Here is a 230686-nt window from a genome sequence, read left to right as displayed (position 1 = left end):
GGTATTCCACTGGAAGTGGGGTTCATGCAAGGGACGTGGGAAACGTTTGGCCCGACGTTGGAATTGCGTGATATTAGCGCTAAATTGCCGAAAGCCGACTGGCAGGTGCAACGGGTGACCCTTGCGCTGGATGTATGGCAGTCATTGCTACATTGGCGCTGGCAGTTCCGCGATATGACTTTCTATCAATTGAAGCTGGATCTCCATACCACGCTGGATAGACAGCAAAATAATGGCAGCAGTTTTGAAGCTAGCACTATCACCGATATCTTCTTGCGTCAGTTAGATCACTTTGATCTGCGCAACAGCCGTATTTCTTTCCTTACCCCATCAGGCCCGCGCGCCGAATTAGAGATTCCACAACTTACCTGGCTTAACTCCCCCAACCGGCATCGCGCGGAAGGGCAAATCAGTTTATCGACCATTAATGGCCAGCATGGCGTGCTGATGGTTCGGATGGATCTGCATGATAATCAAGGTATTTTAAATAATGGCACTGTTTACATGCAGGCCGATAATATTGATTTAAAACCTTGGATTAGCCGTTGGCTGCACAACAATACGGGCTTGGACAGCGCGGAGTTCAGTCTGGCGGCTTGGCTAACTATCAAAAGTGGCGAAATCTACAGCGGCAATGTTTTGCTCAGCCAAGGGCAAGCTAACTGGACTGTGGGTGATGAATCCCATCAGTTAGCGGTAGATAATTTTGTGCTGGAAGGCCGCCGTCAGGGTAATGGTTGGCAAGTTGATGCGCCGGAATTGAGTCTTAAAACGGATGGTCAGCCTTGGCCAAAAGGGCATTTATCTGCGCTGTGGTTGCCGGAAAATACCCAATTTATTGGGCCAGACCAGTCTCAAGAGTTACGAATTCGTGCCACAAATATTCAGCTAGAGCGGGTGGGGCCGTTATTACCCACTTTGTCACTGTTTACCCCCGAGCTAATGAATCACTTAGCTGATTTACAACCTCAAGGGATGGTAGATGCTGTGGCATTGGATATTCCCATTAGCCAGCCGCAAAGAACCCGCTTTCAGGCAAAATGGCACGATATCAGCTGGCAGCATTGGGATATGTTGCCAGGGGTGAATAATTTTGCCGGGGCGTTGAGCGGCTCAGCCGAACTTGGGCGCTTGGATATTAACCTCAAAAACAGCACATTACCTTATGGCGATATGTTCCGCGCCCCATTAGAGGTCAGCCAGGCCAGCGGTGCAGTGAACTGGCAAGTTAATGATAAAGGTTGGGAGCTCTGGAGTGATCAGTTGGATGTCCGGGCTAAATCATTGTGGGGTAATGGCAGTTTCCGTTATATGCAGCCTGACCAAGGCCAGCCGTGGCTTAAGATCTTGAGCGGTATCCGCCTGTATGATGCAACTGATGCCTGGCGCTACTTCCCGGTGCCTTTAATGGGCGGGAAACTGGCCGACTATCTAACAGAGTCGTTACAGGGTGGGCAGGTGGATAATGCCACGCTGATTTACAACGGCAATCCCCATGATTTTCCTTATAAACATAAAGAAGGCCAGTTCCAGGTTTATGTGCCGCTACGTAACGCCACTTTCGCGTTCCAGCCAGATTGGCCTGCATTAGATAATTTAGCTATCGACCTTAATTTCCTTAATGAAGGTCTGTGGATGGACGCGCCCCATGCCATGTTGGGCAAGGTTACCGGTAGCAATATCAGCGCCAATATCCCGGACTATCTGAAAGAAAAATTGTACGTGGATGCTGAAGTTGCCGGTGAAGGGAGCGCAGTTCATGACTATTTTACTGATACACCACTCAATGACTCAGTGGCGGAGACGCTGGAAGAGTTGCAGGTGGGCGGAAAAGTTAGTGGGCGCTTACATCTCGATATCCCACTGGAAGAAAACCGCATTACACATGCCAGCGGCGAGGTCACGCTGAAAAACAACAGTCTGTTAGTGAAGCCTCTGCAAAGCCAACTGGAGAATATCAGCGGTAAGTTCCGTTTCAATGATGGCAATCTCGAGAGTGATACCTTATCAGCCAATTGGTTCGGGCAGCCGTTATCCGTTGATTTTACTACCGAAGAACAACCCAAGAACTTTTTGGTGAATGTTGGATTACACGGCGACTGGTTGCCGGCCAAATTACCGGGCGTGCCGAATGATGTGGCGAAATTACTGAGTGGCAGCGCCAACTGGCAAGGTAAAGTTGCCGTGCAATTACCTAAAAACGGTAAGCCAGATTACAAAATTGATGTTTCTGCCGATCTTAAGAAAGTGAGCAGTCACTTACCTCCACCGCTCGATAAAGCAAGCGGTCAGCCATTACCGCTACAGGTACAAGCAGTCGGTGGGCTGGACAGTTTTACCTTGTCTGGCAGTGCGGGCAGTAACAATGCTTTTAATAGCCAATGGTTGATGCAAAAACAGCAGGTTGAATTGGCCCGCGCAATCTGGCAGACCGGCAGTAAAAAAACACCACCGCTGCCGGACGATAAAGGTTTGGTGCTCAATTTACCTAACCTCGATGGCGAGCGCTGGCTGGATCTGCTGGCATCAGAGTTTGCGGCAGTCAGCGCGCCTTTTGCCTCATCAGATAAACCGACTATCAAAGGTGGGCAGTCCAATGTCATTTTGCCTAAACGGCTGACATTACAGACGCCTCAGCTCTTGATCGGTGGGCAAGCTTGGCATGAGCTGACATTGGATGTCGACCCATTACCCGCAGGTACGAAGGTCACGGCGAAAGGCAAGGAAGTGGATGGAAGCCTGCTTATGGTAGAACGTGGGCCATGGCATGCCGATATTAATTACCTTTATTACAACCCGCAATGGGCGGGGAGTGAAGCGAAAGATCCACTGGCGCAGGCGGCCTTGCAGGAGCCACAAAGCCCCAGTAAGATCACATTCCATGACTGGCCAGCTCTGCAATTGCGCTGCAAAGATTGTTGGATTTTGGGGCAAAGTGTCGGGCGGATTAATGCAGATTTGACCCCGAAAGACCACATTCTGACGCTAACCAATGGGCTTATAGAAGCAGGTAACGGGCGAGCGAAAATTAGCGGCCAGTGGCTGCAAGACAGTTCAGGTGATAAAACGTCCCTGAATGTTGCGCTGAGTGGGCCAAAAATCGATGAAACGCTTTCGTTCTTTGGCCTGATAACGCCAATTAAGGATGCTTCGTTTGATATCAATGCTGATGTAAATTGGCGTGGTGTTCCGTGGCAACCGCAGATTAATACCCTGAATGGCACGTTAAAGAGTAGATTGGGCAGAGGGCTACTGACTGATCTTGGCGGTGGGCGTGCAGGGCAGCTATTGCGGCTAGTCAGTTTTGACGCACTATTACGTAAGCTCCAGCTCGATTTTAGTGATACGTTTAGTCGTGACTTCGCGTTTGATTCTATTCGGGGCAGCGCCAATATTAAAGATGGTGTGATGCATACCAATGATTTAGTAGTTGATGGCTTAGCCGCCGATATTGCCATGAGTGGCAATGTAGATTTAGCTAAACGAAAAATTGCCATGGAGGCGGTCATTACCCCAGAGATTTCCGCCACTGTCGGTGTTGCAACTGCCTTTGCGATTAACCCTGTGGTGGGGGCGGCGGTATTTGCTGCCTCGAAAATTTTAGGGCCGTTATGGAGTAAGGTTTCGCTGATTCGCTATCAGATTACCGGTAGTCTGGACCAGCCGAACATCCATGAAGTATTACGCCAGCTAAAGGAGAGTAAGGCGCCATGAAAAATGCCAATGTTGCATTATTGCAGTTATGCAGCGGTGAAAATACCCGTGACAATCTGGCTCAGATTGAGCAGCAGATCAAACAGTTAAACTCAGGTATTCAACTGGTTATGACGCCAGAAAATGCATTGCTCTTTGCCAATGCAGCTTCATATCGGCACCATGCCGAGCAGCACAATGACGGGCCATTGCAGCAGGAAGTCCGTGAAATGGCACGTAAATATGGTGTCTGGATTCAAGTGGGCTCAATGCCGATGATAAGCCGTGAGTCTCCGGATCTTATCACCACCAGTAGCTTGTTGTTTGACGACCAGGGCGAGCTGAAAGCCCGTTACGATAAAATTCATATGTTTGATGTGGATATCAAAGATGTCCATGGCCGCTATCGTGAGTCAGATACTTATCAGGCGGGCCAGCAACTGACTGTGGTGGATACGCCGGTCGGTCGCCTTGGCATGACGGTTTGCTACGACTTGCGCTTCCCGGGTTTGTTCCAAGCCCTACGGGCGCAAGGGGCGGAGATTATTTCTGTACCGGCGGCCTTTACCAAAGTCACCGGTGAAGCTCACTGGGAAATTTTATTGCGCGCACGGGCGATTGAAAACCAGTGCGTGATACTGGCCGCAGCACAGGTGGGGCGTCATGGCGCGACCCGCCGTACATGGGGCCACACCATGGCGGTCGATGCCTGGGGTAAAATCATTGGTCAAAATCCAGACGCGGTTTCTGCCTTAAAAGTCAAAATTGAAACCGCCGGTTTGAAAACCATTCGTAACCAGATGCCGGTATTACAGCACAATCGCTTTGTGTCGTCGCTGGTGCCGCTATCATCTAAATAAAGAGTGAAAACTATGAGCCTCTCGTTTGTCAGTGAGCAGTTACTCGCTGCTAACAAGCTGAACCATCAGGACTTGTTCTCAGTATTGGGGCAGTTGGCTGAGCGCCGCCTCGATTATGCTGACCTGTATTTCCAGTCCAGCTATCACGAGGCCTGGGTGTTGGAAGACAGCATCATCAAAGATGGCTCTTACAATATTGATCAGGGTGTCGGCGTGCGCGCGGTCAGCGGCGAAAAGACCGGATTTGCCTATGCAGACCAAATCACCCTGAATGCTTTACAGCAAAGCGCCCATGCTGCGCGCAGTATCGTGCGTGATACGGGCAACGGCAAAGTGCACGCCTTGGGTGAGATTTCCCATCTGGCACTGTATCCGCTGCTTGACCCGCTACAAAGTCTGTCGCGGGAAGACAAAATTGCCTTGTTGCATCGTGTCGATAAAGTGGCTCGCGCCGCGGATAAACGAGTGCAGGAAGTGAGCGCAAGTCTGACCGGCGTATATGAGCAAATCCTGGTTGCGGCCACTGATGGAACTCTGGCGGCTGATGTTCGCCCGCTGGTACGCCTGTCTGTCAGCGTATTGGTTGAAGATAACGGCAAACGTGAACGCGGGGCCAGTGGTGGCGGTGGTCGTGTCGGTTATGACTACTTCCTGGAAACCGTGGATGGCGAAGTGCGGGCCGATAATTTTGCTAATGAAGCGGTCAGAATGGCTCTGGTCAATTTGTCTGCGATTGCGGCTCCCGCAGGAGCTATGCCTGTCGTTTTAGGGGCCGGCTGGCCGGGCGTGTTGTTGCATGAAGCCGTCGGGCATGGCCTGGAAGGTGATTTCAACCGCCGTGGCAGCTCAGTCTTCAGTGGGCAAATGGGTAAGTTGGTGGCTTCAGAACTGTGTACTGTGGTGGATGATGGCACCATGCAAGGCCGCCGAGGTTCATTAGCCATCGACGATGAAGGGGTACCTGGCCAGTACAACGTACTGATTGAAAACGGTATTTTGAAAGGTTATATGCAGGATAAACTGAATGCGCGCCTGATGGGGGTTGCACCGACGGGTAATGGTCGCCGTGAATCTTATGCGCATCTGCCGATGCCGCGCATGACTAATACCTATATGCTGGCGGGCAAATCAACACCGGAAGAGATTATCGCCAGTGTGGAATATGGCCTGTATGCGCCTAATTTTGGTGGCGGTCAGGTGGATATCACCTCCGGCAAGTTTGTGTTCTCAACCTCCGAAGCGTATTTGATCGAAAAAGGCAAAATTACCAGTGCGGTCAAAGGGGCCACCTTGATAGGCTCCGGTATTGAAGCTATGCAGCAAATTTCGATGGTAGGCAATGACTTGGCGCTGGATAAAGGCGTGGGTGTTTGCGGTAAAGAAGGGCAAAGCCTGCCGGTTGGCGTCGGCCAACCTACTTTGAAGCTGGATAATTTGACTGTGGGTGGCACGGCGTAAGTAGTGTGGGATAACTCCGTATTTTGGGTGCTCAGTTTAGGGCTAAATTGAGTACCCAATAACGGGTGTATTTATCGATAACCCTGATATACCTCAGCGACCCGTTTAAAGTACTCGGTTAAATAATCAATACAGACTTGGACTTTGAGCGGCATTTTGTCTTTCTCGGTATATAACGCATATACCGGGCGTGGGTCTGAATGATATTTTTTGAAAAGTACTTCCACTTCACCGCGTTTGATTTCCTCAATAACCCACATCAGCGGCGCATAGGCGATACCTGCCCCCGCATTGAGCCAGCGGATCATGGTTTGTGAGTCATTGGTAACAAAGCGGCCCTGCGGGGATATCTGTGTGGTAATACCTTCCGGCGCAATCAATTCAAAATTACTGTCCGGCCGAACACTGTATTCCAACCATGAGAAATTGACCATATCTGAGGGTTTTTCCGGTGTGCCATACTGTGCCAGATAGGATTTGGCGGCACACACCACCATTGGCATGGAACCCAAACGGCGGGAAAATAGCCCTGAATCCTGTAATGCCCCAACGCGAATGACCACGTCTAAACCATCGGCAATCAGGTCCGGCGCAGGTATTCCTGTCACCAGATTGACGGAAAGTCCTGGGTATTCTTTCAACATCGCAGCCGTCATCGTCGCCAGCACATTTTGCGCCATCGTCGATGAACAGCCGATTCGCAATGTGCCGGTCGGCGTATTGTTAAATGCATACAGTTGTTCATGGACTTCCTGTACCTCCTGCAACATTCGCCGGCAACCCTGATAATAAATTCGGCCCGCCTCCGTCAAACCAATGCGCCGGGTACTGCGGTTAAGCAGCTTAACATTTAGCTCCGTTTCCAGTTTTGATACCGTTTGGCTTATCGACGAGACACTCATTGCCAGTTGCCGTGCTGCTCCCGTAAAGGAACCGCATTCGACCACTTTGGCAAAGACTGACATTCGTTTTAATCTTTCCATTGTTCACTCTACGTGGATTGTTAACTCTGGCTTAAAAGTGATTTAGATCACACATTGTAGATAACTTGATAGTAAGCAGGCTAATATACTGCTGTCGGTAGCAAAATTCGAAGTTTGAAAGCCACGTAGCCGGAGTGTTACCTCGCCTCGTCCAAGTTGCAGTCATACTGAACAATCAAGTTTAACCTATAAGTCAGTCTTATGGCTGGTGCTTTTAGCCGTGGCAACTGTGGTTGGATGTGTTTCAACTGACAGTGAGATTATTCACCCAGGCGTATTCACCGACACCCTATAACAGAAAGGATTTAAAGAATGAGTTTGCTTCCAGTGATGGTGATATTTGGCCTGTCTTTTCCGCCGATATTTCTTGAACTGCTTCTTTCGCTGGCACTTTTTTTTGTCCTGCGTCGTGTGTTGCAACCCACGGGTATTTATGAGTTTGTCTGGCATCCAGCGCTCTTTAATACCGCGCTGTATGGTTGTCTTTTTTACTTAATATCCCGTCTTTCTTCCTGAGGTCGCCGTGAGTACTTTTTCATTAAAAATAATCCGCATCGGCATCACCTTGTTGCTGGTTTTACTGGCTGTGATTGCCATTTTCAAGGTCTGGGCCTTCTACACAGAATCGCCGTGGACTCGTGATGCAAAATTTACCGCCGATGTGGTGGCGATTGCGCCAGATGTCAGTGGCTTAATCACCGATGTGCCGGTTAAAGACAACCAACTGGTACAGAAAGGCCAAATCCTATTTGTGATTGACCAGCCGCGCTATCAGCAAGCTTTGGCTGAAGCCGAAGCGGATGTTGCCTATTACCAGACACTGGCCGCCGAGAAACAGCGGGAATCCGGCAGACGTCAGCGTCTGGGGGTTCAGGCGCTGTCACAAGAAGAGATCGACCAATCCAGCAATGTGCTGCAAACCGTGCGTCATCAACTGGCGAAAGCTGTCGCGGTGCGTGATTTAGCCAAACTTGATTTGGCGCGAACCACCGTGCGCGCTCCCGCCGAAGGGTGGGTGACAAACTTGAATGTTCACGCCGGAGAATTTATTAACCGCGGTGCCACGGCGGTTGCCTTGGTGAAAAAAGATACTTTCTATATTTTAGCCTATCTGGAAGAAACTAAGCTGGAAGGCGTCACTCCGGGGCATCGGGCCGAAATTACACCGCTTGGTAGCAACCGCATTCTGCATGGCACGGTCGATAGCATCTCAGCGGGCATCACTAATAGCAGTAGCAGTGTCGACAGCAAAGGGCTGGCGACTATTGATAATAATCTGGAATGGGTGCGGTTGGCGCAGCGTGTGCCGGTGAAGATCCGCCTGGACCCTGAAGATCAGCAACATCCCTATCCGGCGGGCACTACCGCGACGGTAGTGATTACGGGATCAAATGATCGTGATCCTAATCAGGCCTCGCCGATTGTGAAATTGATGCATCGTCTGCGCGAGTTTGGCTAAGATGACCAGCCCGACCTTTATCCGTCTGCGCTTTGCTTTCAAGCTCAGTTTTGCCATTGTTGCGGCGCTGTTTCTGGGCTTTCATTTGCAATTAGAAACACCGCGTTGGTCAGTCTTGACCGCCGCGATTGTTGCCGCCGGCCCAGCTTTTGCGGCGGGTGGCGAACCTTTCTCTGGGGCCATTCGCCATCGTGGCTGGCTGCGTATTATCGGAACATTTATCGGCTGTATTGGCGGCTTGATTATAATTGTTCTGACTATCAGAGCGCCGGTTTTGACTCTGATGCTTTGCTGTTTATGGGCTGGGGTTTGTACCTGGATTTCATCTTTGGTGCGAGTGGAAAACTCCTATGCTTTTGGTTTGGCGGGCTATACCGCGCTTATCATCATCGTGACGACCGGCGAAACTCCGCTGTTAACGCCTCAGTTTGCAGTTGAGCGCTGTAGCGAGATTGTCTTGGGGATCGTCTGTGCAGTTATGGCTGATCTGCTGTTTTCACCGCGATCTATTAAGCGAGATATTGATCGTCTGGTTGACAAAGTTCTGGTGGATCAATACCAGCTTTTGCAACTGTGCATTCGCCCGGCGGAAAAGACCGATATTGACCGAGCTTGGAATAATTTAGTTAAAAATACCACTGCACTCAATGGGATGCGCAGCTATCTGATGATGGAATCTTCCCGCTGGCAGCGCTGTAATCGCCGTTTGCAGGTATTGCACACGGAGTCATTAACACTGATAACTCAGGCGTGTGAAACCTATCTGGTACTGGCTAACCACCCCGATATCTTAACCGCTGAGTTGAAAGCCATGCTCAGTGAACCGGCACAGACGCCAACTGAAATACATCAGCGAATGAAAAAACTGCGCCAATTTATTGGTGCCAGCCACAGTGAGGCGATCCCGCATACCATCAGCAGTTGGGTTGGGGCGGCAACTCGCTATTTATTACTGGCAAAAGGGATTCACACCAACAGCAGTATCAGCCGGGTAGAGGAAGATATTCTCACTGGTGTTGTGCCCGTGAAGCATGTTTCAGCTGAAGGCCATCACGCAATGATTAACGGCCTACGTACCGGCATTGCGACGGCAATCGGCGGCTTGTTCTGGTTGTGGACTGGCTGGACATCAGGTGCGGGTTGTATGGTGATGATTGCCGTGGTGACGTCGCTGGCGATGCGAACCCCCAATCCCCGAATGGTGGCGATAGACTTCCTGCTGGGGGTAATTATGGCCCTGCCCATTGGGGCGCTTTACTTTATGTTTATCATTCCTGCCACACAGCAGAGCATGTTGCTGTTGTGTATCAGTCTGGGATTGCTGGCGTTTATTATTGGTATCGAAGTACAAAAACGGCGGCTGGGATCCTTGGGGACATTGGCCAGTACCATCAATATCATGGTGCTGAGTAATCCGATGGAGTTTAATGTCAGCTTGTTCCTCGACAGCGCATTGGGCCAAATTGTTGGCTGTTTCGTTTCCCTGATTGTTTTACTGCTGATCCGTGACAATGCCAAGGACAGAACCGGCAGAACCTTACTAAATCGCTTTGTTTACAGTGCGGTATCCGCTCTGACGACCAATAAAGCGCGCCGCAATGAAAATCATTTGCCGGCGTTGTATCAGCAACTGAATCAGCTTTTGATGATGTTCCCCGGGGATATCGACAAGTATCGGCTAGCACTAACCTTGATAATCGCCCATCAGCGGCTCAATAAAACGGAAATTCCAGTTAACGCAGAATTGAGCGCTTTCCATAAGCAAATTCGTTACACCGCGGATAGAGTCATTAATGCAAAGAATTTCCAGAAGCGGCGCTATTACTTCGCCAGATTATTACAGGAACTGGACCAGTATCAGGAAAAATTACTGGATTATCAGTCGCCTGAATCTGTTACTCGCCCGGTTAAGCGGCTGGCAGATATGTTACACCGATATCAAAATGTGCTTATTTAGTCATCCCCTTTGTGCTTGAAGCTGCAAAGGGGGTTAGCCAGATTTACTCACCCGAATCACTGATGTGTGTCAGTTCATCGGGATTCGTTCAGTTGCTGCCTATCTGCAACTCCACGTTTTTTGGGTATATACTTAAGATTGAGCCATCCTTCCTAGCCCTCCATTGATGGGGGGCATCATTCCCCTCAGGAGGTCGACAAGATGTCAGCACAAAATCCATTACAACTTCAACGACACAACGACGGTGTATACCATTTAGGCTACTTTGTTGGCGGTTCTTGGCATCAGGCGTCAGACACTTTCGAAGTTCGCAATCCTGCGACCGGTGAACTGGTGGCAAAAGTGGCTAAATCCGGTAAAAAAGAGACAGAAGCCGCTATTAAAGCTGCCAGCGAGGCCTTTCCCGCCTGGCGCAAAACCCCTGCGAAACAACGGGCAGAGATTTTACAGCGCTGGTATTTGCTGATAATGGAACATCAGCAATCATTGGCTGAGATTATGGTTTCTGAGCAAGGTAAACCATTGAAAGAAGCATTAGGTGAGGTGGCTTATGCCGCCAGCTTTATTCAATGGTTTAGTGAGCAAGCTAAACGGGCCAATGGCGAAATCATTCCGCCGGCCAAAGAAGGTGCCCGAATTCTGGCCACTCGTGAACCGGTCGGTGTGGTGGCGGCTATCACGCCATGGAATTTCCCGCTGGCGATGTTGACTCGCAAGCTGGGGCCTGCGCTGGCGGCTGGCTGTACCGGGCTGATTAAACCAGCTAACAATACACCGCTTTCCGCCTTTGCTTTGTTGGCATTGGCCGAGCAAGCGGGGGTGCCAGCGGGGGTGCTAAATGGCGTTGCCGGTGATACCCATGCTATCAGCGATGCCATCATGGCCAGCCCTGAAGTGCGTAAAATCTCCTTTACCGGCTCGACTGAAGTGGGCAAGACCTTAATGCGCAATGCCGCAGCCACCATGAAGAAAATCTCCATGGAACTGGGGGGTAATGCGCCGTATATCGTCTTTGATGATGCCGATTTAGATGCTGCCATTGCGGGGGCCATGGCCTGTAAATTCCGCAATGCTGGGCAAGTGTGTGTTTGTGTTAACCGTTTCTATATTCAGGAGGGTGTCTATGACGCGTTTGTTAATCGGCTGGCCGCTGAAGTTAAGAAACTGAAAGTCGGCAACGGCATGGATAAAGACGTCAATATGGGGCCGCTGATTAACCTGGCAGGGTTGGAGAAAGTGGAAGACCATGTGAAAGATGCGCTTGAGAAAGGTGGGCGATTATTGGCCGGTGGCCACCGCCATGAACTGGGAGGGAATTTCTTCCAACCCACTGTAATTGCTGATGCAACGGAGCAAATGAAAGTGGCTTCTGAAGAGACATTTGGCCCCCTGGCTGCTTGTTTCCGTTTCAAAACGGAAGAAGAAGTGATTAAGCGGGCGAATAACACGCCATTCGGATTAGCGGCTTACTTTTATACTCAGAACTTGCAGCGGGTATTCCGAGTTTCAGACGCACTGGAAAGCGGTATGATTGGTGTGAATGAAAGCTCGGTTTCCACTGAGTTAGCCCCTTTCGGCGGTGTGAAAGAATCTGGTCTTGGTCGTGAAGGTTCAGTGTTGGGTTTAGATGAATTTATGGAAGTTAAAACTCTGCATTTGGGCAATTTATAAATCAGATGATACGGCATAGGTTATCGTAATGAGCAGCAGCTTGAGGGTTAAGGAGAACCATGAATAAGCGACTTATCACTATTCTGGGGGCAATACTGCTGCTAGCGGTGGCTGCATTTCAGGGTATTGACGGTGTCACGGCACGTGATATTGGTCAGTCGCCAGATCTGGAGCGCTCGCGGCCATCAGCCCCGGTTCCTATTGAGCAGCTCACCCAGCACAAACAGGTGGTAAAATACTTGCAAGCTCATCACCGTCTGCCGGATTTTTATATCACCAAACAGCAGGCGCGTGAAAAGGGCTGGAATCCCAAAGAAGGGAATTTGTGTAAGGTGCTGCCAGGAAAAGCGATTGGTGGTGACAGGTTTTCTAACCGTGAACACCAACTGCCCGACGCTAAAGGCCGCAACTGGCGTGAAGCTGATGTGAATTATCGCTGTGGGCATCGGGGCACTGATCGGTTGCTTTACTCCAATGACGGCCTGATTTATCTGACTCAGGATCACTACAAGCATTTCATTCGGATGGAGTGAAAAGATGGTAAAAGTGGTATTCGATTTTGACCATATACCTGATCTTACAGCTTTTTATCGCGCGTTTTCCCAACAGTTTGCGCTGAGTGAAGGCTTTGGCGCCAATCTGGATGCTCTGTGGGATGTCGTCACGGGCGAGATAGCTTTACCGGTAGAGATTGAATTTATTCATTTCAATCACCGCCGGAAACGCCGTTTTGGGGCAATAGTTTTATTGTTCGAAGAGGCAGAAGAGGAGCTGGCAGGCAGCCTACGATTTAATATCGCCTGAACAGGCTATTTTTTACTGGCCATCTTGAGCTTGGGCAGTGCTCGAACTCCTCACGTACTCTGTGTACGCTGCGGGTTCTGCGCGCTGTCCGCACTCAAGCTGCCTGCGGCAACTACACCTAATTAAATAGATTTCGTCTGCCGCTCGATTACTGCTGTTTCTCTGCCAATTCACGCAGATACTGGAAGATCTGACGATATGCCTTTGGCGGTTTATTAGCAGCTTTCTCTTTCTGAGCATTGCGCACCAAGCTACGCAATTGCTGGCGATCAGCCTCTGAATACAATTCCAACACGGTAGGGATTGCATCATCACCTTCTTCAACCAAACGGTCACGCAGTGTTTCCAGTTTATGGAACAGCGAAACTTGCTGGTTATGGCGATTTTTCAGTTTATCCAATGCGGTTTGGATTGGCTCTACATCACGGCTACGCAGCATTTTACCAATTAGCTGAAGTTGGCGACGTCGGCCTTCTTTCTTGATTTTCTGTGCCAATTCAATGGCTGCCAGCAGATCCTCATCCAAGGGGATCTTCTCCAGCGCGTTTTTACCCAGCTCAACCAGCTCGGTACCGAGATCTTTTAGCGCTTCGGCATCACGTTTAATTTCACTTTTACTGACCCAGATAATCTCATCGTCATCGTCGTTTTTATCTTCTGGGACTTCATCTAGCCAGTCTTCGGGCTGTTTGTTCATGGTCAAATTCCTTAAAAAGAGGCTAATCGTAGCAGGTTGTTGGCTTTCTGCGAAATTGTACAAAGATCTCTGATAGACTCAGAACCATGGCGCTCTATATTTTATCCGTGTAAGTCGTCGTATTACGACACTTTCCTGATCGATTATCTCATTAATTATGGCAGACTGATGAAAGTAGTCACTCAAGTTGCACAACAGCGAAAAACGCTGGAACAAGCAGTTGCACAGGCCTTAGAATTGGCCCGCGCGGGTTCTGATGCGGCCGAAGTTGCCGTAAGCAAAACCACCGGAATCAGTGTCAGCACCCGCTTTGGTGAAGTGGAAAACGTGGAATTCAACAGTGATGGTGCGCTGGGAATCACGGTTTATCACCAGCAGCGGAAAGGCAGCGCGTCCACCACTGATTTAAATCCAGATGCTGTCGCCCGTACGGTTCAGGCTGCACTGGATATCGCCCGTTATACTTCACCGGATCCTTATGCTGGCCCGGCTGAAAAATTCTTACTGGCTTTTGATGCGCCGGATTTAGATTTGTTCCACCCGAGTGATTTGGATGCTGAGCAAGGTATCTTGCTGGCGGCACGGGCAGAACAAGCGGCATTGCAGGCGGATAAACGCATTACCAATACCGAAGGCGGCAGTTTTAATAGCCACTATGGCATCAAGGTCTTTGGCAATAGCCACGGTATGTTGCAGAGCTACTGCTCAAGCCGCCATTCACTTTCCAGCAGTGTGATTGCTGAGCACAGTGGCGATATGGAGCGGGATTACGCCTATACCATTGGCCGCCGAATGGAAGATTTAGCCAGCCCTGAGTGGGTCGGTGAAGAGTGCGCTCGCCGTACTTTATCTCGTTTGTCACCACGGAAGCTGCCCACCATGCAGTCGCCCGTGCTGTTTGCCGCAGAAGTCGCAACTGGCCTGTTTGGCCACTTAGTTTCTGCTATCAGCGGCGGCAATATTTATCGTAAGTCCACTTTCTTGCTTGACCACCTCGGCAAGCAGATTCTACCTGAGTGGCTGACTATCGAAGAATACCCGCATTTACTGCGCGGCCTTGCTTCGACGCCATTTGACAGTGAAGGTGTGCGCACACTGCAGCGCGAAATCGTCAAAGATGGGGTGCTGCAAACCTATTTGCTGACCAGTTATTCTGCCCGTAAATTGGGGCTGCAAAGCACCGGACATGCTGGTGGCATCCATAACTGGCGGATTGCCGGTCAGGGCCAGGATTTTGCAGGTATGCTCAAGCAACTGGATAAAGGTCTGGTTGTGACCGAATTGATGGGCCAGGGAGTTAGCACTGTGACCGGGGATTATTCGCGTGGTGCGGCGGGTTTCTGGGTTGAAAACGGTGAGATTCAGTATCCGGTCAGTGAGATAACTATCGCCGGTAACCTGAAAGATATGCTGCGCAATATCGTCAGTATCGGCAGTGATATCGAAACCCGCAGTAACATTCAGTGTGGCTCTATTTTATTACCTGCCATGAAGATTGCTGGCGAATAATATCGTGTTGTTGTGAATCTAAGGCTGGCACTTGTTGCCAGCTTTTTTTTGCCCTAAATTCCACTCGATCCCATTTTCAACTGATTACAAAAAATTATTGTCAGTTTTGTTTCCTATTGCCTATGGTAAGTAGGAGCAATGTAACAATGATAAGTATTAACTTAACAATAATTATAAGGAAGCAAAATGGGCAAGACAATCATGGCATTAATCGCGGCGGCATTACTCAGTGCCAGCAGTCTGGCGATGGCGGCGACTGTTGCAGATAACATGGATACTATTGCCGAGAATTACGGCAAAGTGTTGAAAGCCGACTCAACTGATGTAATCAAGAAAGGTTTACAGGCGATGCGAGTGGCGGCACAGGATGCACAGAAAGGGATCCCTACCAAGTTGAAAAACAAAGCGGAAGATAGCCCCGAAGTCAAAGAGTTCCGACACGGTTTGGATTTATTGATTGGGCAGATTGATGGGGCACTGGCATTAGCTGATCAGGGCAAGCTCGATGAAGCTAAAAAGGCCGCACAAGACTTTAAACCGACCCGCGATACTTACCACAAGAAATTCCGCTAATAGTCTTCCCCGCTCTTGGCGTTACAGTGTGGCCAGCTGTAACGCCAATGGTTTTGAGAAGTGACTAGCGGTGATATTCACCGGCAGCTTCTGGCTGGTAAAGCAATTCCAGCACGGTAATGCGGGCTTCATCCCCACCCGGCAACTTCCAACTAATTTCGTCATTAACATGCAACCCCAACAATGCAGCACCTAAAGGTGCCATAACTGATAGTTGCTCATTACTGTCTTTCAGTGATGCTGGATAAACCAATGTGCGGATATGTTCTTCCTGGCTGTTCAGATCGCGAAAACGCACACGACTGTTCATGGTCACCACATCTGCCGGGATAGCATTAGGGGGAAGAATTTCTGCACGATCCAGTTCTTCATTGAGCGCTGTTGCGACCACAGAACCAGCAAAAGCCGGTTGCGCCAGTAACGCATCCAAACGTTCAGCATCCAGCTCATTAATCGTGATGGTTGGCTTGGTCATACCACTCTCCAATTCAATTTCAGCAAAACATAAAAACAACACCCCCACGCCATAGGAGAGGGGGTGTTAGAAAATAGCTTAATATTAATCTGATATTAGGCTCTTCCGGCTAGAAAAGAAAGAGATCCGGATCACGAACTTTTTTCCACCGCAGGCTTTCACTGCGCATTTATATAAAAGTTATTTTGTTGTTAATGATTAAGTTAGCTACCTAACATACCTATTTTGCGAAAGTGATCCCGCCGGCCCATTACATTTCCACTTTGAACTGGAAAAAAAGCCGCTACACACCTATTCCGCTTGCAGGTAGGGTGATGTTATAGCGCAAAGGCAAGGGATGACGGATAAATAACTGAACTTATCTTTGCAGTCAGAAAGTTGTAGTAGCAAAGAATAGAGGATTGCCAGCGTGAATGATGTAGCCGCATTGAATGCAGCCGAGGACCCTGGAATGGAAGAGGCAATTATCATCACCGAGCGGGTATTAGCTGAAATTACCGCGATGTTAAATGCTGAAAATATTTTTACTAATGCCGTTCAACAACAGATGTTGACATCACATATTCGGGCCATGGTGTTGCGTTCAATAACGGGCGAGCCATTACCAGAAGTGGATAAATCATTATTTGATGAGATTTCAGCACATTCGATGAAAATGGCTCAGCAAGTGGTCAATAAATTTGCCAATTTACCTATTGAAGAAGCGTATCTGTTATCAGTGCATTTCGAAGTAGCGAAAGATAATAACCCATAAAATACTGATCTGGAGAAGAGACTATGAGTCAAATTACCGTTGTGATTGGCGACCGTTTAGGAAAAGGCCAGAAAGTAGGTCAAGGTGTTGAATTAGCCGGTGGCCGCGTTGTAGTTATTCCCGGAGTGGCCGCAGATATGAAACTGGGTGATGTGATGAATAGCGAAAAGGCCGACTTCGGTATTTCATTCTGTGGCAGTGGTGGTGCGGGTGCTATTACTGCACAAAATAAATATGGTTACAAAGCAAAATACGGCATGCGTTCAGTGGAAGAAGGTGTGACGGCAATAAACGAAGGCTGCAAGGTATTAGGTTTCGGATTTATGGATAAAGAAGAATTAGGGCAAAAGTTAGTGGAAGCCTATATCAAGAAATATGGTCAACCGTAATGAAAGAGCAATATACCACTCAGGTGCAAGTCAAAGGTAAAGGCGATACCAAAGGTAAAGCTTTCGCTAATGCGCTCGGTAATGTTCAGAATACAGTGTTGAAGTCGACACAAAATATTTTACTGAGAATCGAACCACAAGACGTAAAAGTATTAAAAGCAGAATTATCAGTAAAAAATGAAAAGTTTTTATACTTTTTCCTGCCGCGAGAAAGGAAAACGTACAGCGTTGAATTAGATATTACCGTGAGTGTGACAATCATTAATACAGATAAAGTCGTCTTCATATCTAAATGAAAAGGATATACTGATGTTTCTAATCATTCTTTTTAAGTCGATTATTATCGGCGGATTGGTCGGCGTGGGGGTTGGTGTTGGGGCCGCCCGTATGTTCCACGCGCCGACCATACAGGGAATGGGGGCGTTTCGTACCTTGGGCGAGTTGAACTCGTGTGAGGGCGATCCGGCTTCGCATTTCTCCTTTGGGTTAGGGTTCTTCTTCAACGCCTGGGCTTCTTCAGTGGCCGCGGGTGCTTTCACTCAGGATGTCGACCACCGCATTATTCCTAACTGGGGTGCAGCAGCATTGATGATTAAAAATCGCAATGTGGCGGAAACCATGCATAACCCGAAAAAGATGGCGATTGCCTGCGGGATTATCGGGGTTATTGTTGTCAGTTTCTTAAATACCACGGCATCGGCAGTACCCGCAGCATTACAAGTTACGGCAATTAAAGTGCTGGTACCTGCGGCGAATATTCTGGTTAACACCGTGATGCCTGTTATTTTCTGGTTAGCGGCAATTGATGCCGGGCGGCGCTCTGGTTTCTGGGCCACTATTTTCGGTGGTTTGGCACAGTTAATTATGGGTAACGCAGTACCAGGTCTGGTTTTGGGGATTTTAATTGGTAAAGGTGTTGAGGAAAGCGGCTGGAATAAAGTCACTAAAATCATGATGACAGTGATTGTTTTATTATTCGTTCTCAGTGGTTTCTTCCGTGGCTTCGATCTGAAATTCCTGGAGTCATTCAGTCTGAGTGCGCCAGTCTGGCTCGATACTATTCATAACGCATTAAGCGGAAAATAACACAACGAGAGGAGCTTGATGATGGATGAACAAACCAAAAATAATTTCTGGTATGCCGATTGGTCATTTCCGATATTTGTAGGGTTATTATCCTCCGGCGTATTCGCAGGTACTCATATGTATTATTTATATGGTATCGGCGCATTTAACGAAGTGGCATTTGTTTCCATGCTACGTGCGGGGATGGACACCGGGGTTTATGGTGCAGTGGCTGCATTTGGTGCCAGCTTCTTATTCGCCCGTATTATTGAAGGTTCACTGGTCGGTATTTTAGATATTGGCGGGGCCATTCAAACCGGTGTTGGTCTGGGTGTGCCAGCATTATTATTGGGTGCCGGATTTGTTTTTCCAGTTGCTAATTTCGCCGCATCTTTAGTGACGGGTCTGGTGATTGGTCTGGCGATTGGTTATCTGATTATTTTGGCGCGTAAATTTACGATTAACCAAAGTAACTCAACTTATGGCGCTGATGTCATGATGGGGGCCGGTAATTCGTCTGGCCGTTTCTTGGGGCCATTGATTATTTTGTCTGCCATTACTGCATCCATTCCTATTGGAATTGGTTCTTTGGCCGGTGCATTACTGTTTTATCTGTGGAACAAACCTATTACCGGTGGCGCAATTCTGGGGGCCATGATTTTAGGGTCTATTTTCCCAGTCGCAATTTCCTAATCCACGGGGTAAATATTCAAATAACTGGATATTTACTCTGCTGCGACGTCAAGTAAGAAGGGTATAAGATAATGTATGACTTTATTATCACAGGGGCATTATTAGTTGACGGCCGGCAGGTTAATGTCGCAATTAATGACGGAAAAATAGTCGCTGTCAGCGCGGTTATTTCTGAAGATAACGAAAATCAGGCAAAATATCCGATTAATTCCGCTAAAAAAGTGTTGGACCTGGCCGGGAAATATTACCTCAGTGCGGGCTGGATTGATTCCCATGTGCATTGTTACTCCGCATCACCTATTTATCATGATGAAGCCGATTTAGTCGGTGTTGCCAGCGGCGTCACTACTGTGGTGGATGCCGGCAGCACTGGTGCTAATGATGTGGATGATTTTTACCGCTTAACTCGTGCGGCCAAAACGCATGTTTATGCTTTCCTGAATATTGCGAAAACGGGCATCGTGACGCAAAACGAATTAGCGGATATGGCGCAGATTGATAAACAAAGTGTCAGTCAAGCCATTGCTCGCAATCCCGGTTTTATTATCGGCATTAAAGCACGAATGAGCAGCAGTGTGGTGGGCAAAAATGGCATCAAGCCATTAGTTCGGGCTAAAGAAATTCAAAAAGAAAACAATCAGTTGCCGCTGATGGTGCATATCGGTAATAACCCGCCGGACTTGGATGAAATTGCCGACTTACTGACACAAGGTGACATTATTACTCACTGCTACAACGGCAAACCAAACCGAATTTTGACGCCAGCGGGCGCATTGCGTGAATCTATCCAGCGGGCATTGAAACGCGGCGTATTATTAGATGTGGGCCACGGCAGTGCCAGTTTCAGCTTTGATGTGGCAGAACTTGCCATCAAGCAAGGTATTTACCCGCACACCATCAGTTCCGACATTTATTGCCGCAATCGTCTAAATGGGCCAGTACATAGCCTGGCGACTGTGATGTCTAAATTTTTCACCCTCGGCCTGACTCTTGAGCAAGTCATTCGCTGTGTGACTGAAAATGCCGCCCATGCTCTGCGCCTGACTGATAAAGGGCGGCTGGATGCAGGCTATGACGCGGATTTGACCATTTTTGAGTTAAAACAACAGCCTAAGGTCTTCAGTGATTCAGAAGGTAAATCGGTAACCGGTGAGAAGTCTCTGGTGCCACTGGCTGCGGTTGTCGCCGGTGACTTAGTATTAACTGACGAAGGGAAGTTAAAAGATGTCTTCAGTTTATGAAAAATACCAGTTAAAGCATGTCATTAATGCTTCTGGCCGCATGACGATGCTGGGGGTTTCGACACCCCGCCAAGATGTGGTTGAGGCCGTGGAGTTGGGTCTGAATCATTACTTTGTAATGAAAGATCTGGTGAATCAAACTGGCGCTTATATCGCGAACTTACTGAATGTGGAAAGTGCGGTGGTGGTGTCTTGCGCCTCTGCCGGGATTGCCCAGTCCGTCGCCGCCGTGATTGTCAAAGACAATGCTAACTTACTGGTTAACCTGCACGCCGCACCGCGTACTGTGCCCCATGAAATTATCGTGCCCAAAGGCCACAATGTTAACTTTGGTGCGCCGGTTGATACCATGGTGACATTAGGCGGCGGCAAAGTGGTGGAAGCTGGTTATGCCAATGAGTGCTTACCGGAACAACTAGAAGCTGCAATCACACCCAATACTGCGGCGATCTTGTATATAAAATCCCATCATTGTGTGCAAAAAAGCATTTTATCTGTTGAGCAAGCCGTGGTGATTGCGCGTAAGCATCAATTGCCATTAATTGTCGATGCCGCGGCGGAAGAAGACTTGCAATGCTACTACCAAATGGGGGCTGATTTGGTGATTTACAGTGGTGCCAAAGCCATTGAAGGGCCGACCAGCGGCTTGGTATTAGGCAAGAAAACCTATGTGGATTGGGTGAAGTTGCAATCCAATGGCATTGGTCGGGCGATGAAAGTCGGTAAGGAAGGCATTCTTGGATTGACCCGCGCGATTGAAAGCTACATGACACTGGAGAAAGAAACTGGCCAGCAGATGGTTGAGAAAATGGCCTCTTTCATCAGTCAGCTAAATACCATTGACGGCGTCTCAGCCAAAGTGGTTTGGGATGCGGCGGGACGTGATATTGCCCGCACTGAAATCAGTTTTGATGAGGCCCAAATAGGTCGGTCGACCCCAGATTTGGTCGATGCACTCAAAAATGGCGAAATTGCCATTTACTTCCGTGCTTACAAAGCTAACGAAGGCAAGATTGAGGTGGATGTACGCAGCGTGACGCCATCACAGCTTGAGACGATTTACACCTGTATTAACCGCTTGGTTAAGGGAGCCTGACCGATGAAACTGACCCCAAATTATTACTGTGACCGCGTGTGCTTGAATGTGCTGGCCGGTTCTAAAGACAATGCACCCGAGATTTATCAGGCCGCTGAAGGCCATGTGCTGGTGGGGGTGTTATCGAAGCATTACCCGGATGTCGACAGCGCAGTCAAAGACATGCGCGAGTATGCCGCCCTTATCGACAATGCATTGTCGGTTGGGTTGGGTGCTGGTGATCCCAAACAGTCGGCTATGGTCAGCCAGATTTCACAGCAAGTACAGCCGCAGCATGTGAATCAGGTCTTTACCGGTGTTGGCACCAGCCGCGCTTTGCTGGGCCAGCATCAGACTGTGGTCAATGGCCTGATTTCACCCACAGGCAAAGTGGGCTATGTGAAGATATCTACTGGCCCACTGAGTTCACAACAAAAAGACGCCATTGTTCCGGTCACGACCGCCATCGCCATGCTGAAAGATATGGGGGGCAGCTCAGTAAAATTCTTCCCGATGAATGGATTGGACTCTATTGATGAATACCGTTTTGTGGCCGAGGCTTGCGCGGCGACGGGTTTCTGGCTGGAGCCAACTGGCGGTATTGATCTGGATAATTTCGAGCAAATAGTGCAAATCGCGCTGGATGCGGGTGTCACCAAAGTTATCCCGCATATCTATAGCTCAATTATTGATAGCAAAACAGGCAATACTCGCCCAGAAGATGTGAAAACCTTATTGAACATAGTAAAGAAAATCGTGCAGTAACGTTCTGATTTATTGGCATAAAAATTGATAGAGCGGCGATGTCCACAGAGTGCCCTGCTGGGTGCTCTGACTGTGAAGTTGGATAGATCCATACCATTCGATAATTGTTCCCTATGAGTAAGGACCCATATGCATAACAGCTCAACAGAATCTGATTTAACAGACCTGACTGGCTTAAAAAACCTGTCAGCGGGCATCACTTTGGCGGCGGTTGTGCTGTTTAATCCGCTGGCCTACGCCGAACAGACTGCCAATAAATCATTCGCTTACGTCGGGACTTATCACCCGAATGGTGAAGGGGTTTACCGGCTACAGGTTGATCCTAAAACCGGTGAATTGACGGAGAAAACCTTGGTCAGTTCACTGGCCAATCCGGCGCAACTGGTGGTAGATAATCAGGGCAAAACCTTATATGTCGCCAGTGAAGTCGCGGATTATAATGGCGGGAAACACGGCGCTATTGCCGCTTACAGCATTAATCCGGCTGATGGCAGTTTGACGTTGATTAATCAGGTTGATTCTCAGGGCGGCGGGCCGGTATATCTCTCTTTAACCCCATCGGGTAGCCATTTACTGGTCGCCAACTATATCAGCGGTTCCGTGGCTGCTTTCCCGGTACAAGGCGGCGGCAGACTTTCCGATGCCAGTTCAGTGCAGCAAGATGAAGGCCCGGCGGGGGCAGCGAAACCCGTGGCCGCGGTCGAAGGGAGCTTTGCCATCAGTGACCACAATGGCCCCCATGCTCATATGGTCGCCAGTTCGCCGAATGGCAAATTTGTGTTCGCCACCGATTTGGGGCTGGACAGAATTTATCAATACCGGTTTGATGCAGATAATGGCAAATTGATACCTAACTCTCCGCCATTCATCAGCGCTTCATCGGCCGGTGCTGGCCCGCGCCATTTTGTATTCCATCCTAACGGTAAAACCTTATTTTTGATCAATGAAGAAGCCTCAACACTGACCAGCTATCAGTTGAATCCGGAAAAAGGCACATTGAAACAGTTACATACTATATCTTCCTTACCAAAGGACTTTCGTGGCACTAACTTTGCCGCAGGTCTGGCACTCTCGCAAGACGGCAAATTCTTGTATGTAGCAAACCGCTTGCATAACAGTATTGGTCTGTTTGCCGTGACGGCTGATGGTGAATTTAAGCCGATAGAGGACGTGTGGACACGCGGTGATTATCCACGCACTTTGGTTCTCAGCCCCAGCGGGCACTACCTGTACGCCATGAATCAACGCAGCGACAACATAACTCGCTTTAAAGTCTCCCCACAAAGTGGCAAATTGACCTTTGTACCGGGCTATACCGCCGTGGGCAGTCCATCGCAAATGGTATTTGTGCCGGTTGCACAGGAAAAATGATGTGAGATAACGCGCCCCCTACGGCTATGTCGGCAGGGGGATGCTAATGTTCTAAATAACGGAGTGGAGCAGTGAGATTTCCTTATCAACGTCTGGCCTATATGTTCGATGCTCTGCAAACGGAAACGCTACCTCAGGAGGAGCTGGCGAAACGCTTTGCGGTTTCAACACGGACAGTGCGGGCTGATATCACGGCGTTGAATGAGATCCTTGAGCATTATGGCGCACACTTTGTGCATAACCGTGGTTTTGGCTATCGGCTGGTGGTGGAGGATGCTGACCGCTTCCGTACCCTACAGCCGCAAAATCGTAAGATGCACCTGACCCCACGTACTGCCAATGAGCGGGTGCATTATCTGTTAATCCGTTTTTTGACCTCTGCTTTTTCATTGAAGCTGGAAGATTTAGCCGATGAATGGTTTGTTAGCCGTGGCACATTGCAAAATGATATGGCTGAGGTGAGAGAAAGGTTAAACCGTTACCATCTGACCATTGAAACTAAGCCCCGCTATGGCATGAAGTTATTCGGTACGGAATTAGCTATTCGCACCTGTTTGACGGATTTACTGTTTCAGTTACAACTGCAAGATGCCGATAACCCATTATTAAAAAATGAGTTTTTAAGCATCCAGACCATACCGGAGCTGACCGGGTTACTGCATGAATTGCTTGCACAATACGCCGTGCGCTTAACCGATGAGGGCGAGCAATACCTGATTTTTTACTGTGCGGTGGCGATAAAACGTATCACTGACGGCTATCCGTTATCCGATTTTGATGCAGAAGATGTGGACGAGGCGGTTAAGTTGGCCTCAGGTCGTTTGGCGAATGAACTCAAGCTGTTATCCGGTAAAGATATTTCAGCCGCAGAAGAAGCTTACTTACGGGTGAATATTGCTGCTCGTCGGGTGCAGGCCAGCCCGCCCAACACCAGCCGCCCGAGTGAAATTAACGCCGATGACGAAGAGACATTGGTGGATTATATTCTCACGTATATCAATACCCACTATAACTACAATTTGCAGGGCGATAAGCAGCTACGAGTTGATTTACTCACCCATATCAAGACCATGATAACGAGGGTGAAATATCAGATTACTATTCCTAACCCACTGTTATCCAATATTAAACAGCATTATCCTATGGCCTATGATGTGACATTGGCAGCCGTTTCCAGTTGGGGTAAATATACCCCTTACAGCCTAAGTGAAAATGAAATTGGCTATCTGGTGTTACATATTGGGGTCGGGCTGGAGCGCCATTACAATATTGGTTACCAGCGCCATCCGCAGGTGATGTTGGTGTGTGACACAGGAAATTCTACCACTCGCATGATTCAGGCGCAGATTTCCCGTAAGTATCCGCAAATTGTCATGACACAGACTATTTCCCTGCGAGATTACGAAAATCTTGACCATATCGACGAAGATTTCATTATTTCCAATTCACGGCTGGCAGAAAAAAACAAGCCGGTGGTGGTGATGTCACCTTTCCCGACGGAATATCAATTAGAGCAGCTCGGGAAGCTGGTGTTAGTTGATCGCACCCGACCTTACATGTTGGAAAAATTCTTTGATAACCAACATTTTATGATTATTGACCAGCCAATGACTCAAGAGCAGTTATTCAAAAAAGTCTGTGGTCAGTTGGAAGAAGAAGGGTTTGTTGATGCGGATTTTTACCCCTCTGTCGTGGAGCGAGAGGCGATAGTCTCCACCATGCTGGGCGAGGGGATTGCTTTGCCACATTCACTGGGCCTATTAGCTAAGAAAACCGTGGTGGTCACGTTATTAGCACCTGATGGCATAGCTTGGGGGGAGGGTGAGGTCGCGCATGTAATTTTTTTGCTGGCGATCAGTAAAACCGATTATGAAGAAGCGATGGCAATTTATGACCTGTTCGTGACCTTTGTGCGCGAGCGCTCAATGAGCCGTTTATTGAGTAGCCAGCATTTTGATAGTTTTAAGGCCATCGCGATTGATTGTTTAAGTCGTATTTGATTTTTTGTTAGATTGATTCGGTTGTTAGAGCTTCACTGATGACTTAACCCAGGTGGCCGCAACCGAACCAATAACCCAATAAAAAATATCACTGCCACCCATATCTGCGCACAAACCATCCTTTCACTAACTGCGTCGTCACCATATAGCCGGTGAGGATCAAAATCAGCCATGGGAAGTAAGATAGCGGCAACGCCTGTAATTGCAGGAATCCAGCCAGTGGCGAGAAGGTTAGGCCAATACCGACAACAACAACCGCCAATGTCATCAAACACAACGGCCATGAGGCGCGACTTTGAATAAAGGGAATCTTACGGGTACGAATCATATGCACAATCAAGGTCTGGGACAGCAACCCTTCGACGAACCAGCCAGATTGAAATAAAGTCTGCATTTCTGGTGTGTTAGCTTTGAATACCCACCACATCAGGCTGAACGTTAACACGTCAAAGATTGAACTTATCGGCCCAAAGAACACCATAAATCGCCCAAGATCGCCGGCGTTCCAGCGTTGCGGCTTAGCCAGTTGCTCTTCGTCGACGTTATCAAACGGAATGGCAATCTGGGAGATGTCATACATCAGGTTTTGGATGAGCAGATGCAAGGGCAGCATCGGCAAGAAGGGTAAAAATGCACTGGCAATTAGCACACTGAAAACGTTACCGAAGTTAGAGCTAGCCGTCATTTTTATATATTTCAGCATGTTGGCGAAAGTTCGGCGGCCTTCTATTACCCCTTGTTCCAGAACCATCAAGCTCTTTTCCAGCAAAATGATATCGGCCGCTTCTTTGGCAATATCGACGGCCGAATCTACTGAAATCCCGATATCAGCCGCCCGCAGGGCTGGGGCATCATTAATGCCGTCCCCCATAAAACCAACCACATGGCCCGCATTACGCAGGTTTTGTACAATGCGCTCTTTATGCATCGGTGTTAGCTTGGCAAACACCGTGGTGGTGCGGGTGGCTTCAGTCAGTTCTGCCTCGTTCATCTGTTCGATATCATGGCCCCGCAAGACTTTCTCGACAGACAGCCCGACATCTTTACAGACTTTGCGCGCGACTAATTCATTGTCACCGGTGAGAATTTTGACGCTGACACCACTGTTTTTCAATGCCAACAGCGCGGGAGCCGTACTCTCTTTGGGCGGATCGAGGAAGGCGATATAGCCTTCAAGAATTAGGTCATATTCGTCGATAACCGCATAATCTCGTTGATATGCCGGTAAAATCCGCGTTGCGACGGCAACGACTCTCAGCCCTTGCTGATTTTGCTCATCGGTAATACGGCGGATGCGCGCCAGCAGTGCATCGGTCATCGGGATAACTTCATCCCCCTGGCGGACATGGCGGCAAATGGACAGCATCTCTTCCAATGCGCCTTTGCAGATTAGCTCGTGATAATCCGATTTATCGCTGACCACCACTGACATGCGGCGGCGCTCAAAATCAAACGGAATTTCATCGATTTTACGATAACCCGCCAACATGTCAGTCGACTGGGATTCAGCTGCGGCAGAGTTCGTCATGGAAGACAATACCGCCACATCTAGCAGATTTTTCAGTCCGGTTTGGTAGTAACTGTTGAGCCAGGCATAGCGCAGTACTCGCTCACTATTCGCACCAAATACATCGGTATGGCTCTCCAGCAAAATTTTATCTTGGGTCAGAGTGCCGGTCTTATCGGTACACAAAACATCCATCGCCCCAAAGTTCTGGATAGCATCCAGTCGTTTGACGATTACTTTCTGTTTTGACAGCTTCACCGCCCCTTTTGCCAATGTCGATGTGACAATCATCGGCAGCATTTCTGGAGTCAAACCCACGGCGACGGAGAGGGCAAACAGCGCGGCTTCCCACCAGTCACCTTTGGTAAATCCATTGATCAGTAACACAATGGGTGTCATAACCAGCATAAAGCGAATCAACAACCAACTGACTTTGCTGATGCCACTTTGGAAAGCATTGGGTTGTTCATCCTGGTGAGTTACGCGCTCAGCCAGCAGGCCAAAATAGGTTTGGTTACCGGTGCCGATGACGATTGCCAGCGCAGAACCGCTCACCACATTAGTCCCCATAAAACACAGGGTATCCCGCTCTAATGGATTCTGTTCATCACATTCACGGCATTGCGCCACTTTCTCAACCGGCAGAGATTCCCCGGTCAGGGCGGCCTGGCTGATAAACAGATCTTTCGCCGCCAGAATGCGCAGGTCTGCTGGGATCATATCGCCAGCAGACAACTTGATAATATCGCCGGGCACCAACTGGGCGATAGGCAGCTCGCGGTGCTCACTCTTTCCAGTATGAGCATCGCTGCGTATTACTGTCGCGGTGTTGCTCACCATGGCTTTCAGAGTATCTGCAGCGCGGTTTGAGCGGGCCTCTTGAATAAAATGCATCAGGGTGGAAATCAGCACCATGGCACCAATTACCAGTGCAGCAGTGAGGTCTTCAGTGGCATAAGAAATCAGTGCCAGAATGGTCAATAGCAAGTTAAAGGGATTGCGATAACAGTGCCAAAGATGAACCCACCAAGGGGTAGCTTGCTGATTTTCAATCAGATTACTGCCGCTGTTTAGGCGAATCGCCTCGGCTTCCTGCTCAGTCAAGCCCTCGGGATGGCTGTGAAAACGCTGATAGAGTTGCTGGGGCGCTTCATTGGCACATTGCAAACGCTGTAGCGTCAGGTCTGCCGGGATATCTTTAGCCGTACTTCCCGCAGAAAGCCCTTCAAGCATGGTTTCCCGGCGGATTAGGCGGCGGGGCAGGTTGCGGCTCAATACATTGAGCAATTGCCGAGTGAAATTTTTAACTTGCATGGTTCAAACCTTACTGTCATGCCCTGCAATCGTGATATCCGCCATATTTCAAGCTGGCCGATTTCCTGCCACTCGAATTATTGAGGCGATATGAAACGATCTTCAGGTTGCGCCCACGGCAAACCTGCCGTAAAAAGGGCAAAAACATCAGCAGCAGAAACCAACGCAGGGAAAGCGCGCAGTAACTGCCTCTCAGATTATTATTATCCGATAAGGCAGCCACGTCAGACGGGGGATTACCTTACCGGCACACCCCAAAGGGTGCAGGTCGAGGGAACAGGGTCCACTGGGTAATTAACCTCCGGTGAGTGAAGAAACATTTTGCTTGAGCTTGAAGCTATAGCACTCAAGCAGCTATACAGACAGTAAACCGTATTATTATTGTTGCCACGGCAAAAATCACCCTGACGGCTATCTTATCCGTTAGGGTAATAACGTGTTACCAGTCATGGGGATATCATGCGTTGAGTCTGATTCCGAGCATGTAAGTCTTCCCACTGTTCCAGTAAATATCAATAATACGGTAGCTATAAATAATCAGTTTATTATATATATTCAAACCTAAACATTAGGTAAACCATGCAAAACCGTTTGACCATTAAGGACATTGCCCGCATGAGTGGCGTTGGAAAATCCACTGTTTCACGGGTTTTGAATAACGAAGGCAGTGTCAGCCCACACACTCGCGAGCGAGTTGAGGCGGTTATCCGTCAACAGGGTTTTACTCCGTCAAAGTCGGCCCGCGCCATGCGGGGGCAGAGTGATAAAGTGGTGGGGATTATTGTCTCACGTCTGGACTCTCCGTCTGAGAATCAGGCGGTGCGCACCATGTTGCCGCTGTTCTATCAGCAGGGTTACGACCCAATTTTGATGGAGAGCCAGTTTGATCCCAAATTAGTCAGTGAGCATCTGCACGTTTTACAACAACGCCATGTGGATGGCGTCATTTTGTTTGGTTTCACGGGGTTAACCGCTGAAATGCTCTCGCCGTGGCAGGAGAAAATGGTGGTATTGGCGCGCGAATATGCAGGTTTTTCTTCGGTTTGCTATGACGATGAAGGCGCGGTGCGGCTGCTGATGGATAAACTGCGCCAGGCTGGACATCGGCATATCAGTTATATCGGCGTGCAGCCTACGGATGCCACGACCGGCCTGCGTCGCCACCAATCTTATCTTGATTACTGCCAGCAACATGGTTTGACGCCGACAGTTGCGTTGGGTGAATTGAGTTATCAGAGCGGCTTCCAGTTAGCGCCTAAAGTGATAAAACCGGATACCTCAGCATTGGTCTGCGCCTCTGACACCATCGCCATGGGTGTAAGTAAGTACTTGCAACAACAAGGGCAGCAAAACATCCAGGTTTGCGGCATCGGGAATACGCCGCTCTTGAGTTTCTTGTTCCCTAATAGCCTATCTGTGGAGCTGGGCTATGGCAGTGCAGGTGTCAAGGCAGCACAGCAACTGCTTGATCAACTTAACAATAATCAATCTATTCAACAGATTATCATCCCCGGCCAATTGGCTTGATGCTTCCTTTTATATCGTAATGCTCCCTGCCATCTCATTCTGAATTGAGTGGTGGGGCGCTTTTGTAATGACTTACTTTCGATGGATAAACGTACAAAAAATTATCAAGTTGTGATCTTGAACCCAAGTTGGGAACGTTCCCATTCCATAAAAATGAATACCTAGCTAACCTTTAAATAGCTAAATATTTAATCAGCTATTGTTTTTTATGACCGACAATTGTTTTTAATTTGTTTTTTGTTCAAGACAGAATGGACTGATTTTTTAAAAAAATCTTACAATTCAGTATGCTACCCCACCTTTACGAAAGGTATGTTGAAATGAGCAAAGTGAAACAACAAGACATCGATCAATTGATCGTACTGGTGGGAGGCAAAGAAAATATTGCCACCGTCAGCCACTGCATTACCCGGTTACGTTTTGTGTTAAATGACCCATCGAAAGCATTTCCAAAAGAGATAGAAAAGCTGTCGATGGTCAAAGGTTGCTTTACCAATGCCGGGCAATTTCAGGTGGTTATCGGGCCGGAAGTCGATGATTACTACAAGGCATTGATTGCTAAAATTGGTCAGAATGAAGTCGATAAAGAGCAAACCAAGCTGGCCGCGCGACAGAATATGACATGGTTTGAGCGCGGCATTTCTCACTTTGCCGAGATCTTCTTTCCACTGTTACCGGCCTTGATCAGCGGGGGGTTGATCCTCGGTTTCCGTAATGTGATTGGTGACATCCCGATGTCGGATGGCAAAACGCTGGCGCAAATGTATCCGGCGTGGAAAACCATTTATGACTTCCTTTGGTTACTGGGCGAAGCCATCTTCTTCTACTTGCCCGTTGCTATCTGCTGGTCAACTGTTAAGAAAATGGGCGGCACGCCGGTATTGGGGATTGTATTAGGGATTACACTGGTTTCTCCGCAGTTAATGAATTCCTATCTGTTGGGGCAACAGATCCCTGAAGTATGGAACTTCGGCTGGTTCACCATCGAAAAAGTGGGTTATCAGGCGCAGGTTATTCCCTCTATTCTGGCGGGTTTAGCACTAGGCTGGATTGAAACCAATCTGAAAAAAATTATTCCTGCTTACCTCTATTTGGTGGTTGTGCCGGTAGTTTCTCTGCTGCTGGCTGTATTCCTTGCTCATACTTTGATTGGGCCATTTGGACGCATGGTGGGTGATGGTGTGGCATGGGGTGTGAAAGCGGTGATGACCGGCAGCTTCGCCCCTATTGGCGCTGCACTGTTTGGTTTCCTGTATGCGCCGCTAGTTATAACCGGTGTGCATCAAACCACTCTGGCCATTGATATGCAGATGATTCAGAGCATGGGGGGCACACCAGTTTGGCCGCTGATTGCTTTGTCTAATATTGCACAGGCTTCGGCGGTGCTGGGCATTATCATTATTAGCCGTAAGGTTAATGAGCGCGAAATCTCAGTCCCCGCGGCGATTTCAGCCTATCTCGGTGTAACTGAACCGGCAATGTACGGTATTAACTTGAAATACCGCTTCCCGATGTTGTGCGCGATGATTGGGTCGGCACTGGCTGGCCTGATTTGTGGGCTAACCGGGGTGATGGCAAACGGTATTGGCGTCGGTGGTCTGCCGGGTATTTTGTCCATCCAACCGCAGTTCTGGGCGATTTATGCTTTGGCTATGTTGGTGGCGATTGTGGTGCCGCTGGTACTGACCATATTGGTTTATAAACGCAAAGATAGCCGCGGCGAATTGCCGGTCTGAATCCGGATATCCGCCAGAAGAAATTCTCTGGCGGAGTTATTTTCTCAATGAAAAAGAGTCTGTTATGAATAATCCTATCCCTTGGTGGCAAAACGGCGTCATTTATCAGATTTACCCGAAGAGTTTTCAGGACAGCACCGGTAATGGCTACGGTGACCTGGCGGGAGTGACGCAACGGTTGGATTATCTGCAAAAGCTGGGTGTTGATGCCATTTGGTTGACACCGGTTTATGTCTCGCCGCAAGTGGATAACGGCTATGACGTCGCGGATTACTGCGCCATTGACCCGGCTTATGGCACTTTGGATGATTTTAAGCATCTGGTCGCGCAAGCCCATCAACGCGGCATTCGCATCGTGATGGATATGGTCTTCAACCATACGTCTACTGAGCATGAATGGTTTAAAGCATCACAGGACCGCAACAGCCCTTATCGGCAGTTTTATATTTGGCGTGATGGCGAGGGTGACAATTTACCCAATAACTGGCGCTCTAAATTTGGCGGCAATGCCTGGCAATGGCATGCGGCCAGTGGCCAATATTATCTGCATTTATTTGCAACAGAACAGGCTGATTTGAACTGGGAACATCAACCTGTACGTGATGAACTAAAAAAAGTGTGCGAGTTTTGGGCTGATATTGGTGTGGATGGTTTGCGCCTGGATGTGATTAATCTGGTCTCTAAGCAACAAGACTTCCCTGATGATTTTGACGGTGATGGCCGCCGTTTCTATACCGATGGCCCTCGTATCCACGAATTTCTACAAGAAATGAGCCGCGATGTGTTTCAGCCTCGTGGCCTCATGACTGTCGGGGAAATGTCCTCCACTCGCTTGGATCATTGTCAGCGCTATGCGGCATTAGGGGGCGATGAGTTGTCGATGACCTTTAATTTCCATCATTTGAAAGTGGATTATCTCAATGGTGAGAAATGGTCGCTGATGCCGCCGAACAGAGTCGAACTTAAGCAGATTTTTAATCAGTGGCAGCAGGGTATGCATAACCGCGCGTGGAATGCGCTGTTCTGGTGCAACCACGACCAACCGCGCATTGTGTCGCGTTTGGGTGATACAGGCCCGCTGCGTTTGCCTGCCGCCAAGATGTTGGCGATGGTGCTGCACGGGATGCAGGGCACGCCTTATATTTATCAGGGCGAAGAAATTGGGATGACCAATCCAAACTTCAGCTGTATAGATCAATACCGGGATGTCGAAAGCCTGAATATGTTTGCTGAATTGAGTGCGAAAGGGCGCGATTCTGATGAGTTATTGGCAATTCTGGCGGCTAAATCACGTGATAATGGCCGAACTCCTATGCAATGGGATAGCAGCCACAATGCCGGATTCAGTCAAGGGACTCCGTGGATTGAGCCTTGCCGTAATTATAATGAGATTAATGTCGATGCTGCGCTGGCAGATGCTGATTCAGTGTTTTATGCCTATCAATATCTGATAGCCCTACGCAAACAACATGATGTGTTTACTTTTGGTGACTATCAGGATCTTTGCCCACAACATCCTGATTTATGGTGTTATTTACGCAGTTGGCAAGGTAAGCAGTTGCTGGTGGTCGCGAACATGAGCGGTGAGCCGCAACAATGGCAGCCGGAAAGTATTGTGCTGGACGGTAACTGGCAGTTGTTGATGAGCAGTTATGGCGAAAGCGCCTTCCAGCCGCAGCAGATGATATTAAGGCCATATGAGGGGATTTATTGGGTTAGGAATTGATTCGCTCAGTTCGGATAGAAACGAAGAAAGTTAAATGGGCTAAAGTGCTCTGATAACCCAATCAGAGCACCCATTCACCTGGCTAAATTCAACTCCGGTAACTGAGAGAAAATGCTCACCAACCCTTCTCCCCAACCCTTACGGATCATCATGAAATAGGGGTGATCTTCCGTGATCCGGTACTGCTGGGCGATGCTGAAACTGTCCAGTGGGTAGGTCATCACATCCAGCGGTAACCCCACTGACAAATTACTGCGCAAGGTGGAATCCATTGAGATCAAAGCACATTGCATAGCTTGATCCAGCGCCGTGTCATAGTTCAACACGCGGTCAATAATGGGTTTTCCATACTTACTTTCGCCAATCTGGAAATAGGGCGTGTCCTGCGTGGCTTCAATAAAATTCCCTTGCGGATAGATATGAAACAACCGCAGTCCTTCGCCTTTAATTTGCCCACCTAACAATAGGTTGCAGTTAAAATCGGTCCCTCCGCTGTTTTGCTGCGCACCACTGTCCCGGTTAATCACCTCCCGCACGGTCTCACCCAACAGTGTGGCCGCTTCATACATCGAATGCACATTCATCAGGTTAGTGTGTTCGGCATCTAAACATCGGCGCTGTAGCAAACTGACAATGCTCTGCGTGGTAGCAAGATTGCCCGCACTTTGCACAACCAGCGTTCTTTCACCATCATGCTGAAACAGATGCAATTTACGGAAAGTGGAAATATGATCCACGCCGGCATTGGTGCGGGAATCAGAAGCAAACACTAACCCGGACGATAACCGCATGGCCACACAGTAGGTCATAACACCTTCCTTAGAGCCTAACGTATTAGGCTATTTTGTTTGCCATCAGAGGCCTTTATTGCGACATATCCAGCCGTGGGTTAGATAACATATGCACAGCAGCTATGGTTTGCATATCCTCATAGCCACCACCCCGGCGGATACCCCGTACCGGACAGGCATCCAGATAATCTATCCCTACCGCCAGTTTCAAATGCTGATTCGGTTTGCAGGTATTATTGGTGACATCAAAACTCTGCCAATGCCCATTCAGCCACACTTCTGCCCATGCATGGGTCGCAACATGACTGGAGGATTCTGTATAAAGATAGCCGCTCACATAGCGTGCCGGAATATTTAAACTTCGGCAACAGGCGAGAAAGACGTGAGTGTGATCCTGACAAACACCTTGCTCGGCGGCAAAAGCCTGTGCGGCGCTGTCTTGCACGGTTGTGGTGCCGGGGCTATAGGGCATTTTAGCCAGTAACTCCCCCATCATTTGTGTTAGACAATCCAGTTGCGCTTGCGCTGTGGTTACGCCCTGACAATAACCGGATGCAAATTGACGGATAGCGGCATCCGGTTGCGTCAGTGGGCTGTGACGCAGAAAGACCAGTGGCGAGAGGTGATCGCCACTGTCATCCTCGACATTATCTTCAATCTCTACCACACCTTGGGCTTGAATTGTGATGGCCTGATGCGGCTTATCCAATGTCAAAACATGTAGCACATTGCCAAAAGCATCAGTGGTACAAATAGCTTCTTCCGGCAAAGTCAGTTGCCAGGACAAAATTCGCTGATGGGCTGAATCTTGTGGGGTTAGGCGCAGATACTGAGTGCTGTGTTGCACCTGCTGGGCATAGGTGTAATGGGTGCTGTGATCGACATTCAATCTCATTGGACCTCCAGATAGGTTTGACGAATGCTGTCGGCGATAGCATTTATCTTGCCTAAAAAATCCATCAGGTAGACGTGCAGGCCGTCGGCCATGACATCCGTGATGCTGCTAAAACGCAACTCAGCAAGCAAAATACTGACCAGCCGTCGGGGCTGATGACTGCGATTGCCGCCAATTAATGCCAACTGTTGTTCCATATCGTTGACGCAAGCCAATAGGGAACGGGGGATTTCATTACGTAAAATCAGCAATTCAGCAATCGCCTCGCGGCTGAGTTGTTGCTTATATAAACTGTGGTATGCCTCACGGGCGCTGACGGCGCGTAGCAAGGTGTCCATCCGGTAATATTCGCGCACCGGATCATCGTCACTATCCAATAATTGGTTTTTGACATCTAACAGGCGGGCGGTACTGTCAGCTCGCTCAATCAAAGTGCCCAGACGAATGAAATAGAGCGCATCGCTGCGCAACAATGTGCCATACACGGCACCACGGAACAGGTGTGAGCGCTCCTTAACCCAGTCAAAAAACGTATCAATCTCAGCGGCGCTAATCCCTTGGCGACGCAGTTGTTTCATCTCAATCCAAGTGGCGTTAATGCTTTCCCATACTTCGGACGACAAGCTGCCGCGTACTGCATGGGCGTTATTCCAGGCCATCTGTAAGCAACTGAAAATGCTGCTGGGGTTATGGCTGTCGAGCACGAAGAAATTCAACAAGTAGGTCATCGACACTTGTGGATAATGCTCAGCAAATAGGGCTTGAGTATTGCTTAGGCTAAGGGGCACTAATAAATCAAAATTCACGCGATTGCTGGAGGGCATCATCGACAGCCGGTTAGTGACATCCAACACCCGGGTAATGTTTTCTGCCCGCTCGAGATAACGGGCCATCCAATAAAGTTCACTGGCTGTTCGGCTTAGCATGCATCATCCTCCAATACCCAAGTGTCCTTGGTTCCGCCGCCTTGTGAGGAGTTAACCACCAGCGAGCCGTCGGCCAGAGCTACGCGAGTTAATCCGCCGGGAACTAAGCGAATCTCTGCGCCAGACAGGGCAAAGGGGCGCAAATCAATGTGGCGTGGTGCGAGTCCATTATTAATGAATGTCGGGCAGGTGGAGAGCGCGAGCGTTTCTTGCGCAATATAGTTTTGCGGCCGCGCCAGCAGTAATTGGCGAAATTGGGCAATTTCAGCCTGTGTTGCTGCCGGGCCAATCAACATGCCATACCCACCCGCACCATGAACTTCTTTCACTACCATCTGCTCAATATTGGCTAATACATAAGACAGATCAGCGGGTTGGCGGCATTGCCAAGTGGGGACATTGGCTAAAATCGGCTCTTCAGAGAGGTAAAAACGGATCATCTCCGGCACATAGGGATATATAGATTTATCATCTGCGACGCCCGTACCAATAGCATTGGCTAATACCACGCCGCCCGCGCGATAGACTGACAGCAGCCCTGGGATCCCCAGCATTGAGTCAGGGCGGAAAGCCAGTGGATCAAGAAAAGCATCATCGACACGGCGATAAATGACATCAATCTTGCAAGGGCCGGCGGTGGTGCGCATAAATACCGCCCCTTCCTTGACGAACAGGTCAGCACTTTCGACCAGTTCGACTCCCATCTGCTGAGCCAGGAAACTGTGCTCAAAGTAAGCACTGTTAAAGCGCCCTGGTGTCAATACCACCACGGTGGGATCATTAACGGGGGTGCTTTCGCGCAGAGTTTGTAACAGATGGGAAGGGTAGCGCTCAACCGGTGCGATACGCTGTTCGGCGAACAGTTCTGGGTAGAGCCGCATCATCATTTTGCGGTTTTCCAGCATATAAGAGACGCCGGATGGCGTGCGTAGATTGTCTTCCAGTACGTAATAAAGGCCATCACTATTGCGCACCATATCCACACCAATGATGTGTGCGTAGGTGTCGCGATGCAAATTCACCCCTTGCATGCAGGGCTGATATTGGTCGTTAGCCAGAACTTGCTCGGCCGGAATAATGCCAGCTTTGATAATATGTTGGTCGTGGTAAATATCATGCAGAAATGCATTCAGCGCCTGAACACGTTGGCGGATGCCACGGTCAAGCATCTGCCATTCGCTGGCGGGAATAATGCGCGGCACACTGTCGAAAGGAATTAACCGCTCCGCGCCGTCATCGTCACCATACACATTAAAGGTAATGCCCACCCGATGAAACAGCAGTGCGGCTTCCTCGCGTTTACGCGCGATGGTTAGCTGGTCGGCCTGTTGTAACCATTGCCAGTAGGCGTCGTAATGGCTGCGGTGTTTCCCTTCAGCCAGTAACATTTCATCGAAAAATCTGGATACGGAAAGGTCGATGTTCAGCATTATCACCTCGCTAACAGAACAGGCTGTATATGAGATTACGCATAAACTGTGCCAGCTCTTCAAACAGGCAAAATAAGGGGATTAGAGCGATTTCAGCACTATTTGGGTGCAATTAGTGAGCAAGGCGCATTATTACTGAGCAGGAAATTGCCGTAGCTTGATAATGATGATCTGCAATGGCGCATTGAGAAAGGTGGAGAAAATATTCGCGGGATAACACTAAAAAACGGCCGGTAATCACCAGCCGTAGAGGTAATAACAGCAGAATTAACGACGTACTGCGATGGCTTCGATTTCGATTTTTACATCTTTTGGCAGACGGGCAACTTCCACACATGAGCGCGCAGGGAAGGGAGCATTATGTTCTGCGAAGAAAGCTTCGTAAGTGGCGTTAACAGTACTGAAGTCATTGAGATCTTTGACGAATACCGTGGTTTTCACGATATCGGCAACTTTCAGGCCAGCAGCTTCGACGATGGCTTTCACATTTTCCAGTGATTGACGCGCTTGAGCGGATACGTCATCGGCGACCAAGCCAGTTTTTGGATCAACCGGGATCTGGCCGGAAGTGATGATCATGCTGCCCAGATCGACACCCTGAACATAAGGGCCAATAGCGGCAGGGGCGAGTTCTGTGCTGATAATGCGTGACATGTAGACTCCTGGTTTACGTAATGCGGAAAGGAACCCGTCATCTTTCACATTGCAGATGTGCTGGTTGCGCTCAATCACCCGAATCACTTACTTGTAATTGATATTACATAGGTAAGCTTACCGGACTCTCTCGTTTGCCGCTTTCCTGCGCCATGAAATCTATTGGGTTTAATTATTTCTATATTATAAAGATGGACTCGATTACAGCAACCCACACGAGCTAAGTTTGCGATGGCGGGTGACGGCGAATATTGCCACTTTTGTAAATATTTTTAGGCAGCAATATTCGCCTCAGCCGAGTATTAATCCGCTTGCAGCACCACTTGGTGATCGAATTCTTTCTCGCAATATTTGCATTTCAGGTAGATCTCACCCTGCTTGGCCTTCACCTTAAAGCTGGAATCAACCGGCTCGTTGTGGCTGATACAGTTGCTATTTGGGCAGGTGAGGACGCCATCAATATGCTCTGGCAGGCTAAGTGTTAGCTTCTTTACCACTTCGTAGTTATCGATGCGGTTGACAGTCGCATCTGGCGCATACATAGCCAATTGGTTGGCTTGTTGCTCTGTCAGGAAGGTATTTTCTATTTTAATCAGGTCTTTACGGCCTGAGCGCTTAGACGGCAAATTCAGCCCGATGGTAATGCGCTGGTCAGTCGCGGTCAGCTTGAACAGCGACAACAATTTGAACCCGATTTGCGCCGGAATATGGTCAATCACGGTGCCGCATTTAATCGCTTCAACCTGTAGTTTGTAATCCTGAGTCATGTTCAATCCCCTTAAAGAGCCAATTCTGCGTTTAATACCAGTGCCAGCAGCGCCTGACGTGCAAAAATCCCATTACCCGCTTGTTGGAAATAGTAGGCATAAGGCGTTTTATCAACATCGGTGGTGATTTCATCAATACGTGGCAGTGGGTGTAGCACTTTGAGATTATCTCGTGCGCCATTCAAATCAGCCGCGCGTAAGACAAACTGTGCTTTGACGTTGGCGTATTCTGAGGGATCAAGACGCTCTTTTTGCACGCGGGTCATATAGAGAATATCTAATTCTGGCACCACTTCTTCAATACTTTCATGCAGGCTGTATTCGATACCTTTTTCTGCCAACATTTCAAGGATATAAGCTGGCATTGCCAGTGCATCCGGGGCGATAAAGAAGAAGCGGTTGCCATTGAATTTAGCCAGCGCTTGTGTCAGAGAGTGTACTGTGCGGCCATATTTTAGATCACCGACCATGGCGATATTGATGTTATCCAGTCGCCCTTGGGTTTCCTGAATAGTGAATAAATCGAGCAGAGTTTGGGTCGGATGCTGGTTAGCCCCGTCTCCGGCATTGACCACCGGCACATTACCCGAAAATTGGGCTGCAAGACGGGCAGCTCCTTCTTGTGGGTGGCGCATGACAATAGCATCGACGTAAGTGCTGATGACTGACATGGTGTCGGCCAATGTTTCGCCTTTCTTACCCAGAGAGGTGTTACTGCTGTCAGAAAAACCGACGACTGATGCGCCCAGCCGATGAATAGAGGTTTCAAACGACAAACGGGTGCGGGTTGAGGCTTCGAAAAAGCAACTGGCGATCACTTTGTGTTTTAACAGCTCAGGTTGCGGATGACTTTTTAGACTGGCGGCAGTACGCAGCACCAGTTCCAGTTCTTCGCGACATAAGTCGTTAATTGAGATTATATGCTTGTGATACAACGGGTTGGCCATTTTCGCTCTCCTCTGTGGTGGCCCGAGTTCCCGGGCTACCCTGGTGTTTTTGTGCCCGTAATCTTTCATGTTGCTGCTTACCTGCAACTTGAAATCTATTGGGTATGAACAGCTGTCATACAGTAATGTTAAATTCAGCGCCGATCAGTAGACAAAAAAAAGCCCCTCAATTGAGGGGCCTTTCAGGATCGGTGTAGCAACAGGAGAAAGAATGGCAGCTGGCTGCCTGCTGGCAGTCTATTTTGTCGACCATCAATCGGGTCATTTTCAACAAAACGACGATGTTTGGCAAAATCCAAGCAGCTTTTCATCATATCTCCCGGCAAATTGTGGCGAATTATACTCGCGTGGGATTTCTCTGCAAGGGGGAAAAGCCGCATTTTTTATGATTAGCAAACGATTACTTAGTATGTTTTGATTTTAAATATACTTAATTAGGATGGGTTTTGGTTGTTCAGATGCCGAATCGCCAAAATTAAAACTTAATCTTCATCAAACCCTGAATTAAACAACTCAATAACTGCAGCAAGTGCTTGAATCTCATCAGGCCCGGTGGCCTCCACCTCAATCTGGCGGCCTTTGGCGGAGTCGAGCATCAGCAGTGCTATCACACTGCTGGCTTCGGCTTCTGTACCACTGTCATTGCGTAACATCACTTCTGCATCAAAACTCTGAACCAGCTCGAACAATTTCATTGCGGGTCTGGCGTGCATCCCCAACTTGTTTTTGATCTCAACGGTCTGTTTGACAGTCATTTATTTACGCTTTTCCAGAGTACGATGACGTGATTGGACATTCTTACCGCGAGCGCGGAAATAATCGGCCAATTGTTCAGCAACATAGACGGAGCGGTGCTTACCGCCGGTACACCCAATGGCAACCGTCAGATAACTGCGGTTATTGGTTTCCAGCATTGGTAACCACAGTTCCAGATAACTGCGGGTCTGGTAAATGAAGTTATGCACTTCGGTATGGCGATCAAGGAAGGAGATAACGGGCTTATCCAAACCGGTCATTGGGCGTAATTTCGGATCCCAGTGTGGGTTTGGCAGGAAGCGCACGTCGAAGACATAATCTGCATCAATGGGAATACCGTGCTTAAAGCCAAAGGACTCAAACACCATGGTCAGCTCGCGCTCGCGTTTACCCAGCAGGCGGGTACGCAGCATCTCAGCCAATTCATGCACTGACATTTCAGATGTATCAATAATCAAGTCAGCCCGTGAGCGCAAAGGCTCCAGCAGGTCGCTTTCTTCATCGATAGCACTTTCTAATGACAAATTTTTAGTCGACAGCGGATGCAGGCGACGGGTATCACTGTAGCGACGAATCAGGGTATTGCGGTCAGCATCCAAAAACAGCAACTGCGGTGAAAAACTGTCTGGCAGTTGGGTCATGGCATGTTCAAATACCTCCGGAGATTCAGGCATATTGCGCACGTCTATGCTCACTGCAGCGGAGATATTCCTATCGGCAAGTGTACTCGCCAATTGCGGTAACAGAACCACCGGCAAGTTATCGACGCAGTAAAAGCCCATATCTTCCAATGCGCGCAAAGCAACAGACTTCCCTGAACCGGAACGGCCGCTGACAATCATCAGCACCATGTGAGTGACTCCCCTTTATACCCATCATCTTTCAAGTTGCAGGCGTGTTGGCTACTTTTGTTCACCTGAACCTTGAAATCTATTGGGCTATATATTAGAACCCTGTATTCCGGCTAACAAGAGCCGGGTATAACGGATAAAACAGACGTTGCCTTGCATGATTACGCTGTTTCTGGCGGTAATTCAGTAATGATCTGATAAAGCTCGTCATCACTTTGCGCCGCCCGTAAACGACGACACACTGTTTTATCAGCTAATCGCTTGGCTACTAAAGACAAAGTGTGTAAGTGAGTTTTACATTGATCTGCTGGAACCAACAAGGCAAATAATAGATCAACCGGTTGGTTATCAATAGCATCGAAAGCTATAGGTTGTTCCAGACGAATAAATACACCTACAGCGCGCAGTGTATCTTCTTCCAGCTTGCCATGAGGTATCGCGATACCATTACCAATGCCGGTGCTGCCCATACGTTCGCGGGTTAATACAGCATCGAAAACGATCTGTGATGGCAGGTTGAGCTGTTTGGCAGCTAACTCGCTGATAATTTCCAAAGCCCGTTTTTTACTTGAGCAATGTACGGAGCTTTTGGTGCACTCGATATTTAATACCGAGCTTAATTGCAATGCTGGATCGTTGATCATCTCATCTTTCACTTAAGCGCTGTTTTACGCCTGATGCCAGCGGAATATTCTTCTCTGCTGGCATCAGGTTATGTAGCGAGTGTAGAACCTTTGCTGTGTGTACCCGACGACTTCAAGCTGCATGTGGTTGGCGGTCTTCGTTCACCCCAGTGACTTGATTTCGTAAGTTCTTGGGGATTCACTCAGTTGCCGCCTTTTTGCAACTCGAGTTACCTCGGGTAGATAACAGCAACAAGGGCCCCTAATGTTGTTTCAATTTGTCTTTGTGTTTGTTCAACTGGCGAGCCAGTTTATCAACCAAAATATCAATCGCGGCGTACATATCCTCCTGCTCTGAGCTTGCGTGCAACTCCCCTCCATTCACATGTACCGTCGCTTCTGCAATTTGTTTTACTTTCTCGACACTTAAAACCACATACACTTGATTAATTCGATCAAAATATTGCTCAAGTTTGGCAAATTTAGTGGTAACAAACTCGCGTAATGCTTCGGTTATTTCGACATGATGTCCGGTAATATTGAGCTGCATAGTGTCTTCCTTCTCAGTTCAGGTCAAACCAACTGTTTACGCTGGTTTGACGGCGGGATGGATAACGACTCTCGGTACTTCGCGACGGTACGCCGTGCCACCATAATGCCTTGTTCACATAATAGAGTGGTCAGTTTACTGTCGCTCAGTGGTTTGGCAGGGTTTTCTGCCGCAACCAATTTTTTCACCAGCGCACGGATTGCGGTAGAAGAAGCTTCACCCCCGCTCTCTGTATTGACGTGACTGGAGAAGAAATATTTCAGCTCGAAAATGCCCCGAGGACTGTGCAGGAATTTCTGCGTGGTCACACGGGAGATTGTCGACTCATGCATATCCACGGCTTGGGCAATATCTGCCAGCACCATGGGTTTCATAAATTCAGGCCCATTCTCAAAAAAAGCCACTTGCTGTTCTACAATGCAGCGCGCCACTTTCAGCAGCGTTTCATTGCGACTATCAAGGCTTTTTATCAACCATTTTGCTTCTTGCAGATTACTGCGGATAAACTGCCCGTCACTGTCATTACGGGTATTACTGCCCATTGCCGCATACTGCTGGTTGATTTTCAGGCGTGGAATGCTATCGGCATTAAGCTCGACCGTCCAGTGCCCTTTGTCTTTACGTACCAAAACATCAGGAATGACATACTCAGACTCCCCGGTATTAATAGACTGACCAGGGCGCGGGTCCAGTGACTGAATCAGAGCAATGGCTTCTTTAAGTGTATCTTCTTTTAGCCGGCTTAAACGGATCATCGTGCGGAAATCATGGTTGCCTAGCAAATCCAGATAATCGCTAATAACCAAGCGCGCTTCGGCAAGATAGGGGGTGTCTTTGGCATATTGCGATAATTGTACTAACAGGCATTCACGCAAATTACGGGCAGCAACACCAATAGGATCAAAGTGTTGAATTCGTTTGAGCACGGCTTCAACCTCGTCCAATGCGACGTTTTCATCCCCCATGCTTTCCAGAATGTCTTCTAGCGGCACCGTAAGATAGCCAGTTTCATCAACAGCATCGACGATAGAGGTCGCAATCGCAGCATCGGTTTCGGAAAAGGGCGTCAGGTCAACTTGCCACATCAAATAGTCTTGCAGGGTTTGGGTGGTTTCCCCCTGATAGACCGGCAGTTCATCGTCACTGTAATCATTGCCCATACCGGATGGCGTACCGGCGGTGTAAATTTCATCCCAAGTAGCATCCAGTGGCAGTTCTTCCGGCATATCTTTTTGTTCTAGCGCTTCGCGGGTATCAAGCGATTCACTGTCGACTGTTTCTTTCGCATCTATCTCTTCATGAAGATCGGTTTGCTCAAGCAAGGGGTTACTCTCCAGCGCTAACTGAATCTCCTGCTGGAGTTCTAGCGTAGAAAGCTGCAACAGACGAATAGCCTGCTGTAGCTGCGGAGTCATTGCCAATTGTTGGCTGAACTTGAGTTGCAAACCTTGCTTCATAATGCAGTATCAATTTTCCTGGTGGCTAACAAAATCATTAACAGTGTGCCGGTATGGAAGATTAAAGGCGGAACTCCTCACCCAGATAAACACGTTTAACTTGTTCGTCAGCCAAAATTTCCTGTGGTGTGCCGTGAGCGATTAAATGCCCTTGGCTTACAATGTAAGCCCGCTCACAAACGTCTAGCGTCTCACGCACGTTATGGTCGGTAATGAGTACACCGAGGCCACTGTCGCGCAGATGCTCAATAATTTTTTTGATATCAATAACAGAAATCGGGTCAACACCGGCAAAAGGCTCATCCAGCAGAATAAACTTAGGATTCGCGGCCAGCGCTCGGGCGATTTCAACACGACGACGTTCACCGCCAGAAAGTGATTGGCCTAGACTGTCACGTAAATGAGTAATATGGAACTCTTCCATTAACTCATCGGCCCGCTCCTGACGTTGCTCAGACGAGAGGTCTTTACGGATTTCCAGCACCGCCATCAGGTTGTTAAAGACACTCAGGCGGCGGAAGATCGAGGCCTCTTGGGGTAAATAGCCAATCCCGCGCAGCGCGCGCTCATGCAAAGGCAAGAGGCTGATATCTTCATCATCAATCACAATGCGCCCGGCGTCACGTTGGACAATACCGACGACCATATAAAAAGTGGTGGTCTTTCCCGCGCCATTCGGCCCAAGTAAACCGACAATCTCACCGGACTTTACTTTCAGGCTAACGTCTTCGACCACTTTACGGCCTTTGTACGCCTTAGCCAGTTTTTCTGCGATTAATGTTGCCATAAATGATTAGTTACTCTTCTTTTGGCCTGAAGCTGCTGGCCCTTTATCTTGTAATTGGGACGGTAATAGCACTGTTGTGACGCGTTTGCCTTTATCACTGAAGGCTTCCATCTGCTGTTTTTTCACCAGATAAGTGATGCGATCGCCTTTGATATTGCTATCAAGCTGCTCCAGATAGGCATCACCGGTCAATACGACAAAATCGTTAGCGACTTCATAACGCAGTTTCTGTCCATGGCCTTTGACGGGTTTACCGCTGTCTTGCATCTGATAGAAAGTCACCGGATTACCAAACCCTTCAATGACCATTTTGCTCTGATCACCGCCCGGACGGGTAACCACGACTTTATCAGCCTTAATTTCAATAGTGCCTTGCTTGATTATCACATTATCAGTAAATGTGACGGTATTCGCTGCCATATCTAACGCTTGTTTGACCGAATCGACCAGAACGGGTTGGTCCGTATCGCCGGTTAAAGCTAATGCAGGCAGGCTTGCGGCTAAAAGTGAGCTGGCAAGCAAAAAATGACAAATTTTATTTTTGGATTTCATAAGAGGTTTTAACCTTTTCAATCAGCTCGGCGGTTTTATCCCGCAAGTTACCGCGCATTTTCATGCCGTTAGATGTAAATCCAACACCAAAGAGGGTAACTTCATCGTCTGAGGATACATCCTGAGTGATCAAATTAACCTGGGCGTTATCAGTTTTAATTTTTTGTAACTGTGCGTCAGGAGTTAGGCTATCAACCTCCACGTGACCATACAAATAAAGCATCTTATCATTGGTCAGCTTGGCGCGATCTGCGCGTATTGTCCAAGTGGCGACAGCATTCTCATCAAACATCGTCATCACCGGCCTGGTAAACCAGGTCAGCTCTTGTGCGGTGAAGTTCTGAACCTCTTCTGCCACCAGTTTATAACTCAGTTGCCCGACCGGATTAAAAACCACAGTTACAGTATGTTGGCTTTGTGATGAGGGTTCCTTATCATCGGCCACACTTCGTGTATCCTGTTGATTGAAATCGGAAAAATTCCAGCCAATCAAGGCTAAAGCAATCAGTGCTAAGGATATTGATATCCATAGTCTTGTTTTACTCATATCGACAATCCTTTGGCACCTTCGAGTTTACCTTGGGCCAATAATATCAAATCACATAGTTCGCGTACCGCACCACGCCCGCCATTGATGTGTGTAACATAATGCGCTTTGGGAATGAGTAATGGATGGGCATCCGCCACGGCGACAGATAAGCCAACTTGCGCCATCACGGGCCAGTCAATTAAGTCATCACCAATATAAGCAACCTGCTCAGGCTGGCATTTTAATGCGACTAATAATTCGTTATAGGCGACCAGCTTATCAGATTGCCCTTGATAAAGGTGGGTAATGCCTAAGGTGTTGGCCCGGTCTTCCAATAATTTGGCGCGGCGACCCGTAATAATTGCCACTTCAATACCAGAGGTTATCAGGCAGCGGATACCATAGCCATCCCGCACATTGAAAGCTTTCAGTTCTTCACCCTGATTACCCATGTAAATCAGGCCATCAGACATGACACCGTCAACATCACAGATCAATAAGCGAATGTTAGCCGCACGGTTTATAACGCTGCTAGCCACTGGGCCGTAGCATGTGTCCAGATATACAGTGTTATTCATTTTACCCTTCTCACTCGAATTCATAGCATTATTAGTGGCTTAGATGTCAGACGACTCCAGCTCTCAGCATGTCGTGCATATGGACGACACCCAATAATTGGTCACCATCGGCCACTAACACCGCGGTAATATGACGTGACTCCATCAGGTTGAGCGCATCCACCGCCAACATGGTTGGACGAACCCGTATACCGCCGCTGGTCATCACATCTGCGATTTTCGCGTTATTCAAGTCGATGCCCATATCGAATACCCGGCGCAAGTCACCGTCGGTAAAGATACCTTTAATCATCATCAAGTCGTCACAGATTACGGTTAAACCCAGATTTTTCCGAGTAATCTCCAGTAATGCATCCCGCAATGTGGCATCAGGGCTGACGTGAGGAATGTCGGCACCCGTGTGCATAATATCGCTGATCCGCAATAACAATTTGCGCCCCAGTGCGCCGCCCGGATGGGAGAGGGCAAAATCTTCCTGAGTGAAGCCCCGCGCCTGTAGCAAAGCAACGGCGAGCGCATCTCCCATCACTAATGTGGCGGTCGTGCTGGTGGTGGGGGCCAATCCCAGTGGACAAGCTTCTTGCGGGACTTTGATGCACAAGTGAATATCAGCCGCTTTGCCCATGGTGCTTTCTGGGTTGTTGCTCATACAAATAAGCTGAATTTTCTGACGCTTAAGGACAGGGATCAAGGCAAGGATTTCGTTGGACTCCCCCGAGTTGGAGATAGCTAACACGATATCTTGCGGCGTGATCATGCCCAGATCACCATGACTGGCTTCGCCGGGGTGGACAAAGAATGACGGGGAGCCGGTACTGGCAAACGTCGCGGCAATTTTGCACCCAATATGGCCAGACTTACCCATCCCCATCACGACAACTTTACCGTGGCAGTTAAATATTGCTTCGCACGCTTTGGTAAAGTCGTCATTAATATATTGATCAAGCTGTGCCAGCCCATCGCGCTCAATCTGTAATACTTGTTTACCAGCCTGTTGGAAATCAACTCTGGGTTGTAAATCCGTATTCGGCTGTAAATCAGAAGAAGACATACTTGGTTCCCGCTCAATGTTGGTAGGCAACATGGGTTACGCCGCAGTTAATGGCATCCAAAATATACCCGTCATACTCCAATCTGCATCTGTGTTGGCTGCCTTCATTCACCCCTGTCACTGACTTGTACAAGCGCCTGGGATTTGCTCAGTTGCTGCCTTGCTGCAAACCGAATTATTTAGGGTATAAGCACCGCTATGTAAGCGATAAACCCACATAATAACAGAGCGCCCGCCATATGGCCGATTCGATGTTTACGCCCCAGACAAAGTACAGTGAATATCACACTGACACCGAGCATTACCCAGTAATCTCGCTGGAAAGCATCGGGATTGATATCACCAGGAGACAGCAATGCGGGGACACCTAACACAATAACAATATTAAAAATATTTGAGCCGATGATATTACCGACCGCCATATCATCTTCACCTTTTAAAGCACCGGCGATAAAGGTGGCCAACTCGGGTAAACTGGTGCCAATGGCGATGACAGTCAACCCGATAACCAATTCACTGACCCCTGCGACTCTGGCGATGACCGTGGCATTGTCGATAATCATTTTGGCGGATAGCGGCAAAATAATAAATGCCAGCACTAGCCATAATAATGCGACGGTATTACTGCTGTCTTGGGGTAATTCTGCCAATTGTTCGCGGGTGAGAATGTCATTTCCTTGCGAATGAGCCAGGCGCGCAATTTTTAGCATCAGGATAATAAAAGCGGCCGCCGCCAAGAGTAAAATAACACCATCCCCTCGGCTAAGGTGGTTATCTGCCAGCAAGAAACCGCATAATACTGTCACGACTAACATCAAGGGTAATTCGCGGCGTAAAATCTCTGAGCGCACGGTCAGTGGGCGTATTAGGGCTGCACCGCCAACAATCAGTAATAGATTGGTAATATTAGAACCCAGCACATTCCCGACCGCCATATCCGTTTGATTATTCAATGCCGCCGTGACGGAGACAATAAGCTCCGGTAGCGAAGTGCCAATACCGACAATCGTCATCCCAATAATAAGTGGCGGGATACCGAAAGAACGTGATAACACGGCAGCGCCATAAACTAATCGATCGGCGCCGTACACCAGTAAAACCAAGCCAATGATTAATAGTGTTATCGCAAGAAACATGCAGAGTCCTTTATTAGTTATATACCCGTCATACTTCAAATTGCAGGTGTGTTGACTGTCTTCGTTCACCCCAGTCACTTACTCATGTAAGCTCCTGGGGACTCACTCAGTTGCCGCCGTCCTGCAACTCGAATTATTTAGGGTATAATCCCGATCCATTGGCATAAACTCGTTGGTAAAAATCACTAAAAACGCGTTACGCTTTTTTTTTTGCTTACCCCCTAATTTTGACTGTGAGTGCCAGAAAAGTAAAACGTATGGCAACTTTGGCTACGAAAAAACGCTAATAAGTTGCCAGAATACTTCCCAATTGCGCTCGTTACCGCTATTTGCTGTAGCATTGGTGGGTATATGAGTCATAAAAGGCCTAAGGGACGAATGATAATGAACCAACTGGCGTCGAATTTGATAGAGATCCGCGGGATGAGTTTTACCCGTGGTGAGCGTCCGATATTCGCCGATATCAACATGACGGTCCCGCGCGGTAAAGTCACTGCGATTATGGGGCCTTCAGGGATTGGTAAAACCACTTTGCTGCGCCTGATTGGCGGGCAACTTGCGCCAGATACCGGTGAAATTTGGTTTGATGGTGATAATATTCCGGCGCTTTCTCGCCAGCGTTTGTATGATGTGCGCAAGAAAATGAGCATGTTGTTTCAATCTGGCGCGTTATTCACCGATTTGACCGTGTTTGAGAATGTGGCTTTTCCATTGCGCGAACATAGCCGTTTACCGGAAGAGCTGCTGCATAGCACGGTGATGATGAAGTTAGAGGCCGTGGGGTTGCGTGGCGCGGCTAATTTAATGCCCGCAGAGCTTTCAGGGGGTATGGCGCGCCGTGCCGCATTGGCGCGGGCAATTGCCCTTGATCCCGAATTGATCATGTTTGATGAGCCTTTTGTCGGGCAGGACCCCATCACCATGGGCGTGCTGGTAAAACTGATCGATGAGCTGAATCATGCATTGGGTGTCACTTGCGTAGTGGTCTCCCATGATGTGCCAGAAGTGCTGAGTATCGCTGATTATGCTTATATTGTTGCCGATCAGCACGTCATTGCTGAAGGAACACCTGAGCAGCTACAAGCCAATGATGATATGCGGGTGCGTCAGTTCCTCGATGGTATTGCCGACGGGCCGGTGCCTTTCCGTTACCCGGCTGGTGATTATAAAACTGAGCTGTTAGACCTAAAGTAATTGGAGTTGCAGGAAGCAAATGCACGAATGCTAATAAACTTATATCAGTAAGTGAGTTGGACGTGTCGTTAGCACACCTGCTGCTGCAAGTGCGAAAGGTATTAGGCTGATGGAGTATTCATGTTTGTACAGGTGTTAGCGTCTTTGGGTCGCAGGGGAATCAATGTCTGCGCATCCTTTGGTCGCGCAGGTTTAATGCTGTTTAATGCGCTGGTCGGGCGGCCTGAACCACGAAAACAGTGGCCATTACTGCTCAAGCAGCTGTATAGCGTTGGGGTGCAATCCTTACTGATTATCGTGGTTTCCGGTCTGTTTATTGGCATGGTTCTGGGCTTACAGGGCTTTTTGATCCTGACCACGTACAGTGCGGAAGCCAGTCTCGGGATGATGGTTTCTTTATCATTACTGCGAGAGTTAGGGCCAGTGGTTACGGCCTTGCTCTTTGCTGGCCGTGCCGGTTCAGCCCTGACAGCAGAAATTGGTTTGATGAAAGCCACTGAACAGATTTCCAGTCTGGAAATGATGGCTATCGACCCTCTGCGGCGGGTGGTGGCTCCCCGGTTCTGGGCTGGTCTTATCAGCATGCCACTATTGACCGCTATTTTTGTTGCCGTCGGCATCTGGGGCGGTTCTGTGGTCGGTGTCGACTGGAAGGGGATTGATGGCGGTTTCTTCTGGTCTGCAATGCAAAATGCCGTTGAGTGGCGCACTGATTTACTCAATTGCCTTATTAAGAGCCTGGTATTTGCCATTACCGTGACGTGGATTGCGCTGTTTAATGGTTATGATGCGGTCCCAACATCTGAAGGGATTAGCCGGGCAACGACCCGTACTGTTGTGCATTCGTCACTGGCGGTATTGGGATTAGATTTTGTGCTGACAGCACTGATGTTTGGGAACTGAGTCGATGCAAACGAAGAAAAGTGAAGTCTGGGTAGGGGCGTTTATACTTATTGCTATTCTGGCGGTGGTATTCCTGTGCTTGAAAGTGGCGGATATCAAATCCGTGGGTAATCAGCCGACTTACCGGATTTATGCAAATTTTGACAATATTGGTGGTCTAAAGAATAACTCGCCGGTCAAAATTGGTGGGGTTGTCGTTGGGCGAGTCGCTGATATTACTCTGGATACCAAAAACTACAGTCCACGTGTGGCGATAGATATTCAACAACGCTATAACCATATCCCGGACACCAGTTCCTTGGCGGTGCGCACTTCCGGTTTGTTGGGTGAGCAGTTCCTGGCGCTCAATGTCGGTTTTGAAGACCCTGACATGGGAACCAGTATTTTGAAAGATGGTGGCGTGATTCAAGACACCAAATCTGCATTGGTTCTGGAGGATCTTATCGGCCAGTTCTTGTACAAGAGTGGCGGTGATGGTAATTCTGATACACCAGCCAGTGAGCCGGCAGCAGCACCTGCGCCAGCAAATGGCAGCTTGCCTGCAACTCAACATCCTTAAGAGGGTATCTGAATGTTTAAACGTTTACTTATGGTCGCGTTGTTGGTGGTGGCACCACTGGCGAATGCTGTCGATCAAACCAACCCATACCGTCTGATGGATGAAGCGGCGCAAAGAACATTCACGCGCCTAAAAACCGAACAAGCCAAAATTAAGCAGAACCCGGATTATTTGCGCACTATCGTGCGTGAAGAGTTATTGCCATTTGTTCAGATTAAATACGCGGGTGCCTTGGTGCTGGGGAGTTATTACAAAGCCGCAACGCCTGCGCAGCGTGAGGCATATTTCAATGCTTTCAGCCAATATCTGGAACAGGCATATGGTCAGGCGCTGGCGTTGTATCATGGCCAAACTTACGACGTGGCTCCAGACCAGCCATTGGGTGATGCCAATATTGTCGCCATTCGTGTGACTATCCTTGACCCTAATGGTCGTCCACCGGTACGTTTAGATTTCCAGTGGCGCAAAAACAGCCAAACAGGTAACTGGCAAGCGTATGACATGATAGCCGAAGGCGTTAGCATGATCAGCACCAAGCAAAATGAGTGGGCTTCCATCTTGCGTCAGAAAGGTGTTGATGGCCTGACCCAACAGTTGCTGATTGCAGCAAAACAGCCGATAACCTTAGATAAGCAGTGATTATGGCAGATGAATTGAATTGGCAGTCACAGCAGGAAACGCTGGTACTGCAAGGTGAATTGGATCGTGAAACGCTGTTACCGCTGTGGCAATTGCGTGAGACATTGTTGGCGGATAAGACACGTATTGATGTCAGCCAATTAAAGCGGGTTGATTCATCTGGCCTGGCACTGCTTGTTCACTTTCGTGAACTGCGCAGCAAACAGGGTGTCTCATTAGCCATTACCGGTGTCAGCGATCGGCTGTCTACCTTGATTGAACTGTACAATCTGCGAGACGTCATCCCGGTAGAAGTCGTCAGCGCATAGTCGGTGGCATTAAATCGATACATATTTGTGTCGATTATTTCCACAGCAAAAAACTAAAGTTTTCAAGCCTCTGTGTGCAATAGCAAAACAGGGGCTTTTCTTTAGTTTCAGAGAAAGCTGTATTCCACTAATATGTTCAGCTGATTACTATACCCAATAGATTTCAAGATGCAGCCAACATCTCTGCCACTTGAAGTCTGACGGCTATAATCCTCCTAAAATAGAATGAATCTTATGGATACTTCCGAAATTAAAGACGTGCTGATGCGAGCATTGGCATTACAAGAAGCGCATGTTACCGGTGATGGCAGCCACTTTCAGGTGATTGCTGTGGGTGAGTTATTTGCTGATATGAGCCGGGTGAAAAAACAGCAAGCTGTATATGCGCCTTTGATGGAATATATTGCTGATAACCGTATTCATGCCTTATCTATTAAGGCCTATACGCCACAAGAGTGGCAGCGGGATCGCAAACTAAACGGCTTTTAATGCTGTTGGCGATAAAATTGCCTACAGACTTGTTAGGCGGTTTCTAAAGCGGGCAGTGAATTCGAATTTGACAACCAGTATTTTGACAACAAAGAGTGGTCACAATGGATAAGTTTCGTGTGCAGGGGCGGACTCGCCTAAGCGGTGAGGTCACCATTTCCGGAGCGAAAAACGCAGCATTACCAATATTATTTGCTGCGTTATTGGCTGAAGAACCGGTAGAGTTGCAAAATGTCCCAAAGCTAAAAGACATTGATACCACCATTAAGTTGCTGAGCCAATTAGGCACCAAAATTGAACGCGATGCTTCCGGCTCTGTTTTTGTTGATGCCAGCGGTGTAAACGAGTTCTGTGCGCCTTACGATTTAGTTAAGACCATGCGCGCCTCAATTTGGGCATTGGGGCCACTGGTTGCCCGCTTTGGTAAAGGACAGGTCTCTCTACCGGGCGGTTGTGCTATTGGCGCGCGTCCGGTTGATTTGCATATCACCGGTTTGGAACAACTGGGCGCTGAAATCAAGCTGGAAGAAGGCTACGTCAAAGCTTCTGTCAATGGTCGTCTGAAAGCCGCGCATATCGTAATGGATAAAGTCAGCGTGGGCGCGACTGTGACCATTATGAGTGCAGCCACATTGGCCGAAGGCACCACGGTTATTGAAAACGCCGCTCGCGAGCCAGAAATTGTTGATACGGCGAATTTCCTGAATACGCTGGGAGCAAAAATCACCGGCGCGGGTACTGACCGCATTACTATTGAGGGTGTGGCGCGCTTGGGAGGCGGTGTTTATCGCGTTCTGCCCGACCGCATTGAAACCGGTACTTTCCTGGTGGCTGCGGCGATTTCTGGCGGTAAAGTGGTTTGTCGTCAGACTCGCCCTGATACGCTGGATGCGGTGTTGGCCAAGCTGCGTGAAGCCGGTGCTGATATTGAAGTTGGCGACGACTGGATAAGCCTTGATATGCACGGTAAACGCCCTAAAGCCATTACCCTGCGGACCGCGCCACACCCCGGCTTCCCAACGGATATGCAGGCTCAGTTCAGCTTACTGAACCTCGTCGCGGAAGGGACCGGTGTTATCACCGAAACGATTTTTGAAAACCGTTTTATGCATGTGCCAGAGCTGATTCGTATGGGCGCACATGCAGAAATCGAGAGTAATACGGTGATTTGCTATGGCGTTGAGCAACTGTCTGGTGCTCAGGTAATGGCAACTGATCTGCGTGCTTCTGCCAGTTTGGTATTAGCGGGCTGTATTGCTGATGGCGTGACTATTGTTGACCGCATTTATCATATCGATCGCGGTTATGAAGGTATCGAAGATAAATTGCGTGCTTTGGGTGCTAAAATCGAGCGCGTAAAAGGCGAATAAGCTTTTTCTCATCGCCCCATAAAAACAGATGCCAGCCGGTGATTATCGGGCTGGCATTTTTTTGCGACCTATACTGATCAAAATGATTATGATGCTGGCTGTTGTTGGCCAAGGACTTCGTTTTGATCCAATTCTGTGATGGTGATTTGTGCCGTAATTTGCTGGCCATTACGTAATAATAAAACCGGAATTGTGGTGCCAGGGCGAATTTCAGCTACCTGATCCATAGTTTCAATCACAGATGTTGCAGGCTTATTATTAACGCTAAGAATGATATCGCCCACTTGTAAGTTAGCATTCGCAGCCGGGCCATTTGGCGATATCTTGTTCACTTTAATGCCGTGGATTCGATCGCCGCTATTACCGCTGGCATTGAATGGCGGATATTCTTCGCCGGTAATTCCAATATAGCCACGAATAACTCGGCCATCACGAATCAGCTTTTCCATCACTTTGGTTGCGAGCGCTGTCGGAATGGCAAAACCGATACCTTCTGGCGTTTCACCATTACTGCTTTTATCAAAGGACAGCGTGTTAATCCCCATCAATTCACCCAGCGTATTGACCAGCGCACCGCCGGAGTTCCCTTGGTTGATTGAAGCATCTGTCTGGAGAAAGTTTTGTCGCCCGGAATCACTTAAACCAATGCGTCCTGTGGCGCTGATAATCCCTTGCGTGACGGTTTGACCGAGATTATAGGGGTTACCAATCGCGAGCACGACGTCACCAATATGTGGCGTGCGATTAATATTAATGGGAATGACCGGCAGGTTTACCGCATCGATTTTCAAAACAGCTAAATCAGTCAGATTATCTGAACCGACTAGCAATGCTTCTGATATACGACCGTTTTGTAATGCGACAATGATTTGTTCAGCATTATTGATAACGTGTTTATTGGTGAGGATATAACCCTTATCACTCATGATTACGCCAGAACCCAAAGTGCGAATGGCTAACCCTTCCTGAGTCGGGCTTAGGCTACGGTTATAAACATTAACAACGGCAGGGGCCGCTCTGCGCACCGCCTGGTTATAACTGGCGGGAGCCTCTTCATCTACGCTATTACCATTGCTGGAAAAGAAATGGCCGGGGCTACGGAGCATAGGGATTGCAACCAGTAAGATACCGGCAACAATTAGCCCCAAAATAATAGAACGCAATAGCTTAAGAAACATGAAGTTTAAGGCGTGAATGAATAGGTAAGCGGAGGATAGCATGAGTTTGGCGGACACAGCATTGTGCTGTGTCCGATTTTTCTGCAAATTAGCGGATTAACAGATAAATATTCTCTTCACCACGCACAATGTTCAGTGCAATAACCGCAGGTTTAGCTTCAATAGCTTTGCGTAACTCGGCGATATCTTTCACTCGCACACGGTTTACGGCAATAATTACATCGTCTTTTTGCAAGCCCGACTGTGCTGCCGGTGAGCCTTTGGTCACGTTTTCTACTTTGACGCCCTTGCTGCCACCTTTGATTTCACCATTGCTCAGGGATGCACCCTGTAATGAAGGTGATAGGGTATCTGCACTGGTGGATGTTGGGCTGCTGTTCTCCAGTGTTACCGTCACTTCAAGCGGTTTGCCATCACGTAACAAACCGACTTTAATAGCTTTACCCGGGCCGGTAGTGCCCACTTTGGCGCGTAACTCCGCAAAGCTGCTGATAGGTTTACCTTCCACGGAAACTAATACGTCACCCGCTTTGATACCGGCTTTAGATGCCGCTGATTTTGGCAACACTTCACTGACAAAAGCCCCGCGCTGAGCATCAATATTAAAGGCTTTCGCCATGTCAGCGGTCATTTCACTACCACGAATACCAAGCAGGCCGCGTTTCACTTCGCCAAACTCAATTAACTGCTGGCTGAGGTTTTGCGCCATGTTGCTTGGAATGGCGAAACCGATGCCGATATTACCGCCACCCGGCGCTAAAATGGCGGTGTTAATCCCAATCAATTCGCCGTTCAGGTTAACCAGCGCCCCTCCTGAGTTGCCGCGGTTGATAGAAGCATCAGTCTGAATAAAGTTTTCTAACCCTTCCAGATTCAAGCCACTGCGGCCCAGTGCAGAAATAATACCGGATGTTGCAGTTTGCCCCAGACCAAATGGGTTCCCCACGGCGACGGCAAAATCACCGACACGCAGATTATCGGAGTCAGCTATTTTAATAGCTGTCAGGTTTTTGGCATCCGTTAGCTGTAACAACGCGATATCAGTTTGCTCATCGCGCCCCAGCAGTTTGGCATCATATTCACGGCCATCATTGAGCTGAACACGGATTTTATCCGCGTTATTGATAACGTGGTTATTGGTCAGTACATAACCTTTTTCCGCATTAATAATGACGCCAGACCCCAAACCTTCAAAGGGGCGATTGCTCTCTTTACCTGTTGGCGCATTTGGGCCGAAGAAGAATTTGAACTCTTCTGGCAAACGCTGTTGCTGTACTTGAGTGCCTGAGACATGAACACTGACAACGGCGGGTAACACTTTCTCCAGCATTGGCGCCAGACTTGGGACTGCTTGGCCCGCTACTGCCGCAGGAAGTGCCGCTGCGTTCACCATAGGAACAGATGCGAGACCTAAGCCGACACTCATTGCCAGCGCACTAAGAAATAATGATTTTTTCTTCATTGATTTAAACTCTCTCAATACCTAACGGTGAATGAATAGGGGATGGCTGCGACAGGTCCGTTATTAATTCAGACTCTGAATGAGCTAAAAAATTCACTTATTTCAAAAGGCTACTGCTGTTCTAAAAATAAGCACCCTAAGATACCGCTTGATATAGGGGTTAGGATAAAGCAATTCAAGGAGAGGTAAGTATAGAAGTGTAAATGTGCTGACTACAGCAGTGCGAGGCATGCTGTAGTCAGCTTGATATTTATGTGCTTAGTCTCGGGTCTGATGTTCCGGACGCAGTAAACCGGATGCCCCTTCGGAGTAATCACGAGGTGGCATTTTGACCGGTGCCTGGTCATTATCGGCTTCCGATTCTGTCAGACGATAGCGGAACGGGTTATCTTGCAACGGCAAGTCCGGTAATAAGTTATTGGAGCTTTTCGCCATATGCTGATAAAGCTGGCGATAGTCGCGAGCCATGTTATCCAGCAATTCGGCACTGCGGGCAAAATGCCCAACCAGTTCCTGACGGTATTCTTCCAGGTCTGTTTTGCTCTTCTCCAGCTCATTTTGCAGCACTTGCTGCTGACGCAATTTACGGTTGCCAAAGCGCATAGCCACCGCGCCAATTACAATACCAACAACCAACCCAATAAGCGCATACTCCCAGGTCATGATGACTCCTTTTTTGACTTCATTGTTCAGCAGGGCTTTTTCACTTAATAATACCCACTATAACCGTTAACCTTGTCTGAGTGGAATCCTGATGCAACTTTGCTTATGGTTATCAGGCTTTTTTCGCAGTAGCAGAGTCGGTAAATGCTGCGATTGCCCGATAAATCAGCAAGAAAGCGCAGCGAAAAGTAGATAACTATTTTATCAGGGATTGTTGATAAACATGCAACCGAGTTCACCTATAGCACTTTACCAGCAGGCACTTGATGTCGGCGACTACCAACCTGATGATGTACAGCGGCGCACCGTCGCCCGGCTGGACACCATTTATCAGGAACTGAATCAACGCCAGAACTCCCCTGCGGCGAGTGCCGGTATTCGAGGGCATTTGGGCCGTTTATTGGGACGAAGTGCCCCACGCACGCCAATTCGCCCGGTTCAGGGCCTATATATGTGGGGCGGTGTGGGGCGGGGTAAAACCTGGTTGATGGATATGTTTTTCCACAGTTTGCCGGGCGAACGTAAGCTCCGGCTGCATTTTCACCGTTTTATGTTGCGGGTGCATCAGGAGCTAACAACGCTGCAAGGTCATGAAAATCCATTAGAAATCATTGCTGATGGCTTTAAGGCGCAGACCGATGTGCTGTGTTTTGATGAATTCTTTGTTTCAGATATTACTGATGCCATGTTGTTGGCGACATTACTCGAAGCACTGTTTGCCCGTGGCATCACTTTGGTTGCGACGTCAAATATTCCACCGGATGACTTGTATCGTAATGGTTTACAGCGCGCCCGCTTCTTGCCGGCCATTGAACTCATTAAGCAATATTGCGACGTGATGAATGTCGATGCCGGTATTGACTATCGTCTGCGCACTTTGACTCAAGCAAACCTCTATCTGACCCCACTAAACCCGCAAACTGAGCAGGCAATGGCAGATATTTTCATTAAGCTGGCGGGCAAAGAAGGTGAAAGGGCACCGGTACTGGAAGTTAATCATCGGCCTTTGCCAGCCATTTGCTCGGCGCAAGGCGTGCTGGCGGTCGATTTCCATACATTATGTGAAGAGGCTCGCAGCCAACTTGATTACATCGCGCTGTCTAAGCTTTATCACACCGTATTACTGCACAATGTCCACAAGATGGCGACGCAAGATGAGAATACCGCCCGGCGTTTTCTGGCATTAGTCGATGAGTTTTATGAGCGGCGAGTGAAATTGATCATTGCAGCGGAAGCATCAATGTTCGAGATTTATTGCGGCGAGCGGCTTAAATTTGAATATCAGCGATGTTTATCGCGATTACAAGAGATGCAAAGTGAAGAATATCTCTCTTTACCGCACTTGCCGTAAAAGTAATCTGCGCCGCAGTTATTCACTTTATACGCGCTAAAATGCTATTCTGTGACGGGCGATTATTCTTCGCCCTAACTTAACATGTTTAATTTATACCTTTCTCGCCAAAAACAGTTCGATCTTTGACGTCGACTTCTCTATAATCTTGCGACCCCACGTTACAACAAAGTTTTTTTCCCAGAACTTTGTATAGTGCCAGCATTGGCTATTCGAAGGGGTAGGTTTGCTGGACTGATGGTCGTGTGAGCCTCAACTGTTTTTGAACGTTTGGGTGTTCACCAACGTGTAACTTATTAATTGGGTAAGCTTTTATAATGAAAACTTTCACAGCTAAACCAGAAACTGTAAAACGCGACTGGTATGTTGTTGACGCGAATGGTAAGACCTTGGGTCGCCTCGCTACTGAACTGGCTAGTCGCCTACGCGGCAAGCATAAAGCGGAATACACCCCGCACGTTGATACTGGTGATTACATCATCGTTCTGAACGCAGAAAAAGTTGCTGTAACCGGCAACAAGCGTACAGACAAGATTTATTACCGTCACACCGGTCACATCGGTGGTATCAAACAAGCGACCTTTGAAGAGATGATTGCCCGCAGTCCTGAGCGTGTGATTGAAATCGCGGTTAAAGGCATGCTGCCGAAGGGTCCGCTGGGCCGTGCAATGTATCGTAAACTTAAAGTTTATGCAGGTACTGAGCACAATCATGCGGCACAGCAACCGCAAGTTCTGGACATTTAATCGGGATTATGGCAATGGCTGAAAATCAATACTACGGCACTGGTCGCCGCAAAAGTTCTGCTGCACGCGTTTTTCTTAAGCCGGGTAGCGGTAAAATCGTTATTAACCAACGTAGCCTTGAAGTTTACTTCGGTCGTGAAACTGCCCGCATGGTAGTGAATCAACCGCTGGAACTGGTAGACATGGTTACCAAGTTTGACATGTACATCACTGTTAAAGGTGGTGGTATTTCAGGTCAGGCTGGCGCTATCCGTCACGGTATCACCCGTGCACTGATGGAATATGACGAGTCTCTGCGTGGTGAACTGCGTAAAGCTGGCTTCGTAACGCGTGATGCGCGTGAAGTTGAGCGTAAGAAAGTGGGTCTGCGTAAAGCACGTCGTCGTCCACAGTTCTCCAAACGTTAATTTTTTGCCTTTATGGCATCATATTAATGGTAAAAACCCGGTGTCTCACCGGGTTTTTTTATTTGTTTGAATCGCTAAAAGCACTCTCCCACCATTTTATTCATTATATTTTTGCCGCTAAACCGTTGTCTGATAGACAATTATTGATGAAATCGTAGCGCCACCCCCACAAAACACACAAAATCTGGTAAACTATCACTCACTTTTGTGCCTGTTCGGCGAACTGTTAGCGTCCGTGTATCTCCCTGGCTGAATTATTATCTCGACCAAGGATTATTTACGGCAGCAACTACCTGGATTACGAACCGGCGGTAAAACGACTCAGGATAGCAACGTCCACCGTGGGCTATTCGCATTGTTTTCTAGATAATCTTGGAGGTTTTCATGGCTGTCGCTGCCAACAAACGTTCGGTAATGACGCTGTTTTCCGGCCCGACCGACATTTTTAGCCATCAAGTACGTATCGTACTGGCGGAGAAAGGTGTCAGTGTTGAGATTGAGCAGGTTGAAGCTGATAACCTGCCGCAGGACCTGATTGACCTCAATCCTTACCGTACAGTGCCGACTTTGGTTGACCGCGAGCTGACTCTGTATGAATCCCGCATCATCATGGAGTATCTGGATGAGCGTTTCCCTCACCCACCATTGATGCCGGTATACCCTGTTGCTCGTGGTAGCAGCCGTTTGATGATGCACCGTATTGAGCATGACTGGTATTCCCTGCTGCACAAAATCGAACAAGGCAATGCCCAAGAAGCTGAAGCAGCACGTAAGCAGTTACGCGAAGAACTGCTGTCTATCGCTCCGGTGTTTAATGAAGCTCCTTACTTTATGAGTGAAGAGTTCAGCCTGGTCGATTGCTACCTGGCTCCGCTGCTGTGGCGTTTGCCAGTATTAGGCATTGAATTCACTGGCGCGGGTTCTAAAGAGCTGAAAGGCTATATGACACGTGTGTTTGAGCGTGATGCATTCCTGGCTTCTCTGACTGAAGCTGAACGTGAAATGCGCCTGCAAACCCGGGGTTAATTTTTATGGCGACGTCTGATATGTCTCCGCGCCGTCCTTACCTGTTGCGCGCATTCTATGAGTGGCTGATTGATAATCAGCTGACGCCACATCTGGTCGTAGATGTGACTCGGCCGGGTGTTTCGGTGCCGATGGAGTTTGCCCGTGATGGGCAAATTGTATTGAATGTGGCACCGCGTGCGGTGGGTAATCTGGAATTGGGTAATGAGGGGGTGAGCTTCAATGCCCGTTTTGGTGGTGTTCCCCGTCAAGTGACTGTCCCTATGGGGGCGGTGATGGCAATCTATGCGCGTGAAAATGGTTCAGGCACCATGTTTGAACCTGAAGAAGCTTACGATTCTGATGCTGATGGTCATTTTGTCGGCATGGAAGAGGAAGATAACGAAACTGCGCCGACAGAAAGCTTGATGCTGGTAACGGATGATACTCAGGCCCCACAGGGCGATGATGGTAACTCACAAGATGATGAGCCGCCGCAACCGCCACGCAGTGGTGGTCGTCCAGCATTGCGAGTTGTTAAGTAGTCGCCTTCATTTCCCGGGCAAAGTGTTAGTAGGGCGGCTTTGGCCGCCCTAATTATTTATATCGCACCATGACTATTAAGATAACTTTTTCAATTCGGCCAGGCAGCTATCACGTTGGCTCATCATGTCACTATTTCTGATAGTTGACAGAGTATGAGTAGCACGCTGCTGGAAATTGGCTTTGGCAGCACTGTCTTTAGCATCGGCGGGTGCAGTGCAAATCTCTGATAATGTAAGAGTTTTACTGTCGCTTACCGCTTTTAGCACTGCCGCTGGGTTATAAATGAGTGCAGAAGAGAGTGCTGATTTTACCCCCGCAGTGAAACTCGCATTTCCACCATCGACCAGTTTAGGGGCCATGGCAATCCAGTTGTCATCACCCAGCTTAATATTATTCTCTACAGCGGGCAGTTGCCCAGCCTTCGCCAACTCTGCCACTACAGCACGCGCGCCACGGGCTTCAATGTTATAGCCAACTTCTTGATAATTAAGAGACATTGCTAATGCGCTGCCACTAAGCGCCAGCAATCCGCCAGCAATGAAAAGTAAGTGAGATTTCATAACAGATAATCCTTTCTTTAAAACAAAGCGTAACAAAACAATATGTACCGGAAAATAGCGGTGTGAGGCCAGGAAGTATTAGTCTAAAAGCATAATTCAATATGAACTCGGCCTTTACTATAGCGCTTCATGATTAAAATGTGACAAATAAGGCCAATTGAGATTGTTACAAAATCTTGAGTGAGTAGGGATATGCAGTGGAAAATAGCAATGAAAAGGGCTGGATAACCAGCCCTCGACTTATTTGGGTATAGATGGATTTGACTATCAGACTTCCAGATAACTCATGATGCCTTCTGCGGCTTTGCGGCCTTCAGCAATGGCTGTAACCACCAAATCAGAGCCGCGAACAATATCGCCGCCCGCAAAGATTTTTGGATTACTGGTCTGGAAAGCATTATCAGTGCGCTCCGGAGCCACGACACGGCCCTGTTTATCTAATGCTACATCGTGAGCGGCCAACCATTCCATGCTGTGTGGGCGGAAGCCAAACGCCATCACCACGGCATCTGCGGGCAGAATATGCTCTGAACCAGGGATCTGCTCAGCCACACTACGGCCTTGTGCATCAGGCGCGCCCAGTTGGGTTCGAACCATCTTCACACCACAAACTTTGCCATTGCTGTTTACTTCAATGCTCAATGGTTGCAGGTTAAATTTAAATTCTACCCCTTCCTCGCGGGCATTTTTCACTTCCCGCTTGGAACCCGGCATGTTGGCTTCATCGCGGCGATAGGCACAAACCACGTCGGTAGCCCCTTGGCGAATGGATGAACGCACGCAGTCCATTGCAGTATCACCGCCACCCAGCACCACCACGCGTTTACCTTGCATGTTGATATAAGGTTCGTGAGGCGCGGCCTCATAGCCCATCAACTGTTTGGTGTTGGCAATCAGGAATGGCAGCGCATCATACACACCAGATGCATCTTCGTTTTCTAGGCCACCGCGCATTGATTGGTAAGTCCCCACACCGAGGAACACCGCGTCATACTCTTTCAGCAGCGTATCCATGGTGATGTCTTTGCCAACTTCAGTATTCAGTTGGAATTCAATCCCCATCTCGGAGAAGATTTTGCGGCGCTTAATCATCACTTCTTTTTCCAGCTTAAAGGCCGGAATACCAAAGGTCAGCAGACCGCCAATCTCTGGATGACGGTCAAACACCACCGCCTGAACACCATTACGCGCTAAAACATCAGCACAGGCCAGCCCTGCAGGGCCAGCACCAATGACCGCAACACGTTTACCGGTTGGGTAAACATGGGACATATCAGGTTTCCAGCCCATTTCAATGGCTTTATCACTGATATAGCGCTCGATATTGCCGATGGTGACCGCACCGAATTCGTCATTCAGAGTACAAGACCCTTCACACAAGCGGTCTTGTGGACACACACGGCCACAGACTTCCGGCAAGCTATTGGTCTGGTGAGCCAAGTCCGCCGCTTCCATAATCCGCCCTTCGTTGGCCAGTTTCAGCCAGTTAGGGATGTAGTTATGAACCGGGCATTTCCATTCGCAATAGGGGTTACCGCACGACAAACAGCGGTCTGCCTGTGCTTTCGCCTGTGTTTCCGAGAATGGCTCGTAAATCTCAACAAATTCAATTTTACGGATTTTCAGCGGCTTTTTCGGCGGATCTACGCGCTGTAAGTCGATAAACTGATAAACATTCTGACTCATTTCAACCCCTTACTGCGCTTGAACCCGCAGCTCAGCTGCGGAACGGCTACGGTGGCCCAACAGTGCTTTCACATCGCTGGATTTCGGTTTAACCAAAGCAAACTTGGTCACCCATTCCGGCCAGTTAGCCAGAATCTCTTCACCACGGCTAGAACCTGTCAACTGAACATGTTCAGTAATCAGGCCGCGCAGATGCTCTTCATGGATTGCCAGTTGGTCGACATCCAGAACTTCGACCAGCTCAGGGTTAACACGTTTACGGAATTCACCGTCTTCATCAAGAACGTAAGCGAAACCGCCGGTCATACCGGCACCGAAGTTAATTCCGGTTCGGCCCAGTACGCAGACAATACCGCCTGTCATATATTCACAACCGTTATCGCCGATACCTTCAACTACAGTAATTGCACCGGAGTTACGTACTGCGAAACGCTCACCGGCGCGGCCAGCGGCGAATAATTTACCGCCAGTGGCACCATACAGGCAGGTGTTGCCGACAATGCTGGCTTCATGACTGCGGAAGTTGGAGCCGACTGGAGGGCGTACCGCGATGCGGCCACCGGCCATACCTTTGCCGACATAATCGTTGGCATCGCCCGTCAGGGTCAACTCGACGCCACCGGCATTCCACACCCCAAAGCTCTGGCCGGCAGTCCCGGAGAAGTAAGCTTTGATAGGGTCAGTTGCCAGGCCTTGATCACCATGTTTGGTGGCAATCGCGCCAGACAATGCCGCTCCCACTGAGCGGTCAGTGTTGCGGATATCGAAGTAAAACGTCTTGCTGTGCTTGGCTTCAATGTGCGGCTCAGCTTGCGCCAATAACTCTTTGTTCAATAAGCCTTTATCGAACGGAGGGTTACTTTCGGTGCAATGCAGGGCTTTGCCCGGATGTGGCGTTGCTGTTTTCAGCATTGGCGACAAGTCCAGTTTGTTCTGTTTGGCAGAGATGCCATCGAGTTCAAGCAGCATGTCGGTACGGCCAATCAAATCAACCAGTTGGCTAACACCCAACTCAGCCATGATTTCACGGGTTTCACGGGCGATAAACTGGAAGTAGTTCACCACACGTTCCGGCAAGCCGTGATAATGGTCGCGACGCAGCTTTTCATCTTGGGTTGCTACGCCGGTTGCACAGTTATTCAGGTGACAAATACGCAGGTATTTGCAGCCCAGCGCCACCATTGGCCCGGTTCCGAAACCGAAGCTTTCGGCCCCCAGAATCGCGGCCTTAACAATGTCGACGCCGGTTTTCAGGCCGCCATCCACTTGCAGGCGGATTTTATGGCGCAGGCCATTGGCAACCAGCGCTTGCTGAGTTTCCACCAGCCCCAGTTCCCACGGGCAACCGGCATATTTCACCGAAGACAGTGGGCTGGCACCGGTGCCGCCGTCGTAGCCCGCAATGGTAATTAAGTCGGCATAGGCTTTCGCCACACCGGTGGCAATGGTGCCAACACCTGGCTCTGAAACCAGTTTCACTGAAATCAGGGCTTTCGGGTTAACCTGTTTCAAATCGAAAATCAGCTGTGCCAAATCTTCGATTGAGTAAATATCATGGTGCGGTGGTGGAGAAATCAAGGTCACGCCCGGCACGGAATAGCGCAGTTTGGCAATATACGGCGTGACTTTATCACCCGGTAATTGGCCGCCTTCACCCGGTTTCGCACCTTGGGCTACTTTGATTTGGATAACATCAGCATTGACCAGATACGCCGGTGTGACACCGAAACGACCGGAGGCCACCTGCTTGATGCGGGAAACCTTATTGGTGCCGTAACGCGCGGGGTCTTCACCGCCTTCACCGGAGTTTGAGAACCCACCGAGGCTGTTCATGGCGATAGCTAATGATTCATGGGCTTCCGGGCTCAGTGCGCCGATGGACATTGCTGCAGTATCAAAGCGTTTAAACAGTGATTCCGCCGGCTCAACTTGATCGACTGGGATCGGAGTGCCTTGCGGTTTGATAGCCAACAGATCGCGCAAAGTTGCAATTGGGCGTTCATTAACCAGCTTGGCGTAAACCTGATAATCACTGTATTCACCACTGTGGACAGCAGTTTGCAAGGTGCTGACCACATCCGGGTTATACGCATGGTATTCGCCGTTGTGGACAAATTTCAGTAATCCGCCCTGATCCAGTGGCTTACGTTTCAACCACGCGCGTTTAGACAGATTCTGTAAATCCTGTTGGAAATCACTGAAACTGGCTCCGCCGATGCGGCTGACTACACCTTGGAAACACAGGTCTGACAGGTCACGATGCAAGCCAACAGCTTCAAACAGTTTGGCGCAGCGATATGAGGCTACAGTCGAGATGCCCATTTTGGACATGATCTTATACAGCCCTTTATTGATACCATTGCGATAATTAAGCATCACATCGCGATACTTTTTATCAATTGCTTGGGTATCAACCAATTTAGCCAATGATTCATAAGCTAAATAAGGGTAAATCGCGGTCGCACCAAAACCGAGTAATACAGCGAAGTGATGTGGATCACGGGCACTGGCGGTTTCAACAATAATGTTGGCGTCGCAGCGCAGGTTTTTTTCTACTAAGCGCGTCTGAACTGCACCGACCGCCATAGGCGCGGGAACCGGCAGGCGGTTAGGCGCAATAGCTCGGTCTGACAGCACTAACATCACGGCGCCATCTCGCACTTTGCGCTCAGCTTCTTCGCACAGTGCCAATACCGCTTGTTCTAAATCTGTCTCAGCCGGATCAAAAGTCAGATCCAACCGATCCGCGCGGTAATGCTCCCCTTCCAATGTTGTTAATTGTTGGAAATCGGAAAACAGCAAAATGGGCGATTTAAAGCTCAGTCGGTGCGCCTGGCCTTCGGCTTCACAAAACACGTTCATTTCGCGGCCGATGCTGGTGGCCAGTGACATGACATGGGCTTCACGCAGCGGGTCAATTGGCGGGTTGGTGACCTGAGCAAACTGCTGACGGAAATAATCGTAAATAATACGCGGGCCGCTGGAAAGCACGGCAAACGGGGTGTCATCACCCATTGAACCTGTTGCTTCCTGACCAATTTCACCCAGCACACGGATGACTTGATCCAGTTCTTCGCTGCTGTAACCGAACTGCTTCTGATAGGTTTCCAGCTGTGAGTCATCTAACTGACGATTACCCACCTGATCTTCTGGCAAATCTTCAAATGGCACCAGGCGCTTAACGTTCTTTTCCATCCACTCTTTATAGGGATGGCGGCTTTTCAGATCATTATCTGTTTCGGCGGAGTGCAGGATTTTACCGCTACGGGTGTCAATGACCATCAATTCGCCCGGGCCGACGCGACCTTTTTCAATCACTTCATCGGGCTGGTAATCCCAGATGCCGACTTCAGAGGCGCAGGTGATGAGTTTATCTTTGGTGATGACATAGCGCGCTGGGCGCAGGCCATTGCGGTCAAGGTTACAGGCAGCATAGCGGCCATCTGACATCACGATCCCGGCAGGGCCATCCCATGGCTCCATATGCATGGAGTTGAAATCAAAGAAGGCGCGCAGGTCAGTGTCCATATCCGGGTTGTTCTGCCAGGCCGGTGGCACTAACAGACGCATAGCACGAATCAAGTCCATCCCGCCGCTGAGGAATAGCTCCAACATGTTATCCAGTGAACTGGAGTCAGAGCCGGTCTCATTGACGAAAGGAGCGGCATCCTGCAAGTCGGGGATTAATGGTGTTTTGAATTTGTAAGCACGTGCCCTGGCCCATTGGCGGTTACCGGCGATAGTGTTGATTTCGCCGTTGTGTGCCAGATAGCGGAATGGCTGAGCCAGTGGCCAGCGCGGCACGGTGTTGGTTGAGAAGCGCTGGTGGAACAGGCAGATTGCCGACTCCATGCGCAGGTCAGCCAAATCAAGATAAAAACGGGGCAGATCCGCAGGCATACACAAGCCTTTGTAGATCGTGACCAAGTTAGAGAAGCTACAAACGTAGAAATCTTTGTCGTTTGCAATGCGTTTCTCAATACGGCGACGCGCCACAAACAGGCGGCGTTCCATATCGCGTGGACGCCAGCCAGCAGGGGCGTTCACAAAAATCTGTTCAATCCGAGGCAGGGAGGAGAGGGCGATTTCACCAAGAACATCAGGGTTGGTCGGCACTTCACGCCAGCCGATAATCGACAGCGTTTCGTTTTGCAATTCTTCTTCTACAATGCGGCGGCTTGCCTTGGCGAGTTCTTCGTCCTGACTGAGAAATATCATGCCGACGGCATAGTTTTTGGCCAAACGCCATCCGCGTTCTTCTGCGACCATCCGGAAAAAGCGATCCGGTTTTTGTAATAGCAGGCCACAGCCATCGCCGGTCTTGCCATCAGCAAGTATCGCGCCACGGTGTTGCATGCGGGCCAGTGCGTGTATAGCGGTACGCACGACCTTATGGCTAGGTTCGCCTTCTATGTGGGCGATTAGGCCGAAACCACAGTTGTCCCTCTCAAGGGATTTATCGTACAACATATCAGTGAACCTCCCCAGGCTCTGCGAGACTCTCACAAACCGACTCCAGAAGGACATATTTGCATCAGGCGGGGTAAGCTGACAGGCGCGTATTTCGCGGCAAATCTGCTTTTCCGCCCTCCGGAAATGGCCTCTTGTGACGGTTCTCACAAGTGGTATAAGACTTGTTTTAAGAGGGAGTCTTAAATTACTGCATAATTATGACTAGACGTTTGCCCGTCTAGAAAGCTTCCAGCGGACTTCCAACTTAGCGAGAAAGAATACTCAGGTCAAATATAGGCTTAAGATATATCTTTAAGGTGATAAGGGGGGTTATCACAATGAAAATTATGGATTTATCGGCGTTTTTACCCTGTTGGGCGCTTCGTGGTGTAGATACCAAAGTGTGAGCTGTCTCACTATAGTGCAATCGACAAATCTCTGCACCATGCTAGTGCTGACGGGGATTGTAGAGTGATGTGCTGTGTGTGTTATATTTTCTGGTGTTTAACACTATTTTTCACTGAATTGTAATAGAAGCGCTAAGAGCTTGGTGGAAATAAGAAAATTTAATCATCGGTCAAGTGATTTTATTTGCATTTATAGTGAATGGTTATGCGCAGTTGCACCCAAGGGCATGGGAGTTGATCTCTGTCATCGCGAATTGTATCGCTAGCGGGTAGCCTTAAGCTCTTTTTTGACAGGCAGTGCCAAGATTATGCAGTTGCAGAAATTAGTCAATATGTTTGGTGCGGATTTACAGCACCGCTATGGCGAAAAAATTCATAAACTCACGCTACACGGCGGGTTTAGCTGTCCTAATCGCGATGGAACTCTGGGGCGCGGCGGTTGCACCTTTTGCAACGTGGCCTCATTTGCTGATGAACAAATGCAGCAGCAGGGTATTGCGCAGCAGTTAGCAGAACAGGCAAAAAAAGCCAATCGGGCAAAACGTTACCTGGCTTACTTTCAGGCATATACCAGTACTTATGCAGAGGTCAATGCGCTGGCGACGATGTATGAGCAAGCTTTGGCCGAGGCTGACATTGTTGGTTTGTGCGTCGGAACCCGACCCGATTGTGTGCCGGATGCTGTGTTGGATTTATTGAGTGGTTATCATCAGCAAGGTTATGAAGTCTGGCTGGAGCTGGGGTTACAGACCGCGAATGATAAAACTCTTAAACGTATTAATCGCGGCCATGATTTTGCTTGCTACCAGCAAACTGCTCGCCGTGCCCGTGCCAGAGGGTTGAAAGTGTGCTGCCATTTGATTGTTGGCCTGCCGGGTGAGGGCCAAGTGCAGGCAATGGAAACACTGGATAAAGTGGTAGCAACTGGCGTCGATGGGTTAAAACTGCATCCGCTGCATATTGTGGACGGCAGCACCATGGCCAAAGCATGGCGAGCAGGGCGTTTGTCAGAGTTGATGCTGGATGAATATGTGATAACGGCCGGTGAAATGATTCGCCATACCCCCGCCGAAATTGTCTATCACCGGATTTCTGCCAGTGCCCGTAGGCCGACACTGCTTGCGCCATTGTGGTGCGCGAATCGCTGGACTGGCATGAATGAGCTGAATAATTATTTGCTTGAACACGGTGTGCAGGGAACTGCCATTGGGGATGACTATAGTTATGCTTGAAACAAAGTTTGGCTAAACGACAGAGTTGCTCGGGGCTCGCCTGTCAGGGTGCGCTCCGGCGATGCGCGCACTTGTATTCGAAATGAAGAGTGACTCCAACAACACACTTCCCCTTGGTTTGGCTTGATGGCGTTATCTGCCGTTTGCTTATTATTAGCCTGTATAAAATATTGTTTCCCCATCTCCCACCATGATTTGCAATCTTTTCCACACTTCTGAGGAAGCCATCTTATCTCTTGCTGGTTTTGCGGTATGATTTATCCCCTTCGTGCTTGAAATTGTAGGGGTGTTAGCTGCGCGCACTTATCCGAATCACTGACTTGAGTAAGCTTGTCGGGGTTCGCTTGCTGGCCACCTACCTGCAATTTCAATGACTTTAGGAGCAGATTTCTTGGGGATATCCAGAAACACAGACAGAGGTTGCTATGAAGCAAATTAGGGTATTAGCCCAGTACTACGTTGATTTAATGGTTAAATTAGGGCTAGTTCGCTTCTCCCTGTTGCTGGCATCTGTGCTGGTGTTGCTCGCCATGGTGGTTCAGATGGCGGTGACATTCGTATTGAGTGGCTCGGTGGAAACCCTCGATCTGGTGCGTTCTATTTTCTTTGGGCTGCTGATAACGCCTTGGGCAGTGTATTTCCTGTCGGTGGTGGTTGAGCAATTGGAAGAGTCGCGCCAGCGCTTATCCCGGTTGGTGGATAAGCTTGAAGTGATGCGTTATCGCGATTTGGAGCTGAATAAGCAACTGACGGAAAACATTGCCCAACTCAACCAAGAAATTGTCGAGCGCGAAAAAGCAGAAAAAGCTCATTTGCAAGTGGTTGATAAACTGAAAGAAGAAATGGGCCACCGCGAGCAGGCGCAAATTGAATTGGGCCAGCAGTCGGCTTTATTGCGCTCTTTTTTGGATGCTTCGCCGGATTTGGTTTATTACCGTAATGAAGACAATGAGTTCTCCGGCTGTAACCGGGCAATGGAACTGCTGACAGGCAAAAGTGAGAAACAGTTGGTCGGCTTGACCCCAAAAGATGTCTATGCGCCGGATATTGCCGAGAAAGTTATGGAAACCGACGAGAAAGTTTTCCGTCACAACGTTTCTCTGACTTATGAGCAGTGGTTGGTGTATCCCGATGGCCGTAAAGCTTGTTTTGAATTGCGAAAAGTGCCGTTTTATGACCGAGTGGGTAAACGACATGGGCTGATGGGGTTTGGGCGCGATATAACTGAGCGTAAGCGCTATCAGGACGCGTTGGAAAATGCCAGCAGGGATAAGACGACTTTCATTTCAACAATCAGCCACGAGCTGCGTACGCCGCTTAATGGCATTGTTGGTCTGAGCCGTATCTTGTTAGACACTGAATTAGACAGCGAACAACTGAAATATCTGAAAACCATTCATGTCAGTGCTATTACTCTCGGGAATATCTTCAACGATATTATTGAGATGGATAAGTTGGAGCGGCGTAAAGTTCAGTTGGATAATCAGCCAATTGATTTTACTGGTTTTATGGCGGATTTAGAGAACCTTTCTGGTTTGTTGGTGCAACCGAAAGGGCTGAAATTCATTATGGAACCGCAGTTACCCTTGCCGGAGAAAGTGATTACCGACGGTACCCGCCTGCGCCAGATTTTATGGAACTTAATCGGCAACGCAGTGAAGTTTACCCAACAAGGTGAAATTGTGGTGCGGGTTCGGCGTGAGAGTAATGACCGCTTGATTTTCGAAGTGGAGGATTCAGGAATGGGGATCCCTGAAGACGAGCAGGACAAGATTTTCGCCATGTATTATCAGGTGAAAGACAGTAATGGTGGCCGCCCGGCAACCGGTACGGGCATTGGGCTGGCGGTGTCTAAACGCCTGGCGCAAAGCATGGGCGGTGATATCACCGTGAACAGTATCCAAGGGAGCGGTTCATGTTTTACCCTGACCATTAAAGCACCTGCCGTGCAGGCCGCGTCCAGCGCGCCATCCGGCGATGAGAACCCGCTCCCAGCTCTTCACATACTGCTGGTGGAAGATATCGAGCTGAATGTCATCGTCGCGCGCTCCGTGTTGGAGAAACTCGGTAACAGTGTTGAGGTGGCGATGAACGGCCATGACGCCCTGGCGATGTTCAAACCAGATGATTTTGATTTAGTGCTGCTGGATATTCAATTGCCTGATATGAGTGGGTTGGATATCGCCCGCCAAATTAGGGCCGATTATGGGCAGCAATCCTTACCGCCATTGGTGGCCTTGACCGCCAACGTGCTTAAAGACAAAAAAGAATATTTAGATGCCGGGATGGATGATGTGCTGAGTAAGCCGTTATCAGTTCCTGCGCTCACGGCCATGATTAAGCAATTCTGGGATCATAAGCCTTCTTCTGCTGGTAAAAAACAGGAACATAAAGTGATGCAAACCCATGAATCGTTACTTGATACTGCCATGCTGGAACAATACATCGATTTGGTTGGCCCGCAATTAATTCATCAAAGTCTGGAAATGTTTGAACAAATGATGCCGAGCTATTTGGCGGTGTTGGATTCAAACATGACGGCGCGGGATCAAAAGGGTATTACGGAAGAAGCACATAAGATTAAAGGGGCGGCCGGCTCTGTTGGCTTGCGCCACATCCAGCAGCTTGCACAGCAAATTCAAACACCAACACTGCCAGCATGGTGGGACAACGTGCAAGATTGGGTCGATGAATTAAAATCAGAATGGCGCAATGATGTTCAGGTGTTACGTGAGTGGGCGGCAGAAGCTGAAAAAAAATAACCCCGACCGAGGCCGGGGTGCGCGAATACTGCGCCAACACCAGGGAAATCGTTAACCTGCGATACCCGTAGTACTTCAAGTTGCATATATGTTGGCTGCCTTCGTTCACCCCAGTGACTTACTTATGTAAGTTATTGGGAATTTACTTAGTTGCCGCCTTTCTGTAACTCGAATTATTTAGGGCATAATAATTTCGATTTCGAATGGATTCGCAGGTTGTAAGGATTCGTCCATACATCATACAAGCAATAACATAGCAAATGTAAGCGCTCTTGTTACAAGATTCATTAAAATATGTGATAGAGATTCGTCTTTGTCACTAGAACGAGTTAAGCAATTGACAGAGTGAGAAAAGGAGAGGTGTGATGAAAACAGTCGGCGTAGTGCTGAGCGGATGTGGTGTTTTCGATGGCACAGAGATACATGAGGCTGTCTTAACTATATTGGCGTTGGATCGTGCTGGAGCACGTGTTGTATTTTTCGCACCAGATAAGCCGCAACTCCATGTTATTAATCATCTTACCGGTGAAGAATCCACCGAGCAGCGGAATGTTTTAGTGGAATCTGCGCGCATTGCCCGTGGCCTAATAAAACCGCTTTCTGTCGCCAATTCAGAGGATTTGGATGCCCTTATTGTCCCTGGTGGCTTTGGGGCAGCGAAGAACCTCAGTGATTTTGCTATTAAGGGTTCTGAATGCGTTATCGATCCAGATTTATATAAGCTAACTCAATCAATGCATAAGGCGAACAAACCAATTGGGTTTATGTGTATTTCTCCCGTTATGTTACCGAAGCTATTAGGTCAACCTGTTCGCCTGACCATTGGTAACGATCCCGATACCATTGAGGCGATTGAAGTTATGGGAGGCGAGCATGTTATTTGCCCTGCTGATGATGTCGTGGTTGATGTTGAAAATAAAGTGGTCACAACACCGGCCTACATGCTGGCAACATCAATTTCTGAAGCAGCAAAAGGAATTGATAAGCTGGTCACGAAGGTGTTGGATTTAACCGAATGATCTCCGCCCGACGTGGATTAAATTGGCTTTGGTATTGGGGAAAACGGGCCGTTATCGGCATTGTTGCTCTGTGGTTGGCCGGTATTTTGATTTTTGCTTTCCTGCCAGTTCCGTTTTCCATGGTCATGATTGAAAGGCAGCTAGGGGCCTGGCTGACCGGCGATTTTTCATACGTTGCGCACTCTGATTGGGTGCCGATGGATGAGATTTCGCCTTATATGGCGCTGGCGGTAATGGCTGCTGAAGATCAAAAATTCCCCGAGCATTGGGGTTTTGATGTCGGCGCTATAGAGTCAGCATTAGCCCATAATCAGCGCAATCAAAACCGTATTCGCGGTGCGTCGACTTTATCGCAACAAACTGCCAAAAATCTGTTCCTGTGGGATGGGCGTAGTTGGCTGCGTAAAGGGCTAGAGGTCGGATTGACCGCCGGCATTGAGCTGGTCTGGACTAAGCGGCGTATCCTGACGGTTTATCTGAATATTGCGGAGTTTGGTAACGGTATTTTTGGTGTAGAAGCGGCTGCTCGTCATTTCTTCAATAAACCGGCCAGTAAACTCAGCGCATCAGAAGCGGCCTTATTGGCAGCTGTTTTGCCTAATCCGCTGCGTTTTAAGGTTAATGCGCCATCAGGTTATGTTATTTCCCGCCAGCAGTGGATTTTACGCCAGATGCGGCAATTGGGGGGGAAAGAGTTTTTGCAGGGAAACGCATTAGATTAATGGCTTGAGGTTAGGGATAGATAAAAAACGGGCTTAGATTGCTCTAGGCCCGTATCAATTTGATTTATCGTGTTATTTATCGTGAAAAAAATTTATTTCACGAGAGTAAACGCGGTCGTGACATGCTTGACGCCACTGACCTGACTGGCTATCTGAGCGGCTGATTGCCCTTCTTGCTGAGTCACCAGACCCAACAGGAATACTTCGCCATTCTCCGTGGTCACTTTCACATTGGAGGATTTAACCGAGTCCGCAGTCAGTAGTTGTGACCGCACTTTGGTGGTAATCCAGGTATCCATTGATGCTGTGGTCAGATCGATTGGTTTACCCAGACGCATCTCGTTATACACTTCTGTCGCGCCATCAACACCGGCCGCAATTTGCTTGGCGCGGTTAGACAGTTCAGCCGTTGGCGATTGCCCAGTCAGCAAAACTTTCCCTTGATAAGCAGTCACGACAAAACGTGTTTGGCTTTTTATCTGCTGATCTTTGCTCAGCGCGTTGACGACTCTGGCCTCAAGTGTGCCATCGTCTACCTGAGTGCCGACAGAGCGAGGGTCTGTGGCAGATTTTGTTGCCACCGCTGCACTGCCAACAACGACAGCACCGACACAACCTTGTAATAGCAGGGCGCTAAATAGCATGGCAAAAATATAACCAACCTTCATTCGTGCTCCTTTAATCGTCCTGATGAGGAAAAAGAGTGTTATCAATTAAGTCACACAAGCAATTCACTGTGAGCATGTGTAATTCTTGAACCCGAGCGCTACGGTGCGAAGGTATGCGGATTTCAACATCCTGCTGACCTAACAGGCCAGCCAGTTCACCACCATCATACCCAGTAAGCGCCACAATGGTCATATCTCGGGTGACTGCCGCTTCGACCGCTTTCACAATATCACGGCTATTACCACGAGTCGAAATCGCGAGCAAAACATCACCCGCATGACCGAGCGCGCGGACCTGTTTGGCATAGACTTCATCATGCAAACGGTCATTGGCAATAGCGGTGAGAACAACATTATCAGCATTTAAAGCAATAGCTGGCAGACTAGGCCGTTCTGTTTCAAAACGGTTTATCATGCTGGCCGCAAAGTGTTGCGCGTTAGCCGCAGAAGTCCCATTACCGCAGCAGAGAATTTTATTGCCGTTGAGCAGTGACTGAACCAATGTCATTGCTGCACGGGATATGGCATCAGGCAGTGCCTCAGCCGCGGCAATCTGGGTTTGAATACTTTCTGTAAAGCAACCTTTGATTCTATCCAGCACGTTGATTTAACCCACTTAATAATATAATAGCCGGCATAAACCGGAGAAAAATCATCAATCCGTATTGAAGGCGTTTGGCAGCCATTCTAACTGACTACCGGTGATGGCAAAAACATCAAAACGGCACGGTGTTGTGGCAAAGCAAGCCCCTCGTTGTGCCAGCCAAATGGCGGCGGCCCGGAGTAGCCGCTGTTGTTTGCTGTAAGTGACGCTGGCAGCAGCGCCACCGAATAGGGCATTGCGACGAAAGCGAACTTCAACAAATACCCAAGTTGCTCCGTCGCGCATGATAAGGTCAATTTCACCGCTTTGATAGGTGACATTTGCCGCCTTAAACACTAAACCAGCCCGTTCGAGATAGACGCGGGCTTGGTTTTCGTAGTGTTTGCCAGTATCCCTTTGGTTCATATTTCCTTCATCCTTGAAGTTGCAGGGGCGTCACCCGAATCATTTTACGCCGCCGGTACTACCATGCCTTGGCGGTATTGCAGCCAAGGTAATTTACGGGTGATAACACAATCGGCTGATGCTGTTAAATCACCGGTGGTGCCGCTGACCTGGAAACCTGGAATTTGGCGCATTTCAGCAAAATGATTCGATAATGTCCATGCATCAATACCCATGGCGTATAAACGCACCAGCGAATAATCGTTGGAATATTTAGCCGCTGCTTGTTGCATTAATGCAGGGTTCGAGCCTGCCATTAATGGGATATCACTAAACTGAATGCCTTCCATCTCCAGGCGGTAGTCCGGTCCTGCACCTGCCTGATAGCTGCGTGAGCTGGCAAACAGCGCAGGTTTGCTGCGAGTACTGGTCGCCATATCAATCATTGGCTTAATCAGTGTCAGCTCAGCAGGGGTTGCAATGATATACACCGCATCAATGTTACCACCGGCAGATGTTGAGACGACCGGTGCATCAACTGGCGGCGCAGGGATAGTCAGGCCAGCAATAGTCACAGATGCGGGTGCCGCAGCCGGTGCGCTTGAAACACTAACCGGCTGGCCAGTTAGGCGGATGCCTGCGCCACTGTTAATAGCTTGTTTCAGTTCAGCCGTGGAGCCGAAGTTTTGCTGTAATACCGTCTGTCCGCCTTGTTTCTGCCACTCTTCTGCAAAAGCTTTGGCGACGCGATCACCAAAGGCACCACGAGGGGTCAGTAACAGCGGCATTCTCTTTTCCTGACTCCATAAATGATGCGCAGCATCGCGGGCTTCATCTTCTGGAGACAGGGCAAAGTAACAGATATTCGGGCTGTTGGTGCTGACTTCTGGCTGATTCAACGCCAGAATATTAAGTGTGCTCGGTGTCGCACTCAGTTGCTCAACTTCCGGTTTCAGCAACGGCCCCACCACTAGTGTGGCGCCATCTTGCTGGGCTTGTGCCAATAGGGCAGCAACCGGCTGAGTGGTGGTGTCGTAGATTTTTACTTGGGCATTGCTGGTGGCAACCGGGGCTGCTACTGGCGCTGGTGTGGCGACATCCGCAACAGGAGCCGCAGTGGCAACATCTGTTGGCGTACTTGCCGCTGTTGCATCTGGTGTTACAGGCGCAGGGGCGTTGACTGGCAAGCCATTCTGGGCGGCAGTAAAACCTTGTTGGATAGCATCGGCAAAGACTTGTGCCGGGCCACTTAATGGCAGTAACAACGCAATTTTCGCCGTAGAAGCCTGGCTGAAATTACTGATTTGCGTTAATGCCGCTGGCAGATTTTTCGCCGCCGGATTTTGTGGGTAACGGTTTTGCCAATCTTTAATAGCAGCTTTCAGCATGTCAGGATCTTGCTTGTTATCCTGATAAACATGCAGTAAATCCAGCCAGCCTTGCAGCACGTTTTCGTCGGCGTTAATCACAATGTTATTCAATTCTTGTGGTGTGAGCTGCGCCAGTGCTTGCCAGGTGCCATCAATATTATCTTGATGCGCTTTGTCTTTTAGCAGGGGTTCTTGAGCAATGAATGCGCGCACCAGTGGCAAGGTAGCTTTACCCTGATTGGCAGCGATTTGTGCTTGATAGAAGCGAACTTGTTGATTTGCTGAGAGTTGTGTTGCATCCAGCTTGCCAAGAATGTCGGCAGCCGCAGGATTGTTTTTCTGGGCAACCAACAGTTCTGCAGTCAGTAATTGCTGTTCCTGGCGCTGTGCGTCACTCAGATTAGCAGGCAAAGTACCAAGCTGTTCTGCTGCCTGAGGGGCTTTCCCTTCGCGTAACAGGGCACGAATGGCAAGTAATTGCCAGTCAGCCTTGTTATCATCACTGCTCTGTTGCAACTGTTGCAGATAATAGTCAGAGTTAGCGCTTGCTTCGTCCTGTATATTGACGGGCGGTGGCGTCTGTGGTGCTCTGCCTGAACAAGCTGCCAGTATCAACGCAGCCAGGACAACAGGGACAAACCCTGCTTTGGAACGAACGAATGTTGAGGAAAGCATACTGTATCCAGTGATGTTTTTTTCAAGATGCTCAATATTAAATCGGTAATTCGGATGAAACAATGAATCAACACGATCGAGCAGTGATTTCTGCATCTACACTTTATGTGGTACCTACCCCAATCGGTAATTTAGGGGATATTACCCACCGGGCGTTAGAGGTACTGAAAAGCGTTGATTTGATTGCGGCAGAAGATACACGTCATACAGGGTTGCTGTTACAGCATTTCGCGATCAACGCCCGCCTGTTTGCACTTCATGACCATAACGAACAACAAAAAGCCGATCATTTACTGGCAAAACTGCAAGAGGGCCAGAGTATTGCGCTGGTTTCAGATGCAGGTACGCCACTTATCAACGATCCGGGCTACCATTTAGTGCGCCGCTGCCGTGAAGCTGGCATCCGCGTCGTGCCATTACCGGGTGCGTGTGCGGCGATTACAGCACTTTCAGCCGCCGGTATTGCCTCAGATCGTTTTTGCTACGAAGGCTTCCTGCCAGCGAAAACCAAAGGACGTAAGGATACTCTGCAAGCGCTGATTGAGGAACCTCGAACACTGATCTTCTACGAATCAACCCATCGCTTGTTGGAAAGTTTACAGGACATGGTAACCGTACTTGGCCCACAACGCTATGTGGTACTGGCCAGAGAGTTGACCAAAACGTGGGAGTCCATCCACGGCGCGCCCGTTGGCGAGTTATTGGCTTGGGTTCAGGAAGTAGAAACCCGCCGCCGTGGTGAAATGGTCTTGATTGTCGAAGGGCATAAAGTACAAGCCGATGATGCAATACCTGCTGCGGCCTTGCGCACTTTAGCGTTGTTGCAAAAAGAGTTACCACTGAAAAAAGCGGCGGCTCTGGCTGCTGAAATTCATGGCGTAAAGAAGAATGCGCTTTATAAGCACGCACTTGAACAGCTAGATGATGTTCAAGTGCAACAGGAAGATGACATTCAATCATAATGCCATTATAATCCGCCGCGGAGTTGACTAGACAGTCGCCGCTTCGCTGCCGTCCCTTTCGGGGGAGACAGGTGAAGGGGAGGAAAGTCCGGGCTCCATAGGGCAGGGTGCCAGGTAACGCCTGGGAGGCGCAAGCCTACGACAAGTGCAACAGAGAGCAAACCGCCGATGGCCCGCGTAAGTGGGATCAGGTAAGGGTGAAAGGGTGCGGTAAGAGCGCACCGCGCGGCTGGCAACAGTTCGTGGCATGGTAAACTCCACCCGGAGCAAGGCCAAATAGGGGTTCACATGGTACGGCCCGTACTGAACCCGGGTAGGCTGCTTGAGCCAGTGAGCGATTGCTGGCCTAGAGGAATGACTGTCCACGACAGAACCCGGCTTACCGGTCAACTCCACTCCTCTTTAAAAACAATGAGTTGGTGTGTTCCGTCTGCATTTCACGTTAAGTGGGATACATGATGGGATACACCAACTTTTGTACTCTTCCTTATACGCTTCGCCGCAACGGTATTTTCTACCTCAACTTCTGTTTATCGGATAACCGCTTTTTTAAGTCCTCTTTAGCTTGTGCTGAGACAGTTAACGCCAAGTGACATTGATGATTATTCACTAGAAGTTCAAACTGAAATCTATGGAGAAGCCCATAGAACCAAATTTGAGGCTAGCGAAGCGTCTGGGAAGCTCGGGTTGTTTTATTGAAGCGCAAAAAGACAAAACCGGGCTTAATTGCCCGGTCTGTTTATTTGTGATTTTTAGTCAGAATTAGAAGTTGTATTTCACCCCTAACATGACGGCGGTGTCACTGTAGCCTTTGTCGCCCAATTGTTGGCCAACATTGCCCCAGACATTCAGTTGCTTGTTCAATTGCCCCTCAACACCCAGTTTCAACTCTCCGATATTTTTCGCGCCGGCCTGCTTTACATCCACCGCGTTCATATTGGTGCCGAAGTCTTTGGTATTGTGGATCCAGTTCGCTTCCACAAACGGCTGGAACTCGCGATCCTTGCCATTATCACTTTCGTGGTGACCTTTCATATAAGAACGCACACCCAGACGGGTCTGAATATTGCCGTCGCCCTGACCGCTCACCTGAGTGCCATTGGCTTCACGGTGCTCGTCTGCCTTCACTCCCATCCAGGTTATCTGCGCTTTGGGCTGGATAAAGTAGCTTTCGTTCTTCGCTTTGTTTTCACCGATTTTGAAGGTGTAGCCACTCTCGACCGAAGCGGTTATCCCTTTCGATTTGTACTCTTCCGTCGCCAGACCTTCGCCCTTCACGGTGTTGTTGAACCAGCTGTATTGCGCCCAACCGTCGACATACAATCCGGATTTGTCTTCATCGTTGGCATACCAGGTGCTGTACACACCGGCGGTGTAGCCATCAACAGAACCGTCTGACTGGTAACCAGATGTCGAGCGCGTATTGCTCTTGCTGTTACCGTAACCGGCCATAACCCCTAAATGTAGGCGATTCAGGTCATTATTGCTCCACTGCGCGATATCGCCGCCCAGTTGCATGACATAGCGGTTACTTTGGGTCTTCAACTGCCCGCTGGTATCACGTGAGCGGTTGTGTCCGCCTTCATTTCGCAACCACATGCTGGTCACTTTCTGCTCGCCGGTCAGTGCGTCGATATATTGAGTTTCCCCTAAACGATCGTGCAGACGGGTGACAAACATGGTGTTAGCTGCCGCGAGGTTAGCCGTGTAACTTCCCGCTTCAGGACGTTTGGTTTCTTCACCTGGATTGACCGGATTTTCTGGATCAACCGGATTCTCTGGGTCAACCGGCAAATTACTCAAGCTGGTCAGATACCAGTTAGTGGCATTTTGCCCTACACCACGAACCAGAGAATAGTCATACGCCCCCGCCACGATACGGCCACTTTTGACAAACTCGCCGTCAGACAAGCCGTTCACTTGGATAAGTTCAATGCCGTTTAGGGTTTGTGCACCGCTGCCACCGAGGTTATCTACCCATACATGCGTATTGCCGCTCGTATTGCCGTTAATCACCAGTTTATCGGTAGGAGAGTTATCATCGTACAGATGGCTGTTGAGCATTAACTTACCGTTGTTACTCGTGTAATCGCCATTAATGGTTAAAGTGCTGAATCCCGAACCTACGCGAGTCGAGGGGGCGACATTCGATGACGATAAAATACCCGGCGCGATTAATCCGGCATTTTCAACATTGCCGTTAATTATACCGCCACCACCCAACATACCTAACTCGGCAATATTAACCTGGCCGCCTAATACATTATTCACAATCAGACGACCACCAGAAATCTCAGTTTTACCGGCAAAGTCACGACTATCACTGGTCAATGTGGTGGTACCTGCCAACTGGTTAATCGTGCCATTACCGTCAATTACCGCAGCCAATATATAGTCGCCGGTGTTATCTGTATGGTTCAGGTTAAGAATACTTTTATCCGCGGTGAACAGCTGAATAGCCGGAGCATCAAGAAAACCTGCGGCATGAGGCGCACTGATTTCAGTACCACCAATATTAATAACGTTTGTGCCGGTACTTGCCAGACTAGAATTATAATCTCCATAGCCCACACCAATCGCCTGACCGACAGAAACTTTACCACCGTCATTAATGGTTAATGCTCCGCTAGCGTTGCCCCGGCCAATAAATAAATTTTCACCGGCATTCCATTCTGAACCTTGCCCGGTCACTAGCACACTATTTTCCACATCATTTTGCTGATCAGCCAGATAAGAAGATGCGGTACTCAGTACATTAACTTTAGCGCCGTTAGACACTGACATTTTGCCTGATGCGGTATTACCAATATAAACATCACCAGTAATATTCAAGGTCGAGCCAATGCCGTCGACCACCACCACTCCACCGCCACGGTTATCACCGTTATATCCGCCAATCAGTAAACTGTAATCATTATATGAACTATGAGCATTTACGGTGCCACCATTGGTAATATTCAGATAGCCTTTGCCATCACCGCCGACGGTAAGATTACCCGCTATATCGATCAATGAGCCCTGACCGTCGACTTCAGCAATACCGGTGGCGCTGAGATGGTCAGCTAAAACTAATCCTCGACTGGCATTTTGCATATACATTTTACCGCCGTCGATAATCTGTAACTCACCGTAGCCGTATAGTCCAACATAAAGAGATGTATTAGCCATAGTTAATGATGCATTATCGCCAGTCACCACTATTTTGCCACTGCCATTAGTTCCACTTGCGCCACCGACAGCAATAACATTAGTACCGACCATCGTTAGATGACCATTATCTGAAATGGTTAATTGAGCATTATTATTGAAGGCGGGTGCCAGTTGAAGCTGAGTAATAATGGATGTGCCATTACTAAGACTTACCGAACCATTATTAATTATCGGCGAATTGGTGGTGTCTGGTATCGTATTTGGCAACCAGTTATTACCCTCAAACCAATTATCAGAGATTGAACCATTCCACGTTCCGGCTAAAGTCGATGAGCTTAGGCTGATTAATAATAATGACAGCGTGATGTTATTTAATTTTAATGTAAGCATTATATTTAATTCTCACTCTGAAAATATATATAAATAGCCGAGCAGGAGAGAAATATTATTTTCCTAAAAGGCTTTAGAGGCTGATAACGTAAATTACCTTCAGTTTATAGTGTTCATATATAATCACGTTATTCAGATATTTAACCTAGAGATCAGTACTTTCCTATTCGTTTCAACAAAAATGGTTTTTATAATAAGGTAACTCGTGCCGACGGTATTATCGTTTTGTTTAGAAATATACTTATCGTCCGTTTCGGTACGAGTGGGCTTCTGACTAGTCTTTTAGCCGAAACGCACCTTCGGCTTATTATCATCCGATTTTTGCAACAGTATCTTTTCAACTAGCTAAGGCTGGAGATAATATTTTATATGAGACACATATGAAATGAGATGCCGCCCAGACTTCTGTAGGAAATTTCAATAAGAAATTGCCTAAGCCTACAAGTCGATTGTATCGAGGTTTTGTGGAAGAACCGATAAATTTTACAAATTTGCTGGTATTACAATGGGTTGCGAGTGTGTGTGTAAGCGCAATTCTCCAGATACCCGCATAGTCCGTCAGTTTTATTAATTCAGTGCCTTTATGATTAACGTAGACCGTGGATCTAATACCGAAGTCACCTAATCGAGCAATAATCATCGAGGTGGTGACAACAGCCTTTAATTTGGCTGGTCAATTCCATTCATTCCATAAAACCCCGCTTCGGCGGGGTTTTTGTTTGTGCTAGCGCTGATAACGCAAGGCGTCGACAAAGAGAGAGAATGCGGTGGTATGCTGCTTGCGGCTGGGGTAGTAAAGGTAGTAACCGGGGAAAGGCTCACACCACTCTTCCAATACTCTCATTAAGTTGCCGCTGGCAATCTCCGCTTTCACTGAATCTTCTGGAACCATGGTCAGGCCAAAGCCAATGACTGCGGCATCAATGCGTTGGCGTAAACTATTGAAAGTTAACTGTCCGTCAACACGTACTTTTAACTCGCGCCCTGCTTTTTCAAACTCCCAAGCATACAGGCCGCCCATTGTTGGCAGGCGCATATTGATACAGCGATGATTTTGCAGGTCGGCTGGTGTGGCAGGAACGCCATATTTAGCCAGATATGAGGGCGAGCCGACCACGGCCATACTCATATCTGGCCCAATCCGTACCGCGACCATATCCTTTGCAACCTGTTCTCCCAGTCTGATCCCCGCATCAAAACGGCCTGCAACAATATCAGTCAAAGTATTATCGACGGTAATTTCTACTTTGATATCAGCATGTTGGGTGAGGAAAGATTTCAGTACCGGCCAGAGCACAGAGTCAACAGCATGCTCGCCAGCGGTGATTCTAATATTTCCCGCAGGGCGCGCCCGCATCTCACTCAGCGCATCCAGCTCGCTCTCAATTTCTGCAAAACGTGGTTCGAGGCTATTTGCCAGCCTTTCACCGGCTTCAGTCGGCGCCACACTGCGGGTGGTGCGGGTCAGTAAGCGAAGCTCAAGCCGCTCCTCTAGCCCCCGGATAGAGTGGCTTAAGGCTGATTGGGAAACCCCCAGTTTTGCTGCGGCTTTGGTAAAGCTACGTTCTCTGGCAACCATTAGAAATGAAATTAAATCGTTAAAATTCTCTTTTAACATTTTGGTTTCCGCTTGTTAGCACTGAGGTTTTCGAGTTTAACTTAATTTATGAGTTGAATTCATATACCCATGCACATTTCCCCCTCTAATACTTCGTATAAGCATTTGCTACCTTTTCTGCAACCGATATTCATTTAGTGAATACCTTGTGGTGGTAAACAATGACAAACAGGAGCAAAGACAATGCAAAAGCGCACACTCGGCCGCAGTAATCTTGAAGTGTCAGTAATGGGCTTAGGCTGCATGGGAATGAGCTTTGGTTATGGCCCGGCAACCGATAAACAGGAAATGATTTCATTACTGCGCAAAGCCGTGAGTCTTGGTGTGACATTTTTTGATACCGCAGAAGTCTATGGGCCATACACCAATGAAGAGTTGTTGGGGGAGGCGCTGGCCCCATTGCGAGATAAAGTGGTGATTGCCACCAAATTTGGTTTTCAGGCGGATCCGAATGGCGGGCCAAGATGGGTGGGTTTAAATAGCCGGCCTGAGCATATCAAGAAGGTTGCAGAGGCCTCTCTCAAGCGCCTAAAAACAGATGTTATTGATCTGTTTTATCAACATCGTGTCGATCCAAATGTGCCTATCGAAGATGTGGCTGGTGCAGTGCAGGATTTAATTAAAGAAGGAAAAGTTAAGCACTTTGGTTTGTCTGAGGCGGGGGCGGCAACTATTCGTCGTGCCCATGCGGTCCAGCCGGTCACCGCGCTACAAAGTGAATATTCTTTGTGGTGGCGAAAACCAGAGCAGGAAATTATCCCAACGCTAGAAGAGTTGGGGATTGGTTTGGTGCCTTACAGCCCGCTGGGTAAAGGTTATCTGACCGGTAAAATGACGGAATCAACTGAGTTTGCCAGTGATGATTTTCGCCGTAGCTTGCCGCGTTTCACCCCAGAGGCATTAAAAGCAAATCAGGGGCTGATAACCTTGATTCAGGATGTAGCACAGCAAAAAGGGGCGACACCGGCGCAAATCGCGCTAGCTTGGTTACTGGCGAAAAAACCGTGGATTGTGCCAATTCCAGGGACACGTAAGCTAAGTCGGCTGGAAGAGAATATCGGCGCTGCCAACCTCGAGTTAACTGCCGAAGATCTTCAGCAAATCGACAGTGCTGCTGCAAAAGTGACATTAATAGGGGAGCGTTACCCCGAAGCGCTGGAAAAACTGACCGGACTTTGATTTGTCACCTAAACACCCTCAGGAATCACGGTGAAATGGCTCGCAGCGTCTACAGTTATGTTGTCCATATTAAGTCCAGCGGCGCTTGCGTCATATTCGAGCCGTCACACGTACCGCCTGGCATACTCATCCATTGGGCCAAACTTGAACAAAGCTGCCGTGGTCAAAAATGATGTCTCCCGGTGCAATGAGTCGCGAGTTGATGGACAGCATCACTGAAGCTGATGTCGCGGCAGGCATTAAGCTATTTTATGACGAAGTATTATTTTGTCCGACGAAACAAGAACTTTGATGAATATCTGCATATTTTTAAACGCTCATAATACCGGAGATACACCATGACAATGAAAGTACTCGGTTATGCTGCCACGTCAGCAAAAGTTCCTCTCGCCCCCTTTGAATTTACCCGTCGCACGCCTCGGCCAGATGATGTGGTGATGGAGGTGCTTTATTGCGGTGTTTGCCATTCAGACTTGCATCAGGCGCGTAATGACTGGGGGTTTAGCACGTATCCTATTGTGCCCGGTCACGAAGTGGTTGGCCGCGTTACGGCGGTAGGTAAGAGTGTCACAAAATTTAACGTCGGCGATTTTGCCGGAATTGGCTGTATGGTGGATTCCTGTCGTCACTGCCAGCCCTGTTTACAGGGATTGGAGCAGTATTGTGAAGAAGGTAATGTGCAAACCTATAATGGCATTGACCGCCATGACCATACCCCAACTTATGGCGGTTACTCGCAAGTTATTGTTGCATCGCAAGATTTTGTATTGAAAATGCCCGCAGGTCTGGATTTGAAAGCCGCTGCGCCGCTGCTGTGCGCTGGCATTACCACCTGGTCACCATTGCGTCATTGGAAAGCGGGTAAAGGCAGTAAAGTGGCGGTAGTGGGTCTGGGGGGGCTAGGCCATATGGCACTAAAACTGGCCAATGCGCTGGGCGCTGAAGTCACACTTTTTACCCGCTCACCCAGCAAAGAGGCTGATGCCCGCCGTTTGGGCGCGCATCACATTGTTTTATCTACCGATGATGCACAAATGGCTGCGGCCAAAGGGCAGTTCGATTTGATTATTGATACAGTGCCTTATGTACATGATATCAATCCGTATATGCCGACATTGAATCTCGATGGCACACTGGTGTTTGTCGGTTTCTTGGGGGATATTAGCCCAATGGTGAGTACATTACCGATGATTTTAGGGCGGCGCTCGGTGGCGGGGTCATGCATTGGCGGTATTGCGGAAACACAGGAAATGTTAGATTTCTGTGCTAAACACGGCATTGCTTCTGATATAGAGATGATTAATATTCAGGACATTAATCATGCCTACGAACGTATGCTGAAAAGTGATGTGAAATACCGCTTTGTGATTGATATGGCGTCATTGAAGCCGTAAGAGATACATGACTGAAAGTGTCATGCCACTGTTAATGTGGCATTTAAACAGTGACCGGGCGAATACCCGGTCATTCTGGTAAATCAATAAGCAATGCCCGCAGTGGCGTTTGTGCTTTAATCACTAAATGCTGTTCTTCCTGCACAAAAGCCCCGTCGCCGCAGGTTAAGCGCTGAGCTTCACTCACTTGCGGGCCTTCCACTTCTACTGTCCCGTGAATAGATTGCAAATAAGCTCTGGGGCCATGCAAATCAATTGTATATTGTTCACCCGCAGCTAAATCCAAATGATGAATCCACACTTGCTGGCGCAACTTCAGACTACCTTGCTCACCGTCGGGGGAAGCCAATAACCTTAATGGTTGGGAACACAGTGACATCCGTTGTGCGGGCTGACTTTCTTGCTCGGGGCAAGCATTGAGCCATAGCTGAATACGGGTTAATGGTTTATCCGGACTCAGATTATGCTCGCTATAGCTGACACCGGGTTGCGTAGAAAATAGCAGCACATCGCCGGTTTTGCCGCGCACATGGTTACCCAGACTATCCCGATATTCGGCTTCACCTTGTAAAATCAGGTTGAGAATATCAACTCGTGGATAAGTTCGCGGCTGGAATGATGCCCCCGGTGCTAATACTTCCTGATTCAACACGCGCAGTGATGCGTAACCTAACAATTTCGGGTCAAAATAGTGGCCGAATGAGAAAGTATACCGAGCCTGTAGCCAACCAAAGTCAGCTTGCCCGCACTGTTTTGCTGTTCTGCATGTGATCATGATTGCTCCTGTGCCCGTCATCTTTCAAGTTGCAAGCACTCAAACACCAATGACTTTGGCATAATTTGTCGACATTAATCTGTAAACAAATGGTAAGCGTCTGGACGCCAGATTGTTAGCCAGTTAATCTGGTCACTATATTCAAATTTCCTGATTGAGAAAATGATGGGAAAAGATCGGGCGCTAACGTTAGAAGCATTGAGAGTGATGGATGCCATTGACCGCCGGGGCAGTTTTGCTGCGGCAGCTGATGAATTGGGGCGGGTGCCCTCGGCGTTGAGCTACACCATGCAAAAGCTTGAAGAAGAACTGGATGTGGTGTTGTTCGACCGTTCCGGGCATCGTACCAAGTTTACCAATGTCGGGCGGATGCTCTTGGATCGCGGGCGAGTGCTGCTGGAAGCGGCCGATAAATTGACTACTGATGCCGAGGCATTGGCGCGGGGTTGGGAAACCCATATCACTATCGTCAGTGAGGCATTATCCCCAGCATGGAAACTGTTCCCGTTGGTTGACCGGTTGGCGCTGAAAGCAAATACCCAAGTGTCTATTTTCACTGAGGTATTAGCAGGGGCATGGGAGCGACTGGAGCAAGGGCGGGCAGATATCGTGATTGCCCCAGATATGCATTTTCGGGCATCTTCGGAAATTAACAGCCGCAAGCTGTACAAAGTCACCAGTGTTTATGTGGCCAGCCCTGACCATCCCATCCATCTGGAGCCAGAGCCGCTGTCAGAGCTAACGCGGGTGAAATACCGGGGCGTCGCAGTAGCTGATACCGCCCGTGAACGGCCGGTTTTGACCGTACAATTGCTGGATAAACAGCAGCGGTTAACTGTTAGCACCATCGAAGATAAGCGGCGGGCGCTGTTGGCCGGTTTGGGTGTGGCGACCATGCCGTATGAAATGGTCGAAAAAGATATCGAAGCAGGGCGCTTACGGGTTGTCGGGCCAGAGTACAGCCGCGAGGCCGATATTATTATGGCCTGGCGGCGCGACAGTATGGGGGAGGCTAAGTCGTGGTGTCTGCGCGAGATCCCCAAACTGTTCGCTAATAAGTAAATGGCTGCTGTGTGTTAACCCGTTAGCTAAGCAAAACGGATATCTCGACCATGTGGCTCCAGCAAATTTTGCTGTGGGCCGATGGAAATAATCCCGTAAGGATTAATCGTGGCGTGGCTGCGGTAATAGTGACTGCGGATATGGGCAAAATCCACTGTTTCGGCAATCCCCGGCATCTGATAAATATCGCGCAGGAAACCATATAGATTAAGGTAATCGCTGATCCGGTGTTTATCACATTTGAAATGAGTGACATACACGGGATCAAACCGCACCAGTGTTGTCCATAAACGCAAATCGGCTTCGGTAAGTTGGCTGCCCGTCAGATAGCGGTGTTTCCCCAAAATCTGTTCCAGTTTTGCCAATGCATCAAACAAGGCGTTAACGGCCTCATCATAGGCAGCTTGCGTGGTGGCAAAACCGGCTTTATACACGCCATTATTGACCTGGTCGTAAACCCATTCATTGATGCCATCAATATCACTGCGTAACGCGGTGGGGTAATAATCACCCGCCCTGGCACCTACGCCATCAAAAGCACTATTGAACATGCGAATGATATCGGCTGATTCATTGCTAACAACAGTTTGCTGTTGTTTGTCCCATAACACCGGGACCGTGACACGCCCGCTATAATTAGGATCAGCACGCAGATAAAGTTGATAAAGATAATCGAGATGATAAAGAGAATCGCCAGTGCTCGCGGGGAAATCATCGCCGAATGTCCAGCCATTCTCTTTCATCAGCGGATGTACCACAGAGACTGAAATCAGTGATTCCAGGCCCTTCAAAGTGCGCATCAGTAAGGTTCGATGTGCCCATGGACAAGCTAAAGAAACATACAAATGGTAACGCTGTGCTTCAGCTTTAAAGCCAGCTTTGCCTTGTGGGCCCGCCTGACCGTCAGCAGTGACCCAGTTGCGAAACTGTGAAGTACTGCGTTTGAAATGGCCACCGGTAGATTTGGTGTCATACCAAACGTCTTTCCAGACGCCATCGACAAGTTGCCCCATTTTATACCCCTCTATAAAAAACACGCCCCATCGAATGATAGGGCGTCGTGAATTAAAATCGCATATTCATTTTTGCTACTGCGCTTACCATTTCTTACCCAGCAGGCGGTCGATACTGAAACCACCCGGGCCAGCAACGGCTAATACAATGTAACCGCCAGCGATGGTCAGGTTTTTCATGAACATCAGTTGGTTAGCCCCTTCTGCAAAGTTCGTGTGGAAGATCAATGCGGTCAGAATAGTAAAACCGGCAGTGAACAGCGCGGTGGTGCGGGTCAGGAAACCAAACAGAATTGCCAGGCCGCCGCCAAACTCTAACAAAATCGTCAGTGGCAGGAAGAAACCAGGGACACCCATTGCTTGCATATATTGTTGGGTACCTGCATAGGCATCACCCATTTTGCCGTAACCGGCAACAATAAACAGAATTGGCATCAGAATGCGTGCTACCAACAGGCCAGTATCTTGTAATTTGTTCATCGACGACTTCTCCAAAAAGTGTTTTGTATTAATGCCCGGCATCTGCTGGCGTTAATTATTAATCAAAAAGTTTATATGTGATTGTTTGCCAATGTCTTTCTGCAAACGCCCTGACTTGATGAGAGAATGTTAATCGAGAAGTTGATAAGTTGTTAGCAAGTAAAACTGTCGTTTTTCATCAAAAAAACTGAAGTGACAGAATATAAAAGCCTGTCTATGGAGAAGTTAAGAGCAGGCATTTGAACAAATATAAGATAATTGCGATGTGCCAGTGCAGCAGAATGGGGGGTTAACGTAAGAAAAAAGTGCTACGAAACAATTGGATAGTACCCCATGCGCTGACCGCTCTTCGTGACCAGCGGATTAACTTACTGGGGTGGCGAATACCGTATAGCGCCACCAAGCTTGAGCCAACCATCAGATATTTTCGCATACTGACGATCTTCACCCAGCCACGGTCATAAGGTGCAGTCACTTCAATCCAATGCGCGGCGCTGTTTGCGAGATCCAGACGTTGTTGCTGGATCTCACGTAACAATGCCGCCTTTTCTTGTGCTAATTGACGGCGACTCAACGCTCTTTCTCCAATAATTCGCGGTCCGTTTCCAATTGCTTGCGAGTTGAGCCCAGCAGTGTGGAATGGCGCGCTTTGGTGAGTGTCCAGATAACACCGATTATCGCCAGCGCTAATAGCACTGCCGTTGTCGACCCCAACGCGATTAAACGATAGGCAGGATCAATAGCCCATATCACTAACACCAGGAGACTCATCAAACCGAAAGCGGTAAGCAGCAGAGTGATCCCCGCCATCATTAGCAACTGAATCAGTGTTGCCTTTTCCTCTTCCAGCTCAATAGCTGCCAGCCGAACACGGGTTTCAACCATGCCAACCACGATGGTGGCGATGCGGTGAACAGTATCTAGGACCCCTTTACCGGGGCCCTGAGTTTGAGGAAGTTCAGCCATAATCAGCGGCGAGACAACAGAACGCCTAGCACCACGCCGACAGCAGCACCAATGCCTACGCCAGCCCAAGGGTTGTCATGGACATAGTTGTCAGCTTTATCAGCAATTTCTTTGGTTTGGGCGGCGATTCTATCGCTAGTTTCGCTCAGACGTTCACGAGTATCTTTCAACGCGCTTTCCGCTTTGGCCCGTAGCTTATCTAACTCAGCTTTTGGCTTATCGGTCGAAGATTGCAGCACTTCTTCCAAAGTATCCGCAAGTGACTTAAGTTCAGCACGTAAATGTTCAGAGGTTTTATCTTGTGGCATGTAATAGCTCCTTAACATAACTGAGGTGAATACCTAATCTAGTGAATTTTTTGCGAACTTGAAAGGTTAATAATCCTAATAAGTCCCCAATAGCCCACCATGTTTGTATTTAAACCCGGAGTTGCTACTTCTGTGCCTGAGCTTGCTTTAACTCAGCTTGAGCTTCCGTTAACTTCTTCTGTTTATTAGCAATTTTCCCAGCATCACCTTTTTGCTGAGCGTCTTTGAGTTCTTGTTTACGCTCAGCAACTTTGCGCTGCTTTTCATTAATTTTTTTCTGCCGCTCGGCTTTCAGACTTTCAACAGTACAATTGCTTTTCACTTCTTTCAAGGCTGTTTCCAGACCTGCGGCGCGGCGAGTGTTGCCATGCTGTTTGGCATAATCAATCTGCTGTTGGATTTCTTTGGCTTTGGTGTCGCATTCATTCGTTTGGGCGACACTGGAAAACGCAATCATCGGTAAAGCCAGCAGAAGAATGGCCCGTAGCGAAAAAACGGTACGTAACAACACAGTACGTAACAACATGGTATTGCTTCCTTTTACAGCATGAATCAGGGATGAAATAGGTTGCTATGAATGACTAAGCATAGCGCTGAATTATATGATACCCAAGTTTACTACGGAATTTTTTATAGATTAATCATATATCAGCAGAATAAACGGGTGATTACGAAGGCTAAACGACGGGGAGATAACTCCCCGTGGGGCAGATTACCCTACATTTTGCAGGTTATTTCTGAATGCGGGCAATAAGCGCTGACGTTTCTTGGACTCACTGGAGACAATAACATAACCGCTCGGCAAGATATCCTGCAAAGCTTTGATGGCTTCTTTTTGCTGCTCCGGAGACTCAAGGCTAACCACCAGACTATCATTCTCAGGAGTGATACTTTTGATACGAATCCCGCGTTGATCAAGATGTTGATACAGATAAAATCCATCAGGCAATGATAACCCTTGCTGATTAGGCCGGATTTTTAGTGCGCTTTCTGTACGCATAATGATGGGCGTAAACAGCAGCGTTATCAGCAACAAAAGTGTCACTGGCAGGATAAGATAGTGCCAGACTGGGCGGCCAAAACGGCCCCTGAGGTTAATCACTCTGACTTACCTTTGTCATTGCTGTCATTCGCGGGAGCGGCACTTTTCTTACGCCAAAGCACATATAAAGAACCAAACAGGCCAATCACCAAGAGTGCCAGGGGCAGCAACATCAGGAAGAACATCACTTCATCTTCGTATTTCAGAAATACCGGTGTTTTGCCAAAGGCAAAGCCCATTGTGGTGAGGATCAAAACCCACAACAGCCCACTCATCCAGTTAAAGAATTGAAAACGCGCATTACTCAGGCCAGAAAGGCCAGCGATTGTGGGTAATAAAGTCCGCACGAATGCCAGGAAACGGCCGACCAATAATGCAGATAATCCATGGCGGTGGAATAAGTTATGTGCGCGCTGGTGGTAATGGGCTGGCAGATGGGATAGCCATCCTTGCACCACTTTTGTATTCCCCAGCCATCGGCCCTGAATATAACTGACCCAGCAACCAAGACTGGCTGCAGTGGTTAATACTACTATGGTCACGGGGAAACTCATGGCACCTTTCGCAATCAACACCCCGACCAGAATCAGCAGGCTATCACCCGGTAAAAAGGCCGCAGGAAGTAAGCCATTCTCCAGAAAAAGTATCAGGAATAGTAGGATGTAGATGGCCCAGACCAATGACGGGTTCGCCAGTGTCTCGTAGTCTTGTGCCCATAAAGCATGTAAGAGTTCTTTAATGATATCCATCTGGTATTCCTAAAACGTCATTGTTTGTTGTATGCATCGTTATGGATATAAACACGATCATAAATATATCTGATGGCTTTTCGTGTTTAAGCGATGGTTTGGATAAATGTACCAGAGCAAACCAATTCGCTGATATCTAGAGGTAAATTTACTTCTTGGTGCGATGCTCAGAATTACGACAACAGAGAAAGCATCACGCCATAAGGTGGTAGGTAAGCATCCCGCTATATTGAATATTACTCTCTTTCCAGCCTCCCACACGATTTTGCTGTGTCGATGCATAGAATATCCAATTGGAATACTTCAACAGGGGCAATGATTGCCGTGGTTGTTTATAGATTTCATCCGCACGATGACTACGGAAATGGGACATAGCCAGATGTGTGCCATGCCAAATGTTATTGGCGAATGATGGGTTGGCTGAACCGGCAAACTTAGTGGCGCCCAACCGGTTTTTTATGGCGGTTTTTTTGGCTGGCATACCCATTAGACGCCATTGCGAGTAAAAGGCTTTCTTTTGCAGGCGCAGGTATGACGAAAATACATTGACGGATGGCGAGGTGCCGCTGACATAGTGACAGTCAAGCGCAGGTGACGCGATACCAGATGCGGGAAGCGTGGACGATAGCAAGCTGCCGGAAGCCGAACCGACCCAGCCAGACACTGCAATAAACAGAGCAAACAACCAGCGCATGTATTTGCGTTTCGCTCCCAAAGCATCCGAATAAAAAAGTGCTGCCACTTTAGCAAAATAGCGGGATATGAAACAGGGAAATATAGATGCTAATCGAGTGTTTTTTAAGCAATAGTTCAAAAACAGGCCTGACACTGACATTTGCTGACAGAACTCGACATTTACTGACCACAAAGCAGCATAATCTTACTCCAGCGCACTTAAAGCGCCGGAGTTATTAAGCCGTATTTGTGACAAAACTTACTCATGGGGCTCACTGGTAGAAGAGCGCTGCCAGCAGCACTTGTCGCCAGGCTCAGTTACTTGAGTGACTCACTTGGTTGCTGCTTACCGGTAATGCTGACACCAAGCTCTTTGGGGATGTCGAGGTGAACCACTGGGTTTTCAGTAAATAGGTAGCGGTCGACATTAAACTCGAAATCATCGGTAGTCGCGCGGAACAGCATTTGTTTGGTATTTTCCAAATGTTGCCACATGGCGAGCTTACTGGCGTAGGGATCTTTGCGCATCAGTGCTTCAAGGATCCTGTCGTGATCCTCGCACCAACTCTCGATCGATTTATCATCGATATGTTCATGCAGTTTGATCCAGTACGGGTTATGTACCCGCTGGCTCCACATTTTTTCGACGATCGTCGCCATAGCCGTGTTTTGCGTCGCCAGCGCCACTTGTACATGGAATTTCAAATCCCACTGCGAGTCGCGAAAACGATCTTCTTGCCGCGCATGTTTTTGTATCTCGATTAATTGCACGATATCTTGCCGAGTCACTTGCGTGGCGGCAAATTCAGCAATATTACTCTCGATCAACTGGCGCGCCTGTAACAGCTCAAAAGGGCCTGCGGTGGCGAACTCAATACCATGATTGGGCATGACCAAATGCTTTTGTTGATTCGACATCACATGGATGCCTGAGCCTTTGCGCACTTCGACATAACCTTCCACTTCCAACATGATAATCGCTTCACGGACCACGGTGCGGCTGACATTCATTTCTTCGGAAATGTAGCGTTCTGCGGGCAATTTATCGCCCACCGGATAAACTCCGGCTTCGATGCGCTGCTTTAACTCTGCGGCTAACTGCTGGTACAACCGTCTGGTTTCTGTGAATTCCATGATTAAGGCTCTTGGATCCATTGAGGCCGCAAATTTTGCGGCTCATTTTGTCTGGAAGGCATGATATCTCGTAGGAGATACAATTGGACTTGTTATACCACTTATCCCTATTGGGTTCTAGTTATTGCTATCACAGTTGTGATGGAAAATATGCTGTAAATGCGGGAGAGAGGGTGTAAAAAAGCCCGGCAAGTTTGACCGGGCTTTGAGTGTCTTTAGCTTAATAATTGTAGCTTGAGTTAGTTCTGTCCGGCTGGGGATTGTTGTACCGGAGTGGCATCGGGTTCAACTGCCGAGCGGTTTTGCAGTACCGTCCAGATGACGACTACCGCCAACACGTCAAACACGGCCAGTGCGGCAAACAGTGGGCTGAAGCCCATGGTATCTGCCAATGCACCCACAACCAGGGCAAACAAGGTACTGGCCGTCCAGGCCGCCATACCCGTCAAGCCGTTGGCGGTTGCCACTTCATTACGACCAAAGACGTCAGAAGATAGCGTAATCAGCGCCCCAGACAGTGATTGGTGAGCAAAGCCCCCAACACACAACAGCGCAATCGCCGCGTAAGGGCTGGTGAACAGGCCAATGGTCCCCGGCCCAATCATTAATAAGCCACCCATTGTCACAACTAATTTGCGGGAAACAATCAGGTTAACTTTGAGGTGTTTCTGGAATAACGGTGGCAGGTAACCACCGAGAATGCAGCCCAAGTCGGCAAACAGCATTGGCATCCAGGCAAACATTGCAATTTCTTTCAGGTTAAAGCCATAAGCTTTGAACATGAACAGTGGGATCCACGCGTTGAATGTCCCCCAAGCCGGTTCTGCCAGGAAACGCGGGATCGCAATACCCCAGAACTGGCGGTTACGGATAATCTGCATTGCAGACATCTTTTTGGAGTTAGCAGTCGAGTGCTGCGCTTCCTGGCCACTCAGGATGTACTCACGTTCTTCATCAGATAGCTTTTTCTGATCTTTCGGGTGTTTGTACAAAATTAACCAAGCAATGGCCCAAATCAGGCTGAGCACACCGGTGATAATAAATGCCATCTGCCAGCTATGCATCACGATAGCCCACACCACTAATGGTGGTGCTATCATGCCGCCAATGGAAGAACCCACGTTGAAATAGCCTACAGCAATGGAACGTTCTTTTGCCGGGAACCATTCACTGGTGGCTTTCAGACCCGCAGGGATCATCGCCGCTTCAGCAGCACCTACCGCACCACGTGCAATAGCTAAACCGCCCCAGCTGCTGGCCAATGCAGTGCTCATACAGAATATGGCCCACATAACAGCAAACATGGCATAACCCACTTTCGTCCCCATCACATCCAGAATATAACCGGCTACCGGTTGCATCAGGGTATAAGCGGCTGAATAAGCGGCGATAATATAAGAGTATTGCTGAGTCGTGATATGTAACTGCTCTTGCAACGTTGGTGCAGCAACGGCAATAGCGTTACGTGTTAGGTAACCTAATATGGTGCCAACGGTGACCAAAGCGATCATGTACCAGCGTAAGCCTTTAATTTTACGCATCATTTATAACTTTCTCCCAGTCTTAGATTACTGCCATGAAACGCCGCCTGTCGTGATGTTTCATGGCGCAATTTGGTCCAATCCGACATCGCTGTGCATGCGGTGGTACCTGGCTTTTCTTATTCATGAGTTGAGGCTGGCGTGCTGTCGATAGCTTCAACTACTTTGGGGATCCCTCCCTATTGAGGCCATAGTGCTGGTACGGCGCTCACTCTTCTGTATTCCCATTGAGGTCAAATCAGTGCGTTTGCATGAACATTGCGAATGAGATGACTGATGGCGACGCAACAATAACTTGTCATACAGATTTAAAAGTTGAGTGATATCACAAAAACCACTTTTCAATTAGGGAATAATAGAACTCAGCAGACTTAGTGCCGCAAGGGACTAAATGGACTATAAATGTTGAGTATTTGTTCTTTTTGTTAGCTTTTTGCGATCTCTATCTATAAAAAAGTACTGGACGATAGATGAAATTGGTGTGATAACTTCGCGATAACAGAAAGCAGTACTCTATATGTACTCAAGTGAGGAACCTAATATGTCGCAGTTTTTGACCGAAGACTTTTTGCTCGACACCGAATTTGCCCGTCGTCTGTATCATGACTATGCAAAAGATCAGCCGATCTATGATTATCACTGCCATTTACCCCCAGAACAGATTGCAGAAAACTACCGCTTTAAAAATCTGTATGACATCTGGCTGAAAGGTGACCATTACAAATGGCGTGCTATGCGTACTAATGGTGTGGCAGAACGTTTCTGTACAGGTGACGCTAGTGACCGCGAGAAGTTTGATGCTTGGGCTGCAACGGTTCCTCATACTATCGGAAACCCGCTGTATCACTGGACTCATCTTGAGTTGCGCCGCCCATTTGGTATTACAGGTAAGTTATTGTCCCCCGCCACGTCAGACGAAATCTGGCAACGCGGTAATGAATTACTGGCTCAGGACAGTTTCTCTGCGCGCGGCATCATGCAGCAGATGAATGTTAAAATGGTCGGTACTACTGATGACCCGATTGATGACCTGCGCCACCATAAAGCGATTGCCGCTGACGGCAGCTTCAATATCAAAGTATTGCCAAGCTGGCGCCCGGATAAAGCCTTCAATATTGAAGCCGCAGGTTTCAACGACTATATGCAACGTCTGGAAGCTGCCGCTGACACTTCTATTAGCCGTTTCGCCGATCTGTGTACTGCGCTGAATAAACGTATGGACCACTTTGCCGCCCATGGTTGTAAGGTGTCAGACCATGCGTTGGATGTTGTCGTTTACGGTGAAGCAGATGAAGCGACTCTAGACAGCATCCTTGCTCGTCGCCTGGCCGGTCATCAGCCAAGCGCAGAAGAAACAGCACAGTTCAAGACCGCTGTATTGCTGTTCCTGTCTGGTGAATATCACCGCCGCGAATGGGTGCAGCAGTATCACATCGGCGCACTGCGCAACAACAACAGCCGCATGTTCAATCTGGTAGGGCCAGATATTGGCTTTGACTCCATTAATGACCAGCCATTGGCGCAGCCTTTATCCCGCTTGTTGGATGCACAGGGCCTGCGTAATACATTGCCAAAAACTATTCTTTATTGCCTGAACCCACGTGATAACGAAGTGATCGGCACCATGGTGGGCAACTTCCAAGGCGAAGGTGCTGCCGGGAAAATGCAATTTGGTTCTGGCTGGTGGTTCAACGACCAAAAAGACGGAATGCAACGTCAAATGACCCAATTGGCACAGCTTGGTTTACTGAGCCGTTTTGTCGGCATGCTGACTGATAGCCGTAGTTTCTTGTCCTATACCCGCCATGAATACTTCCGTCGCATCCTGTGCCAAATGATTGGCCGTTGGGTCGAAGACGGTGAAGCGCCAGCGGATATTGAACTGTTGGGTTCCATGGTGAAAAACATCTGCTTCGATAACGCCAAGCAATATTTCGCCATCGAACTGTAATCACTGAGCTATTTCGGTGATGAATATCTAACAATAATTTCGGGGCTGAATATCAGCCCCGCATAACATTAACTCTTTGTTTAATTAACGCCCGGCTGTATGCGTTATGAGGTGAATCTTGATGCAAACTTTGAACCGTCGTGACTTTCCCGGCCGTAGCCATCCTGACAAAATCATTCAATTCGGTGAAGGTAACTTCCTGCGCGCCTTTGTTGACTGGCAGATTGATCTACTGAATGAACACACTGATCTGAATGCTGGGATCGTGGTGATCCGCCCGATCGACACTGATTTTCCGCCGTCACTCAGTACGCAGGATGGCCTGTATACTGCGGTGATCCGCGGTCTGAACGAACAGGGTGAAGCGGTGCGTGAATCCCGCCTGATCCGCTCGGTTAACCGTGAAATCAACATTTACCGTCAGTTTGATGAATATTTGGCGCTGGCGCGTGATCCTAATATCCGCTTTATGTTCTCGAACACCACCGAGGCCGGCATTGCCTGGAATGAAGCGGACCAATTCAGCGATGCGCCTCCAAGCTCTTTCCCGGCGAAATTGACGCGTTTGCTGTTCGAACGTTTTGAGCATTTTGCCGGTGCTGCGGATAAAGGCTGGGTGCTGCTACCGTGCGAACTGATTGATTATAATGGCGAAGCTTTGCGTGAGTTAGTGCTGCGTTATGCCAGCCATTGGCAACTGCCTGCGGCATTTACCCAGTGGTTGACTGAAAACAACACTTTCTGCTCAACATTGGTTGACCGTATTGTGACGGGTTACCCACGTGATGAAGTGGCTGCGCTACAAGCTGAACTGGGTTATCAAGACAGCTTCCTCGACACCGCAGAATACTTCTATCTATTTGTTATCCAAGGGCCAAAAGAATTAGCCCAAGAGCTTCGTCTCGATAAATTAGATCTGAATGTGCGGATCGTCGATGACATCAAACCCTACAAAGAACGCAAAGTTGCCATTTTGAATGGCGCGCACACCGCTCTGGTGCCAGTGGCTTATCTGTCTGGGTTGGACACTGTCGGCCAGACCATGGATGATGCGCAAATCAGCAGTTTTGTCGAAAAAACCATTACCGAAGAGATTGTTCCGGTATTGGATTTACCTGAAGACGAGTTGTTGTCATTCTCTCAGGCGGTATTGAGCCGTTTCCACAACCCGTTCATTCAGCATCAGTTATTGTCTATTGCCTTGAATGGCATGACAAAATTCCGAACTCGTATTTTGCCTCAATTGCTCACTTATCAGCAGCAGCAAGGCAAATTACCGCCACGTCTAACCTTCGCACTGGCTGCTCTGATTGCCTTCTATCGTGGTGAGCGTGATGGCCAAACTTACCCGCTACAAGATGATGCTCACTGGCTGGAACGCTATGCAACACTGTGGAATGGTGTAAAACACGGCGATGTTGCGCTGGCTGAGTTGGTTAACAGCGTGCTGTCTGATGCCAACCATTGGGGACAGGATTTGACCGCCGTGCCGCAATTGGCAAATCAAGTGACAGAACAACTGCAAACCATCATTGAACGCGGTATGAGAGCTGCAGTCGCGGCCTACAGCTAAGGTTTAACTATGCAAAGTACTATAAAAATTCACCCGTTAGATAATGTCGCCGTCGCACTGCAAGACTTAGCTGCTGATGACACTCTCGAAATTGGAGAGTTCAGCATTAAGTTAGCTCAGCCAGTGGCTCGTGGTCATAAATTTGCCTTAACAGCCATTGAGCCTGGGCAAATGATCGTTAAGTATGGCCTGCCGATCGGCCATGCTTTAACGCTGATCCAGCCGGGTGAACATATCCATTCGCAAAATGCTAAAACAAATCTCAGTGATCTGGATGAGTATCAATACCAACCAGAATTCAGTGAGTTACCACCACAAATGGCGGATCGCGAGGTACAGATCTATCGCCGCGACAATGGCAATGTGGGGATTCGCAACGAACTGTGGATAATTCCGACGGTGGGTTGTGTGAATGGGATTGCCCGCCAGATCCAGCAACGTTTCCTGAAAGAGACAAAAGACGCGGAAGGTATTGATGGCGTCTATCTGTTCAGCCATCCATTTGGTTGTTCACAGCTGGGTCAGGATCATGAAAATACCCGAACTATGTTGCAAAACATGGTGCGCCACCCGAATGCTGGTGCTGTGCTGGTTATTGGTTTAGGCTGTGAAAACAATCAAGTAGATGTTTTCCAGACCACGCTGGGCAAGGTTGATGAAGAACGCGTGCACTTTATGGTCTGTCAGCAGCAGGACGATGAAGTTGAAGCCGGTATTGAGCATTTGCATGCTTTATATCAAGTGATGCGCAATGACAAACGCGTTCCAGGCCAGTTGAGTGAGCTGAAGTTTGGTCTGGAATGTGGCGGTTCTGATGGGTTATCTGGTATCACCGCTAACCCATTATTGGGGCGTTTCTCCGACTATGTGATTGCGCATGGCGGAACCTCTGTTCTGACAGAAGTCCCGGAAATGTTCGGCGCTGAGCGAATTCTGATGAGCCGTTGCCGTGATGAAGAGACGTTTGAAAAGACGGTCAGCATGGTCAATGACTTCAAACAGTACTTTATTGCGCACAACCAACCTATTTATGAAAATCCATCTCCGGGTAATAAAGCCGGCGGCATCACTACGTTGGAAGAAAAATCTCTGGGTTGTACCCAAAAAGCGGGTCAGAGCAAAGTGGTCGATGTGTTGAAATATGGCGAGCGTTTACAGCGCCCTGGTCTGAACTTACTCAGTGCGCCGGGCAATGACGCAGTCGCGACCAGCGCATTAGCGGGGGCGGGTTGTCATATGGTGTTGTTCAGTACCGGTCGTGGCACACCATACGGCGGTTTTGTGCCGACAGTTAAACTGGCAACCAACAGTGAACTGGCGGCTAAAAAGCCTCATTGGATTGATTTTGATGCCGGCAAACTGATCCACGGCACGTCAATGGATACATTGCTGACAGAGTTTGTTGATTTGATAGTCGATATTGCTAACGGCAAACCGGCGCGCAATGAAGTGAATGATTTCCGTGAACTGGCGATCTTTAAAAGCGGTGTAACCTTGTAAATACTGTGTCTTTTGATTAATATGAAACGGTGTTTTATTTTTTATGAATAAGACGCTATACCCAAAATAATTGGCGTCGCAGGTGATATCCTGCGGCTTCAAGAGTGGCGGGTAGTGCCGTTTGATTATTAATTTGTACGGTAATCGTACATCAGGATCCCCCCACCATGACTTTCTATTGGTTTGCTCAAGCCGTTGGTGTACTGGCGTTTTTTGTCGGTATCACCATGTTTTTTAATCGCGATGAACGGCGTTTTAGACTTCAACTTTCTGCTTACAGCGCCATTATTGGCTGCCATTTTTTCCTGATGGGGGCCAGCGCCGCCGGCAGCAGTGCGATGCTCAATGCACTGCGTAATCTGGTGGCAACCAAAACCCGTAGTAACATTGCGATGCTAATATTTATCGCCCTAACGCTGGCTTTTGGCCTATGGCGTATGCAACACGCAGTGGAAATATTGCCGATTTTCGGCACAGTTATCAGCACTTGGGCGCTATTTCGCACCACTGGCCTGACAACCCGCTGTGTGATGTGGGTGTCCACGGTGTGTTGGGTTATTCATAATGTTTGGTTGGGATCTATTGGTGGGTCATTGATTGAAGGCAGTTTCTTGCTGCTTAACGGCTTTAATATTATCCGCTTTCGCCGCCTGCAATTAAAAGGAATAGACCCTTTTCAGGTAGAAAAGAAAGCCGGAAAAGAAGAAGTTACCCCATGAAAATGGGGGCCAAATAGCCCCCATCTCCTTTAGGCTAAAATCTAGACGCTTTTACGGCTCGCCAGCGGGTCAGGATTCGCCAGTCTGGCATCGTCGGCCTGACAAGCTGCGGCGGTAAAGATGACGTCAGTTGAGGAATTCAGCGCAGTTTCAGCTGAATCCTGCAATACGCCAATGATGAAACCAACCGCAACCACTTGCATGGCGATTTCGTTTGGAATCCCAAACATGCCGCATGCCAGCGGAATCAGTAGCAATGATCCACCGGCTACACCAGATGCCCCGCAAGCACAAACCGCCGCCACCACACTCAACAACAGCGCTGTTGGTAAGTCCACTGTGATGCCTAGGGTATGAACTGCCGCCAATGTCAGCACGGTGATAGTGATAGCCGCGCCGGCCATATTGATGGTAGCGCCCAAGGGGATAGAAACTGAGTAAGTATCTTCGTGCAAGTTCATCTTCTTGCACATTTCCATATTCACGGGAATATTTGCGGCTGAACTGCGGGTAAAGAATGCGGTAACCCCACTTTCTCGCAAGCAGGCAAACACCAGAGGATAAGGATTACTGCGGATTTTCCAGTATACAATCAATGGGTTGACTATCAATGCCACCACCAGCATACAACCAATCAATACGACCAGCAGGTGCGCATAGCCTAGCAACACACCAAAGCCAGTTTCTGCCATGGTGGACGCCACCAGACCAAAAATACCCAGCGGTGCAAAACGGATAACCACACGCACGACCACGGTCACAGCATCAGACATATCATTAATCAATGCTTTAGTGGTATCAGCGGCATGGCGTAGCGCGATACCCAGACCGACGGCCCAGGCTAGAATACCGATATAGTTTGCATTCAGCAGCGCATGGATTGGGTTGGCAATCACACTGTTTAGCAAGCCTTTCAGCACGTCAACAATTCCACCCGGCGGAGTAATATCCGCATTCTGAGTGGCCAGCACTAATGTCGATGGGAACATAAAACTGACGGCAACCGCTATCAGTGCTGCAGAGAAGGTGCCCAACAGATACAAAAACAGAATAGGGCGAATACTGGTTTTTTGACCTTGCTTATGATTAGCAATGGAGGCCATGACCAGCATCAAAACCAAAACCGGGGCGACAGCTTTTAAAGCGCCGACGAACAATGTCCCCAATAAACCCACCGCCAGTGCGGCTTGAGTGGAGACAAGCGCTAAAATAATCCCGGCAATCAAACCGACCAGAATCTGCTTAACCAAACTGCCGCGGATAATAAATCCGATAAAGCCAGACTGTGTTTTTTCCATAGTTTCCAGTGATACCTCTTCCCAAGTCTTATTATTAGTCAATTCACACATGAGCCGGAACGGGGCTCAGTGCTGAGTTTCCACACCTGTAACTTAATATTATTTGTAACTGGGTATGTTTGCTTTGACAGTATAAGGGAATCTATTGAGCAGGAAAGAAACAATCAGCAAAATCCAATGTGGATCAAACTTGCATAACATTTCATTTACATTTGTGTGATGGCAATAACATTTGGTTGTTGGCGAAATAAGCGAGATAAATGCGGGGCATTGATTGCCCCACATAATATATTGTATCGCGATGCTAACTATTTATGGGCAGTTTTATCTGCTGCTAAACGCTTGTCTGCACGATGATTTGCCCACGCATTAATTAACAATGTCAGGGCCAGAATGCCCGCAACCACACCTAAGGAAATGCCAATAGGGATATGGAACAGGTCGATAATCATCATTTTGACACCGATAAACACCAAAATTACGGATAGGCCGTATTTCAACATGGAGAAGCGCTCTGCCACGTTTGCTAACAAGAAATACATCGCACGCAGGCCTAAAATCGCAAACAGGTTAGAGGTCAAAACAATAAAGGGATCCGTGGTGACCGCGAAAATCGCTGGGATGCTATCCACAGCAAAAATCACGTCACTCAGTTCAACCAGAATTAATACCAAGACAAGCGGTGTAGCATAGAGCAGGCCGTTTTTCCGCACAGTAAAGCGGTCGCCATGCAGTTCGTCAGTCATGCGCAGATGATTGCGAATCCACCGCACCAATGGTTTTTCACCAATGGGCGTGTTGTCTTCTTTCGCCAATGCCATCTTGATGCCGGTAAACAGTAGGAAAGCGCCGAACAGATATAGAATCCAGCTGAATTGTGATACCAACCAGCTTCCGGCAAAAATCATGATAGTTCGCAGCACGATCGCGCCCAATACCCCATAAATCAGTACTCGGCGCTGCAAATTGGCAGGAACAGCAAAATAGCTAAACAGCATCAGCCAGACGAAGACGTTATCGACGGCGAGTGCTTTTTCAATTAGATAGCCAGTCAGGAAAGCCAGCGCCTGTTTATCGGCGATTTCGCGGCCCATTGTTTCGGCCAAATACCACCAGAAACCGGCGTTAAACAGTAAAGATAAACTCACCCACACCAACGACCAACAAGCCGCCTGGCGCAGTGTCATGGTTTGTGAACCACGACGCCCCTGCAACAATAAGTCGATGGCGAGCATAATTGTCACAACAACGGCAAAACATCCCCACAATAAAGGAGTACCCACGGTATTCATCATTAGGAACCTCATAAAAACAAAAACGGCCAACGTCGGAAGACGCCAGCCGCTATGTCTGAGCTGCAAGCAAACCTCGCCTTCCGGCAAGGTCTCACTTACAACTCTATTAATGTTTACCCGTCATCTTTCAAGCTGTATATGCGTTGGCTGCTTTCATTCACCCCCAGTCACTTACTTATGTAAGTCATTGGGAATTGAACCAATTTCGCTTTCCTGCAACTTGAATTACTTTGGGTATGGAAGTATCTAAACAGATACCCATACATTAATGAGGTTGCCCGGTAACCGGGTGCTTTCGCACCGTAATGACGGCAGACCGGCAATGAAGTTACTCCCCTTTGCCGCGCAAAAATAATTGAAAACGGTTCACAGGTCAATCACTGAAACAAAAAATTAACTTAATGCGGGCGGTTGGGAATCAGCAGGGAAGATAACACCGGTTTGGCGGCGGATATCTGTCTGGATTCGTGACGTCAGCAATGACAACTGCAAGCCATCATGTTCTACCTGTTTATTTTCGACCAAGTTAGCAAAAACCTCAGCTTCATACAGCATAGTATTAATATGCTGAGGCTGCGTCAGGTCTTGTGAGTGGCTGCCGCGAGGGGTAAAGGCCACGGACAAACATTCAGAGATACTTTCAATCACTAACGACCCAGCTTCGCCCTGAATTTCGCTGGGAATATCAGATTGACTCACTTTTGAGTGGATAATGACCACATCAAAATCACCATAATTCAGACAAACTGTGCCATGGGCATCAACACCGCTCGGCAATAAACTCGCACTCGCGAGCACTGATTTTGGCGCTCCCCATAATGCCAGGGCACTGGCAAGGCAGTAGTAACCAATATCCATGATTGAACCATTAGAAAATGCAGGATTGAAGGTGTTTGGGTTTTCACCATTCAAATAGCGCTGATAACGTGATGAATATTGGCAGAAATTGATAAAGGCTTTACGCAATTTACCCACTCGCGGAAGAGACTGTTTTAATTGAATAAAGTTAGGTAAATAGGCCGTTTTAAAAGCCTCGAATAGCACCACTTCATGCTCTCGGGCGCAGGCGACCAAGGCTTCGACTTCAGCCAGATTTGAAGCTAGCGATTTTTCACAAATAACGTGTTTTTTGTGACTGAGGAACAGTTTGGCTTGAGGATAGTGTAATGAGTTTGGGCTGGCGATATACACGGCGTCAATCTGATCGCTTGCTGCCATTGCCTCAAGGTTATCAAAGTATTCAGTAACGTTATAATCATCACCAAACTCTTTGGCTTGCTCTATTGAGCGAGAGTAAACAGCCGCCAATTTCATTTTGCCACTTTCATGAGCAGCATCTACAAAGCGAGCAGTAATCCAATTAGTGCCAATAACAGCGAAGCGAATCATAGTGAACTCCATTCCTACAGAAGAAAAACACATTGAACCGCCCAGAATCAACGGATTGGTTTATTGCCCTTGGGCATGAAAATCAAAGGCTAGTAAATCGCGCCAAACAGATCCAAATGTGTCAGATAGAGGCGTGTATCAAATTCCAACTGATGATATTGCGGCTCCATATGACAGCACAAACTGTAGAACGCTTTGTTGTGATCTTTCTCTTTCAAATGTGCTAATTCATGCACCACAATCATTTTCAGAAAAGCTTCAGGAGCATTTTTGAATACCGTCGCGACACGGATCTCAGCTTTGGCCTTTAATTTACCGCCTTGCACTCTGGAGATGGCCGTGTGCAGGCCCAGCGCATGCTTCATGACTTGAATTTTACTGTCATAAGCAACCTTACTTAGCGGCTGAGCATTACGCAGATATTGGTTTTTTAAATCAACCGTATATTGATACAGCATTTTATCTGTATTGTAATCATGAGGTTGCGGATAGCGCTGGAGCAATACATTCCCTAGCCGCTGTTCAGTGATGAGTTGATGCACTTGTGATTGTAGGTGTTCGGGATAACCTTGCAGATAGGTTAGTTCCGGCATATGCATTTGCCCTAGCTGGGTTTTGTGTATCATTGATGGTGATAATAGCTTTTTTCAGTAAGTTAGACAAAAGACGATTATTTAAACAAAAATAGCCAACTTAAATTGGCCTCGGTGGGGATATAGAATTTCATCGTTTAAGCACAAGTGACCCATATCAGCTCACGATGATTACGCTTTGCTGATATGGGCGGTTTTTAAGGTTTACTTGCTAAATTGGCACTGGTTTAAAAACAGTAGTTTGCCCCCAGAGTGGCTTGCATATCGCTGTAGTTATTCCCACCTAATTGATGGCCTAAATGAGTCCACAACCGCAAGTTGCTGTCGATATTCGCTTCAATACCCAACTTGAAATCAGCAATATTGCTGTTTCCTTGTGGAGTAATATTCGTGGTACCAAACCATATCCCTTTGTTATTGCTGTTATGAATCCAATTAGCTTCAAAGGACGGGCTGATTTGCAGGGTTTTGTTAGACGATAAGGTGTCAATATCCAATTCTAATGCGGTGCGGATACCTAATTTAGTTGCCACGGCACTGCTTTCCGCCATCATTACCTGGGTTCCTGCGCTTTCTTTATATTGCACTCCGCTCATACGCTGCCAAGAAACTTTTGCTTTAGGCTGGATAAATAATCGAGTATCTGTATTTTCGACCAACTGAATTTTGTAGCCCGTTTCCAGTGCGCTGGTAAATACATGAGACCTATAGCTTGAGTTTGATGCTATTTGGGATGTTTTAACTTGATTATTAAACCAGCCATATTGCGTCAGAAGGTCAATATAAGGCCCGAGTCGGGTCTGATTGTCGGCATACCAGATGTGATATAAACCGAGATTATAACCATCAACAGAGCCCTGAGCCTTGTGGCGAGGGGAGGTAGAATGGCTGTGGTTGGTGGATTTACCCAGGCCACTGGTTATGCCTAAAATCCCCAGGTCACTTCCGTCACTGCTCCATTGACTCAGAGTTCCGCCCAGTTGGATAGCGTAGCGGTGACTTCTTGTTTGTAGTTGGTTATTACCAGAGTTAAAGCGGTTTTTAGCGCCTGAGGTATTGAGCCACATGCTGCTGACTTTTTTCTCGCCGGTTACTGGGTCAATGTAGTGCGTTTCTCTCTGACGATAGTGTAAGTCATCTGTAATAAACATCTGTTGAGCTGCTATTTGGTTAGCTATATAGCTACCGGCTTGCGGAGTGTGGCTAATAACCAGTGCTGGTTTAGATACTGGTCTAGATGCCCGTTTAGGAGTTGGTTTAGGCGTTGGTTTAGATACTGGTTTAGGGGTTGTTTTAGGAGTTGGTTTAGATGTTGTTTTATCCTTCGGCGACACAGTTACTTTTGGCGGGCTGGCGAGGACTGGCTTTGCCATATCTTCTACATTATTAGTAGGTTTGCTCACTGATAGGGCTTTAGGAGATTCCTTAGCCTCTTTTGCATTAGTAATCGTCATGTTATTGCCATTTATTTGTTGAGTCGGTGCGTTACTCGCGATTTTATCAGCACTATTTAACCCAGCAATTTTGCGTGCCGCGACGACTGTTTGCAGCAGTCCCCCTGGTGTTTGAGCCAGTTTGTTTACTTGCTGCCCAGCGGCTTCCAAGGCTGGCATCACTTCAGTATCAATTTGATGAATATGTTGTAGCGGTGGCTGTATTGATCTAATAAACTCGGATATCTCAGACAAGCTATTGACCATCTCGGGCAAGTCACTGAACATCTCAGCCATTACAATTGCAGTTGCTGCAACGTCAAGGCTACTGGTGTTTTGAGCGGTCGGTATGGCCGGTATATAGCTAAACTTATCTGCGTTATTTAACCCAGTAACCTCGTGCGCCAAGGCGGCTTCTAAGGCTGGCATCATTTCAGTATCAATTTGATGAATATGTCTTCCCGATAGATACCTTGATTTTAATGCAATTAACTCAGCTTGATAAGACAATTTCTGATATGCCTCAGGCAATAACTTAGATATTGCAGACAAGCTATTGCCCATCCCATCTATAAGTTTCTTCGGAGGAACATTAAGGCCACTGATGCTTTGAGTGGCAGGCATTATATCGCTAAACTTACCTGCACTATTTAACTCAGTAATCTCCTGCGCCACAATAGCTGTTTGCTGCAGTGCCTCTTGTGTTTTGGTAATACTTTGCGCTTTACTATTAATCTCAGCCAGCACGTCATCAAAACTGTCAGCCCAACTGGCATTGCTGCTTAATACTAATAACAAAGCGCTAATGGTCTTGGTACAAAGTTGCAGTATTTTTTGATTTTTATTTAGATGAAAAATATTTAATATATACATTATTGGGCTACCTTCCTGGTAATTAATATCTAAATATTATTAGTGATGGTTTATACTTCTCCATTCAATAAAAATTGACTTGGTATAAAATGGAATATTCTGTTTTGTTAACGAATTTTAATAAGAAATTTATTATTTAATTGAATTGATGAATGAGTCATAATATAAACTTAATAAGTTATCGACGTTTGTCTGGCTGGGTATTTTATGTTGAGCTAACGGGAATAGTAGCAATTGATAATGAGTTAACATGAAAGTAAGGCTTGGTAATGGTTGATATCGGCGTAAAACATGCGATTCATCCAACTATCTTGAGCTGTTTTTCAGCTTGTTTTCCCAGTAATGCCCCAGACATTTCTCTCTTTTTGCTGGTGCTGGTTTCGATTAAATGGCATTTAAGCAAAAAAACATTTTACTGAGCGCCCATTTTAGGGGATAAACAGCCCAAATTTATTATTCAGGAGCGGTGATGAGCCAACTCTTACTGGGGACGCAAAGCCTTGAGCTTGAGCGTTTTCCCCCACAAGAAAATTCCAGCACCTTACAGGCGTGGGAAGCAGCAGATGAATATCTGCTAGAAAACATTGACTTAAGCCAAATTGATGGTCGCCCAGTGCTGGTGTTTAACGATCAATTTGGTACGTTGGCCTGTGCTTTACATGCTTATCGTCCATTTAGTGTCAGTGACTCTTATATGAGCCAACTGGCAACGGCGCATAATTTGCGTTTAAACCATTTGGATGAAGATGCTGTCACCCTGCTGAGTAGTGTGGATGCCTTGCCTGAGGCCCCTAAGCTGGTGGTGATTAAAATCCCTAAAGCCTTAGCGTTGCTGGAGCATCAATTGCATGCTTTACGGCGTGTTGTTGCGCCGGACACCGTGATTATCGCGGGTGCAAAATCCCGCGATGTACACAATTCGACCCTGCAATTGTTTGAAAAGATTCTGGGGCCGACCAAAACAACATTGGCATGGAAAAAAGCACGTCTGATTCACTGTGAAGTCGCTGATATTCCACAGGCCGCAGCACCGGAAACCACTGATTGGCCATTGGCAAATACCGAATATGTTATTCATAACCATGCGAATGTATTTTCTCGCAATAATTTGGATATCGGTGCGCGCTTCTTCATGGAAATCCTACCCTATGATGTGGAAGGTAAAATCGCCGATTTGGGCTGTGGTAATGGGGTCGTTGGCTTAATCGCACTGGAGCAAAACCCGTTAGCAGAAATGGTGTTCGTCGATGAGTCTTACATGGCGGTGGCGTCCAGCGAGCTGAATATCACCTATAATCGCCCACAAGACTTGTCGCGCTGTGAGTTTATGGTGAGTCACGGCTTAGCGGGTGTGGAGCGTGAGAGTCTGCAATTGGTGTTGTGTAACCCGCCATTCCATCAACAACATGCGGTCAGTGACCACGTGGCCTGGCAGATGTTCTGTGATGCTAAACGTTGCTTGAAAGTGGGCGGCGAGTTGATGATAGTCGGGAATCGTCATCTGGATTACTTCCACAAACTGAAACGTTTGTTTGGCAACTGTGAAACGCTGGATTCCAACCAGAAGTTTATGGTGCTTAAAGCGGTGAAGACGGCCTCATCGCGCTCTGAAGGCGGCGGTAGCGGCAGTCTTGATATGTCGTATAGTGATTTTTAATCGTAGTATCACAGGGGGCTTCCACCTCCTGTGATGCTGCTGATAAAGCCAAATGAAGGGGAAACGTGCCGTTGGGCTTGCGGTTAACCCTTCATTCACCCGGCTATAAATCACTTTGTCATTAATCTCGGCAATGTTTTGCTTATTTCCTATTTATATTGCCAATGCCAGACGGGTTCCTTGATCAATTGCGCGGCGAGCATCCAGCTCTGCGGCGACGTCAGCTCCGCCAATCAAATGCACGGTTTTGCCCATATCCAACAACGGCTGGTGTAATTCCCTACGTGGCTCCTGACCCGCACAGATAATAATGGTATCGACGGGCAGACAACTGACCTGTTCTGCACGAATGATATGCAAGCCTTCATCATCAATACTTTCGTAGCTGACACTGTTGAGCATCGTGACGCCACGCATAGACAGGCTGGCGCGATGTATCCAGCCAGTGGTTTTCCCCAATCCCTCACCGACCTTACTGGCTTTTCGCTGTAATAGAAAAATCTTGCGCGGCGATGGAGGAACTTTGCCTCCCTCCGGGGATAATCCCCCGCGATGAGCTAAATCTCTATCAATGCCCCATTCGTGGCTGAATGCGCGGCTATCAAGGCTACTGGAGTCGCCCGATTGACTGAGATATTCAGCAGTATCAAAGCCAATTCCGCCCGCACCAATAATGGCTACTCGCTCACCCACGGGCTTTTTGTCGCGTAATACATCCAGATAAGTCAGAACTTTGGGATGGTCGATACCCTTAATGTTGGGCAAACGCGGCTGAATACCACAGGCGAGAATTACCTCATCAAAATCAGCCAGTTGCTGTGGATTTACTGGCGTATTTAGCTGCTGAATAACACCATGGAGATCTAATTGGCGGCGGAAATAACGCAGTGTTTCGTAGAACTCCTCTTTGCCGGGGATCTGCTTGGCAATATTAAACTGACCGCCAATATCGGGTGCGGCATCAAATAATGTGACCTGATGACCACGACTGGCGGCCGTGACGGCAAAAGCCAATCCGGCAGGGCCAGAACCGACTACGGCGAGGCGCTTTGGCACCACCGTCGGTAATATTGGCATTTCAGTTTCACGGCAGGCGCGGGGATTGACCAGACATGACGTCAGTTTTCCGTCGAAAATCTGATCCAGACAGGCCTGATTGCACCCAATACAGGTATTAATTTCATCAGCCCGATTTTGAGCTGCTTTTTGAACAAAAGCGGCATCGGCGAGGAAGGGGCGAGCCATCGACACCATATCGGCACAGCCGTCGGTCAGGACTTGCTCTGCTACTGCGGGGTCATTAATCCGATTGGTGGTGATAAGCGGAATATTCACTTTTCCCATCAATTTACGGGTCACCCAACTGAATCCGGCGCGTGGCACCATGGTGGCGATAGTCGGAATTCTGGCCTCATGCCAGCCTATGCCGGTGTTAATCAGAGTCGCCCCGGCGTGTTCAACAGCCAGAGCCAACTGTTCAATCTCATGCCAACTGGAGCCTTCCTCCACCAAATCGAGCATAGAAAGACGGTAAATTAAGATAAAATCAGGCCCGGTAGCCTGTCGGACTGCCCGTACGATTTCTACTGCAAAACGCATTCGACGAGTAAAGTCACCGCCCCAATCATCATTGCGGTGATTAGTTCGGGCCGTAAGAAATTGATTAATTAAGTACCCCTCAGAACCCATCACCTCGACACCATCATAGCCGGCTTGTTTGGCTAATCGCGCGCAGTTTGCGAAGTCTGCAATGGTTTGCAGCACTTCATCGCCACTTAATGCTTGGGGAGTGAAAGGGTTAATCGGCGCTTGGAGTGCTGAGGGGGCGACTGGCTGTTTTTGATAGCTATAGCGGCCAGCATGCAGAATTTGTAGTGCTATTTTGCCGCCAGCACAATGCACGGCATCCGTTACAATTTGATGGTGCGGCACTTGTGTGGCGTCATTTAACACTAATGCGCCCTGATAAACGACGCCCTTTTTATTGGGGGCAATACCGCCTGTGACAATCAGGCCGACTCCTCCAGCCGCCCGCTCAGCATAGAACGCGGCCAGGCGTTGCGGGCCATCGGGTAACTCTTCCAGCCCGGTATGCATCGACCCCATTAAGATGCGATTCTTCAGGGTAGTAAAACCAAGATCTAACGGGGCGAGCAGATGAGGGTAAGCTGACATTGCAGTCTCCATTATTGTTATTTCTCTCCGCCATAGCTGGTTTTGGCAAGTGGTCGGATGAGATTTTTTTATTCAAATTTAGACGGTGCAGTGCCGCTTGGGAAATCACAATGTGCTGATTGTGATAGCCGTCATGAATATGGCATTGGAGGAGAGAGTGGAACCTTGATGTATTAACCGAAGGAGTTATGCATGTAGGGCATATTTCCTTCGGTTATGTGGAGATTGGCTATCAATGTGGCTGTCTATTATTTACCAAACATTTATTCATCAAACATTTAGTCGCCAAACACTCGCAGGCGGTGACCGTCGGGGTCTAACGCCACAAAAGTATAGCCGAAATCCATCTGTACGGGAGCTTGCAAGATGGGAAGCCCGCGCTGTTGCCAGTCATGATATAGCGCTTGTACAGCGGCTTTGTCGGTGAGGGCGAAAGCTATCTCGCTGCCGCCGCCAGTAGCCGTTGCGGCTGGTTCAACAGTATGTTTCGACCATAACCCCAGCATTACGCCTGAATCCAACGCAAACATTGCAAAGGTTGGGTGAGACTCAACCGGCTCTTTCGCCAGTAGGTTCGCGTAAAATGCAGCGCTATTTGCCGGGCTATCAACATAGAGAATAATGAAATTTGGATCTGCCATATAATTACCCCTTTACAATCAATTTGATAGTTTCTTGTTAAGCGAATATCGTTTAACTGAGTTCTATCCTAGCGAGTCATACTGACAGTTTCTGTCAGTAGTGATTATTGATTTACTGGGGGATAAAAATTTATTGTTTTGGTGAGCCAGAGAGTAACGATTGGTCGCTGATACCTTCAGCTTCGCGCCACTGTTTTAATAACAAATGTCTTCGCTGGGGATAACGTTGGTCGGTAAGTGTAATAGCACTAATGCGGTCAGCTCGGAAATTACGAATGGTTTGGCGTAATTCACACCAGGCAACGACCACGCGTACCTGTTCAAAAAAGCCAATGGCAAACGGCCAAATGCGACGGCAAGATTCAACCCCTTTGAGGTCGCGATAGGTTATATCGACTTTTCGCTCGGCACGGATAGCACGGCGCAAGAGTGGCAATGCCAATTCGCTGTCTGGCATATGGCCAGCCGGGCCAATTAACAGCGTTGAGGCATCCAATTCATCACGTAGATCCGCGGGTAGAACAGCGGCAATCTTTGCCAGAGCATTACGTGCTGCTGAGCTTAGCTGTGTATCGCCACGATAACTGACCCAGCGCGAGCCTAATACCAGCGCTTCGATTTCCTCTTCAGAAAACATTAATGGCGGCAGCATAAAGCCGGGACGTAACACATATCCCAAGCCGGGTTCGCCTGTAATATCAGCCCCTTGCTGCTGTAAGGTGGCGATATCGCGATAAAGTGTTCGCACACTAATAGCCAGTTCTTCCGCCAGCGCAGCACCGGTGACAGGATAGCGATGGCGGCGTAAAATTTGAATTAAATCTAGCAGACGCTGGCTGCGGGACATAATGACTCTCATCGAGAATTAAACGCTAACTATAACATCTTCATGTGGCGGAATTTTATTCAGTAGTAGCAAAACTAGAGAGTCATGGATATTTTTCTCTGTAGTCGGCCGATAAGTTTTTTGCCGTAAAGGCCAGTCACCAGCCCGCTAATAATTAATACCATTGCGACAATTTTCCCTGCTGGAATACTTTCATTGAAAATCATCACAGAACCTAACATACCGAAAATCGGCACTAACAGGGATAACGGCGCGACCACAGAAACAGGATATTTGGTGAGTAATGAATTCCAGACCCAATAGGCAAATAACGTATTGGGATAAACCTGAAATAAAATAGAAAATAGTGTGGTTGTAGTAAAGTTATCAGCCAATTCAGTAAACCCACTCGGCCCATTAAATAGATAACTCAGTAAAAACAGTGGAATAGGGGAGAACAGACTTGACCATACCAAGAAGGAAAATACCTGTTTAGTATTGGATTTTTTAATAATGATGCTGACCAATCCCCAGACGACTGCACCGCATAAGACTAATGCCAAACCAATTAGTGTCACGGAACCGTCGCTGATAAAAATGATGCTGCTTAATCCTAAAAGCGCGATGATAATTCCCAAAAATTGATATTTTGATAGGCTTTCGTGGAATAAAAATGCGCCAAGAATCATAGTGAAAAATGCACCAAATTGCAGAACTAAAGATGCAATTCCTGCGGATACACCGGCTTTGATACCTAGATTGACAATACCCCATAGGCCAATACCAAATAATAAGCCGTATCCTATTATATAACCCCATGAAGTATCTGGTTTCTTAATGAAAAAAACTGCCGGTAAGGCGCACAGGGAAAAGCGCAGACCCGCTAGAATAAATGGATCTGCGGTAATTAGACCGAGTTTGATGATAGAGAAATTTACTCCCCAGATTGCAGTAATCAGCAGAGCAATTAATAAATCAGTGAGTTTCACACAACCTGCCTGTATTTGTTGGAAATTAATTAAATTGTTGTAGTGATATCACTGTGGCAGTTAGCGAGGTGAGTATCAATAATTGTTCGGGAACATGAAAATATTTCCGGGGAAGCGGTATTGCAGCCCGCAATACCGCTTGGGGAGGAGCGTTATGATTGGCGTTTATATAAACTCGCGACCATAAAGCAGCTAAATGAGCTGAATAACATCTCAATCCCGACCAAGGTAGTGACCATGGTTATTGACATCAATGGCCCGGCACTTACCAGTAAATAGGTAATAATCAGGTCCAATATACCCAGTAAAATTTGTAGCCATGCGCCCGGTAACCCCCATGTTTTATAGCCGGTTATCAGCCGCAATACCCCACCAAAAGCAAATAATACCGCTAGGACAATCGCCAGGCTTATCATTCCTACCGCAGGATTAGTAATAAACACATAGCCCATCACGAGATATGCCACGCCCAGTAAAATACCAATAATCATTGGCCAAAGATTATGAGAGCGGTTGGCTATCATCCCGACTATCATCGCCACCCCGCTGAGCAGCAGCAGAATACCGATAATCATACTCAGGGCGGCCCCGGAAGCTAACGGGTTAATAAGACAAAAAATCCCACCTAACAGCAGCAGCACAGCAATAATTTGCATTATAAGTCGTTGTTTTTTTAAGGTTCCTTCATCAAGGCTTACGAGATATTTCCGATCTATATTCAGCATAATGATTACTCCTCTAAGATCTGAACTCAGTTATCGATAACTAACATGAGTATAGGTCGAACAATAGATACATAAATAAAATTTATGATATTCAATTGATTACGCTGTGGAATGATTCCTGTACGTCAGATGTAAAAACAGCATTGCAACGGCACTTATCATCGCGCCAAGAGCGCAGACACCTAACCATCCAGCATATGCATAGATTAAGGTGGCACTGATAGCTCCAATGGCACTGCCGATTGAATAGAACAACATGTAGCCCGCGACCAAGCGGCTTTGAGCATCCGGACGTAGTGCAAAAATAATGCTTTGATTCGTGACATGTACGGCTTGAACCGCAAAATCCAATATCACTACACCGATGACTAACCACCAGAGTGAGTGGGGCAAAAATGCTATCGGTAGCCAGGAAAACAGCAACAGCGCCAGAGCAATTTGTGTTGTTTTCAGCCCCATCCCGCGATCGGCTAACTGCCCGGCGTGGCTTGCAGCTAATGCGCCCGCGATACCTACCAGCCCAAATAAACCCACCTGACTGTGTGACAAAGCATAAGGTGGGCTACTCAAGGGAAACACCATTGCGGTCCATAGCACACTAAAAGCCATAAATATCAGTAATGCCAAAGCCGCTCGTATACGTAATTCGCGCTCACTGATAAATAGCCCAAACAGTGACAGCAGTAGCTGCCGATATGATGACGGAGCTGATTTAGCGCCGGGCGGCATGACGTAATAAAGAATCATCGCCATCAATAACATCATTGCTGCTGAGCAAAAATAAACTGAGCGCCAGCCGGCAAAGTCGGCCATTGCACCAGAGATAAAGCGCGCCAGCAGGATCCCCAGAACAATTCCGCTGGTTATCTTACCCACCACTTTCCCTCTTTGTTGCTCTGGTGCCAGTGTTGCAGCAAAAGCCACGACTACCTGCACCACAACAGCCATCAGGCCGATAATCAGCATTGCTATCAGTAACAGTGAAAAAGTGGGGGCAAAACTTGCGGAGATCAATGCCGCAGCAGACAACAATAACTGTCCAATAATTAATTTCCGGCGATCCCACAGATCACCCAGCGGCACAATAAATATCAGCCCCAAGGCATAGCCCACTTGTGTCAGAGTCACTACCAGGCCCACCGTCGACGGGCTAACATTGAGATCCCTCGCCATGATATCCAGCAAAGGTTGCGCAAAATAGACATTGGCAACTGCCATGGCGGATACCATGGCAAAGAGCAACACCATGATTGAAGTGAGACGCGGTGTGAGAGCCGTTTTTGCTAATGAATGAGTACGGCTTTTTGCTGATTCTCTTGCGATGGACATAAAATGCCTGACGTTCTATCTGGTTTCGAATTAAAACCACTTGATTGATTTTTAACAGAGGTGGTTTTAATATGCAACTAGTTTTTCCACTGCTGTATTAGAGGAATAAAATGTCTAAAACCAGTGAATATCGGGCAGAAGCAGAAGAGTGCCCTGTTGCCAGAGTGCTTGGCATCTTGGGTGACCGTTGGTCGCTTATGATTATTCGTGATGCTTTTGATGGAATCCGTCGTTTTGGTGAATTTCGTCGCAATCTTGGATTGGCGAAAAATATTTTGGCGGGTCGTCTGCGTGAACTTGTTGAACACGATATTTTGATGATTGTTCCTGCCTCTGATGGCAGTGCTTATCATGAATATGTGCTGACTGATAAAGGCCGCCAATTATTCCCGATCGTCGTCAGTTTGCGTCAATGGGGCGAAGAACATCTATTTTCTACTGGCGAAAAGTATTCTATTTTAGTTGATAATCAGAGTGGGCAACCTATCAGCAAACTGACTGTATCCTCACAGCAGGGTACGATATTGGATGCTACTGATTGCCATCGGGAAAAAGTGATTAAATGCTAAAGCATTGGCGGTGGAAATCGCCATAATTAATAAAATCTAGGTTACGAGAGGGTATTGCGCAAGCAATCTCTAATAAATTTCTTAATAAAAAAAATAATACGATAAGCATCTATTCTTAAAAGCAAACATATTGATATTTGTAGTGGCACAATTTTTTTCCAGTGCTAACGTTTATTAGCATGTGAAATCATAATAGTGTTCTATCGATATATTTTCTATGCTCAATAATAATTTTAATTTTTATAGTTGTTTGATTTCACTAACTTTTAATTGATCGTTTATCTCAATTAGGATAGGGGTAGGAAATGACTAGAAAATCTTTGGATGATTATCGCTCGGATTTATTAGACTCTCGCTTTGGTTCTAAAGCGATTCGTAATATTTCAGAAAATAAAGAGTTCCCTAAAGAGGAGATGCGCGAGGATATTGCTTTTCAAATCATAAGTGATGAGCTATTTCTTGATGGTAATGCACGACAAAACCTCGCCACATTCTGTCAGACGTGGGATGACGATAATGTCCATAAACTGATGGATATTTCGATAAATAAAAACTGGATTGATAAAGAAGAATATCCGCAATCAGCGGCGATAGATATGCGCTGTGTGAACATGATGGCTGATTTGTGGAATGCTCCGACTCCAAAGGGCGGGCAAGGAGTAGGGACGAATACGATTGGTTCTTCAGAAGCGTGCATGTTGGGTGGCATGGCCATGAAGTGGCGCTGGCGCAAAAAAAGAGAAGCCGCAGGTAAACCCACTGATAAACCTAATTTTGTCTGTGGCCCAGTACAAGTTTGCTGGCATAAATTTGCTCGTTATTGGGATGTCGAAATACGTGAAATTCCGATGATTCCGGGGCAGCTATTTATGGATCCACAGCGGATGATTGAGGCGTGTGATGAAAATACTATTGGTGTCGTGCCCACTTTCGGTGTGACTTACACCGGCAACTATGAGTTACCAAAACCTTTGCATGACGCATTGGATAAACTGCAAAAAGATACCGGTCTTGATATTGATATGCATATTGATGCGGCGAGTGGCGGTTTTTTAGCCCCCTTTGTTGCCCCTGATATTGAGTGGGATTTCCGTTTACCCCGGGTGAAATCAATTAGCACTTCCGGCCATAAATTTGGGCTAGCACCTTTGGGGTGTGGCTGGGTTATTTGGCGTGATGCTGCGGCCTTACCTGAAGAGCTGATATTTAATGTTGATTATCTTGGCGGCCAGGTCGGCACTTTTGCTATTAACTTCTCGCGCCCGGCAGGGCAAGTTATCTCCCAATACTATGAATTTATACGTTTAGGGCGTGAGGGCTATACCAAGGTACAAAGCGCCTGTTATCAGGTGGCAGAATTCCTAGCTAAAGAGATTGCCCCACTTGGGCCCTATGAATTCTATTGTAGCGGCGGCCCATATGAGGGTATTCCTGCTATTTGTTTCCGAATCAAAGAAGGGGCTAAAGTCGGGTATACCCTATATGACCTTTCTGAGCGTTTGAGACTGCGTGGTTGGCAAGTTCCAGCATTTACTCTGAGTGGAAAAATGTCTGATGTCGTGGTCATGCGCATTATGTGCCGTCGCGGATTCGAGATGGATTTCGCGGGGTTATTAATCGACGATTATAAATCCTCACTAAAATACCTGAGTGAGCATCCATCTCTTGGGGGCGAGGCGAGCCAGAATAGTTTTAGTCATACCTAAACTGGATAGTGATTTTTATTCTGATTATTAACCTTCAAGGTGGCGTCATGCCCATGAATAAGGTGGATAAATTATGCCGAATAATGTCTCCGGCACCGGTAAACCCGCTGCTCCAGTAAAAAAGCTGAGTATCGCTACACTGGCAATTATGAATATCGTGGCCGTTGTTAGCCTCAGGGGATTACCCGCAGAAGCTGAATATGGTCTGAGTTCTATTTTCTATTATCTCTTTGCCGCAGTATTTTTCTTAATTCCAGTATCATTAGTGGCTGCAGAACTGGCTACCGGTTGGCCTGAGAAAGGGGGGGTATTTCGCTGGGTTGGCGAAGCCTTTGGCCCACGTTTTGCTTTTCTCGCCATGTTTATGCTTTGGATTGAAGTGACCGTGTGGTTCCCAACCGCACTGACATTTGCCGCAGTCTCACTCGCCTTTATTGGCCCTGAACAACGATGGGACGAGGCCCTATCTGCCAATAAATTCTTTGTATTAGGAATAGTGCTATTTATTTATTGGCTAGCCACTTTCATTGCTTTTAAAGGGGTGGATACTTTCGCCAAAGTTTCGAAATGGGGCGGTATTATCGGTACCATTATTCCTGCGATTATTTTGATTGTGTTAGGCTTTTCTTACCTAATTGGCGGTGGAGCACCACAAATAGAATTAGCTTGGGATCAGGTGGTTCCTGATTTTTCTAACTTCGATAATGTGGTGCTGGCAGCGAGTATTTTCTTGTTCTACGCCGGGATGGAAATGAATGCTATCCATGTTAAAGACGTAGATAACCCTAATAGAAATTACCCTATTGCCATCATGTTCTCCGCCGTGGGGACTGTACTTATTTTCGTATTAGGTACTCTGGCGATTGCCTTTGTTATTCCACAGTCTGATATTAGCCTGACCCAGAGTTTGTTGGTCGCATATGACGATATGTTTAAGTGGGCTCATTTGGAATGGTTGGGGCCAGTTGTCGCTTTTGCATTGGCTATTGGGGTCTTGGCTGGTGTCGTAACTTGGGTTGCCGGCCCGTCTTCAGGGCTGTTGGTTGTGGCTAAAGCGGGTTACTTGCCGCGTTGGTGGCAACATACCAATAAGAATGGTATGGCGACCCACATTCTGTTGCTACAGGCACTGCTTGTTTCTTTGTTAGCGATATTATTTGTGGTGTTACCTTCTGTGCAGGCTGCGTATCAAATAATGAGTCAAATGACCGTTATTTTGTATCTTATTATGTATATGTTGATGTTCAGTGCTGCTATTTATCTGCGTTATAGCCAAGCGAATCGTCCACGTCCGTATCATATTCCTGGTGGGACAATTGGTATGTGGATCATTGGTGGCGCGGGGCTTATTGGCTCAATTCTGGCTTTCGTATTCAGCTTTATTCCACCCAGCCAAATCTCGGTGGGCAGCCCAAGAGAATATGTTGGCATTTTGATTGCCGCCACATTGTTCTTTGTCATATTGCCATTCTTGATTTATATCGTCCGCAAACCTCACTGGCGTGATGCTAATAGTGATTTCGCCCCATTTACTTGGCAAGCGGAAAATGGTCATCCGGGGATCCCAAGTACCTCGGCGATACATACTGGTGATGTTACCGCGGCGGCGGCAAATAAAGCTTCTCCTGCGGATACACCGAACAGTTAATACCCTTCCTCTATATGCAGGGCGGCTTCGGCCCCCTGCTAAATAATATTAAGTGTTGGAGTCAGCATTATGACTATTGACCTAGCTCGCCTGAATCAAGTTGTTAAGGATGCTTATTCGCAATATTCCACACTCGCTGGTGGGGAGAATGCCAGCTATATTCCCTATTTGGCCAGTGTTCCCAGTAAGTTGGCTGCGGTGGCAATTGTCACTGTCGATGGCGATATTATTTCGCAAGGTGATGCTGATTTCCGCTTTGCCTTGGAATCCATTTCGAAAGTTTGCTCTCTTGCTCTGGCGTTAGAGGATATTGGCCCACAGGCAGTACAAGATAAGATAGGCGCAGACCCTACAGGTTTGCCGTTTAATTCTGTGATTGCATTAGAACTGCATAATGGTAAGCCATTGTCACCGTTAGTGAATGCGGGGGCGATGTCGACAGTGAGTGCGATTAAAGCTAGCAGCCGGGAAGAGCGCTGGGCGCGTATTCTGGATATTCAACAACAGTTAGCGGGAGCGCCCATTGCACTGTCGGATGAGGTTAACCATTCTGAACAAACGACCAATTTTCACAATCGGGCGATTGCATGGCTGCTTTATTCGGCCCAAACCATGTATTGCGATCCTATGGAGGCCTGTGACGTCTATACCCGTCAGTGCTCAACCTTGCTCAATACCATTGAACTGGCAACAATTGGGGCAACTTTTGCTGCCGGCGGCATAAATCCTGTGACAAAAAAACAGGTATTAACAGCCTCAAATACGCCGTTTATTTTGGCTGAAATGACCATGGAAGGGATGTACGGCAGCTCGGGGGATTGGGCCTATACCGTGGGTTTACCGGGGAAAAGTGGTGTCGGTGGCGGAATATTGGCAGTAGTGCCGGGTGTCATGGGGATTGCCGCTTTTTCACCGCCACTTGACCCCATCGGCAATAGTGTTCGCGGCCAAAAAATGGTGGCGTCGGTCGCTCAGCAGTTGGGATATAACTTATATAAAGGCCGTTAGTCATAAATGGCCCTGCGATGCAGGGCCAAAATGGGCAGCTTCAAATCAACTTAAATCGATATCTTTGTGGCCAAAAAACCACGTCAGGGTAAAACCGGCTATATATGAGATAAGCAAACCGACCACATACACCAACATCCCAGCGAAAATCCCTTGGGCTGAGGTCATCAGAGGAATCGACACCAATCCAGAAGGGCCAAACACAGTATTTAGCCCCACGGCCAGCCCTAACCAGGCGACAAGACCAATAAAGAAGCCACCGACAGCGCCGCCTAAACAAGCGGTAATAAAAGGTTTCAAGCGCGGTAAAGTTACGCCATAAATCAGTGGCTCACCAATCCCCAGTAATCCTGGGAAAATTGCCCCTTTAATTTGTGTACGCAGGACAGAACCTTTCGTCGAGCGCGCATAAAGCGCCAGCGCTGCCCCGACCTGACCCGCGCCAGCCATCGCCAGAATAGGGAATAATGAGGTAAATCCTTTGTTATAGAGGGTATTTTAAAAAATCACCGAGAAGATAAATTTAGTAAAGGTTCTGTATTCTGCATTTATCCCAATACTGCACATCAACTTACCGCGAAAACAACGGTAGAATTTGTATTTTTATGCCCAGAATCGCATATTACCTATGACAGATATATGTTTGAAAATATTTTTAGGTAATGTGGACAGATAATCCACACATCAAACCACTTTCTGGATAAGTGCTGCATCGACTTTGCGTGCTTGATGATTTTACCGCTGCCTGCTGTTGTGCCAGACCTTAACCAATTCAAATAAATAACCTTTCTTAAAACCAGCCGGACAATAACACTTATCTCTTAACCACTGAGTTAAACGGATGAGTGACTACCATCATGGTGTACCGGTGGTCGAAATCAGCGCCGGCGATGATGAAGAAACCAAACTCTCGCAGACAGTTTCCAACATCATTGGCATCACTGACGAAAACGGTAAATACGCCGGTCTGAAAGCGCTGTTCACCGCTGAGGCGGTCGCTAGTGTTAAGCCACGTATTCTTGGGGGCCGGGACTAGACACCAAAGAGGTCGCCGTCGCACTGACATCTATTTTTTGATACCAAAATAAATAGCACAGTTACAGATTAAAAAATAAGTTCAGCAAGCAGCAGATTACGATTGATATGCAAAATGAGGACTTATGCGACTATTCACTGCTATCCATAAATTGGACTCCAGCCTCTCTGTGACAGCCGGTGAGATGTTAATTGGAGCCGACATAGCTTCTTCTTATCTAGGGGCAACTGGGCCGCGTAGGATTACCCTTTCTATAGCTTGTGTTAATGCCTGACGATGAATAAAGGCTGGGAGCTTTAGGGAGGTGGACTCTTTTTGCGCCTGTTTTAGGAGCATGACAGCTCGGTACACTTTGATGAGAGGAAAATGCTGTCGCCACTTTTCCGCCAATCATTTTTAAAAACAAAAAAGCCACTCGATTAAAAGTGGCTTAATGTACTGATTTAACAGCTAAAATTTGGTGGCCCCTACTGGACTTGAACCAGTGACCAAGCGATTATGAGTCATAAAATTGGTATGTTTTTAGTTGTTCGTCATTGTCTCTGCTTGTATTTTTAATTGTCTATAATCAATCAGTTATGAAGTTATTTTTGTTTCTGATTGGTTCTCTCATTTCCCCATTGTACTATCCTTACCTGACCCATTACCTGACCCAAAATGGGCATTGGGTCAGGTAACGCTTATCCTCAGAAAGGTAACCTCATGGCCGCTAATCTTACCGAGACTGCTATACGTGGATTGAAGACAAAAAGTACGTCGTACTACGTGTGGAGCAACAGTGCTCAACGTGGCACCGGCAGGCTTGGCGTTAAGGTTCAGCCTTCAGGCAGCAAAGTTTTTTATTTCCGTTATTACGTTGAGAAAGGGAAGAAAGAGAAGTTCATCCAGTTGGGCATCTGGCCTGAGATGAAGCTGGTGACGGCCAATGAGTTGGCGAAAAAGTATGGAGCCTGGCTTGTTGAAGGAAAAGAGCCCCAACAAGAGCTTGAGCAACAACGCCTGGCCGAAGAGCACATTATGCAGATCCATCGCTCTCAAGGATCGTTTGAAGAGCTGGTGCATGGCTACGTTCACAAGATGAAGCTCGACAATAAGCGGACCTGGGCTGATGTTCTGAAGCGTCTTGAAAAAGAGTGCTACACGGTTATCCCTCGAGAAACCAAAGCGAAAGATGTAACACCTCTGCAGATTAAAACCATCCTCTCAGGCATTATCCAGCGTGATGCGGTGGTGCATGCTAATCGGATTCGCTCGTATCTGATGGCGGCATTTAACTACGGCCTGAAAGCTGATAACGATCCGATGAATACCAGCGTAGGTATCACGTTTGGTCTTGAAGTTAATCCGGTCTCGGCCATACCGAAACAGTCTTCGGCGGAAAAAGTGGGTGATACATGGTTAACGCTGGAAGAGTTGCGTGTTGTCATGGAACAGTTCGCTGAGGCTACCAACGTTGGGCCGCTGATGCAGCATCTGATTCGCTTCTGTGTTTATGCTGGTGGGCAGCGTCCGTTTGAAATGATTGCCAGCCAGTGGAGTGCTATTGATTGGCAACAAAAGACGTTGCTGGTAATAGCAGATGTATCGAAAAACAAGCGTGAGCATCTGATCCCGCTGACTGAATCGGCACTGCAGGAATTAGCCTCAGTGAAAGAACTGACTAAGGAAAGCAACAGTCCCTATATCTTCCCACTCTCGACCAATGGAGATCGACCGGTACGTACTGATAGCTTGGCGCGTTCCATCATGTATTTCCGGGCTTTTAATCCTGAGTTTAAAGTTTTCACAGCGCGAGATTTACGTCGGACCTGTAAGACTCTGATGGGGGAGGCGGGGATCAGCAAAGAGATCCGCGACCGTATTCAGAATCACGCTCTGAATGATGTCAGCTCGAAACACTATGACCGTTATGATTACCTGACTGAAAAGCGCAGGGCGCTTGAGATCTGGGAAGACCGAGTTAATAACTATCAACGGCAGCAGGAAAACAACGTTGTGAACTTGTTTGGGCGGAGGTAAAAGCTTGTCAAAATATGAGCTTAATTCTGCAGAGGAGCGCTATCAGCCGGGCTCTGGAGACTTAGTGCTGGCTAATAAGCTGGGATTTATTGATGAACAGGAAATGGAGGCGCTGGAGTCTGGCTTGCTGCTGATGCTGTATGAGCAGCTATTTATTGAGGGCCAGCCGCCTGAGGCGCTGGCTTTTGAGCACATCAGCAGGTGGCATCGCCAATGGCTGGGGAATGTGTACGACTGGGCGGGGAGGCTGCGTAATGCCAACCTAACTAAGGATGGCTTTCAGTTTGCGGCTGCCGACAGGATTCCGCTGCTGCTTGATGGCTTCGAGAAGCAGTTTCTTTCTCGGTCTGGTGAACTCAAATCCCTGGCTCGTCTGGAGCTGGTAAGTTATCTGGCTGAATGCCATGTGGAGTTTATTTTGATCCACCCATTCAGAGAAGGTAACGGGCGTCTGTCGCGGCTACTTTGCGATGTGCTGTCGGTTCTGGCAGGGAAGGGCTTACTTGATTACAGCCTGTGGGATGAGCACAAGGCGTTTTACTTCAAGGCAATACAGGCGGGTGTCTCAGGGAACTACAGCCCTATGATGCAACTGGTGAGCGACATCTTGCCAGATTAACGGGCGAGGCCAACGGCTTTTGCCTGTGCCTGATTTTGTTTGAGTTGCTGCTCAATTTTTTGCACAGAGACACCGGTTTCGATCGCGGTTGAGCTGGCGACGGCACGGTAGATTTGAGTCCTGGTGATCTGAGTATGTGATGTTTTTTTTGTCATGTGAGATCCCTTTTTACTGCACTGATTCTAGTTCGGAAGGAGAATGCTAGCAAGGTTATCATTAATAGTTAGAAGGGCGGCGTATGCTTGTCTTGCCCAAAATTCTGGTTCTTTATTCTCCATTCGCTGCAGAAGGCAAAGAGTTTTCTAGTCATCTGAATTTTTTGACTGTTGCGTGATTCTTGAATTGCCACCATATGATACACATCTATTTTTTTTAGATTAATTTATACAGTTTGTGATTTAATTCACATTAATGAATTTGTTTTTTGATTCTAAAAACGATGTATTTTTATGTTTCTCTTAATAGAAATCATGTATGATAAACGTAATAGTTAAAAGCGCTATCTTTATTATATAATTAGTGGGGGGATGTTTGTTTACTTTAGATAACAAAAATAATAATGCAGTCGAGACTGACAGTTTCCTTTCAATCACTGACATATGTGAACGGGAAAATATATCTATTACGAAAGTTATAAGCGATTGGTTGAATTTTTCGAGGAAGCTATTTGTAAAATTAGATGCTGTTCCATGTTGCTTGAAAAGAACATTCGAAGGGGATGACAATTCGGAAATAGAAAATATTACTTCAGGTTCTGATGAGTACCAAAGCGTTTTTGGTTCAACGGTTTACAGGGTCTTTATTCCTCTAAATCCACAAGATTTTGAAATTGAAAAAAATAAAGATCAAAATGAAATTGTTTCATCTTATATTTCTTACCAAGGTCTGGCATATGGCTTTTGGGAAGTAAAGCCAACTAAAATAACTCGTTTTGCAAATGAAGGGTATCATATTGCAAATGGAACCTCACGTAATGCTATTATTAATACTCCCGGAGCAGTAATTATTAATGGCAATGTAAGTGATCATATTTTATTTTTTAATCATTCTTTTGTAATTTTCAAAGAAGACTTTTTTGTTGGACCTGACATTGAAGCTGTTTTAGATGAGTCTTTATTTACCGAAGGTACAGTTGAGGTTTCACCTCAAAATATAAAGTCAGTAGTTCCCGGAGCAGAAAGTAACGTTGATCAAAATGTGAACGCTAAAGAAATTGTTAAAGGGGCTAAAGAAAGGGTATCTAAGGCAGAACGGGATGCTATATTTATAATGTTAAGTAAATACTATAAAAGTAAAAATGGTAAACTTGAGGCTGCACCAATCGCGAATATGTTGAATTCGGATGCCAAGGATATATTACCTGGACGAGAATTCAGCCCGGAAACTATTCGCCGCTGGTTGAAATCAATTCAATGATACTTCAAGTAATTTATTTTTTATGGCAAATATAAAAACTTGTTAGCATTATTCATGAGTTCTAATATTTATCATTCTCAGCAATCTATGGTGGGAAAGTTATAATAACTTTTTTGTTGACTAATCCTTAATTATGCAAAGCTAATATAGAGCATAGCCATAAATGGAAAAGTTAATATTGAGGAAAATGTATTTATGAGATTTTTTCATTATTGTGAGTTGCATGATTAATATATATCTCTTAATGAATCTCTCTTTTAACCTTTTCAATATTTATGTTTCAGGTTTTACTAAAAACGTAATGACGCAAAGGAAAAACGGTAAACACATCGAATATTCTATTTAAGAAGCCTCAAATGTATCTTAAAGCTCCCACATTAAGCCACCGTAAAAACCACATCAAGCCACTGTAAGCACCACAATAAGCAATGTGCACCTTAATAAGCCGTCAACTTCTTTTATATTAGCGCCTGCTTGAGCCATGCTGCATCCATCGAAACAAAGGAGGCAGTATGAAAGCAAAATTCAACAGTCCAACATCAGAAGAACGCTTACAGGTATTACGCAACAATGGCGAACCTCATGATCGCCTCGTACGTGAAAAAGAGCGTCAGCACATTACATCTGTATCCCGTTCAACGGCCTGGAAACTAGAGCAAGTCGGTCAGTTTCCACTGCGTAAGTCTATTGGTCTGAAATCCTGCGGGTGGCTGTTAAGTGACCTGCTGTATTGGATCAGTGAGCGTTAACATCAGGTGTTTTTTGCATTTATTTTTTGGATGACCCGAGTTCATCCTGCTATTTCTACTATTAATAGCGGAATAGCAATATGAGTGAAATCGTTTTAAACGTTAACTGAATGAGAGGTATCTATGCTGTGTGGTCGTCCTTTTCCTGTACATGTGTTCCCACAGATCATCAGAAATGCAGTTTACGAAGTAGAACAGCATACGCAGGCTCCTCAGGCTTTGATTGCCGCATCAGTACTAGGGGTTATTTCTCTTGCCTGCCAGAACCGGATTGATGTGTGCAGACTGAATAATCTGCGCAGCCCGGTATCGCTTTTTTTACTGACACTGGCGGAATCGGGTGAACGCAAAAGTACGGTGGACAAACTGCTAATGAAGCCATTGTATCAGCTGGAAGATGAATGGTTTGAAAAATATACCCAGGATCTGATTATCTGGCGGAATGAGGAAACGGCTTTTAATGTTGAAAAGAAAGCCTTGATGTCAAAACTGAAATCAGAGATTTCCCGTAACAAAGAACATTCCACAACGAATGAACGACTGAAAGCGCTGTTGGCAACATACCCGAAAGCACCGGTCAGGTTCAGACAGATATTCAATGATGCCACACCTGCGGCGATAAAAGACTATCTCAGTGGGCGCTGGCGGTCTATCGGGCTTATGTCTGATGAAGCTGGCACCATTTTTAACGGCTATGCGCTGAATGAACTGCCTTTCATCAATAAAATGTGGGATGGCGCAATGTTTCCCGTGGAAAGAAAAAGCGAACCAGATAAATTAATCAAAGATGCCAGAATGACGCTGGCACTGATGGTCCAGCCTGATGTGCTTAAAAAAGGATATCTGGAACGAAAAGGCGATACAGCGAAAGGGATCGGATTCTTCGCACGGTGCTTGATGTGTCAGCCTGGTTCAACACAGGGCTACCGGCAAATTACCAGCCCGGTTGTCTCAAGCGAGCATCTACCGGTATTTCATCTACGACTGATGGGGATCGTTAACGAGAGTATTACCAGAAATGATGAAAATGAACGTCAGTGTCTGTACTTCTCCCCTGAGGCTGAAAAACGCTGGCTCGAATTTTATAATAAAGTTGAGTCGGAAATGGGGATTCTTGGAGCACTGTCTAATTTTAAAGATTATGCCTCTAAAATGGCTGAAAATATGGCAAGAATTGCGGCATTATTGCATTACTTTAATGGTGATGAAGGTGATATATCTCTTCTGACTACGGAGGCGGCTGTGGAGATCAGTGCCTGGTATGTTGATGAGTATATTCGACTTGTTTCTAATCCCACGGGATTTACACTGGTTAATTCAGAAGCGGATGAACTTTACTTCTGGATTAAAGAGTATTGCTGTCGGTGCTTTGTGCCCTACATCAGGAAAAACACTATACTGCAATATGGACCCAGTAGGTTTCGAAATCGTAATAAAGTGAATGAGTTGTTAGGTGCACTATATTCTCAAAAAAGGATACTCGCTGCTAAAAAAGGAAAAACAGTATTTATAGCGCCCGCTAATATCGAATTTAATATTTATAGTTAAATTAATTGCAGAGTGGATTGGTAAAGCATTGGCGTTACGTAATGTAACTTTTTTGATGAATTTAGTGTTGGATAGGTAATATATTGCTATCATCTTTAATATTATATCTATCCTACAATCAAGCAATGCTTGTATCTATTTAAATCATTAAAAGTAAATAGTATTGTAGGGATATACATAAGGATTTAATCTATGAATTCATACCCAGGATCGCATGGTGAGCATGTACTCGCCTATAAAAAGCATATTGAACGAGTCGTCAATGATGCTGTAAGTGAATTCCCTAGAACAATGGCATTACGTGTTGATGCCCATTACCCCCCGATTTTAGATAGAGGAGATACAGTTTGCTGCTTCCCAAATATGGAGCCTGGAGCGATATCCCGTTTCCGTAATGCGTTAAATGCCATGCTGGAGGCCAATGAGAAAGCCAGAGCAGATAACGGTAAAAGAATATATTCAAACCGTGTTCGTCATGTTTGGGTACGGGAGTTTTCTGAAGGAGGAAAATGCCATTTTCATATTTGTCTTTTTTTTAATAAAGATGCTTATTATCACTTGGGAGATTATGAAACTGAAAGTAATCTACGAATGATGATTGTAAGAGCATGGTATAGCGCACTAGGATTGGAGTTGGATGATTATCCGGGATTAGTTCACTACCCTGAAAATTGTCGCTATATATTGGATATCAATGATTTTAATTTTGAAGCGGAATACAACAATTTATTGAATCGCCTCGATTACCTGGCCAAACTCGATACAAAATTTTTTGGCGATGGTGACCGCAATTTTGGATGTAGCCGGGGATAGTTTGTTTTTTACAGGACAGGCCTTTTTTATGGAGGAAAGGCCTGATTTGTTTGTATTCAAGTAACGGTAACTTTTTAATGCTTGGAACCCCTTCCCGTTAGGCGTACTACCCTACCAACGACCCGCAAGCGTCATAATGGGTCTGACCGCATCCAAAGGCTTAAACTACACAATCAGATCGCGGCACCTTAACGCGATCTGATTGTGTAGTTTATCCCGGACTTATTCGAACCTACGGCAGTCATTTAATAGCATAAGGCCAGCCATTGACCACAATGCGGCCATCACCGCTGATCCGCCATTCCATGGCGCGGTCTGGCTGGGTTGAGCCTTCTATCGACTCGCTGTACCTGTTGGTTAAATAGTGAAACTGCTGGTTCGTAGAACCGACCCATTTACGTGTCCGATCGGGGCTGGATGCCTGATAGGGGCCATCAACTATCACGTCCGTCCATTTCAGCAATGCCTGCGTGCCAGGCAGATTGAGTTCATTTAGTTCACCCATCGTGTAGCCAGTGAATACCATCACCGAAAGCCCGGCGTGTGAGACACCTTCTGCCACTGCTGCCAACCCTTGCGCCTGGAGGAAAGGTTCTCCTCCCAAAAAGGTTACCCCTTCTAGCCCCCATTCTTCATGGGCTGCGAGCAAACGATCAATCATAGTATTCGCGTGAATAATTTCACGCTCAATGATTTTCAGGTAGCCGGGATTGCAGCACCCGACACAGCGTTTGTCGCAGCCCTGAACCCATAGAGCAGCGCGTTTTCCCGGCCCCTCAACCTCGGTGCAGGGGAGCCATGAAGCCAGATTCAGCCAGTTCATCGGATGACTTACTCCAGATCGAAGTCAAAATTGGGTTTGGTCCCCCCCTGAACAACCTTTATTGCACGACCCAGGGAGTGCTCAGGTGAACCAACCTCTTCAAACAGGTATCGGGACAACGGATCAAACAGACAGCGGATTAAAACATTGAGCACACCGCGCCCGCCGCTGCTGCGATCAACCATCTTAACGATCGATCTAAGCGCTTTCGTCTCATCCTCGAAGTGCATTCCCGTTACGCCCCATTTCTCGTTAAGGCGATAGCGGAGCGGTTCCAGTTTCGATCGTGCGATATCAATCAGGAAATTTTCATCAGTCATAAAGTTAAACGGGATAATATTTCCCTCACCGATACGCCCAAGCAATTCTGGCCGATTCAATTCACTGACAAAATGATTACGTACTTCCTCAATAAAAGCCCCTTTGACATCCGGATTGTCCACCGCGATTTGCGCCGCCCCAATGTTTGACGTAAAGACTATAACGGTATCAGAAAATTGAACCGTATCGCCCTTACCGTCAGTCAGCCTTCCGTCTTCCAGAATTTGCAGGAATTTGTCGAGTATTCGGGGATGTGCTTTTTCAATTTCATCAAACAGCAACAAAGAGAACGGCCGTTTTTTTACCGCGTTGGTTAATTGGCCACCCTCTTCGTAACCCACGTAGCCAGGAGGTGCACCAACCAGTCGCTGGTCGGCGTGTTCATGGTTGAACTCCGACATATCGAAGCGCTGGCAAGCCTCATCGTCGCCAAACAAAAACTGGGCGAGGGCTTTTGCCAGCTCCGTTTTCCCCACACCGGTTGGGCCGACAAAGAATAAAACGCCTTTAGGGGTTCTTTGTTTGCTGGAATGCTGTAAACCAGATAAGCCGGTATACGCGCGGATCAGGATTTGGTTAACGACTGCCAGCGCCTGATCTTGTCCTTTCACACGCACCTTCAACGTTTCGATCGCTTTGCTCAGTTTGTCGCGGTTCAGCTCTTCCCACGGGCTTTTTTTCTCACCATAGCGGTACATGCTGACCAGCGATTCGGCGCTCATTTTTTGCGGAAGTTGTCGGGAGAGTTTCGCAATATTGTGAATATCACGCAGCGTAAGCCCTTCCAGCGAATCCACAAGATCCGCAAGCACCCGGCTCTTATTCAGTATTGGGGTGTTAAGGAGGAGGACGTTATTAAGACTCAGCACGGCGTTTTCCCGCGTGGTGCGGGACGGAAGCGGCACATTGATTTCTTTGAACAGCGGGTTATGCAGGTATAACGACGGCGGCAATACCGATAAGCCCTGACACAAAAAAACCATCAACGTTTGCGGTTTATCGATATCCGCAGCGTTGAGCGCTAGCTGCGCGTCACGCGCGGCTTTACCCATCATCAGTAGCAAGCCCCGTTCCGCTTCACTCAGCGCGTTGGCTTGCCCAAACAACAGGTGAGACCAGTCCAGCACGAAGGCAATACGATCGGGGCCAGAAGACTTCATCAGCCGGGCGACGACTGTCAGAAAGTCTTGTGGATTCACCTCTAATGCATGGCTGGTTTGTGTGGCCCGTGCTGTCGGCAACGGCGTGCCCATATCATATTCGTCGCCTTCTGCTGGTGAAGAAGCGGGCGTCGCGGCGCTCATCAGATCGGTCCATTCCCGGGCATTGACACCAGATACGCCAGAGACACGATCCCAGCGGATAACATGCCGGTAACCGCGCTCTTTGAGCAGGACATCGATGGTTTCCGGTATGCTTCTCCACTGGCCAGTAGCGGATTCGTCGTAGACCACATCGACAATGTTGCCGTGCAGGATGATCCCTCGCCGGATCCCGCATTCGCGGCGGAAATTTTCTTGCCAGGATTGTTGTCCGGAGCTCATTTATTTCTCCCTTGTCATGCCGGGTTGTGGTCTGGCGTCGCTGTCCTTGTCGTCCGGGTTTTCCCAAACGACCCGCTCTGTGGACAACTGAATGCCATAAATGGATTGCAGTCGAGGAAGGACCGTATCGATATCTTTTTTGCAGGCAGAACCCTGGTAATGGTCAAACTTGTATTTCAGTTTTCCGCTGAGCTCTATTTTAAATTCCGCTTGTGCGCCCGCAGGTCTCATCGCGCGGATAACCACTTCGTTGCTGTCATCTTTGTTCATCAGACGCGGTTTTTCCGTTACAAACCCAGCGTCCTCGAGCGAACGATAAACCGCCTGCACGACTTCACGGCGGCAACTTTCATCCACCACCGCTGTATCGAGTTCGCTGGTGACTTCAACCATTCTCCGGGAGAGTTCCTCTGGCGACAGCGAGCTTGCCGTATCAAGAGTTGCGGCCAATGCTGCTGCGTGTTCGGGAGCCTGACGGCTCGCTGCGGCAATCTGCTCACGGCATAATTGCAGCGAATCCTCGGTTGTACTGGCCACCGCCGTTTGATACTCCTGCGCTCTTCTTTCCTGAGAACGCTGTTCGTATTCGTGCTTAATGTTGCCTAATTCAGCCCGCAGTTGTTCAACTGTGGTGTGGTGATTGGCGTCGAGGAGATGACGACGAAGCTCCGCCAGCGCTTTGAAGGCTAATTGCCTGGCCAGCGGGTCGTCCCAGTTTGTCAGTTCGTTCTGCCAGACGGTTTCCACTTCTTCGCGGGCTTTGGTTTCTTGCTCAACCCTTTGCCGAACGGCTTCCCGCGCCTCTTCCTGAGCAACGTGCTCCGCCACACGCTCTGCTTCAACAACAGCCTGGCGCATTGCTCTGGCGTGTCTGGGTAACGCATGTACCTGCTGGCCTAGGGCAATACTCCGATCGCGCGCGGTGGCCGGATCGGAATCAACAAGCCATGTCAGAGTCTCCAGTTCGCGTTGCAGTGCGGAAAATTCAGCCTGCACGTACTTGCTGATCCCTTGGTTTTGTACATCATTCAAGATGTTGCGATAGCGGTCGAGATACACCCGCGTTGTCTCGCTGACCCGCTGGTTAAAAAGCTCCTGACGCCGCTGGCGCTCAATCTGGTAGCGTGCCTGCTCATGTCTGCTCATTTCACTATTTCTCCCGTATTGCGCGGTCTGGTCTTGCCGTGCGACATCTCTTTATATTCGCTGGGCAGAATCGCCGTAATGTTTTCAGCGCATGCTATGTTGCGGAAATTTTTATCAGCGGTCACCAGGATGACATCGCTGAGTCGCAGGTATAGCGCCACCGACAGGATGCGATTATCTGATGTCGGTTCGAGGTCAGCAGGTAGAAGCTCCATAACTTCGGATTCGTAACGAACGATTTTGTGTATCTGTTCCAGCGTCCGAATCGCCTCCCGTGCTCGTCGGGCTTTGTTGGGGTTGTCTGATGTTTTGAGATGATCCAGCTCCTGATGAACGCGTCTGGCAATGACTGGCGTGTCATTCTGCTGCAAACGCGAGGGCAGATTGGGGTACTCTATTAATGCGCTGGTATCAAAGATGACAAACCGTTTGCCGGGCGCTTCGGGATGGGCGAGCTTTTGCGTTGCCAGTTCTCGCCAGGCCTGAACTTGCGTATCGAATTCATCGATAAGCGAAAAGGAGGCGGACGTTACGGCCGCACGTAATGTACCGAGTGCTGCAACGGCATTCTGCCACTGTGTCACGCTTGTCAGTGCTGATGTTTTCACGCTTTTAAGGCTTAAATTGCCCGTAGCGGCATCCGTCAGGGATTTCATTCCCACGTTGCGTAACACGTCTTGCTGCGCATTTCTGAGTGTTGTTAGCGACTGGGCAAAGGCATGAGGCTCATGCAAAGTGAGCGGCGCATCCGTTAATACCTCTGCCAGCCATATTTGCAGCAGCGTGCTGCTTAAAAGGGAATTCGGCAGAACCGATGTCGGGCCAACGGCCTTACGCAGTTGTTCGAGCGAGGCCACATCAGTAAGCGGACTGCAGTGATCCAGCAAGAGCGCGGAAAAATCACTGCTATGGTCAGGCACCAACTGATTCAGAACGGTGAGGTAATGGATCGCTTCATCAGGTTGGATCGGGGTTTGCAAACGTGTCACTCCGGCCATCATCAGAGCTTTAAGCGTGTTAAGCCAGTATGGTTGCCACTGTGCTCGCGAGTGGGGGGTAAACCTCTCCAGCGCCGCCGCGAATTCGCTCGCGTCGGCAAGCCATTCCGCAACAGGATGCACCTCATTTCTGGATTGCCAGTGCGTAATCGTCTCCTGCGGAGTAAGCCAAAGCGAAGTGAGGGCGTGCGCTGTGGCACTGTGCGTGGCATTCAGACCGGATTGTAATTCCGCTTGTAGTCGTTGCCAGATTTCGGCACTGATGGTGCTGTCCGCAGTGAGGCTGAGCGCGGCACGCTGCGCTTGCCCTCGCCAAAAGACGTTGCCCCATCCGGAAAAATGCGCCTGCGGTGCGCCATCCTTTTTCTGGATACGCAGAGTAGCCAGTCCTGCAGGTAAACCTTCAGGCACTCTCATTTCGAGCCACAGACTTCCCTTTTTGCTGTCAAGCTGGCGGATTTCAGGTTCGGCGTTCCTGAGCAGAATTGTTATGCCCAGTATGGAACTCTTCTTACCGTGCAGCAGGATCAGATTTTCACCGAAGTAGTTATCTTTTTCTGCATCATTTGTGATGACGTGCAGCAGGGTGGCGGAAGGATCCGTTGTGCTGTCTGCTGCGCGACTTAACGGCGCTATCTCTGTTGCATGGCGAATACTCTCATCGCTGAGTCTGGGCCAGTTTGCCGCAGGTTCGCTCGTCAGGATCGGCTGCAAAATGTGCTGCCACACGATATCTGCAGCGGCCATTTGCAGCCATTGTTCAAAGTTGGCAGAGCCGGGCGCTTTAACGGAAAGGACGCCGGACCCATCACACTCAATGGTGATTTGGTGCTGCTCCCACACTACGCCAGCTACGCTGGACTGAACGGAGTGAATCTCTGTATTCGCTGTTTTCCACGGATGGCGCTCTTTTTCTAACTCTTGTCGTATCCACGCGGAACAGTCCTGCGGTTCAAGCACGTCCTTGCTGATAAATACTGTGCTGGTGGGCGTGCCAGGCAGATTGCTGGCGCGCAATGGCTGAACGGTATTTGATAAAGGCAAAAACAGGTGCTGGACCTTGGTTTGTTGCTGACGCCCAGGTAACCGTTCGCGAGCAAGAAAGTTGAGCCCCTCAGGGGTTAACGATATGTCGGCCAGACGAAGCGACATATAGTTCTCTGATGCCGGACAGGCTAGCACCCCAAGGTAAATCAGATCCTCGACGCAAGGACCGACCAGCGCACTGGCCGATGTGACGCCCAGTTGCTGCTCGAAAATCTGCGCCAGCGTCAATTGCGCAATTTCCGGCGTTTTCCGGTAGCTTTTACACAGTCTCATCAGCATACACTCAAAGACCGTGGGGGTTCGTATGGTCTGGTAGATCACCTGCGTTTCAATTTTGTACTGCGGTACACTGACAGCAAAAGATCCTAACTTCATCACTTATTCCCTCTGTGACGCATGCCGGATGACGATGGAGAGTTACGCTTACTCTGCGGTGTATTTCGCATCAGGCGACTCGCCGGAATCAACTGAGCATTTCTGTCCAGTTGATCCAAAATGTCTTTATAGACCGTGCGGGTTGTTACACCCTCGCTGTCCATATGTGGAAGCGTGACGTCATAGGACTCGTACATATTTCGTGCGCCAAACACAATCAGCAGCTCTTGCGCGCGTGAGAAGGCGACGTTGATAAATTCGTAACGCGCGACGTTGGCGCGGCTGGAGCGGCGTCTTACCTTCCCGCCATGGCTTTGGGTATCCACGCCATCATTACGCACGAGGCTGACGAGAATGGTTGGTTTCTCCTTGCCCTGATAGCGGATAACGGTATTGATCTCGACATCCAGGCAGTCAAAACGTCCGTTAGGTTTAACCTCGCGGATGGCCTCGCGAATCAACCGACATTGACGGGCATAGAAAGAGACGACACCCACTTGGTAGCGTTTTTGCGCTGAATAGCCAAGGCTGGCGCACTGTTTATCAATCTGTAACAGCGTGTGAGCAATAAGCTGTGCTTCCAGCCAGTTGCTGCGCGCGGGTTTACCGCTGGCGTCCACATCTTCTTTATGAAGTTGGCCTTGCAGGTCACGGGATGTATCCACCCACAGCACATGGTCGCCCTCAGTTACCGCTTTTTCTTCCCGTGGGATGGTTGAAGGCGAGCGCTGGATATCTTTGACGACCCGCTCTCCGGCACTATTTCGTGCAGGCTCCACGATGGTGTTGCCGTCGGTATCGACCAGCACCAGACCGTGGTTTCTGTCGTAATTGGGGAACTCCAGCCCACAGCTCAGGCGGCGTTCATAGAAATGGTTTACCATCGCCATGATTTGTGGGTGCATTCGAAACTGTATTTCCAGACGCGCTTTGATCGCATCATCAGCCGTTTCGAAGTGGGATTTGAATAATGATGCCGTCACCATTTTTTCAAACCGCTGAAGGTTATGCCGGGTCAGCGATGTTCGGGTATTCTGCCCGTCTTCGTCCGCTTCATCGACGGCATCGCTAAAGGTTTGCGCATCGGTGCCTTCCTGAAACAGCGGCGGTAATTGCCGGTGATCGCCCACCAAGATTGAACGGCGCGCACGCATCAACGGCAGTAACATCTCCAGCGGCGTTGCTTTGCTGACTTCATCGATAATGGCGACATCAAAACTGACCTGGCCCGATTCTTCTAATGTTTGTTCACGCTCGTTACAGGTAATCGCAACCAGGTTGCATTCAGCCACAAACGTTTCTTTAAAGTGATGCCAGTCGTTTTGGTACGAAACCTGACGGCTTAGATCGTTTCTCCAGTCCTGTAACAACGGCTCCCAGACCTCCTGAACCGCCTGCTGTTCCGCAAGGCGCGACGTCAGCGTACCGATCGTTTCTTCGCAGGACGCCATCTCTTGCGCAAAGCGCACGCTTATCTCCGCAGAGGGTGAATCAGGCAACGTTGCCAGCGAGACACGCCGGGCCAACCACTCCGCCTGCTGGCTAATGCAGTCTTCCAGAGCCTGGCGAATCTGTGGCTCCCGCTGTTGCTGATGGGCGGTTTCTTGCTCGCATTGACGCCACTCAGATTCATCGATATCCGGCACGTGAGAAAGCGCAATAAGTTCGTCAGTCTGAGCCAGAAGTCGTGCTAATTCCCGTTCAATCACGGTGCTGCTCGCCACCAAGGCGGCAACGCGCGCCGCCAGTTTCTTACCCGTCAGTTCCGCGTTTTCAATCGACTGACACCAAGATTCCGGGTCAAGGAACATTTTGCCGTACAGCTCCGGATTTAAGCCACCAGCAGAACTGTCGCGAAGCTGTTTAATCTCCTGTCGTTTGGCTTTCCATACCGGAAACAGACTTTCATCGTCGTCAAGTTTATCGGCAAGTACTCGCTCTTCGGCCTCCAATTCAGCGAGGTGAATGGCCCGATCCGGGCTTTGTAGTGCAGACGGCCCTGTGGCCCGCAAGCGGGCCACATCATTTTCCAGATCGGTGCGGTGCGCCCACAACCTGTGCCAGAATCGCAACAGCCCGGACAGCATCTGGGGTTGTTGCGACGGTACGGCGGTCCAGTCGGCAAGGGAGACGGGAAGTTTCACCTGCGCGCTGGCAAGATCGAACAACGCAGATGCTAGCGCGGAGGCGGCGGGTTCCGGCAGCGGGCAACGCTCAGGGATCGTTTCCTCATTCTGTTCGAGGAATGCCTTCAGCGCCAGTAACCGGGTTTGCCGCTGTTTCGCATCTGCGTGTTTTTGCCCCTGCTCCTGCAATTTCCGCCACGCCAGAGTTCTGTTTTGTTCTGCCTTCTTTAGCGCATGTTCATGCGCGGTAAGCGCCTGCCCGGCGTGTTCTGCGTCACGGCGTAAAAACTCCGCCTGATTGAGCCACGATTGCAATTGGTTGAGCTGATCTTTTGTCTCACGCCAGGGCGTCAGAAAGCGTTTCTCTACATCCTCAGCCAGCGAGGTGTAGTAGCGGGATAAGGAGGTTTCCTGTATGAACGCTTTGCCCTCGCCGGAAATTTTGCTCAAATCACGTGCGAGACGAATAACCCGCAAATCCGGGTGTTTGCCCAGACGTTCCAGCGCGTTATCGACCGCCGTATGCGCCTGGCTAGCCAGCAGAACCCGCTCCCCTTTACGCGCCAGTTGCATTATGGCTTCTGCAATCACCGTTGTTTTCCCCGTGCCAGGCGGTCCCTGAATCAGGCAGAGATCCGGCGCCGTGAGGATTTTGTTGACAGCCTCTTGCTGGAAAATATTCAGATCCTCGCGAAACCAATCGATGATAGGTTCGAACGAGGTGGGGCTTTTGGCTTGGCGCGCATCAAAGAGATAGGATGAGAGATAAGGGGCGTAACCACCCTGATCTTGCAGGCGTTTAAGTGCCTGCTCGTGACGGCGGATCAAGGCTAAATCGCCCGCCGCCGAAACCGAAAGAAAGCCTTTTTCAGGGATCCTGGCCAGTAAACTGTCGCGGGCGCTTTCATGATCCTCTGCCGTCGAAAGTTGATTCTGGTCATCCTCTGACAGGCTGACAAACACATCGACAAGGCACGGTACGGGCCACGGACAACCCTGGGGGATGCTCCTGTTTGGCACAAACGTTGGCCTGACCTCCGGTTGCCCGAGTTCAATCCCTTTTGGTGTACGTTTGGCGCTGTCTTTATCACTGATTCGAAACAGCCACTCATCTTCAGAAACTGCAGGATCAAACGCCACCACATCCTGGCGCGACAAGGCACGCAACACGTCACGGATACATTGTTCGCTTTCACCTACGACCTGGAAAACCAATTTGTCTTCCTGCCATCCACGTTTTGTAAAATGCAATCCACGAGTTTTTTCGGAAACCAGCTTGCGTTTCCATTCCAGAAACTCGCGCCAGTCAACCAGTTTACTTCGTGTGTTGGCGGAGATTGGCGGTAGCTCGTGGGCTAACTCCCGGCTCAGCGCATTATCGGTTCTTTTGATTCGAGGCTGTAGGGCGGGGTTATCCTGATAAACCACCACGGGAAGACTTTTTTCATAGACCTGTGCAGGCGCATCTGCAACCTCGAAAATATCCTGAATCTTGAAAAAAGGCGCACCGGTTTTCCAGAAACCTTTTGCAACCAGTGAGCAACCTGGCGGGAACGGCCAGGGTTGCCCTGGACCGAGCACAGGACGAAAGGCTAAATCTAAATTCTCTTCCGGCCGCTCATCAATGCTGAGGTTGGAGATGAGGTACTCCATCGGCATGCCGTGAGGAAACAAAAGATTGAGGGTATTTTCAATTTTATCTCCGTCACGTAGCAGCGCTTTAAAATCTGGATGTCGCCGCGCCAGGTTGTCGATTGTTCGTATGAGGTTATTGCGGTTTTTATCGTCAACCCAAATGTAAAGATTGGACATAATTTAAGGTATCCACATCCGATAGTATTCAGAATGAAAGACGCATCCATGTCATGGATGGGAAACAGGAAAATCCATTATTAGGCTACTTAGTGATGAATTCAACCATTGGTTCAGGTTGATGCCGAATTGATTTATAAGCATTCTTTCTGATGCTACGATTCAGTTAGGATCGGAACTTACTCTCTTAAAATCCTTGACACTTGCTTAAAATACAGCCAGATGGATGTTTTGTGAACAATAGAGTGTGCAATTGCTTTGTTAAAATAAAGGCAGAATATTATATATGGAATTACATGGTCATTTGCTTTATGTGGATATCACCCAGATCTGTGGCATCGGCTGTGCGTTCTGCATGTATGCGGATAAGCACGCAACTGGTAAGAGTATGGTGCTGTCAATACAGGCACGTGACAACCTGTCGGCGCTCATTAATGATCCGGCCGTAAAACGTATTTCCGTGAGTGGCGAGGGCGAACCGCTCAATAACATTAATACCTTTTACGAATTACTGGCGTTGTCCCGCGGGGGCAACAGCTTTGAGTTTATTACCAGCGGTTTTTTTCGCCATGAGAAGCTGGAGAAGATCTTTGATGAGATCAATCGCCTTGTCTCCGCCAATGGTGATACCTGTAATATTCGCCTCAGTTCCGACAGTCATCACATTGAAAAAGTAAAATGGCGAGCACATGGATTTAGCCTGGATTATGTTCAGCGCAAAAAACCGTCATCGATCAGCTTTTCATTTCGCTCAATCGATACCGATCGTGCCTTCACGCGCGAATATCTGGTGAATGAACTGGCCTCATGGGGAATTAACGCCAGCATAAAACCTGTCAGTGTACTGGAAGACAAATTATTGATAGGTTCGGACACGTTTAACATCGACTACAAAAACCTAGTACATCCGGCAAGAGATACGCCGGAAGGTTATCTGGATTTGCAGGGATATATTGCCGCGATCGAGTCCAAAGTCGATAAACCTTTTACCTTTGGCAGCCTGAACCATGCGCCCCTGCCCAATGGCATGGACGTGACAATTAAACCCAATGGCGATGTGTTTCTGTACGGTATTGAGACCGAGCGTGTTGCGAATATCCATTCTGATGTGATCGACTGGCATCATCTGGCGAGCCATGTGTGGGAAAATCCCTTGTCGCGCGCGTTATATACCCAGCCGTTAACCGAACTGCTGGCGCGGCTGGAAAACACTCCGCAGCTTCGTGCGATCATCGCGACAGCCAATAATCCTTACTGGCTGGTTAAAGAGATGGCGAAGCATTCCGGGTTGCTTGAACAATGGAAGGCCGCATGATTGATTCGCACTGCCACTCGTTCTACTCGAAACATGCTGTAGGCACCATCGACGAACTTGTTTGTGCGTCGATTGCTGCGGGTGTGACAGTACTCACCATCACCGATCATGCTCCGTTCCCGGTGGATGCGCAGAACCGTTTACTGGAAGCGGAACTGGAGCGCTATTTCGCCGATATTGATAAGGCGCAGCAGACTTATAAAGGCGATATCACGCTGCTACGCGGTCTGGAACTCGATTATATGCCGGGAACTGAGCGTTATAACCGGCAATTACTTGCACACTATCCGATGGATTTTGTCATCGGTTCAATTCACTACGTCACTGTTGCCGATAAGGCGATGGTGAAGGTCTGGGAACTGCCCCGGTTAGCTGCAGCCTCCTTTCTGGACAAATACTTTGCTCAGCTTGAAGCATTGCTGGAAAGCCAGTTGTTTGATGCGGTTGGGCACGCTGATACGCTGCTGCGCGCAATCCCAGAGGATGTGTTTTTGCGTCGCTTTGAACCGCTGATTACGCCGCTCGTACGCAGCGGTATCGCATATGAGCTGAATGCTTCGGGTCTGCGTAAATCCAGCCTTGATCCGACGACGGGTAAAGAGGTGACTGGAAGATGGTCCTATCCCTCCCGCGCTTTGCTGGAAAAATTACTGGAGAACAATGTTCCATTAACCATCGGATCCGATGCCCATGATCCGCGCGATGCCGGAGCGGGGATCGCTGAACTGTTGGCGGCACTCAGGCCATTAGGGCTTCAATCCCTCTGCTATTATCAGCAGCGTCAACGCATTGATGTTTTGCTTAATGACCTTCAATTTCACGCTGCGCTAGCATCTCGCTAAGGATCTTCACCATGAATGGACTAAAAACTCCGCATTCACTTGCGTGGAACACGTTGCACAACGAACCGCTCGCAACCCAGTTGGCAATGTTTCGCCAGGCCAGTGCACAGATCAATGCGCAGGATGTTAAATCCGGTTTTCGCGCGTTCGCGACCGATTTGCTGGCGCGCGGTTTGATCGACATGTCCGATTACGTCGCTATTTTTGGTGGTAAGGCGCTGCATTATCTGACGCCGAATGCGACTGGATCATTTTGCGATATGCGCACCGGTGCTGACGCTACAACATTGGCGGGCATTTATAGCCGTGCGAAATATGGCGGAGTGAGTGAGATACGCTATCTGGCACGGTGTGTTATCGACTATCTTGCCGCAGAACTGGATGATACTTCCTCTTCATGGTCAGGGTTGTTTTGCCAGGCCAAAGAGGAGGGAGAGAGTGTTGTGATGATGACCACGGGCTGGCGTAATGTGCCTTCCACGGCCAATGTGCTCTACGATATCGTGGTTGAGGAAATTAATCTCACGTTGGCGCATAAAGGATTGCCCACCATTATCAACGTTAAACTGCCCAGGATTGCGCCGCCGTGTGAAAATTACGCCAGCCTTAGCCAGGCCGAGCGCGATCGGGTCAATCTTGTGCAGGATCATGTGATTCCAGCGGAGAATTTTTACCGCTGGAGCGGCGTGCATGTCATTTTCGGAGATGACGTGCTGGTGACTGGGGCAACGGCGGATAAAGTGTTGTATGAATCGCTGTGTAACGGCGCCCGGTCATTTCGTGCCATATACCCAGTGGCACTAGATCCCCGGGTGGCATTAACTGATGCGTCGGTGGAGGATCGGCTAAACAGCGTGAGCGTGAAGCAGCATTTGGATGAAAACGTCGCGCAACTGCTCTCTGCTCCAGGCTATCAGCCCATTCTGCGTGCGTTGCGTCTGTTATTTGGCGAAGATAACCGGGATAGTTTACCGGCTTTCCTGCCAAATGTGCCGGTGCTGACCTGGCTTAATCTGTATAAATCAGCGTTAAATAATGAGTTTTTGGCTCAGCCTGCATGCACGCCATCACTGGTAATGCTCAGAACATATCTGATGCAAAATGGGCTGTTGTGTGCGAAAGGTAAGGTGCTGGTGAAATGACGTCCGACACTACCCATTACGTCAGTTACTGGGAAAACGCACCGGGTCAGACCATGCCGGCTTATGTTGCCCTGGCACTGGTTTCTATGCGCAGAGCTCTAGGTGATCGTTTTCTACTGCTTACGCCGCGAACGGTAAGCGAACACATCGATGCTGACATCATGAATAAAGCTTGGGCTTTTGAACCGCTGAACTTTACGCTGGCGAACGGCATTGAAGCTATTGTGGCGAAGAGCGATTTCATTCGCATGGCGTTTGTTCATCGCTGGGGCGGGGCATGGTTGGATGCGGATACGTTGCTGTTTAGAGATCCGAGTGTTGAGTTATTTCCGACAGGGCTGAGCCATAAATTGCACTGGCATAGCGAGTGTATTTTCGCGTCCCTGCCGGGAAACCCCATACTTGCGCAAGCCTTAGCTATAGGGCTTGAGAGCGAGAATCACGCTTGGGGTAATCCTGGGAGAATCAAAAATAACATTGCCCAGGCTGCCGATGCTGTCATCCCGATTGGCGGGGAGGTCATCGATCCCGGATACCGTCCGCTTTACAACTTTGCTGGTTGCGAGGTGATGCGTCGCACCGATATTACCATCGGGGCATTTTTGATTAACGACGTGGCTATTCTCAAACTTTACAACACCTATTTCCGGCGTACCGAAGCCCGGAGAGAAACCGTGCCTGAATTTCTGGTGGGTGGCTCGCTGCTGGCAAAACTGTTTTTGCATATTGAGGCGAATACGGATTACTGGGTTGATGAAAGTGACAAATTGATAGCTTCCGTTGCCTGAGTACCGCGTTCGCCCAGTACGATAGCTTCAGCGGGTAAGTGGAGTCGACAGTGCGTGGCGCCATTGAGGTTAATGCGCGGCGCGATTGCTTCGTGAATGGTCGGCGTCCGGCGGTGTGGCGAGCTGTGAGCAATATACAGCCATGCGGGGATGCGTTCAGTTAAATGGCTGAATTCAAGTTCAATGCGCAGTAGATCGAATATCTCGGTGGTGCGTCCACTGGGAGTCCAAGCCAGCGGTGCGGTACGGTGATCGGGCCGCACGACTGCGACAGGAACGCTGAATTCAAGGTTTATGGTCCCGGCATAACAGCCTGCAACTTCAGGAAATTTTTCACAGATTAAGGGCAGTTGTCGCGCCAGCGTGCCCGTCGCTACCCCTAGCCCAGGGATGATTCTGGCGTTAAGCGACATGCTGTTTTTCGCTTCTGCTGGCAGAGTTAAGAGAGTCTGCAATGCGTTCATTAATAACGTTAGCGAAAAAGTATCCATATTTTTTTTGCCCGTACGACGGAGTGTGTCTGGCTGTTGCTCGCTGTAGATCACTTGTGTAAAAGGTGAGCGAGGCGGCAACCATGGGTTGTGTTGACCTGCAATCAACGGGTAGATCGCCACCAGCTTCGCTTTCAGGCCAACAGCCATATGCACAATGGCTGTATCCACACTAACAACTGCCTGCGCGCGGCGAATATAGCCTGCAACCTTTTCGGGTGTTAGCCCGTCGTGCAAGACTGCCACTTTATCGCGTGCAACTGCGTTTTCCAGATGCTGTGCGCTGTACAGCGTTGAAGGGCTGCAAAGAATTCCCACGGAATGGCCGGGAAACTCGTCGGTGATAGCTTGTAGAGCTGCTGTTGCACGGGAAGGGGATAGCCCCTTGTCTCTTCGGCTGGCATAAGGATTAAAAAGTATTTGGGGGGAAAGTGCCGCAGGCGGGAGCTCGGCAGGCAACGGAACAATGTACTGGGTGTCGATCACTTTCGCGCCCAGATCCTGCAGAATATATTTGTACTGCTCCACGATATTGAGCGTGTTTGCAGCAAAACCCATTTTACGATTCACACAGCGCAGTGAATCATCAAGGGAATAGATACTCACAGGGCGGAGTAACCGCATAAAAACGATTTCGGCAGGTTGCAGTCGTCCAACCAGATGAACAACGACATCGACATTACTTAGTTGGTTCACCAATCTGCGTAGTTCACCAAGCCCTGGATGCGGATTCGTAACGATGACGTCATCCACACCGAAGGTGTTGGTATGCATTTCAGCTAACTCGTTAACCGTTAGGACAGTCAATCGGGCATTGAGCTTACGTGATTCGCGAAAAAAGAAAGAAGATACGATGGAGTCGCCCAATTTTGCGTCCCAGCGAAGCAGAAGAATATGCAGTTTTTCGCCGGGGGGGGGCGTGGGCAGAGGTTTGTCTGCCAGCAGGCGAAATATCAACCTGGAAACCGCTTTGCGTAAAATCTGAAAACTTATCAATATGCTCACCAGTCTTTTGCTCAGGGGGCCGATCCCGGCCACACGGTTTTTTCAGGGTGATGCGGCGTATTCTAATTAGCCTCAAACTCCATCTTGCTGCCAATTGGGAAGCACAATAGCAAGCGAGGTGAGCTGAGATTCGGTCAAAACCATTATTAACAAGACGGTAAGCAACTAACGGTTTCTACCGACCAAGGAACACAAACGCACCTAAATCAATGTTGTTCAATACCGAGCGCGCGCCTTATGAACGTCTGATCCACGAACCCAATTGTTCGACTCCAAACGTCCTGAGTATCCCGAAGATACTGGCACAACCCATCCACATCAGTTTGGTCGGAAAATTCCAGCAAATCTACCAGCCGGTGTAACGTCTGAATGGGAATGCCAATCTCCTCCAAGGCATTGACACCTGGCGGAAGATGAAAATTCTCGAACGTCATTTTGACATGCGTGTAATCGACTTTGCTGCGAATACCTCTCTTCAACGCGTGATATTTTACAACATCCTCCATCAAGCTGAGCACTTTAGGTAACGTGTAACCGAAAGTATTGGTTATTAGTTTCAGATCATTGTTAAGTGCGTCGGAAAGAGTGCGCTTTTCCCCTTCATAGACCCGTTGTCGTGCGTAAACGATTTGATTCTTCAGATATTCCGAATAACTTTCAGCGCTTAAATAGCCGGCAAGTTTGGCGATCATCACATCCGTAGGCTTAACAGGGACCCCATTGCGACTGAACGTATGGGGAACCAGTCTGGCAATGATCTTTGCAAAGGTCTTGAGGAAGTTTGTCGCGGGGGTCCAGTGAAATACCAACGAGGAAAATTCGCTGTCGTCCATCATCTCGAACATGCTTTGCAGCATTTCGAACTGCTCGACACGGAAGTACGAATGCTTCTTCACAAGGTCGATGGAAACATGGTCGTTTATGAAAATTTCATCAAAGCGATCCTGTGAAAACTCGGACAAGTGATCTGGTTGAACGCTGGCCAAGAGGTTGATTGGGGTATCAATGTCCTGAATACCGAGCGGAATATCCACCTCTTGATTGAGGTTGTCTTCCGGGATGTCCTCCAGGCAAAAGATTTTGCCGACGAAGTGAACGCCCATGCGCCCGGCACGCCCTTTGATGTTGCCATGGGTGAATTTGTCAATGCTGCGAGTTCCATCGCGGTTGTCGTAGATCACGACGTTCTTAGCGATAGTATTGACTCCTTCAATGATCGTGGAGGTGCAAAGTAAAAAGCGCAGTTTTCCAGCATTGAATTGGTCGGCGGTGTATTGCTGCAATGCCCTCGGTAGCGCGCCAAAATGCAAGCCAATACCGTTTCTAAGTGCGACTGTGTAATCCCAGTCGGCATCGAACTCTTCGCTGACCCAGTCGACATGAGGACTCTCAGTCGGAGTGCTATGCCCCAGCCTGATCAGCTCGCGCGCCACTTGGCCCGCAACAGTTGGTGACTTGCAATAAATGATCGTTGCGTCGACGCATGCGTGCGCGATTTCTCCTAGCGCGTTGAGCTTGGCTTTGTCGTCGTTCGCTTTGATGCCGAACGTCTTAACATCTAGCGCGACTGTATTGAAGTCGGTAGAAACGAAAGTATGCGGATATCCAAGTCTTTCGAGACCGCGAATGCTGTTAACGAACGGTCCAGTCAGGTAAAACTGCCTGGAGACCTTGAGCAGTTTGCTCAAAGCAATGTTGAGCTCGATGACGCGTTCGTCTTGATGATCAATGTCCCCACTTTTCAGTTGCCGGAACGCCAACTTATAAAACTCGTCAATGACGAAGAGGTCAATATCGACGATGTCGTCACGCTCGTTCACTCGCTCCTGCGTTAACACGTAGACAGCCTGATCGGAATGGCACACTTGGGAACTGTGGTGGATGATCTGATATCGGTCACCGAATCGCTCTTGTAGTCGGCGACGGGTTTCGTCGGCAAGAGCCACAGTCGGAACAACCAGAACGAGCCGCTTCAACGTTCCCATGCCGAGCAACGAATCGACGATTGCGCTTTTGCCCATGCTTGTAGGTGCGCTCAGAACCACGTTTTGACCGGACTTAAGCAGATCAAATATGTGGAACTGCATTGAGTGGAAAACAAAACCATCCGAGAATGGCGTCCGGTATAGCTCAAGCACCCTCAGGTCATCCGGTGTAAGGCTGGTGAACTCCTTTTTGAGATACGGGAACAAACCTGATTTTCTCACCATATTTTTCAATATCGTGGTGTGCTCGGAAAACCGCTCGCGCGAATCGAGAGCTCGCACGATCAAGTCCCGTCCTAAGTCATACGAAACAGGATTAGACAACAGCTTGTTAACCGCAAACAGATAATTGAAAGATGAGAAGTCCTCACCCTGCAGGCTATGTTTCGCCTGTTCATAGACCTCTGTCATACGACCTCTCTCACCTTCTCATCAACTAATTGGGTTAACCGTTCAAGACTCGGGGCTGGATAAATGAATACGTGGATGCAAAGATTCGCAAACGGCGAATCCTCGATCAGGTCAGCCGCGAATTTTTCGAATAGCGCCGTCGTTTCCTTCTCCAAGCCACCCTCGAATCCCGGCGTTTCAGGCTCAGTTAGCAGCCTGGAGTCGTAGCCCACGAACAGAACAAACGTGAAACGATCAAGGTGAGCATCGAAAGGTCTGCTGCCATCAAGAATTTCGTCAATGTCGTGGCGAAGCAGGTAGTTATCATCTTTAATGTCGAGGATCTTTCTGCGTGCTGTATCGATGCAATCCGATATGTCCTCGTATAACTGATCCCGTATCTCCGGCAATCTGACGGCAATGTCAATATTAGTCACCAACTCACTGAAGCCAATCCAGAGCTGATCACCTTCTGGATCGCGGCGAACGATGTGCACATTTTCAAGAATTTTTTCGGCCCCTGCTTTTTCCACGTATAACATGCAAGGGATAGGCTGGCTTTCGTGGTGCTGCCGGATCGTTGCATGCAACAGAACTCGCCCCAAAAATTCGCTGACATCATGGAGCGATTTGAAGACTGAATTCTTTAATCGTTCTCGCTTTTCAATGAGTGTCAGTTTATGAATATCAGACAATTCTTTTGGTCGGAGAAAGACCTCATCCAACCATTGGCAGACGTTATCCGCGATGTGCTTGTAGCGATATTTCTTAAGCGAGTACTGCTGATGTAGAACCAAGCCTTTACGCTTAGCACAGACCGAAGCCATAGGCGCTCTAAATGGCGTAAGGATGTGGGGTAAGTCCCGTTTGACGTAGATTTTGCGGCCTGACCGAGACTGGTCATCTTCGACACGCTGCTTGAACCACTCAAGTAGGTCTGGTCGTAAGCAGGACTTGTCATTCACACTGTGAATGCGTCGAGAATGTTCCCCCTTGCGCGTCACGGTATCAAGGATGCGGCACCAAATGTCTTCTGCGACGGTTTCGGAACTGAGAATGACCCCATGTAGATCGTGGGAGGCCAGCCGTATGTTTTTGATCCCTAGAAGTTCCAGTTCTCGCAGAGATGAAAACACTTCCCATGTAGCCGCATCGATCCAATTTGAAACGCTTATACCTGAGTCTGTTAAATAATTGTTTGTACGTTTGTTGAGATCATCGATGAGTTCCTGTCGGCCTGGCTTATCTAGTCGGGCGGTTGGGCTGATCGTCAAGTACTCCAAGGTTTTGTTGACCTTTTCCTCTGTGACGATGGAGTACCTACGTCCAAGGAACAGGTCAGACTCACATTGCATTGATTTGTGCAAAATTGAACTGCAGGGGATCGGCTTTTTATCAGCACCTTTTGAATTCTGAACGATGTCCGAAATGTTCCAACGTGTTTTGCCGGTGCTTTTTACCTGAACGAAGTCGATGTATCCATCAGATACAATATCGATATCGTCTGTGACCTCGCAGCGAACACTACGGATAGACTTGTCACGAAGCATTCGGGTGACATGGTAAGCGGCTACGCAGTCCTGAAAAAAGAAACCGTGCTTGGCGGCTACTCCGCCTGAATCATTCGACTCCATTTAGACATCCGTGACAATTTTGCGAAAATTAAGACGATGTTATGACACAGTCCAATAGGATCACTGCATCATCACCAGTGTTCTAAATACTTCACAGCCATTCTCGGTCGCAGTTATCAAACTTTCAGGATTCCAATATTTTTGGAATCCTGACGTCTAATCTGTTTATACAACATACTTTTCCAACTCACGTAAGGTATGAACAGCCCTCATCAAGGTTTTAGTTTTCAAATCGTTCAGAACTGAGACCGCCAAAGGCACTATGGCACCGCCAGCGATTGTAATCACAGTTGATATTATAAAACACAGTTGCGCGCACTATTTCCAGGTTGGTAGGGGCTTATCTTAATACCCTTTGAGCAATGTCAACATCGCGTGTTCATGGCTTTCAATGTTGTTAATGCCTTGCCCCTCCGGCCCCCACTCCTCATAGCTCATCATGATGGCTTGCTTTAGGCTCTCTGCTCGCTCTGTTTCGGCGTAGAATTTTTTCTTGTCTGCCGGTGAATAATTACTGAGTCTCGAATTGCTGCTTGGCGAGATCAGGCAGAGGTTACCGAAACGATGGACATCATCCCCCATTTTGTTTGCGCCAGAGGGATCTGTTTGAGGAAAGTAGTGCTCAACCGATGTTCGGCTCGGTGAAAACTGGAAGCCGTCAAAATGCTTCTTAATCTCGGGATTATTAAGCCCTTTACCATCAAATGATTGGCCAGCATTAAGATTACGCCACAAACGATAATCGAGTAAATTGAACACAAAGTTCTGCACACCGGTACCACGATGCAGAGCTTCGACATTGAATTGTTCCGTTTCACCACAAATCTCTGACAGGAACTCGTGGCTGAGTTGTTCAAGTTCCCTGAGGTAAGCAGCTCCGTCAACATTAAGTTGGTCCGAAGTCAGGGTATTCAAAATGGCCAGCGAGCGATTGAGCCATCGCTTGTAAACATAGGCAGGGTGGGAGACATGGAACATCGACAAGATCATCGCTAGTTGTTTATTTACACCAGACAGTTCATCTTGATCGAAAGAGTTGTTATAGCTAAAGCTCGAATTCCTGTCTCTGGCATAGTATTCAAGCGTCAGCAGACTCCACTTCTCAGCTTGATCTCGCTTAATGATATAGCGGTCAAACAAGCCCCTAAACTTTAGTAAGTTAAAAGCAAACTGGGTGATTTTTTTTCGGTCATTTTTTATGATTTCAAATGCCTGAAGTAGCTTTTTATCGTCCAAAGACACGTCATTATCCACTGTCACTTTTAGCACATGCAGTAGGAAGTTGGAGAAATCGATAATCGAATCAAAACGCTGCTCTTTTGCTTTTTCATCGTTGTCATCAGTGTGATGAAAGCGTCGCCTTTCGATAATTTCCCGTAGCGTCGGCTTTTCGTGTGTATCAGGATTAGTTTCTATAGCACATTTGATCGCATCAAAATCGGCAGGGAATCCTAGCCACTGTTCACCAAATAATGCTTTGCGAGTCTCTGGGCTAAAGCCCAATTGCACATATCGGTTCATATCAGCGCAGGCATCCCATATGGCAGAAAAGCCGTTTCTTGCGGCAGTATCACCGTTGTAAACTGACATCAAATTCGCTTTCAACACTTCGTGTTTTTCTAGCTGTTCACCACGGTTATTCATGATCTCAAAGTAGTGGTTGAGATCAGTCTCTGTTGGCACCGGAACCCGCAAAATAGTGACGCGCTGGAGTAGATATCGGCAAAAGTTGTTGGTGTCGATATTCTCTTTCTCAAAGTAGCGTTCAATAATAGTAAACGCCGCTCGGATTGAGGGTTCTTCAGGATCATTGCTCTGAGCCTGTTGAAACAGGTTATTTAGCGTTCGGGCTGATTTAGGACGGCTGTCAAAGTCGAGATTAAGGTGAAGCGGGGATAAATCTTGTTCGCTGCAACAAGCAACTTTTTTTAAGTATGCGAGCAAAATCGACAGCGTTGTGTACCTTTGCTGTCCATCAATCGTTTCATAGACTATTACGCCTTGATGTGCGCTATCAGCACCATCTCTGACATATACCACCAAGCTGCCCAGATAGTATTTCGGGTCTTCCTGTTGCTCTGCATTTTTAAGGGCTTCAGCAGCATCTGCAATGTCCCGAATAAGCTGTTCAATCTCCGGCGCGCCCCAGGCGTAGTTACGCTGATAAATAGGGATAACATAATGGCTATTAGCGCTAAATAACTGTTCGATGGTCAGCAAGGCTAAATCATTACTCGTCGGCATCTACATCTCCCAGCATCTGAGCGATTGAATATTCTACGGGTTTGGCATTTTGAAAACGAATGTTTATACAACGCTTTGGCTGAAAGCGTAGGACTTGTTGTGGGTGGATCGCTTTATCGAGCAATCTCAATAGTCCTCGGGGCTCACGCGCATAACCATCAACACTGTCCATACCGATTTTTTGATATTGCAAGCGCAAGTAGTAACTCCAACAAAAACAGATTGTTGCGGCTTTAATTAATTCTTTGTCGCCAAACTTATCGTAATAGGCCATCACTGCACACATAAAGAGATTTTTAATATACATATCCCCTTTGCGTGAACTGCCAGCGTAACTGGTATGTTTTTTTAAGAAATTGCCAAGCAGCGCGTTGTCACCTTCAAATAGGGTGTGATGCAGGGATTTGTAGTGCTGGATATACTCAAAAAAGCGCTTTCCGTTAATTATTAACTGATTAACCTGGAACGGAAAAGGTTTATTCTGCTTGTCCCACTTCCTGATAGGGTCATTATTGTAGTGCTCAACCGCAAAATCCAGGGCGAGCAGAGACTGCAGATAGTGGTAATCAGAAGTGGAGAGGTTGACGCCTTTGAACACCTCAAGATTGTGGCGGCTGAACTGCACGCCATAATCGCCATCCAGCCATCGGCGCAGGCGGAACAAATACTCGCCCATAATGAGGTGAAGGTTAGCGGATTCATCATCCGGACTGACTCCTTGCTCCCACAGGCTAACGTGGTGTAGTCGTTCCGCTTGCTCTGTAGCATCCATCATTTCGCGCAAATGGTATGCCTTTAGTAAGTCATGGGGCGCGAGGGCCTTACCCCTGGCGTTTTGCGAGTCGAAAAACTGAAAGGCTTCGCTCAAATCATCGAGCGTCACTTCGATCAGTTCACACTTGTTACACACGAAGTGAAGTAGTGATTTGCGCTCGTTATCATTTAGTCCCACAAGGCGGTTCTCAATGACTTTGGCATTGTGCTCAAGGTTATTGATGCTAGTCCTTGAAGCAAAAGATTGTTCCAACAGAGGCGTTGAAAACTCACCACTCTGATCGAGCACTGAGCAAAGCAAGGTTAAGGTCAGAAGGCGCTGCTGACCATCAACGATATCGAGCTCACCTTCATAAGCAGGTTTTAACTTATCCCGGTGCAACACCACAGTCCCAAGGCGGTAGCTCTGTTTATTTTGGTGGGTTAACACATCATCAATTAGTTGATTGACGTGTTTTTGTTGCCATTTGTAGGGGCGCTGGTATGACGGAATAGCGAGGCGCTGCTCTAGCAGCATCCCGATTTTTTTTACCTGATAGGATACAGTTCCCATGACTACAATGCCTGCTCAACAATCATAACTATCAGTTGGGGTTGGTTTTGCTGGCTGTTTTCCAGATGTATTTTTAGTTTATCGCAGAAGGTCATTAACTCATTTCCTTATTGTGATAGGTGGATCCATGTCCGAAGTGCTGCGCTCACAGACAGGTTATCAGTGCCAATATCCTTCAAACCTCCACGCTTAAATCTGCCCACCCACCCCTTTAAATTTCTCAATGAATGCGACGATTTTCTGGAACACTGACTGCTTTTTCGTTTTATATTGCGGGTTTAACGGGCTGAGTTTTGGTAACGTCTCGTTTAGCTCAGTACCATTTTCGGTGGCATACTCTCGTTTCAGGGACGTACGGATATAGCGTTTGGCAGCCTCTTCATTCAGGTTTTCTTCTTTTATCAATGCGTCTGCCTCACGCTGCTGTTCGCGCTGAGCAAAAGCGAAGAACGCATCAATAATTCCAGCCTTATCCGGCAGTTCATCCAGGTTCGTCTGCTGAATAAAATCAATGACCAGCCCTTCTTTGGCTCGGTTGCCCAGGCTTGAGCGGATAAGACGTCTGACTTCTTCGGTCAGCCCGTCTTTGCTCTTGTTCTGTTTGTTATGCTCGAATATCAGACCAAGGATATAATCCAGGTTAATCTCCTGAGACTTCAACAAATCCACCTCAAACACCACATCATCCCAATCGGTGGTTGAGTTATCCTTATCATTCGCTGCCTTTTCGCGTCGTTGCCAGTCGCGTATGTCATTGTAGGCTGAACGGTAGTCCTGAAGCTTGCGTTCGGCAGGAAGGCGAATGGTCTGTAATTCAGCGAGCTTCTCATCATCGAGATAATGCTCGGCCTTGAAGGCTTCTAGTGCCTCCGGGTTGCTGGTATCGACCTTCTGGAGCACTTTTAGCGTGGCAAATTCGTCATAGTTTTGCAGAATGTTCTCGGCTCTCAGATACTCACCAAACAGCTTCACGAAGGATTTTCTCTCTTTCTCGCTGTCAATATTCGCCGGGTCTGGGAATCGGTGCTCAAGTTCTGAGACCACCGCCATAAAGCCACGCTTCGCTTCACCGGTGACGATATCGTTAAAGCCTTCCATGTACTCTTTGTAGCTCTTTTCCAGCACCACATTTTTGGTATTCTTATCACCAAACAGCGTAATAGCGTCAATCGTCGCATGTTCCAGATTACGGAAGGTCACGATATTGCCGAATGTTTTGGTGGCATCATAAATGCGGTTGGTGCGTGAGAATGCCTGCATCAGGCCGTGATAGCGCAGATTCTTATCCACAAACAGGGTATTCAGAGTTGGGGCATCGAAGCCGGTTAAGAACATGCCCACGACAATTAACAGGTCAATATCCTGATTCTTCACGCGCTGTGCTAAATCACGATAATAATTCTGGAAGCCATTGCTGTCGGTACTGAAATTGGTTTTGAAATGACGGTTATAGTCGTCAATGGCCGCATCAAGAAATTCTTTGGCGCTGCTGTTCATGGCACTGACATCGAAACTTTCATCGGTAATATCACCGACCGCATTCTGTTCTTCATTCGCTGCGAATGAAAAGATGGTCGCCACCCTCAGTGGCTTACGGGCGTCAGTGTGATTATCGGGCCCATGTTGTAATTGCTTAAAGGTTTCATAATAGGCTTTGGCTGCATCCACGCTGCTAACCGCCAGCATGGCGTTGAATCCTTTTGCCCCCGGAAAAGTACGATGGGTTTTCTGACGGTAATTGGCAAGAATATAGCGGGTAATTTCCTCAATACGGCGCGGATGTAAAAACGCCTGATTGTTTTCAGCTGCCGTGAGTTTCTTGTCGTCGGTTTCATTTTCAAGCGCCTTAAACTGCGGGCGGACATCGTTATAATCCACCTTGAACTTCAGCACCTTCTCATCACGAATTGCATCCGTAATTACGTAAGAATGCAGTTCGCGGCCAAACACGCTGGCGGTGGTTTCTGCGCCTAATGCGTTTTGTGGGAAAATGGGGGTACCGGTGAAGCCAAACTGATAGAAGCGTTTGAATTTCTTCTTCAGATTCTTCTGGGCCTCACCGAACTGGCTGCGGTGGCACTCATCGAAAATGAAGACGACTTGCTGCTGATAGACCGGTAAGTCAGCTTCCGCTTTCATCAGGTTATTCAGCTTCTGAATGGTGGTGACGATAATTTTGTTATCGTCTTTATCCAGATTCCTTTTAAGGCCTGCAGTATTGTCAGAACCATTGACACTGTCCGGGGAGAAGCGCTGATACTCCTTCATGGTCTGGAAATCGAGGTCTTTACGGTCGACCACAAAGAAAACTTTATCAATGAAGTCCAGTTCGGTCGCCAGACGTGCGGCCTTAAAGCTGGTCAGGGTTTTACCTGAACCTGTGGTGTGCCAGATAAAACCGCCGCTTTCCGGGGTTGACCAGTTCTTGGCTTTATAGGAGCTGTTAATTTTCCATAAAATCCGCTCGGTGGCGGCAATCTGATACGGGCGCATCACCAGCAGAGTCTGGCTGCTGTCAAACACGCTGTAGTCAAACAACACATTGAGCAGGGTATGCTTCTGGAAAAAAGTGGTAGTAAAGTCCTTCAGGTCTTTAATCAGGGTGTTATCGGACTTCGCCCAGTTCATGGTGAAGTCGAAACTGTTCTTATTCCGTTTTGTAGTGTTGGCAAAGTAGCGGGTATCGGTTCCGTTGGAAATAACAAACAGTTGCAGGTATTTAAACAGGGAGTTGTCACCGTTAAAGCTCTCCTTGCTGTAACGGTGTATCTGGTTAAAGGCTTCACGTATTGCTACGCCGCGTTTTTTCAGTTCGATTTGTACTAGTGGCAGGCCATTGACCAGAATCGTGACGTCATAACGGTTAGCGTGTGAGCCTGTCTGTTCAAATTGCTGAATGATCTGCACCCGGTTGCGCATGAGGTTCTTTTTATCAATCAGGTAGATATTTTCCAGACGCCCATCATCAAATGTGAAGTCGCAGATATAGTCGGTGTGGATTTTACGGGTCTTGTCGAGGCTGCTGTCACTCGGGCTGTCCAGATACTGCTCGGTGAAACGTCGCCACTCGCTTTCGTTAAACACCACCCTATTGAGGCTCTGAAGCTGTTCTCGCACATTGGCTAGCATTGCTGTCTGCGATTTAACGAAAAGAAATTCATAGCCCTGATTGCGAAGGTCCTGAATCATTTCACGCTCTAGGTCAGCCTCTTTCTGGTAGCTGTCACCGGTATCCTGAACTTTGGTGTGTTTATCAAGAATGATAAAGCTATTAGATTCTGCCATAGTTTTGTAATCAGTCATTTAATGCATCCTGGGTTTTGAACCCATATGTATTAATCAGATACGTTACTAATTTTTTCATTCTTTCCTTGTCTGACTCTTCAATATCAGCAATTTCTTCTCCGGCATGAGCAGAATGGCTAGAAAGGTTCATTATTCTGCTCGCGAATGGATTGGGATTACCTTCAGCTGTTTTGTCAAGAAGATCCTCCCAACGTAAATGGCCTAAGAATGTGGCAGATTTTTCTAAAATGTTTCTTAAAAAACTAAAGTGATATTTTTTAATTTGCCCTGCGTTTATTGCCTTGCAAATCTCTGACAGTAAAAATAAATGATAAGAGAAAGGATGATCGTTGGATTTATTAAGCTCATAAGTACCATCACCCTGCTTATATAATCTATATTTTTCAGACTGCCCTCGTTTATAGATCCATGTTGAACTTCCATCTGGATTGAATTTTTTAAGATCGTTGTTCAACTCGTTATACAATACATTGTAAAATAATGGGCTATGGGTTGTAATGATGAACTTTAAACCATTACCTTCAGTGTATGTGCTAATCTTTATTAATTTAGCTAAATCAACGGCAAGTTCTATCAGATGGGTATCATCTAGCGAACTCACTGGGTCATCAATAAACACATATTCTAATTCATTAAACTTATCGGTTATGCGATTTGTAATATCAGGTTCATTAAGCGTTACTATTACCTGCTCTAATAAAGTATATATAACACTCCAAATAAAGTTACTCTCTTCTCCTTTAGATATTTTTATCTTTTCGTACTGTCCCTGAACGACGGTTATGTTATCTTCCGTAATTTCATCAGGAGTTTCAGGTGCTGAGGGATCATTTTTTGCAACATGGAATGTTACTTCAGAAAATGCAGGGATTGTGACATCGATCTCATTGCTATTCTGATCTTTGGTTTTACGCTCGTATTCCTGATTAAACGTTGGCGTCGCTTTGCTACTCGTATAGCGCTGGAAGTTAGTAGTGATATTACCATCCTCTCCCAACTCTTGTAGTAGTGTAATAAGCCAACCAGTAAATGTATTTGGTTGGATTTTTAGTTTGGGATCGGCGTCAGAATCTAAATCATTATCCCAATAAAACAAATCTTCAGTAAAAGCATTGTAATAAAGAATTTTGTTTCGTGATGGTTCGGCCTCGGCACTGTTCGGATCATCAATGTTTTTAGGGGCAATAAGCTCTTTGAATTCACGTGATAGACGTGTTTTTCCTGTACCATTAAAAGCATAGATTAGTTGTACTTTTTTATTGGCATCAATTAGTTCTTGGGCTATCTGCGTTAGTGTCTGGCTCATTTCAAGCGACTTCCTGTACATTTGATTTAGGGAAACTGAGCAGCAAATCACGGTAGTATTCGTACTGCTTTTGGCGCAAGTTGATTTCGCGCGGAAGGCCTTCGCTGATTGAATTAGTCAGGATTTCGAACTTATCTAAGATTGCGATTATACGATCTTGTTCCGCAAGCGATTTATTAGGATTACTTGCAAAAGGAATTGGGACGGTAATTTTCTTAACCATCGGAACTGTAAGTTGCGGTATTCCCCCATCAGTGCCCCCGATAGCTGTCATATCTAAAACATAATTAAGATATCGTGTTCTTACTAAATTCTTATCGGCGACTAATACTATTAAGCGAATAATAGGGGTGAATTTCGCGTCTCTGACTGTATGGTATCCAACTTTTGCACCTCGCGCAGAAATTGTCACTGCATCGCTATCAATTTTGTACGATTCAGTATATCCATATAACCCCTTTTCATCTGTTGCGTTAGCGTAGATTGGATAGGGATATTCGTTAGTTGGTTTTACCTGACCTTTAACACTATTTTCAGGTACATCTCCGCCAGCAGAGATTAAAGCACAAACATTATCAAGTGCTTTCAACTCTATTTCATCCTCTTCAAAACTCAGTAACTGGTCGCGATAGTAGTTGTACTGTTTTTTACGCATGGTAAGCTCAGCAGTAAGCTCAGCGGTAAGTGCAGTAAATGTATCCAGGATCCGGACTATTTCAGCCTGGATGGCAAGGGACTTTTCAGGATTGTCCGGGCAGGGAATGGGGATAAGTAGTTTATTAACTACTATTGCATCAAGAGTTGGAATGCCTGCGACTCTCACCTTTGACTTCAGCTGACTTTGATAACCAATCAGTGCGAAATATAAAAACCTATTATTTAACAACTTATTGTGCTCTAAGCAAAAGCATCCATCAGAGGACCAGAAGTCAACGGTGCTATAGCCAACAGTACCTGCTGAAGCGCCAACATTGATAATCATAACGGTATTAGCCGGACGATTCGTCTTGTTGTAATATCCCAAAGGTTCTAAGCCACCATGAAATACCGGGAATTTTTCTTCTGCTGAAAGCAGATTTTTAGTTAACCTTTTTCCCCGTAAAACGCTCGTGACATCTCCAAGAGCTTTCCACTCTACCTCAGCCCCATCTAGCAGTTTTTCCAGATAACTTAACTCGCTCATGACTGTGCCTCACTGCCTTCAATTTTGGCTACAATCGAATCAATGTCTTTGCGTAACTGGTCGATTTTCCTAACGGTGGTTTTCAGCTCGGCATTCAGTTGCGTGATATCGACGATTTCACGGGTATCTTTGGCTTCTATATAGCTACTGACTGACAGGTTATAGTCATTGGCGGCCACTGCCTCAAAGGGCACAGACTTCGCCAGATGGTCAGTATCTGTCTTGCTGTCAAAGGCCTGCATAATCTGTTTGATATGCGCATCGGTGAGGATGTTGTTATTGGTTTCTTTCTTAAACAGTCCGCTGGCATCAATAAACTGCACGCTGGTATCGGTTTTGTGCTTTGACAGCACCAGTATGTTAACTGCAATGGTGGTGCCGAAGAACAGATTTGGTGCGAGTGAAATCACTGTCTCAACATAGTTGTTATCGACCAGATACTGGCGGATTTTTTGCTCTGCACCGCCACGGTAGAAAATACCCGGGAAGCAGACAATCGCCGCACGGCCTTTGGCCGATAGATAATTGAGGGCATGTAACACAAACGCAAAGTCGGCTTTCGATTTCGGGGCCAGTACACCTGCCGGGGCAAAACGTTCGTCGTTAATCAGCGTCGGGTCATCACTGCCAATCCACTTCACCGAATACGGTGGATTAGAGACTATCGCATCAAACGGTTTTTCATCACTGAAATGTGGATCTTTAAGCGTATCACCCAGCTTGATATTAAATTTATCGTAGTTGATGTTATGGAGAAACATGTTCATACGCGCTAGGTTAAACGTCGTATGGTTAATCTCCTGACCGTAAAAGCCATCTTCAATGATGTGGTTGTCAAAATGTTTCTTAGCTTGCAACAACAGTGAACCAGAGCCTGCCGCAGGATCGTAGATTTTATTGACGTGTGTCTGACCGTGCATTGCCAACTGGGCAATTAGTTTTGAAACGTGCTGTGGCGTGAAGAATTCTCCGCCTGACTTACCGGCATTCGCCGCATAGTTAGAAATCAGGAACTCATATGCATCCCCGAACAGGTCAATCTGATGGTCCTTAAAGTCACCGAGCTTTAACCCTTCAACACCTTTTAGCACCGCCGCAAGGCGGGTGTTTTTATCTTTGACGGTGTTACCCAATCGGTTGCTGGTGGTATCGAAATCGGCAAACAGACCTTTGATGTCTGCTTCAGACGGATAACCGTAAGCTGAGCTTTCAATGGCGACGAAGATGCTGTTTAAATCAGCGTTCAGCCTGTCGTTGGTATTCGCTTTCGCGGCAACATTGCAGAACAGCTGGCTAGGGTAAATGAAATAGCCTTTGGTTTTGATGGCATCATCTTTGATGTCATCGGTAATGATGTTGTCATCGAGCACAGCATAGTGGACGCTATCATCACCGGCCTCAATGTAGCTGGAAAAGTTTTCACTGATAAAGCGATAGAAGAGCGCACCAAGGACGTATTGTTTGAAATCCCAACCATCGACTGACCCCCGGACATCATTGGCAATTGCCCAGATTTGACGGTGTAGTTCTGCTCGTTGTTGAAGACTAGTCATTTTTATCCTGTTATTGATTTTTGGTTACGGCTATTGATGCGATTTTATCGCAATTTGTTCTTATCGACTGTATCTATAATCAAGTTAGATAATGCCTTTTCATGGTAAACGGCTTCGCAAACCCAGAAGAGTTCTACCAATTCCCCACACCAGTGCATTGTAACAATCTTCAGATATATATCATTCTTCTGAACATACCCGATTAACGGCAGAACCTCACGGTTCTGCCGTTTTAGTTTTATTTTTCATAGGAGTAGTGATGAACAGTTCTGAAGGTCTGCAGCCGCTGCAGAACTCACTTTCTGGCTTGCCTCAATGGATGTCTGAACGCATTCTGCACCAAGTAAGCCAGCTAACCAGCTATGAACCGGTGATCGGCATTATGGGCAAAACCGGAGCGGGAAAATCGTCATTATGCAATGCCCTGTTTGCCGGAGAGGTATCGCCGGTCAGCGACGTGGCAGCCTGTACCCGTGAACCACTGCGTTTTCGTTTTCAGGTTGGAGGGCGGTTTATGACACTGATGGATTTGCCTGGAGTCGGGGAAAATGGCGCACGTGATACCGAATATGCTGCTCTTTACCGTGAACAGCTTCCTCGCCTCGACTTGGTACTGTGGTTGATCAAGGCTGATGACCGGGCGCTGGCAGTGGATGAGCACTTTTATCACAAGGTGATTGGCGAGGCATACCAGCATAAGGTGCTGTTTGTTATCAGCCAGTCGGACAAGGCTGAGCCCACCAGCAGAGGAGAACGATTATCCACAGAACAGAAACAAAACATCAGCCGTAAAATCTGCCTGTTGCATGAGTTGTTCCAGCCTGTGCATCCGGTGTGTGCCGTGTCGGTCCGCCTGCAATGGGGGCTTAGGGTGATGGCTGAGCGGATGATTCGTTGTCTGCCGCGTGAGGCAAGCAGCCCCGTGGCGGTACAACTCAGTGCGCCGCTTCGTACCGATGCCGTTAATAAAAAAGCCCGCGATGACTTTGGTGAGACGGTAGGTGCATTACTGGATACGGTAAGTTCCATGCCGCTGATACCGCCTCCAGTTCGGACCATCATTCAGACTGTACGCGATACGGTAGTATCTGTCGCTCGTGCTGTCTGGAGTTTCTTCTTCTGAATTTTCTTCAACTCTTTGCTATTCCCTGAGCTCTGTCGCCTGTGCGACAGAGCTTTTCTTTATTTAATTTCCGTAAGGAGTCTGCTTATGACCCGTCTGGCTTCGCGCTTTGGCGCAGCTAATGTTATCCGTCGTGATCGCCCTTTAACCCGTGAAGAGCTGTTCCGCGCGGTGCCGAGTGTTTTCAGCGAAGATAAACACGCTTCACGCAGCGTACGCTATACCTACATTCCCACAATTTCCCTGCTCGACAGCCTACAGCGCGAAGGCTTTCAGCCATTCTTTGCCTGTCAGACCCGGGTTCGCGATCCTGAGCGTCGTGAGCACACAAAGCACATGTTGCGCCTGCGCCGTGAGGGCCAGATCACCGGTAAACAGGTGCCGGAAATCATTCTTCTGAATTCCCACGATGGCTCCAGTTCCTACCAGATGCTGCCAGGGTTGTTTCGCCAGGTCTGCCAGAATGGTTTGATTTGCGGCGAGACGTTTGGCGAGGTGCGCGTTCCGCATAAAGGAGACGTGGTGAGCCAGGTGATAGAAGGGGCGTATGAGGTGCTGGGGATTTTTGATCGGGTGGAGGAAAAGCGCGATGCCATGCAGTCGCTGGTGCTGCCACCTCCGGCCCGTCAGGCACTGGCAAAAGCCGCTATCACTTATCGCTTCGGCGAGGACCACCAGCCAGTAACTGAGGCGCAGGTTCTGACTCCCCGTCGTTACGAGGATTACAGTGATGACCTATGGACTACCTATCAGCGTATCCAGGAAAACCTGATTAAAGGCGGGCTAAGTGGTCGTAGTGCAAAAGGTGGACGGACCCACACCCGTGCGGTACGTGGTATCGATGGCGATGTGAAGCTTAATCGTGCCCTGTGGGTGATGGCAGAAACCCTGCTTGAGCAACTGTAACGGAGCGAATTGTACTCTCCATAACCCAGGTATTGTTATCGCTGCGTTAATAATGGACACAACCTGTCCGTTACCCCTTAATGGGATTGATTGTAAAACAGTCTAATACTTCTGTAGACCGCGTCCGTTCTCGCATAATGCAGATGCAAAAAATAGTTCCCGCAGTGTCCATTCCCTGTCCACCCCCCTCTGTAAAGTAATCACATTAATTTCAGTTAGTTAATCCTTCACGGAGAATGTTCCATGACACAGGCAGAACGTCGCCATGACCGGCTGGCGGTCAGACTGTCACTCATCATCGGTCGCCTGGTGGCGGGCGAAACTCTGAGCGTGACGAAGCTTGCCGCCGAGTTCGGGGTGTCGGTTCGCACTCTGCGGCGGGATTTTCGTGAGCGGCTCATGTACCTGGACCTGGAGTACCGTCAGGGGCTCTGTCGACTGCGTACCGGAGGTAACGGTGCGCAGGGTGAACTGGATGTACTGACCTTTGCTCACCGCACCGGGCTTGCTGATGTCTTTCCGGGGTTTGACCGCAGACTGGTCAGTGCGCTGCTGGCGTCGGATGATGCACCCTGTCTGGTGTGGCAACTGCCACACGGGGTGAGTCCTTCCGGCTCACTGGTGTTTTACCGACTGGTAACCGCTATTACCTCCCGCCAGCGGGTGACGCTGCTGGCCGAGGGGCAACGCTGTGAGAGCCTGGCCCCGTACCGTCTGATTTCGCAGTCGGGTTGCTGGTATCTGGCCGGTGAGTTTCGGGGGCATATCACGGTCCATCCGCTGACAGATATTCACGCCGTCACAGTGCTGAGCACCACTTTTACCCCCAGAAAAACCATCAGCCAGTTGACCAGTCAGCCTGCTTTCATCCACGCACTTCCTCACTTTAGTTTCATTCGCGAAGCCCTGTTACTGACCTCTCCTGACAGAAGCTCAGCGGGCAGTGCTGCTTAATCAACCTCCGGCCTGTGCCGGAATTTCAGAGATAAGGAGAATCATGAACTGGCATTACGAGAAAAATGGTATCCGTCACGACGGTATCACCGAAGAGGAAATGATGGAGCGTGTTAAACGCGGTGAACTTACGGCCTCCACACTGGTGTGGAAGCCGGGAATGCCAGACTGGCAACCCTTATCCACCACCCCGCTGACGGCCGCGCTGGCGCATTGCATCACACCACCGGCACTGCCGGGGCACCGCATTCCGGGTGGTGTCGTCTGGACACTGGCTTTTGCCCCGTTCATTGGCTACGCGCTTGAACTGTGGACGGCGGGACTGAGCGGTATGGGTTTTGAGGAGGCCTATGACGCCGTATCGGGTGGACAGTACTGGTTTATTACATTGCTGCTCAATATCTCTCTGGGCTACCTGGATGAAAGACGTCTGCGTAAGGCCGGGGTGGATACGGCAGCCTTCGGCAAGCTGGCGTGGCTGGTGCCGTTCTATCTCTGGCGACGGGCTAAATCACTGGGGCAGAAATCAGCTTATTTCTGGGTCTGGCTGGTGATGCTGTTCCTGACGCTGGTGGCCTGATGTATTCCCATCGGCCTTCAACCGATGGCTTCTCTTTAAAGGAAATTATCATGAAACCAATGTTCAGAACGCTGCTGATAGCAGTCAGTCTGCTGACTTGCGCCACGGTGCAGGGGGCGCCTTACAACCGGGTATTACCTGCTGCGGTAAACAATAAAAGCGGCAATATTTTCTGGTGTGATGCACACCGTCAGGTTACCGGGAAATGCGAAGCTATGTTTGCTGATCGCAGTGGTGGAATGGTGACCGTACGTTCCGCACCGCTTAAAGACTGCGAGGGTGGGTTATGGGGCTGGATAAGCATCCGGCGCGATGAAGCGTCAAAAGGTTTCACCATTACTCCAGATCAGAAATTTGGTGTCACCGTAAAAGACCTGTGCCGTCCCGGGACGATTGCCACCTTTATGCCCAATCACAAAAAGCCAGATTACGACGACTTGGTAGTGTTGTACCAAAGCAAAGAGCTGTTCCGTTATAAACGCTTTTAATCATGCCATGACTGGCACAGAAGAAATCTGCGCAGCCATGCGCCACTGATGATTCAGGGAGTAAACCATGTTCAAGATGTTTACTGCAGTATCCGCCGTTGTATTGTCTTTTACCGCCAGTGCAGCGCAGTTACCCGAACAACTGATGGATAAAGACAATCCGGGCGAGTCGTACTGGTGTCAGGGAAACGATATCAATAGCTCCGTCTGCTCGCTGACCGGTGTCAGTGACGACCATAAATTTGCTTTGATTCAGGACTGGCCGGGCACTGCCTGTGCTGATAATAATTTTGGTGTTATCGACCTGGTACATGAGACCGGTATTAATGTGCCCTACGATGGCGGTGACTGTCAGGGTGATGTGAGGGCCGGTTTCGTGCGTGGCCCGAAGGATAACGGCCTGTATGTGAAGATTGTCAGGGGAAGCAAAACGTTGTTGATGTATAAAGTTAAAACAGGATACTGATACCGTCATCGACACAAAATAAACCCAGCCCCTGTTGCTCACGCAACAGGGGCTTTTGCATTTAAGGCGTGCGTGATATCTGAGCCGGTTTCGTCGCTAACGACGACTGAATGAGCAAAAGAAAACATGCTAACTTTCGTTCAGGAAGAATATGAAATTCAATCAATACATTCACATTCTACTGGTAGCGGGTTCCGCACTGGTGGCATTACTAATCCTGAATGCCTCCGGCAGTCGGGGTTTTCTTTTTTTGTCGCTTAATATTCACCGATATCCTTGGCATTTCCGAACGACGAGCGCAGTGGTCAGTTTCTTTCTTCAGGTAAATGTATCCGCTTCTGGTTATAAAGTCTGCTAAGAGCGAGGAGCGGACATTGCAGACTGCCCAGTAGAAAAAGTGCTATCAGAATTATCTAAAGGAAGATCGTATTAACGATGTCTCATTCTAACTGTTTAATAAATTATAAAAATTGAAATTTTCATTTAATATCATCGCGTTAAGTAAGGGAATTAAACCTCTCATTTAATTTATGATTCTTATTTAATTCATGAGTTGGTGTAAAAATAGGTTGCCGCACTATAGAAAAACACATATTCAAACCCAGCAGGAAATCATATTTAAAAGTAAAGTGTTGGGGGGGGCGTAACAAGAACAGCAAGTAAACACATAGTAATAATAGTTACCATTCCCATTTCGCAAGTGGCCATATCAGAGGTGAACTAATGCCTGCTGCAATTTTAAGAATTAAGGTTATCCTAATAATTCTTTTGTATGATTAAGAACATCGATAAATTTACTAAGGGCTCATTAATGAAATTGCGACTCTGGAATCTATTACCCCATGATTACGCTCCTTTTTTTCGTATTCTTCACATCATTGTGGCATTTCTAATATTATCACAAATTATTAACTCTAATCTGACAGAGACCGAAGCAATTGGTGAACATAGTCTTGAAGGAGTTATAACCTGGATGCACATTATTTCAGGGTTAGGACTGATTATTTGTGGTTTTATTATGTTAAGTTGGATGCTTACTCAAAGAGGTTTTACTTATTACTTTTCCTGGGTAGGGCTTGACTTTAGTGGTATTAAACAAGATATAAAAACGTTGACTAGTTTCCGACTGCCCGATGCACATTCGGGAGGTATTGCCAGTACAATCCAAGGATTTGGAGTTCTAGCATTGCTAATTGTAGCACTTTCAGGTGGCCTATGGTTCTTGTTGAATACCATGCAGTCAAATCTGGCTGAAACAGTAATCCACTGGCATAAGTTCTTTACTACTTTCATTGAGGTCTATTTTTATGCACATGGTGCAATGGGAGTTTTGCATATTTTAATTGAAAAATATAAAAACCGCTCAGTTAACCTAAGTGACTAATCTGTTGTGCGATAATATTACTTCAAGTTGTAGAAAACCCTAAAACTAAAATTTAGTTTATTAGAAGATGAAACTACACTTGCAGAGACTTTTTAAAGAAATTTAATAAAAATGAAAAAATATTCATGGCGAAATGATTGTTTAATTATCTATCATGGATAGAAATGTGAGTTAGTCGTCCTATTTTAGGAAGTTAATAATGACTAAAACAAAAGGATTACCTCGTCCGCTTACGCACTACGCTTGGCTTTCCATTGCCACGGCTATTGCCACTATCGGACTCAAAGGTGTGGCGTGGAAAATGACCGGTTCGGTCGGTCTGCTATCTGATGCCATAGAATCCGTAGTTAACCTCGCTGGAGCCCTAATGGCGCTCTGGATGCTGACCTTGGCTGCGCTTCCGGCCGATGAGAACCATGCATATGGGCACGGCAAAGCCGAATATTTCTCGAGTGCTTTCGAAGGATTTCTGATCCTATTGGCGGCAGCCAGTATCGCCTATACCGCAGTTGAGCGGATGTTAACTCCACAGCCGCTTGAGGAGATTGGTCTCGGATTACTGGTTTCAACAGTCGCATCAATCCTTAATTTTGTGACGGCTCGCATTTTGTTAAGGGCTGGCAGGCAGCACAACTCTATCACTCTTGAGGCAGATGCTCATCACCTGCTGACCGATGTCTGGACGTCGGTCGGTGTCATTTTTGGTGTCGGACTGGTTTATATGACCGGCTGGTTTTGGGTCGATCCGATCGTTGCATTGCTGGTCGCAGCCAACATCGTTTGGACTGGTTATCAGCTTATGAGTCGTTCAGCTGCAGGTCTGATGGACGTATCGCTACCCACGGAAGAACTCAAAAAAATCGAGTCGCTGCTGGCGGGATATCGTGAACAGGGGCTTGATTTCCATGCACTACGCACACGCCAGGCTGGCGGGCGGGCGTTTATGACAATGCACATCCTAGTTCCTGGGCTATGGACTGTTCAATATGGGCACGACTGGGCCGAGCGTATAGAGAATGATATCCGCGCCGCACTGCCTTTTATCCATATCACCACTCATGTGGAACCGTTGGAAGATCCCGCGTCAATGAACGACCAAACGCTCGACATTTCTGATCACTAAACTAACCACATGTCGCTGGTCGGGCAGGGTAACAAACCTCGCTCTACAAAAATTTCAGGTATTCTGGTACTTGATGTGACCTGCGCCCAATTGTTTGGCACGCAATATTTTTAAAAAGTCCGCTTCTGGCACTCAGCAGACGATCATATCCAAGAAGCCTCTAACGAACACATCTCATAATAGAACTCTGGAAAAATCCATTTTTCTAAATTATTTCAGATAGATATTATCCCCATGCCTCCTCCCGCATCCTCATTGGATTGCGGGATTTTTTATTTTTAACACTGTGATTGGGTATAAGTCACTGGGTCATTACTGGCTTCGTTTCCTCATGCATTTCGCAATCATATTGCCATCTTCCTACTCGAATACGGCCATCACGCTTGTCGTGCCGAATCCAGTGCCATCCTTACCACCTTTAATTAAGGAGATTTGCTATGGATAAACAAACCACTCTTTTTACACCTGAACTGCCGTTACCGGCACTGCGTACCATTAAGCTAGCCTTGGTTCTGCTTGAACAACACCTGCGCGAACCGGGTGTGGCATTCACCTCCACACAGGCCACTCGCGACTGGCTCAGGCTGAAAATGGGAACCCTTGAGCGTGAAGAATTTGTCGTGCTGTACCTCAATAACCAGAACCAGCTGCTTGCCCACGAAACACTGTTCACCGGCACCCTCAATCACACTGAAGTTCATCCCCGGGAAGTGGTGAAACGCGCCCTGTACTTTAACGCTGCGGCGGTGATATTTGCCCATAACCACCCTTCCGGGGAGGTTGCACCAAGTCAGGCAGACAAGGCTATTACCCAGCGACTGGTGCAGGCGCTGATGCTGGTGGAAGTTCGAATGCCCGACCACCTGATTGTCGGTGGCAGACAGATTTTCTCTTTCGCCGAGCATGGTCTTCTTTAACAGGAATAAAATGATGAATAAAGATGCTACTCAAACCTGGGGTCTTAAACGAGATATCACACCGTGTTTTGGAGCTCTGCTGGTGCAGGAAGGTCATCGTCTGCATTTTCTGGCAGACCGGGCAGAATTCAACGGTTCGTTCAGCGAGATGCAGACCCGAGATCTGGATGAAGCTTTTCCGCATTTTGTCGTACATATGGAATTGATGCTGCTCTCCGGTGAGTTGAATCCCCGGTGCGCGCACTGCGTCACGCTGTACCGTAACGGGCTGACCTGTGAAGCCGATACGCTGGGCAGTTATGGGTATGTATATATCGCAATTTATCCATCAAATCAGGTTAAAGACTGATCCTCTGCATCAACTTAGCTTTGTAAGCCATCAAATCTTTCGTTCCTTTCTTTAAGAGACTCAACTCATGCAAACCTCAACTGTACCGGCCACGTTGCCGGTTTCGTCACGCCTGTCACCTGTGCAGGTCTGGCAGCAACTTTTAACGTATCTACTGGAGCAGCATTACGGCCTGACACTCAACGACACGCCATTCCATGAGGACGCGGCCATTCAGGAACATATTGAAGCGGGAATAACACTGGCTGATGCGGTGAATTTCCTAGTGGAACGTTATGAACTGATACGCACTGACCGCAAAGGGTTTACATGGCAGGAGCAGGCACCGTTCCTGACCGCTACCGATATTCTCAGAGCAAAGCGAGCTACCGGATTAATGAATACGTAAATTCTTCGAGCATCATTCCTGATTTTTACCTCTGCACTTTCCTCTCTTTTTATTCATCGCATAATGCGCCTGCCACTTCCGGCAGGCGTGTTTGCTTTTATGGACGATTAAAGATGCAAACAGAACCCAACGTGTTAACAGGTCACAACGAACTTATCCTTTCGACCAATATCGAACGTGTGGTCACTGGCCGCGATGCCGCACTGAAACAGATAGAACAACTCATTGAGCAGCTTGATGCCATTTCACGGTTAACCTCAGAAATTGGCGGTGGTACAGCGCAAGACTGGGCGATGAAAGCCGGGCATCGTTACGATAGCTGGATGACCGAAAAGGTAGAAAAAGCGCTGCCTGCCGTCACCCGCAATATTGACCGTAGTATCTGGCGAGACTTGATGTTGAAGTCTGGCATGATGGCCTTGATGGATGCTCAGGCGCGCGACCAGTGGCATAAGAACCTGGAGGAGGGTGATCTGCCTGCCATCAGCGAGGCGAATATACTCAGTACTTTTGAGCAGTTACATCTGAACAAAATGGATGTCTTTGAACGTGGGATCATCAATGTGTTCAAAGGTCTGTCATGGGATTATAAGACCAATAGTCCTTGTAGTTTTGGTAAGAAGATCATCATCAATAATCTGGTGACGCATAACCGCTGGGGATTTAGTTTGAACTGGGGCTGGCGTAGGGATCAACTGGCGGATCTGGAGCGAATGCTATTTCTGCTGGATGGTAAACCGATACCCGACAACCGTGGCGATGTTACTACTCGATTGATGGAGCATATTCGGGACAACCCTTCGAAGGATATTTACGAAGATGATTTCTTCAGTATCCGTTACTTCCAGAAGGGAACAGCGCACATCACTTTTAAGCGGTGTGATCTGACAGAAAAGATGAATGATATCGTGGCAAAGCACTATCCGGGGATGCTGGCAGCGAGATGAAGAGGGCAGGGAGGCAATTCCTTACCTGACCCATTACCTGACCCGATTCGTATAAAAAGAAAAAGGAGTCAGACGATTTCTCATCTAACTCCTTGTTTTATTTGGTGGCCCCTACTGGACTTGAACCAGTGACCAAGCGATTATGAGTCGCGTGCTCTAACCAACTGAGCTAAGGGGCCAGACTTGGGCGCTGATTATACGGTAGTTTTTATCCCGCGGTCTAGAGCTGAAGAATCAGATGGGTGTTTTATGCGCAAAATTAAGGTTTTTTACGGACATAGCAGGCAATAGTGCATGGATACGGGTTTTAGAAGAGCCGTATTCGGCTAAAAAGAAAAACCCCGGCATGCCGGGGTTTTTTGTGTGCTTATCACTGCAACTGACGATTAATCGTCCAGGAAGCTGCGCAGCACTTCAGAGCGGCTTGGGTGGCGCAGTTTACGCAATGCCTTCGCTTCGATCTGACGGATACGTTCACGGGTTACGTCGAACTGTTTGCCCACTTCTTCCAGCGTGTGGTCAGTGTTCATATCGATACCGAAACGCATACGCAGAACTTTCGCTTCACGCGCAGTCAGGCCAGCCAACACGTCGTGAGTGGCAGAGCGCAGGCTCTCAGAGGTAGCAGAGTCCAGCGGTAGTTCCAGAGTGGTATCTTCAATGAAATCGCCCAGATGTGAATCTTCATCATCACCGATTGGGGTTTCCATTGAGATTGGCTCTTTCGCAATCTTCAACACTTTACGAATCTTGTCTTCCGGCATCAGCATGCGTTCAGCCAGTTCTTCCGGTGTTGGTTCACGGCCCATCTCTTGCAGCATCTGGCGTGAAATACGGTTGAGTTTGTTAATGGTCTCAATCATATGCACCGGAATACGGATGGTACGTGCCTGGTCCGCGATAGAGCGGGTGATAGCCTGACGAATCCACCAAGTGGCATAGGTTGAGAACTTATAACCACGACGGTATTCGAATTTATCTACTGCTTTCATCAAGCCGATGTTGCCTTCCTGAATTAAATCAAGGAACTGCAAGCCACGGTTGGTGTATTTTTTCGCAATAGAGATAACCAGACGCAGGTTAGCCTCAACCATTTCTTTCTTGGCACGGCGTGCTTTAGCTTCACCGATAGACATACGACGGTTAATGTCTTTCACTTGCTCGATGGTCAGGCCGGTTTCTTCTTCGATCTGACGCAATTTCTGCAAGCTGCGTTGTACATCATCCGAAACATCTTTCAGTTTTTCAGACCACGGTTTACCCATGGCAATTGCTGCCGCAAACCAAGTGTCGCTGGTTTCATTGCTAGCAAACAAGGTGACGAAGTTTTTCTTCGGCATTTTGCACTGTTCAACACACAGCTTCATGATGATACGTTCTTGAGTACGAACGCGGTCCATCATAGTACGCATGTTGTTGACCAGGTAGTCGAATTGCTTCGGTACCAGGCGGAACTGTTTGAACACTTCAGAAAGCTTCAGAATTTCAGCAGCAGCATTGGCATGGCTACGGCCATTTTTCTTGATTTCCATGCGTGCGTTTTCATATTGCTCACGCAGTTCGCTGAATTTCTGGCGTGCCAGCTCTGGGTCGATGCTGTTGTCGTCTTCTTCTTCGTCTTCGTCTTCATCTTCGTCGTCGTCATCATCCATTTCTTCGGTGGATAATTCGGAACCAACGTGAGTCGCCGTCGGTGCAATATCTTCTTCGGCGTTTGGATCAACAAATCCGGTGATCAGGTCAGATAAACGAGCTTCACCCGCTTCAACGCGATCATATTGTTCCAAGAGGTAAGTAATCGCTTCAGGGTATTCAGCAACTGAGCACTGGACCTGATTGATACCGTCTTCGATACGTTTGGCAATATCAATCTCGCCTTCACGCGTCAATAGCTCAACGGTACCCATTTCGCGCATATACATACGCACCGGGTCGGTTGTACGCCCGATTTCGGATTCAACACTGGACAACACTTGTGCGGCAGCTTCAGCCGCGTCATCGTCGGTATCAGTGGTGTTCTCGGCCAGCATTAAATCATCGGCATCAGGAGCTTCTTCCAGCACCTGTATGCCCATGTCATTAATCATCTGGATGATGTCTTCGATCTGATCGGAATCGACGATATCTTCCGGCAGATGGTCATTGACCTCAGCATAGGTCAGATAGCCTTGCTCCTTACCACGGGTGACAAGTAGCTTCAGCTGTGACTGCGGGTTTTGCTCCATAAGACGGTATCCACACTTCAGAGTATTTGGGTTGGTGTCGGTCGGCGAAACCGCCAACAATAGCATTTGGGGCTTTTTTTTGTCGCCGCTGCCCGCTATGACGGCATCTTGTGGGGATCTGCCCCCACATTTATCGGCAATTAAGCCGTTGGGTGTTTCATTTTTTTCTGGCTAACGCCAGATTCAAAGACCAAAGCTCTTTACGTTCTTCGGCGTTTAATCCATGTGTACGATCACGCGCTATTAGTGTTTCCTGACGTTGCTCCAATATGGAGTCATACAGGCTGGTTAGCGTGTCGACAAAAGTCTGTTCGACCATGTCCTCAACAATCATGTGGTTCCATGTTGCGAGAGTTTCAAGCTGTTGGCTGAATTTATTATCACGATACAGTTCTAATAACTGCCCGGTTGTCAGCCCCGGTTGAGCTAAACATGTCTCAACCAACTCAATAAATAGCGGTAAACCGGCTAACTTGGCTTGCTCGACGCCCTGCAATGAAGGGATGAGTGTTGCCAGTTGTGGATTTTGTACCAGTAGCCCTATAAGTATACGCATGGTTGTGCGTTTTAGCTGGGGCGGCTGGTAGCTATTTATATTATCAGCCTGTTTCGGCATCAGCTTGTCTAGCTGGCTGTCATCGAGCAGGCCCAACTTATTGCCTAACTGCTGGCGCAGATAAAGCCGCAAGGTTTCTCCGGGCACCTGGCTGATTAAAGGGAGTGCCAGTGTGCTTAATTTGGCGCGCCCGTCTGGGCTGCTCAAATCCACCTGTGGCATTAATGTTTCGAACAAGAAGGTTGAGAGTGGCTGCGCCTCCTCCATCCGCTGTTCGAATGCATCTTTCCCTTCTTTACGCACCAGAGTGTCTGGGTCCTCGCCATCAGGCAAAAACATAAAGCGTAGCTGACGCCCATCATTTAGATAGGGAAGTGCGGTTTCTAATGCGCGCCAAGCCGCATCTCTACCTGCACGATCGCCGTCATAACAACAAATTACGTTATCCGTTGCGCGGAATAATAATTGAATATGTTCCGCAGTGGTCGCTGTACCCAGCGAAGCAACGGCATAATCAATACCAAATTGCGCCAGTGCGACCACATCCATATAACCTTCCACCACGAGCAGTCGTGTTGGATTGGGGTGGTTCACTTGCGCTTCATACAAGCCGTATAACTGGCGGCCCTTATGAAAAATTTCAGTCTCTGGGGAGTTAAGATACTTTGGTACTCCGTCGCCCAGAATTCGCCCACCAAAAGCGATAACCCGCCCGCGTTTATCACGGATGGGGAACATGACGCGCTCACGAAAACGATCGTAAGTCCGCCCTGTATCATTAGTCACCAGCATCCCTGCATCGTTCAGTGCTGTCCGGCTTTCACCATCGCGCCCAAAACGTTTTAAGGCATTGTCCCAACCTGGGGGGGCAAAACCGATAGCAAAATGTTGGATGATTTCTTCACTCAAACCGCGATGCTTAAGGTATTCACGTGCCTGATTGGCGGTCTGGCCCTTGAGTGATTGTTGATAGAACGCGCTCAGGCTTTCCATCAGTTGATAAAGACTTTGTCGTTGATGACGTTCTAACTGAGTGGTGCCGGTTCCTACCTCGTAAGGCACTTCCAGCCCGTGCATAGTTGCTAATTCCTCGATACTTTCGACAAACTCTAGCCTGTCGTAATTCATCAAGAAATCAACAGCATTACCGTGCGCACCACAGCCAAAACAGTGATAAAACTGTTTATCGCCATTAACGGTGAATGAGGGTGTTTTCTCATGATGGAACGGACAGCACGCATGATAATTTTTGCCTTGCTTCTTCAGCTTTACCCGAGCATCGATAAGATCGACGATGTCGGTGCGAGCCAGCAAGTCATTGATAAATATGCGTGGAATTCGTCCAGCCATAAGCCCCTATTCGGTCAGTCCATAAACGAGAACAAGCCGCGCATTCCTTTCGGAAAGCACGGCCTTCGTATGCAACTACTCGATCTGCGCGTTCTTAGAACATAAAAAACTACGCGGTGGGGTTACCCCCGAAGAATTAATACAGACGAGTGCGGCGTGCGTTTTCGCGAGCCAATTTCTTCGCGTGACGTTTTACAGCAGAAGCTTTAGCGCGTTTACGTTCGGTAGTCGGTTTTTCATAGAACTCACGACGACGAACTTCAGCTAAAACACCTGCTTTTTCACAAGAGCGTTTGAAACGACGAAGAGCTACGTCGAATGGCTCGTTTTCACGTACTTTAATTACCGGCATGTGCCTCTCACCTCAATAGAAATCGGTTTGCTGCTGGCCAATCGCCAGCCTTCTCAAAATGGTGCGGAATTTTACTTCAATGGATGCTGCTTTGTAAAGCACCACAGCAAATTGAAACAGGCACGCCCCTGTGATGTCGCCCTCGTTCTTTACAAGAAAGTGGTGCCAAGAGTGCGACGGCCGCTGATTATATACTAAACAGGGCTGTTGATCGAATTTATCAACATTCTTTTCAAATGTGAAAACTATCAACAACATTCATGGTGTTGGATAGCCAAAAAGCAGTTTTCCCGTGCAGTTTAGTATCAGAAATCATGACGAGCGGCACGGTTATGCTAAACTATCGGCCGCACGTGAATGATGGGAAATGTAATGCGAGTTTTGGGTATAGAAACGTCCTGCGATGAAACCGGAATTGCAGTGTATGACGATGAAACCGGTCTGTTAGCTAACCAATTGTACAGTCAGGTTAAATTGCATGCTGATTATGGCGGCGTCGTCCCTGAGCTGGCTTCCCGTGATCATGTGCGCAAAACGGTGCCATTGATTCAAGCTGCATTGAAAGAAGCTAATTTGAGCGCCAAAGACATTGATGGCGTGGCGTATACCGCAGGCCCAGGGTTAGTCGGTGCATTATTGGTTGGCGCCACAGTAGGCCGCGCATTAGCCTTTGCTTGGGGAGTTCCTGCTGTGCCCGTTCATCATATGGAAGGGCATTTATTGGCACCGATGCTGGAAGAAAATGTTCCGGAATTCCCGTTTGTCGCGTTACTTGTCTCCGGCGGCCACACGCAATTAATCAGTGTGACGGGTATTGGCGAATATTTATTGCTGGGCGAATCTGTTGATGATGCGGCAGGTGAAGCTTTTGATAAAACAGCGAAATTGTTAGGATTGGATTATCCCGGAGGGCCAATGTTGTCGCGTATGGCACAACAAGGTACTGCTGGACGATTTACTTTCCCGCGGCCAATGACCGACCGACCGGGGCTGGATTTCAGTTTTTCTGGCCTAAAAACTTTTGCAGCGAATACTATTCGCGCCAATGGTGGTGATGACCAAACTCGTGCCGATATTGCACGAGCTTTTGAAGATGCCGTGGTCGACACACTGGCTATCAAATCAAAACGCGCATTGGATCAGACCGGCTTTAAGCGCTTGGTCATTGCTGGCGGTGTGAGTGCTAACCGCACCTTGCGCGCCAAATTGGCCGAAATGATGCAAAAACGTGGCGGTGAAGTGTTCTATGCCCGGCCAGAATTTTGCACCGATAATGGCGCGATGATTGCCTATGCTGGATTGATTCGGTTGAAAAGCGGTGTGAATAGCGAATTGAGTGTGTCGGTCAGGCCGCGCTGGCCGTTGGCCGAGTTACCGAAAGTCTGATTACAATGCCTGAGCTGGGCGGCGGCACCAGCTCGCGATGCTCGCATACTGTCTGATAGCTCTGCTCTCTCAATTCTTTGCGCCTTGCCTCGCTCCCGCTCTGCCATTCTGGACTCGGTGGGATGGCGAGGTTATTGGGTAAAACTAATCTTCTTCTTTCTCTTCTAACTCTGCGGCTTCTTCCGCGGGTGTTTTCTGCTGTTTCTTTCTGAGCTTATCCCAGATTTTACTTTCTTTGCCACGCCATAAACGTTGAATATTATCGTGGTGGCGCATCAGAATCAGGCAGGAAAGCATGGCAACCGGGAAAGTAAATTGCGGTTTGAACCACCAGACGTAGAAAGGAGCAATTAACGCGCTAATAATTGCGCCTAAAGATGAATAACCGCTCAGCAAAACTGTCAGCAGCCAAGTGCCTGTCATCAAGCCAGTCAGATCCCAGCCTATAGGCGCAATCGCACCAAATGCAGTAGCAACGCCTTTGCCACCTTTAAAGTGGAAAAATACTGGATAAATGTGGCCAAGACAGGCCGCAATAGCGGTAAGGCCAAGATACAGCGGCGAAACATGCAGCAGATAAGCTATCCAAACCGGTAACATACCTTTCAGCACATCGAAAATCAGTACCGTTGCAGCAGCAGCGCGGCCGCCGATGCGCAGTACGTTGGTTGCCCCGGGATTACCGGAGCCATGCTCACGCGGATCTGGTAGCTTGGCAACCCGACAGACCAGGATCGCACTGGAAATAGAACCACACAAATACGCGAAGATAATCATGCCAAGCGCGATAGCACTCATAACACCGCCCTGTTGAATAATGATCGTTTTAATCGCAACATCAGTGGATAATACGCATATTCGGCTGGAAGTGGTATCCGGCAGGCGCAAAAACAGAGAATGACGTGATGGACATCGTATTTATTGAGGAACTCACTGTCATAACCACCATCGGTGTTTATGACTGGGAACAGACTATTCAACAAAAGCTCGTGTTCGATATCGAAATGGGCTGGGATAATCGCAAAGCCGCTGCCAGTGATGATGTTAATGATTGCCTGAGTTATGCAGATATCAGTGATGCCGTCATCAAGCATGTTGAATCGCAGCGTTTTGCGCTGGTTGAGCGAGTGGCTGAAGAGATTGCCGAGCTATTGCTACAGCGGTTTAATTCGCCTTGGGTGCGGATTAAGGTTAGCAAGCCGGGGGCGGTTGCCCAGGCGCGTAATGTCGGTGTAGTGATTGAGCGCGGTCAACGGCCTATCTAATTTTTGCTTCGCCACGACATAAAAATGCAACCCTATATTGATAATGTGGTCCGAATTATTGATTAACGTGATATTTTTTACATACTGAAATTGAACGGCACTGTTTTTCACATTGCCGTTTTTTGTGGTCTCTATTACAGGGCATTGGGTATCGTAGATGACGGATATGTATTCGCTGTTTGTGGCTTTTGTGTTGGGTGTGGTTGAAGGGCTGACTGAGTTTCTGCCAGTGTCATCTACTGGGCATATGATTATTGTTGGTGAGCTGTTGGGCTTTACCGGCGACAAAGCAAAAACTTTTGAAGTCATTATTCAGTTAGGGTCAATTCTGGCCGTGGTGGTGGTGTTCTGGCGGCGTCTATTCAGCCTGATTGGTATTCATTTTGGTAGAGTCCCTCACGAGGGGAAAACCAGCGGTCATCTGACATTGGGCCATATTTTACTGGCGATGATCCCGGCGGTTGGTTTGGGCTTGGTTTTTCACGACGTCATCAAATCGTTATTTAACCCGCAAAGTGTTATGTATGCCCTGGTTGCCGGCGGCTTACTCTTGCTTGCCGCCGAGTGGTTTAAACCTAAAAATCCTAAGGCTATCGGGCTGGATGATATTACTTATCGCCAAGCTTTTGCTATTGGCTGTTTCCAGTGCCTGGCATTATGGCCGGGCTTCTCCCGTTCTGGTGCCACCATTTCAGGTGGGATGCTGGTCGGAGTGAACCGCTACGCGGCCTCTGAATTCTCCTTTATTTTGGCCGTGCCGATGATGCTCGGGGCCAGTGTGCTGGATGTGTATAAAAGCTTACATTTCCTGAGCTGGGGCGATTTGCCGATGTTTGCCGTCGGGTTTATCACTGCATTTATCGTCGCCCTGATTGCCATCAAAACCTTCCTGTCATTGATTAAACGTATCTCTTTCGTGCCTTTTGCGATTTATCGCTTTATTGTCGCAGCCGCGGTGTACTGGGTCTTTATGTAACAGCACTGTCGTATCAGACTACAAAAAAGCCCTGAATAATCAGGGCTTTTTTGTGTTATCACTGGGCGATAATTTAGGGTGAAACCACTGCTTGAGTGTGCTTCCATTCGGCCAAAGCTTGCTGGCGTCGGCGTTTCAACTCATCACGAATGGCCAATCCTTGCAGCCCACTGGCGACCACTTCTTGCACTGAGACTTCCTGAGCAATTCGGAATGCAGCGCGTAGATAATCACCCTGCGGATACGGATTTTCTTCGAATCCAGTTCGGCCCCGAGCATCGGCCTCACTGGTCAGTATTATCTGCTCAAGGCGCTCTGGTTTGCGCCACACATCAATCGCATCGAACAGCTTAAGCAGGGTTTCAGGGCGGAGTTTATTTACCGTATGAATGAGATCATGATATTCCGCCACCAGTTTTGCTAAGTCCCGCACGGGATTAGGCACCCGTAAGCGTTGACATAACTGTTCTACCAATTTGACGCCTGCCGGGCCATGCCCATGATGATGTGGCCAAAACTCTTTCGGTGTCAGTCCCTTACCTAAGTCATGGCAAAGTGCAGCAAAGCGCACGTCAACATCAGGGCTGAGTTGAGCGGCAATCGCCAGTGTCATTAGAGTATGGATGCCGGTATCGATTTCCGGATGCCATTTTTCTGGGGCAGGGACCCCAAATAAGCGCTCAATTTCGGGAAACAGGACGGCCAATGCTCCACAATCGCGTAATACCTGAAAATAGACTTGTGGGCTTTGTGTTTTCAGTGCTTTTTCCGTTTCTTTCCAGACTCGCTCTGGTGTTAAAGCCGAAAGCTCACCACTCTTGGCCATAGCCGCCATCAATGATTGGGTTTCTGGGGCGACGGTAAAGCCCAGATGAGCAAAACGAGCAGCGAAGCGGGCAACACGCAAAACACGCAATGGATCTTCGCCGAAAGCATCAGAGACATGGCGTAATACGCGGTTTTCTAAATCTTGTCGGCCATTATAGGGATCGAATAATTCCCCCTCACTACTGCGGGCAATAGCATTGATGGTCAAATCGCGGCGCAGTAAATCTTCTTCCAGAGTGACATCTGGGGCGGCGTAGCAAGTAAAACCGGTATAGCCCTGCCCGGACTTACGTTCAGTGCGAGCCAGCGCGTATTCTTCATGGCTAACGGGGTGGAGAAATACCGGGAAATCTTTACCGACCTGCTGGTAGCCCTGCGCGAGTAGCTGTTCCGGCGTTGCGCCCACCACAACCCAATCCTGCTCGGTGACCGGTAGGTTTAATAAGCTGTCGCGTACGGCACCGCCGACCAAGTAAATGTCCATGTTAACCCTTTGTTCTTGACGTTGTAGCATAAACACAAAAGATGATTCTATAGCTGGCTACCAGAATGGCCACCAGTTAGTTCAGTATAGTTGGGGTGAGAAGATATTCAGCGGGCTACTCTGGCGAGCAGCCCGTATTTCGCAACGTTATGAGTGTTAAATTGAAAAACTCAGTTCATCCAGCGGTTATTCTTTTTACGGCTTGGAATCAAATGTGGCAGTATCAGGCCCAATAGCAAGCCCATCCCCGCCACACCGCCGCCGTACATAAACCACTGCAGAATAATGGTGCGTTGCTTGTCATCCAATTGCAGGTTCACGGCACTGACTTTCTTCTGCGCAACGACCAACTGGTTTTTCAGTGACTCATTTTCTTTTTGTAATTCGGAAATGACACTGTCGCTGGCCGCTACCTTTTGTTGCATTTCTGCGGTGCGCTGGTTCCAGCTATTATCAATATTCGCCAGTTTGTCGGTCAGTGTTTTGACCTGTTGCTCAAGGTCAGGAACACGAACACGTAAGCTGGGAGTTTCGCTCAATTGATCCAGCGGGATCCAAGTGGTTTTACCCTTGCTGTCGCGGATTTGGCCGTAATTTGTGCTGTCATTAACGCTAATCAGGGTAACTTCATCCCCACCTTTTAGCGTGCCAACAATACGGTATTGGTTACCGGGGCCGCTATGAACGTAGGTATCCAGCTCATCAGAGATGTAGCGTTTTTCTTCAGCATAAGCGCTCAGGGAAAGACTGAGACTTAGTACCGTGAGGCAAATTAGGCGTAATTTCTGCATTAGATCATCATTTATGAGTGAATTTATGGGACGATAGTAGTGTGTTCAGTTTGCCGACGCAACGCATAAACCGGAATGAGAACTATCTTACTCTCATAGCCCGCGCGGCTTTAGCCCTTTTACTGTTCATTTTAACGGCGGTGAAAATTTGTCTTATGAAGCCTTAGTGTAGAGTTGTTAAAACAGGTTAAAATAAGCTTTGAATCGGGGCAGCCGCGCTGTTTTTTGCTGTAATAGAGCAATCTGTTTAAAACAGGCAAATCACCGCGAAAGAGGCATAATGCCCGTAATCTTGCAACATACCGGTGTGAATGAAATTATGACCGTTGAAATAGAATTAAAATTTATTGCTACTCCTGCGGCCATTGCCGCTTTGCCGGAGCGAATCACCTCTTGGCAAAGCCAGCATTCAGCGCCGCAAACGCTGACGAATATTTATTTTGAAACGGCAGATAACCGCCTACGCCAGCATGATATTGGCTTACGTATTCGTGGTTATGATGGCCGTTATGAAATGACGGTCAAGACTGGCGGTAAAGTCATCGGCGGTTTGCATCAACGTCCTGAATATAATATTGATCTTGATAATGACAAATTAGATTTGGCGCGTTTCCCAGCCGATATCTGGCCTGAAGGTTGGGCGGTCGATGCGCTGCAAGCAGAATTACAACCCTTGTTCCGCACTGATTTTACCCGCGAGAAGTGGGTAATTACTTACGGTGAGAGCGAGATAGAGCTTGCTCTCGACCAAGGCACAATTGGTGCAGGTGAGCTATCAGAGCCATTGAGCGAAATTGAGTTGGAACTCAAAAAAGGCAATCAGGCAGATTTATTGGCACTGGCGGCTGAATTGGCTCAAATCGGTGGTTTACGTCAGGGGAATTTGAGTAAAGCGGCACGTGGTTATCATTTAGCACAAGGCAATCCACCACGTGAATTGCGCCCATTGTTGGTATTGCAACCGGCTCCGAAATCTACCGTCGAGCAAGGGATGGTTGCAGGACTGGAAATGGCATTAGACCACTGGCAGTATCACGAAGAGTTATGGTTGCGCGGCGAGCCAGCGGCTAAGTCTATGATTATTGAGGCGCTAGGGATGATACGGCAGGCATTGGCTATTTTTGGTGGATTGGTACCACGCAAAGCCAGTGCTGAATTACGTGCGTCATTGATTGCGCTCGAACCACAGTTAGAGCCGAAAAATGCCAATGCCGAATTGATCTGTTATAGCGCCGATTACCTGAAATGTAAGTTAGCGCTTACATCGTGGCTGGTGACTGCTGGCTGGCGGCCATTTATGGATGATAAAGCCCGAGCTAAGTTTGATGGTTCGTTCAAACGCTTCTGCGACATTATGTTGAGTCGCAGTGCTGCTGACCTGAAAGAGGCCTTTGGTCACAATCTGGATGATGATGGCTATTTGGCACAACTTCCGCGTTTAAACCGGCAGATTATGGCCCTCCAACTGCTCTCTGGTTTCTATCCGCAAAATGAATGGCACCCATACATTGATGGCTGGTTTGGTTTAGAGTTGGCGATTATGGAGCGTCAGGGACACTGGCGTGATACTGCCCGTAAGGAAGCTTTGTCCCAGCCAGCTTTTTGGTTGAATGGTGCTACACGCTAGCTGAAACAGTTCGTTAATCGAACATATAGCCCTCAGCCTGATCGTTAAGGACTTGATATGTTGCCACTCTCTTCGGAATTACAGATTCAGGCGCAGAATATACAGCAGCGCTTTTATGAGTTACCGGCTCCGCCGAGCTTGCATAAAGAAGACATTGCAGTATTGGCGTTGAGTGATTTTGTCAGTGACATGTTACTGATTCACCCTGATTGGCTGGATGAACTGCATCAGCAACCGCCGCAGCCGCAGGAGTGGCAATTTTATCAACAATGGCTCAGTCAAGCTCTGGCTGATGTGCAAGATGAAACCGCGCTGTTAACGGCATTGCGGCTATTTCGGCGTCGGATTATGGTGCGCATCGCCTGGTCACAGGCACTGGAAACCAGCGCCACGACGGACACCTTGCAGCAGCTAAGTTGGTTAGCTGAAAGCTTGATTATTGCCGCTCGCGATTGGCTATATCAGGCTTGTTGCCGTGAGTTTGGTACTCCTTGCAATAGTGAGGGAGTCCCGCAGCCTCTGCTGATTTTGGGCATGGGGAAGTTAGGCGGGGGCGAGCTGAATTTCTCATCGGATATCGATTTGATTTTTGCTTATCCCGAAAACGGCCAGACCCAAGGGGGCCGGCGTCAGTTGGATAATGCCCAGTTCTTTACCCGCCTGGGCCAACGGCTGATTAAAGCTTTAGACCAGCAAACCATCGACGGTTTTGTCTATCGGGTGGACATGCGCTTGCGCCCATTCGGCGATAGCGGCCCGCTGGTATTGAGCTTTGCTGCACTGGAAGATTACTACCAAGAGCAAGGTCGCGATTGGGAACGCTATGCCATGGTGAAAGCTCGCCTGATGGGCGGTGCCGAAGACCATTACAGTAAGGAACTGCGCCAAACCTTGCGGCCTTTTGTTTTTCGCCGCTATATCGATTTCAGTGTGATTCAGTCGCTACGAAACATGAAAGGGATGATAGCTCGTGAAGTTCGTCGGCGCGGTCTGAAAGACAATATTAAGCTGGGCGCGGGGGGAATTCGAGAAATCGAGTTTATCACTCAGGTGTTTCAGTTAATTCGAGGGGGGCGTGAGCCGCGTCTGCAAGAAAGAGCTTTACTGCCCACCTTACAGGCCGTGGCAGAGCTTGGGTTATTACCGGAACAACAAGTGGCCGCGCTCAGTGGCAGCTATCTCTTTTTGCGTCGTTTAGAAAATCTGTTGCAAGCCATTGGTGATGAACAAACTCAGACTTTACCCAGTGATACCTTGAATCAGGCACGATTAGCTTGTGGTATGGGCTATGCGGACTGGTCTGCGCTGAACGCCGCGCTAGAACAGCATATGCAAGCCGTTCGCTTGGTCTTTGATGACCTAATTGGCGACGATACCCCAGATATTGGCGAAGATCCCTGTCATGGTTTGTATAAAAGTCTATGGCAGGACGCACTGGAGGAGAATGATTTAGCGCCGTTGACACCGCATTTAGACGAAGCGGCGCGCAGGCAGTTGCTGATGACTATCCATCATTTCCGCCATGACGTTGATAAACGCACCATTGGCCCGCGTGGTCGTGAAGTGCTGGACCAACTGATGCCCCGCCTGTTTGCTGAAGTTTGCCCACGACCAGATGCCAATATTGCTCTCAGCCGTTTGATTCAATTGCTGCTCAGTATCGTGACCCGAACCACGTATCTGGAATTGTTGGTTGAATACCATGCGGCATTGAAACATGTTATTCGCTTATGTTCTGCTTCCCCGATGGTGGCCAGCCAGCTTGCGCGCTATCCCCTGTTATTGGATGAATTGCTCGATCCGCAATCACTTTATCAACCCCTGGAACCTAGTGCTTACCGCGATGAGTTACGTCAATACTTACTGCGGGTTCCGGAAGATGACGAAGAGCAACAGTTGGAGGCATTGCGTCAGTTTAAACAGGCCCAACAATTGCGTATTGCTGCTGGCGATATCACCGAGGCACTGCCGGTAATGAAAGTGAGTGATCACTTAACCTATCTGGCAGAAGCCATCATTGACGCGGTTATTCAACAAGCATGGAGCCAGATGGTCGCCCGTTATGGCCAGCCAAGTCATTTACAGCAGCGGGAAGGCCGAGGTTTTGCCGTCATTGGTTATGGGAAATTGGGCGGCTGGGAGTTGGGTTACAGCTCTGATCTGGATCTGGTTTTCCTGCTCGACTGCCCGTTAGATGTCATGACCGACGGGGAGCGCAGCATTGATGGCCGCCAGTTCTATTTGCGTTTAGCTCAGCGCGTCATGCATTTATTCAGCACCCGCACCTCATCAGGCATTCTCTATGAGGTTGATGCGCGGCTAAGGCCGTCTGGGGAAGCTGGCATGCTGGTGAGCACCGTTGAGGCTTTTGCTGATTACCAGCAAAATGAAGCATGGACGTGGGAGCATCAAGCATTGGTGCGCGCGCGCATCGTTTATGGCGATCCTGAGTTACATCAAGAGTTTGACACCATTCGCCAGCAAATCCTTTGTCGTCATCGCGAAGACCCGCAATTACAGCAGGAAGTCCGCGAAATGCGCGAAAAGATGCGCAATCATTTGGGCAGTAAGCAGCGCGATGTTTTTGATATCAAAGCCGACGAGGGAGGAATCACTGATATTGAGTTTATTGCCCAATATCTGGTGTTGCGCTACGCCGCCACTGAGCCGCGTCTGACCCGATGGTCTGATAATGTGCGGATTTTTGAGCTTATGGCTAATTACGACATCATGCCAGCAGAGGAAGCCGCGGCGTTGACCCGCGCCTACGTCACTATGCGTGATGAAATCCATCATCTGGCATTGCAGGAGCAATCCAGCAAAGTGTCGGCGAATAGCTTTATGAGCGAAAGAGAGCAAGTGGACGCCAGTTGGCGTAAGTGGCTGGTGGTAGCGCCTGCCAGCGCATAAATTCCAGCTATTAATAGTATGCAAGGTGTCTGTGATATTATCCGGCACCATATAACAAACACAAAATTGGAGCAAAGGGATGTGTGTTTTCGGGGTTAATAACAGCTCACTTTGGGGGGCTAACGTATGAAAGTCACGCTGCCTGATTTTCGCCGCGCCGGGGTATTAGTCGTCGGTGATGTCATGTTAGACCGTTATTGGTATGGCCCAACTAGCCGAATTTCACCAGAAGCACCGGTGCCGGTTGTTAAAGTCGATACCATCGAAGAACGCCCTGGTGGTGCCGCGAACGTCGCGATGAACATTGCCTCCCTGGGCGCAATCTCCCGGTTAGTCGGATTGACCGGTATTGATGATGCGGCCCGCGCCCTGACCAGCAAACTTAATGAAGTGCAGGTGCGCTGTGATTTTGTCTCGGTGCCAACTCACCCGACCATTACCAAATTGCGGGTGCTTTCCCGTAACCAGCAGCTAATCCGCCTTGATTTCGAAGAAGGTTTTGATGGTGTTGACCCTCAACCTATCTTTGAGCGCATTCAACAAGCGCTGCCACAGATTGGCGCTCTGGTGTTGTCTGATTATGCCAAAGGCGCGCTAAACAGTGTGCAGGCGATGATCCAGCTGGCGCGCAAAGCAAAAGTGCCGGTACTTATCGATCCGAAAGGCAGCGATTTTGAACGTTATCGCGGTGCAACTCTACTGACCCCGAACCTCTCTGAGTTTGAGGCGGTGGTCGGTCATTGCAAAAATGAAGAAGAGTTAGTGAGCCGTGGGATGAAGTTGGTGGCCGATTTTGAGCTTTCCGCGTTGCTGGTAACCCGCTCTGAACAAGGTATGACTTTGCTACAGCCGGGCAAAGCGCCACTGCATTTACCGACTCAAGCACAAGAAGTGTTTGATGTGACCGGTGCCGGTGACACCGTTATTGGTGTGCTGGCTGCCGCATTGGCTGCGGGAAACACACTTGAAGAATCATGCTTCCTGGCGAATGCTGCGGCTGGCGTGGTGGTCGGTAAATTGGGGACTTCGACGGTTTCGCCGATTGAGCTGGAAAATGCCATTCGTGGTCGAGCTGAAACAGGTTTCGGCGTGATGGATGAGCAGCAACTGAAAAAAGCCGTTGCTCAGGCCCGTCAGCGTGGCGAAAAAGTCGTCATGACTAACGGCATTTTCGACATTCTTCATGCCGGCCATGTTTCCTATTTAGCCAATGCCCGCAAGCTGGGCGACCGCCTGATTGTGGCCGTAAACAGTGATGCCTCGACCAAACGATTGAAAGGCGAAAAACGCCCAGTTAATCCACTGGATCAGCGCATGATTGTGTTGGGCGCGCTAGAGGCGGTGGATTGGGTCGTCCCATTTGAAGAAGATACCCCACAGCGTTTAATTGCCGATATCTTGCCGGATTTGCTGGTGAAAGGCGGAGATTATAAACCCGATGAGATTGCCGGTAGTGCAGAGGTGTGGGCCGCTGGTGGTGAAGTTAAAGTGCTGAATTTTGAAGATGGTGTTTCGACCACCAATATTATTCAGTCAATCAAGAATGGCCGCGGTTAAATACCCTTTGACCTTGACGTTGCAGGGGTGTTAGCGGCATTCACTCACCCGAATCGCTGACTTGAGGAAGCTCATCGGGATGCGTTCGCTTGCGGCCTACCTGCAACACCAATGACTTGGGTATTAAAAAGAATGAATGGACTAAAACAGGAGTTGAGTCTGGCACAGGGAGTGGGGTTGTTGTCCACATCACTGCTGGGAACCGGTGTCTTCGCTGTGCCAGCACTGGCAGCAATGCTGGCAGGGGATGACAGTTTGTGGGCCTGGCCGATATTGATTGTGTTGGTTTTCCCTATTGCTATCGCCTTTGCTGCTTTAGGCCGCCATTTCCCCAGTGCCGGTGGTGCGGCCCACTTTGTCACCATGGCATTCGGACCAAAACTGGGGAAAGTTACGGGCTGGCTATTTTTGTCCGTCATTCCCGTCGGTTTACCTGCCGCCTTGCAAATTGCGGCCGGTTTTTGGCAAGCCACCTTTGGTTGGAGTGATACCGGGCTGTTAATGGTGCAATTGGTGACATTGCTGGTTATCTGGTTGCTGGGAACCCGCAGTGCCGGCTCCAGTGCCAATGTGCAAACATTGATTGCCGCGTTGGTCATTGCGCTAGTCGTGGCTATTTGGTGGCAGGGAAATATTCAGCTATCACAGATACCTTGGCCAGCAGCTCAAGATATTTCCACTGTGAATATGTTTGGCGCGCTAGCCGTGATGTTCTGGTGCTTTGTCGGGTTGGAAGCTTTCGCGCACCTGGCAACAGAATTCCGTCACCCTGAACGTGATTTCCCCCGAGCTCTGATGGTCGGGCTGTTGGTCGCAGGGGTAGTTTACTGGGGATGTACTGTGGCGGTGCTGCATTTCCATGCTTATGGTGAACAACAAGCAGCGGCAGCTTCATTGCCGGGTATTGTGGTGCAATTGTTTGGTCAGCATGCGCTGTGGATCGCCTGTATTATTGGCTATTTAGCTTGTTTTGCCAGCGTCAATATTTATACCCAGAGCTTTGCCCGCATGGTGTGGTCGCAAGCGCAAGTGCGCCCCCAAAGTCGGTTGGCAAAACTCTCTGCCGGACAAACTCCGGTCAATGCCCTCACGGCCGTGGTGGGTAGCTGCCTACTCTTCACACTGCTGATTTATTGGCTGTCTTTGCCATTAGATTTACTGATTGTTTATGCTAATGGCATTTTTGTGCTGATTTATTTGCTGTGTATGTTGGCTGGGATCCGTTTGTTAAGCGGCCGCTCGCGGGTCATGTCGGTGATTGGCAGTATTCTGTGTTGCGTATTGCTGGTGATGATTGGTTGGAAAAGTTTATATGCCTTACTGATGTTTGCGCTGCTGTGGATACTGATGTCCACCCGGCGGGGAGCCGTCATACAGCACTGAAAAAAGGGCGCCATAGGGTGCCCTAATGATAATTGACCACTAATTACTCGCCCGTTTTCTGAACGATAGCGGCGGTTGTTTCAACGCCGGCAGGAGCACTATTAAATTTGGCCTCCAGTTCACTCATGCGTTGCTCCAACAACGCCAGCTTTTCTCTGGTGCGCAGCAGTACCTGAGTTTGCACGTCGAACTCTTCACGATTAACCAAATCCAGACGTGTTAACTGCGATTGCAGTACCATCCGAATCTTCTTTTCGACGTCGTCCCCGAATTCGCGAATACCTTTCGGCATAGACTCATGCACCTGGCGGGCGATTTGTTCAATTTTTTTCGGGTCAATCATGATATTTCCCTAATTAGATGTGGAGTTACTCTCACTAGTGTAATGCCTGATGCCGAATGTATAAACCTCTGCAATCACCATTTTGGTAATTGCTCCGACGAATCAATAGCGTTATAGTCATAGGGCTTATTCTCAGGGCGGGGTGCAAGTCCCCACCGGCGGTAAATTGTGTTGCGGCATATCATGTCGTGGTGCAAAAGCCCGCGAGCGCTCACGTTGTTTCTCTTGTCAAAGGGAGCAGGGTAGAGGTCAGCAGATCCGGTGTAATTCCGGGGCCGACGGTTATAGTCCGGATGGGAGAGAGTAACGGTATCTGCCGAGCTTATAGCTCGCTTGCGTTATTTCGGCTATTTCTATTGTTAGATGAAAAATGGCCATTTACTCCTCAAGACCGCCCTGATTCTGGTAATCCATAATTTTAATGAGGTTTTTTACCATGAATCAGACCCTTCTATCAGATTTTGGCACGCCTGTTGAGCGTGTAGAACGTGCTATTGACGCTCTGCGTAATGGCCGTGGTGTTATGGTGTTGGATGACGAAAGTCGTGAAAACGAAGGCGATATGGTTTTTGCTGCAGAAGCAATGACTGTTGAGCAAATGGCACTGACTATCCGCCACGGCAGTGGCATTGTGTGCCTGTGTATTACGGATGAGCGCCGCCAACAGCTTGATTTGCCTATGATGGTAACCCATAACTCCAGTCAGTTCCAAACTGCATTTACCGTGACCATTGAAGCGGCTAAAGGCGTGACGACGGGTGTTTCTGCGGCTGACCGTTTGACGACTATCCGTGCTGCAATCGCTGACAGCGCGAAACCTGCTGATCTTAATCGCCCGGGTCATGTATTCCCGCTGCGTGGGCAGCCAGGTGGTGTATTATCACGCCGTGGTCATACCGAAGCCTCTATTGATTTGGCAACTCTGGCAGGTTACAAACCTGCGGGCGTGTTGTGTGAACTGACCAATGATGACGGCAGTATGGCACATGCGCCAGAAGTGATTGAGTTCGCCAAATTACATGATATGCCAGTTGTTACCATTGATGATTTGGCTGAATATCGTCAGTCTCAAGAAAAAAAAGCCAGCTGACTTCTGATGGTAATATCCGCTGATATTGCCTATCGATAATGTGGTTTACACACCGGGTTGCCATTATTCTATTGAATAGATCGCAGCCCGGTTATTTTCTGTCATCAGATAGTTTGAATCTCTTCCCCGCCATTTTTCCCCTTCAAATTTATTGAATATCTTCATCACTGTTATCCGGCTGTGTAATGAAAAAAAAGCGCGTAATGTACTTGTTATGGTTTTAGCGCCACTTTTTTCTTAACAGTAAGGATTATCTATGAACACCTCTCGTATGCCTGCACTGTTTCTCGGCCACGGTAGCCCGATGAACGTGCTGGAAGAAAATAGTCACACTCAGGCATGGCGTGCGTTGGGTGAGACATTACCCCGCCCTAAGGCGATTCTGGCCATTTCTGCCCACTGGTATACCCGTGGGACGGCGGTAACGGCAATGGAAAAACCTCGGACTATCCATGATTTTGGTGGATTCCCTCAGGCGTTGTTTGATACCGAATATCCTGCTCCTGGCTCTCCAGAACTGGCGGCACAAATTCAGCAACTGCTGGCACCTATTTCAGTACAGGCTGATACCAGTGAATGGGGATTGGACCACGGGAGCTGGGGGGTGTTGATCAAAATGTACCCTGAGGCGGATATTCCAGTTGTGCAATTAAGCATCGATGGCACACAACCGGCGGCATATCATTATGAATTAGGCCGTAAGTTGGCGGTGCTGCGCGAGCAGGGTATTTTGATTGTCGCCAGCGGTAATGTGGTGCATAACTTGCGCATGGTGAGATGGCAGGGCGATAGCAGCCCATATCCATGGGCAGAGTCCTTCAACCAATTCGTGCGAGATAACCTGAATTATCAAGGTGATAACCACCCATTGGTCAATTTTATGCAACATGAGGGAGCCGCATTGTCTAATCCATCTCCTGAGCATTATCTGCCTTTGCTGTATGTGCTGGGGAGCTGGGATGGTAAAGAATCGATTTCGACTCCCACTGATGGGATTGAAATGGGGTCGCTAAGTATGTTGTCGGTAAGAATTGGATAGTTCGGCGTTATAAAAAGAAAGGCTTGAAGTGATAAAGTCAGCGAACCAAGGGGGCCACTCCTACGGGCGCTCCGGCGGCTTGCGCCGTTACGGCCCTAACGGAGTGTTTCCCCTTGATTCAGCTTTATTAATAATTTTAAGGTGTCAGCCTTTATGCCTATTCTTCCACAGGCCTAACCCAAAATAATATGTGGGTAAAAACGTGATAGATCTTGGGTAATTAGTTCACGATCTTCACGCAAACCAATACCACAAGGTTGATCGTTAACCAGCCAACTGCCAATCAGGGTGTAGCTGTCACCAAATTTAGGCAATGGATGGAATTGCTGAACAATCATGCCTTCTTCGCCGTATGGCCCATCAACCCGCGCCACTTCTTTACCGTTTTCCACTATCTGAATATTGGCACCTTCCCGCGAGAACAGCGGCTTGGTGACATAATGATCCATAGCTGGATGGTCATCTTCAGCAAAATAAGCAGGTAACAGATTTGGGTGATTTGGGAACATTTCCCATAGCAATGGCAGCAAGGCTTTATTGGAGATAATGCTCTTCCAAGCAGGTTCCAACCAACGAACGCCAGCATCTTCGAGTTTGGTGGAGAACATTTCGCGGAACATAAACTCCCACGGATAGAGCTTGAACAAATTACTGATAACCTGATTATCCAAGTCGGTAAATTGCCCTTTTTCCCCTAAGCCAATCTCTTCCATAAACATGAATTCAGTTGGCAGACCCGCTTCCAATGCGCAATCTTGCAGATATTGCACCGTGCCGCGATCTTCTTCACTATCCTGACAGCAGGCCAGATGCAACAAACTAAAACCATGGTTATCGCGCAGATCAACAAAACGCTCAATCAGCTTTTCTTGCATGCTGTTGAACTGATCAGATTCTGGATCCAGATTGCCAGCATTGATTTGGTCTTCCAACCATAACCATTGGAAAAAAGCAGCTTCATACAATGACGTGGGCGTATCAGCATTGTTTTCCAGCAATTTAGCTGGATTGATGCCGTCATAGGCCAGATCAAGACGAGAATAGAGTGAAGGCTGATTGGTCTTCCATGAGCTACGAACAAAATCCCAGCAATGTTTGGGAATGCGGAATTTTGCCATCAATTGATCGCTATTAACTACTTTTTCAACCACTTGCAAGCACATCTGATGCAACTCTGCAGTGGTGTCTTCCAGCTCTTCAATTTGTGCGAGTGTAAATTCGTAATACGCATCTTCACACCAGTACGGCTCGCCATACATGGTGTGAAAACGGAAACCGAACTCGGTGGCTTTTTCGCGCCAGTCCGGGCGTTCGCTAATCGCTAAACGTTTCATTAATCAGACCTTAGCCACCCATGCTGCGCGTGCTGGTTTTGGATGATGTCGCTGCACTACGTTGCATAGAGGACTGTTTAGCTACTGACTCACCAAAACCGCCACGAGTGATGGTATTGGTCACGGCTGGCTTCGGTGCCATTGCCGTTCTTGGCACTGTCATGGTGCGGCCCGTGGTGGCTGAACCAAAATTTTTGCCGGTTGCGTCAACAAACTTGCCATTCGCTGGGCTATTGGGTGCTTTGGAGGTAAACAATGGCTGACTTGCTCCGCCGCCCATCATTCGGCCCATCATGTAACCGGCCATCAGTGGCATCCACATACTACCGCTTTGCTGTGGCGCCGCTGCTGTCGTTTCAGAAGAGGGTGAAGATGTTGGCACCATACCGGCTTGTGCTGGAGCCTGAGTACACTGTGATTCACCAAATTCAGCTACGCAATCTTCACGAGTTGCATACTTAGGTGCAGTTTTAGCCGCTTCCTGCAAAGCAGTGTTGTAAGCCGTTGTACATTCAGCGCTCTTGGACGGGTTCGCCTGAGAGCAATCATCAGCATTTTGGTACAAAGATACGGTTTCATCAGTTTTTTCGCAGCCAGCCAGCATAAATACGGCACTGACAGCTAAAGCTACTGGCGCGAGGCGATAACTGCGCCAGGATTTACGGAAAGTCTCTTGATTGATGTTTTGAGTCCGTTTCATCATTATTTGTCTCATTTCCGGGCGTTCAATGCCCTTTCCCAGTAAGTGCCCTAAGAATAGGGGAAATATGCACGAAATTAAAGCGTGAGGGCCGATGAGCTGCAGACTTTACAAAGTTATACGAAATGCTGCGAGTAACTTCGCTTTTTTCATTGATGAAAAATGCTGGGGAGTAACAAAAAAAGAGAGAAAAAATAAACCGGGCATAGCTTGATGCTGTGCCCGGTGAGCCCAAATTCGTAAAAATTAGTTACGGAATGGGTTGCCGTTACGTGTAGCGGTAGTTGGCTGGCTAACGGTTGTTGCACGTGGTGCAGCTTGAGTGCTTGTGCCATCAGCATAAGCATTCTGGTTGGCGTTATCCGGTGCCAGACTGGTAGCTGATGTTGGGACTGGTTTATCCAGTACGCCATTCAGAGCCATCAGGTCATTCATGTTCAGTGTACCCAATGCTGACTGGATATTTAACTGGTTAATCAGGTAGTTATAACGAGCGTCAGCTAACTGCTGTTTGGATTGATACAAGTTAGTCGTTGCAGTCAATACATCCAGAATGGTGCGCGTACCCACTTGATAACCCGCTTCCATTGCATCTAATGAGCTTTGGTTAGAAATAACCACTTGCTCATAGGCCTTAATGCTGCTGATAGAAGCTGAAATATTATTGAATGAGGAACGGACTGTTTGCACTACACCACGGTGTGCGCTTTCCAACTGCTCACTTGCACCCACGAAATTGTATTGTGCTTGTTTCACGGCAGAATTGGTCGCACCGCCGCTATACAGCGGTAAGCTCAGTTGCACGCCAATTTTGTTTTGGCCAGCATCTGTATTGACTTGTTGAGTGCTTGGTGTGCCGCCGCTGTATCGGGTATTGGTGACTGAGGTTGATGCAGTCAAATCGATAGTGGGCATATAGCCAGTTTCGGCTGACTTAATTTGCTCACGTGCCAAATCTTGACTCAAACGGGCAGAAAGCAAAGAAAGGTTACGTTTCTCAGCTTCTTTCAACAGGTTATTGACAGCCTGCGGGCGTTCAGTCTTCAACCGGGAAACATTAAGCGATGCCAGTTCAGGGTAATAAACACCGGTAATCTGGCGCAGGTTTTCCAGCGCATTATCCAAGTTATTACGGGCCGTAACTTCGGCCGCTAACACGGTATCGTAGCTAGCACGGGCGTTCTGCACATCGGTAATGGCCACTAAACCAACATTAAAACGCTGGGTTGTTTGGTCTAACTGGCGATAAACAGATTGCTTTTGCGCTTCGGTATAAGACAGGCTATCAATGGCTCTGAGGACATTGAAATAGGCGGTTGCCGTGCTCAAGATCAAAGCTTGCTCATTGGTCTGGAACGTCACGTCCTGAATACCAGCGGCTTTCTCTTGTAAAGTCAGAACGCGCCATTTAGACATGTCGAAAATGGTTTGAGTCAGTTGCAGAGACCCTGATGTTGCATTGCTATCCGGGTTGTCAGAGGCATCCCGGAAACCATTAGTATGAGAATAACCCGCGCCTAAACCAAGCTGTGGTAACAGTGGGCTGCGAGCTTCATTAATTTTTTCATATGCAGCATCGCGGTCAGCCGCTGATTTACGTAAATCCGGGTTACTATCCCTGGCTTGCTTATAAACTTGCAGCAAGTTCTCTGCCTGGCTCATGCTACTGAAACCAGCCAGACTCAGCCCGATAAGAAGGGGGAGCAGTTTCTTCATTTGCAGTCCTTGTTGTGCAGCAGTTGTGCGGCAATATTACTATGGTAGCTGTCGATAGACGAATTGTTGCCGATTCTATCAGAGTCTGCCAATGGGATAAGGTGGCTGATTGTGCCATCTTGCCTTAATTTACTTAAATCTATCACAAAGCTAAATGAGTATTCAGACAACTAATGTGCATCACACCATTTTTGTCAAACAATCTTTATAAAACCATCTTTATAAAATTGCTAACCTCTATTAGCCTGACTGGCATCATTGAGCTGTCATCAAAAATCACAATTCAGGCTCGATACTCAAGTAAGGAAAGAAGTCTATGACATCTGCACAACCCTCACCGGTGACCTTCGACAAGAAGGATGTGGAAATTATTGCACGTGAAACACTGTATAGCGGTTTTTTTTCACTGAATTTATACCGATTTCGTCATCGTTTGTTTAATGGTGAAATGAGTGGAGAAGTAAAACGCGAAATTTTCGAACGTGGTCATGCGGCGGTGTTATTACCTTATGATCCTGTGCGCGATGAAGTGGTGCTGGTGGAGCAATTGCGAATTGCTGCCATTGATAGCAGCCGGTCACCTTGGTTATTAGAAATGGTCGCAGGGATGATTGAAGAGGGCGAAACCGTCGAGGAAGTGGCGCGCCGCGAAGCTGAAGAAGAAGCGGGAATTCATATTGGTCGTTGTAAACCGGTACTCAGTTATTTAGCCAGCCCCGGTGGCACCAGTGAGCGCTTATCCATCATGGTCGGGGAGGTCGATGCGACAACCGCGAGTGGGATTCATGGATTGGCTGATGAGAATGAAGATATCCGGGTGCATGTTGTTAGTCGCGAGCAGGCTTGTCGCTGGGTTGATGAAGGTGCAATTGATAACGCAGCCTCAATCATTGCATTACAATGGTTGGCGTTGCACCATCAATCGCTGAGAGCAGAATGGCAGTCGTAAAAAAAGCGAGCATAATAATGAGCAAGCGCTACACACCTGATTTCCCTGAAATGATGCGGATATGCGAAACTAACTTCGCGCAATTGCGTCGTTTGATACCGCGAGTCGATGAAGTGGGCGAAAGCGTGGCTTATCAGGTTAACGGCGCCAGTTATCAACTGACAATTATTGAATCGACGCGCTACACTTCTGTTGTTGAGATTGTCCAAATAGAGCCCGCAGTCAGACATTGGAGCCTACCATCTATGGTGGTGCGGCTTTATCATGATGCGCAGGTCGCGGAAGTGTGTGCCAGTCAGCAGATCTCCCGCTTCAAAGCAAGTTATGATTATCCGAATAAAAAGTTGCATCAGCGGGACGAAAAGCATCAAATTAACCAGTTTCTTGCTGACTGGTTGCGCTATTGCTTGGCGCATGGAGCGGTGGCAGTTCCGGTTTGTTAGACAGACTTATAGCCTGACCTACAGAGATAAAGATACCTGATGAATCTGGTTGGGAAGGGTGCAAAAACAAGGACACCATTTGGAAAGCCTGTTTAAACTGCCTATGGCGAGTGGGGCCAGGGTTAGAATTTTACAAATAACAGATACCCACCTCTTTGCGGGGGAACATGAGACCTTGCTGGGTGTAAATACTTCTCGCAGTTATCGCGCTGTGTTAGATGCGATTATTGCTGAGCAGCACCCCTTTGATCTTATTGTTGCGACTGGTGATTTAGCTCAGGATCATTCTGTTGCTGCTTATGAGAATTTTGCGGAGGGCATCTCCCGTCTGTCAGCACCTTGTGTCTGGCTACCCGGTAATCACGATTTCCAGCCTGCTATGGTGGATGCTTTAGCAGATGCTGACATTGCGCCTTCAAAGCATGTTCTGGTCGGTGATAATTGGCAAATTCTGTTATTGGACAGCCAGGTCTTTGGTGTTCCTTACGGTGAGCTGAGTGACTATCAGTTAGAGTGGATGGAGCACTGTCTGGTGGCGTATCCTGAACGCTACACTCTGGTATTATTGCATCATCACCCTATGCCATCTGGTTGCACTTGGCTTGATCAGCACAGTCTGCGCAATGCGCATATGCTGGCGGCGGTGTTGACCCGCTATCCGCGAGTGACCACCTTATTGTGCGGCCATATCCATCAGGATTTGGATCTCGATTGGTATGGAAAACGCCTGCTGGCAAGCCCTTCTACCTGTGTGCAGTTCAAACCACACTGTACTAATTTCACACTTGATACTGTGGCACCGGGATGGCGCTACCTCGACTTACTGCCTGATGGAAGACTTGAAACTGAGATTCGTCGGTTAGCCAGTGATGAGTTCTGCCCGGACATGGACTCGGATGGTTATTGATGAGTACTCTTCTATATATTCACGGCTTTAATAGTTCGCCCAGCTCGGCTAAAGCGACCACCTTCAAAAGTTGGTTGCAGCAACACCATCCTGATATTGAGATGCTAACCCCCCAATTACCGCCCTATCCGGCGGAGGCCGCAGAAATGCTGGAAAGCATCGTGATGGATAAAGCCGGGCAATCCATTGGTATTGTGGGTTCTTCTCTGGGGGGCTATTTTGCTACCTGGCTTTCTCAGCGCTTTAGCATTCCCGCAGTGGTGGTTAACCCGGCAGTGCGGCCATTTGAGCTGCTCAATGATTATCTGGGTAAAAATGAGAACCCCTACACAGGGCAACAATATGTGTTAGAGTCTCGACATATTTATGATCTGAAAGCCATGCAGATTGAAAAGTTGGAATCGCCGGATTTACTCTGGTTATTGCAACAAACTGGGGATGAAATCCTCGATTATCGTCAAGCGGTTGCTTATTACACCCCTTGCCGGCAAACAGTAGAATCCGGTGGGAATCATGCCTTTGTTGGCTTTGATCATTATTTTTCCCCGATTGTAACTTTTTTAGGGCTAGCAACCGCTTGATATCTGGCGGTTTAAGCATCACCCGAACAGTAGATCTTGTTACTGCAGTGGGTATTGCACCGCAGGCCGTGATGGCCTGCCGGGCATGTCACCGCTAGCCTTCCAACCATTAGCCGAATATTAATCAAACCATGACTGAATCCAGCTATAACGCTGATGCCATTGAAGTACTCAGCGGTTTAGAACCAGTGCGTCGTCGTCCGGGAATGTATACGGACACCACGCGGCCAAACCACCTTGGTCAAGAGGTGATTGATAACAGCGTCGATGAAGCACTGGCAGGGCATGCCCGTCGCATTGACGTCATTCTGCACGCCGATCAATCACTGGAAGTAATTGATGACGGCCGTGGGATGCCGGTTGATATCCATCCTGAAGAAGGCGTACCTGCGGTTGAACTGATTATGTGTCGTTTACATGCAGGCGGTAAATTCTCTAATAAAAACTATCAGTTTTCTGGTGGTTTGCACGGTGTCGGTATTTCGGTGGTTAATGCCCTATCCAAGCGGGTAGAAGTAACAGTACGCCGTGATAGCCAAATCTACAGTATCGCCTTCGAAAATGGCGATAAAGTGCAGGATTTACAGGTTATTGGCACGTGCGGTAAGCGTAATACCGGTACTAGCGTACATTTCTGGCCGGATGTTTCTTTCTTTGATAGCCCGCGTTTTTCAGTCTCCCGCTTGTCACATTTGCTGAAAGCAAAAGCCGTACTGTGCCCTGGTGTGGAAATCGTCTTTAAAGATCAGGTTAATAATACCGAGCAGCGCTGGTGTTATGCCGATGGTTTGACCGATTACCTAATGGAAGCCGTTAACGGCTTGATTACCTTGCCAGAAGAGCCGTTTGTCGGCTCTTTTGCCGGGGATACCGAAGCGATTGATTGGGCACTGTTATGGTTACCGGAAGGCGGCGAGTTGCTGACCGAAAGCTATGTCAACCTGATCCCGACCATGCAGGGCGGAACTCACGTTAACGGCTTACGTCAGGGCTTGCTTGATGCCATGCGTGAGTTTTGTGAATACCGCAATATTCTGCCGCGCGGTGTCAAACTCTCAGCGGATGATATCTGGGAACGCTGTGCTTACGTGTTATCAGTCAAAATGCAGGATCCACAATTCGCAGGCCAGACGAAAGAGCGACTTTCCTCACGTCAGTGTGCCGCCTTTGTGTCCGGTGTAGTAAAAGATGCGTTCAGCTTGTGGTTGAATCAGAACGTGCAAGCTGCGGAACAGCTAGCTGAGTTGGCTATTTCCAGCGCCCAGCGCCGTATGCGTGCTGCGAAGAAAGTGGTGCGCAAGAAACTGACCAGCGGCCCGGCATTGCCCGGCAAACTGGCTGACTGTACGTCGCAAGATTTGAGCATGACCGAACTGTTTTTGGTGGAAGGGGATTCCGCAGGCGGTTCTGCCAAGCAAGCGCGTGACCGCGAATATCAGGCGATCATGCCGCTGAAAGGGAAGATCCTGAATACCTGGGAAGTGTCTTCAGATGAAGTTCTAGCCTCACAGGAAGTCCATGATATCTCTGTCGCTATTGGTATTGATCCCGACAGCGAAGACCTGAGCCAGCTGCGTTATGGCAAAATTTGTATCCTCGCGGATGCGGATTCCGATGGCTTACATATTGCGACCTTGCTGTGCGCGCTGTTTGTTCGCCACTTCCGTGCTCTGGTACGCAATGGCCACGTGTATGTCGCTATGCCGCCGTTGTATCGTATCGATTTGGGCAAAGAAGTGTTTTACGCTCTGGATGAAGAAGAAAAAGCCGGGGTATTGGAACAACTGAAACGTAAACGCGGTAAGCCAAATGTTCAGCGCTTTAAAGGGCTGGGTGAAATGAACCCGTTGCAGTTACGGGAAACAACTCTTGACCCCAATACTCGTCGCTTGGTGCAATTAACCATCGGTGATGAAGATATTGATAAGACAATGGCAATGATGGATATGCTATTGGCGAAGAAGCGCTCGGAAGATCGCCGCAATTGGCTACAAGAGAAAGGTGATACCGCTGAAATCGAGGTCTAATCGATGAAAGTGACCTTAGAAGAGTTGCAGGCTTTTACCTCGGTAGTTGACTGTGGCTCAATTACGGCGGCAGCGGAGCAGCGCAGTCAGACCACATCGGGCATCAGCCGGGCATTGAGTCGGCTGGAGCAGAAACTGGCGACGACGCTGTTGCGCCGCACTACGCGGCGGCTGGAATTGACGGAGGAAGGCGAGTTATTCCTCAGTCATGCTCGGCAAATTCTCGGTGCGGTCGATGATGCTGAAGAGCAGATTGCGCTACGGCGGCTGAAACCGGCTGGGCGGTTGCGGGTAAATGCGGCAGCACCTTTTATGCAGCATGTCATTGTGCCGATGATCACCGGTTTTCGCGCGCTATATCCACAAATTATTCTTGAGCTGAATACTGACGATCTGAATATTGATTTGTTGGAACAACGTACTGACATCGCGATTCGCATCGGCGCACTGCGAGACTCAACTATCCATGCGCGTCTGTTGGGAGCCAGCCGGGTGCGAATTCTCGCCAGCTCTGATTATCTGCAACGCCATGGCACCCCTCACACGATTGACGACTTAGCCAATCACAGCTTGCTCGGCTTCACTCAGCCGGAGTTCCTTAACCAGTGGTCACTACCTCATTTGCCGGGTGGGCGCGCATCAATTACCCCTAATCTGGCAGCATCCAGTGGGGAAACACTGCGTTTATTGGCTTTACAGGGGGAGGGAATCGTCGAGTTATCAGATTTTATGACCCGCGAAGATCAACTGGCGGGGCGTTTAGTCGAAGTGATGGCCGATCAAACGCTGGAAACCTGGCAGCCGATTAATGCGGTTTATTATCGCAATACTCAGCTTGCCGCACGGATCACCTGTTTTTTGGATTATGTCAGTGAGCAGATTAAGTTACAGGGCAGTCATTGGCTTAAAAAAAACCAATAATGCCACCGTAACCTTCTTCTGCCAGTACCGCTGGTATTAGCTTCTCAATGGCGTCTAACACCGCCTGACGACGCCCCGGTTTGACTCTTATTTCTGCAAAAACAGTAATCATAATTGACTCAACTTAGATGTGATTGTGTGTATCAAACGGCTTGATGTTTAAAATGCTCGGCCAAATGCTGACGATAACGACTAATGTCACCTTCAATATCCGGTTGTTTAATCACATCATTACACATAAATGTTGGCAAAGGCTCCATCCCAAGGAATTGATTTGCTTTATGGAAATGCAGATAAACGCCATCAACACCGACCCCTTCGAAGAACTGATTCGGATCAGTAAAAGCTTCAAGTGGTGCATTCCAGGTTACTGAAAGCATATAGGTTTTCCCTTGAATCAACCCACCAGAACCATAGCCCTTTGTGGCATCGGAGCGAGTACGGCCATCACTTTGATACAGGCGACCATGACCATAGGTAAACACTTCATCAATATATTTTTTCAAAATCCATGGTTCGCCCATCCACCAACCCGGCATCTGATAAATAACAGTATCAGCCCACAGGTAATTTTCAATTTCACTTTCAATATCATAGCCTTGGTCAACGGTAGTTATTTTAACCTGATGACCATTTTCCTGTAGACAATCGGCAGCTACATTAGTGAGAGTCAAATTAAGCGCCCCTTTGGAGTGCGCAAATTCTTTCATTGCGTTGATAATTAATACATTACTCATTGATATAATCCTTTTAAAGCCACGGGCCTGATACTGCCCAACACGGAATACTGAGTATGCTAAGGGTTTTGTGACCAGAGAAAAACACACAATGATGCATAACACTATTGCTTAATAAGCAACAAAACTCGTGGATTTAGTCATTTTGGATGTGATGCTACCCGGCGATGATGGTTTCACCTTTTGCCATAAAGCTCGGCAAGTATCGGCGGTTAATAATAGGTTTAATCGCCCGAGAGCTGCCAATCGGGGGAGCAAATAGCAGCTGAAGGGGGGCCAGCGCATAGGCAGTATAGAAAGGGAAGAGAAGCGATAGGCTACATGATGATATCGTTTTGTTGCTGCGCTGATAGAAAGAGCGGCTAATGTTACAAGGGGGAAAGATTGAGATTATCTGTGGGTTGTGACAGTAGCCCCGCAGATGAGGTACTATCGCGGGCAGAAATTGACAATGAACTTGCGGTGCCGATTTGCTGACTGACAGTGATCGCCTCCAGAGTCTGAGGATAATTGAGTAATGAGTGATTTGACTCATGACGGTGCAGAACGCATACCGCTGCACACCTTTACTGAAAACGCCTATCTGAACTATTCCATGTACGTCATCATGGATCGGGCGTTGCCGTTTATCGGCGATGGTTTGAAACCGGTGCAACGGCGCATTGTCTACGCGATGTCTGAGCTGGGGCTGAGCAATAACGCAAAATTCAAAAAATCCGCCCGTACAGTCGGTGACGTGCTGGGTAAATATCACCCACATGGCGACAGCGCTTGTTATGAAGCTATGGTATTGATGGCGCAGCCATTTTCCTACCGTTATCCATTGGTTGATGGGCAAGGGAACTGGGGGGCACCGGATGACCCTAAATCTTTTGCGGCGATGCGTTACACCGAATCTCGGCTATCTAAATATGCAGAAGTTTTGCTGGGCGAGTTGGGGCAGGGCACTGTTGATTGGGTACCAAACTTTGATGGCACCATGCAGGAGCCGAAAATGCTACCTGCACGTTTGCCGAATATTCTGCTCAATGGTACCACCGGCATTGCCGTCGGGATGGCAACAGATATTCCACCCCATAATGTGCGCGAAATTGCACAGGCAGTAATTGCCCTTATTGATAAGCCCACCACTTCTCTTGACGAGTTGCTGGAGTTCGTACAAGGGCCTGATTTCCCAACGGAAGCAGAAATCATCACTCCGCGTGATGAAATTCGTAAGATTTACCAGAATGGCCGTGGGTCGGTGCGGATGCGGGCATTGTGGAAGAAAGAAGATGGTAGCGCGGTGATTACTGCCCTGCCACATCAGGTTTCCGGTGCTAAAGTGCTGGAGCAGATTGCCAGCCAAATGCGCGCTAAGAAGTTGCCGATGGTTGAGGATTTACGCGATGAATCTGACCATGAAAATCCTACTCGTTTGGTAATTGTTCCGCGTACCAATCGTGTCGATCTGGATCAGGTAATGAACCATCTGTTCGCCACCACGGATCTGGAAAGAAGTTATCGCATTAACATGAATATGATCGGCCTGGATCATCGCCCGTCAGTCAAAGGGCTGTTGGAAATCCTGACTGAGTGGCTGATATTCCGTCGTCAAACAGTACGTAACCGACTGAATTATCGGCTAGAAAAGGTATTAAAACGGCTGCATATTTTAGAAGGTTTATTGATTGCCTTCCTTAATATCGATGAAGTTATTCATATCATCCGTACTGAGGATGAGCCAAAACCATTGCTGATGCAGCACTTTGCGATTTCTGAAACTCAGGCTGAAGCTATCCTCGAACTGAAACTCCGCCATTTAGCTAAATTGGAAGAGATGAAGATCCGCGGTGAGCAAGATGATCTAGCCAAAGAACGCGATCAATTACAGGCGTTATTGGCATCAGAACGTAAGCTTAACACACTGATTAAAAAAGAAATCCAGGCTGATGCTGCTGCTTATGGTGATGACCGCCGTTCACCACTGACTGAGCGCGGTGAAGCCAAAGCCATGAGTGAGCATGACATTGTGCCGTCTGAGCCGGTGACCATCGTGTTGTCTGAAATGGGATGGGTGCGCAGTGCCAAAGGCCATGATATTGACCCGAGTGGATTAAGTTATAAAGCCGGTGATAGCTTCCGTGCTGCGGCACGCGGCAAGAGTAACCAACCGGTGGTCTTTATGGACTCAACCGGCCGCAGCTATGCGTTGGACCCACTGGCACTACCGTCAGCGCGTGGGCAAGGGGAGCCGCTAACCGGTAAGTTAACTCTGCCGCCAGGGGCAACTATTGAACAGGTATTGATGGCGTCAGACGATCAGAAGTTATTGATGGCTTCAGATGCGGGTTATGGTTTTGTCTGTACATTCAATGATTTGGTTGCCAAAAACCGAGCTGGTAAGACGATGATTACCTTGCCGGAAAATGCCAAAGTGTTGCCGCCATTGGAAATTTATGGGCCGGATGACATGCTGCTATCCATCACTGCTGCTGGCCGTATGTTGATGTTCCCGGTGGCAGATCTACCTGAGTTATCAAAAGGTAAGGGCAATAAAATAGTCTCAATCCCAGCGGCGGATGCTGCTGCGGGTAAAGATCGCCTGGTCTGGTTATTTGTCTTGCCTCCTCAAACATCCATTACCCTTCACTTCGGTAAACGTAAGCTAACCTTACGGCCAGAAGATTTGCAGAAATTCAGAGCTGAACGTGGCCGGAAAGGTTCTCCACTGCCTCGTGGTCTGCAACGTATTGATCGCGTTGATGTTGATGCACCAGAGCGGCCGATACCCATAGATAATGAAGAGTAATTAGGTGGTAGCCCGCCAATGTAACAGGGAGCGCGCGTAATTTGCGCGCGCTGTCGCGTAACCGGACTAGGGTAAGGAATCTGCGCGGTGTTTTGCTCGGAAATCGTTATACTAGCGCCGATTACGAATCTAAGAGTGAGTGTTTAAGAGGTTGTTATGCTATTAATTGTGCGCACGGTGCTGGCAGTTTTATATTGTTTTCTAGTGTGTGTATTTGGTTCGATTTATTGCCTGTTTCGCCCACGGAATCCGCGTAATCTTGCCACGTTCGCCCATCTCTTTGGCCGAATGTCAGTATTATTTGGGATTACCGTTGAGCAGCGAATTCCCTCAGATGCAGCGCACTACGGTACCTGCATTTATATCGCAAACCATCAAAATAACTACGATATGGTCACGATGTCGAATGTCGTTCAATCCGGCACTGTCACCGTGGGTAAAAAGAGCTTGCTGTGGATACCGTTATTTGGCCCATTATATTGGCTGACGGGGAATCTTCTTATTGACCGTGATAACCGGGCTAAAGCACATGGTACTATTGCTCAAGTTGTTGAACAAGTTAAGAAAAAGAATGTTTCTATCTGGATGTTCCCCGAAGGGACTCGTAGCCGTGGCCGTGGTTTGCTGCCGTTCAAGACTGGTGCATTTCATGCAGCTATCGCCGCAGGGGTGCCAATTGTGCCAATCTGTGTGTCCAGTACTAACCATATCAAGTTAAACCGTTGGTCAAATGGCAAAGTTATTGTAGAAATAATGCCGCCAGTTGATACCACCGGGTATGGCAAAGATCGCGTTCGTGAGTTGTCAGAGCATTGCCGTAATTTGATGCTGGCTAAAATTGAACAACTTGATGCAGAAATTGCCCAGCAGGCAGCAACTGAAAAATAATCCATTAGCGCCTGCCCACGGGTTATTCTGCGGAGATTATTTTGCCCGAAGTTAATTTTTGGATTTTCATTTAAACGACTCTGGTCGTGAGCGTTTTGCCGTCCTTCAGCGTTATACGCAGTCAGGCAAAATTTTGCAGTAAGTTTGATTGTGGTTTTCACGGAGAAGATATGTCACTCAGTCGTCGCCAGTTCATTCAGGCTACGGGCTTAGCGCTTGGCGCAGGCTCGTTGCCATTGAGGGCACAGGCTAATAGTACCCAGCAATCCTCGTTACCTATTCCACCTTTACTGGAATCTCGCCGTGGCCAACCGTTGTTTTTGACTTTACAGCGGGCGCACTGGGCCTTCAGTGGCAGACAAAAAGCGGCGGTGTGGGGTATCAATGGTATGTATCTGGGGCCGACTGTCCGGGTTTATAGCGGGGATGACGTTAAGCTCATTTATAGCAACCGTTTGACTGAGCCAGTATCAATGACCATCAGTGGGCTACAAGTTCCGGGCACATTGATGGGGGGCGCGTCGCGTATGATTTCCCCTGGTGTCGATTGGTCGCCAGTATTGCCAGTAAGGCAACCCGCTGCCACCTGTTGGTATCATGCCAATACACCTAACCGCATGGCACCCCATGTTTATAATGGGCTGGCCGGTATGTGGCTGGTGGAAGATGACGTCAGCAAAGCCATGCCGCTGCCGAGCCATTACGGTGTTGATGATTTTCCGATTATTATTCAGGACAAGCGGCTCGATAACTTCGGCGTACCGGAATATGACCCACCAGCCAAAGGTGGTTTTATCGGTGACACTTTGCTGGTTAACGGTGTGCAAAGCCCGTTTGTTGAAGTTTCTCGTGGTTGGGTGCGGTTACGTTTATTAAATGCATCCAATGCCCGTCGCTATACCTTACAACTGAGTGATGGCCGCCCATTGCATGTGGTTGCCAGTGATCAGGGTTTTCTACCCGCGCCTGTGGCGGTGCAGCAGCTCTCGTTAGCGCCGGGTGAGCGGCGTGAAGTCGTTATTGATATGTCACAGGGCAGCGAAGTGTCGATTACGGCCGGTGAATCCGCCGGGATTATGGATCGATTGCGCGGGCTTTTTGAGCCATCGACTATTCTGATTTCTACCTTGGTGCTGACATTAAAACCAACTGGCCTGTTGCCGTTGGTCACTGATAATTTACCAATGCGTTTGCTCTCAGATCAGATTTTGGACGGCAGTGTGGTTCGTTCCCGCGAGTTCCGTTTAGGGGATGACTTGCCAGGAATTAATGGCGCTATCTGGGATATGAACCGGGTTGATGCTCAAGCACAGCAGGGTACTTGGGAACGTTGGACCATTCATGCCGATATGCCGCAAGCATTCCATATTCAGGGCGTTTCGTTCTTGGTGAAAAACGTCAATGGTGCGCCCGCGATGGCCGAAGATCGTGGCTGGAAGGATACAGTTTGGGTTGATGGTGATGTGGAATTGTTGGTGTATTTCAATCAGGTCTCTTCTGAACATTTCCCATTCCTGTTTTACAGCCAGACCCTCGAGATGGCAGACCGTGGAACCGCCGGGCAACTGGTGACGCAGGCGGCGCCAACACTCGGCTAAGGGCAATAGGGCCATTGCTTCAATTGATATTGATTCGGTGGCCCTGCTCTCAGTGATGTTCTTAATCACATTATCAAATGATATATCCTTCCTCTTTCCGTGGATAAATGCGTATAATCGCCGCCCGGTGATGATTTCTTAACCCGAACCACCTCAATTTCCCCAATTCAAAGAGTGTTGCCATGAGTACCAGCCTGATCCAGCCAGAGCGCGACCTGTTTTCTTATCAGCCTTATTGGGCTGAATGCTATGGCACTGCGCCATTCCTGCCGATGTCTCGCGAAGAAATGGACATATTGGGCTGGGATAGCTGCGACATTATTGTCATCACCGGTGATGCGTATGTCGATCACCCCAGTTTTGGCATGGCTATCATTGGCCGCATGCTGGAGGCTCAGGGCTTCCGTGTTGGGATTATTGCTCAGCCAGATTGGAGCAATAAAAATGATTTCATGCGCTTGGGTGAACCGAATCTGTTCTTCGGGGTTACTGCGGGCAATATGGACTCGATGATTAACCGATATACCGCTGACCGTAAGTTGCGCCATGACGATGCATACACGCCAGATAACCAAAGCGGTAAGCGGCCAGACCGTGCCACGCTGGTGTATAGCCAGCGCTGCAAAGAAGCCTATAGTCATGTACCTGTTTTATTAGGGGGTATTGAAGCCAGCTTACGGCGTATTGCCCACTATGATTATTGGTCAGATACTGTACGCCGCTCGGTGATTGTGGATGCCAAAGCCGATATGTTGGTATATGGCAATGGTGAGCGGCCACTGGTTGAGGTTGCACACCGCTTGGCTGCTGGTGAGAAAATCGCTGATATTCAGGATGTCCGTAATACCGTTGTCATGCGCAAAACCGCATTACCGGGCTGGAGTGGTGTGGATTCTACCCGGATGGATAAACCGGGCCGAATAGAAGCTATTCCTAACCCGTATGGCGAAGATTTGCCGTGTGCGACGGACAGTGTGCCTGAGCCGGAAGCCAAGCCAATTACCGTGCGAGCCGCTAAACCCAAGCCGTGGGAAAAAACCTATGTCTTGCTGCCATCCTATGAAAAAGTGAAAGCGGATAAAGTGCTGTATGCCCACACTTCGCGGATTTTGCATCATGAAACCAACCCAGGCTGTGCGCGGGCTTTGATGCAAAAGCACGGCGATCGCTATATCTGGATTAACCCACCGGCTATTCCACTTAGCACCGAAGAAATGGACAGTGTTTTTGCGCTCCCTTATCAGCGCGTACCGCATCCATCGTATGGGAAATCACCGATTCCGGCTTACGATATGATTCGTTTTTCGATCAATATTATGCGCGGTTGTTATGGTGGTTGCTCGTTTTGTTCTATTACCGAACATGAAGGGCGTATTATTCAGAGCCGTTCTGAAGACTCCATCATTCGTGAAATAGAAGAAATCCGCGATAAAGTCCCTGGTTTTACGGGTATTATTTCTGATCTGGGTGGCCCGACGGCAAATATGTATATGTTGCGTTGCCAGTCACCTCGAGCCGAGCAGACGTGTCGTCGCGCATCCTGTGTTTATCCTGAAATCTGCCAGCACATGGATACTAACCATCAGCCGACGATCTCTTTGTATCGGCGAGCGCGTGATTTAAAAGGGATTAAAAAAATCCTGATCGCCTCCGGTGTTCGCTATGACCTGGCAGTGGAAGATCCGCGTTATATCAAAGAATTAGCTAGCCATCATGTAGGCGGCTACTTAAAAATAGCGCCGGAACACACCGAGGAAGGGCCACTTTCCAAAATGATGAAACCGGGGATGGGCAGCTATCAGCGCTTTAAAGAGCTGTTTGATACCTATTCCAAGCAGGCGGGTAAAGAGCAGTATTTGATTCCTTATTTCATCTCTGCGCACCCAGGGACGGAAGATAAAGATATGGTCAATTTGGCTCTTTGGCTCAAGAAAAACCGCTTCCGTTTGGATCAGGTGCAGAATTTCTACCCATCACCGCTGGCTAACTCCACAACCATGTATTACACCGGCAAAAATCCGCTGGGCAAAGTGGATTACAAGAGTGAGGATGTTGTTGTTCCTAAAGGTGATCGCCAACGGCGGTTGCATAAAGCATTGCTGCGCTATCATGATCCCGCGAACTGGCCGATGATTCGCACAGCATTAGAAGATATGGGGCTGCAACATCTGATTGGTGGCCGTCGTGAATGCTTGGTTCCGGCCCTAACTCTGGAAGAGCAACGTGAAGCTCGCCGGGCGTATCGGCAACATACTCCGGCACTGACTAAGCACACGTCGATAACTCGCCAGCGCCAGCCGGGTAGCCGCACAAACACCACTCCTGCCGGTAAAACACCTGAAAATAAAGCTTCTTCGGGTAAAGTCGTGCGGGCAACCGCGGGCACATCTACGCCCAAGGCATCAGGTAGCAAAACCGGCGCAAACAGAGCGCCGGTGAATAAACCCGCTGGAGCGACCAGAGGGAAAGCCAAGCATCATTAAGCTGATAAATCAGCGGTCAGATCCGAAAACATCCGGGTCTGGCCCCAGCCGCTTTCCGCTATCTAACTTCGAAATTGCCGTCAGTTCATCTTTGTGTAGTTTAAAATCAAATACTGCAAAGTTTTCCCTGATACGTGCCGGTGTTACTGACTTTGGAATAACAATCAGCCCGCAGTCCAGATGCCAACGGATCACGATTTGTGCCGGTGTTTTGCTGTATTTTTGTGCTAATTGACGAATGACCGCCTGATCAAAAACGCCATCGCCACCCTGAGCAAGTGGGCTCCAGGACTCAGTCGCAATATGATGTGTGGCATTCCAGGCATGGAGCTGCCGCTGTTGTAGCAAAGGGTGAAGCTCAATCTGATTAACAGCAGGGGCTACGCCGGTTTCATCAATTAACCGTTGCAGATGAGGGATATTGAAGTTACAGACCCCAATACTGCGGATCAAACCCTTTTCTTTCAGTGCGATAAGTTCACGCCAAGCACTGACATAGCTGTCCTGAGCAGGATCTGGCCAGTGGATTAGATACAGATCCACATAATCGAGCTGAAGTTTTTCCAGACTCTCTTCCAGTGCTTGCTTTGGATTATGCTGACTGTCATTCCACAGTTTGGTGGTGATAAAGAGCTCATCACGGGCGACATTGGCGGTTTTCAGCGCCTGACCAACCCCCTCCTCATTCTTATAAATAGCCGCAGTATCGATTGATCGATAGCCGACCTCCAGCGCCTTGCTGACAGCAAGTTGTGTTTCTTCAATGCTTGCTTGCCAAACGCCAAGGCCGAGTTGTGGCATCAGATTTCCATCGTGCAATTTGATAATGGGTTGCGTCGCCATATTTATCTCCTTAGCTTACATACCCTTAGGACAAAACGTTGCGGACTTTCAACTTGCCTGTAACGCCGTTTCCTTAGGGGAGTGACTGGACTGTATCAGCCGGTTGCCGATGACTTAAGTTTAGTCACGATGACTCGACTTATTAGTTTGTCTTAAAATAACGCAAAGGCGGACGGTTAAGAGCGGGATTATGAACCTCTTAACATTCCGCCAAGCTATGATTGTTAGACCGCAGCTTCGTAGATACGTTTGCTATCGGCTAAAGTGATGTCGCCGTGTTCGCCAAGGGCAGTCATCCCGTGCTCTTCTAATTTTTTGATAAGCAAGGGAATAGTGCTGCCATCGAGTTTGTAATCGGACAAACGAGTTGCGACACCCATGCTTTCAAAGAAGTGACGAGTTGCTTCAATGGCAGCATCAATGCGTTGGTCTTCGCTACTTTCGCGGATATTCCACACACGCTCTGCATATTGCAGTAATTTCGCGCGTTTTTGTTGTTTTTTCTCCACCAACAAGGCCGGTAATATCACGGCCAATGTTTGCGCATGGTCCAACCCGTGACGTGCTGTCAGTTCGTGGCCCAGCATATGCGTCGCCCAGTCTTGTGGCACACCAGCACCAATTAGGCCGTTTAATGCCATAGTCGCGCTCCACATAATGTTGGCACGGACATTGTAATTTTCAGGATCAGTCAAGGCTTTCGGGCCATCTTCAATCAGTGTTAGCAGCAAGCCCTCAGCAAAACGATCTTGCACTTTTGCATCGACCGGATAAGTCAGATATTGCTCAATAGTGTGAACAAAAGCATCGACCACACCATTAGCGACCTGGCGTGGCGGCAAGGTATAAGTTACCACTGGGTCCAGCACAGCAAACAGCGGCTGGACGAGAGGTGAGAAGAAATGTTGTTTATCGCCGGTGCTGCGGCGGCTGATAACAGCACCGCTGTTAGTTTCAGAGCCGGTTGCAGGCAAGGTCAGGACTGAACCCATTGGCAGCGCTTCTTTGATATCTCTGCCGGTGGTTTCCAGAATATGCCATGGATCTTGTGGATAATTGACCGCCGCCGCGATGAATTTAGTGCCATCCAAGACTGAACCGCCGCCCACCGCGAGTAGGAAATTGATTTTCTCACTCCGGCAAACCTCGACTGCTTTCATTAAGGTTTCATAAGTTGGGTTTGGCTCTATGCCGCCAAACTCCACGAAATCAAAGCCTTTCAGCGCTTGGTGAACTTGGTCGAGCACACCATTTTTCTTGATGCTGCCGCCACCATAGGTAATTAAAATTCGGGCATCAGCAGGGATTTCTTTATTCAGTTGCGCTATCTGACCAGTACCAAACAGCACTTTAGTTGGGGTATGAAGGGTAAAATTTTGCATGATTTGTCTTCCAGCGTTGAGTAAGAATTTATTGATAGTCATTGTCGGTAACCTGATAGCATACCTCAATGCACATTTCTGCCTTGCTCTTGCCTATTTCTCTAAATCACTGTAGAAAACACGCAAAAAAGGACTCCGATAACTACTGACACACCTGTGTGATGCAGTCCAACTCAGTCAATCAGGATAGTGATATCTGAGTAAAAAAACGGGCAGAAAATAGAATTTTCGCCCGTTTAATGAATTGCACTAAAGTATCGCTGGTAACTAGTTGCCGATACTGAGTGCTATTTTTGCCGACTGCCCATTAGCGGTATAAATAGAGTTTAAATGTGATGAAGGAATCGGTTTCACACCACCGCATTTAGATATTTCATTAACTTCTACTTTAGCTTCCATGCGCTGACCAGCACATAAGCCGGGAATACTGGCATTGATTTTTTCTGCTAACTTAAGTGGCCAGCGGTGACCTGCCGTCCAATATTCATCAGTTGGTGTGTAAGTGACGTCTTTGTAGCTGCCATCTTCGAAAGTGACAGCAAATTTAACTGATTGACCCGGCTTGATTTTGGAGGCTGAAATATAGCCAACATCCAGATATTTATCGACTATTTTGGTGGTGTAAGTTGCAGCCCCACCTTCAGTTGTATAAATACCGTTTAAATAACTCGAGTGTTTTTTCGCCATAAACTTACAATTATTGTCAGCTGTAACTTTACTGGTAAGTACCCCAGCACAGGCTCCTGCTATTTTCTCGTTAAATAAATCTGTTAGCTCTGCGGCCCAACGATAAGTAGGGTAAGAAGATCTGTTCTTAGGCTGATAAACCACGAATTGAGCTGGATACCCCTCAGCTTCAATATCTAACCTGACCAACTGATCGTCTTTCAGATTTTCTCCAGAAATATTGCCAACCTTTTTCCACAGCGGGATGGGTTTTATTGCTAACAATGATGCTTTTTCCGCAGGCAAACGCTCTTTTGCAGTTGCGATATTCACCGACTGAAAACCATCTGTTGCCACAGGTGTTTGATCAATATAGTAGTTATTGGCTTCTAAATACTCGCCGTGGGTGCTTCTCCAGGTGGCCGTGAGCTGTTTTTTAGCCTGATCGTCAGAGATAAATAAATTATCAAAGACAACATAGTTTTCAGAATTTATATAGAAGTCATCTGTATCTGAGAAATCCTGCCAATAACCGATCATGGCATCTTGCAGCGTATTATTGAAAATAAAAGTATTATCCATATTTAGTGTGGAACTACTTTTATAGGGCCTAGCGTTGAACTCAGTTTTGTTCAGATAATTACCAGCAAAATATAGATGTGATGCATTACGGAATTTTAATTGACCTGAAGGCCTCTCTGGCCAGCCGCTGAAGTAATTGTTAACAATGTCGACATTATTATATTGTTTAATATAAAGAACATGATCTCTTCCCATCGCACAGTTTTCATCATCTGTTTTGTTATCATCCTTTTCTTCTTTAACAACTAAACATTCCAGAGTATTACCAGAGATAACATTATTACGGAAAACAGAATTTTTTAATCCATCAGTCGCATACCAACCTGAAATAAAGTGCCCCTGATCATCCAAAAGAGTCAGCTGTTGGTTTTTGGCTGCTGCTTTAATTTTATTGATTATATTAAAGGTTCCAACATCATAATAATTCATGGTTAAAAGGATGTTCTCATCAGAGATATCACCAATGACATTATTCTCAACTTTTGTATTAGAGTTTCTGTAGGTGGATATACCTAACCCTGGATGATTTTTATCTCGTAAGAAAACATTGCCATGAATTGTAAAAGGATTATGTGATACAGACAGTTGCTCTTCAGTAGTGATTGTATTAATAAAAGCATTGTTAATAATGCTTATATTCTTTTTGTTGCCATAAAATTTAACCTTAGCATTATCGAAGATAATATTTTTTATTGTCAGTTGACTCACCGGAATGCTATAGGCCTTGTTGCCAATAGATATGGACTCATTCGGTTTGACACCGCGCAGTATAGTGACTCCAGTGTCAGAACCCACTAAATTATTTTTTTCATTCAAGATAATATCGCTGCCAATAAGATAGCTACCAGCAGGAAAAAATATTGACTTGCCATCAGATAAGGCGGTGCTAATTTCGGCGGATAGATCAATTCCTTGATTGGGATTAATACCAATCTCAGTGGCGCAGGTAAGTACCACATTACTTAGTTGCGGTATTTGTTCACCCGCACAATCAGAGTCAGAATCAGCAGCATTAGCATTTAATGCTGTAATAGATATTGCTCCTGCAATTATTAAACTTAATAACGTTCGAGAATGTTTCACTTTATTATTACCCTATCAAATCAATTTACGTATTTTTTCTAGTGACTTCCAATACTGAAGTTATCGATAAATGTAATCCCTGAGCTGTTGCTCCCTGCGGAATCTGATAAAATCTTACTTATCTGTAAAGTAAATCTAGAAAAATCATTGATAGATATTAAATATAAACTATTTCTATTAATTTCATAAAACGATTATTAATGCTAAGTATTTTATATTGAGTTGATTAATAATAAGTTTTTATTGGTTTTGCAAAATAATCATACTGCGCAATTAAATTTTCTGTTTCCTATCAACACATTCCTGCCTTGTTCTTGCCTATTCATCCAAATCACTGTAGAAAACCTGACAGATAAGGCACAATTTATCTCGGATTAATTTTTGCAACCTATGATGATAGGTCAAACCCGGTAACCAAGGGAGGTGAGGGCATTATGGTTGAGGCTAATGATATTCAGGCGCAGATGGCGGCGAAGATTACCCAGCTGGCTCGGGGCAATGGTTTAACACCTTCTGCAGTACCGCGGGTAAAAATTCTGTACTCCACCGTGCATCAGCCGCGGACACCGGTAATGTACACACCGAGTGTGGTGATTATATTTCAGGGCCATAAAGTGGGTTATCTGGGGAGCAAAGTGTTTCAGTATGATCCGAAGAACTATCTGATAATGACTGTGCCGCTGCCGTTTGAATGTGAGACTTTTGCCAGCCCGGAGCTACCTTTAGCGGGAATATCCATTCATATAGATAGCCAGATGCTACAGGATTTACTGATAGATATCGGTGATGATGAACTGGATAAACCTTTCAGTAATACTTCTGGCGTGAACTCTGCGGCCCTGACTGACGAGATGCTGTGTGCTACCGAACGGCTGCTGGATGTGATGTCTGATGCGCGTGATGCCAGAGTGCTGGGGCCACAAATTGTGCGAGAAATTATCTACTACGTATTGTGTGGTCAGTGTGGTGGGGCATTACAGGCAGTGGTTAACCGCCACGGGCACTTTAATCAGATTACCAAGACTCTACGGCGTATCGAAAATCAGTTTGCAGATAATCTGAATGTTGAGCAATTAGCTGCTGATGTGAATATGAGTGTTTCCGCGTTTCATCACAATTTTAAAGCGGTGACGAACACCTCTCCACTGCAATATTTAAAATCTTACCGCTTGCATCGTGCGCGGATGATGATGTTACACGATGGCCTGAAGGCCAGCACCGCAGCCAATAAAGTGGGGTATGAAAGTGCGTCACAATTTAGCCGCGAGTTTAAACGCTATTTCGGCCTAACCCCGAGTGAAGAAGTGGCCAAGTTACGCACTAACTAAGATGATATCCACAAAAAAACGGCGCATTGAGCGCCGTTTAGCTGCTCAAACACAGAGAGTTACTCAGTCACACTTTTGCGTTTACACCAGACTAAAACCAGCGTGCCGACCAAGCCCATCAGCAGCAGGACAATGGGTAAAATCATCAGTGCAGTCATGACTTGGTTTTCATAATGCTTAACCAGGGGAATATGACTAAGGGCGAAGCCCAGCCCTACGACACTGCCAACCCATAGCAGTCCACTGAGCCAGTTAAAGAACTGAAAACGTGTGCTATTTAAACCTGAAATCCCCGCCAGAGTGGGCAGTAAAGTGCGCACAAAAGCGAGGAAACGCCCAATGATCAAAGCCGCCAAGCCGTGGCGAACAAACAGGTTATGTGCGCGTTGCCGATAATGAACGGGCAGCTGTAACAGCCACCTTTTTACTACTTTGGTATCTCCCAGCCACAACCCTTGCAGGTAGCTCAACCAGCAACCCAAGCTGGCCGCTACGGTCAGAATTATCATGGTTGGCAAGAATGCCATGACACCCTTGGCAATGAGTGCGCCCGCCAATAGCAACAAACTATCACCGGGGAGGAAAGAAGCCGGTAGCAAACCATTTTCTAAAAAGAGGGTAGTAAAAAGTATGCCGTAAATAACCCAAATCACATTCGGGTCGGCAAGTTTACTAAAATCCTGCTGCCATAAGGCATGAAGGATTTCGCGTAATACATCCATTTCTGTTCCTGTTTGCCTATCATGTGAGGATATTGTTGTGAGGTTCTATCTAGTGTATCCGTAATGGCAGTGATCCACATTGATCTTATCCTCAATAACTGAATTTTTGAGAGGATATATACCTGCTGTTGATACTATTTGTGTAAGAGAGGATTAATGCGCGGGTATTGGCACCGCGCATCAGCAATTCCTGCGTACTGAAATCGACTATTGCGCTGCTTTGATGCGCTCAAACCCAGCCACCAAATCGTCCTGCAAATCCTGTACATTTTCCAGGCCAATATGCAAACGGAACAGTGTCCCTTTGATTCCAGCACCTTCATATTTGCGGATTGCTCGGATATCTTTGGGTTGATAGCCCAGAATCAAGGACTCAAACCCGCCCCAAGAGAATGCCATGCTGAAGTGAGTAAAGTGGTCGAGATAGGCCTCTAACTGCTGTTGAGTTAATTCTTCTTTTAATTCAAAAGAGAACAAACCATTGCAGCCGATGAAATCGCGCTTATAGAATTCATGCCCTTTACAGCCAGGCAGAGCAGGGTGATAGACCGTGGCAACTTCCGGGCGCTGGGCTAGCCAGTTCGCGATTTCGATACTGTTCTTTTCATGCTGCTTCAAACGCACACTTAGCGTGCGCAAACCTCGGCTGGCAAGATAGGCGGTATCGGCATCCACCATTTGCCCCATCAGATAAGAGTCTTCGCGCAGTTGTTCCCAACACCGGGCGTTGGCAACCGCAATGCCCAGCATGGCATCGGAATGACCAATAATATATTTAGTACCTGACTGGATAGAGATATCAATATCAAAATCCAATGCTTTAAACAGCACACCAGCCGCCCAAGTATTATCCATCATGATAATCATTTCAGGAGATACCGCGCGGATGGCTTTGACTATGGCCGGAATATCCTGCACTTCCATAGTGATAGAACCCGGCGACTCCAGGAAAACCACTTTGGTTTCCGGGGTGATCAATGAGGCTATTTCGGTGCCTATCATCGGATCAAAATAAGTGGTGGCAATATTCATGCGCGATAATATTTTTTCGCAAAAACTTTGCGCGGGTTCATAGGCAGAACCGGTCATCAGCACATGGTCGCCAGCTGAAACAAAAGACAAAATGGCGTTACTAATAGCGGCGGCACCACAAGGATAGAGCACACAACCCGCGCCACCTTCCAGCTCGGTCATTGCTTCTTGTAAAGAAAAGTGGGTTAACGTGCCCCTGCGGCCATAAAATAGTTCGCCATTGCCGCGATTAATGGTGGCATGTTTTTTGGCTTTCACTGAGTCGAAAACGACAGAAGATGCCCGCTGAATAACGGCGTTGACCGAGCCTTGGGTGAATTTCTTACTTCTGCCAGCGCTAACTAAGGTTGTTTCTAATTTTTCTGTGGTTGGTTTATTTGCAGACATGATCTTGTTATCACCTTCTTATCAGCATGCCCATTATTCCATGGTCAGCATTCATTATCGGGATGTATTTATTCCTTACGTTAGCATGATGATTGTCATGTGAGAGCAGCTTTCACCATGAAAAAAACTAAAGAGGGTGACTCGCTGTTTTCTGCGGATTTGCAATGGAAAAATGCTGTATAAGTACCGGAATAGGGGATTTATTAAGGAGTTAGCGTAAACAGATGTCTTAGTTTTAGTCATTTTTCGCCAGGTGATTAATCATTTTTATCTTTACATGAAGTGTCAGCCAATCGGTACAGCCAAGAAATCGTATTCGCATATCAAGCCGTGTAGTCCCTGATATCAGGGCAATTCTTATTTTTTCTCAAAAAATCGGCGTAAATACTAATGATAATTACTATCAATCCCCGATTTGTTTGATATGATCGGCAGCTGATTTCGTCCTTAAATTGATATGCATATTGGGTGGAGGCACAGCGTGAAAACAGCTGGCAAAGAGATTAAAGATAAATCATTCGTGCAAGGCCGAATGATGAAAGGCGCGATGGCATTATTGCTGGTGGTAGGTTTAGCCGGCCATGCATTCGCCGCGCCAGGCAACAGCAGCGCAGTCGCGGCATCTGTTGCTACACCAACAACTGCAACATCAACGCCATTACCTGCACCGGAAATTACACCTGTAGCAGCAACATCGGCCAATGCAGAAGCTGTTGCACCTGCAACATCGGCACCTATGGTTCAGCCACTAACCGCACCTGCGCCGCAAGGGCTGGCGATGGACCTCTCTGTTTGGGGCATGTATCAACACGCCGACGTAGTGGTTAAAGGGGTAATGATTGGTTTGGTGTTGGCATCCATTGTCACCTGGACCATTTTGTTCTCCAAAGGGACCGAGTTATTCCGCGCCCGTCGCCGTTTACAGCAAGAGCACGAAGTTATTGGTGCGGTAACGGATCTTGATACCGCGTCTGAACGGGCAGAGGCCTTTTCACCAGAGAGTATCAGCGGTCTATTGTTGCGTGAGGCGCAAAATGAGCGCCTGCTATCGGCAGAATCGAATGATAACAACGGCATTAAAGAACGCACAGCTTTTCGTCTGGAGCGCCGAGTGGCAGCAATCAGCCGCCAAATGGGCAAAGGCAATGGGTTCCTGGCAACAATTGGTGCGATTTCACCGTTTGTCGGGCTGTTTGGTACTGTTTGGGGCATCATGAACAGCTTTATCGGCATTGCCCATTCACAGACGACTAATCTGGCTGTTGTTGCTCCAGGTATTGCTGAAGCACTGCTCGCCACCGCACTGGGCTTGGTTGCCGCGATCCCTGCGGTCGTTATTTATAATATTTTCGCTCGCTTGATTGGTTCTTACCGTGCTCAGGTAGGGGATGTCGCAGCGCAGGTATTATTACTGCTGAGCCGTGATCTTGATTTGAGCAGCAGCGCGGAAGCAAAGTCACCTAAGCAGCCTCACCAATTGCGTGCGGGGTGATTTATGGCCATGCGGATGAACGATAACCTTGATGAAAGTGGTGAATTGCACGAGATTAACGTGACACCTTTCATTGATGTCATGCTGGTATTGTTGATTATCTTTATGGTTGCAGCACCATTGGCAACAGTTGATATCAAAGTGGACTTACCTGCATCTTCAGCAGTACCACAGCCACGGCCAGAGAAGCCGGTCTTTCTGACAGTGAAAGCTGATAATCAGTTGTATGTCGGTGATCAGCAAGTGGATCGCGATACAATGGCGGCAGCACTGGATAAAGTGACCCAATCTAACAAAGAAACCACCATTTTCTTCCAGGCGGATAAAGTGGTGGATTATGAAACCTTGATGAGCGTGATGGATGCATTGCGCAAGTCAGGTTATCTCAAGGTCGGGTTAGTCGGTATGGAAGCCGGCGTCGCAAAATAATCAATAACAGGCGCGGTGAATATTGCCGCGCCTGTTATTATTTTTTCGGGGTATTACGGCCAACTTCAGCATCGGCTATCAGCACTTGCTCAAGATCCTGTGCTAATTCATAGGCATTATGCGCTAAATAGAAATTACCTTCCCCAACACATTCTTTCCAATCGAGATCTTCTCTCGGAATATATCCAATCCCAATAAATACCATTCTAATATTATTTTCCCTAATTCTGTCACACATTCCTTTCTCAATAAGTTTTTTAGTAATATTAAAATAGTTTTTATTTTCATAGCTATCAGGAAGATCAGAATGAATATGGTTACTATCATCACCATCAGAAAGAATAATCATTATTTTTTCGTGTTCATTATTCACTTGCTTGAAAATATTATTTCCAGCGAGTATCCCGGAACTTATTAGAGTTCCACCATTCACATCAAAATTTAAAGCATCTAATAGTATTGAATTATTCATATTACTCCTATCAATAATATGAGTGTTTATATTTCTTAAGCAAAGGCCATTGTTAAGAACATCTGACATAGGAATGTTAATTGTTTCGGTTTTTTGTGTAATTGATTTAATTGTCTTATCGTAATCAATATTATCAGCAATAATTTCAAATATGCTTAATAATCGATTAATAGAAGTTGCAGAATATAAAAATTTAATAGCCTCAGAAAGTTGTTTGTCATCAACGATATTTTCCTTTATTGCATCAGTAACCGCTTTAATATCTTCTTCTTCCTGGCTTAATTCTCCATATTCAATATCTAATATATTTTTCAGGTTTTCTAAACCTTGGAATTTATTTAATCCAGACGCAGTGTATTGGCGAAGATAATCACCATTAGACCGATATTTTTTAGGAACAAATGGATAGTGACAAAATGTTTTATCTCCCTCTATGATTTTACTTCCCCAAGAAAATGGGACAAATCCAAGGATGTTTATATCATTATTATTTTTTATTTTATCATTCAAGTTTATAAATATTTTTCTCAATACATCTATTTTACTTTCAGTGCTCTTTGAATGCTCAAAGGAGTCCTCCATTGAACCGGAATAGTCAACAACAAAAACAATATCCGTAGGTTCGGAACGTTTCGCAAGATGCTTTTTAGCAGAACCACTATCAGTGGCAATAATATTATTGTTTGCACGAGTGATAATTGTATTTTTAAAAAAATATGCTGGGTAATTCATGGTAATATTCACATCATATTCAAGGTGGCTCAGATTATTATTGATTTCTATTATTGGAGTAGAGAACTTTTCTGAAGGCAAGTATGCTTTAGCATAATAAGAAACAAGATCATTGTTTTTCTGCGCCTGAATGGCATCAGGAATATCATGGTTTCCAACTGTTAGCGCTAATGTAGCTTGTTCAATAGCATCAGAGAGTTTGGCTTTTTTTTGTATAAGGAAAGATAATTCAAGAGATAAAAGAATTAGTCCAATAAGAATAGGCAGTAAAATAATAAATGACAGTAATATAGCGCCACTTTCATTTTTGATAAAAGAGACGAGTTTAAATTTCTTTTTAAAAAGAGCATTTGCTTTCAGCATAAATAGCCTTACTTCCAGATTGCATGTACCCATACCATTTATTAATTAGCGTTCAATGGCGATAGAAGATGATTTTATTGGAGTAATATTTCCCTCTCGGTTAAATAGAGCGCTATACCAAGGAGTCGCTGGTAAACATAAGGTCACTTGATAAAGAGGAATCCATCTCCCGGCATGACTAAATGATGATAATTGGGTTAACTCACTGAGCGGCTTCTTCGGTTCATACACTCCAGTATTGAATGAAAAACTTTTCGTATTATCAATATGCCTATCTTCTATTGCAGACGACTCTGTATGATCGAAGTGTATTGTTTCTATCTTTATTGCAAGATCTGTCTCTGTAGAGCGCGAGTTTACCAACATACTATCTGCTAACTGTTTTATTTGATTAACTTGAATTTGTGTTAACTCATTATTATCATTGTAAAGCCGTGTTCTTTCTCGCACGATCCCAACTAATGAGTATGATATTCGGTCTAACTTTCCAATGGTTGAATAGTATTCTGTTACTGATAACAATATCTTTATAAAAAAAGCAGTGATAAAAAAGACAAAAACAAATTCAACAATAATTACACCTTGTATATCTATAACTATATTTTTTTGATTAATTTTCTTGGACAAAAATAACCTCTCGGGATAATAAATTACTGGCCCATAGCGATGGAATAGGAAATAAAACTGGGCGGTATAAATAATTAATACTATACGTGGCTAGAGGGTATGTATTGTCATCCGATATATTATTTTCAATAGCATCCGAAATATGACGACTAAAAACTACGTTTGAACTAAGCAAATTATCCTCTGTAATAAAGGAGCCTAAAATACCTTGATGAGAAATTAATTTCTGCTGTAGGATCGATGTATAGCTAGTATTGTCACTCCGCTCTTTATTCTTGGCTGACTTTGCTGCTTCGGAAACGGCTAAATCCAAACTGGCAGAAATATAAAGTACGCGAGCAATCTCGGCACTAAAAAGCAGCATGGATAGAAATAAAATAATTATGAGTGAAAAATCAACAGTAATAGAACCCCGATTAGAGTGAAAAAAACGCAATATTATGGCACTCATTATTGAGCCTTACCCGCGAATTTGTCTTGATAGGGACTGCTCACTTGACTGAGTGCAAGGATTAACTCATCAGGATCTTTAGCCATTTTTTCAGCTGATATTATCTTTTTTGCATATTGTCTATCATCAAGTTTAACTAATGAGAACACTAAATTGTGTAGCATTAACTTTCCTCTCTTACCCGCCAGATAGTCAGGGAGTAATATTTTTACTGCATCGGCATAACGATCATCAAGTATTGCTACAACTGCGAGATTATTCATTGCTATTTCATCAGATATGAACAAAGCTCGTGATCGTTCAATGGCCGTCTCGGCTTTCTTAATTTCCCCATCATTAGCTAAAATAATGCCGTTTAAGTTATGTGCTTCTGCATTATTAGGTGAAATAGCTAATAACTTATTGATTACAATCCTGGCTCCCGCATTATCATTGCTACCGATAAGATTCTTAGCTTGTAACATGTAAACTGAAACATTCTCCTTATGGGATATTGGATGCAAATAATATAAAGAGGACTTAATATCACCAGTAAGATAGTAAGCATTTGCCAGTTTTAGCCGGATTGAATCATCCTCTTTTAATTTCAATCTATCGCGATATAAAGAAATTAAGCCTGTATGATTATTGGCTTTGAGCAGAATACTCTCTCGATAATAAAATTCTTTATTGCTTAGACTATTATTATTAGAGCAACCGCTTAAAACTAAAGTGAAAAGTAACACTCCTATCACGATGATAAATTTTTTATTCATATGCAAGCAACTCCAGAACACTAGGGGATATAACTAATACAATAAATGGAATAAGAATAAATAAAAATAATGGAATGGTCATTTTTGCTGTTAATTTACTTATTTTCTCTTCTGTAACGAGGAACTGCATTTCTCTCATATCCTTTGATAACTTAATCAATTGCTCATAAACAGTGGCTCCGAAACTGATGCTATATTGAAGCGCACCGCAGAACATTCGTATTTCTAACTGTGTAGAAGACTGATAAAACTCTTTAATTGCACTCTCTAAGCCATTAATTTCGGCTCGCCGAGTCATTTTGAGTATAATTAAACTTAAGTCGGCATTGATTAACTCAAATTTTTTGGCCGAGTAACTCAGTGAGTTATCTATTGTCATCCCAGATTGAACACAGGCAGCCGTTATATCAATAAAGAATGGGAGTGACTTTAGTAATAATTTGGTCCTTCTGGCTACAATATTTTTCACGATCAATTTCGGGAGGTATAATATCATTATAAGAATAAACATTCCCACTATAAGTATATTTATCATATTTATTGAGAATAAACCAAACACAGATAATAAAGCTGTTATCACCAGAATGGTAGTAGCTATTATCAACTTGAAATAAGCTATATTATGTAAAATAAACGGTAGCTTTATAATGTGGTAAATGTCTTTTTTGTTTTCTTTTTCATTGCTTTTACTTTTTATTTTATCATTTTCAATGTTATTTATTTTGTTATAATTCGATATGCTATTTCTTTTATTATTATTTTTGAAAAAAATAATAAACCCAAGTGCTATTATAGCAATAAATAGTGATATTTTCATGTGGCTTTACCTAGCATTTTTCTTATTACTATGATTCCAATTACCTCGCTGGTACTAATATAATAATATATCATTTTTCCGATGGGATTCTCCCACATGGTCTCTATGGTTGCAGGGTCAAGAAAGTAGAGCAAAAGAGAAAAAACTATAGGCATTATGGATATGATATTCACAGACATCCGCACCTGTGCTGTCATCACTGCTTTTTTCTGTTCGGTAGTTTTATTTTTGTTTATAACTTCCGATAAGCGGCTCGTGAGTTCTCTTAACTGCCCACCTTGCTGTAGATTAAGTAAAAGAATAGTGATAAGAAAATAGAATTCTGGATAATTGAAACGCTGATAGGAGTCATAAAAAACTGACTCAGGAGATTCTCCCACATTCAATCGACGGCAAATAAGGCTAAACTCATTCCCTAATGGGCCACTAATTTCTTGGCCACAACGTTCTAATACTTGATTAATACTTGCACCGCTACTTGCGGCCATGTTAATCATTAATAGGGCCTCAGGAAAATATTGCTTGAAAAGGGTGTAATACCTTTTTCTTGACAACCTCAATTGAAAATATACAACACTTATCATGATAAAAAATAAAATAATAGCAGGATTAAAATTAAACCAAAAGTGATTTATTGTATAAATACATGCTGAGTATATAACCGGCATTGATATATGTAGAGTGTTTTTTTCTTTAAAAATACCAAGCAAATAATCAAACCACTCTCTAAATATATTTTTAGATAATACAATTAAAAAAGATCCTTTGTTTTGTTTTGTTTTTTTTGTTTTTATAATGGATCTTTTTATTTTTAACCATTTGATATTATTTAATACCAATAAAACCAAACCTAATATTAATATTATGTAGTAAATCATTTTTCCACCAAAGAAAAAATGCCATTTAATTCATTAGATAAGTTATAGATATCGGCATTTATCCTTACAGATGAACGGCTCAGTAAACCATAATTGATGAAACTCCCTTGAATTTTCCCTTCTCGCTCCCGCTCTTTAATAGGTTTAAATGAAAAAATATCTTGTAAGACAACATTATCGCCTTCCATCCCCATAATTTCACTGATTTGACATATTTTTCGTGAGCCGTCATTCATCCGCGAAACCTGGACAATAAGGTTGATTGCCGAGGCTATATTACGGCGAATAGTTAATATAGGCATATTAACGGGTCCCATCATAATCATACTTTCGAGCCTGGCAACTGCATCTCGAGGGGAATTAGCATGCAGTGTTGACATCGAACCATTGTGGCCCGTGTTCATTGCCTGAAGCATTTCAAAAGTTTCTTCGCCTCGGCACTCTCCAATAATAATCCGATCAGGGCGCATACGCAGTGAGTTAATGACTAAGTCTCGCATCGTGATCTGCCCGGTATTTTCCAGCCCGGCAAGTCGTGTTTCCATTCGCACTACATGTGGCTGTTCAAGATTGAGTTCAGCTGCATCTTCTAAGGTAATTACCCTCTCATTTTCAGATATATACATTGAGAGAGCATTAAGTAATGTTGTCTTCCCTGATCCTGTTCCACCAGAGATAATAATATTAACCCGGCAACTGGCAGCAATAATGAGAAAATTAGCCATAGCGCTACTCATGGTACCCATATCGACTAAGTCTTCCAATTTTCGTTTATTGTTACTAAATTTTCGAATGGAAAGTACAGTTCCGTCTAATGTAATAGGACTTATTGCCACATTGATGCGACTACCATCAATTAAACGCGCATCCGCCAGTGGACGACTTTCATCAATACGCCGATTGGCACGTTGCATCAAACGTTTGGCCATATCAGTCAATTGAGCATTATTAATAAAACGGCGAGAGGTTAAGGTTATCTTTCCATAGCGTTCAATAAATATTTTTTCTGGGCCGTTAACCATAATGTCACTAATAGAGTCGTCTTCCATCAGTTCTCTTAATGGGCCAAATCCAGTAATTTCGTCCGCAATCATGGTAATCATTTTCTTCTGATCTTGGGTGGTTAATTTATAATCATTTTTATTAAATAAATCATCAAGAGTTTGTGAAAGTAATTCGCTTAGCTTGCTATAATCATCAACCAGATGTTCAATCTTATCTATGTCAATATTGGCCAGCATTCTCTCTCTAATTAATTCTTGCGTGCTCAATGGTACCTTCACTGTTTACCTTTCCTTTAGTTTTAGTGATGTTGTTATCTTGTTTATCCATGACTTTCCATTATTGTGGAAGTGAGTATTTATACCCAATGTGTTTTTTGCTAAATTTTTTATTTTTATTTTATTTCTGCCAAAATAGTCTTGATCAATTAATGATTCTTTTGTTTTAAATATATAAGGTATTTGCGTATCAATCTTACGACCTAATAAAGTTTGTACATCAGCGGTATCTAACATATTCTTTGTTATAGGCCGACTTTCATTCAAACAAATGATTAATCGGGTGGCTTGTTTGTTATCTCGTTTAAAACGGTCATAAATATCAATAAATTCTTTAGCAACACGAACTGAGGTCATGCTATTGTCGAGTAATATAATGATGCAATCTGATTGTTCAATATATCTCGTTAATTTTTCTTTTGATAAACTATGGATAGGCTGGTCGAATACAATGTAATTGTGCTTTCTACCTATCTGAGTATTAATATCACTTAACTCATTCTCTTTACACAACATGATATCTATATTTTTATGACATTCATTTACCTCTGATGTCATTTTTTTCTCTGTGACAAGATCAAGATCTTGAGATCCTTGATTGCCTTGTAGTAATAAAGTGGGCGATTTTTTTATTTGAGTTACTTCACAAGAAAAATGATAGCTAAGTAGTGTGGTACCAATCCCTCCTTTACATCCTAGTATACTGATAAAAAAAGCTTTCCTTTCTGCTTCAATGGGAATGCCTTTTAGCAAGTGTTGTGTTAACTCAACTGACTGTGATTGTAAGTTTAAGTATAATACCCCATGCTCAGTAAATTTTTGGGCGACACTGATTGAGTCTATATCACCGACTAATACACACCAGCAGTCTCGTGGAGTATTACTTTTTATTAAACTTAATGTTTTGTCAATGTTTTCATTATGACCGATATCAATAATAAACCCGACAGTTTGTTCTGGGATATTTATATCCGAAATATTAAAAATATCTTTATCCATTTCTTTAATATCGTTCATATCAGCCAGACGTATTTTTTCTGATATCTCCTCTATTACCCATTTTCGTGTAGACATAATCACAATATTTTTTTTTATTTTACTGTCTTTTCTATTGATGAGTTCCTTATTGAGAATTAATTGCATAACTCACCATTAGTGCTAGAGTTTTTTCTATTGGTCTTATATGCACAACCCACTTCACTATTTTTAGTGATGCGATAATCATTAACGTTATATTTACAAGGTTTGTATCGCGTTTTCAATCTGTTATCTTCGCATAAGTTGATGTTTTTTGTCATTTTTTCGTTCTCCCCTACTAATACTGATGCACGGCCATTATCCATAGGGATAATTGTTGGTCCTGCATGAGCTAAGTTTAAAAATAATACAATGCTGCCTATTATTAATAATTTCATTTGATAAATCCTCCTTTGCGTAGGAATTCTTTAGCCATCTTCTCTCTTTTTATTTCTATGATATGAGTAAAATTAAAAAAACGCTCAAGTGCTGAGGTATGCATGAAATTGGGTAGCTCTACTTCTTTCTCTGAAATGGGTCTCACTAAATTCACGGTTGCGACGACCACTAATTCAGTTTGTTTTTTCCGTGTCTCTGCATTGCGAAAGAAAGCGCCTAATATAGGGATATCACCAATCAATGGAATTTTTTTCAGTGATTCTCTTTCTGAGCTACTGATAAGCCCGCCAAGAATAAAGCTTTCACCATCACCTAGTTCTAAGGTTGTTGCCGCTTTTCGTGTCCTGAATGAAGGATACGAATTTCCTCCATCGATACTAAATACTTTATCTATACTGCTCACTTCTTCATCCAGCTTAATTCGGATCCGTTTTTTCTCATTGACTTTGGCTCCGATGTTTAGTTTTATGCCAAATTCTTTATAAGTAATTACTGTGCTATTTTGTGCGGTATTAACAATGGGTATTTCCCCGCCAACTAAAAATGTAGCACTCTCCCCAGATAATACGGAGAGGTTAGGTTCAGCTAAAACCCGAGCGATAGAATTATCATTAATAGCATGGACTAATGCGCTAATATCATTTGCATTAAATTTTCTCAAACCATCTAATTTTAAAAATTGAAATGAACCTGAAATATTCCCTATAGTGCTCCAGTCTACACCAATATTTTCGCTAAAGTCTTTTGTTACTTCGGCAATAGTGAGTTTTACATTTACTTGGTTTGAACCTGGTAGCTTTATTCTATTTATTATCCCCGAGTACTCTGAGGTATTAAAATACTGATTATTACCATCGATTTCTTTTTTGTTGTGAATATCTATTGTTTTTTTACTTCCGGTAGCTTCGCCAATGATACTGACAATAGTATCTTTTGCCTCTTCGGTCTCTACTGTTCCTGTCAGAATATAGCTATCTCCTACCTTATTAATCTCTATGTCGCTTTCAGGGTATTCAAGCTGTATCCTTTTATGTGCCGAGGTAATAGTATTATTGACTAATACTACTAGTTTATTTATGGGTTGATGGTTCTGATTGAACAGAATAAACTCTGCTGTTCCTTCCTGTTTTGCATACACAATAATGCTATTTTTTCCTACTAGTTCATAGTCAGCAATAGCTGCCACAGAAACAAAAACTGTATCTATTTCCTCTTGTGTTTTAATAATAGAGGATTCACCAGTAGATAAGTAAGTGGGTTTGGCATTTGCTCTGTTTACTGCTATTTGGCATGTTATAATCACACATAGGAGAAACAGTATGTTTTGATTTAAATATCTTAATTTAGCTGTTCTCATCCTCTTAACTCTCTTATTGTCCGTAACTCAGGTAATGTGTCATGTAGATGTTTTGATTTATTATCTTCACCGCCGATGGTGGGAGTTAGGATGATGTCACCTGATGCTTCTGCCAAGTAGATTAAATCAAGATCCCGCATATTGATGATAACTTCTATATAACCCGTTAGCGCCTCTTCAGTCTTTTTATTTTTACCATTTACTTCTAATAATTCGCTTTCTGAGTATTTTTTTATTCTTACTATTTCCATATTTTGGATGATTTTATAGAGTGAGTAATTCTGTTTTTGTCTGTTGTTTATGCCTTTTTTATTGATCGTCGTGCCATTCTCCATTCCCTTTCTATTGTCTGCTTCAAGAGTTATCAATTGAAAGGAAACCCTACCACCAACATTTAATGAATCGAGCAGATACTCATCTTGCTTTTTTAAATTAAATTTGTAGATAACATCACCTTTCTTTAAGATAAGATGATTGAAATTATCACTAGCAGGCGAAACTAACATATCTTTTGTAAGATAGGAGTTGGCGAGAACATTTTCTTTCAATAAATAGTTATTAATATTAGTACTGCTTGATATGTTGCTTTTTACCAATTCACTTGATTCTTTAACCAAGAGTTTCTTTATGGCGTAATCATTCCCTCTTAATATTGTTCCTGAAGGAAGGTTACGGGTTGACTGTGCTAGTGCTATATTTATTTCTTTCTCGTTGTTCAATTCGAGCAAATCATAGGATGCTTTTTCATTACTATCATTATCAATGTTAACTAAAATTCCCGTGATGCCAACGGCGACAATTAAAAACGAAAGAAATAAAATAAACTTACGGTTCATGATAATATCCTTTATCTTTTTTTATAAATGATAAACTTGCTATTTTAGATGATAAGTGACAAGAAAAATCCAGCGGAAATTGCAACAGCATAAGGAACGCCTCGCTGTTGAATATCTTTCCGATTAATCATTATACCTATTATCATCACTACGCCCCCCATCATTGCAGTATAGAGAATAAAATCCAGTGACTGTGAGGTCGTCAGTGAAAATAACAGTACGGTGATTAATTTGACATCACCTCCACCAATAAGGTTGAAATAAAATATACTATAACCAATCAGTAATGCACTGAGAGGAATAATCATGTTAATTCCGTGATTTGTTGTAAAACCCAATGTCACGGTATTGAGCGCGATAGTAATAATGAACTTATTGCTGATAGTTCGATAACGGATATCACTGTAGCAAACGTATAGCAGTTGTAATACTAACAATGTGTTTAACAATGCGTACAGGATATCCAATACATCACCCTTATATATAAGATTGAGCATGGCAGCATTAAGCTACCATGCAGATGAGGGAAGTTTATATTTATTTAACCATTGCTTGTATGTTTGTCATGGTTGTTTCTACTATGTCTTTCAATGGCGTTTTCACTAAGGCCAGTAAGGTGGCTGCTACAGCAATAATCATAACGTATTCGATAACCGTACCGCGATTATCTTTCATAAACGTTTGTGCATTAACTTGTGCTGTTACGTAAGCTTTAGTGATTAAGTTCATCATAATTTATTTTCCTTTTCAAAAGTGTTGGGATTCTTCCCGATATTTCAAATTAAGTATTTAGTCGGTATATCGCTACCATCCGAATTGATATTTTTTATATTCGCCTCGTTCGTAGTGGTAGCTATTAAACGTTGTATCGGATGGGAAATCCTTTTTGTTGCCATCATTTAACCTTTTTAAATTACATTCATTTTAGTGGGAATGTTAAGGGTTTAGTCCCTCCCCACCGAATAAGATAATAATGACTAAGACTGAGAGAAATGAGAGCCAACAGAAAGAGAAAAAAGCGAGCAAAGAAATTAACTTTCTCCACCCATTGCTTTGCAGAAAGCTTTGTTGACTCGGTATTGGAAGAACTCGTGGAGTGATACTGTTGACCGGCAATGAGAGTGTGGTTGTCTGGGAGGTATCAGGGAGCGCTGTTATCTGCTCATTATCATCATTATTTTTCTCTTCTTGGGGATCTTCGCATACTGCTATTTGGCTTACTGAGCCAGTATAACGGACTCCTTTGCGAGGAATAGTATGAATAAGAGATTCTTTCAGCCCAACCTGAATAAATGCCTTACGCAGCATATAGAGTTGCCCATAATAACTGCTTTCACTGACAGCTCCGCGTTGCTCTTTCCATACTTGATTGATAATTTGCTCTTTTTCAGTTACTCCATTAAGCAATAACTGTAAGAATCTCAGGTTGTTTTCAGTCAATATTACCACTGAGCCATCAGGGCCATTTAAACAACGTTGTGTGGGAGAAAATAGCACCGTTCCTTCTAATTTAAACACAATCTCATTTGTCTCCATATTGGCGGCTACCTATCCTGTATAAGGTGTGTATATATTTTTGAGTGCTTTAAGGTTTTATCTTATCTTGGGCAAATCAGATTTACTCGAGTAAGTATTTTTCTTTGATGTTGTGTGTATTGCAAGTGTAGTAATGCCATGTAATGGCCGCTGTAAGAATTATAAATGCGCTATTTT

201 protein-coding genes, 1 tRNA gene, 1 other RNA gene, 4 pseudogenes and 1 riboswitch (1 of these 208 only partly in view) are annotated in these 230686 nt (G+C 47.3%); of the genes and pseudogenes, 101 read left to right on the top strand and 106 right to left on the bottom strand.

The window, feature by feature from the left end; translation table 11 throughout:
• The 3 genes in view from yhdP to tldD are tightly spaced (at most 12 nt apart) and all read left to right on the top strand, a layout consistent with a single transcriptional unit that may run on beyond the window.
• Positions 1-3714, top strand: the 3' portion of a protein-coding gene (gene yhdP, locus F0T03_RS19260; protein WP_159680137.1) for an AsmA2 domain-containing protein YhdP. Its footprint begins 144 nt before the window's first position; only the last 3714 of its 3858 coding nucleotides appear in the window; its start codon lies off the left edge, out of view; the stop codon is at positions 3712-3714.
• Positions 3711-4553, top strand: coding sequence for a deaminated glutathione amidase (nit1, locus tag F0T03_RS19255; protein WP_145555160.1), 843 nt, complete (start codon positions 3711-3713; stop codon positions 4551-4553). Before yhdP ends, nit1 begins: the two co-directional genes overlap by 4 nt.
• 12 nt (positions 4554-4565) lie before the next feature.
• On the top strand, positions 4566-6011 hold the full coding sequence (gene tldD, locus F0T03_RS19250) for a metalloprotease TldD (protein WP_159680135.1): 1446 nt from the start codon (positions 4566-4568) through the stop codon (positions 6009-6011).
• A gap of 71 nt (positions 6012-6082) precedes the next feature.
• On the opposite strand, the gene aaeR is transcribed toward tldD, so the two are convergent.
• Positions 6083-6994 carry an HTH-type transcriptional activator AaeR gene (gene aaeR / locus F0T03_RS19245; RefSeq protein WP_145555162.1) on the bottom strand — a complete coding sequence of 304 codons (912 nt, stop codon included), beginning with the start codon at positions 6992-6994 and terminating at the stop codon, positions 6083-6085.
• 312 nt (positions 6995-7306) lie between these two features.
• Between aaeR and aaeX the strand changes: the two genes are divergently transcribed.
• From aaeX to F0T03_RS19215, 6 genes are all read left to right on the top strand, one after another.
• Entirely contained in the window at positions 7307-7510 is a 204-nt protein-coding gene (gene aaeX / locus F0T03_RS19240) for a p-hydroxybenzoic acid efflux pump operon protein AaeX (protein WP_145555163.1), read from the top strand.
• A gap of 7 nt (positions 7511-7517) precedes the next feature.
• Positions 7518-8453 carry a p-hydroxybenzoic acid efflux pump subunit AaeA gene (gene aaeA / locus F0T03_RS19235; RefSeq protein WP_145555164.1) on the top strand — a complete coding sequence of 312 codons (936 nt, stop codon included), beginning with the start codon at positions 7518-7520 and terminating at the stop codon, positions 8451-8453.
• 1 nt (position 8454) lies between these two features.
• Positions 8455-10410: a p-hydroxybenzoic acid efflux pump subunit AaeB gene (gene aaeB / locus F0T03_RS19230; protein ID WP_159680132.1), complete on the top strand. Its 1956-nt coding sequence runs from the start codon at positions 8455-8457 to the stop codon at positions 10408-10410.
• 201 nt (positions 10411-10611) lie between these two features.
• A complete protein-coding gene (locus tag F0T03_RS19225; RefSeq protein ID WP_145555166.1) occupies positions 10612-12081 on the top strand; it encodes an NAD-dependent succinate-semialdehyde dehydrogenase in 1470 nt (489 codons plus the stop codon).
• Between the two features lie 59 nt (positions 12082-12140).
• On the top strand, positions 12141-12614 hold the full coding sequence (locus tag F0T03_RS19220; protein WP_162526987.1) for a ribonuclease: 474 nt from the start codon (positions 12141-12143) through the stop codon (positions 12612-12614).
• Positions 12615-12618: 4 nt separating this feature from the next.
• Entirely contained in the window at positions 12619-12885 is a 267-nt protein-coding gene (locus F0T03_RS19215) for a barstar family protein (protein WP_159680129.1), read from the top strand.
• A 148-nt stretch (positions 12886-13033) separates the two neighbouring features.
• On the opposite strand, the gene yjgA is transcribed toward F0T03_RS19215, so the two are convergent.
• Complete coding sequence (gene yjgA / locus F0T03_RS19210) at positions 13034-13582, bottom strand: ribosome biogenesis factor YjgA (RefSeq protein ID WP_145555168.1); 549 nt, start codon at positions 13580-13582, stop codon at positions 13034-13036.
• A 168-nt stretch (positions 13583-13750) separates the two neighbouring features.
• Between yjgA and pmbA the strand changes: the two genes are divergently transcribed.
• Complete coding sequence (pmbA, locus tag F0T03_RS19205; RefSeq protein ID WP_159680127.1) at positions 13751-15091, top strand: metalloprotease PmbA; 1341 nt, start codon at positions 13751-13753, stop codon at positions 15089-15091.
• 186 nt (positions 15092-15277) lie between these two features.
• Positions 15278-15664, top strand: a complete 387-nt coding sequence (gene cybC / locus F0T03_RS19200; RefSeq protein WP_145555170.1) for a cytochrome b562 — start codon at positions 15278-15280, stop codon at positions 15662-15664.
• A gap of 64 nt (positions 15665-15728) precedes the next feature.
• On the opposite strand, the gene rnk is transcribed toward cybC, so the two are convergent.
• Positions 15729-16139, bottom strand: a complete 411-nt coding sequence (gene rnk, locus F0T03_RS19195) for a nucleoside diphosphate kinase regulator (protein WP_005174306.1) — start codon at positions 16137-16139, stop codon at positions 15729-15731.
• 409 nt (positions 16140-16548) lie between these two features.
• Between rnk and F0T03_RS19190 the strand changes: the two genes are divergently transcribed.
• The 10 genes from F0T03_RS19190 (at position 16549) to F0T03_RS19145 (ending at position 25492) form a co-directional block, all read left to right on the top strand.
• The gene (locus tag F0T03_RS19190) at positions 16549-16893 is read left to right on the top strand and encodes a glycine dehydrogenase (RefSeq protein WP_145555171.1); all 345 of its coding nucleotides are present in this window, start codon (positions 16549-16551) and stop codon (positions 16891-16893) included.
• Positions 16894-16916: 23 nt separating this feature from the next.
• The gene (locus F0T03_RS19185; RefSeq protein ID WP_004392359.1) at positions 16917-17282 is read left to right on the top strand and encodes a glycine-rich SFCGS family protein; all 366 of its coding nucleotides are present in this window, start codon (positions 16917-16919) and stop codon (positions 17280-17282) included.
• Entirely contained in the window at positions 17282-17578 is a 297-nt protein-coding gene (locus F0T03_RS19180) for a DUF4312 family protein (protein WP_145555172.1), read from the top strand. Before F0T03_RS19185 ends, F0T03_RS19180 begins: the two co-directional genes overlap by 1 nt.
• Before the next feature lie 13 nt (positions 17579-17591).
• On the top strand, positions 17592-18368 hold the full coding sequence (locus F0T03_RS19175; RefSeq protein ID WP_004392358.1) for a DUF4311 domain-containing protein: 777 nt from the start codon (positions 17592-17594) through the stop codon (positions 18366-18368).
• Between the two features lie 21 nt (positions 18369-18389).
• Positions 18390-19040, top strand: coding sequence for a DUF4310 family protein (locus tag F0T03_RS19170; RefSeq protein ID WP_032911553.1), 651 nt, complete (start codon positions 18390-18392; stop codon positions 19038-19040).
• Positions 19041-19111: 71 nt separating this feature from the next.
• Positions 19112-20281, top strand: coding sequence for an amidohydrolase/deacetylase family metallohydrolase (locus F0T03_RS19165; RefSeq protein WP_159680125.1), 1170 nt, complete (start codon positions 19112-19114; stop codon positions 20279-20281).
• Entirely contained in the window at positions 20265-21377 is a 1113-nt protein-coding gene (locus F0T03_RS19160) for a DgaE family pyridoxal phosphate-dependent ammonia lyase (RefSeq protein WP_159680123.1), read from the top strand. Before F0T03_RS19165 ends, F0T03_RS19160 begins: the two co-directional genes overlap by 17 nt.
• Before the next feature lie 3 nt (positions 21378-21380).
• Positions 21381-22121 (top strand): 2-dehydro-3-deoxy-phosphogluconate aldolase, encoded by a 741-nt coding sequence (gene dagF, locus F0T03_RS19155; protein ID WP_159680121.1) that lies wholly within the window; start codon positions 21381-21383, stop codon positions 22119-22121.
• A gap of 129 nt (positions 22122-22250) precedes the next feature.
• Complete coding sequence (locus tag F0T03_RS19150) at positions 22251-23492, top strand: lactonase family protein (RefSeq protein WP_159680119.1); 1242 nt, start codon at positions 22251-22253, stop codon at positions 23490-23492.
• A gap of 71 nt (positions 23493-23563) precedes the next feature.
• Positions 23564-25492: a BglG family transcription antiterminator gene (locus F0T03_RS19145; protein WP_145555178.1), complete on the top strand. Its 1929-nt coding sequence runs from the start codon at positions 23564-23566 to the stop codon at positions 25490-25492.
• Between the two features lie 88 nt (positions 25493-25580).
• On the opposite strand, the gene mgtA is transcribed toward F0T03_RS19145, so the two are convergent.
• The gene (gene mgtA / locus F0T03_RS19140) at positions 25581-28313 is read right to left on the bottom strand and encodes a magnesium-translocating P-type ATPase (RefSeq protein ID WP_159680117.1); all 2733 of its coding nucleotides are present in this window, start codon (positions 28311-28313) and stop codon (positions 25581-25583) included.
• Between the two features lie 579 nt (positions 28314-28892).
• Between mgtA and treR the strand changes: the two genes are divergently transcribed.
• The 3 genes from treR to treC all read left to right on the top strand — a co-directional run bounded on the left by treR (position 28893) and on the right by treC (position 33302).
• The gene (gene treR, locus F0T03_RS19135; RefSeq protein ID WP_159680115.1) at positions 28893-29840 is read left to right on the top strand and encodes a trehalose operon repressor TreR; all 948 of its coding nucleotides are present in this window, start codon (positions 28893-28895) and stop codon (positions 29838-29840) included.
• 320 nt (positions 29841-30160) lie between these two features.
• Positions 30161-31576: a PTS trehalose transporter subunit IIBC gene (treB, locus tag F0T03_RS19130; RefSeq protein WP_159680113.1), complete on the top strand. Its 1416-nt coding sequence runs from the start codon at positions 30161-30163 to the stop codon at positions 31574-31576.
• A 64-nt stretch (positions 31577-31640) separates the two neighbouring features.
• Positions 31641-33302 carry an alpha,alpha-phosphotrehalase gene (gene treC / locus F0T03_RS19125; RefSeq protein WP_159680111.1) on the top strand — a complete coding sequence of 554 codons (1662 nt, stop codon included), beginning with the start codon at positions 31641-31643 and terminating at the stop codon, positions 33300-33302.
• A gap of 74 nt (positions 33303-33376) precedes the next feature.
• Here treC and F0T03_RS19120 read toward each other — a convergent pair whose 3' ends face one another.
• The 7 genes from F0T03_RS19120 to pyrB form a co-directional block, all read right to left on the bottom strand.
• Complete coding sequence (locus F0T03_RS19120) at positions 33377-34111, bottom strand: proteasome-type protease (protein WP_159680109.1); 735 nt, start codon at positions 34109-34111, stop codon at positions 33377-33379.
• A 55-nt stretch (positions 34112-34166) separates the two neighbouring features.
• Positions 34167-34988: a transglutaminase family protein gene (locus tag F0T03_RS19115; RefSeq protein WP_159680107.1), complete on the bottom strand. Its 822-nt coding sequence runs from the start codon at positions 34986-34988 to the stop codon at positions 34167-34169.
• A complete protein-coding gene (locus F0T03_RS19110; protein WP_159680105.1) occupies positions 34985-35914 on the bottom strand; it encodes an alpha-E domain-containing protein in 930 nt (309 codons plus the stop codon). The genes F0T03_RS19115 and F0T03_RS19110 overlap by 4 nt, the downstream gene beginning before the upstream one ends.
• Positions 35908-37344, bottom strand: coding sequence for a circularly permuted type 2 ATP-grasp protein (locus F0T03_RS19105; RefSeq protein WP_159680103.1), 1437 nt, complete (start codon positions 37342-37344; stop codon positions 35908-35910). Before F0T03_RS19105 ends, F0T03_RS19110 begins: the two co-directional genes overlap by 7 nt.
• A 267-nt stretch (positions 37345-37611) precedes the next feature.
• On the bottom strand, positions 37612-37998 hold the full coding sequence (gene ridA, locus F0T03_RS19100; protein ID WP_004392344.1) for a 2-iminobutanoate/2-iminopropanoate deaminase: 387 nt from the start codon (positions 37996-37998) through the stop codon (positions 37612-37614).
• Between the two features lie 302 nt (positions 37999-38300).
• A complete protein-coding gene (pyrI, locus tag F0T03_RS19095) occupies positions 38301-38765 on the bottom strand; it encodes an aspartate carbamoyltransferase regulatory subunit (RefSeq protein ID WP_145555187.1) in 465 nt (154 codons plus the stop codon).
• An 11-nt stretch (positions 38766-38776) separates the two neighbouring features.
• Positions 38777-39712 carry an aspartate carbamoyltransferase gene (gene pyrB, locus F0T03_RS19090; RefSeq protein WP_159680101.1) on the bottom strand — a complete coding sequence of 312 codons (936 nt, stop codon included), beginning with the start codon at positions 39710-39712 and terminating at the stop codon, positions 38777-38779.
• Between the two features lie 211 nt (positions 39713-39923).
• On the opposite strand from pyrB, the gene F0T03_RS19085 reads away from it, so the two are divergent.
• On the top strand, positions 39924-40130 hold the full coding sequence (locus F0T03_RS19085; protein WP_145555189.1) for a hypothetical protein: 207 nt from the start codon (positions 39924-39926) through the stop codon (positions 40128-40130).
• A gap of 64 nt (positions 40131-40194) precedes the next feature.
• Here the strand turns inward: F0T03_RS19085 and npr are convergent, their stop codons facing one another.
• The 11 genes from npr to F0T03_RS19030 all read right to left on the bottom strand — a co-directional run bounded on the left by npr (position 40195) and on the right by F0T03_RS19030 (position 48582).
• Positions 40195-40467 (bottom strand): PTS phosphocarrier protein NPr, encoded by a 273-nt coding sequence (npr, locus tag F0T03_RS19080; RefSeq protein ID WP_005162489.1) that lies wholly within the window; start codon positions 40465-40467, stop codon positions 40195-40197.
• A complete protein-coding gene (gene rapZ, locus F0T03_RS19075; RefSeq protein ID WP_005162486.1) occupies positions 40468-41319 on the bottom strand; it encodes an RNase adapter RapZ in 852 nt (283 codons plus the stop codon).
• A 161-nt stretch (positions 41320-41480) separates the two neighbouring features.
• The gene (gene ptsN, locus F0T03_RS19070; RefSeq protein ID WP_145555190.1) at positions 41481-41963 is read right to left on the bottom strand and encodes a PTS IIA-like nitrogen regulatory protein PtsN; all 483 of its coding nucleotides are present in this window, start codon (positions 41961-41963) and stop codon (positions 41481-41483) included.
• Between the two features lie 241 nt (positions 41964-42204).
• Positions 42205-42492: a ribosome hibernation promoting factor gene (gene hpf / locus F0T03_RS19065; protein ID WP_004392031.1), complete on the bottom strand. Its 288-nt coding sequence runs from the start codon at positions 42490-42492 to the stop codon at positions 42205-42207.
• A gap of 23 nt (positions 42493-42515) precedes the next feature.
• Entirely contained in the window at positions 42516-43949 is a 1434-nt protein-coding gene (rpoN, locus tag F0T03_RS19060; protein WP_145555192.1) for an RNA polymerase factor sigma-54, read from the bottom strand.
• Positions 43950-44010: 61 nt separating this feature from the next.
• Positions 44011-44736, bottom strand: coding sequence for an LPS export ABC transporter ATP-binding protein (gene lptB, locus F0T03_RS19055; RefSeq protein WP_004392029.1), 726 nt, complete (start codon positions 44734-44736; stop codon positions 44011-44013).
• A 6-nt stretch (positions 44737-44742) separates the two neighbouring features.
• Positions 44743-45288: a lipopolysaccharide ABC transporter substrate-binding protein LptA gene (gene lptA, locus F0T03_RS19050; RefSeq protein WP_145555193.1), complete on the bottom strand. Its 546-nt coding sequence runs from the start codon at positions 45286-45288 to the stop codon at positions 44743-44745.
• Positions 45272-45835 carry an LPS export ABC transporter periplasmic protein LptC gene (lptC, locus tag F0T03_RS19045; protein ID WP_145555194.1) on the bottom strand — a complete coding sequence of 188 codons (564 nt, stop codon included), beginning with the start codon at positions 45833-45835 and terminating at the stop codon, positions 45272-45274. Before lptC ends, lptA begins: the two co-directional genes overlap by 17 nt.
• Complete coding sequence (kdsC, locus tag F0T03_RS19040; RefSeq protein WP_159680099.1) at positions 45832-46395, bottom strand: 3-deoxy-manno-octulosonate-8-phosphatase KdsC; 564 nt, start codon at positions 46393-46395, stop codon at positions 45832-45834. The genes lptC and kdsC overlap by 4 nt, the downstream gene beginning before the upstream one ends.
• A gap of 46 nt (positions 46396-46441) precedes the next feature.
• Entirely contained in the window at positions 46442-47446 is a 1005-nt protein-coding gene (gene kdsD, locus F0T03_RS19035) for an arabinose-5-phosphate isomerase KdsD (protein ID WP_159681014.1), read from the bottom strand.
• A gap of 179 nt (positions 47447-47625) precedes the next feature.
• Positions 47626-48582, bottom strand: coding sequence for a calcium/sodium antiporter (locus F0T03_RS19030; RefSeq protein WP_145555196.1), 957 nt, complete (start codon positions 48580-48582; stop codon positions 47626-47628).
• 384 nt (positions 48583-48966) lie between these two features.
• On the opposite strand from F0T03_RS19030, the gene mlaF reads away from it, so the two are divergent.
• The 7 genes from mlaF (at position 48967) to murA (ending at position 54044) form a co-directional block, all read left to right on the top strand.
• Entirely contained in the window at positions 48967-49776 is an 810-nt protein-coding gene (mlaF, locus tag F0T03_RS19025; RefSeq protein WP_145555197.1) for a phospholipid ABC transporter ATP-binding protein MlaF, read from the top strand.
• A gap of 120 nt (positions 49777-49896) precedes the next feature.
• Positions 49897-50679 carry a lipid asymmetry maintenance ABC transporter permease subunit MlaE gene (mlaE, locus tag F0T03_RS19020; protein ID WP_145555198.1) on the top strand — a complete coding sequence of 261 codons (783 nt, stop codon included), beginning with the start codon at positions 49897-49899 and terminating at the stop codon, positions 50677-50679.
• Positions 50680-50683: 4 nt separating this feature from the next.
• Positions 50684-51238, top strand: a complete 555-nt coding sequence (gene mlaD / locus F0T03_RS19015) for an outer membrane lipid asymmetry maintenance protein MlaD (protein ID WP_145555199.1) — start codon at positions 50684-50686, stop codon at positions 51236-51238.
• 12 nt (positions 51239-51250) lie between these two features.
• Positions 51251-51877: a phospholipid-binding protein MlaC gene (mlaC, locus tag F0T03_RS19010; protein WP_050076999.1), complete on the top strand. Its 627-nt coding sequence runs from the start codon at positions 51251-51253 to the stop codon at positions 51875-51877.
• 2 nt (positions 51878-51879) lie between these two features.
• On the top strand, positions 51880-52185 hold the full coding sequence (mlaB, locus tag F0T03_RS19005) for a lipid asymmetry maintenance protein MlaB (protein WP_145555200.1): 306 nt from the start codon (positions 51880-51882) through the stop codon (positions 52183-52185).
• 234 nt (positions 52186-52419) lie between these two features.
• Entirely contained in the window at positions 52420-52674 is a 255-nt protein-coding gene (ibaG, locus tag F0T03_RS19000; RefSeq protein ID WP_145555201.1) for a BolA family iron metabolism protein IbaG, read from the top strand.
• A 104-nt stretch (positions 52675-52778) separates the two neighbouring features.
• Positions 52779-54044: a UDP-N-acetylglucosamine 1-carboxyvinyltransferase gene (murA, locus tag F0T03_RS18995; protein WP_145555202.1), complete on the top strand. Its 1266-nt coding sequence runs from the start codon at positions 52779-52781 to the stop codon at positions 54042-54044.
• Between the two features lie 86 nt (positions 54045-54130).
• Here the strand turns inward: murA and degS are convergent, their stop codons facing one another.
• The 3 genes from degS to zapG form a co-directional block, all read right to left on the bottom strand.
• A complete protein-coding gene (gene degS / locus F0T03_RS18990) occupies positions 54131-55222 on the bottom strand; it encodes an outer membrane-stress sensor serine endopeptidase DegS (RefSeq protein WP_145555203.1) in 1092 nt (363 codons plus the stop codon).
• An 88-nt stretch (positions 55223-55310) separates the two neighbouring features.
• Positions 55311-56684, bottom strand: a complete 1374-nt coding sequence (gene degQ / locus F0T03_RS18985) for a serine endoprotease DegQ (protein ID WP_145555204.1) — start codon at positions 56682-56684, stop codon at positions 55311-55313.
• Positions 56685-56942: 258 nt separating this feature from the next.
• On the bottom strand, positions 56943-57347 hold the full coding sequence (gene zapG / locus F0T03_RS18980) for a Z-ring associated protein ZapG (RefSeq protein ID WP_004714934.1): 405 nt from the start codon (positions 57345-57347) through the stop codon (positions 56943-56945).
• 223 nt (positions 57348-57570) lie between these two features.
• Between zapG and zapE the strand changes: the two genes are divergently transcribed.
• The 5 genes from zapE to sspB all read left to right on the top strand — a co-directional run bounded on the left by zapE (position 57571) and on the right by sspB (position 61401).
• The gene (gene zapE / locus F0T03_RS18975; RefSeq protein WP_159680097.1) at positions 57571-58698 is read left to right on the top strand and encodes a cell division protein ZapE; all 1128 of its coding nucleotides are present in this window, start codon (positions 57571-57573) and stop codon (positions 58696-58698) included.
• Between the two features lie 317 nt (positions 58699-59015).
• On the top strand, positions 59016-59444 hold the full coding sequence (rplM, locus tag F0T03_RS18970) for a 50S ribosomal protein L13 (protein ID WP_004710905.1): 429 nt from the start codon (positions 59016-59018) through the stop codon (positions 59442-59444).
• Positions 59445-59458: 14 nt separating this feature from the next.
• Positions 59459-59851: a 30S ribosomal protein S9 gene (rpsI, locus tag F0T03_RS18965; RefSeq protein ID WP_005162424.1), complete on the top strand. Its 393-nt coding sequence runs from the start codon at positions 59459-59461 to the stop codon at positions 59849-59851.
• Positions 59852-60235: 384 nt separating this feature from the next.
• A complete protein-coding gene (sspA, locus tag F0T03_RS18960; protein ID WP_025376889.1) occupies positions 60236-60877 on the top strand; it encodes a stringent starvation protein SspA in 642 nt (213 codons plus the stop codon).
• A gap of 5 nt (positions 60878-60882) precedes the next feature.
• Positions 60883-61401, top strand: a complete 519-nt coding sequence (gene sspB / locus F0T03_RS18955; protein ID WP_159680095.1) for a ClpXP protease specificity-enhancing factor — start codon at positions 60883-60885, stop codon at positions 61399-61401.
• Between the two features lie 75 nt (positions 61402-61476).
• Here sspB and F0T03_RS18950 read toward each other — a convergent pair whose 3' ends face one another.
• From F0T03_RS18950 to gltB, 3 genes are all read right to left on the bottom strand, one after another.
• Positions 61477-61962 carry a hypothetical protein gene (locus F0T03_RS18950; RefSeq protein ID WP_159680093.1) on the bottom strand — a complete coding sequence of 162 codons (486 nt, stop codon included), beginning with the start codon at positions 61960-61962 and terminating at the stop codon, positions 61477-61479.
• 267 nt (positions 61963-62229) lie between these two features.
• Positions 62230-63648: a glutamate synthase small subunit gene (locus F0T03_RS18945; protein WP_159680091.1), complete on the bottom strand. Its 1419-nt coding sequence runs from the start codon at positions 63646-63648 to the stop codon at positions 62230-62232.
• Positions 63649-63657: 9 nt separating this feature from the next.
• Positions 63658-68118: a glutamate synthase large subunit gene (gene gltB, locus F0T03_RS18940; RefSeq protein ID WP_145555209.1), complete on the bottom strand. Its 4461-nt coding sequence runs from the start codon at positions 68116-68118 to the stop codon at positions 63658-63660.
• A 697-nt stretch (positions 68119-68815) separates the two neighbouring features.
• Between gltB and mnmL the strand changes: the two genes are divergently transcribed.
• From mnmL to mtgA, 4 genes are all read left to right on the top strand, one after another.
• Positions 68816-69739, top strand: a complete 924-nt coding sequence (mnmL, locus tag F0T03_RS18935) for a tRNA modification radical SAM protein MnmL/YtqA (RefSeq protein WP_159680089.1) — start codon at positions 68816-68818, stop codon at positions 69737-69739.
• Positions 69740-70164: 425 nt separating this feature from the next.
• Positions 70165-72501, top strand: a complete 2337-nt coding sequence (gene arcB, locus F0T03_RS18930) for an aerobic respiration two-component sensor histidine kinase ArcB (protein ID WP_145555211.1) — start codon at positions 70165-70167, stop codon at positions 72499-72501.
• Between the two features lie 365 nt (positions 72502-72866).
• Entirely contained in the window at positions 72867-73520 is a 654-nt protein-coding gene (gene elbB, locus F0T03_RS18925) for an isoprenoid biosynthesis glyoxalase ElbB (protein WP_159680087.1), read from the top strand.
• Positions 73517-74242 carry a monofunctional biosynthetic peptidoglycan transglycosylase gene (gene mtgA, locus F0T03_RS18920; RefSeq protein ID WP_159680085.1) on the top strand — a complete coding sequence of 242 codons (726 nt, stop codon included), beginning with the start codon at positions 73517-73519 and terminating at the stop codon, positions 74240-74242. The genes elbB and mtgA overlap by 4 nt, the downstream gene beginning before the upstream one ends.
• Positions 74243-74334: 92 nt before the next feature.
• Here mtgA and dolP read toward each other — a convergent pair whose 3' ends face one another.
• The 4 genes from dolP to F0T03_RS18900 are packed head-to-tail and all read right to left on the bottom strand — an operon-like array spanning position 74335 to position 77943.
• Entirely contained in the window at positions 74335-74910 is a 576-nt protein-coding gene (gene dolP, locus F0T03_RS18915; protein ID WP_145555214.1) for a division/outer membrane stress-associated lipid-binding lipoprotein, read from the bottom strand.
• 10 nt (positions 74911-74920) lie between these two features.
• Complete coding sequence (gene diaA, locus F0T03_RS18910) at positions 74921-75511, bottom strand: DnaA initiator-associating protein DiaA (protein WP_004710884.1); 591 nt, start codon at positions 75509-75511, stop codon at positions 74921-74923.
• 54 nt (positions 75512-75565) lie between these two features.
• Positions 75566-75919, bottom strand: a complete 354-nt coding sequence (locus tag F0T03_RS18905; RefSeq protein WP_145555215.1) for a YraN family protein — start codon at positions 75917-75919, stop codon at positions 75566-75568.
• A 44-nt stretch (positions 75920-75963) separates the two neighbouring features.
• Positions 75964-77943, bottom strand: a complete 1980-nt coding sequence (locus tag F0T03_RS18900; protein WP_159680083.1) for a penicillin-binding protein activator — start codon at positions 77941-77943, stop codon at positions 75964-75966.
• A gap of 62 nt (positions 77944-78005) precedes the next feature.
• On the opposite strand from F0T03_RS18900, the gene rsmI reads away from it, so the two are divergent.
• Positions 78006-78905, top strand: coding sequence for a 16S rRNA (cytidine(1402)-2'-O)-methyltransferase (rsmI, locus tag F0T03_RS18895; RefSeq protein WP_145555217.1), 900 nt, complete (start codon positions 78006-78008; stop codon positions 78903-78905).
• Positions 78906-78924: 19 nt separating this feature from the next.
• An RNA gene (gene rnpB / locus F0T03_RS18890) (RNase P RNA component class A) lies at positions 78925-79303 on the top strand.
• 364 nt (positions 79304-79667) lie between these two features.
• On the opposite strand, the gene F0T03_RS21815 is transcribed toward rnpB, so the two are convergent.
• The 3 genes and pseudogenes from F0T03_RS21815 to F0T03_RS18880 form a co-directional block, all read right to left on the bottom strand.
• Positions 79668-82445 (bottom strand): autotransporter outer membrane beta-barrel domain-containing protein, encoded by a 2778-nt coding sequence (locus F0T03_RS21815; RefSeq protein ID WP_281347273.1) that lies wholly within the window; start codon positions 82443-82445, stop codon positions 79668-79670.
• 532 nt (positions 82446-82977) lie between these two features.
• Positions 82978-83106 (bottom strand): annotated as a pseudogene (locus tag F0T03_RS21765) (PAAR domain-containing protein); the annotation flags it as partial.
• A 63-nt stretch (positions 83107-83169) separates the two neighbouring features.
• A complete protein-coding gene (locus F0T03_RS18880; RefSeq protein WP_159680081.1) occupies positions 83170-84063 on the bottom strand; it encodes a LysR family transcriptional regulator in 894 nt (297 codons plus the stop codon).
• A 183-nt stretch (positions 84064-84246) separates the two neighbouring features.
• Between F0T03_RS18880 and F0T03_RS18875 the strand changes: the two genes are divergently transcribed.
• The 3 genes from F0T03_RS18875 to F0T03_RS18870 all read left to right on the top strand — a co-directional run bounded on the left by F0T03_RS18875 (position 84247) and on the right by F0T03_RS18870 (position 86636).
• Positions 84247-85242: an aldo/keto reductase gene (locus F0T03_RS18875; RefSeq protein ID WP_159680079.1), complete on the top strand. Its 996-nt coding sequence runs from the start codon at positions 84247-84249 to the stop codon at positions 85240-85242.
• A 169-nt stretch (positions 85243-85411) separates the two neighbouring features.
• On the top strand, positions 85412-85534 hold the full coding sequence (locus F0T03_RS21810) for a hypothetical protein (RefSeq protein ID WP_259275199.1): 123 nt from the start codon (positions 85412-85414) through the stop codon (positions 85532-85534).
• Between the two features lie 46 nt (positions 85535-85580).
• Positions 85581-86636 carry an NAD(P)-dependent alcohol dehydrogenase gene (locus F0T03_RS18870; protein WP_159680077.1) on the top strand — a complete coding sequence of 352 codons (1056 nt, stop codon included), beginning with the start codon at positions 85581-85583 and terminating at the stop codon, positions 86634-86636.
• Positions 86637-86706: 70 nt separating this feature from the next.
• Here the strand turns inward: F0T03_RS18870 and F0T03_RS18865 are convergent, their stop codons facing one another.
• Positions 86707-87411 (bottom strand): pirin family protein, encoded by a 705-nt coding sequence (locus F0T03_RS18865; RefSeq protein WP_145553940.1) that lies wholly within the window; start codon positions 87409-87411, stop codon positions 86707-86709.
• 165 nt (positions 87412-87576) lie between these two features.
• Between F0T03_RS18865 and F0T03_RS18860 the strand changes: the two genes are divergently transcribed.
• Positions 87577-88473, top strand: coding sequence for a LysR family transcriptional regulator (locus tag F0T03_RS18860; RefSeq protein WP_011817248.1), 897 nt, complete (start codon positions 87577-87579; stop codon positions 88471-88473).
• Between the two features lie 26 nt (positions 88474-88499).
• On the opposite strand, the gene F0T03_RS18855 is transcribed toward F0T03_RS18860, so the two are convergent.
• The 11 genes from F0T03_RS18855 to F0T03_RS18805 all read right to left on the bottom strand — a co-directional run bounded on the left by F0T03_RS18855 (position 88500) and on the right by F0T03_RS18805 (position 96381).
• Positions 88500-89486 (bottom strand): glutathione S-transferase family protein, encoded by a 987-nt coding sequence (locus F0T03_RS18855; RefSeq protein WP_159680075.1) that lies wholly within the window; start codon positions 89484-89486, stop codon positions 88500-88502.
• Between the two features lie 84 nt (positions 89487-89570).
• Positions 89571-89966, bottom strand: a complete 396-nt coding sequence (locus F0T03_RS18850) for a DoxX family protein (protein WP_145553944.1) — start codon at positions 89964-89966, stop codon at positions 89571-89573.
• 289 nt (positions 89967-90255) lie between these two features.
• Positions 90256-90540, bottom strand: coding sequence for a YqjK-like family protein (locus F0T03_RS18845; RefSeq protein ID WP_145553946.1), 285 nt, complete (start codon positions 90538-90540; stop codon positions 90256-90258).
• Complete coding sequence (locus tag F0T03_RS18840) at positions 90537-90932, bottom strand: phage holin family protein (protein WP_145553948.1); 396 nt, start codon at positions 90930-90932, stop codon at positions 90537-90539. The genes F0T03_RS18845 and F0T03_RS18840 overlap by 4 nt, the downstream gene beginning before the upstream one ends.
• 2 nt (positions 90933-90934) lie before the next feature.
• A complete protein-coding gene (locus F0T03_RS18835; protein ID WP_145553950.1) occupies positions 90935-91240 on the bottom strand; it encodes an ElaB/YgaM/YqjD family protein in 306 nt (101 codons plus the stop codon).
• Between the two features lie 124 nt (positions 91241-91364).
• Positions 91365-91766, bottom strand: a complete 402-nt coding sequence (locus F0T03_RS18830) for a DUF1090 domain-containing protein (protein ID WP_159680072.1) — start codon at positions 91764-91766, stop codon at positions 91365-91367.
• A gap of 186 nt (positions 91767-91952) precedes the next feature.
• Complete coding sequence (gene mzrA / locus F0T03_RS18825) at positions 91953-92342, bottom strand: EnvZ/OmpR regulon moderator MzrA (protein ID WP_145553953.1); 390 nt, start codon at positions 92340-92342, stop codon at positions 91953-91955.
• The gene (locus tag F0T03_RS18820; RefSeq protein ID WP_159680070.1) at positions 92339-93031 is read right to left on the bottom strand and encodes a DedA family protein; all 693 of its coding nucleotides are present in this window, start codon (positions 93029-93031) and stop codon (positions 92339-92341) included. Before F0T03_RS18820 ends, mzrA begins: the two co-directional genes overlap by 4 nt.
• Before the next feature lie 193 nt (positions 93032-93224).
• A complete protein-coding gene (locus F0T03_RS18815; protein WP_162526986.1) occupies positions 93225-93725 on the bottom strand; it encodes a hypothetical protein in 501 nt (166 codons plus the stop codon).
• Between the two features lie 299 nt (positions 93726-94024).
• The gene (exuR, locus tag F0T03_RS18810; RefSeq protein WP_145553959.1) at positions 94025-94840 is read right to left on the bottom strand and encodes a transcriptional regulator ExuR; all 816 of its coding nucleotides are present in this window, start codon (positions 94838-94840) and stop codon (positions 94025-94027) included.
• Positions 94841-95079: 239 nt separating this feature from the next.
• Positions 95080-96381, bottom strand: coding sequence for an MFS transporter (locus F0T03_RS18805; protein WP_162527058.1), 1302 nt, complete (start codon positions 96379-96381; stop codon positions 95080-95082).
• Between the two features lie 541 nt (positions 96382-96922).
• On the opposite strand from F0T03_RS18805, the gene uxaC reads away from it, so the two are divergent.
• From uxaC to F0T03_RS18785, 4 genes are all read left to right on the top strand, one after another.
• Positions 96923-98332, top strand: coding sequence for a glucuronate isomerase (gene uxaC, locus F0T03_RS18800; RefSeq protein ID WP_145553964.1), 1410 nt, complete (start codon positions 96923-96925; stop codon positions 98330-98332).
• Positions 98333-98453: 121 nt separating this feature from the next.
• Positions 98454-99905, top strand: a complete 1452-nt coding sequence (locus F0T03_RS18795) for a tagaturonate reductase (protein ID WP_159680064.1) — start codon at positions 98454-98456, stop codon at positions 99903-99905.
• A 9-nt stretch (positions 99906-99914) separates the two neighbouring features.
• On the top strand, positions 99915-101405 hold the full coding sequence (locus F0T03_RS18790) for a UxaA family hydrolase (RefSeq protein ID WP_159680061.1): 1491 nt from the start codon (positions 99915-99917) through the stop codon (positions 101403-101405).
• Between the two features lie 167 nt (positions 101406-101572).
• On the top strand, positions 101573-102124 hold the full coding sequence (locus tag F0T03_RS18785) for a YgjV family protein (protein ID WP_145553970.1): 552 nt from the start codon (positions 101573-101575) through the stop codon (positions 102122-102124).
• Between the two features lie 41 nt (positions 102125-102165).
• Here F0T03_RS18785 and sstT read toward each other — a convergent pair whose 3' ends face one another.
• The 5 genes from sstT to F0T03_RS21760 form a co-directional block, all read right to left on the bottom strand.
• On the bottom strand, positions 102166-103422 hold the full coding sequence (gene sstT / locus F0T03_RS18780; protein ID WP_159680059.1) for a serine/threonine transporter SstT: 1257 nt from the start codon (positions 103420-103422) through the stop codon (positions 102166-102168).
• Positions 103423-103730: 308 nt separating this feature from the next.
• Positions 103731-104717, bottom strand: coding sequence for a TerC family protein (locus F0T03_RS18775; RefSeq protein WP_145553975.1), 987 nt, complete (start codon positions 104715-104717; stop codon positions 103731-103733).
• A 393-nt stretch (positions 104718-105110) separates the two neighbouring features.
• Entirely contained in the window at positions 105111-106106 is a 996-nt protein-coding gene (locus F0T03_RS18770; protein ID WP_145553977.1) for a Gfo/Idh/MocA family protein, read from the bottom strand.
• Positions 106107-106195: 89 nt separating this feature from the next.
• Positions 106196-106699, bottom strand: a complete 504-nt coding sequence (locus tag F0T03_RS18765) for a M48 metallopeptidase family protein (protein WP_145553979.1) — start codon at positions 106697-106699, stop codon at positions 106196-106198.
• A gap of 227 nt (positions 106700-106926) precedes the next feature.
• A complete protein-coding gene (locus tag F0T03_RS21760) occupies positions 106927-109005 on the bottom strand; it encodes an autotransporter outer membrane beta-barrel domain-containing protein (protein WP_246169915.1) in 2079 nt (692 codons plus the stop codon).
• A gap of 469 nt (positions 109006-109474) precedes the next feature.
• Between F0T03_RS21760 and rlmG the strand changes: the two genes are divergently transcribed.
• Positions 109475-110662: a 23S rRNA (guanine(1835)-N(2))-methyltransferase RlmG gene (gene rlmG, locus F0T03_RS18755; protein WP_145553981.1), complete on the top strand. Its 1188-nt coding sequence runs from the start codon at positions 109475-109477 to the stop codon at positions 110660-110662.
• 153 nt (positions 110663-110815) lie between these two features.
• Here rlmG and F0T03_RS18750 read toward each other — a convergent pair whose 3' ends face one another.
• The 6 genes from F0T03_RS18750 to F0T03_RS18725 form a co-directional block, all read right to left on the bottom strand.
• Positions 110816-112837 (bottom strand): NADPH-dependent 2,4-dienoyl-CoA reductase, encoded by a 2022-nt coding sequence (locus F0T03_RS18750; RefSeq protein ID WP_159680056.1) that lies wholly within the window; start codon positions 112835-112837, stop codon positions 110816-110818.
• 278 nt (positions 112838-113115) lie between these two features.
• Positions 113116-113478, bottom strand: coding sequence for a VOC family protein (locus tag F0T03_RS18745; RefSeq protein ID WP_159680054.1), 363 nt, complete (start codon positions 113476-113478; stop codon positions 113116-113118).
• 130 nt (positions 113479-113608) lie between these two features.
• Positions 113609-114325: a helix-turn-helix transcriptional regulator gene (locus tag F0T03_RS18740; protein ID WP_159680051.1), complete on the bottom strand. Its 717-nt coding sequence runs from the start codon at positions 114323-114325 to the stop codon at positions 113609-113611.
• A gap of 74 nt (positions 114326-114399) precedes the next feature.
• The gene (locus F0T03_RS18735) at positions 114400-115293 is read right to left on the bottom strand and encodes an EamA family transporter (protein WP_159680048.1); all 894 of its coding nucleotides are present in this window, start codon (positions 115291-115293) and stop codon (positions 114400-114402) included.
• Positions 115294-115445: 152 nt separating this feature from the next.
• Positions 115446-116018 (bottom strand): HdeD family acid-resistance protein, encoded by a 573-nt coding sequence (locus tag F0T03_RS18730; RefSeq protein WP_145553992.1) that lies wholly within the window; start codon positions 116016-116018, stop codon positions 115446-115448.
• A gap of 99 nt (positions 116019-116117) precedes the next feature.
• Entirely contained in the window at positions 116118-117347 is a 1230-nt protein-coding gene (locus tag F0T03_RS18725; protein ID WP_159680045.1) for an MFS transporter, read from the bottom strand.
• Between the two features lie 110 nt (positions 117348-117457).
• Here F0T03_RS18725 and F0T03_RS18720 point away from each other — a divergent pair, with 110 nt between their 5' ends.
• The 4 genes from F0T03_RS18720 (at position 117458) to glsA (ending at position 122278) form a co-directional block, all read left to right on the top strand.
• Positions 117458-117916 (top strand): winged helix-turn-helix transcriptional regulator, encoded by a 459-nt coding sequence (locus F0T03_RS18720; RefSeq protein WP_145553997.1) that lies wholly within the window; start codon positions 117458-117460, stop codon positions 117914-117916.
• Positions 117917-118221: 305 nt separating this feature from the next.
• Positions 118222-119622 (top strand): glutamate decarboxylase, encoded by a 1401-nt coding sequence (gene gad, locus F0T03_RS18715; protein WP_159680042.1) that lies wholly within the window; start codon positions 118222-118224, stop codon positions 119620-119622.
• Between the two features lie 73 nt (positions 119623-119695).
• Positions 119696-121270, top strand: coding sequence for a glutamine/gamma-aminobutyrate antiporter GadC (gene gadC / locus F0T03_RS18710; RefSeq protein ID WP_159680039.1), 1575 nt, complete (start codon positions 119696-119698; stop codon positions 121268-121270).
• Positions 121271-121339: 69 nt separating this feature from the next.
• On the top strand, positions 121340-122278 hold the full coding sequence (gene glsA, locus F0T03_RS18705; RefSeq protein WP_159680036.1) for a glutaminase A: 939 nt from the start codon (positions 121340-121342) through the stop codon (positions 122276-122278).
• 45 nt (positions 122279-122323) lie between these two features.
• Here the strand turns inward: glsA and F0T03_RS18700 are convergent.
• Positions 122324-122761 (bottom strand): annotated as a pseudogene (locus tag F0T03_RS18700) (PTS transporter subunit EIIC); the annotation flags it as partial.
• A gap of 388 nt (positions 122762-123149) precedes the next feature.
• Here F0T03_RS18700 and F0T03_RS18695 point away from each other — a divergent pair.
• The 3 genes and pseudogenes from F0T03_RS18695 to F0T03_RS18685 all read left to right on the top strand — a co-directional run.
• Positions 123150-123349, top strand: a pseudogene (locus F0T03_RS18695) (hypothetical protein); the annotation flags it as partial.
• Positions 123350-124016: 667 nt separating this feature from the next.
• Positions 124017-125333 (top strand): tyrosine-type recombinase/integrase, encoded by a 1317-nt coding sequence (locus F0T03_RS18690; RefSeq protein WP_050150645.1) that lies wholly within the window; start codon positions 124017-124019, stop codon positions 125331-125333.
• Positions 125334-125337: 4 nt separating this feature from the next.
• Complete coding sequence (locus F0T03_RS18685; RefSeq protein WP_172665411.1) at positions 125338-125952, top strand: Fic/DOC family protein; 615 nt, start codon at positions 125338-125340, stop codon at positions 125950-125952.
• On the opposite strand, the gene F0T03_RS21565 is transcribed toward F0T03_RS18685, so the two are convergent.
• Entirely contained in the window at positions 125949-126107 is a 159-nt protein-coding gene (locus F0T03_RS21565; protein WP_103161909.1) for a hypothetical protein, read from the bottom strand. The genes F0T03_RS18685 and F0T03_RS21565 overlap by 4 nt on opposite strands.
• Positions 126108-126483: 376 nt before the next feature.
• Between F0T03_RS21565 and F0T03_RS18675 the strand changes: the two genes are divergently transcribed.
• The 4 genes from F0T03_RS18675 to F0T03_RS18660 all read left to right on the top strand — a co-directional run bounded on the left by F0T03_RS18675 (position 126484) and on the right by F0T03_RS18660 (position 130478).
• Positions 126484-127368: a hypothetical protein gene (locus tag F0T03_RS18675; RefSeq protein WP_159680034.1), complete on the top strand. Its 885-nt coding sequence runs from the start codon at positions 126484-126486 to the stop codon at positions 127366-127368.
• A gap of 512 nt (positions 127369-127880) precedes the next feature.
• The gene (locus F0T03_RS18670; protein ID WP_046694510.1) at positions 127881-128117 is read left to right on the top strand and encodes a helix-turn-helix transcriptional regulator; all 237 of its coding nucleotides are present in this window, start codon (positions 127881-127883) and stop codon (positions 128115-128117) included.
• Positions 128118-128240: 123 nt separating this feature from the next.
• Entirely contained in the window at positions 128241-129665 is a 1425-nt protein-coding gene (locus tag F0T03_RS18665; RefSeq protein ID WP_050150654.1) for a YfjI family protein, read from the top strand.
• Between the two features lie 192 nt (positions 129666-129857).
• On the top strand, positions 129858-130478 hold the full coding sequence (locus tag F0T03_RS18660; protein ID WP_050150657.1) for an inovirus Gp2 family protein: 621 nt from the start codon (positions 129858-129860) through the stop codon (positions 130476-130478).
• Positions 130479-130719: 241 nt separating this feature from the next.
• Here F0T03_RS18660 and F0T03_RS18655 read toward each other — a convergent pair whose 3' ends face one another.
• The 5 genes from F0T03_RS18655 to F0T03_RS18635 are packed head-to-tail and all read right to left on the bottom strand — an operon-like array spanning position 130720 to position 140670.
• Positions 130720-131301 carry a 4Fe-4S single cluster domain-containing protein gene (locus F0T03_RS18655; RefSeq protein ID WP_050150660.1) on the bottom strand — a complete coding sequence of 194 codons (582 nt, stop codon included), beginning with the start codon at positions 131299-131301 and terminating at the stop codon, positions 130720-130722.
• Positions 131302-131309: 8 nt separating this feature from the next.
• On the bottom strand, positions 131310-133166 hold the full coding sequence (locus tag F0T03_RS18650; protein ID WP_159680031.1) for an AAA family ATPase: 1857 nt from the start codon (positions 133164-133166) through the stop codon (positions 131310-131312).
• Positions 133167-134312 carry a hypothetical protein gene (locus tag F0T03_RS18645; RefSeq protein ID WP_050150666.1) on the bottom strand — a complete coding sequence of 382 codons (1146 nt, stop codon included), beginning with the start codon at positions 134310-134312 and terminating at the stop codon, positions 133167-133169.
• Positions 134309-136732, bottom strand: coding sequence for a PIN domain-containing protein (locus F0T03_RS18640; RefSeq protein ID WP_159680029.1), 2424 nt, complete (start codon positions 136730-136732; stop codon positions 134309-134311). Before F0T03_RS18640 ends, F0T03_RS18645 begins: the two co-directional genes overlap by 4 nt.
• Entirely contained in the window at positions 136732-140670 is a 3939-nt protein-coding gene (locus tag F0T03_RS18635) for a DEAD/DEAH box helicase (RefSeq protein ID WP_159680027.1), read from the bottom strand. Before F0T03_RS18635 ends, F0T03_RS18640 begins: the two co-directional genes overlap by 1 nt.
• 286 nt (positions 140671-140956) lie before the next feature.
• Here F0T03_RS18635 and F0T03_RS18630 point away from each other — a divergent pair, with 286 nt between their 5' ends.
• From F0T03_RS18630 to F0T03_RS18615, 4 genes are read left to right on the top strand one after another with little or no spacing between them, the layout of a single operon-like run.
• Entirely contained in the window at positions 140957-141985 is a 1029-nt protein-coding gene (locus F0T03_RS18630; protein ID WP_050150675.1) for a radical SAM family protein, read from the top strand.
• Positions 141982-142827, top strand: coding sequence for a histidinol-phosphatase (locus F0T03_RS18625; protein ID WP_159680025.1), 846 nt, complete (start codon positions 141982-141984; stop codon positions 142825-142827). The genes F0T03_RS18630 and F0T03_RS18625 overlap by 4 nt, the downstream gene beginning before the upstream one ends.
• A gap of 11 nt (positions 142828-142838) precedes the next feature.
• The gene (locus tag F0T03_RS18620; RefSeq protein WP_019082296.1) at positions 142839-143969 is read left to right on the top strand and encodes a hypothetical protein; all 1131 of its coding nucleotides are present in this window, start codon (positions 142839-142841) and stop codon (positions 143967-143969) included.
• Entirely contained in the window at positions 143966-144757 is a 792-nt protein-coding gene (locus F0T03_RS18615) for a hypothetical protein (protein ID WP_145576436.1), read from the top strand. The genes F0T03_RS18620 and F0T03_RS18615 overlap by 4 nt, the downstream gene beginning before the upstream one ends.
• Here the strand turns inward: F0T03_RS18615 and F0T03_RS18610 are convergent.
• The 9 genes from F0T03_RS18610 to F0T03_RS18570 all read right to left on the bottom strand — a co-directional run bounded on the left by F0T03_RS18610 (position 144712) and on the right by F0T03_RS18570 (position 161181).
• Positions 144712-146055: a glycosyltransferase family 9 protein gene (locus F0T03_RS18610; RefSeq protein ID WP_235896078.1), complete on the bottom strand. Its 1344-nt coding sequence runs from the start codon at positions 146053-146055 to the stop codon at positions 144712-144714. The genes F0T03_RS18615 and F0T03_RS18610 overlap by 46 nt on opposite strands.
• Positions 146056-146459: 404 nt before the next feature.
• Positions 146460-148649, bottom strand: coding sequence for a DEAD/DEAH box helicase (locus F0T03_RS18605; protein WP_050915248.1), 2190 nt, complete (start codon positions 148647-148649; stop codon positions 146460-146462).
• Complete coding sequence (abpA, locus tag F0T03_RS18600; protein ID WP_050150686.1) at positions 148646-150262, bottom strand: anti-bacteriophage protein AbpA; 1617 nt, start codon at positions 150260-150262, stop codon at positions 148646-148648. Before abpA ends, F0T03_RS18605 begins: the two co-directional genes overlap by 4 nt.
• A gap of 345 nt (positions 150263-150607) precedes the next feature.
• Positions 150608-152506 carry a GmrSD restriction endonuclease domain-containing protein gene (locus F0T03_RS18595; protein ID WP_050915247.1) on the bottom strand — a complete coding sequence of 633 codons (1899 nt, stop codon included), beginning with the start codon at positions 152504-152506 and terminating at the stop codon, positions 150608-150610.
• Entirely contained in the window at positions 152493-153833 is a 1341-nt protein-coding gene (locus tag F0T03_RS18590; RefSeq protein WP_159680021.1) for a DUF262 domain-containing protein, read from the bottom strand. The genes F0T03_RS18595 and F0T03_RS18590 overlap by 14 nt, the downstream gene beginning before the upstream one ends.
• 189 nt (positions 153834-154022) lie before the next feature.
• Entirely contained in the window at positions 154023-157136 is a 3114-nt protein-coding gene (locus F0T03_RS18585; RefSeq protein ID WP_159680019.1) for an HsdR family type I site-specific deoxyribonuclease, read from the bottom strand.
• Positions 157129-158445, bottom strand: coding sequence for an AAA family ATPase (locus F0T03_RS18580; RefSeq protein WP_159680017.1), 1317 nt, complete (start codon positions 158443-158445; stop codon positions 157129-157131). Before F0T03_RS18580 ends, F0T03_RS18585 begins: the two co-directional genes overlap by 8 nt.
• A gap of 1 nt (position 158446) precedes the next feature.
• Positions 158447-159628, bottom strand: coding sequence for a restriction endonuclease subunit S (locus F0T03_RS18575; protein ID WP_159680015.1), 1182 nt, complete (start codon positions 159626-159628; stop codon positions 158447-158449).
• Positions 159625-161181 (bottom strand): type I restriction-modification system subunit M, encoded by a 1557-nt coding sequence (locus F0T03_RS18570; protein ID WP_159680013.1) that lies wholly within the window; start codon positions 161179-161181, stop codon positions 159625-159627. Before F0T03_RS18570 ends, F0T03_RS18575 begins: the two co-directional genes overlap by 4 nt.
• Positions 161182-161440: 259 nt before the next feature.
• On the opposite strand from F0T03_RS18570, the gene F0T03_RS18565 reads away from it, so the two are divergent.
• The 12 genes from F0T03_RS18565 to F0T03_RS18510 all read left to right on the top strand — a co-directional run bounded on the left by F0T03_RS18565 (position 161441) and on the right by F0T03_RS18510 (position 170806).
• Entirely contained in the window at positions 161441-162304 is an 864-nt protein-coding gene (locus F0T03_RS18565) for a GTPase family protein (RefSeq protein ID WP_159680011.1), read from the top strand.
• A gap of 87 nt (positions 162305-162391) precedes the next feature.
• A complete protein-coding gene (locus F0T03_RS18560) occupies positions 162392-163210 on the top strand; it encodes a DUF932 domain-containing protein (RefSeq protein WP_159680009.1) in 819 nt (272 codons plus the stop codon).
• 243 nt (positions 163211-163453) lie between these two features.
• Complete coding sequence (locus tag F0T03_RS18555) at positions 163454-164164, top strand: DeoR family transcriptional regulator (RefSeq protein ID WP_159680007.1); 711 nt, start codon at positions 163454-163456, stop codon at positions 164162-164164.
• 43 nt (positions 164165-164207) lie between these two features.
• Positions 164208-164744, top strand: a complete 537-nt coding sequence (locus F0T03_RS18550) for a DUF4339 domain-containing protein (protein ID WP_159680005.1) — start codon at positions 164208-164210, stop codon at positions 164742-164744.
• A 50-nt stretch (positions 164745-164794) separates the two neighbouring features.
• The gene (locus F0T03_RS18545; RefSeq protein WP_159680003.1) at positions 164795-165232 is read left to right on the top strand and encodes a hypothetical protein; all 438 of its coding nucleotides are present in this window, start codon (positions 164795-164797) and stop codon (positions 165230-165232) included.
• Between the two features lie 76 nt (positions 165233-165308).
• Positions 165309-165698, top strand: coding sequence for a hypothetical protein (locus F0T03_RS18540; RefSeq protein ID WP_408553750.1), 390 nt, complete (start codon positions 165309-165311; stop codon positions 165696-165698).
• An 811-nt stretch (positions 165699-166509) separates the two neighbouring features.
• Positions 166510-167082 (top strand): cytochrome b/b6 domain-containing protein, encoded by a 573-nt coding sequence (locus F0T03_RS18535; RefSeq protein ID WP_159680001.1) that lies wholly within the window; start codon positions 166510-166512, stop codon positions 167080-167082.
• A 199-nt stretch (positions 167083-167281) separates the two neighbouring features.
• Positions 167282-168205 carry a cation diffusion facilitator family transporter gene (locus F0T03_RS18530; RefSeq protein WP_159679998.1) on the top strand — a complete coding sequence of 308 codons (924 nt, stop codon included), beginning with the start codon at positions 167282-167284 and terminating at the stop codon, positions 168203-168205.
• Positions 168206-168642: 437 nt separating this feature from the next.
• Positions 168643-169122 carry a RadC family protein gene (gene radC / locus F0T03_RS18525; protein ID WP_159679996.1) on the top strand — a complete coding sequence of 160 codons (480 nt, stop codon included), beginning with the start codon at positions 168643-168645 and terminating at the stop codon, positions 169120-169122.
• A 13-nt stretch (positions 169123-169135) separates the two neighbouring features.
• Positions 169136-169471 carry a type IV toxin-antitoxin system YeeU family antitoxin gene (locus F0T03_RS18520; protein ID WP_159681006.1) on the top strand — a complete coding sequence of 112 codons (336 nt, stop codon included), beginning with the start codon at positions 169136-169138 and terminating at the stop codon, positions 169469-169471.
• A 67-nt stretch (positions 169472-169538) separates the two neighbouring features.
• Entirely contained in the window at positions 169539-169859 is a 321-nt protein-coding gene (locus tag F0T03_RS18515; RefSeq protein WP_159679994.1) for a TA system toxin CbtA family protein, read from the top strand.
• 113 nt (positions 169860-169972) lie between these two features.
• Positions 169973-170806, top strand: a complete 834-nt coding sequence (locus F0T03_RS18510) for a DUF4942 domain-containing protein (protein WP_159679992.1) — start codon at positions 169973-169975, stop codon at positions 170804-170806.
• Positions 170807-170908: 102 nt separating this feature from the next.
• Here the strand turns inward: F0T03_RS18510 and F0T03_RS18505 are convergent.
• The 4 genes from F0T03_RS18505 to rpsU all read right to left on the bottom strand — a co-directional run bounded on the left by F0T03_RS18505 (position 170909) and on the right by rpsU (position 175289).
• A tRNA-Ile gene (locus F0T03_RS18505) sits at positions 170909-170985 on the bottom strand.
• Between the two features lie 207 nt (positions 170986-171192).
• Complete coding sequence (gene rpoD / locus F0T03_RS18500; protein ID WP_145554005.1) at positions 171193-173031, bottom strand: RNA polymerase sigma factor RpoD; 1839 nt, start codon at positions 173029-173031, stop codon at positions 171193-171195.
• Positions 173032-173188: 157 nt separating this feature from the next.
• Entirely contained in the window at positions 173189-174937 is a 1749-nt protein-coding gene (gene dnaG, locus F0T03_RS18495; RefSeq protein ID WP_145554007.1) for a DNA primase, read from the bottom strand.
• A gap of 136 nt (positions 174938-175073) precedes the next feature.
• Positions 175074-175289, bottom strand: a complete 216-nt coding sequence (gene rpsU, locus F0T03_RS18490; RefSeq protein WP_001144069.1) for a 30S ribosomal protein S21 — start codon at positions 175287-175289, stop codon at positions 175074-175076.
• Positions 175290-175661: 372 nt separating this feature from the next.
• Between rpsU and tsaD the strand changes: the two genes are divergently transcribed.
• Entirely contained in the window at positions 175662-176675 is a 1014-nt protein-coding gene (gene tsaD / locus F0T03_RS18485; protein WP_145554009.1) for a tRNA (adenosine(37)-N6)-threonylcarbamoyltransferase complex transferase subunit TsaD, read from the top strand.
• A 144-nt stretch (positions 176676-176819) separates the two neighbouring features.
• Here tsaD and plsY read toward each other — a convergent pair whose 3' ends face one another.
• Positions 176820-177473 carry a glycerol-3-phosphate 1-O-acyltransferase PlsY gene (gene plsY / locus F0T03_RS18480; RefSeq protein WP_159679989.1) on the bottom strand — a complete coding sequence of 218 codons (654 nt, stop codon included), beginning with the start codon at positions 177471-177473 and terminating at the stop codon, positions 176820-176822.
• A 107-nt stretch (positions 177474-177580) separates the two neighbouring features.
• Between plsY and folB the strand changes: the two genes are divergently transcribed.
• Together folB and bacA are read left to right on the top strand one after the other, a co-directional pair.
• The gene (gene folB / locus F0T03_RS18475) at positions 177581-177940 is read left to right on the top strand and encodes a bifunctional dihydroneopterin aldolase/7,8-dihydroneopterin epimerase (RefSeq protein WP_145554014.1); all 360 of its coding nucleotides are present in this window, start codon (positions 177581-177583) and stop codon (positions 177938-177940) included.
• A gap of 157 nt (positions 177941-178097) precedes the next feature.
• Positions 178098-178916: an undecaprenyl-diphosphate phosphatase gene (bacA, locus tag F0T03_RS18470; RefSeq protein WP_159679987.1), complete on the top strand. Its 819-nt coding sequence runs from the start codon at positions 178098-178100 to the stop codon at positions 178914-178916.
• A 73-nt stretch (positions 178917-178989) separates the two neighbouring features.
• Here the strand turns inward: bacA and F0T03_RS18465 are convergent, their stop codons facing one another.
• Together F0T03_RS18465 and F0T03_RS18460 are read right to left on the bottom strand one after the other, a co-directional pair.
• Positions 178990-180228 (bottom strand): multifunctional CCA addition/repair protein, encoded by a 1239-nt coding sequence (locus F0T03_RS18465; protein WP_159679985.1) that lies wholly within the window; start codon positions 180226-180228, stop codon positions 178990-178992.
• Positions 180229-180398: 170 nt separating this feature from the next.
• On the bottom strand, positions 180399-181019 hold the full coding sequence (locus tag F0T03_RS18460) for a TIGR04211 family SH3 domain-containing protein (RefSeq protein WP_145554021.1): 621 nt from the start codon (positions 181017-181019) through the stop codon (positions 180399-180401).
• Positions 181020-181338: 319 nt separating this feature from the next.
• Here F0T03_RS18460 and F0T03_RS18455 point away from each other — a divergent pair, with 319 nt between their 5' ends.
• The 4 genes from F0T03_RS18455 to yjeH all read left to right on the top strand — a co-directional run bounded on the left by F0T03_RS18455 (position 181339) and on the right by yjeH (position 188496).
• The gene (locus tag F0T03_RS18455) at positions 181339-182646 is read left to right on the top strand and encodes a CYTH domain-containing protein (protein WP_159681004.1); all 1308 of its coding nucleotides are present in this window, start codon (positions 181339-181341) and stop codon (positions 182644-182646) included.
• A gap of 57 nt (positions 182647-182703) precedes the next feature.
• Positions 182704-185556 (top strand): bifunctional [glutamate--ammonia ligase]-adenylyl-L-tyrosine phosphorylase/[glutamate--ammonia-ligase] adenylyltransferase, encoded by a 2853-nt coding sequence (gene glnE, locus F0T03_RS18450; RefSeq protein ID WP_159679983.1) that lies wholly within the window; start codon positions 182704-182706, stop codon positions 185554-185556.
• 126 nt (positions 185557-185682) lie between these two features.
• Positions 185683-187113, top strand: coding sequence for a bifunctional D-glycero-beta-D-manno-heptose-7-phosphate kinase/D-glycero-beta-D-manno-heptose 1-phosphate adenylyltransferase HldE (gene hldE / locus F0T03_RS18445; protein WP_145554027.1), 1431 nt, complete (start codon positions 185683-185685; stop codon positions 187111-187113).
• Between the two features lie 132 nt (positions 187114-187245).
• The gene (gene yjeH, locus F0T03_RS18440) at positions 187246-188496 is read left to right on the top strand and encodes an L-methionine/branched-chain amino acid transporter (RefSeq protein ID WP_159679981.1); all 1251 of its coding nucleotides are present in this window, start codon (positions 187246-187248) and stop codon (positions 188494-188496) included.
• 43 nt (positions 188497-188539) lie between these two features.
• On the opposite strand, the gene ubiK is transcribed toward yjeH, so the two are convergent.
• Entirely contained in the window at positions 188540-188839 is a 300-nt protein-coding gene (gene ubiK / locus F0T03_RS18435; RefSeq protein WP_145554033.1) for a ubiquinone biosynthesis accessory factor UbiK, read from the bottom strand.
• 124 nt (positions 188840-188963) lie between these two features.
• A riboswitch (FMN riboswitch) is annotated at positions 188964-189148 on the top strand.
• Between the two features lie 127 nt (positions 189149-189275).
• On the opposite strand from ubiK, the gene ribB reads away from it, so the two are divergent.
• Positions 189276-189929, top strand: coding sequence for a 3,4-dihydroxy-2-butanone-4-phosphate synthase (gene ribB / locus F0T03_RS18430; protein ID WP_145554036.1), 654 nt, complete (start codon positions 189276-189278; stop codon positions 189927-189929).
• A gap of 256 nt (positions 189930-190185) precedes the next feature.
• Entirely contained in the window at positions 190186-190968 is a 783-nt protein-coding gene (ygiD, locus tag F0T03_RS18425) for a 4,5-DOPA-extradiol-dioxygenase (protein ID WP_159679978.1), read from the top strand.
• 173 nt (positions 190969-191141) lie between these two features.
• On the opposite strand, the gene F0T03_RS18420 is transcribed toward ygiD, so the two are convergent.
• From F0T03_RS18420 to tolC, 3 genes are all read right to left on the bottom strand, one after another.
• The gene (locus F0T03_RS18420; RefSeq protein ID WP_159679976.1) at positions 191142-192302 is read right to left on the bottom strand and encodes a glutathionylspermidine synthase family protein; all 1161 of its coding nucleotides are present in this window, start codon (positions 192300-192302) and stop codon (positions 191142-191144) included.
• Positions 192303-192312: 10 nt separating this feature from the next.
• Positions 192313-193002 carry a DUF1190 family protein gene (locus F0T03_RS18415; RefSeq protein ID WP_159681002.1) on the bottom strand — a complete coding sequence of 230 codons (690 nt, stop codon included), beginning with the start codon at positions 193000-193002 and terminating at the stop codon, positions 192313-192315.
• 246 nt (positions 193003-193248) lie between these two features.
• Positions 193249-194718, bottom strand: coding sequence for an outer membrane channel protein TolC (tolC, locus tag F0T03_RS18410; protein ID WP_145554045.1), 1470 nt, complete (start codon positions 194716-194718; stop codon positions 193249-193251).
• A gap of 316 nt (positions 194719-195034) precedes the next feature.
• Between tolC and nudF the strand changes: the two genes are divergently transcribed.
• From nudF to F0T03_RS18380, 6 genes are all read left to right on the top strand, one after another.
• Positions 195035-195667 (top strand): ADP-ribose diphosphatase, encoded by a 633-nt coding sequence (gene nudF, locus F0T03_RS18405; protein WP_145554047.1) that lies wholly within the window; start codon positions 195035-195037, stop codon positions 195665-195667.
• A 17-nt stretch (positions 195668-195684) separates the two neighbouring features.
• Positions 195685-196110, top strand: coding sequence for a DUF1249 family protein (locus tag F0T03_RS18400; protein WP_145554049.1), 426 nt, complete (start codon positions 195685-195687; stop codon positions 196108-196110).
• Between the two features lie 79 nt (positions 196111-196189).
• A complete protein-coding gene (cpdA, locus tag F0T03_RS18395; RefSeq protein ID WP_159681000.1) occupies positions 196190-197017 on the top strand; it encodes a 3',5'-cyclic-AMP phosphodiesterase in 828 nt (275 codons plus the stop codon).
• Entirely contained in the window at positions 197017-197598 is a 582-nt protein-coding gene (gene yqiA / locus F0T03_RS18390; RefSeq protein ID WP_162526985.1) for an esterase YqiA, read from the top strand. Before cpdA ends, yqiA begins: the two co-directional genes overlap by 1 nt.
• Before the next feature lie 131 nt (positions 197599-197729).
• The gene (gene parE / locus F0T03_RS18385; RefSeq protein ID WP_145554053.1) at positions 197730-199625 is read left to right on the top strand and encodes a DNA topoisomerase IV subunit B; all 1896 of its coding nucleotides are present in this window, start codon (positions 197730-197732) and stop codon (positions 199623-199625) included.
• Positions 199626-199628: 3 nt separating this feature from the next.
• The gene (locus F0T03_RS18380; protein ID WP_145554054.1) at positions 199629-200546 is read left to right on the top strand and encodes a LysR substrate-binding domain-containing protein; all 918 of its coding nucleotides are present in this window, start codon (positions 199629-199631) and stop codon (positions 200544-200546) included.
• 1 nt (position 200547) lies between these two features.
• On the opposite strand, the pseudogene F0T03_RS18375 reads toward F0T03_RS18380, so the two are convergent.
• Positions 200548-200658 (bottom strand): annotated as a pseudogene (locus F0T03_RS18375) (putative quinol monooxygenase); the annotation flags it as partial.
• Between the two features lie 31 nt (positions 200659-200689).
• Complete coding sequence (locus F0T03_RS18370; protein ID WP_159679970.1) at positions 200690-201283, bottom strand: NAD(P)H-dependent oxidoreductase; 594 nt, start codon at positions 201281-201283, stop codon at positions 200690-200692.
• A gap of 517 nt (positions 201284-201800) precedes the next feature.
• On the opposite strand from F0T03_RS18370, the gene parC reads away from it, so the two are divergent.
• The 4 genes from parC (at position 201801) to F0T03_RS18350 (ending at position 209043) form a co-directional block, all read left to right on the top strand.
• The gene (gene parC / locus F0T03_RS18365) at positions 201801-204074 is read left to right on the top strand and encodes a DNA topoisomerase IV subunit A (RefSeq protein ID WP_159679968.1); all 2274 of its coding nucleotides are present in this window, start codon (positions 201801-201803) and stop codon (positions 204072-204074) included.
• A 156-nt stretch (positions 204075-204230) separates the two neighbouring features.
• Positions 204231-204962 (top strand): 1-acylglycerol-3-phosphate O-acyltransferase, encoded by a 732-nt coding sequence (locus F0T03_RS18360; protein ID WP_145554062.1) that lies wholly within the window; start codon positions 204231-204233, stop codon positions 204960-204962.
• 170 nt (positions 204963-205132) lie between these two features.
• Positions 205133-206560 carry a cell division protein FtsP gene (gene ftsP / locus F0T03_RS18355; protein WP_145554064.1) on the top strand — a complete coding sequence of 476 codons (1428 nt, stop codon included), beginning with the start codon at positions 205133-205135 and terminating at the stop codon, positions 206558-206560.
• 182 nt (positions 206561-206742) lie between these two features.
• Positions 206743-209043, top strand: a complete 2301-nt coding sequence (locus F0T03_RS18350) for a YgiQ family radical SAM protein (RefSeq protein WP_159679966.1) — start codon at positions 206743-206745, stop codon at positions 209041-209043.
• A 9-nt stretch (positions 209044-209052) separates the two neighbouring features.
• On the opposite strand, the gene dkgA is transcribed toward F0T03_RS18350, so the two are convergent.
• The 3 genes from dkgA to F0T03_RS18335 all read right to left on the bottom strand — a co-directional run bounded on the left by dkgA (position 209053) and on the right by F0T03_RS18335 (position 213599).
• Positions 209053-209886, bottom strand: a complete 834-nt coding sequence (dkgA, locus tag F0T03_RS18345; protein WP_145554068.1) for a 2,5-didehydrogluconate reductase DkgA — start codon at positions 209884-209886, stop codon at positions 209053-209055.
• A 224-nt stretch (positions 209887-210110) separates the two neighbouring features.
• On the bottom strand, positions 210111-211268 hold the full coding sequence (gene yqhD, locus F0T03_RS18340) for an alcohol dehydrogenase (protein WP_159679964.1): 1158 nt from the start codon (positions 211266-211268) through the stop codon (positions 210111-210113).
• A 267-nt stretch (positions 211269-211535) separates the two neighbouring features.
• The gene (locus F0T03_RS18335; protein ID WP_159679962.1) at positions 211536-213599 is read right to left on the bottom strand and encodes a pectate lyase family protein; all 2064 of its coding nucleotides are present in this window, start codon (positions 213597-213599) and stop codon (positions 211536-211538) included.
• Between the two features lie 434 nt (positions 213600-214033).
• On the opposite strand from F0T03_RS18335, the gene F0T03_RS18330 reads away from it, so the two are divergent.
• Positions 214034-214927 carry an AraC family transcriptional regulator gene (locus tag F0T03_RS18330; RefSeq protein WP_159679960.1) on the top strand — a complete coding sequence of 298 codons (894 nt, stop codon included), beginning with the start codon at positions 214034-214036 and terminating at the stop codon, positions 214925-214927.
• 59 nt (positions 214928-214986) lie between these two features.
• Here F0T03_RS18330 and F0T03_RS18325 read toward each other — a convergent pair whose 3' ends face one another.
• Positions 214987-215649 carry a DedA family protein gene (locus F0T03_RS18325; protein ID WP_145554076.1) on the bottom strand — a complete coding sequence of 221 codons (663 nt, stop codon included), beginning with the start codon at positions 215647-215649 and terminating at the stop codon, positions 214987-214989.
• 207 nt (positions 215650-215856) lie between these two features.
• Positions 215857-217068, bottom strand: coding sequence for a cystathionine beta-lyase (gene metC, locus F0T03_RS18320; protein ID WP_159679958.1), 1212 nt, complete (start codon positions 217066-217068; stop codon positions 215857-215859).
• 481 nt (positions 217069-217549) lie between these two features.
• Here metC and exbB point away from each other — a divergent pair, with 481 nt between their 5' ends.
• Both exbB and exbD read left to right on the top strand, forming a co-directional pair.
• Positions 217550-218560 (top strand): tol-pal system-associated acyl-CoA thioesterase, encoded by a 1011-nt coding sequence (gene exbB, locus F0T03_RS18315; protein ID WP_162526984.1) that lies wholly within the window; start codon positions 217550-217552, stop codon positions 218558-218560.
• 3 nt (positions 218561-218563) lie between these two features.
• Complete coding sequence (gene exbD, locus F0T03_RS18310) at positions 218564-218989, top strand: TonB system transport protein ExbD (protein WP_159679954.1); 426 nt, start codon at positions 218564-218566, stop codon at positions 218987-218989.
• A gap of 37 nt (positions 218990-219026) precedes the next feature.
• Here the strand turns inward: exbD and F0T03_RS18305 are convergent, their stop codons facing one another.
• The 14 genes from F0T03_RS18305 to F0T03_RS18240 all read right to left on the bottom strand — a co-directional run bounded on the left by F0T03_RS18305 (position 219027) and on the right by F0T03_RS18240 (position 230509).
• Positions 219027-220556 carry a vWA domain-containing protein gene (locus F0T03_RS18305; RefSeq protein WP_159679952.1) on the bottom strand — a complete coding sequence of 510 codons (1530 nt, stop codon included), beginning with the start codon at positions 220554-220556 and terminating at the stop codon, positions 219027-219029.
• A gap of 45 nt (positions 220557-220601) precedes the next feature.
• Positions 220602-221183 carry a tight adherence pilus pseudopilin TadF gene (tadF, locus tag F0T03_RS18300; RefSeq protein ID WP_159679950.1) on the bottom strand — a complete coding sequence of 194 codons (582 nt, stop codon included), beginning with the start codon at positions 221181-221183 and terminating at the stop codon, positions 220602-220604.
• Entirely contained in the window at positions 221167-221634 is a 468-nt protein-coding gene (locus tag F0T03_RS18295) for a TadE/TadG family type IV pilus assembly protein (protein WP_145562313.1), read from the bottom strand. Before F0T03_RS18295 ends, tadF begins: the two co-directional genes overlap by 17 nt.
• Positions 221634-222389 (bottom strand): tetratricopeptide repeat protein, encoded by a 756-nt coding sequence (locus F0T03_RS18290; RefSeq protein ID WP_162526983.1) that lies wholly within the window; start codon positions 222387-222389, stop codon positions 221634-221636. The genes F0T03_RS18295 and F0T03_RS18290 overlap by 1 nt, the downstream gene beginning before the upstream one ends.
• Entirely contained in the window at positions 222382-223206 is an 825-nt protein-coding gene (locus F0T03_RS18285) for a type II secretion system F family protein (RefSeq protein ID WP_159679948.1), read from the bottom strand. The genes F0T03_RS18290 and F0T03_RS18285 overlap by 8 nt, the downstream gene beginning before the upstream one ends.
• Positions 223203-224084 (bottom strand): type II secretion system F family protein, encoded by an 882-nt coding sequence (locus tag F0T03_RS18280; protein ID WP_162526982.1) that lies wholly within the window; start codon positions 224082-224084, stop codon positions 223203-223205. The genes F0T03_RS18285 and F0T03_RS18280 overlap by 4 nt, the downstream gene beginning before the upstream one ends.
• Positions 224081-225367: a TadA family conjugal transfer-associated ATPase gene (locus tag F0T03_RS18275; RefSeq protein WP_162526981.1), complete on the bottom strand. Its 1287-nt coding sequence runs from the start codon at positions 225365-225367 to the stop codon at positions 224081-224083. Before F0T03_RS18275 ends, F0T03_RS18280 begins: the two co-directional genes overlap by 4 nt.
• Before the next feature lie 3 nt (positions 225368-225370).
• Complete coding sequence (locus F0T03_RS18270) at positions 225371-226507, bottom strand: CpaE/TadZ family protein (RefSeq protein WP_159679944.1); 1137 nt, start codon at positions 226505-226507, stop codon at positions 225371-225373.
• Complete coding sequence (locus F0T03_RS18265; RefSeq protein WP_145555048.1) at positions 226498-226779, bottom strand: hypothetical protein; 282 nt, start codon at positions 226777-226779, stop codon at positions 226498-226500. The genes F0T03_RS18270 and F0T03_RS18265 overlap by 10 nt, the downstream gene beginning before the upstream one ends.
• Entirely contained in the window at positions 226776-228137 is a 1362-nt protein-coding gene (locus F0T03_RS18260; protein WP_159679942.1) for a type II and III secretion system protein family protein, read from the bottom strand. The genes F0T03_RS18265 and F0T03_RS18260 overlap by 4 nt, the downstream gene beginning before the upstream one ends.
• On the bottom strand, positions 228134-228973 hold the full coding sequence (locus F0T03_RS18255; RefSeq protein WP_145555050.1) for a tight adherance operon protein: 840 nt from the start codon (positions 228971-228973) through the stop codon (positions 228134-228136). Before F0T03_RS18255 ends, F0T03_RS18260 begins: the two co-directional genes overlap by 4 nt.
• Before the next feature lie 44 nt (positions 228974-229017).
• Entirely contained in the window at positions 229018-229470 is a 453-nt protein-coding gene (locus tag F0T03_RS18250; RefSeq protein WP_162526980.1) for an A24 family peptidase, read from the bottom strand.
• 40 nt (positions 229471-229510) lie between these two features.
• Positions 229511-229705 (bottom strand): hypothetical protein, encoded by a 195-nt coding sequence (locus tag F0T03_RS18245; RefSeq protein WP_145555052.1) that lies wholly within the window; start codon positions 229703-229705, stop codon positions 229511-229513.
• Between the two features lie 204 nt (positions 229706-229909).
• Positions 229910-230509: a winged helix-turn-helix domain-containing protein gene (locus tag F0T03_RS18240; RefSeq protein ID WP_145555053.1), complete on the bottom strand. Its 600-nt coding sequence runs from the start codon at positions 230507-230509 to the stop codon at positions 229910-229912.
• Positions 230510-230686 lie beyond the last annotated feature (177 nt).

This window comes from Yersinia canariae, assembly GCF_009831415.1.
Lineage (GTDB): Bacteria > Pseudomonadota > Gammaproteobacteria > Enterobacterales > Enterobacteriaceae > Yersinia > Yersinia canariae.
This window is presented reverse-complemented; position numbering and strand designations above follow the sequence as displayed.

Coding starts and splice junctions, on each gene's coding strand:
- uxaC (WP_145553964.1), top strand. CDS start 96,923: ATGTCGCAGTTTTTGACCGAAGACTTTTTGCTCGACACCGAATTTGCC.
- F0T03_RS19180 (WP_145555172.1), top strand. CDS start 17,282: ATGAAAGAGCAATATACCACTCAGGTGCAAGTCAAAGGTAAAGGCGAT.
- F0T03_RS18265 (WP_145555048.1), bottom strand. CDS start 226,779: ATGAAATTATTAATAATAGGCAGCATTGTATTATTTTTAAACTTAGCT.
- plsY (WP_159679989.1), bottom strand. CDS start 177,473: ATGAGTGCTATCGCGCTTGGCATGATTATCTTCGCGTATTTGTGTGGT.
- F0T03_RS18465 (WP_159679985.1), bottom strand. CDS start 180,228: ATGGACATTTACTTGGTCGGCGGTGCCGTACGCGACAGCTTATTAAAC.
- F0T03_RS18720 (WP_145553997.1), top strand. CDS start 117,458: ATGTCTAAAACCAGTGAATATCGGGCAGAAGCAGAAGAGTGCCCTGTT.
- F0T03_RS18255 (WP_145555050.1), bottom strand. CDS start 228,973: ATGAACCGTAAGTTTATTTTATTTCTTTCGTTTTTAATTGTCGCCGTT.
- nit1 (WP_145555160.1), top strand. CDS start 3,711: ATGAAAAATGCCAATGTTGCATTATTGCAGTTATGCAGCGGTGAAAAT.
- dnaG (WP_145554007.1), bottom strand. CDS start 174,937: ATGGCTGGACGAATTCCACGCATATTTATCAATGACTTGCTGGCTCGC.
- F0T03_RS18625 (WP_159680025.1), top strand. CDS start 141,982: ATGATTGATTCGCACTGCCACTCGTTCTACTCGAAACATGCTGTAGGC.
- F0T03_RS18530 (WP_159679998.1), top strand. CDS start 167,282: ATGACTAAAACAAAAGGATTACCTCGTCCGCTTACGCACTACGCTTGG.
- zapE (WP_159680097.1), top strand. CDS start 57,571: ATGCAACCGAGTTCACCTATAGCACTTTACCAGCAGGCACTTGATGTC.
- F0T03_RS18260 (WP_159679942.1), bottom strand. CDS start 228,137: ATGAGAACAGCTAAATTAAGATATTTAAATCAAAACATACTGTTTCTC.
- F0T03_RS18615 (WP_145576436.1), top strand. CDS start 143,966: ATGACGTCCGACACTACCCATTACGTCAGTTACTGGGAAAACGCACCG.
- F0T03_RS18790 (WP_159680061.1), top strand. CDS start 99,915: ATGCAAAGTACTATAAAAATTCACCCGTTAGATAATGTCGCCGTCGCA.
- F0T03_RS18510 (WP_159679992.1), top strand. CDS start 169,973: ATGCAAACAGAACCCAACGTGTTAACAGGTCACAACGAACTTATCCTT.
- folB (WP_145554014.1), top strand. CDS start 177,581: ATGGACATCGTATTTATTGAGGAACTCACTGTCATAACCACCATCGGT.
- ridA (WP_004392344.1), bottom strand. CDS start 37,998: ATGTCACGCATTATCAGCACAGAACTCGCCCCTGCCGCTATTGGCCCT.
- F0T03_RS19120 (WP_159680109.1), bottom strand. CDS start 34,111: ATGACCTACTGTGTGGCCATGCGGTTATCGTCCGGGTTAGTGTTTGCT.
- aaeX (WP_145555163.1), top strand. CDS start 7,307: ATGAGTTTGCTTCCAGTGATGGTGATATTTGGCCTGTCTTTTCCGCCG.
- F0T03_RS18805 (WP_162527058.1), bottom strand. CDS start 96,381: ATGCGTAAAATTAAAGGCTTACGCTGGTACATGATCGCTTTGGTCACC.
- tolC (WP_145554045.1), bottom strand. CDS start 194,718: ATGAAGAAACTGCTCCCCCTTCTTATCGGGCTGAGTCTGGCTGGTTTC.
- mnmL (WP_159680089.1), top strand. CDS start 68,816: ATGCAGTTGCAGAAATTAGTCAATATGTTTGGTGCGGATTTACAGCAC.
- F0T03_RS18305 (WP_159679952.1), bottom strand. CDS start 220,556: ATGCTGAAAGCAAATGCTCTTTTTAAAAAGAAATTTAAACTCGTCTCT.
- rpoN (WP_145555192.1), bottom strand. CDS start 43,949: ATGAAGCAAGGTTTGCAACTCAAGTTCAGCCAACAATTGGCAATGACT.
- F0T03_RS18295 (WP_145562313.1), bottom strand. CDS start 221,634: ATGAGTGCCATAATATTGCGTTTTTTTCACTCTAATCGGGGTTCTATT.
- F0T03_RS18820 (WP_159680070.1), bottom strand. CDS start 93,031: ATGGATATCATTAAAGAACTCTTACATGCTTTATGGGCACAAGACTAC.
- F0T03_RS18765 (WP_145553979.1), bottom strand. CDS start 106,699: ATGCCGGAACTAACCTATCTGCAAGGTTATCCCGAACACCTACAATCA.
- F0T03_RS18585 (WP_159680019.1), bottom strand. CDS start 157,136: ATGACTGATTACAAAACTATGGCAGAATCTAATAGCTTTATCATTCTT.
- F0T03_RS18900 (WP_159680083.1), bottom strand. CDS start 77,943: ATGCTTTCCTCAACATTCGTTCGTTCCAAAGCAGGGTTTGTCCCTGTT.
- F0T03_RS18420 (WP_159679976.1), bottom strand. CDS start 192,302: ATGAAACGTTTAGCGATTAGCGAACGCCCGGACTGGCGCGAAAAAGCC.
- F0T03_RS18455 (WP_159681004.1), top strand. CDS start 181,339: ATGACCGTTGAAATAGAATTAAAATTTATTGCTACTCCTGCGGCCATT.
- F0T03_RS18750 (WP_159680056.1), bottom strand. CDS start 112,837: ATGTCAGCTTACCCTCATCTGCTCGCCCCGTTAGATCTTGGTTTTACT.
- F0T03_RS18855 (WP_159680075.1), bottom strand. CDS start 89,486: ATGGGGCAACTTGTCGATGGCGTCTGGAAAGACGTTTGGTATGACACC.
- F0T03_RS18815 (WP_162526986.1), bottom strand. CDS start 93,725: ATGCGCTGGTTGTTTGCTCTGTTTATTGCAGTGTCTGGCTGGGTCGGT.
- F0T03_RS18660 (WP_050150657.1), top strand. CDS start 129,858: ATGAATTCATACCCAGGATCGCATGGTGAGCATGTACTCGCCTATAAA.
- F0T03_RS18640 (WP_159680029.1), bottom strand. CDS start 136,732: ATGAAGTTAGGATCTTTTGCTGTCAGTGTACCGCAGTACAAAATTGAA.
- F0T03_RS18330 (WP_159679960.1), top strand. CDS start 214,034: ATGGTTGAGGCTAATGATATTCAGGCGCAGATGGCGGCGAAGATTACC.
- mlaB (WP_145555200.1), top strand. CDS start 51,880: ATGGCAGATGAATTGAATTGGCAGTCACAGCAGGAAACGCTGGTACTG.
- glnE (WP_159679983.1), top strand. CDS start 182,704: ATGTTGCCACTCTCTTCGGAATTACAGATTCAGGCGCAGAATATACAG.
- F0T03_RS18460 (WP_145554021.1), bottom strand. CDS start 181,019: ATGCAGAAATTACGCCTAATTTGCCTCACGGTACTAAGTCTCAGTCTT.
- F0T03_RS18945 (WP_159680091.1), bottom strand. CDS start 63,648: ATGAGTCAGAATGTTTATCAGTTTATCGACTTACAGCGCGTAGATCCG.
- F0T03_RS18635 (WP_159680027.1), bottom strand. CDS start 140,670: ATGTCCAATCTTTACATTTGGGTTGACGATAAAAACCGCAATAACCTC.
- F0T03_RS19225 (WP_145555166.1), top strand. CDS start 10,612: ATGTCAGCACAAAATCCATTACAACTTCAACGACACAACGACGGTGTA.
- treB (WP_159680113.1), top strand. CDS start 30,161: ATGAGCAAAGTGAAACAACAAGACATCGATCAATTGATCGTACTGGTG.
- dagF (WP_159680121.1), top strand. CDS start 21,381: ATGAAACTGACCCCAAATTATTACTGTGACCGCGTGTGCTTGAATGTG.
- F0T03_RS18415 (WP_159681002.1), bottom strand. CDS start 193,002: ATGAAACGGACTCAAAACATCAATCAAGAGACTTTCCGTAAATCCTGG.
- F0T03_RS18630 (WP_050150675.1), top strand. CDS start 140,957: ATGGAATTACATGGTCATTTGCTTTATGTGGATATCACCCAGATCTGT.
- rapZ (WP_005162486.1), bottom strand. CDS start 41,319: ATGGTGCTGATGATTGTCAGCGGCCGTTCCGGTTCAGGGAAGTCTGTT.
- F0T03_RS21810 (WP_259275199.1), top strand. CDS start 85,412: ATGATGTCTCCCGGTGCAATGAGTCGCGAGTTGATGGACAGCATCACT.
- F0T03_RS18595 (WP_050915247.1), bottom strand. CDS start 152,506: ATGCCGACGAGTAATGATTTAGCCTTGCTGACCATCGAACAGTTATTT.
- yjgA (WP_145555168.1), bottom strand. CDS start 13,582: ATGAACAAACAGCCCGAAGACTGGCTAGATGAAGTCCCAGAAGATAAA.
- F0T03_RS18250 (WP_162526980.1), bottom strand. CDS start 229,470: ATGCTCAATCTTATATATAAGGGTGATGTATTGGATATCCTGTACGCA.
- rplM (WP_004710905.1), top strand. CDS start 59,016: ATGAAAACTTTCACAGCTAAACCAGAAACTGTAAAACGCGACTGGTAT.
- F0T03_RS18545 (WP_159680003.1), top strand. CDS start 164,795: ATGAAACCAATGTTCAGAACGCTGCTGATAGCAGTCAGTCTGCTGACT.
- F0T03_RS18870 (WP_159680077.1), top strand. CDS start 85,581: ATGACAATGAAAGTACTCGGTTATGCTGCCACGTCAGCAAAAGTTCCT.
- F0T03_RS18730 (WP_145553992.1), bottom strand. CDS start 116,018: ATGCTGAATATAGATCGGAAATATCTCGTAAGCCTTGATGAAGGAACC.
- degQ (WP_145555204.1), bottom strand. CDS start 56,684: ATGAAGAAAAAATCATTATTTCTTAGTGCGCTGGCAATGAGTGTCGGC.
- exuR (WP_145553959.1), bottom strand. CDS start 94,840: ATGGAATTCACAGAAACCAGACGGTTGTACCAGCAGTTAGCCGCAGAG.
- aaeR (WP_145555162.1), bottom strand. CDS start 6,994: ATGGAAAGATTAAAACGAATGTCAGTCTTTGCCAAAGTGGTCGAATGC.
- F0T03_RS18880 (WP_159680081.1), bottom strand. CDS start 84,063: ATGTTAAAAGAGAATTTTAACGATTTAATTTCATTTCTAATGGTTGCC.
- F0T03_RS18350 (WP_159679966.1), top strand. CDS start 206,743: ATGAGTACCAGCCTGATCCAGCCAGAGCGCGACCTGTTTTCTTATCAG.
- F0T03_RS18360 (WP_145554062.1), top strand. CDS start 204,231: ATGCTATTAATTGTGCGCACGGTGCTGGCAGTTTTATATTGTTTTCTA.
- F0T03_RS18670 (WP_046694510.1), top strand. CDS start 127,881: ATGAAAGCAAAATTCAACAGTCCAACATCAGAAGAACGCTTACAGGTA.
- gadC (WP_159680039.1), top strand. CDS start 119,696: ATGCCGAATAATGTCTCCGGCACCGGTAAACCCGCTGCTCCAGTAAAA.
- F0T03_RS18535 (WP_159680001.1), top strand. CDS start 166,510: ATGAAATTGCGACTCTGGAATCTATTACCCCATGATTACGCTCCTTTT.
- mlaE (WP_145555198.1), top strand. CDS start 49,897: ATGTTTGTACAGGTGTTAGCGTCTTTGGGTCGCAGGGGAATCAATGTC.
- F0T03_RS18770 (WP_145553977.1), bottom strand. CDS start 106,106: ATGATTCGCTTCGCTGTTATTGGCACTAATTGGATTACTGCTCGCTTT.
- F0T03_RS19215 (WP_159680129.1), top strand. CDS start 12,619: ATGGTAAAAGTGGTATTCGATTTTGACCATATACCTGATCTTACAGCT.
- F0T03_RS18560 (WP_159680009.1), top strand. CDS start 162,392: ATGACCCGTCTGGCTTCGCGCTTTGGCGCAGCTAATGTTATCCGTCGT.
- degS (WP_145555203.1), bottom strand. CDS start 55,222: ATGTTTCTTAAGCTATTGCGTTCTATTATTTTGGGGCTAATTGTTGCC.
- rsmI (WP_145555217.1), top strand. CDS start 78,006: ATGAATCAACACGATCGAGCAGTGATTTCTGCATCTACACTTTATGTG.
- tsaD (WP_145554009.1), top strand. CDS start 175,662: ATGCGAGTTTTGGGTATAGAAACGTCCTGCGATGAAACCGGAATTGCA.
- ygiD (WP_159679978.1), top strand. CDS start 190,186: ATGAACACCTCTCGTATGCCTGCACTGTTTCTCGGCCACGGTAGCCCG.
- sspB (WP_159680095.1), top strand. CDS start 60,883: ATGGCGACGTCTGATATGTCTCCGCGCCGTCCTTACCTGTTGCGCGCA.
- F0T03_RS18830 (WP_159680072.1), bottom strand. CDS start 91,766: ATGTTGTTACGTACTGTGTTGTTACGTACCGTTTTTTCGCTACGGGCC.
- yqhD (WP_159679964.1), bottom strand. CDS start 211,268: ATGCAAAATTTTACCCTTCATACCCCAACTAAAGTGCTGTTTGGTACT.
- F0T03_RS18515 (WP_159679994.1), top strand. CDS start 169,539: ATGCAAACCTCAACTGTACCGGCCACGTTGCCGGTTTCGTCACGCCTG.
- nudF (WP_145554047.1), top strand. CDS start 195,035: ATGACATCTGCACAACCCTCACCGGTGACCTTCGACAAGAAGGATGTG.
- aaeB (WP_159680132.1), top strand. CDS start 8,455: ATGACCAGCCCGACCTTTATCCGTCTGCGCTTTGCTTTCAAGCTCAGT.
- F0T03_RS18835 (WP_145553950.1), bottom strand. CDS start 91,240: ATGCCACAAGATAAAACCTCTGAACATTTACGTGCTGAACTTAAGTCA.
- dkgA (WP_145554068.1), bottom strand. CDS start 209,886: ATGGCGACGCAACCCATTATCAAATTGCACGATGGAAATCTGATGCCA.
- F0T03_RS19110 (WP_159680105.1), bottom strand. CDS start 35,914: ATGCTAAGCCGAACAGCCAGTGAACTTTATTGGATGGCCCGTTATCTC.
- F0T03_RS18540 (WP_408553750.1), top strand. CDS start 165,309: ATGTTTACTGCAGTATCCGCCGTTGTATTGTCTTTTACCGCCAGTGCA.
- ribB (WP_145554036.1), top strand. CDS start 189,276: ATGAATCAGACCCTTCTATCAGATTTTGGCACGCCTGTTGAGCGTGTA.
- mlaF (WP_145555197.1), top strand. CDS start 48,967: ATGAACCAACTGGCGTCGAATTTGATAGAGATCCGCGGGATGAGTTTT.
- F0T03_RS18690 (WP_050150645.1), top strand. CDS start 124,017: ATGGCCGCTAATCTTACCGAGACTGCTATACGTGGATTGAAGACAAAA.
- pmbA (WP_159680127.1), top strand. CDS start 13,751: ATGAAAGTAGTCACTCAAGTTGCACAACAGCGAAAAACGCTGGAACAA.
- ubiK (WP_145554033.1), bottom strand. CDS start 188,839: ATGATTGACCCGAAAAAAATTGAACAAATCGCCCGCCAGGTGCATGAG.
- sspA (WP_025376889.1), top strand. CDS start 60,236: ATGGCTGTCGCTGCCAACAAACGTTCGGTAATGACGCTGTTTTCCGGC.
- pyrB (WP_159680101.1), bottom strand. CDS start 39,712: ATGGCCAACCCGTTGTATCACAAGCATATAATCTCAATTAACGACTTA.
- arcB (WP_145555211.1), top strand. CDS start 70,165: ATGAAGCAAATTAGGGTATTAGCCCAGTACTACGTTGATTTAATGGTT.
- F0T03_RS18240 (WP_145555053.1), bottom strand. CDS start 230,509: ATGGAGACAAATGAGATTGTGTTTAAATTAGAAGGAACGGTGCTATTT.
- mgtA (WP_159680117.1), bottom strand. CDS start 28,313: ATGCAAGTTAAAAATTTCACTCGGCAATTGCTCAATGTATTGAGCCGC.
- F0T03_RS18400 (WP_145554049.1), top strand. CDS start 195,685: ATGAGCAAGCGCTACACACCTGATTTCCCTGAAATGATGCGGATATGC.
- F0T03_RS18550 (WP_159680005.1), top strand. CDS start 164,208: ATGAACTGGCATTACGAGAAAAATGGTATCCGTCACGACGGTATCACC.
- kdsD (WP_159681014.1), bottom strand. CDS start 47,446: ATGTCTTCTTCTGATTTACAGCCGAATACGGATTTACAACCCAGAGTT.
- F0T03_RS19175 (WP_004392358.1), top strand. CDS start 17,592: ATGTTTCTAATCATTCTTTTTAAGTCGATTATTATCGGCGGATTGGTC.
- F0T03_RS18665 (WP_050150654.1), top strand. CDS start 128,241: ATGCTGTGTGGTCGTCCTTTTCCTGTACATGTGTTCCCACAGATCATC.
- glsA (WP_159680036.1), top strand. CDS start 121,340: ATGACTATTGACCTAGCTCGCCTGAATCAAGTTGTTAAGGATGCTTAT.
- F0T03_RS18905 (WP_145555215.1), bottom strand. CDS start 75,919: ATGAACCAAAGGGATACTGGCAAACACTACGAAAACCAAGCCCGCGTC.
- F0T03_RS19150 (WP_159680119.1), top strand. CDS start 22,251: ATGCATAACAGCTCAACAGAATCTGATTTAACAGACCTGACTGGCTTA.
- F0T03_RS18575 (WP_159680015.1), bottom strand. CDS start 159,628: ATGAGCGAGTTAAGTTATCTGGAAAAACTGCTAGATGGGGCTGAGGTA.
- rpsI (WP_005162424.1), top strand. CDS start 59,459: ATGGCTGAAAATCAATACTACGGCACTGGTCGCCGCAAAAGTTCTGCT.
- F0T03_RS18850 (WP_145553944.1), bottom strand. CDS start 89,966: ATGAACAAATTACAAGATACTGGCCTGTTGGTAGCACGCATTCTGATG.
- ptsN (WP_145555190.1), bottom strand. CDS start 41,963: ATGATCAACGATCCAGCATTGCAATTAAGCTCGGTATTAAATATCGAG.
- murA (WP_145555202.1), top strand. CDS start 52,779: ATGGATAAGTTTCGTGTGCAGGGGCGGACTCGCCTAAGCGGTGAGGTC.
- F0T03_RS18605 (WP_050915248.1), bottom strand. CDS start 148,649: ATGACAGAGGTCTATGAACAGGCGAAACATAGCCTGCAGGGTGAGGAC.
- treC (WP_159680111.1), top strand. CDS start 31,641: ATGAATAATCCTATCCCTTGGTGGCAAAACGGCGTCATTTATCAGATT.
- F0T03_RS18840 (WP_145553948.1), bottom strand. CDS start 90,932: ATGGCTGAACTTCCTCAAACTCAGGGCCCCGGTAAAGGGGTCCTAGAT.
- parC (WP_159679968.1), top strand. CDS start 201,801: ATGAGTGATTTGACTCATGACGGTGCAGAACGCATACCGCTGCACACC.
- yjeH (WP_159679981.1), top strand. CDS start 187,246: ATGAATGGACTAAAACAGGAGTTGAGTCTGGCACAGGGAGTGGGGTTG.
- lptA (WP_145555193.1), bottom strand. CDS start 45,288: ATGAAATCCAAAAATAAAATTTGTCATTTTTTGCTTGCCAGCTCACTT.
- elbB (WP_159680087.1), top strand. CDS start 72,867: ATGAAAACAGTCGGCGTAGTGCTGAGCGGATGTGGTGTTTTCGATGGC.
- bacA (WP_159679987.1), top strand. CDS start 178,098: ATGACGGATATGTATTCGCTGTTTGTGGCTTTTGTGTTGGGTGTGGTT.
- F0T03_RS18580 (WP_159680017.1), bottom strand. CDS start 158,445: ATGAGCCAGACACTAACGCAGATAGCCCAAGAACTAATTGATGCCAAT.
- kdsC (WP_159680099.1), bottom strand. CDS start 46,395: ATGAATAACACTGTATATCTGGACACATGCTACGGCCCAGTGGCTAGC.
- gad (WP_159680042.1), top strand. CDS start 118,222: ATGACTAGAAAATCTTTGGATGATTATCGCTCGGATTTATTAGACTCT.
- rnk (WP_005174306.1), bottom strand. CDS start 16,139: ATGACCAAGCCAACCATCACGATTAATGAGCTGGATGCTGAACGTTTG.
- metC (WP_159679958.1), bottom strand. CDS start 217,068: ATGTCTGCAAATAAACCAACCACAGAAAAATTAGAAACAACCTTAGTT.
- lptC (WP_145555194.1), bottom strand. CDS start 45,835: ATGAGTAAAACAAGACTATGGATATCAATATCCTTAGCACTGATTGCT.
- F0T03_RS18285 (WP_159679948.1), bottom strand. CDS start 223,206: ATGAAAATATCACTATTTATTGCTATAATAGCACTTGGGTTTATTATT.
- F0T03_RS18860 (WP_011817248.1), top strand. CDS start 87,577: ATGGGAAAAGATCGGGCGCTAACGTTAGAAGCATTGAGAGTGATGGAT.
- F0T03_RS18280 (WP_162526982.1), bottom strand. CDS start 224,084: ATGATTTACTACATAATATTAATATTAGGTTTGGTTTTATTGGTATTA.
- F0T03_RS19030 (WP_145555196.1), bottom strand. CDS start 48,582: ATGTTTCTTGCGATAACACTATTAATCATTGGCTTGGTTTTACTGGTG.
- F0T03_RS19165 (WP_159680125.1), top strand. CDS start 19,112: ATGTATGACTTTATTATCACAGGGGCATTATTAGTTGACGGCCGGCAG.
- lptB (WP_004392029.1), bottom strand. CDS start 44,736: ATGGCAACATTAATCGCAGAAAAACTGGCTAAGGCGTACAAAGGCCGT.
- F0T03_RS21565 (WP_103161909.1), bottom strand. CDS start 126,107: ATGACAAAAAAAACATCACATACTCAGATCACCAGGACTCAAATCTAC.
- exbD (WP_159679954.1), top strand. CDS start 218,564: ATGGCCATGCGGATGAACGATAACCTTGATGAAAGTGGTGAATTGCAC.
- mlaC (WP_050076999.1), top strand. CDS start 51,251: ATGTTTAAACGTTTACTTATGGTCGCGTTGTTGGTGGTGGCACCACTG.
- ftsP (WP_145554064.1), top strand. CDS start 205,133: ATGTCACTCAGTCGTCGCCAGTTCATTCAGGCTACGGGCTTAGCGCTT.
- mtgA (WP_159680085.1), top strand. CDS start 73,517: ATGATCTCCGCCCGACGTGGATTAAATTGGCTTTGGTATTGGGGAAAA.
- F0T03_RS18520 (WP_159681006.1), top strand. CDS start 169,136: ATGAATAAAGATGCTACTCAAACCTGGGGTCTTAAACGAGATATCACA.
- rpsU (WP_001144069.1), bottom strand. CDS start 175,289: ATGCCGGTAATTAAAGTACGTGAAAACGAGCCATTCGACGTAGCTCTT.
- F0T03_RS18745 (WP_159680054.1), bottom strand. CDS start 113,478: ATGGCAGATCCAAATTTCATTATTCTCTATGTTGATAGCCCGGCAAAT.
- rlmG (WP_145553981.1), top strand. CDS start 109,475: ATGAGCCAACTCTTACTGGGGACGCAAAGCCTTGAGCTTGAGCGTTTT.
- F0T03_RS18380 (WP_145554054.1), top strand. CDS start 199,629: ATGAAAGTGACCTTAGAAGAGTTGCAGGCTTTTACCTCGGTAGTTGAC.
- mlaD (WP_145555199.1), top strand. CDS start 50,684: ATGCAAACGAAGAAAAGTGAAGTCTGGGTAGGGGCGTTTATACTTATT.
- F0T03_RS18775 (WP_145553975.1), bottom strand. CDS start 104,717: ATGATGAATACCGTGGGTACTCCTTTATTGTGGGGATGTTTTGCCGTT.
- F0T03_RS18590 (WP_159680021.1), bottom strand. CDS start 153,833: ATGGGAACTGTATCCTATCAGGTAAAAAAAATCGGGATGCTGCTAGAG.
- F0T03_RS18785 (WP_145553970.1), top strand. CDS start 101,573: ATGACTTTCTATTGGTTTGCTCAAGCCGTTGGTGTACTGGCGTTTTTT.
- F0T03_RS19115 (WP_159680107.1), bottom strand. CDS start 34,988: ATGAGATTGAATGTCGATCACAGCACCCATTACACCTATGCCCAGCAG.
- F0T03_RS18950 (WP_159680093.1), bottom strand. CDS start 61,962: ATGAAATCTCACTTACTTTTCATTGCTGGCGGATTGCTGGCGCTTAGT.
- F0T03_RS18555 (WP_159680007.1), top strand. CDS start 163,454: ATGACACAGGCAGAACGTCGCCATGACCGGCTGGCGGTCAGACTGTCA.
- pyrI (WP_145555187.1), bottom strand. CDS start 38,765: ATGACTCAGGATTACAAACTACAGGTTGAAGCGATTAAATGCGGCACC.
- hpf (WP_004392031.1), bottom strand. CDS start 42,492: ATGCAGCTCAATATTACCGGACATCATGTCGAAATAACCGAAGCATTA.
- F0T03_RS18865 (WP_145553940.1), bottom strand. CDS start 87,411: ATGATCACATGCAGAACAGCAAAACAGTGCGGGCAAGCTGACTTTGGT.
- radC (WP_159679996.1), top strand. CDS start 168,643: ATGGATAAACAAACCACTCTTTTTACACCTGAACTGCCGTTACCGGCA.
- F0T03_RS18875 (WP_159680079.1), top strand. CDS start 84,247: ATGCAAAAGCGCACACTCGGCCGCAGTAATCTTGAAGTGTCAGTAATG.
- tldD (WP_159680135.1), top strand. CDS start 4,566: ATGAGCCTCTCGTTTGTCAGTGAGCAGTTACTCGCTGCTAACAAGCTG.
- F0T03_RS19085 (WP_145555189.1), top strand. CDS start 39,924: ATGGCAGCTGGCTGCCTGCTGGCAGTCTATTTTGTCGACCATCAATCG.
- treR (WP_159680115.1), top strand. CDS start 28,893: ATGCAAAACCGTTTGACCATTAAGGACATTGCCCGCATGAGTGGCGTT.
- F0T03_RS19185 (WP_004392359.1), top strand. CDS start 16,917: ATGAGTCAAATTACCGTTGTGATTGGCGACCGTTTAGGAAAAGGCCAG.
- yqiA (WP_162526985.1), top strand. CDS start 197,017: ATGAGTACTCTTCTATATATTCACGGCTTTAATAGTTCGCCCAGCTCG.
- hldE (WP_145554027.1), top strand. CDS start 185,683: ATGAAAGTCACGCTGCCTGATTTTCGCCGCGCCGGGGTATTAGTCGTC.
- F0T03_RS19220 (WP_162526987.1), top strand. CDS start 12,141: ATGAATAAGCGACTTATCACTATTCTGGGGGCAATACTGCTGCTAGCG.
- F0T03_RS18655 (WP_050150660.1), bottom strand. CDS start 131,301: ATGAACTGGCTGAATCTGGCTTCATGGCTCCCCTGCACCGAGGTTGAG.
- F0T03_RS18620 (WP_019082296.1), top strand. CDS start 142,839: ATGAATGGACTAAAAACTCCGCATTCACTTGCGTGGAACACGTTGCAC.
- sstT (WP_159680059.1), bottom strand. CDS start 103,422: ATGGAAAAAACACAGTCTGGCTTTATCGGATTTATTATCCGCGGCAGT.
- F0T03_RS19160 (WP_159680123.1), top strand. CDS start 20,265: ATGTCTTCAGTTTATGAAAAATACCAGTTAAAGCATGTCATTAATGCT.
- F0T03_RS21760 (WP_246169915.1), bottom strand. CDS start 109,005: ATGTATATATTAAATATTTTTCATCTAAATAAAAATCAAAAAATACTG.
- F0T03_RS18650 (WP_159680031.1), bottom strand. CDS start 133,166: ATGAGCTCCGGACAACAATCCTGGCAAGAAAATTTCCGCCGCGAATGC.
- F0T03_RS18725 (WP_159680045.1), bottom strand. CDS start 117,347: ATGTCCATCGCAAGAGAATCAGCAAAAAGCCGTACTCATTCATTAGCA.
- F0T03_RS21815 (WP_281347273.1), bottom strand. CDS start 82,445: ATGCTTACATTAAAATTAAATAACATCACGCTGTCATTATTATTAATC.
- F0T03_RS18570 (WP_159680013.1), bottom strand. CDS start 161,181: ATGACTAGTCTTCAACAACGAGCAGAACTACACCGTCAAATCTGGGCA.
- ibaG (WP_145555201.1), top strand. CDS start 52,420: ATGGATACTTCCGAAATTAAAGACGTGCTGATGCGAGCATTGGCATTA.
- F0T03_RS18290 (WP_162526983.1), bottom strand. CDS start 222,389: ATGAATAAAAAATTTATCATCGTGATAGGAGTGTTACTTTTCACTTTA.
- npr (WP_005162489.1), bottom strand. CDS start 40,467: ATGACTGTCAAACAGACCGTTGAGATCAAAAACAAGTTGGGGATGCAC.
- F0T03_RS18645 (WP_050150666.1), bottom strand. CDS start 134,312: ATGAGCAGACATGAGCAGGCACGCTACCAGATTGAGCGCCAGCGGCGT.
- abpA (WP_050150686.1), bottom strand. CDS start 150,262: ATGGAGTCGAATGATTCAGGCGGAGTAGCCGCCAAGCACGGTTTCTTT.
- gltB (WP_145555209.1), bottom strand. CDS start 68,118: ATGTTGTACGATAAATCCCTTGAGAGGGACAACTGTGGTTTCGGCCTA.
- F0T03_RS18325 (WP_145554076.1), bottom strand. CDS start 215,649: ATGGATGTATTACGCGAAATCCTTCATGCCTTATGGCAGCAGGATTTT.
- F0T03_RS18740 (WP_159680051.1), bottom strand. CDS start 114,325: ATGTCCCGCAGCCAGCGTCTGCTAGATTTAATTCAAATTTTACGCCGC.
- F0T03_RS18795 (WP_159680064.1), top strand. CDS start 98,454: ATGCAAACTTTGAACCGTCGTGACTTTCCCGGCCGTAGCCATCCTGAC.
- dolP (WP_145555214.1), bottom strand. CDS start 74,910: ATGAAGGTTGGTTATATTTTTGCCATGCTATTTAGCGCCCTGCTATTA.
- parE (WP_145554053.1), top strand. CDS start 197,730: ATGACTGAATCCAGCTATAACGCTGATGCCATTGAAGTACTCAGCGGT.
- F0T03_RS19105 (WP_159680103.1), bottom strand. CDS start 37,344: ATGCTGAACATCGACCTTTCCGTATCCAGATTTTTCGATGAAATGTTA.
- F0T03_RS18565 (WP_159680011.1), top strand. CDS start 161,441: ATGAACAGTTCTGAAGGTCTGCAGCCGCTGCAGAACTCACTTTCTGGC.
- cybC (WP_145555170.1), top strand. CDS start 15,278: ATGGGCAAGACAATCATGGCATTAATCGCGGCGGCATTACTCAGTGCC.
- zapG (WP_004714934.1), bottom strand. CDS start 57,347: ATGACCTGGGAGTATGCGCTTATTGGGTTGGTTGTTGGTATTGTAATT.
- F0T03_RS18245 (WP_145555052.1), bottom strand. CDS start 229,705: ATGATGAACTTAATCACTAAAGCTTACGTAACAGCACAAGTTAATGCA.
- F0T03_RS19170 (WP_032911553.1), top strand. CDS start 18,390: ATGGATGAACAAACCAAAAATAATTTCTGGTATGCCGATTGGTCATTT.
- rpoD (WP_145554005.1), bottom strand. CDS start 173,031: ATGGAGCAAAACCCGCAGTCACAGCTGAAGCTACTTGTCACCCGTGGT.
- F0T03_RS18370 (WP_159679970.1), bottom strand. CDS start 201,283: ATGAGTAATGTATTAATTATCAACGCAATGAAAGAATTTGCGCACTCC.
- F0T03_RS18270 (WP_159679944.1), bottom strand. CDS start 226,507: ATGCAATTAATTCTCAATAAGGAACTCATCAATAGAAAAGACAGTAAA.